General features: G+C 36.9%; 232 protein-coding genes, 1 other RNA gene, 4 pseudogenes, 1 riboswitch and 5 other annotated features (1 of these 243 cut by a window edge). Of the genes and pseudogenes, 187 read left to right on the forward strand and 50 right to left on the reverse strand.

Features of this window, described 5'->3' with window-relative positions; genetic code table 11:
* Positions 1 to 106: 106 nt before the first annotated feature.
* Together EW028_RS07165 and EW028_RS07170 are read right to left on the reverse strand one after the other, a co-directional pair.
* Complete coding sequence (locus EW028_RS07165; RefSeq protein ID WP_131520417.1) at positions 107 to 706, reverse strand: excalibur calcium-binding domain-containing protein; 600 nt, start codon at positions 704 to 706, stop codon at positions 107 to 109.
* Positions 707 to 826: 120 nt separating this feature from the next.
* Positions 827 to 1,774 carry an SHOCT domain-containing protein gene (locus tag EW028_RS07170; RefSeq protein ID WP_193767335.1) on the reverse strand — a complete coding sequence of 316 codons (948 nt, stop codon included), beginning with the start codon at positions 1,772 to 1,774 and terminating at the stop codon, positions 827 to 829.
* A 437-nt stretch (positions 1,775 to 2,211) separates the two neighbouring features.
* Between EW028_RS07170 and EW028_RS07175 the strand changes: the two genes are divergently transcribed.
* From EW028_RS07175 to EW028_RS07205, 8 genes are all read left to right on the forward strand, one after another.
* The gene (locus tag EW028_RS07175) at positions 2,212 to 3,189 is read left to right on the forward strand and encodes a tyrosine-type recombinase/integrase (protein WP_131520419.1); all 978 of its coding nucleotides are present in this window, start codon (positions 2,212 to 2,214) and stop codon (positions 3,187 to 3,189) included.
* 391 nt (positions 3,190 to 3,580) lie between these two features.
* On the forward strand, positions 3,581 to 4,036 hold the full coding sequence (locus EW028_RS07180) for a hypothetical protein (protein ID WP_131520420.1): 456 nt from the start codon (positions 3,581 to 3,583) through the stop codon (positions 4,034 to 4,036).
* Positions 4,023 to 4,835 (forward strand): hypothetical protein, encoded by an 813-nt coding sequence (locus EW028_RS07185; protein WP_131520421.1) that lies wholly within the window; start codon positions 4,023 to 4,025, stop codon positions 4,833 to 4,835. Before EW028_RS07180 ends, EW028_RS07185 begins: the two co-directional genes overlap by 14 nt.
* 237 nt (positions 4,836 to 5,072) lie before the next feature.
* Complete coding sequence (locus tag EW028_RS07190; RefSeq protein WP_131520422.1) at positions 5,073 to 5,639, forward strand: recombinase family protein; 567 nt, start codon at positions 5,073 to 5,075, stop codon at positions 5,637 to 5,639.
* Between the two features lie 484 nt (positions 5,640 to 6,123).
* Positions 6,124 to 6,267 (forward strand): hypothetical protein, encoded by a 144-nt coding sequence (locus EW028_RS25215; protein WP_193767336.1) that lies wholly within the window; start codon positions 6,124 to 6,126, stop codon positions 6,265 to 6,267.
* A gap of 77 nt (positions 6,268 to 6,344) precedes the next feature.
* Positions 6,345 to 8,456: a KAP family P-loop NTPase fold protein gene (locus EW028_RS07195; RefSeq protein ID WP_131520423.1), complete on the forward strand. Its 2,112-nt coding sequence runs from the start codon at positions 6,345 to 6,347 to the stop codon at positions 8,454 to 8,456.
* 52 nt (positions 8,457 to 8,508) lie between these two features.
* A complete protein-coding gene (locus EW028_RS07200) occupies positions 8,509 to 9,774 on the forward strand; it encodes an FRG domain-containing protein (protein ID WP_131520424.1) in 1,266 nt (421 codons plus the stop codon).
* Between the two features lie 15 nt (positions 9,775 to 9,789).
* Entirely contained in the window at positions 9,790 to 10,716 is a 927-nt protein-coding gene (locus EW028_RS07205) for a hypothetical protein (protein WP_131520425.1), read from the forward strand.
* A gap of 367 nt (positions 10,717 to 11,083) precedes the next feature.
* Here EW028_RS07205 and EW028_RS07210 read toward each other — a convergent pair whose 3' ends face one another.
* Positions 11,084 to 12,178: a site-specific integrase gene (locus EW028_RS07210; protein WP_131520426.1), complete on the reverse strand. Its 1,095-nt coding sequence runs from the start codon at positions 12,176 to 12,178 to the stop codon at positions 11,084 to 11,086.
* A gap of 369 nt (positions 12,179 to 12,547) precedes the next feature.
* On the opposite strand from EW028_RS07210, the gene EW028_RS07215 reads away from it, so the two are divergent.
* Positions 12,548 to 12,763 carry a phage holin gene (locus tag EW028_RS07215; protein WP_227744894.1) on the forward strand — a complete coding sequence of 72 codons (216 nt, stop codon included), beginning with the start codon at positions 12,548 to 12,550 and terminating at the stop codon, positions 12,761 to 12,763.
* A 153-nt stretch (positions 12,764 to 12,916) separates the two neighbouring features.
* Positions 12,917 to 13,432: a M15 family metallopeptidase gene (locus EW028_RS07225; protein ID WP_131520429.1), complete on the forward strand. Its 516-nt coding sequence runs from the start codon at positions 12,917 to 12,919 to the stop codon at positions 13,430 to 13,432.
* Positions 13,433 to 13,478: 46 nt separating this feature from the next.
* On the opposite strand, the gene EW028_RS07230 is transcribed toward EW028_RS07225, so the two are convergent.
* The 5 genes from EW028_RS07230 to EW028_RS07250 form a co-directional block, all read right to left on the reverse strand.
* On the reverse strand, positions 13,479 to 13,895 hold the full coding sequence (locus EW028_RS07230) for a type II toxin-antitoxin system HicB family antitoxin (protein ID WP_131520430.1): 417 nt from the start codon (positions 13,893 to 13,895) through the stop codon (positions 13,479 to 13,481).
* A gap of 26 nt (positions 13,896 to 13,921) precedes the next feature.
* Complete coding sequence (locus tag EW028_RS07235; protein WP_131520431.1) at positions 13,922 to 14,113, reverse strand: type II toxin-antitoxin system HicA family toxin; 192 nt, start codon at positions 14,111 to 14,113, stop codon at positions 13,922 to 13,924.
* A gap of 123 nt (positions 14,114 to 14,236) precedes the next feature.
* On the reverse strand, positions 14,237 to 14,809 hold the full coding sequence (locus EW028_RS07240) for a hypothetical protein (RefSeq protein ID WP_131520432.1): 573 nt from the start codon (positions 14,807 to 14,809) through the stop codon (positions 14,237 to 14,239).
* On the reverse strand, positions 14,797 to 14,982 hold the full coding sequence (locus EW028_RS07245) for a hypothetical protein (RefSeq protein WP_131520433.1): 186 nt from the start codon (positions 14,980 to 14,982) through the stop codon (positions 14,797 to 14,799). Before EW028_RS07245 ends, EW028_RS07240 begins: the two co-directional genes overlap by 13 nt.
* 76 nt (positions 14,983 to 15,058) lie before the next feature.
* Positions 15,059 to 15,280: a helix-turn-helix domain-containing protein gene (locus EW028_RS07250; RefSeq protein ID WP_131520434.1), complete on the reverse strand. Its 222-nt coding sequence runs from the start codon at positions 15,278 to 15,280 to the stop codon at positions 15,059 to 15,061.
* 187 nt (positions 15,281 to 15,467) lie between these two features.
* Between EW028_RS07250 and EW028_RS07255 the strand changes: the two genes are divergently transcribed.
* The 3 genes from EW028_RS07255 to EW028_RS25220 all read left to right on the forward strand — a co-directional run bounded on the left by EW028_RS07255 (position 15,468) and on the right by EW028_RS25220 (position 18,186).
* Entirely contained in the window at positions 15,468 to 16,337 is an 870-nt protein-coding gene (locus tag EW028_RS07255; RefSeq protein WP_131520435.1) for a helix-turn-helix domain-containing protein, read from the forward strand.
* A gap of 161 nt (positions 16,338 to 16,498) precedes the next feature.
* Positions 16,499 to 17,305 carry a hypothetical protein gene (locus tag EW028_RS07260; RefSeq protein WP_131520436.1) on the forward strand — a complete coding sequence of 269 codons (807 nt, stop codon included), beginning with the start codon at positions 16,499 to 16,501 and terminating at the stop codon, positions 17,303 to 17,305.
* A gap of 707 nt (positions 17,306 to 18,012) precedes the next feature.
* Positions 18,013 to 18,186: a hypothetical protein gene (locus tag EW028_RS25220; protein ID WP_193767337.1), complete on the forward strand. Its 174-nt coding sequence runs from the start codon at positions 18,013 to 18,015 to the stop codon at positions 18,184 to 18,186.
* A 772-nt stretch (positions 18,187 to 18,958) separates the two neighbouring features.
* Here EW028_RS25220 and EW028_RS07265 read toward each other — a convergent pair.
* Entirely contained in the window at positions 18,959 to 19,513 is a 555-nt protein-coding gene (locus tag EW028_RS07265) for a cysteine hydrolase family protein (protein ID WP_131520437.1), read from the reverse strand.
* Between the two features lie 124 nt (positions 19,514 to 19,637).
* Here EW028_RS07265 and EW028_RS07270 point away from each other — a divergent pair, with 124 nt between their 5' ends.
* Entirely contained in the window at positions 19,638 to 20,081 is a 444-nt protein-coding gene (locus EW028_RS07270) for an Lrp/AsnC family transcriptional regulator (RefSeq protein WP_131520438.1), read from the forward strand.
* A gap of 70 nt (positions 20,082 to 20,151) precedes the next feature.
* Here the strand turns inward: EW028_RS07270 and EW028_RS07275 are convergent, their stop codons facing one another.
* A complete protein-coding gene (locus EW028_RS07275; protein WP_131520439.1) occupies positions 20,152 to 20,502 on the reverse strand; it encodes a winged helix-turn-helix transcriptional regulator in 351 nt (116 codons plus the stop codon).
* 167 nt (positions 20,503 to 20,669) lie between these two features.
* Between EW028_RS07275 and EW028_RS25570 the strand changes: the two genes are divergently transcribed.
* From EW028_RS25570 to EW028_RS07330, 15 genes and pseudogenes are all read left to right on the forward strand, one after another.
* Positions 20,670 to 20,825 (forward strand): hypothetical protein, encoded by a 156-nt coding sequence (locus tag EW028_RS25570; protein ID WP_227744895.1) that lies wholly within the window; start codon positions 20,670 to 20,672, stop codon positions 20,823 to 20,825.
* A 927-nt stretch (positions 20,826 to 21,752) separates the two neighbouring features.
* A complete protein-coding gene (locus EW028_RS07285) occupies positions 21,753 to 22,634 on the forward strand; it encodes an SIR2 family NAD-dependent protein deacylase (RefSeq protein WP_131520440.1) in 882 nt (293 codons plus the stop codon).
* 84 nt (positions 22,635 to 22,718) lie between these two features.
* Positions 22,719 to 23,564: a Sir2 family NAD-dependent protein deacetylase gene (locus EW028_RS07290; RefSeq protein ID WP_131520441.1), complete on the forward strand. Its 846-nt coding sequence runs from the start codon at positions 22,719 to 22,721 to the stop codon at positions 23,562 to 23,564.
* 16 nt (positions 23,565 to 23,580) lie between these two features.
* Complete coding sequence (locus tag EW028_RS07295) at positions 23,581 to 24,153, forward strand: HD domain-containing protein (RefSeq protein WP_131520442.1); 573 nt, start codon at positions 23,581 to 23,583, stop codon at positions 24,151 to 24,153.
* Between the two features lie 112 nt (positions 24,154 to 24,265).
* Positions 24,266 to 24,801: pseudogene (locus tag EW028_RS25805) on the forward strand (hypothetical protein).
* Complete coding sequence (locus EW028_RS25810; protein WP_255501592.1) at positions 24,717 to 25,211, forward strand: beta/alpha barrel domain-containing protein; 495 nt, start codon at positions 24,717 to 24,719, stop codon at positions 25,209 to 25,211. Before EW028_RS25805 ends, EW028_RS25810 begins: the two are co-directional and overlap by 85 nt.
* Positions 25,212 to 25,330: 119 nt before the next feature.
* Positions 25,331 to 25,645, forward strand: coding sequence for a hypothetical protein (locus tag EW028_RS25815; protein WP_255501581.1), 315 nt, complete (start codon positions 25,331 to 25,333; stop codon positions 25,643 to 25,645).
* A gap of 65 nt (positions 25,646 to 25,710) precedes the next feature.
* On the forward strand, positions 25,711 to 25,989 hold the full coding sequence (locus tag EW028_RS25820; RefSeq protein ID WP_250783486.1) for a cysteine hydrolase family protein: 279 nt from the start codon (positions 25,711 to 25,713) through the stop codon (positions 25,987 to 25,989).
* Positions 25,965 to 26,249 (forward strand): cysteine hydrolase family protein, encoded by a 285-nt coding sequence (locus EW028_RS25825; RefSeq protein ID WP_250783485.1) that lies wholly within the window; start codon positions 25,965 to 25,967, stop codon positions 26,247 to 26,249. The genes EW028_RS25820 and EW028_RS25825 overlap by 25 nt, the downstream gene beginning before the upstream one ends.
* Before the next feature lie 24 nt (positions 26,250 to 26,273).
* Positions 26,274 to 26,492, forward strand: coding sequence for a DUF896 domain-containing protein (locus EW028_RS07310; protein ID WP_131520443.1), 219 nt, complete (start codon positions 26,274 to 26,276; stop codon positions 26,490 to 26,492).
* A 22-nt stretch (positions 26,493 to 26,514) separates the two neighbouring features.
* Positions 26,515 to 27,390, forward strand: a complete 876-nt coding sequence (gene hslO, locus EW028_RS07315) for an Hsp33 family molecular chaperone HslO (RefSeq protein WP_131520444.1) — start codon at positions 26,515 to 26,517, stop codon at positions 27,388 to 27,390.
* Between the two features lie 33 nt (positions 27,391 to 27,423).
* Complete coding sequence (gene mnmA, locus EW028_RS07320; RefSeq protein ID WP_131520445.1) at positions 27,424 to 28,539, forward strand: tRNA 2-thiouridine(34) synthase MnmA; 1,116 nt, start codon at positions 27,424 to 27,426, stop codon at positions 28,537 to 28,539.
* A gap of 87 nt (positions 28,540 to 28,626) precedes the next feature.
* Entirely contained in the window at positions 28,627 to 28,764 is a 138-nt protein-coding gene (locus EW028_RS25225; protein WP_193767338.1) for a hypothetical protein, read from the forward strand.
* Between the two features lie 146 nt (positions 28,765 to 28,910).
* Positions 28,911 to 29,255, forward strand: a complete 345-nt coding sequence (locus EW028_RS07325; RefSeq protein WP_131520446.1) for a metal-sensing transcriptional repressor — start codon at positions 28,911 to 28,913, stop codon at positions 29,253 to 29,255.
* Positions 29,256 to 29,315: 60 nt separating this feature from the next.
* On the forward strand, positions 29,316 to 29,507 hold the full coding sequence (locus EW028_RS07330; protein WP_131520447.1) for a copper ion binding protein: 192 nt from the start codon (positions 29,316 to 29,318) through the stop codon (positions 29,505 to 29,507).
* Positions 29,508 to 29,978: 471 nt separating this feature from the next.
* On the opposite strand, the gene EW028_RS25230 is transcribed toward EW028_RS07330, so the two are convergent.
* The 4 genes and pseudogenes from EW028_RS25230 to EW028_RS07345 form a co-directional block, all read right to left on the reverse strand.
* Complete coding sequence (locus tag EW028_RS25230) at positions 29,979 to 30,116, reverse strand: hypothetical protein (protein WP_193767339.1); 138 nt, start codon at positions 30,114 to 30,116, stop codon at positions 29,979 to 29,981.
* Positions 30,117 to 30,318: 202 nt separating this feature from the next.
* Positions 30,319 to 30,474: pseudogene (locus EW028_RS07335) on the reverse strand (VWA domain-containing protein); the annotation flags it as partial.
* 239 nt (positions 30,475 to 30,713) lie between these two features.
* On the reverse strand, positions 30,714 to 31,268 hold the full coding sequence (locus tag EW028_RS07340) for a hypothetical protein (RefSeq protein WP_131520448.1): 555 nt from the start codon (positions 31,266 to 31,268) through the stop codon (positions 30,714 to 30,716).
* Positions 31,269 to 31,540: 272 nt separating this feature from the next.
* On the reverse strand, positions 31,541 to 31,720 hold the full coding sequence (locus EW028_RS07345; protein ID WP_048393711.1) for a hypothetical protein: 180 nt from the start codon (positions 31,718 to 31,720) through the stop codon (positions 31,541 to 31,543).
* A gap of 241 nt (positions 31,721 to 31,961) precedes the next feature.
* Here EW028_RS07345 and EW028_RS07350 point away from each other — a divergent pair, with 241 nt between their 5' ends.
* The 4 genes from EW028_RS07350 to EW028_RS07370 all read left to right on the forward strand — a co-directional run bounded on the left by EW028_RS07350 (position 31,962) and on the right by EW028_RS07370 (position 36,665).
* Positions 31,962 to 32,183, forward strand: coding sequence for a hypothetical protein (locus EW028_RS07350; protein WP_131520449.1), 222 nt, complete (start codon positions 31,962 to 31,964; stop codon positions 32,181 to 32,183).
* A gap of 149 nt (positions 32,184 to 32,332) precedes the next feature.
* Positions 32,333 to 32,854: a DinB family protein gene (locus tag EW028_RS07355; RefSeq protein ID WP_131520450.1), complete on the forward strand. Its 522-nt coding sequence runs from the start codon at positions 32,333 to 32,335 to the stop codon at positions 32,852 to 32,854.
* A 433-nt stretch (positions 32,855 to 33,287) separates the two neighbouring features.
* Positions 33,288 to 35,240, forward strand: coding sequence for a lipoteichoic acid synthase (gene ltaS / locus EW028_RS07360; protein WP_131520451.1), 1,953 nt, complete (start codon positions 33,288 to 33,290; stop codon positions 35,238 to 35,240).
* Positions 35,241 to 36,026: 786 nt separating this feature from the next.
* Positions 36,027 to 36,665 (forward strand): NAD(P)H-binding protein, encoded by a 639-nt coding sequence (locus EW028_RS07370; RefSeq protein WP_066036529.1) that lies wholly within the window; start codon positions 36,027 to 36,029, stop codon positions 36,663 to 36,665.
* A gap of 148 nt (positions 36,666 to 36,813) precedes the next feature.
* Here the strand turns inward: EW028_RS07370 and EW028_RS07375 are convergent, their stop codons facing one another.
* Positions 36,814 to 37,002 carry a hypothetical protein gene (locus tag EW028_RS07375; protein WP_131520452.1) on the reverse strand — a complete coding sequence of 63 codons (189 nt, stop codon included), beginning with the start codon at positions 37,000 to 37,002 and terminating at the stop codon, positions 36,814 to 36,816.
* A gap of 335 nt (positions 37,003 to 37,337) precedes the next feature.
* Positions 37,338 to 37,535, reverse strand: coding sequence for a YjcZ family sporulation protein (locus tag EW028_RS26055; RefSeq protein WP_048395072.1), 198 nt, complete (start codon positions 37,533 to 37,535; stop codon positions 37,338 to 37,340).
* A gap of 392 nt (positions 37,536 to 37,927) precedes the next feature.
* On the opposite strand from EW028_RS26055, the gene EW028_RS07385 reads away from it, so the two are divergent.
* Positions 37,928 to 38,458 (forward strand): sigma-70 family RNA polymerase sigma factor, encoded by a 531-nt coding sequence (locus EW028_RS07385; RefSeq protein ID WP_048395075.1) that lies wholly within the window; start codon positions 37,928 to 37,930, stop codon positions 38,456 to 38,458.
* Positions 38,459 to 39,454, forward strand: coding sequence for a DUF4179 domain-containing protein (locus tag EW028_RS07390; RefSeq protein WP_131520453.1), 996 nt, complete (start codon positions 38,459 to 38,461; stop codon positions 39,452 to 39,454).
* A 181-nt stretch (positions 39,455 to 39,635) separates the two neighbouring features.
* Here the strand turns inward: EW028_RS07390 and EW028_RS07395 are convergent, their stop codons facing one another.
* The 3 genes from EW028_RS07395 to EW028_RS07405 form a co-directional block, all read right to left on the reverse strand.
* The gene (locus tag EW028_RS07395; protein WP_131520454.1) at positions 39,636 to 41,126 is read right to left on the reverse strand and encodes a serine hydrolase domain-containing protein; all 1,491 of its coding nucleotides are present in this window, start codon (positions 41,124 to 41,126) and stop codon (positions 39,636 to 39,638) included.
* A 170-nt stretch (positions 41,127 to 41,296) separates the two neighbouring features.
* Positions 41,297 to 42,421 (reverse strand): hypothetical protein, encoded by a 1,125-nt coding sequence (locus EW028_RS07400; protein WP_131520455.1) that lies wholly within the window; start codon positions 42,419 to 42,421, stop codon positions 41,297 to 41,299.
* A gap of 368 nt (positions 42,422 to 42,789) precedes the next feature.
* On the reverse strand, positions 42,790 to 43,794 hold the full coding sequence (locus tag EW028_RS07405) for a nucleoid-associated protein (RefSeq protein WP_066036525.1): 1,005 nt from the start codon (positions 43,792 to 43,794) through the stop codon (positions 42,790 to 42,792).
* Positions 43,795 to 44,018: 224 nt separating this feature from the next.
* On the opposite strand from EW028_RS07405, the gene EW028_RS07410 reads away from it, so the two are divergent.
* The 4 genes from EW028_RS07410 to EW028_RS07425 all read left to right on the forward strand — a co-directional run bounded on the left by EW028_RS07410 (position 44,019) and on the right by EW028_RS07425 (position 48,545).
* Positions 44,019 to 45,686 (forward strand): spore germination protein, encoded by a 1,668-nt coding sequence (locus EW028_RS07410; protein ID WP_131520456.1) that lies wholly within the window; start codon positions 44,019 to 44,021, stop codon positions 45,684 to 45,686.
* A gap of 21 nt (positions 45,687 to 45,707) precedes the next feature.
* Positions 45,708 to 46,805 (forward strand): spore germination protein, encoded by a 1,098-nt coding sequence (locus tag EW028_RS07415; protein WP_048395089.1) that lies wholly within the window; start codon positions 45,708 to 45,710, stop codon positions 46,803 to 46,805.
* Complete coding sequence (locus EW028_RS07420) at positions 46,802 to 47,992, forward strand: Ger(x)C family spore germination protein (RefSeq protein ID WP_131520457.1); 1,191 nt, start codon at positions 46,802 to 46,804, stop codon at positions 47,990 to 47,992. Before EW028_RS07415 ends, EW028_RS07420 begins: the two co-directional genes overlap by 4 nt.
* Before the next feature lie 91 nt (positions 47,993 to 48,083).
* Positions 48,084 to 48,545 carry an SAM-dependent methyltransferase gene (locus tag EW028_RS07425; protein ID WP_066036522.1) on the forward strand — a complete coding sequence of 154 codons (462 nt, stop codon included), beginning with the start codon at positions 48,084 to 48,086 and terminating at the stop codon, positions 48,543 to 48,545.
* 68 nt (positions 48,546 to 48,613) lie between these two features.
* On the opposite strand, the gene EW028_RS07430 is transcribed toward EW028_RS07425, so the two are convergent.
* Positions 48,614 to 49,309 carry a response regulator transcription factor gene (locus EW028_RS07430; protein ID WP_131520458.1) on the reverse strand — a complete coding sequence of 232 codons (696 nt, stop codon included), beginning with the start codon at positions 49,307 to 49,309 and terminating at the stop codon, positions 48,614 to 48,616.
* A 126-nt stretch (positions 49,310 to 49,435) separates the two neighbouring features.
* On the opposite strand from EW028_RS07430, the gene EW028_RS07435 reads away from it, so the two are divergent.
* The 7 genes from EW028_RS07435 (at position 49,436) to EW028_RS07460 (ending at position 55,255) form a co-directional block, all read left to right on the forward strand.
* On the forward strand, positions 49,436 to 51,061 hold the full coding sequence (locus EW028_RS07435; RefSeq protein WP_131520459.1) for a flavin-containing monooxygenase: 1,626 nt from the start codon (positions 49,436 to 49,438) through the stop codon (positions 51,059 to 51,061).
* Positions 51,062 to 51,081: 20 nt separating this feature from the next.
* Positions 51,082 to 51,813 (forward strand): SDR family NAD(P)-dependent oxidoreductase, encoded by a 732-nt coding sequence (locus EW028_RS07440; protein WP_066036520.1) that lies wholly within the window; start codon positions 51,082 to 51,084, stop codon positions 51,811 to 51,813.
* A 31-nt stretch (positions 51,814 to 51,844) separates the two neighbouring features.
* The gene (locus EW028_RS07445) at positions 51,845 to 52,798 is read left to right on the forward strand and encodes an alpha/beta hydrolase (protein WP_131520460.1); all 954 of its coding nucleotides are present in this window, start codon (positions 51,845 to 51,847) and stop codon (positions 52,796 to 52,798) included.
* Between the two features lie 136 nt (positions 52,799 to 52,934).
* The gene (locus EW028_RS07450; RefSeq protein ID WP_048395101.1) at positions 52,935 to 53,351 is read left to right on the forward strand and encodes a YugN family protein; all 417 of its coding nucleotides are present in this window, start codon (positions 52,935 to 52,937) and stop codon (positions 53,349 to 53,351) included.
* A gap of 151 nt (positions 53,352 to 53,502) precedes the next feature.
* Positions 53,503 to 53,664 (forward strand): hypothetical protein, encoded by a 162-nt coding sequence (locus EW028_RS25240; protein ID WP_167444838.1) that lies wholly within the window; start codon positions 53,503 to 53,505, stop codon positions 53,662 to 53,664.
* Between the two features lie 44 nt (positions 53,665 to 53,708).
* Entirely contained in the window at positions 53,709 to 54,785 is a 1,077-nt protein-coding gene (locus EW028_RS07455) for a PQQ-dependent sugar dehydrogenase (protein ID WP_131520461.1), read from the forward strand.
* 50 nt (positions 54,786 to 54,835) lie between these two features.
* A complete protein-coding gene (locus EW028_RS07460) occupies positions 54,836 to 55,255 on the forward strand; it encodes a universal stress protein (protein WP_131520462.1) in 420 nt (139 codons plus the stop codon).
* A 57-nt stretch (positions 55,256 to 55,312) separates the two neighbouring features.
* Here EW028_RS07460 and EW028_RS07465 read toward each other — a convergent pair whose 3' ends face one another.
* From EW028_RS07465 to EW028_RS07495, 7 genes are all read right to left on the reverse strand, one after another.
* Positions 55,313 to 56,170, reverse strand: coding sequence for a DUF6612 family protein (locus EW028_RS07465; protein WP_131520463.1), 858 nt, complete (start codon positions 56,168 to 56,170; stop codon positions 55,313 to 55,315).
* 247 nt (positions 56,171 to 56,417) lie between these two features.
* A complete protein-coding gene (gene qoxD, locus EW028_RS07470; RefSeq protein WP_004226585.1) occupies positions 56,418 to 56,702 on the reverse strand; it encodes a cytochrome aa3 quinol oxidase subunit IV in 285 nt (94 codons plus the stop codon).
* Positions 56,702 to 57,301, reverse strand: coding sequence for a cytochrome aa3 quinol oxidase subunit III (gene qoxC / locus EW028_RS07475; RefSeq protein WP_004226587.1), 600 nt, complete (start codon positions 57,299 to 57,301; stop codon positions 56,702 to 56,704). The genes qoxD and qoxC overlap by 1 nt, the downstream gene beginning before the upstream one ends.
* Position 57,302: 1 nt before the next feature.
* Positions 57,303 to 59,246 (reverse strand): cytochrome aa3 quinol oxidase subunit I, encoded by a 1,944-nt coding sequence (qoxB, locus tag EW028_RS07480; RefSeq protein ID WP_048395108.1) that lies wholly within the window; start codon positions 59,244 to 59,246, stop codon positions 57,303 to 57,305.
* A 61-nt stretch (positions 59,247 to 59,307) separates the two neighbouring features.
* Positions 59,308 to 60,213 carry a cytochrome aa3 quinol oxidase subunit II gene (gene qoxA, locus EW028_RS07485; protein WP_131520464.1) on the reverse strand — a complete coding sequence of 302 codons (906 nt, stop codon included), beginning with the start codon at positions 60,211 to 60,213 and terminating at the stop codon, positions 59,308 to 59,310.
* An 826-nt stretch (positions 60,214 to 61,039) separates the two neighbouring features.
* Positions 61,040 to 61,882, reverse strand: a complete 843-nt coding sequence (locus EW028_RS07490; RefSeq protein WP_131520465.1) for a DUF2785 domain-containing protein — start codon at positions 61,880 to 61,882, stop codon at positions 61,040 to 61,042.
* A 241-nt stretch (positions 61,883 to 62,123) separates the two neighbouring features.
* Positions 62,124 to 62,588 (reverse strand): hypothetical protein, encoded by a 465-nt coding sequence (locus EW028_RS07495; RefSeq protein ID WP_103118506.1) that lies wholly within the window; start codon positions 62,586 to 62,588, stop codon positions 62,124 to 62,126.
* A gap of 214 nt (positions 62,589 to 62,802) precedes the next feature.
* On the opposite strand from EW028_RS07495, the gene EW028_RS07500 reads away from it, so the two are divergent.
* The 17 genes from EW028_RS07500 (at position 62,803) to EW028_RS07580 (ending at position 85,352) form a co-directional block, all read left to right on the forward strand.
* Complete coding sequence (locus tag EW028_RS07500) at positions 62,803 to 63,786, forward strand: tetratricopeptide repeat protein (RefSeq protein ID WP_131520466.1); 984 nt, start codon at positions 62,803 to 62,805, stop codon at positions 63,784 to 63,786.
* Positions 63,787 to 63,904: 118 nt separating this feature from the next.
* A complete protein-coding gene (gene tig / locus EW028_RS07505) occupies positions 63,905 to 65,194 on the forward strand; it encodes a trigger factor (RefSeq protein ID WP_048395116.1) in 1,290 nt (429 codons plus the stop codon).
* Between the two features lie 682 nt (positions 65,195 to 65,876).
* Positions 65,877 to 67,148 carry an ATP-dependent protease ATP-binding subunit ClpX gene (gene clpX, locus EW028_RS07510; RefSeq protein ID WP_036075657.1) on the forward strand — a complete coding sequence of 424 codons (1,272 nt, stop codon included), beginning with the start codon at positions 65,877 to 65,879 and terminating at the stop codon, positions 67,146 to 67,148.
* A gap of 229 nt (positions 67,149 to 67,377) precedes the next feature.
* Entirely contained in the window at positions 67,378 to 69,702 is a 2,325-nt protein-coding gene (lon, locus tag EW028_RS07515; RefSeq protein WP_048395119.1) for an endopeptidase La, read from the forward strand.
* A gap of 4 nt (positions 69,703 to 69,706) precedes the next feature.
* Positions 69,707 to 70,288 (forward strand): ribosome biogenesis GTP-binding protein YihA/YsxC, encoded by a 582-nt coding sequence (gene yihA / locus EW028_RS07520; RefSeq protein WP_004226613.1) that lies wholly within the window; start codon positions 69,707 to 69,709, stop codon positions 70,286 to 70,288.
* Positions 70,289 to 70,424: 136 nt separating this feature from the next.
* Positions 70,425 to 70,598 carry a YjfB family protein gene (locus tag EW028_RS07525; RefSeq protein WP_131520467.1) on the forward strand — a complete coding sequence of 58 codons (174 nt, stop codon included), beginning with the start codon at positions 70,425 to 70,427 and terminating at the stop codon, positions 70,596 to 70,598.
* A 141-nt stretch (positions 70,599 to 70,739) separates the two neighbouring features.
* Positions 70,740 to 72,401 (forward strand): hypothetical protein, encoded by a 1,662-nt coding sequence (locus tag EW028_RS07530; protein ID WP_131520468.1) that lies wholly within the window; start codon positions 70,740 to 70,742, stop codon positions 72,399 to 72,401.
* A gap of 185 nt (positions 72,402 to 72,586) precedes the next feature.
* Positions 72,587 to 74,035: an S-layer homology domain-containing protein gene (locus EW028_RS07535; RefSeq protein ID WP_131520469.1), complete on the forward strand. Its 1,449-nt coding sequence runs from the start codon at positions 72,587 to 72,589 to the stop codon at positions 74,033 to 74,035.
* An 18-nt stretch (positions 74,036 to 74,053) separates the two neighbouring features.
* Positions 74,054 to 76,972 carry a vWA domain-containing protein gene (locus EW028_RS07540; RefSeq protein WP_131520470.1) on the forward strand — a complete coding sequence of 973 codons (2,919 nt, stop codon included), beginning with the start codon at positions 74,054 to 74,056 and terminating at the stop codon, positions 76,970 to 76,972.
* 197 nt (positions 76,973 to 77,169) lie between these two features.
* Positions 77,170 to 78,534 carry a glutamyl-tRNA reductase gene (gene hemA / locus EW028_RS07545; RefSeq protein WP_048395129.1) on the forward strand — a complete coding sequence of 455 codons (1,365 nt, stop codon included), beginning with the start codon at positions 77,170 to 77,172 and terminating at the stop codon, positions 78,532 to 78,534.
* Positions 78,535 to 78,716: 182 nt separating this feature from the next.
* Entirely contained in the window at positions 78,717 to 79,544 is an 828-nt protein-coding gene (locus EW028_RS07550; protein ID WP_004226624.1) for a cytochrome C assembly family protein, read from the forward strand.
* A gap of 18 nt (positions 79,545 to 79,562) precedes the next feature.
* Positions 79,563 to 80,495, forward strand: coding sequence for a hydroxymethylbilane synthase (gene hemC, locus EW028_RS07555; protein ID WP_131520471.1), 933 nt, complete (start codon positions 79,563 to 79,565; stop codon positions 80,493 to 80,495).
* Positions 80,485 to 81,246 (forward strand): uroporphyrinogen-III synthase, encoded by a 762-nt coding sequence (locus EW028_RS07560; protein ID WP_131520472.1) that lies wholly within the window; start codon positions 80,485 to 80,487, stop codon positions 81,244 to 81,246. Before hemC ends, EW028_RS07560 begins: the two co-directional genes overlap by 11 nt.
* Complete coding sequence (gene hemB, locus EW028_RS07565; protein WP_131520473.1) at positions 81,243 to 82,223, forward strand: porphobilinogen synthase; 981 nt, start codon at positions 81,243 to 81,245, stop codon at positions 82,221 to 82,223. Before EW028_RS07560 ends, hemB begins: the two co-directional genes overlap by 4 nt.
* Entirely contained in the window at positions 82,224 to 83,516 is a 1,293-nt protein-coding gene (gene hemL / locus EW028_RS07570) for a glutamate-1-semialdehyde 2,1-aminomutase (RefSeq protein WP_131520474.1), read from the forward strand.
* A gap of 544 nt (positions 83,517 to 84,060) precedes the next feature.
* Entirely contained in the window at positions 84,061 to 84,507 is a 447-nt protein-coding gene (locus tag EW028_RS07575; RefSeq protein WP_131520475.1) for an SRPBCC family protein, read from the forward strand.
* Positions 84,508 to 84,677: 170 nt separating this feature from the next.
* Entirely contained in the window at positions 84,678 to 85,352 is a 675-nt protein-coding gene (locus tag EW028_RS07580) for a valyl-tRNA synthetase (RefSeq protein ID WP_193767341.1), read from the forward strand.
* Here the strand turns inward: EW028_RS07580 and EW028_RS07585 are convergent.
* On the reverse strand, positions 85,329 to 85,535 hold the full coding sequence (locus tag EW028_RS07585) for a hypothetical protein (RefSeq protein WP_225340386.1): 207 nt from the start codon (positions 85,533 to 85,535) through the stop codon (positions 85,329 to 85,331). The genes EW028_RS07580 and EW028_RS07585 overlap by 24 nt on opposite strands.
* A 90-nt stretch (positions 85,536 to 85,625) precedes the next feature.
* Positions 85,626 to 85,883, forward strand: a binding site (T-box leader).
* 80 nt (positions 85,884 to 85,963) lie between these two features.
* Between EW028_RS07585 and EW028_RS07590 the strand changes: the two genes are divergently transcribed.
* The 22 genes from EW028_RS07590 to EW028_RS07695 all read left to right on the forward strand — a co-directional run bounded on the left by EW028_RS07590 (position 85,964) and on the right by EW028_RS07695 (position 104,995).
* The gene (locus EW028_RS07590) at positions 85,964 to 88,609 is read left to right on the forward strand and encodes a valine--tRNA ligase (protein ID WP_131520477.1); all 2,646 of its coding nucleotides are present in this window, start codon (positions 85,964 to 85,966) and stop codon (positions 88,607 to 88,609) included.
* 263 nt (positions 88,610 to 88,872) lie between these two features.
* Positions 88,873 to 89,271 carry a hypothetical protein gene (locus EW028_RS07595; RefSeq protein WP_131520478.1) on the forward strand — a complete coding sequence of 133 codons (399 nt, stop codon included), beginning with the start codon at positions 88,873 to 88,875 and terminating at the stop codon, positions 89,269 to 89,271.
* Positions 89,272 to 89,405: 134 nt separating this feature from the next.
* Complete coding sequence (locus EW028_RS07600) at positions 89,406 to 90,686, forward strand: bifunctional folylpolyglutamate synthase/dihydrofolate synthase (RefSeq protein WP_193767348.1); 1,281 nt, start codon at positions 89,406 to 89,408, stop codon at positions 90,684 to 90,686.
* A complete protein-coding gene (locus EW028_RS07605; protein WP_131520480.1) occupies positions 90,683 to 91,933 on the forward strand; it encodes a bifunctional folylpolyglutamate synthase/dihydrofolate synthase in 1,251 nt (416 codons plus the stop codon). Before EW028_RS07600 ends, EW028_RS07605 begins: the two co-directional genes overlap by 4 nt.
* A 167-nt stretch (positions 91,934 to 92,100) precedes the next feature.
* Entirely contained in the window at positions 92,101 to 92,745 is a 645-nt protein-coding gene (locus tag EW028_RS07610; protein WP_131520481.1) for a hypothetical protein, read from the forward strand.
* A gap of 98 nt (positions 92,746 to 92,843) precedes the next feature.
* Entirely contained in the window at positions 92,844 to 93,437 is a 594-nt protein-coding gene (locus tag EW028_RS07615; RefSeq protein ID WP_131520482.1) for a Maf family protein, read from the forward strand.
* Positions 93,438 to 93,470: 33 nt separating this feature from the next.
* On the forward strand, positions 93,471 to 94,142 hold the full coding sequence (gene radC, locus EW028_RS07620) for a RadC family protein (RefSeq protein ID WP_175400705.1): 672 nt from the start codon (positions 93,471 to 93,473) through the stop codon (positions 94,140 to 94,142).
* 581 nt (positions 94,143 to 94,723) lie between these two features.
* Positions 94,724 to 95,743, forward strand: a complete 1,020-nt coding sequence (locus EW028_RS07625) for a rod shape-determining protein (RefSeq protein ID WP_004226654.1) — start codon at positions 94,724 to 94,726, stop codon at positions 95,741 to 95,743.
* 13 nt (positions 95,744 to 95,756) lie between these two features.
* Entirely contained in the window at positions 95,757 to 96,671 is a 915-nt protein-coding gene (mreC, locus tag EW028_RS07630) for a rod shape-determining protein MreC (protein WP_048395155.1), read from the forward strand.
* A complete protein-coding gene (gene mreD / locus EW028_RS07635; RefSeq protein WP_004226656.1) occupies positions 96,671 to 97,195 on the forward strand; it encodes a rod shape-determining protein MreD in 525 nt (174 codons plus the stop codon). Before mreC ends, mreD begins: the two co-directional genes overlap by 1 nt.
* A 27-nt stretch (positions 97,196 to 97,222) precedes the next feature.
* A complete protein-coding gene (minC, locus tag EW028_RS07640) occupies positions 97,223 to 97,891 on the forward strand; it encodes a septum site-determining protein MinC (protein WP_131520483.1) in 669 nt (222 codons plus the stop codon).
* A gap of 1 nt (position 97,892) precedes the next feature.
* The gene (gene minD / locus EW028_RS07645) at positions 97,893 to 98,690 is read left to right on the forward strand and encodes a septum site-determining protein MinD (RefSeq protein ID WP_131520484.1); all 798 of its coding nucleotides are present in this window, start codon (positions 97,893 to 97,895) and stop codon (positions 98,688 to 98,690) included.
* Positions 98,691 to 98,783: 93 nt separating this feature from the next.
* On the forward strand, positions 98,784 to 99,338 hold the full coding sequence (locus tag EW028_RS07650) for a peptidoglycan DD-metalloendopeptidase family protein (protein WP_016991889.1): 555 nt from the start codon (positions 98,784 to 98,786) through the stop codon (positions 99,336 to 99,338).
* Complete coding sequence (locus EW028_RS07655) at positions 99,328 to 99,939, forward strand: zinc metalloprotease (protein ID WP_131520485.1); 612 nt, start codon at positions 99,328 to 99,330, stop codon at positions 99,937 to 99,939. The genes EW028_RS07650 and EW028_RS07655 overlap by 11 nt, the downstream gene beginning before the upstream one ends.
* Positions 99,940 to 99,984: 45 nt before the next feature.
* Positions 99,985 to 100,062: a sequence feature (ribosomal protein L21 leader region), on the forward strand.
* A 14-nt stretch (positions 100,063 to 100,076) separates the two neighbouring features.
* A complete protein-coding gene (gene rplU / locus EW028_RS07660; RefSeq protein WP_004226667.1) occupies positions 100,077 to 100,385 on the forward strand; it encodes a 50S ribosomal protein L21 in 309 nt (102 codons plus the stop codon).
* Positions 100,386 to 100,401: 16 nt separating this feature from the next.
* Complete coding sequence (locus EW028_RS07665) at positions 100,402 to 100,758, forward strand: ribosomal-processing cysteine protease Prp (protein WP_016991891.1); 357 nt, start codon at positions 100,402 to 100,404, stop codon at positions 100,756 to 100,758.
* On the forward strand, positions 100,755 to 101,054 hold the full coding sequence (gene rpmA, locus EW028_RS07670; RefSeq protein WP_016991892.1) for a 50S ribosomal protein L27: 300 nt from the start codon (positions 100,755 to 100,757) through the stop codon (positions 101,052 to 101,054). The genes EW028_RS07665 and rpmA overlap by 4 nt, the downstream gene beginning before the upstream one ends.
* Before the next feature lie 177 nt (positions 101,055 to 101,231).
* Positions 101,232 to 101,759 carry a Spo0B domain-containing protein gene (locus tag EW028_RS07675; RefSeq protein WP_131520486.1) on the forward strand — a complete coding sequence of 176 codons (528 nt, stop codon included), beginning with the start codon at positions 101,232 to 101,234 and terminating at the stop codon, positions 101,757 to 101,759.
* A gap of 5 nt (positions 101,760 to 101,764) precedes the next feature.
* Positions 101,765 to 103,054, forward strand: a complete 1,290-nt coding sequence (gene obgE, locus EW028_RS07680; RefSeq protein ID WP_054550027.1) for a GTPase ObgE — start codon at positions 101,765 to 101,767, stop codon at positions 103,052 to 103,054.
* A 24-nt stretch (positions 103,055 to 103,078) separates the two neighbouring features.
* On the forward strand, positions 103,079 to 103,534 hold the full coding sequence (locus tag EW028_RS07685) for an ACT domain-containing protein (protein ID WP_004226679.1): 456 nt from the start codon (positions 103,079 to 103,081) through the stop codon (positions 103,532 to 103,534).
* Between the two features lie 165 nt (positions 103,535 to 103,699).
* Positions 103,700 to 104,578 carry a prephenate dehydratase gene (pheA, locus tag EW028_RS07690; protein WP_048395164.1) on the forward strand — a complete coding sequence of 293 codons (879 nt, stop codon included), beginning with the start codon at positions 103,700 to 103,702 and terminating at the stop codon, positions 104,576 to 104,578.
* A 24-nt stretch (positions 104,579 to 104,602) separates the two neighbouring features.
* Positions 104,603 to 104,995 (forward strand): thiol-disulfide oxidoreductase DCC family protein, encoded by a 393-nt coding sequence (locus EW028_RS07695; RefSeq protein WP_048395166.1) that lies wholly within the window; start codon positions 104,603 to 104,605, stop codon positions 104,993 to 104,995.
* Between the two features lie 127 nt (positions 104,996 to 105,122).
* On the opposite strand, the gene EW028_RS07700 is transcribed toward EW028_RS07695, so the two are convergent.
* The gene (locus EW028_RS07700; protein ID WP_131520487.1) at positions 105,123 to 105,656 is read right to left on the reverse strand and encodes a transcription repressor NadR; all 534 of its coding nucleotides are present in this window, start codon (positions 105,654 to 105,656) and stop codon (positions 105,123 to 105,125) included.
* A gap of 141 nt (positions 105,657 to 105,797) precedes the next feature.
* Here EW028_RS07700 and EW028_RS25975 point away from each other — a divergent pair, with 141 nt between their 5' ends.
* The 7 genes from EW028_RS25975 (at position 105,798) to yajC (ending at position 112,247) form a co-directional block, all read left to right on the forward strand.
* Positions 105,798 to 106,844, forward strand: coding sequence for a LysM peptidoglycan-binding domain-containing protein (locus tag EW028_RS25975; RefSeq protein ID WP_131520488.1), 1,047 nt, complete (start codon positions 105,798 to 105,800; stop codon positions 106,842 to 106,844).
* Between the two features lie 34 nt (positions 106,845 to 106,878).
* Complete coding sequence (locus EW028_RS07710) at positions 106,879 to 107,712, forward strand: phosphotransferase (RefSeq protein WP_131520489.1); 834 nt, start codon at positions 106,879 to 106,881, stop codon at positions 107,710 to 107,712.
* Positions 107,713 to 107,823: 111 nt separating this feature from the next.
* Positions 107,824 to 108,444, forward strand: a complete 621-nt coding sequence (gene ruvA / locus EW028_RS07715) for a Holliday junction branch migration protein RuvA (RefSeq protein WP_131520490.1) — start codon at positions 107,824 to 107,826, stop codon at positions 108,442 to 108,444.
* Positions 108,445 to 108,462: 18 nt separating this feature from the next.
* Positions 108,463 to 109,467, forward strand: coding sequence for a Holliday junction branch migration DNA helicase RuvB (gene ruvB, locus EW028_RS07720; protein ID WP_131520491.1), 1,005 nt, complete (start codon positions 108,463 to 108,465; stop codon positions 109,465 to 109,467).
* Positions 109,468 to 109,484: 17 nt separating this feature from the next.
* The gene (gene queA, locus EW028_RS07725) at positions 109,485 to 110,525 is read left to right on the forward strand and encodes a tRNA preQ1(34) S-adenosylmethionine ribosyltransferase-isomerase QueA (protein ID WP_131520492.1); all 1,041 of its coding nucleotides are present in this window, start codon (positions 109,485 to 109,487) and stop codon (positions 110,523 to 110,525) included.
* A gap of 57 nt (positions 110,526 to 110,582) precedes the next feature.
* On the forward strand, positions 110,583 to 111,728 hold the full coding sequence (gene tgt, locus EW028_RS07730) for a tRNA guanosine(34) transglycosylase Tgt (protein ID WP_016991901.1): 1,146 nt from the start codon (positions 110,583 to 110,585) through the stop codon (positions 111,726 to 111,728).
* A gap of 252 nt (positions 111,729 to 111,980) precedes the next feature.
* Positions 111,981 to 112,247 carry a preprotein translocase subunit YajC gene (gene yajC / locus EW028_RS07735; RefSeq protein WP_004226696.1) on the forward strand — a complete coding sequence of 89 codons (267 nt, stop codon included), beginning with the start codon at positions 111,981 to 111,983 and terminating at the stop codon, positions 112,245 to 112,247.
* A gap of 73 nt (positions 112,248 to 112,320) precedes the next feature.
* On the opposite strand, the gene EW028_RS07740 is transcribed toward yajC, so the two are convergent.
* Positions 112,321 to 113,172 (reverse strand): polysaccharide deacetylase family protein, encoded by an 852-nt coding sequence (locus EW028_RS07740; RefSeq protein ID WP_131520493.1) that lies wholly within the window; start codon positions 113,170 to 113,172, stop codon positions 112,321 to 112,323.
* A 138-nt stretch (positions 113,173 to 113,310) separates the two neighbouring features.
* Between EW028_RS07740 and EW028_RS07745 the strand changes: the two genes are divergently transcribed.
* The gene (locus tag EW028_RS07745; protein ID WP_131520494.1) at positions 113,311 to 113,946 is read left to right on the forward strand and encodes a DUF421 domain-containing protein; all 636 of its coding nucleotides are present in this window, start codon (positions 113,311 to 113,313) and stop codon (positions 113,944 to 113,946) included.
* On the opposite strand, the gene EW028_RS07750 is transcribed toward EW028_RS07745, so the two are convergent.
* Entirely contained in the window at positions 113,943 to 115,460 is a 1,518-nt protein-coding gene (locus EW028_RS07750) for a putative polysaccharide biosynthesis protein (RefSeq protein WP_048395180.1), read from the reverse strand. The two genes, EW028_RS07745 and EW028_RS07750, sit on opposite strands and share 4 nt — an antisense overlap.
* A gap of 93 nt (positions 115,461 to 115,553) precedes the next feature.
* Between EW028_RS07750 and EW028_RS07755 the strand changes: the two genes are divergently transcribed.
* Positions 115,554 to 115,862 carry a post-transcriptional regulator gene (locus tag EW028_RS07755; RefSeq protein WP_131520495.1) on the forward strand — a complete coding sequence of 103 codons (309 nt, stop codon included), beginning with the start codon at positions 115,554 to 115,556 and terminating at the stop codon, positions 115,860 to 115,862.
* 346 nt (positions 115,863 to 116,208) lie between these two features.
* The gene (gene secDF, locus EW028_RS07760) at positions 116,209 to 118,476 is read left to right on the forward strand and encodes a protein translocase subunit SecDF (protein WP_131520496.1); all 2,268 of its coding nucleotides are present in this window, start codon (positions 116,209 to 116,211) and stop codon (positions 118,474 to 118,476) included.
* A 104-nt stretch (positions 118,477 to 118,580) separates the two neighbouring features.
* Here secDF and EW028_RS07765 read toward each other — a convergent pair whose 3' ends face one another.
* A complete protein-coding gene (locus tag EW028_RS07765) occupies positions 118,581 to 120,269 on the reverse strand; it encodes a methyl-accepting chemotaxis protein (RefSeq protein WP_131520497.1) in 1,689 nt (562 codons plus the stop codon).
* 320 nt (positions 120,270 to 120,589) lie between these two features.
* Positions 120,590 to 120,831: a binding site (T-box leader), on the forward strand.
* A gap of 99 nt (positions 120,832 to 120,930) precedes the next feature.
* Here EW028_RS07765 and EW028_RS07770 point away from each other — a divergent pair.
* From EW028_RS07770 to EW028_RS07805, 8 genes are all read left to right on the forward strand, one after another.
* On the forward strand, positions 120,931 to 122,259 hold the full coding sequence (locus EW028_RS07770; protein ID WP_131520498.1) for a chorismate-binding protein: 1,329 nt from the start codon (positions 120,931 to 120,933) through the stop codon (positions 122,257 to 122,259).
* The gene (trpD, locus tag EW028_RS07775; RefSeq protein WP_131520499.1) at positions 122,259 to 123,287 is read left to right on the forward strand and encodes an anthranilate phosphoribosyltransferase; all 1,029 of its coding nucleotides are present in this window, start codon (positions 122,259 to 122,261) and stop codon (positions 123,285 to 123,287) included. Before EW028_RS07770 ends, trpD begins: the two co-directional genes overlap by 1 nt.
* Positions 123,287 to 124,078, forward strand: coding sequence for an indole-3-glycerol phosphate synthase TrpC (gene trpC / locus EW028_RS07780; protein ID WP_131520500.1), 792 nt, complete (start codon positions 123,287 to 123,289; stop codon positions 124,076 to 124,078). The genes trpD and trpC overlap by 1 nt, the downstream gene beginning before the upstream one ends.
* Positions 124,075 to 124,689 carry a phosphoribosylanthranilate isomerase gene (locus EW028_RS07785; protein WP_131520501.1) on the forward strand — a complete coding sequence of 205 codons (615 nt, stop codon included), beginning with the start codon at positions 124,075 to 124,077 and terminating at the stop codon, positions 124,687 to 124,689. The genes trpC and EW028_RS07785 overlap by 4 nt, the downstream gene beginning before the upstream one ends.
* Positions 124,689 to 125,900, forward strand: a complete 1,212-nt coding sequence (gene trpB, locus EW028_RS07790) for a tryptophan synthase subunit beta (protein ID WP_131520502.1) — start codon at positions 124,689 to 124,691, stop codon at positions 125,898 to 125,900. The genes EW028_RS07785 and trpB overlap by 1 nt, the downstream gene beginning before the upstream one ends.
* The gene (trpA, locus tag EW028_RS07795; RefSeq protein ID WP_131520503.1) at positions 125,897 to 126,688 is read left to right on the forward strand and encodes a tryptophan synthase subunit alpha; all 792 of its coding nucleotides are present in this window, start codon (positions 125,897 to 125,899) and stop codon (positions 126,686 to 126,688) included. The genes trpB and trpA overlap by 4 nt, the downstream gene beginning before the upstream one ends.
* A 157-nt stretch (positions 126,689 to 126,845) precedes the next feature.
* Positions 126,846 to 129,176 (forward strand): single-stranded-DNA-specific exonuclease RecJ, encoded by a 2,331-nt coding sequence (gene recJ / locus EW028_RS07800; protein ID WP_131520504.1) that lies wholly within the window; start codon positions 126,846 to 126,848, stop codon positions 129,174 to 129,176.
* A 23-nt stretch (positions 129,177 to 129,199) separates the two neighbouring features.
* Entirely contained in the window at positions 129,200 to 129,712 is a 513-nt protein-coding gene (locus EW028_RS07805; protein ID WP_004226730.1) for an adenine phosphoribosyltransferase, read from the forward strand.
* A gap of 39 nt (positions 129,713 to 129,751) precedes the next feature.
* Here EW028_RS07805 and EW028_RS07810 read toward each other — a convergent pair whose 3' ends face one another.
* Positions 129,752 to 130,210 (reverse strand): MarR family winged helix-turn-helix transcriptional regulator, encoded by a 459-nt coding sequence (locus EW028_RS07810; protein ID WP_009373748.1) that lies wholly within the window; start codon positions 130,208 to 130,210, stop codon positions 129,752 to 129,754.
* A 184-nt stretch (positions 130,211 to 130,394) separates the two neighbouring features.
* Between EW028_RS07810 and EW028_RS07815 the strand changes: the two genes are divergently transcribed.
* The 7 genes from EW028_RS07815 to EW028_RS07845 all read left to right on the forward strand — a co-directional run bounded on the left by EW028_RS07815 (position 130,395) and on the right by EW028_RS07845 (position 138,975).
* Positions 130,395 to 131,645: an MFS transporter gene (locus EW028_RS07815; RefSeq protein WP_131520505.1), complete on the forward strand. Its 1,251-nt coding sequence runs from the start codon at positions 130,395 to 130,397 to the stop codon at positions 131,643 to 131,645.
* Between the two features lie 114 nt (positions 131,646 to 131,759).
* Entirely contained in the window at positions 131,760 to 132,851 is a 1,092-nt protein-coding gene (locus tag EW028_RS07820) for a carbohydrate kinase (protein ID WP_009373750.1), read from the forward strand.
* A 4-nt stretch (positions 132,852 to 132,855) separates the two neighbouring features.
* Positions 132,856 to 133,770, forward strand: coding sequence for a pseudouridine-5'-phosphate glycosidase (locus EW028_RS07825; RefSeq protein ID WP_048392113.1), 915 nt, complete (start codon positions 132,856 to 132,858; stop codon positions 133,768 to 133,770).
* A 205-nt stretch (positions 133,771 to 133,975) separates the two neighbouring features.
* Complete coding sequence (locus EW028_RS07830) at positions 133,976 to 136,171, forward strand: RelA/SpoT family protein (RefSeq protein WP_048392114.1); 2,196 nt, start codon at positions 133,976 to 133,978, stop codon at positions 136,169 to 136,171.
* Between the two features lie 32 nt (positions 136,172 to 136,203).
* Positions 136,204 to 136,644, forward strand: a complete 441-nt coding sequence (dtd, locus tag EW028_RS07835; RefSeq protein ID WP_048392115.1) for a D-aminoacyl-tRNA deacylase — start codon at positions 136,204 to 136,206, stop codon at positions 136,642 to 136,644.
* Positions 136,645 to 136,715: 71 nt separating this feature from the next.
* Positions 136,716 to 136,931 (forward strand): DUF2642 domain-containing protein, encoded by a 216-nt coding sequence (locus EW028_RS07840; RefSeq protein ID WP_004226745.1) that lies wholly within the window; start codon positions 136,716 to 136,718, stop codon positions 136,929 to 136,931.
* A gap of 637 nt (positions 136,932 to 137,568) precedes the next feature.
* On the forward strand, positions 137,569 to 138,975 hold the full coding sequence (locus EW028_RS07845; RefSeq protein ID WP_054550044.1) for a YfcC family protein: 1,407 nt from the start codon (positions 137,569 to 137,571) through the stop codon (positions 138,973 to 138,975).
* Positions 138,976 to 139,022: 47 nt separating this feature from the next.
* Here EW028_RS07845 and EW028_RS07850 read toward each other — a convergent pair whose 3' ends face one another.
* A complete protein-coding gene (locus EW028_RS07850) occupies positions 139,023 to 140,609 on the reverse strand; it encodes an N-acetylmuramoyl-L-alanine amidase family protein (RefSeq protein ID WP_131520506.1) in 1,587 nt (528 codons plus the stop codon).
* A gap of 164 nt (positions 140,610 to 140,773) precedes the next feature.
* Positions 140,774 to 141,016, forward strand: a binding site (T-box leader).
* Between the two features lie 231 nt (positions 141,017 to 141,247).
* Here EW028_RS07850 and hisS point away from each other — a divergent pair.
* From hisS to EW028_RS07925, 15 genes are all read left to right on the forward strand, one after another.
* Positions 141,248 to 142,516, forward strand: coding sequence for a histidine--tRNA ligase (gene hisS, locus EW028_RS07855; protein WP_054550047.1), 1,269 nt, complete (start codon positions 141,248 to 141,250; stop codon positions 142,514 to 142,516).
* A 65-nt stretch (positions 142,517 to 142,581) separates the two neighbouring features.
* Positions 142,582 to 144,351, forward strand: a complete 1,770-nt coding sequence (aspS, locus tag EW028_RS07860) for an aspartate--tRNA ligase (protein WP_004226768.1) — start codon at positions 142,582 to 142,584, stop codon at positions 144,349 to 144,351.
* A gap of 139 nt (positions 144,352 to 144,490) precedes the next feature.
* A non-coding RNA gene (gene ssrS / locus EW028_RS07865) (6S RNA) lies at positions 144,491 to 144,690 on the forward strand.
* 550 nt (positions 144,691 to 145,240) lie between these two features.
* Entirely contained in the window at positions 145,241 to 145,963 is a 723-nt protein-coding gene (locus EW028_RS07870; RefSeq protein WP_004226770.1) for a GntR family transcriptional regulator, read from the forward strand.
* Positions 145,964 to 145,967: 4 nt separating this feature from the next.
* On the forward strand, positions 145,968 to 146,687 hold the full coding sequence (locus EW028_RS07875; RefSeq protein WP_131520507.1) for a sugar isomerase domain-containing protein: 720 nt from the start codon (positions 145,968 to 145,970) through the stop codon (positions 146,685 to 146,687).
* A gap of 17 nt (positions 146,688 to 146,704) precedes the next feature.
* Positions 146,705 to 146,983 carry an HPr family phosphocarrier protein gene (locus EW028_RS07880; protein ID WP_131520508.1) on the forward strand — a complete coding sequence of 93 codons (279 nt, stop codon included), beginning with the start codon at positions 146,705 to 146,707 and terminating at the stop codon, positions 146,981 to 146,983.
* An 87-nt stretch (positions 146,984 to 147,070) separates the two neighbouring features.
* Positions 147,071 to 148,246: a GNAT family N-acetyltransferase gene (locus tag EW028_RS07885; protein WP_131520509.1), complete on the forward strand. Its 1,176-nt coding sequence runs from the start codon at positions 147,071 to 147,073 to the stop codon at positions 148,244 to 148,246.
* Positions 148,247 to 148,472: 226 nt separating this feature from the next.
* Positions 148,473 to 148,784, forward strand: coding sequence for a PTS sugar transporter subunit IIB (locus EW028_RS07890; RefSeq protein ID WP_103118482.1), 312 nt, complete (start codon positions 148,473 to 148,475; stop codon positions 148,782 to 148,784).
* 18 nt (positions 148,785 to 148,802) lie between these two features.
* On the forward strand, positions 148,803 to 149,123 hold the full coding sequence (locus EW028_RS07895; RefSeq protein ID WP_004226783.1) for a PTS lactose/cellobiose transporter subunit IIA: 321 nt from the start codon (positions 148,803 to 148,805) through the stop codon (positions 149,121 to 149,123).
* A 47-nt stretch (positions 149,124 to 149,170) separates the two neighbouring features.
* A complete protein-coding gene (locus tag EW028_RS07900) occupies positions 149,171 to 150,496 on the forward strand; it encodes a PTS sugar transporter subunit IIC (protein ID WP_112118169.1) in 1,326 nt (441 codons plus the stop codon).
* Between the two features lie 24 nt (positions 150,497 to 150,520).
* Positions 150,521 to 151,603 (forward strand): DUF871 domain-containing protein, encoded by a 1,083-nt coding sequence (locus EW028_RS07905; protein ID WP_131520510.1) that lies wholly within the window; start codon positions 150,521 to 150,523, stop codon positions 151,601 to 151,603.
* A 300-nt stretch (positions 151,604 to 151,903) separates the two neighbouring features.
* Positions 151,904 to 152,665: a tRNA threonylcarbamoyladenosine dehydratase gene (locus EW028_RS07910; RefSeq protein ID WP_048392126.1), complete on the forward strand. Its 762-nt coding sequence runs from the start codon at positions 151,904 to 151,906 to the stop codon at positions 152,663 to 152,665.
* A 141-nt stretch (positions 152,666 to 152,806) separates the two neighbouring features.
* On the forward strand, positions 152,807 to 153,193 hold the full coding sequence (locus tag EW028_RS07915) for a hypothetical protein (protein WP_048392127.1): 387 nt from the start codon (positions 152,807 to 152,809) through the stop codon (positions 153,191 to 153,193).
* Between the two features lie 209 nt (positions 153,194 to 153,402).
* Positions 153,403 to 153,921, forward strand: a complete 519-nt coding sequence (locus EW028_RS07920; protein ID WP_048392128.1) for a hypothetical protein — start codon at positions 153,403 to 153,405, stop codon at positions 153,919 to 153,921.
* Positions 153,922 to 154,214: 293 nt separating this feature from the next.
* On the forward strand, positions 154,215 to 154,931 hold the full coding sequence (locus tag EW028_RS07925) for a hypothetical protein (RefSeq protein ID WP_048392129.1): 717 nt from the start codon (positions 154,215 to 154,217) through the stop codon (positions 154,929 to 154,931).
* 81 nt (positions 154,932 to 155,012) lie between these two features.
* Here EW028_RS07925 and EW028_RS07930 read toward each other — a convergent pair whose 3' ends face one another.
* Positions 155,013 to 156,299, reverse strand: coding sequence for a replication-associated recombination protein A (locus EW028_RS07930; RefSeq protein WP_131520511.1), 1,287 nt, complete (start codon positions 156,297 to 156,299; stop codon positions 155,013 to 155,015).
* A 203-nt stretch (positions 156,300 to 156,502) separates the two neighbouring features.
* Between EW028_RS07930 and cymR the strand changes: the two genes are divergently transcribed.
* The 5 genes from cymR to EW028_RS07955 all read left to right on the forward strand — a co-directional run bounded on the left by cymR (position 156,503) and on the right by EW028_RS07955 (position 161,904).
* Entirely contained in the window at positions 156,503 to 156,922 is a 420-nt protein-coding gene (gene cymR, locus EW028_RS07935; protein WP_004226809.1) for a cysteine metabolism transcriptional regulator CymR, read from the forward strand.
* 275 nt (positions 156,923 to 157,197) lie between these two features.
* Positions 157,198 to 158,346, forward strand: coding sequence for a cysteine desulfurase family protein (locus tag EW028_RS07940; RefSeq protein WP_054550056.1), 1,149 nt, complete (start codon positions 157,198 to 157,200; stop codon positions 158,344 to 158,346).
* 78 nt (positions 158,347 to 158,424) lie between these two features.
* Entirely contained in the window at positions 158,425 to 159,549 is a 1,125-nt protein-coding gene (gene mnmA / locus EW028_RS07945) for a tRNA 2-thiouridine(34) synthase MnmA (protein ID WP_066036484.1), read from the forward strand.
* Positions 159,550 to 159,623: 74 nt separating this feature from the next.
* A complete protein-coding gene (locus tag EW028_RS07950) occupies positions 159,624 to 160,283 on the forward strand; it encodes a tetratricopeptide repeat protein (protein WP_048392133.1) in 660 nt (219 codons plus the stop codon).
* 172 nt (positions 160,284 to 160,455) lie between these two features.
* The gene (locus tag EW028_RS07955) at positions 160,456 to 161,904 is read left to right on the forward strand and encodes an MDR family MFS transporter (protein ID WP_131520512.1); all 1,449 of its coding nucleotides are present in this window, start codon (positions 160,456 to 160,458) and stop codon (positions 161,902 to 161,904) included.
* A gap of 86 nt (positions 161,905 to 161,990) precedes the next feature.
* Here the strand turns inward: EW028_RS07955 and EW028_RS07960 are convergent, their stop codons facing one another.
* The 3 genes from EW028_RS07960 to hisA all read right to left on the reverse strand — a co-directional run bounded on the left by EW028_RS07960 (position 161,991) and on the right by hisA (position 164,568).
* Positions 161,991 to 162,740 (reverse strand): GTP pyrophosphokinase, encoded by a 750-nt coding sequence (locus EW028_RS07960; protein ID WP_048392669.1) that lies wholly within the window; start codon positions 162,738 to 162,740, stop codon positions 161,991 to 161,993.
* Between the two features lie 776 nt (positions 162,741 to 163,516).
* On the reverse strand, positions 163,517 to 163,804 hold the full coding sequence (locus EW028_RS07965; protein WP_048392136.1) for a hypothetical protein: 288 nt from the start codon (positions 163,802 to 163,804) through the stop codon (positions 163,517 to 163,519).
* Positions 163,801 to 164,568 carry a phosphoribosylformimino-5-aminoimidazole carboxamide ribotide isomerase gene (gene hisA, locus EW028_RS07970; RefSeq protein ID WP_048392137.1) on the reverse strand — a complete coding sequence of 256 codons (768 nt, stop codon included), beginning with the start codon at positions 164,566 to 164,568 and terminating at the stop codon, positions 163,801 to 163,803. The genes EW028_RS07965 and hisA overlap by 4 nt, the downstream gene beginning before the upstream one ends.
* Positions 164,569 to 164,757: 189 nt before the next feature.
* Between hisA and recD2 the strand changes: the two genes are divergently transcribed.
* The 16 genes from recD2 to mtnN all read left to right on the forward strand — a co-directional run bounded on the left by recD2 (position 164,758) and on the right by mtnN (position 182,474).
* Positions 164,758 to 167,190, forward strand: coding sequence for an SF1B family DNA helicase RecD2 (gene recD2, locus EW028_RS07975; protein ID WP_131520513.1), 2,433 nt, complete (start codon positions 164,758 to 164,760; stop codon positions 167,188 to 167,190).
* A 123-nt stretch (positions 167,191 to 167,313) separates the two neighbouring features.
* Entirely contained in the window at positions 167,314 to 168,747 is a 1,434-nt protein-coding gene (gene hpaB, locus EW028_RS07980; RefSeq protein ID WP_131520514.1) for a 4-hydroxyphenylacetate 3-monooxygenase, oxygenase component, read from the forward strand.
* Positions 168,748 to 168,804: 57 nt separating this feature from the next.
* Positions 168,805 to 168,970, forward strand: a riboswitch (M-box (ykoK) riboswitch).
* Between the two features lie 245 nt (positions 168,971 to 169,215).
* Positions 169,216 to 170,181 (forward strand): magnesium/cobalt transporter CorA, encoded by a 966-nt coding sequence (gene corA, locus EW028_RS07985; RefSeq protein WP_131520515.1) that lies wholly within the window; start codon positions 169,216 to 169,218, stop codon positions 170,179 to 170,181.
* A 68-nt stretch (positions 170,182 to 170,249) separates the two neighbouring features.
* Positions 170,250 to 170,465 (forward strand) — a binding site (T-box leader).
* An 87-nt stretch (positions 170,466 to 170,552) separates the two neighbouring features.
* On the forward strand, positions 170,553 to 173,213 hold the full coding sequence (gene alaS / locus EW028_RS07990) for an alanine--tRNA ligase (protein ID WP_115674134.1): 2,661 nt from the start codon (positions 170,553 to 170,555) through the stop codon (positions 173,211 to 173,213).
* Positions 173,214 to 173,301: 88 nt separating this feature from the next.
* A complete protein-coding gene (locus tag EW028_RS07995) occupies positions 173,302 to 173,568 on the forward strand; it encodes an IreB family regulatory phosphoprotein (RefSeq protein WP_004226839.1) in 267 nt (88 codons plus the stop codon).
* A gap of 2 nt (positions 173,569 to 173,570) precedes the next feature.
* Positions 173,571 to 173,987 carry a Holliday junction resolvase RuvX gene (gene ruvX / locus EW028_RS08000; protein WP_004226840.1) on the forward strand — a complete coding sequence of 139 codons (417 nt, stop codon included), beginning with the start codon at positions 173,571 to 173,573 and terminating at the stop codon, positions 173,985 to 173,987.
* An 18-nt stretch (positions 173,988 to 174,005) separates the two neighbouring features.
* The gene (locus EW028_RS08005; RefSeq protein WP_004226842.1) at positions 174,006 to 174,314 is read left to right on the forward strand and encodes a DUF1292 domain-containing protein; all 309 of its coding nucleotides are present in this window, start codon (positions 174,006 to 174,008) and stop codon (positions 174,312 to 174,314) included.
* A 345-nt stretch (positions 174,315 to 174,659) separates the two neighbouring features.
* Complete coding sequence (locus EW028_RS08010) at positions 174,660 to 175,187, forward strand: DUF1292 domain-containing protein (protein ID WP_131520516.1); 528 nt, start codon at positions 174,660 to 174,662, stop codon at positions 175,185 to 175,187.
* A gap of 149 nt (positions 175,188 to 175,336) precedes the next feature.
* Positions 175,337 to 176,464 carry an endolytic transglycosylase MltG gene (gene mltG / locus EW028_RS08015; protein WP_048392143.1) on the forward strand — a complete coding sequence of 376 codons (1,128 nt, stop codon included), beginning with the start codon at positions 175,337 to 175,339 and terminating at the stop codon, positions 176,462 to 176,464.
* Between the two features lie 286 nt (positions 176,465 to 176,750).
* The gene (locus EW028_RS08020; RefSeq protein WP_131520517.1) at positions 176,751 to 177,383 is read left to right on the forward strand and encodes an O-methyltransferase; all 633 of its coding nucleotides are present in this window, start codon (positions 176,751 to 176,753) and stop codon (positions 177,381 to 177,383) included.
* Positions 177,384 to 177,388: 5 nt separating this feature from the next.
* The gene (locus EW028_RS08025; RefSeq protein WP_131520518.1) at positions 177,389 to 178,321 is read left to right on the forward strand and encodes a peptidase U32 family protein; all 933 of its coding nucleotides are present in this window, start codon (positions 177,389 to 177,391) and stop codon (positions 178,319 to 178,321) included.
* Between the two features lie 14 nt (positions 178,322 to 178,335).
* The gene (locus EW028_RS08030) at positions 178,336 to 179,616 is read left to right on the forward strand and encodes a peptidase U32 family protein (RefSeq protein ID WP_131520519.1); all 1,281 of its coding nucleotides are present in this window, start codon (positions 178,336 to 178,338) and stop codon (positions 179,614 to 179,616) included.
* Positions 179,616 to 180,254, forward strand: coding sequence for a uridine kinase (udk, locus tag EW028_RS08035; RefSeq protein WP_004226858.1), 639 nt, complete (start codon positions 179,616 to 179,618; stop codon positions 180,252 to 180,254). The genes EW028_RS08030 and udk overlap by 1 nt, the downstream gene beginning before the upstream one ends.
* Before the next feature lie 175 nt (positions 180,255 to 180,429).
* Positions 180,430 to 180,918, forward strand: coding sequence for a transcription elongation factor GreA (gene greA / locus EW028_RS08040; protein WP_004226860.1), 489 nt, complete (start codon positions 180,430 to 180,432; stop codon positions 180,916 to 180,918).
* 143 nt (positions 180,919 to 181,061) lie between these two features.
* Complete coding sequence (locus EW028_RS08045) at positions 181,062 to 181,721, forward strand: YrrS family protein (RefSeq protein WP_131520520.1); 660 nt, start codon at positions 181,062 to 181,064, stop codon at positions 181,719 to 181,721.
* Between the two features lie 60 nt (positions 181,722 to 181,781).
* A complete protein-coding gene (gene mtnN / locus EW028_RS08050) occupies positions 181,782 to 182,474 on the forward strand; it encodes a 5'-methylthioadenosine/S-adenosylhomocysteine nucleosidase (RefSeq protein WP_016994157.1) in 693 nt (230 codons plus the stop codon).
* 331 nt (positions 182,475 to 182,805) lie between these two features.
* Here mtnN and sigK read toward each other — a convergent pair whose 3' ends face one another.
* On the reverse strand, positions 182,806 to 183,513 hold the full coding sequence (gene sigK / locus EW028_RS08060) for an RNA polymerase sporulation sigma factor SigK (RefSeq protein WP_004226867.1): 708 nt from the start codon (positions 183,511 to 183,513) through the stop codon (positions 182,806 to 182,808).
* 86 nt (positions 183,514 to 183,599) lie between these two features.
* Entirely contained in the window at positions 183,600 to 184,100 is a 501-nt protein-coding gene (pssA, locus tag EW028_RS08065) for a CDP-diacylglycerol--serine O-phosphatidyltransferase (protein ID WP_048392670.1), read from the reverse strand.
* A 136-nt stretch (positions 184,101 to 184,236) separates the two neighbouring features.
* Here pssA and EW028_RS08070 point away from each other — a divergent pair, with 136 nt between their 5' ends.
* From EW028_RS08070 to EW028_RS08125, 12 genes are all read left to right on the forward strand, one after another.
* Positions 184,237 to 185,019: a phosphatidylserine decarboxylase gene (locus EW028_RS08070; protein ID WP_048392148.1), complete on the forward strand. Its 783-nt coding sequence runs from the start codon at positions 184,237 to 184,239 to the stop codon at positions 185,017 to 185,019.
* Positions 185,020 to 185,055: 36 nt separating this feature from the next.
* Complete coding sequence (locus tag EW028_RS08075; RefSeq protein WP_016994153.1) at positions 185,056 to 185,577, forward strand: YqeG family HAD IIIA-type phosphatase; 522 nt, start codon at positions 185,056 to 185,058, stop codon at positions 185,575 to 185,577.
* Complete coding sequence (gene yqeH / locus EW028_RS08080) at positions 185,574 to 186,677, forward strand: ribosome biogenesis GTPase YqeH (RefSeq protein WP_131520521.1); 1,104 nt, start codon at positions 185,574 to 185,576, stop codon at positions 186,675 to 186,677. Before EW028_RS08075 ends, yqeH begins: the two co-directional genes overlap by 4 nt.
* Positions 186,678 to 186,709: 32 nt before the next feature.
* Positions 186,710 to 187,540, forward strand: a complete 831-nt coding sequence (gene aroE / locus EW028_RS08085; RefSeq protein WP_131520522.1) for a shikimate dehydrogenase — start codon at positions 186,710 to 186,712, stop codon at positions 187,538 to 187,540.
* A gap of 5 nt (positions 187,541 to 187,545) precedes the next feature.
* Positions 187,546 to 187,848, forward strand: coding sequence for a ribosome assembly RNA-binding protein YhbY (gene yhbY, locus EW028_RS08090; protein ID WP_048392151.1), 303 nt, complete (start codon positions 187,546 to 187,548; stop codon positions 187,846 to 187,848).
* A gap of 9 nt (positions 187,849 to 187,857) precedes the next feature.
* On the forward strand, positions 187,858 to 188,448 hold the full coding sequence (locus EW028_RS08095) for a nicotinate-nucleotide adenylyltransferase (RefSeq protein ID WP_103118468.1): 591 nt from the start codon (positions 187,858 to 187,860) through the stop codon (positions 188,446 to 188,448).
* Positions 188,417 to 188,989, forward strand: coding sequence for a bis(5'-nucleosyl)-tetraphosphatase (symmetrical) YqeK (gene yqeK, locus EW028_RS08100; RefSeq protein ID WP_103118467.1), 573 nt, complete (start codon positions 188,417 to 188,419; stop codon positions 188,987 to 188,989). The genes EW028_RS08095 and yqeK overlap by 32 nt, the downstream gene beginning before the upstream one ends.
* Positions 188,986 to 189,330: a ribosome silencing factor gene (gene rsfS / locus EW028_RS08105; protein ID WP_004226890.1), complete on the forward strand. Its 345-nt coding sequence runs from the start codon at positions 188,986 to 188,988 to the stop codon at positions 189,328 to 189,330. The genes yqeK and rsfS overlap by 4 nt, the downstream gene beginning before the upstream one ends.
* Positions 189,331 to 190,068 carry a class I SAM-dependent DNA methyltransferase gene (locus EW028_RS08110; protein ID WP_115674130.1) on the forward strand — a complete coding sequence of 246 codons (738 nt, stop codon included), beginning with the start codon at positions 189,331 to 189,333 and terminating at the stop codon, positions 190,066 to 190,068. It begins immediately after the preceding gene.
* 279 nt (positions 190,069 to 190,347) lie between these two features.
* On the forward strand, positions 190,348 to 190,974 hold the full coding sequence (locus tag EW028_RS08115; RefSeq protein ID WP_066036470.1) for a helix-hairpin-helix domain-containing protein: 627 nt from the start codon (positions 190,348 to 190,350) through the stop codon (positions 190,972 to 190,974).
* Between the two features lie 105 nt (positions 190,975 to 191,079).
* The gene (locus EW028_RS08120) at positions 191,080 to 191,649 is read left to right on the forward strand and encodes a ComE operon protein 2 (RefSeq protein WP_004226897.1); all 570 of its coding nucleotides are present in this window, start codon (positions 191,080 to 191,082) and stop codon (positions 191,647 to 191,649) included.
* A gap of 368 nt (positions 191,650 to 192,017) precedes the next feature.
* On the forward strand, positions 192,018 to 193,940 hold the full coding sequence (locus EW028_RS08125; protein WP_227744897.1) for a DNA internalization-related competence protein ComEC/Rec2: 1,923 nt from the start codon (positions 192,018 to 192,020) through the stop codon (positions 193,938 to 193,940).
* Between the two features lie 28 nt (positions 193,941 to 193,968).
* Here the strand turns inward: EW028_RS08125 and EW028_RS08130 are convergent, their stop codons facing one another.
* Positions 193,969 to 194,106: a YqzM family protein gene (locus EW028_RS08130; RefSeq protein ID WP_004226902.1), complete on the reverse strand. Its 138-nt coding sequence runs from the start codon at positions 194,104 to 194,106 to the stop codon at positions 193,969 to 193,971.
* Positions 194,107 to 194,271: 165 nt separating this feature from the next.
* On the opposite strand from EW028_RS08130, the gene holA reads away from it, so the two are divergent.
* Positions 194,272 to 195,282: a DNA polymerase III subunit delta gene (gene holA / locus EW028_RS08135; RefSeq protein WP_131520524.1), complete on the forward strand. Its 1,011-nt coding sequence runs from the start codon at positions 194,272 to 194,274 to the stop codon at positions 195,280 to 195,282.
* 95 nt (positions 195,283 to 195,377) lie between these two features.
* On the opposite strand, the gene rpsT is transcribed toward holA, so the two are convergent.
* A complete protein-coding gene (rpsT, locus tag EW028_RS08140; RefSeq protein WP_004226906.1) occupies positions 195,378 to 195,626 on the reverse strand; it encodes a 30S ribosomal protein S20 in 249 nt (82 codons plus the stop codon).
* 163 nt (positions 195,627 to 195,789) lie between these two features.
* Between rpsT and gpr the strand changes: the two genes are divergently transcribed.
* From gpr to EW028_RS08155, 3 genes are all read left to right on the forward strand, one after another.
* On the forward strand, positions 195,790 to 196,806 hold the full coding sequence (gene gpr, locus EW028_RS08145; protein ID WP_131520525.1) for a GPR endopeptidase: 1,017 nt from the start codon (positions 195,790 to 195,792) through the stop codon (positions 196,804 to 196,806).
* Positions 196,807 to 196,925: 119 nt separating this feature from the next.
* Positions 196,926 to 197,780: a stage II sporulation protein P gene (gene spoIIP / locus EW028_RS08150; RefSeq protein ID WP_225340378.1), complete on the forward strand. Its 855-nt coding sequence runs from the start codon at positions 196,926 to 196,928 to the stop codon at positions 197,778 to 197,780.
* A gap of 581 nt (positions 197,781 to 198,361) precedes the next feature.
* Positions 198,362 to 200,257 (forward strand): acyltransferase family protein, encoded by a 1,896-nt coding sequence (locus EW028_RS08155; RefSeq protein WP_131520526.1) that lies wholly within the window; start codon positions 198,362 to 198,364, stop codon positions 200,255 to 200,257.
* A 119-nt stretch (positions 200,258 to 200,376) separates the two neighbouring features.
* Here the strand turns inward: EW028_RS08155 and EW028_RS08160 are convergent, their stop codons facing one another.
* On the reverse strand, positions 200,377 to 200,880 hold the full coding sequence (locus EW028_RS08160) for a DUF3221 domain-containing protein (protein WP_193767342.1): 504 nt from the start codon (positions 200,878 to 200,880) through the stop codon (positions 200,377 to 200,379).
* A 225-nt stretch (positions 200,881 to 201,105) separates the two neighbouring features.
* On the opposite strand from EW028_RS08160, the gene lepA reads away from it, so the two are divergent.
* The 4 genes and pseudogenes from lepA to EW028_RS08185 all read left to right on the forward strand — a co-directional run bounded on the left by lepA (position 201,106) and on the right by EW028_RS08185 (position 205,504).
* A complete protein-coding gene (gene lepA, locus EW028_RS08165) occupies positions 201,106 to 202,932 on the forward strand; it encodes a translation elongation factor 4 (protein ID WP_004226914.1) in 1,827 nt (608 codons plus the stop codon).
* 791 nt (positions 202,933 to 203,723) lie between these two features.
* On the forward strand, positions 203,724 to 204,065 hold the full coding sequence (locus tag EW028_RS08175; RefSeq protein WP_131520529.1) for a DUF2834 domain-containing protein: 342 nt from the start codon (positions 203,724 to 203,726) through the stop codon (positions 204,063 to 204,065).
* A gap of 183 nt (positions 204,066 to 204,248) precedes the next feature.
* Positions 204,249 to 204,425 (forward strand): annotated as a pseudogene (locus tag EW028_RS08180) (tautomerase family protein); the annotation flags it as partial.
* A gap of 215 nt (positions 204,426 to 204,640) precedes the next feature.
* Positions 204,641 to 205,504, forward strand: coding sequence for a GH25 family lysozyme (locus EW028_RS08185; RefSeq protein ID WP_131520530.1), 864 nt, complete (start codon positions 204,641 to 204,643; stop codon positions 205,502 to 205,504).
* A gap of 131 nt (positions 205,505 to 205,635) precedes the next feature.
* Here EW028_RS08185 and EW028_RS25830 read toward each other — a convergent pair whose 3' ends face one another.
* The 3 genes from EW028_RS25830 to EW028_RS08200 form a co-directional block, all read right to left on the reverse strand.
* Positions 205,636 to 205,770, reverse strand: a complete 135-nt coding sequence (locus EW028_RS25830; RefSeq protein WP_004226973.1) for a hypothetical protein — start codon at positions 205,768 to 205,770, stop codon at positions 205,636 to 205,638.
* Between the two features lie 355 nt (positions 205,771 to 206,125).
* A complete protein-coding gene (locus EW028_RS08195) occupies positions 206,126 to 206,671 on the reverse strand; it encodes a GNAT family N-acetyltransferase (RefSeq protein WP_131520531.1) in 546 nt (181 codons plus the stop codon).
* A gap of 13 nt (positions 206,672 to 206,684) precedes the next feature.
* Positions 206,685 to 207,062 carry a hypothetical protein gene (locus tag EW028_RS08200; RefSeq protein WP_227744898.1) on the reverse strand — a complete coding sequence of 126 codons (378 nt, stop codon included), beginning with the start codon at positions 207,060 to 207,062 and terminating at the stop codon, positions 206,685 to 206,687.
* A 107-nt stretch (positions 207,063 to 207,169) separates the two neighbouring features.
* On the opposite strand from EW028_RS08200, the gene EW028_RS08205 reads away from it, so the two are divergent.
* The 7 genes from EW028_RS08205 to EW028_RS08235 all read left to right on the forward strand — a co-directional run bounded on the left by EW028_RS08205 (position 207,170) and on the right by EW028_RS08235 (position 212,343).
* Complete coding sequence (locus EW028_RS08205) at positions 207,170 to 207,922, forward strand: SMI1/KNR4 family protein (protein ID WP_131520533.1); 753 nt, start codon at positions 207,170 to 207,172, stop codon at positions 207,920 to 207,922.
* Positions 207,923 to 207,980: 58 nt separating this feature from the next.
* The gene (locus EW028_RS08210) at positions 207,981 to 208,319 is read left to right on the forward strand and encodes a cupin domain-containing protein (protein WP_131520534.1); all 339 of its coding nucleotides are present in this window, start codon (positions 207,981 to 207,983) and stop codon (positions 208,317 to 208,319) included.
* Between the two features lie 86 nt (positions 208,320 to 208,405).
* Complete coding sequence (locus EW028_RS08215; RefSeq protein WP_131520535.1) at positions 208,406 to 209,089, forward strand: VOC family protein; 684 nt, start codon at positions 208,406 to 208,408, stop codon at positions 209,087 to 209,089.
* Between the two features lie 69 nt (positions 209,090 to 209,158).
* Entirely contained in the window at positions 209,159 to 209,569 is a 411-nt protein-coding gene (locus EW028_RS08220) for a GNAT family N-acetyltransferase (protein ID WP_036076278.1), read from the forward strand.
* A gap of 18 nt (positions 209,570 to 209,587) precedes the next feature.
* Positions 209,588 to 210,577, forward strand: coding sequence for a zinc-dependent alcohol dehydrogenase family protein (locus tag EW028_RS08225; protein WP_131520536.1), 990 nt, complete (start codon positions 209,588 to 209,590; stop codon positions 210,575 to 210,577).
* Positions 210,578 to 210,841: 264 nt separating this feature from the next.
* Positions 210,842 to 211,864, forward strand: a complete 1,023-nt coding sequence (locus tag EW028_RS08230) for a DUF1835 domain-containing protein (protein WP_131520537.1) — start codon at positions 210,842 to 210,844, stop codon at positions 211,862 to 211,864.
* A gap of 50 nt (positions 211,865 to 211,914) precedes the next feature.
* Positions 211,915 to 212,343, forward strand: a complete 429-nt coding sequence (locus tag EW028_RS08235) for a GatB/YqeY domain-containing protein (protein ID WP_131520538.1) — start codon at positions 211,915 to 211,917, stop codon at positions 212,341 to 212,343.
* A gap of 81 nt (positions 212,344 to 212,424) precedes the next feature.
* On the opposite strand, the gene EW028_RS08240 is transcribed toward EW028_RS08235, so the two are convergent.
* Both EW028_RS08240 and EW028_RS08245 read right to left on the reverse strand, forming a co-directional pair.
* Positions 212,425 to 214,122, reverse strand: a complete 1,698-nt coding sequence (locus tag EW028_RS08240) for a methyl-accepting chemotaxis protein (RefSeq protein WP_131520539.1) — start codon at positions 214,120 to 214,122, stop codon at positions 212,425 to 212,427.
* Positions 214,106 to 215,749: a pyridoxal phosphate-dependent decarboxylase family protein gene (locus EW028_RS08245; protein ID WP_131520540.1), complete on the reverse strand. Its 1,644-nt coding sequence runs from the start codon at positions 215,747 to 215,749 to the stop codon at positions 214,106 to 214,108. The genes EW028_RS08240 and EW028_RS08245 overlap by 17 nt, the downstream gene beginning before the upstream one ends.
* Positions 215,750 to 216,289: 540 nt before the next feature.
* Between EW028_RS08245 and EW028_RS08255 the strand changes: the two are divergent.
* Positions 216,290 to 216,625 (forward strand): annotated as a pseudogene (locus tag EW028_RS08255) (hypothetical protein); the annotation flags it as partial.
* 213 nt (positions 216,626 to 216,838) lie between these two features.
* On the opposite strand, the gene EW028_RS25580 reads toward EW028_RS08255, so the two are convergent.
* Complete coding sequence (locus EW028_RS25580; protein WP_227744900.1) at positions 216,839 to 217,591, reverse strand: hypothetical protein; 753 nt, start codon at positions 217,589 to 217,591, stop codon at positions 216,839 to 216,841.
* 424 nt (positions 217,592 to 218,015) lie between these two features.
* Between EW028_RS25580 and EW028_RS08270 the strand changes: the two genes are divergently transcribed.
* The 12 genes from EW028_RS08270 to EW028_RS08320 all read left to right on the forward strand — a co-directional run bounded on the left by EW028_RS08270 (position 218,016) and on the right by EW028_RS08320 (position 230,093).
* Positions 218,016 to 218,222, forward strand: coding sequence for a helix-turn-helix transcriptional regulator (locus EW028_RS08270; RefSeq protein WP_054550090.1), 207 nt, complete (start codon positions 218,016 to 218,018; stop codon positions 218,220 to 218,222).
* 43 nt (positions 218,223 to 218,265) lie between these two features.
* Positions 218,266 to 218,397, forward strand: coding sequence for a hypothetical protein (locus EW028_RS25835; protein WP_255501587.1), 132 nt, complete (start codon positions 218,266 to 218,268; stop codon positions 218,395 to 218,397).
* A 220-nt stretch (positions 218,398 to 218,617) separates the two neighbouring features.
* Positions 218,618 to 219,817, forward strand: coding sequence for a DHH family phosphoesterase (locus EW028_RS08275; protein ID WP_131520541.1), 1,200 nt, complete (start codon positions 218,618 to 218,620; stop codon positions 219,815 to 219,817).
* 101 nt (positions 219,818 to 219,918) lie between these two features.
* The gene (locus EW028_RS08280) at positions 219,919 to 220,767 is read left to right on the forward strand and encodes a DUF4179 domain-containing protein (protein WP_131520542.1); all 849 of its coding nucleotides are present in this window, start codon (positions 219,919 to 219,921) and stop codon (positions 220,765 to 220,767) included.
* 64 nt (positions 220,768 to 220,831) lie between these two features.
* The gene (chrA, locus tag EW028_RS08285) at positions 220,832 to 222,016 is read left to right on the forward strand and encodes a chromate efflux transporter (protein ID WP_193767349.1); all 1,185 of its coding nucleotides are present in this window, start codon (positions 220,832 to 220,834) and stop codon (positions 222,014 to 222,016) included.
* 173 nt (positions 222,017 to 222,189) lie between these two features.
* Positions 222,190 to 223,335: a radical SAM family heme chaperone HemW gene (hemW, locus tag EW028_RS08290; RefSeq protein ID WP_131520544.1), complete on the forward strand. Its 1,146-nt coding sequence runs from the start codon at positions 222,190 to 222,192 to the stop codon at positions 223,333 to 223,335.
* An 89-nt stretch (positions 223,336 to 223,424) separates the two neighbouring features.
* Positions 223,425 to 224,453 (forward strand): heat-inducible transcriptional repressor HrcA, encoded by a 1,029-nt coding sequence (gene hrcA, locus EW028_RS08295; RefSeq protein ID WP_131520545.1) that lies wholly within the window; start codon positions 223,425 to 223,427, stop codon positions 224,451 to 224,453.
* A gap of 17 nt (positions 224,454 to 224,470) precedes the next feature.
* A complete protein-coding gene (gene grpE, locus EW028_RS08300; protein WP_131520546.1) occupies positions 224,471 to 225,043 on the forward strand; it encodes a nucleotide exchange factor GrpE in 573 nt (190 codons plus the stop codon).
* Positions 225,044 to 225,117: 74 nt separating this feature from the next.
* The gene (gene dnaK, locus EW028_RS08305; RefSeq protein ID WP_131520547.1) at positions 225,118 to 226,959 is read left to right on the forward strand and encodes a molecular chaperone DnaK; all 1,842 of its coding nucleotides are present in this window, start codon (positions 225,118 to 225,120) and stop codon (positions 226,957 to 226,959) included.
* Positions 226,960 to 227,192: 233 nt separating this feature from the next.
* Positions 227,193 to 228,311 carry a molecular chaperone DnaJ gene (gene dnaJ / locus EW028_RS08310; protein ID WP_016995416.1) on the forward strand — a complete coding sequence of 373 codons (1,119 nt, stop codon included), beginning with the start codon at positions 227,193 to 227,195 and terminating at the stop codon, positions 228,309 to 228,311.
* A 21-nt stretch (positions 228,312 to 228,332) separates the two neighbouring features.
* Positions 228,333 to 229,274, forward strand: a complete 942-nt coding sequence (gene prmA / locus EW028_RS08315) for a 50S ribosomal protein L11 methyltransferase (RefSeq protein WP_004227050.1) — start codon at positions 228,333 to 228,335, stop codon at positions 229,272 to 229,274.
* An 81-nt stretch (positions 229,275 to 229,355) separates the two neighbouring features.
* A complete protein-coding gene (locus EW028_RS08320; RefSeq protein ID WP_009373826.1) occupies positions 229,356 to 230,093 on the forward strand; it encodes a 16S rRNA (uracil(1498)-N(3))-methyltransferase in 738 nt (245 codons plus the stop codon).
* Positions 230,094 to 230,146: 53 nt separating this feature from the next.
* On the opposite strand, the gene EW028_RS25245 is transcribed toward EW028_RS08320, so the two are convergent.
* Entirely contained in the window at positions 230,147 to 230,320 is a 174-nt protein-coding gene (locus tag EW028_RS25245; RefSeq protein WP_193767343.1) for a hypothetical protein, read from the reverse strand.
* Positions 230,321 to 230,371: 51 nt separating this feature from the next.
* Here EW028_RS25245 and EW028_RS08325 point away from each other — a divergent pair, with 51 nt between their 5' ends.
* Positions 230,372 to 230,686, forward strand: the 5' end (the start) of a protein-coding gene (locus tag EW028_RS08325; protein ID WP_131520548.1) for a CsxC family protein. 486 nt of this gene lie beyond the right edge of the window; the window shows 315 of its 801 coding nt (coding positions 1-315); the start codon lies at positions 230,372 to 230,374; its stop codon lies beyond the right edge, outside the window.

Raw genomic sequence — 230,686 nt, forward strand, 5'->3', positions numbered from 1 at the left:
TTCGCCCCATAAAAAATACTCCCCTTAGATAAACAGATTTTATTTTTTAATCTGTCTACCTAATAGGGAGCATATCAGAATGAGTACCTGGTTTTTTTATTTGAAATTATTTATCACAAGCTAATCCATCACCATCTCTATCGAGTCTTGATGAATAACCAGGTTCACCTCTTCTAATGTTCGAGTAACCTGCTGCTTTAGCTTCTTTGCAATTTCTGAAGTTTAAATTTTGTTGAGGTGTGGCTGTTGTAGTAGTTTGTTGAGCAGCTTCTTGTTTTTGTGCTTCTTCAAGCTTTTTTTGCTCTTCTTGTTGCTTTATCTCTTCTTGTTTCTTCAATTCTTCTTGCTTTTTACGTTCCTTTTCTTGTTCTTCTAGTTTTTGTTGTTCTAATTTCTTTTGATCTTCAATTATCTTTTCACACTCTTTAGTTTTTTGTTCTAATTCCTTTTCTCGTTTGTCCAAATCATTTTCTAACTTAATTAAGATATTTTCTTTTTCGATTAGTTGTCTTTCTTTTCTCAATAATTCTTCCTCTTTAGCACTATTTATTCCACCGAAACATGATGAAAGTAAAGTTATAACTACAAAAAATAATGTAATAATGACACGTATTTGTTTAGTAAAATGACCATACTTCCACATTAAAAATAAACCTAATGGAAAGAAGATGATTAAAAAGAAAATAGTCCAAAACCTACTATGCATTACAATATTCCTCCTAGACAATTATGTATAACATTGGTAAGTATATCATCATAGGTTAATATTTTACATATAAGTAAGTGAAATTCTTGATGAAACAAAAAAGCCACTCATGTGAGTGACTTATATACCTAAAAGCTGTTTCTTCTTTGCATCAAATTCTTCCTGTGTTAAAATACCAGCATCCATTAGTTCTTTCAATTTGATCAATTCATCCGTTGGAATTGACGATGTTGTAGAAGGGGGAGCTGCTTGTGTAGTCTCTTCCTCTTCAGCAACAATTAATAATGAAAGTTTTTCAAGATCCTTCTTATCACACTTAATGACTAAAGGTATTTTTTCTCCGTTTTCACGCTTTAAGAAAAGTGTGGCCACAGATTTATCCTTCCCAGTATTGGCACCCATGGCACCAGCTATAGCCCCAGCATTGCCAAACTTACTGCCGATAACTGTCCAACCTGCTATATCAAGAGCACTCTTTTGAATGTTTTCAACACGTTCCCATCTAACTAACATAAAAGTTTCGGGTTCTTTGTTGTCAATCAGAATATCTACATATCCATGCTTAGTTTGTCTAAGTACGTAACTAAAACCACGATCTTTCAATTGTTCTTTTCCATTTAAGATGTTCATATTTAGCTTGATCGCTTTAGGTTCCTTTTCTTTCTTTTTAGGTATTGTTTTTTCTGGAATGCCAAAGATATTTTCAAGCTCATTCGCGAAAGGTTTTGTTGCATTATCATTAGTTAGTTTGAGTTTAATCTCATTCTTTAAATAGGTGAAATCAACTTCTACAGCAAATATTTTTCTGTTAACGACTAAGTTACTAATTGCATTTACATCATAAGAAACAAACGTTTTTCCTTTTTTATCTTTTTCCAATGTAAGCAATCTTTTAGTAGTCAATAAGAATAAAAAGTACGTTAACTTTTTTGAACCTGTTGTTGCAGATATTATCTGTTCATCATCCTCAATATGAGTTGACAAAATATCTATATCTTCTTCAACAAACGAAATAACTTGTTTACCAGCTGGCTTTAATAAATCTCTAATTTGTTCTTGTATATTCAAGTACATTTCCTCCTTCCTTATAGCTTGTTGGCAATACAATAAAATTGTATCAATACTGGTAGGTGTTGTCAGTATGGATTTTAACTGGTGCCCACGAGGTGCCCAAATAAATATAAAAACAGATAAATAGGAAGAAAGAATAATAGGAACATAGTAGATGGATTGATAAATAGGCTGTAATTGCAAGATTTATATAAATGTATAAAAGCTAGAAAACCTATAACCACAGCCTTCTAAGCCGTCGGTCGGGGGTTCGAATCCCTCCTGGGACGTATCAAAATCAGTCACAAACCATTGTTACTATTGAGTTTGTGAGAAACTAGGGATTCGGTCAGGGCTTCGGTCACTGATCAGAATCCCTTTTGATTACCCTGAGAAATTACGTGAATAGCGTACCGAAATTATCTTCCAATTCAATTGAATGGAGGATTTTTTTTATGACCAAAAAGACGGGATTATTTGATGTGGATTTCTCATTGACAACTAAAGAGCTTACCGCTTCAATCAAAGGGGAGAAGTCAACGACTGCTCGTTACAAGCTTTTTTCAGAAGCGGTGGGAACTATTATAAGCCAAATGGAGGTTAGTGGTTATAGACCACGTACCATTAAGGATTATGATACAGTGCTGAAGAATTTCTCAAAGAGTACAGGAGTTACCTACTTAGAAGAAATTACAGTTGATACTATCTATTCATGGCTAGATTTAATGCAGGTAGTTAATCAAACAAAGCTAACACGCCTAAAGGTTTTGAAATCGTTCTTAGGTAAGTGTTTCACCAATGGTTGGCTGAACTTGAGCTTTTGGCAATCAATCAATGTGAAGGTAGATAAAAAGGTTAAAAAGGGAGCGAAGCCAAATGATATTGCTATCTTAGTGTCGCTAATTGATAAGACTACATTCATTGGTCTAAGAGATGTGACTGCCATTTTAACGATGTACAAGACAGGGATTCGCTTTAACACTTTAGGGCAGTTAAACGAGCGGAATATTGATTGGGGAAACAAAACCCTTGTGCTAGATGGAGCTATATTAAAAAATCATCAGGTGTTGAAGTTACCGATAGATGACCAATTAATGGATTTATATCGAGTACTAATTCAATGTAATGACAAGCTTAGAGAACACTTTGGAAAGAGCAATACCGACCTTTTTATAACCATGGCAACAATATTGAATACCAAGTCAACAAACAATGCTATCTCAAAGCAGATCACAAAGTATGCGAAGCGGTTCAGTTTAGAAAATATCAATGCACATGCCATTAGAAGAGCATATGCGAAGAATTTACATGATAGAGGAGCAAGCATTGCTTTAATCAGTAAGGCTCTTGGTCATTCAGATTTAGCTGTCACAACGCAGTATCTTGATTTAGATGTTGAGGAAGTAGCAAGGGATTTGAGGGAGTATCTATAAATGATGAAAATAGAGAAGGAAGTAGAGGTGAATTATAAAAAATGAAAAAAATTTAATAACATTTTCTTATTCTAGGAAAAAACGGCTTTATAATATCTTCGAAATATGTTCGTTTTATCTATAAAAAACAATAATTTTCTACTTTTTGTTCTTTCTTGTAAAGCCGTCTTTTTTTTTTTTTTTTTTTTTGTTAAAAATGTATTGACAATGCGTTTTATGTATGGATTGATGGGGTTGTGTAGTTCTTCAGATTGGTTTAAGATGTAGAAGTAGTCAACGGGAAACCTTGATATATCAAGGTTTATGAGGTGTTTTCATGAGTTTTAAAAAACAAGTGATAGAAAAGTGATAAAATAAATATATTATTATATTCATATATAAGGAGAAAAGAATGAATTATAAAAGTTTATTACCAGATTTTATGTCACCTGTAATTGAACAAATAATTAAAAGAGGGAATCCAGTGTTAAAAGATTTAACTCCAATATATAGAGCGACAAAGAATAAAGATAAACTGGAACAAAAAGATTTTAAAAGCCAAATAGAAGATGAAAGAGGGGATTCAACGAAGCCTGGTAATTATTCTTGTTCTGTAAATTATGAGGAAAATGGGAGGATAAATTTAGCATCTAAGTTAGATACTATAAGAGGACTTGCAAAGAATAATCCTTATGTAGCAGTAGGATTGATGAAAGTTGGTAGTGGTCTAATTGAAATTGATGATAATAACCATGTTAATTGGTGGATATTTCAAGGTGAAAAAGGTGAAATTCCTAAGTATTTTAAACATTATAAGGATGTAAAAAGTTTTATAGAAGAAAAGGAAGAGAAAAATGAATATAAATAATATTTTTCCAAAAACAAAAAATATCATTGAAACATATGTCTATTATGATAAACCTCTATATTTTTTATATAAATTTAACGACGCCTTATATTTTGTATTTTTTTATATTGAGGAAAATGATTTTGAAAAGTGGGTGTGTATACCTACTTTATCCGAAGAAATTGAAGAGTTAAAAGAAACACGCAAATCATTAATAAATTTTATAAAAGATTCTAGTAAAATTATATTATTAACGATTGATTTTAACCAAAATAATAGAGTAATTAATTTAGAAAATATTCTTTATTCACAATTAGAAGAAGAATTTTTACCTAATAGAGATGCTTATTTAAAAGGAAACAGTTTATTCAATGTAAAATTTGAAACTGACATTGCTAAAGTTGAACAACTAGTTATCAATCATTTAGCTGGTAGCGAATTTGAACATTTTATGAAATATAATGAATTGGTAATCGGACAGTCTAGAATTGTTGCAGATGGTGTTTTAGTTGATGAGAAGGATAATAAAATTTTTATTGAAGTAAAATATTTCAGATTTAGTAAAAATGTGGAATACAGAAGAATAAGTAATCATATTGTCAATTTACATAATACATATCAATTGGATAGAAATCCTCAAAATAAGCTGCTTTATATAATAGTAATTAAAAATGAAGATAAAGAAAATATTAAAACAGTTCAACAAATATTAAGTTTAAACAGTGCATATTTAAAATCAAATGCCTTAAATAGTGAAGTTAGGGTTTACAGTGTATATGATTTAATTGAAGGGAAATCAGAGTATTTAAATTTATATTAAGAGCTATTTAGAAATAAGGTTTCTTTCATTCACTGTGGTGAAGTTTTTATTCTAGGATGGCTAACGGGGGATTAGTCTAATAACAAGAGGTAGCCATCTCACATGAGATGGTCTTTTTTTATTTTTGGAGTTTCATAACTTTTAAGTATTGACACCGATAAGCCGATGCTGTAATGTCAACATATCAAACGGTGTCACAATTAAGTGTCATAAGTAAACGTGGAAAGAGGAACTAAAATGACAGTATATGGGTATGCGAGAGTGTCAACTAAGGGTCAGGAACTAGAGGTACAGATTGAAGCCCTAGAGAAAGAAAATGTTGAACACATTTACAAAGAAAAGTTTACAGGTACTTCAACAGACAGACCACAGCTACAAGAACTTTTAGAGACGTTGCAAGCAGGAGATAAGTTGATAGTAACTAAGCTAGGCCGTTTAGCACGTAACACCAAAGAAGGTATTGACCTAATCGAACAATTATTTAAGAAAGATATTAAAGTCCATGTGCTGAATGTAGGTTTATTAGAGAACACGAGTATGGGGAGATTTTTCCTAACAACATTGCTTGCAGTTGCAGAAATGGAGCGCAATATGATTATTGAACGTACACAGGAAGGTAAAGCAATAGCAAAACAGAATCCTAACTATCGTGAAGGTCGTAAACCTACATACACTAAGACACAGCTTGACCATGCTATGAAGCTGAAAGAAACACATTCATTCTCGCAGGTAGAAGAAATCACAGGTATTAGCATGAGTACGCTGAAACGTGAAGCTAGAAAGAGAAAAGCAAAAGAAATATGAAAATTTTAGGTGTTTTTCAAAAGGTGACATTCATGTATATTCAGACGAAAAGCTTGATTTATGGGGTGACGAGTAAAATCTATGTTTTATTTTGTTCATGCTACGGAGCAAGAGAGTTACTTGTAGTGCCATACAAGCCCCCTGTGAGATCTTCTGTGGTTGAGATTGACCTAATATCATGTGAGTGAGAGAATGTAATGTGCGACGTGTATAAGACTTTCATGGCATGAGCTTGTAAAGTGTAAAATACCGCCCCTCATTTCCGATATTTTGAAAAATAGTATTAAGAATACTACCCTCTCCCCCCCTACGTCAACACCACGATAAAGCATTTGAAACGATAGCAATCTAGTAAAGTTGACGTACATAGAAATCATTGATGATTAAATCAAGAAAAATGGATAGAGTTGCGATAGGTAACGTTGTTTTAGTGTAACCTTTGATAATTAGGGGGTATAAACTGTATGTTTATATCCTTTTTTTTATGGAAAATGTTATAGTTGATTTACAAATATTTCTTAATGGTAGTGTTGAGGTGCTACAAGATAGAATTGATGAATTGGATAGTGCTGTTGTAAATGTTGTAGGGGAAAGGGGATTCCCTATGATTTTAGTTACAGTTACCTAAGCATTATCGCATTTACCTCTGGTCAGTAAACATATTTAGTATAAATAATAACAAATCGAAATGAGGAAGGTGTAGTAATGCAAGAGTTTACATATTCATCGGATTCGCCAATTGTAGACGCTTCACAAGATATTTTTAATAGATTTCCATTTGCACAGCGTGTAGCAAAAGTAATTTCAAATCGTCAAGATGCTAGTAGTATCGTGATAGGCATATATGGAGCCTGGGGAGAAGGTAAAACTTCTGTATTTAATTTTATTGAAAATGAATTAGACCAAGAAGAGCATGTAGTATGTATTCGATTTAATCCTTGGCGTTTTGCTGATGAAAATACAATGCTTTTAAATTTCTTCAGTGATTTGGTTCGAGCTATAGATAGAGAATTAGAAACAACAGGCGAGAAGTTAGGAGAGGCAATAAATACATATGTTAAACCACTAGCTCAATTTTTTGGGAGAGGCGAAAGTGTAGATGCTGTAAGTAGTATGTTAAGCTCAGCTGATATTGACGAAATAAAAAGCAGGGTCGAAAAAATCCTAGAAGAAGAGAAAAAGAGAGTAGTTATTTTTATAGATGACATAGATAGGTTAGAGAAGAGTGAAATTCATGCGATATTTAGAATGGTCAAATTGACCGCAGACTTCAAATATACAGCATACGTTTTAGCTTTCGACAAAGAAATGGTATCTGCTTCATTACAAGAACGATATGGTACAGCTAATTCACAGGCTGGTAGATTATTTCTAGAAAAAATTATTCAAGTACCTCTTCAGTTACCAGCAATTGAATCAGCAGACTTGAGAACTTTTTGTTTTAGCGCTATAGATGAGGCATTAAAAGTAGGAGAAATAACTCTTTCTGAAAATGATGTACAACAATTTGTTAATCAGTTCCATGTTTTTGAAGCTCAAATGAAGACACCGAGACAAGCAATGTTATACAGCAATATCATTATGTTCTCTTTACCAATTCTAAAAGGTGAAGTGAACATGGTTGACTTAATGCTAATAGAAGCGTTGAGAGTATTTACACCAGAAATATATATGTTGATTAGAGAAAATAAAGAAATATTTTTACATCAAATACAAACATACAATGAGCAACAAGAAAAAGATAAAAGAAGAAAGTTAATTGATGACACATTAATATCGTTGAATTTAAATGATGTTGAAGATATAAAAAGAGTTCTTACATACTTGTTCCCTAGATTGGGGAGTATATATTCAAATATTTATTATGGACATGCTGGAAATGCTGAGTGGGAAGCGAATCAAAGGATATGTTCAGATAAATATTTCCAACGATACTTTAGTTATTCTGTTCCTAGAGGAGACTTATCTGACATCAAGATAAATAGCTTTTTGAATAATTTGGAGCATAAAACATTAGAAGAAAGTATTTTTGATTTTGAAGGTCTTATTAATGAGAAAAATGTAGTGAATTTCATTTCTAAAATGAGAAGTAAAGTTAAATCTTTAAGTAATAATGAAATATTGAAGAATTTAGCGATGGTAATAGCGACACATGGGGGTATATATCCAAACCCTCAGCAATTATTTCAATTCAGTAATACATTTGCACAGGCAGCAATGCTTGTAGGTGAGATTGTAATGAAACAAAATACTAAGCAAGAAAAAGTAGAACTAGCGAAGGAGTTAATAAATCAAGCAAAGCCATTACACTTTGCTACAGAGATTTTTAGATGGTTAAGAAGCTCTGAAGGAAAAGAAGGGAATAAACTAGATGAAGATGATTTAAAGGTTCTAGGTAAAGTATTAGTAGATAAAATTACTATTGAGATTAGTAATGATGTTAATGTAATGTTTTCTAATTTTAGAGATGCCTTAAGTTTTTGGAATATGTATTGTGAAAGAAATCAAGCAAAAGAAATTATTGTTTCATTATTACATTCACATCCTGAATATGCTCTAAACCTTATGAAGCAATATTTACCCAATGCGTGGGGAAGTGATGGCTTAAAGGTAGAAGCTAGTTTAGAAAGACATACATATGATGTATTAGTCAGAGATATTGAAGCTGAGGATTTAATCAATGCTATTAATAAGGTGTATATAAACTTACCAGAGGATGAAAAATATCCTGAATTTATTGAATGTACACATGAAGAAAAGATAGCTAGGCAGTTTATTTGGTTACATAACTATGTAAGAAATAATGAAATAGAGTAAAGAGTAGAATAAGATAAATGTTTGATTTTAAAATTAATGAGGAGGATTTAGTTTGCTGAGGTATGGAATTTATTTAGAAAACGAAGAATTAAGAAAATTTAAGAGCATTAGGTGTGAACTTTCCCCTGAAGAGCTAGAAAAGTTAAATAATAGAGAGTTAATACATATATTAAACAGTGATGATATAGCTGCATACGGAATTGCAACAAAATCAGATGACCATGTTAATATTAAAATTTTGTCAGAACCTGATATGCTTATTGGGACAGAAGAAGTTGTGAAAATATCTAACACAATAAATGATTTTGAGCCATATGAAAGTAATTTGACTTGTAATGTTGAAGATTTATTTGATTATATAGCTTTAACTTTAGCTATAGATTCTAATAAATTATATAGAGGACAAGCTGATTTTTCGTGGGGATTATTGCCTAGTGTTTTCCGTTCTACACCTCCACCAGAGAGAGATATATTTTCAGAATTAAAGCAATTAAACCATAAAGACTTTACAAAAGAGGATTTTATAGAAATTGCTGTTAATATGCAACATTACGGTATTCCTACTAGATTATTAGATTGGACAAGTAATTCGCTACATGCTTTATATTTTGCTTGTGTAAGTAAGGAAAACGAAAATAAAGATGGAGCTGTATATATTGTTAATGTAGATTCTATAGTTGAATTAGGGACTGAGGAAGAAAAGCATATTGCAAAATTTTTAGAGTATAAATACCTTAATTCAGATATGCGTAAAAACGATGTATTAACATTTCTTGATTCAATTAATAGAAGCAATGAGCATCATTACTTTTTTAAAACCAAATACTATAATGATAGAATTAGAAGTCAAAAGGGATACTTTTCAATTTATTTTGAGCAGACTGAAGCTGAGATTAATGAATTTAAAAATCAAACTCTAAAAGACTTTGAGAATATTTGTAATGAGCAGCAATTGAATATGAATTATGTAAAGAGCCTTATTGATAAGATAAAATTGTTGAGATTTCCATTATCCGATAAAGCAGCTATTGATTCTAAAGTTTCGGAAATTCTTCGGGAATTTCCTTACAATGAAAATGTGAAAAATACTTTAGAACGGGAAATAACAAAAGTTCTTGAGATATTGAATACAAGAGTAAGTCGTCCACATGATATGAATAAAATATTGAGTAAAGAAAACCATATCAAAGTTTTTATTCCAACAGCAGCAAAGAAAAAATTAATTGAACAATTAGATGATATGGGAATTAATAGTTCTACTATCTATCCGGATATAGAGGGTTTATCTCGATACCTTAAAGAGAAATATATTAATTAGAAGGAGGAACAGGATTTGGAGAGTTTGAGAAAAGAACGAGTGAGGAATTTAACATTTCATATTTTAAAATACATTATAGAAAATTCATCATTTAATGTTAATAAGGAAATAACAAATGAGGATTTAAAAACTAAATTTTATTTTAAACAATCAGATGTTTTAAACTATTCAAGTGAGTTTATTGACAACAATAGGTTTAAAGAAAATGTGAAAAATACTCTAAGTGAATATATAGCTTTGCATCAGCGATATAAAGAGGAAATAGATGAATCACAGGTTGAAGATTTTAAATTAATATATAAGAAACTTGTTGACTATTATGCAAATATAAATAAAACAGAAGATTTACAATTATTGTTAAGCCAAGGTGCAGTTCTTGCTGAAAAAATTCATTGGATTTCTTTGCCTATATTTAAAGAAGTATATATGTCAAATGCAGGAATGTTACCTGAAGATAATTTGGAAGAATATTACCACCATTTTCATACCATTGAAGACCTATACAGAGAAATTACTAATGATGTAAAAAAAGTACATTGGAAGAGTGTACAAGGTGATATTAATTTGAACAAAAAGATGAAAATGAAAATTTATACAAATCGTTGGGGGCATCATGACGTTTATACTGTTAAGAGAACGACTGAAGGGTGGGTATTTAGCTTTAATTCGTATCAAGATATTAAATGCAAAGTGAATGGTGAGAGCTTACATTCTATTACTAATGAAGAAGATACAGGATTTTATGCGATACTAAGACATGATTCGGTTCAATATCCTAAAGATGGCGTTAGACATGCGTTAGAAACTCTTTGGGAAGAAGCAGATTCTACAGAAATGAGTACTGAAGTATTGGAGAAAAAGCTTCATGAAATTGCTGTTTGGATTTCTGAAGTGGAAAAAGCTACACACAAGTACCAACCGTCTTGGTGTGGTTATTATTAACATTTAAAGCTAGTTGACTTTACTTTTAGGATTACTTTACAATTAATATAAGATACTTTCGGTCTTAGAACGTAATTTGACCGAATCCCTAGTACGAATTGAATACGTCTCAAACGCTTGGTGTACCTAGTATAAGTAGTGAAAACTATAGTGGTAAGCTAAGCCGTCGGTCGGGGGTTCGAATCCCTCCTGGGACGTCAATAGCAAATCAAAGGTTAATTTTTAACTAAACTGAAAAGCGCTTGAAACCTTACGAACACTGGGTTTTGAGCGTTTTTTGTTTATACTGATATTTTTAAGAATCGCATTGAATCACATATAAAAAATAATTTAGGTAAACAAAATGTAAACATGGTGAACAAAGAAATTAAGATGAATAAACATTAATCGCTATTTCTTCATCTCGTTCTTCCATTTCTTTTAATACGTGCGAATAGTGATCAAGGGTAGTTTGAATATCTGAATGTCCTAATCGTTTAGAAACAGAATGAATATTAGATCCTTTATAGATTAAGACACTCGCATGTGTGTGTCGTAAACCATGAATGGAGATATGTTTGATTTCTAATGCATCTAGGGTTTTTCTTAATAATTTATTTGCACCTTCATTTGTTACTGTTTTAATGGACGATTGTCTATAGAAAACCAAGTTGTTTTCATTTTCAGGTACTGCCAAATTTAGCTTCTTAAATTCATTCATAACTTTCTTATCAATAGATATTTTTCTCTCCGATTGTTCATTTTTTAATTGTCCGAATCCAGTTCCTCTTTTATAGTCCCATGCTCGGTAAACTTTTATTTGATTTAGCTTAAAGTCGAAACAATCTGTAGTTAGTCCTGTTAACTCGCCAAACCTTAATCCTGATACAAGGCCCAATAAAATTAAATGGTATGTGCTTGTGGAAGGCGAAAGGCGATTAAATAATTCTTTGTATAATTTGACACTATCATTGTAGTTCAAATGTTTATCTTCACTCTTTTTAGCATTATTAGAAGCGTTTAATTCCACTTTGCGAGTTAAGTCTATTGTTATATATCCTTCCTCAATTGCGTCCCTTACACAGGCTCTTATATGTGTATAAAGCTTTCTAACAGTCTCTTTTGATTTACCTTTCCCATATTCATTTAAAAACATTTGGTAATCAGCTCGAGTAATTTTTTGAATTGGTTTATCTTTAAAATGTTCCTTTACTCGTTCAACGGAATTTGAATATCGGTTATAGGTATTAATGTGTTTGTTGGATTTATATAGTTCAATCCATTCTTCAAAATAAGAAGCAAATGGTTTTTCTTTAACAATTACTTGATTACCTTTTTTTAATAATAATTCTTTTTCTGCAGCGGCTATTTGAGCTTCTCTTTTAGTAGCAAAACCACTTTTTGAGATAGGTTTTCTTTTGCCATCCACATAGTGATTAATCATATATTGCCATGTGCTGCCACGTTTAGTGATACTAGCCATAATTTATTTTCTCCTCCATGCCTATAAGAAAAGAGCAAGTCTCATAACCTGCTCTATGTATATTAAAATGGTAGATCATCTACAGGAATTTCATTAGAAACTTTCGTACCACTATTCCAATCCTTTAGATAACCATCCCGATAGAAAGTAGATTTGGAACCACATTGAAAACAATATCTAGCATTACCTGGTAGAGTACCGCAAGAACCTCCACTATTATTATCACTTGAACATTCATTTATAAGGTAAGAACAACAAATAGAACAATAATCTCCATTGTAATCAATTTCTTCGTTATCACAGCACGGACAATATCTAGTCGCTCTACTTTTTTCATCAACCTCAATCCCTGGATATAAACAATTTTGGGTGTCATTAATCGCATTACTACTAGTGCTTGCTAATCAAATAGCAGGCATTTTTAATGTCGATATTACGATTTACAATGCTCAAATCACAGCCATTTCAGAGACTGTATTAAGCATTTTAGGATTGCTTGGTATTATTATCGACCCAACTACTGTTGGCACTTCTGACAGCAAGCAGGCGCTTAAATATGACAAGCCAAAGGATGATGCAAAATGACAAGTCTAACTACTACATGTAGAGACATTTCAGAACTATTGCCAGCTGCACAAACTGCCTGTCGTTTGTTATTCCAAGAGTGTTTTAAAGCAGTGATTAAGAACATCTTTATCACTGAAACATATCGCTCACAGGAACGACAGAAGTACCTTTATGCACAAGGCAGAACTCGACCAGGGCAGATTGATTGTTACTTGGACATTAGATAGCAATCACAAGTCAAGATTAGCATGGGATATTGCTGTTGGTCCTCCACAGACTTTATATGATGTAACAACACTAAGTCGAGTCGGTGCTATCGCACGAAAGCTTGATATTACATGGGGCGGAGATTGGACAGCGAATATTGATCGTCCTCATTTTGAAGTTAAACCAACTTGGATTATGCCGAAGGGATACAAAATTGAAGGACAAGTAATTGTTCCAACCAATAGCAAATACCAAGTGCAATTAATTGTGGAAGGCAATACAACGAAACCAATTGTAAAGGATGATGATAAAATGCAATTTACAAATGAAACACTTAAAGCAGCAGTACGTGACTACCTAAAGCAAGCAGTAGACAAAAAGCTTATTGATAAATCACATCTTGAAAAGTTTGACGCTGGCACACTGACAAACGGAGATTTAAAAGGACTAGAAATTATCATTGCACAACGTAGTGCATAATAGCAAAATGCCCAGGTACTCAATTAATTTTGAGCCTGGGCATTTTTTATTGTTCTTTGCTAATGATTCCTAAGCGTTCCTTAATGGCGAACTGAAGTAATTGTGAGAAATTTATATTTTCTTCTTCAGCTGCGTCATTCAACCATTTTGGGATTGTTAAAGTTTTTTTAATCGCCTTGTTCTCAATCTCATCTCTAATATAATCAGTTCGCACTTCTATAATCGAGATAAAAGCTCCTTGCGGAAGATCAATGTGGCTAGGATCCGAAGGGGAAGGAATTGTTTCTCCATCTTCCTCCATTCCATATAAGAAACCTGCTAATACATCCTTCGCCATGTATACAGATTCGTCCATATCAGAACCTTCTGTAATGCATCCTGGTAGGTCAGGGAACGTTATTGTATAACCTTGTTCATCGTCGGTACCTGGATCGAAAATCGCTGGAAAATAATATTTACCCATCTATATAAAACCTCCTTGCAGGAGGACTATTTAAGTCCCGCCTGCTTTAGTATTGAGTTTGTAGTGCCTAGTTTAAGGTCTTTCTTTGGATGTGGAACTGTTACAGTTCCTTTTTTAGTAGGATGGTTAAAGTGGTGATGACTTCCAACTGTCCTATGTAAATACCATCCATCTTTGTTAAGTATCTTGATTATTTCTCTTGATGATATGTTTTTCATCTCCTTTCTATACTCTTATTATAACACGTATTATTTATACGTGCAATATATATAATTTGAATTTATTTTCCTTTTTTACTATTTATTTTCAATAAAAAAGCCACTCGTTTGAGTGGCCTTAAATTATTTATTTACTACATTATTCATTACATCTATATATTTTTGAATATCAAGTTCTTTATTATTCATTCTTATAATAATCGTCCCAACCTGTGCATCTCCAAATTTCTTAGCACTAACTTCTTGTGCTTTTTCAACACTTGGCCATTTATAAATACTAACATCTTCAGAAGTAATTAATTTTGTACATTCAAGTTTAACGCAATTATGACTGTTGTCTCGTGGTTCAATTGCACTTAAACCAGCATCTTGGAATGCTTTTAGAATATCATCCGCTGTGTAATCAACATTTGATTGAGGTAAATCTGCAGCAGTTGTTTCATGTGTTTCTCCAACATTATAGTTGAATTCAAACACACCAAGTTCATCTAATCCAGTGGTAGCCTTACCTTTTTCATCAAGCGCTACTTTTGCTGTTGCAGCATATGTATTTGCAACACTATCTTCTGTTTTTATATTAACCCAGATCGAACTAACATCTTCGTACTTTTCTGCAGCTAGGTTTTTCGTCTCTTCAACCAATGCTTTTAATTCTTTTTCGTCAGTTGATGGAGTAGATAATGTTACTTTCCACATTCCTTTACCGAAATCATCTTCTTCGATTTTGTATTCGGGAACATCGTTATTTGCTTTCTCATCCTGTTGCTTTTCTTCTGTAACAGGTTTTTCCTCTTTAGGGTAGCCTCTTCTTCACCACAAGCAGCAAGTAAAAATGCTGACAATGCTCCAATGTAAAATAATTTCTTCATACATAAAACCTCCCTTGATATTACCATTTTAGGAAATAAAGCAAAGAAAGTATACAAAAAAACAGACAACCTTTATTTAGTTATCTGATTTTGTGAATTGTATTATTTCTGATATATCCTCAATGTTTAGGGCATCAGCTATTTTTTCTAGTGCATTCTTATTTATACGAATTGTCTTGTCATTAACTAATTCACTTATGGTACGAGGGTTTAAACCTGTAATTTCCACAAGCTTCTTTTGGTCCCAACCTCTTTTTTTCAACAGTTCTCCAAGATTTGATTTTAATTCAGCGCCCATTCTTCACCAACTCTCATGTTATTATGTTACTTTTATTATAAACCATAATTTACTTAAAAGAAATTAAATGTTGACATTTTACTTAAACGAAATTATGATTTACTTAATCGAAATTGTTTAAACGCTAATTTATATTTTTTAATATGTCGATTTCTTTTAAGTAAATTCCAAGTGAGGTGAAACACAAATGGCATTCGAATACCTAGCACAATACATAACATTCGATTCAGTAGCAGATATGGATAAGAGTGTGGAGGACCACATGGCGGTACACTATTACGACTTAACAGAGTCAGAACGAGCAATCGTATTTAAACTTGCCTCACACAGCTTAGAACACGCAGGAGTATGCCACTTAAAAGCGAGTACCATTGCATCATCATTGAAAATCAGTACAAAGACAGTTTATCGATCAATGAAGAAATTAGCGGAGTTAGGCATCATCGAAAAAGTACCAAGCACTAAATTAAACGGCATTAAAGGGGCTAGTATTTATCGCATTTTACCTTATGTCTCATCGAGCGTGTCCCAACGAGAGACAGCCGATGAAGCTAGTAATGACGCGGTTTGCCCTCCACAATCTGAAAACCAAGCATCTAAATCTTTTAATCTTTTAAGTTCTAAACAAGCAAATAATATTATGAGTCTTGGCAATGAATTAGCTTTGCAAGCTGAAAAGAAAAAGGAGTACATGAACGAGTACCAAGTGATGCTATTTGATTTTATGCACTCACTGCCTATGAGAGATGAATTGAAAGATCAACTACACAAATGCATATTAGCAACGAATATGAACGATGTACGTGATTTCGTGAACGCTAAGGACGTTTTAGCTAACATTATCCGTGATATTGCGAACGGTACATTAACGGTTGCAAGTACATTAAGAGCAGTATTTGTAGGGGCGTTTAATAAGGCTGTAGAGCATTCTAGTATGAAGCAATATAAATCATCATCTATAGAAGAAACAGCTAAAAGAGAGCGTCCAGTACCTTTTTACAATTGGTTAGAGGAAAGAGATAGTCGTTCAGAAATATTTAGTAAACCTAATTCATAAAACTGGCTGGAATGGTAAAGATAGAAATTATATAAGTAAATTATCGTTAATTGGAAATAAATAATTAGTCTTGATTATTCGATTCTATTAGTTATTTTGGTATTGGAAAATTAACTAAATATAGGTAAACTAATTTATATATTATTTAAGGGGATAAGTATATGGATTTAATATTTAACTTTTTTAATCAAGGGTGGGTCGGTGCTGTTATAGGTATATTAGGTGTATTAATAGCTTTATATACGTATAAAATAGCCAAGATAGGTCCTCGATTAGTATATCAATGGGAGTCTTTTGAGATTATTGGAAAAAACGAGGTTACACCTGACGAAATCGAAATTTTTTTTAAGGGCAAAAAAGTTCCAAGAGTTATAAAAACAACTACTGTTATTTGGAATTCAGGTACTGAAACCATTCATGGTGAAAATATAGTAAAAAATGATTCTTTACAATTAGAATTTGATGATGAAAAAGAGATTATAGGAGCTTCGATTCTATTAAGAACAAAAGAAGTGAATGGTTTTGAGATATCAACTAATGACGAAAAGAAAAATATTTTGAATATGAAGTTTGAGTATCTTGATCGAGGAGATGGCGTTACAATTGAAATTTTACATACTGATGAAAATAGATATCCTAATTTCAAAGGTACTATAAAAGGAATGCCTAATGGTATGAAAAATTGGGGAAATAAATCAAGATTGAATAAGAGAAGTTTAAGAAAGATAAAGCCTATTTTAGATATTTATGTAAATGTATTCCCATGGATAACGTTGGTATTTGGTATATTATTTATTTGTTCTAGCATTATTATTACTTTCTTTTTTTTCAGAGACTATGAAAAAAGTAAATCAGCCAAGTCCCGACATTGCAATAATTATATTTATCTTCATTTCAGGGTTGATCTATACGGGTTTATCATGGTTTCTGTTAAGAGGAAAACTAAAAAGATATCCCAGATCTCTTAATTTAGACAGAAATGAAAACGGTGAGAATAAATAAATTAATTAACAGTTTCGATTAAAAAGACCACTCCAAATGGGTGGTCTAAAATGAAAGGTAAACAAAAGGTAAACATTATGGTTGTAAACTGTTGATATATCAATGTTGTAGTATGTCCTCCTGGGACGTATCAAGGTTCAGATAAAACAAGTTTGAACTAAGTGAAAAGCGCTTCAAATCCTTTTATTTCAAGGGTTTGAGGCGCTTTTTCTTTTTTGAGAATACGTTAGAAAAGGATAGAAAATGAAAAGTTTCTACACATTTTCTACACAAAATAAGGTATTACTAAAACGTTTGGTAACTGTTACAGAACTAAGCCGCAATAAGGTTAATTGCATACAAATTGCCGAGCAGACTTCAAGACAACCGATATTCATTTAATTTTAAGAATGTGCAGTTTCCCGATTTTAAAAGTTTAATTATTAAGTTTGATTAGTCGTTTGAAAAATAAAAAATGTTCTTATAAATGTAATTGAGTTATTCAACAAACGGGCCATATTATTGAATAACATTCTTTTATGAAATGTCCCCAAACGACGCTTTTGGAAGGTTATACTTCCACTAACGGGTGTAGTTGTTGAATAAGGGCTGTGCTTTAATTGGATTAGATTGGAAAAAAGTGTATATTAAAATTAGAACAAAATAAATTTATATGTAGGGAGATGACTACTTTATGAAAAAGAGAATTTCTATAGTATTAACAATGATTGCTATCATTACTTTTGATGTTTTTATTTATTATGGGTCTTTGACCGAGGCTAATAAGAAAACCGACAGTATTGTAATAGATAAAGATGGAGAAGTAGTAGAACCACTTAGTGGTAACAACGATAATATAGGTCATTAATACACATTAATATCGGTAGACATTTTTCTGACGTTCTATTTGTACCAATACTCTCTTAAGCAATCGGGCGTTTTAGTGCAACAAGGACTTATAAGCTATACGAAACAATCATAATAAACGTTCCTAAATGAAAGTTTGGAGAGAGACCGAAATCCAAGAAATACTGTTAAACCAACATTTTTTGGATTTTCCTTTAAATATTGTTTATACAGCTTTTTATGCAAATATATAAACAGGGCTACGATAGTACTTTTCAAGATTATGTAGAATGTATTATCTGAATAAAAATCTGTATATTTGGCGCATTAAAACAAACTGCATTTTTTATCATTCATCATTCATCATTCCTATACTTCAATTACAGGGCCTTTAATTGAAAACCGATATTCAGCAATCGGGCGCGATTGTTGAGCAACTCAATTACAAAATGATCAAACTTTTTTAATAACGAAACTAATATCTTGATAAAGAATCCATATATGAGATGGTAATATTAGTTTTTTAGAAGGAATAATTATAGGTTTATTATATCAAACCCTTTTTTTCAAAATAAATAACTTATTCATTTCAGTTTTTTGAAAGATAAAAATTTTTTAACAGTTTCAAACTTTATTGAACATATTACAGTTGTAGCTATGTAAAAAAATATAGTATGATAGCTCAAAGCAATTAATAATACTGAAGATATTTAGCTAAACTAATATATAAGGGTGTTAATGATTAGGTAATATAAACAAAAAAAGGGAGTTAAATAACTCCCCTTTTTATTTAATTAGTTGTTCTGTTGTAAGAAATTTTCAGTTGTACTTACTGTGCAATACATACTTCCTAGCGCGCTGACAAATGCATTATGCACCTGTTCAGCAGGGACTGTTTTATCTTGGTATGACATGTCTCTTGTCGCACATGCATCTTCTATTAGAGTAGTTTCATAGCCTAGATCCACTGCAGCTCTAACTGTTGCATCAATACACATATGTGTCATCATGCCGATAACTACTACCTTGTTAACTCCTTTTTCTTTTAATTTGCTTTCTAATTCAGTCTTTAAAAAGCTGTTAGGGAAATTTTTCACGATAATTTGTTCGTGCTCTAATGGGCGGACTGTTTCATGTAGTTCAGCACCTTCAGTATTTGGGAGAAAGAAGCCTAACTCTGGGTTGCTTGCAATATGCTGAACATGAAAAATATTGTCCTTGTTATTTTGTCTAAACCAATTAAGAACTTTAGCAGCATTTGTGGCTGCCTTATCAGGATTGCTTAACTCCATTTTTCCATTTGGAAAATAGTCGTTTTGAATATCGACAATGATTAAAGCTGTACTCATATTTATCCACCTCATTAAAAAATTTTTTGGTACAAATATGATGATATATATTATCTTGATTTCTATCGATACTTTGATGAAACACTTTTAGATCGATTTATTTCATGGTGAAAGGAAATTTAATATGGAACTAGATAACATTGATTTTCAAATTCTACGGCTACTATCCGAAAATTCACGGATACAATGGAAAGACCTAGGGAAACAAATTCATATGACAGGACAAGCTGTAGGTAATCGTATTAAAAAACTAGAGGATACTGGTGTGATTAAAGCCTACACGCTCCTAATCGATGAGATGAAGTTAGGCCTTTCTTATACAGCGTTTGTAATTATTTATATGAAAACAGCAAACCATAATTTGTTTATAAATTTTGTTCAGGAACGAAATGAAGTACTTGAAGTTCACCGTGTATCAGGTGAAGGTTGTTATCATTTGAAAATAAAAATAAAATCACAAGATCAATTAAATCTTTTTCTTAATGAACTTCTTCAATATGGAAATTATAGTATGCATTTATCCATACTAGAGATTAAACAACAGAATTCATTAGTTGCAACAAAATAATTTTTAAATTGCATAACTAAAAAAAGGTATAGTACCTCAAATAATGAGGTGCTATACCTTTTTTGTTTCTTTAATTTTCTTGATTCTGCTCTCCCCAGTGGCACATTCCTTGAATTAAAGGCCAGAGTGTTTGTCCCTTTTCAGTGAGACTATATTCGACCTTTGGTGGAATTTGTGGATATTCCTTACGAAAAACTAATCCGTCATTTTGCATTTCTTTTAAAGTAGAACTGAGCGTTTTATAAGTTATTTTACCTAACATTCGCTGAAGTTCATTATAACGCACTGTACCGTTTTTTGATAAATGATAAATAATAAGCAACTTCCATTTACCGCTGATAACGGAAAGTGTGTAGCCAAAAAAAGGTTCTTGGCTGTCAGAAAACCCTTCTTTACTGGTATCTAATTTCGAATCATTCATATTTACACTATCCTTCCAGATAGTATGCGTCTAAAAAGTGCATACTTGTTCATCAATTTATACAAACTATATAATGCATTTATATTAAAGTAAAGAAATGTTTCTAAACATAGTTCCTGGTTTACATGTTAGCGTTTTATTAGAAATTGATAGGAGGAAATAAAAGCATGCTTAATCAACTATATCAAGACTATATAGAAACATTAATTCAGAAAATAGAAGAAGCGGATGCAATAGTGGTCGGTGGTGCTGCGGGTGTGTCTGCTGCTGCCGGGTATAGCTGGTATCAAACGGACGAATCCTTTTTAAATCACTTTGGATAATTTGCAGAAAAATATAGTATTGAAAACATATTTTATGGCTTCTATTACCGTTTTTCAACGAGAGAAGAACGCTGGGCCTATATCGCTACGTTAGTCAAGTATGTATATGATGCTCAAATTGGACATGCTTATCATGATTTATCGCAGTTACTTCAAGATAAAAACTATTTTATCGTTACAACAAATCAAGATGCTCAGTTTTCTAAGGCATTCCCTCACGAGATTGTTTCCCGAATTCAAGGAGATTGGCGTTATTTCCAATGTTCTGTATCTTGCCATGATCAGATATATCCAAATGAAGACCAAATTGAAGAAATGTACGCACACATAGATGGCACAAAAATTCCTACGAATTTGATACCAATATGTCCAAAATGCGGGAAAGATATGGAACCATGGGTTCGATCACGTACGTTCCTTGAAGGAAATAATTTTGATCATGAAATAAGAAAATACCGAGCATTTATTATGAAAAACAAATTTAAATAGATTCTATTTCTAGAGTTAGGCGTAGGTAAAATGACACCAATGTTTATTAAAGAGCCATTTTGGGAGATGACTTATAGTTTGCATAGAGCCTTACAACATTAGTGTTAACCCTATAGATGCCATGATACCTAGATATATAGAGGATAAAGGAATTGTAATTAAAGAAGACATTGCTCGTGTTCTTCAGGATGCTCTAAAAATGAAGGGAAAAGAGTTCTCAGTGGCTCCATATGATATATGGTGAGTAAGTTATTGATGGAATGTCGATCAGTATAGTTAGAGGTTTATGGATAAAATTAATATACTATCATTTAAGATAGTATGTATCTAAAAAGTGCACACTTGTTAAAGAGGATATACCATCTATACTATATCCTGTACCACGATTATATTTTTAAAGGGTGCTTAATAAATGAAAGAAATAAGGGAGAAAATAATATGCAATCACAATATCAAGAAAATATAAATACAATACTGCAAATGATTGAGGAAGCAGAAGCGATTATTGTTGGGGGTGCCGCAGGGATGTCTGCGGCTTCAGGATACAATTGGTATCAGGATGATGAAAACTTTAGAAAATATTTTAATATTTTTGCTCAAAAATATGGGATTGATAGTATATTTGGTGGTTTTTATTATAAATTTCATACAGAAGAAGAACGATGGGCATATCTTGCTACTTTGATTAATTTTGTTGCTGATGTTCCTATTGGTCAGCCTTATAAGGATTTATATGAAATTATAAAAGATAAAAACTATTATATTCTTACTACAAATCAAGATACACAATTTTTACAAGTATTTCCTGAAGAAAAAGTAAGTGCCATTCAGGGTAACTGGACATATATACAATGTAGTGGTCCTTGTCACGATGAAATCTATCCTTATGTAGAACAAGCAAAGGAATTGTGTGCCCATATTGAAGGGACAAGAGTTCCATCTAGTATGGTTCCAAAGTGCCCAGAGTGTGGAGGTCCTATGGAACTGTGGGTGCGTTCCTTTGTATTTTTGGAAGGAACTAAATTTAGAGATGAGCATAAAAAATATCGTGAATTTCTTTTGGAAAATCAAAATAAGAAAGCTCTTTTTTTAGAATTAGGTGTCGGACTAATGACACCAATGTTTATTAAAGAACCATTCTGGAACATGACTTACAGTTGGTCAGATGCATACTACATTACTATTAATCCAAATTCAGATCATAATATACTTCCTCCTGAACTAAAAGATAAGGGACTTGCTGTTCATAAAGATATAGCACAAGTGATGAGAGATGTAATGACTGAGCAGAAAAAAGTAGGAATACAAAGTTCGATATAAATAAAAATAGGAATACGATACATGCTCAGTAGCATGAGAACAAACAAAGATTAAAGTTAGAAACTGATAAGGAAGGTGAATCTTTTGATAGAGAAATATAATAAGATTTTAGAAAAAATAGATGAAGCTGATTGTATTTTAATTGGTGCAAGCAACGGTCTTTCTATTTCGGAGGGGGTTCATATATTTGCCTATAATGAAGCCTTTCAAGAGAATTTTGGAGATTTTCGTGAAAAATTTGGATTTCGAAGTATTATACAAGGATGCTTTTATCCTTTCCCTGCTGAAGAAGACAAATGGGCATACTTTAGCCGAATGTATAACTACTTTTTATACAAACATGAGGCAAGTCCTGTTATGAGTAATCTTTATGAACTTGTAAAAGATAAAAATTATTTTGTAGTTACCTCAAATATAGATAATCATTTTGGCCAAGCCGGTTTTTCAAAGGATCGACTCTTCGAAATAGAAGGAAATTGTCGAAATTTACAATGCTCCATGGGTTGTCATAAGCATATTTACCAAGGGGACATAATTTTAAGCAAAATGGCCCAAAGCCAAGAGAATGGAAAAATCCCTCTAGATTTAATACCTAAGTGTCCAGAGTGTGGGGGGCCGATGCAAGTGCATATAGAGTTCGATCAGAATTTTTTAAGAGGTGAGGCTTGGCAAAAGAATTATCAGGCTTATCAGGGTTTTATTGATAATGCTTACGGAAAAAAATTAGTACTAATAGAATTAGGTGTAGGTGCACGAAATCAATTGATAAAAGCTCCGTTTATGAAGTTAACAGGTCTTGAGGAAAATGCAACCTATATTACTCTTAATAAAGGATCAGAACTTTTTATTCCAGATATCATTGCTTCAAAGTCGATTGGAGTTAACGGCGATATTGCGGACGTGTTACAGCAATTGGTTAATTTGAGATAAAAGGAGAGAATGAGTAATGTTCCTTGAAAATATTCTAAAAAATCCAGTCTGTCACCCAATACAAGACTCTTATGAACGATGGTATACATTTATGGACGAAAGAATAGAGTTTTGGCTTCCGAATAGTGTATGGCATACTAAAACACATTGCGCTCGTGTTCTATTATTGGCACTCCTTATCGGGCATCAGAAAGGCTTAAGTGAGGAAGAAAAAGATGCGTTGGCGATGGCAGCCGTTTTCCATGATTCTCGACGACTAGATGATGGGATTGATAAAGGACATGGTAGTCGTGCGGCAGCGTATTACAAAGACTATTGCCTTAAGTACGATTTACCATATAATGAGCAAACCTATTACATTACTTATTACCATGACCAGGATGATTCGTTGGGTATATCAGAAATGAAGAATTCGTTAAATGAACGGACTGTGCTTCTATATCAGATTTTTAAGGATGCTGATGCACTTGATCGCTTCCGTCTAGGACCAAATGCTTTAGATGTAAATTTTCTTCGAAGAGAAGAAGCACATAGACTTGTTTCATTTGCAAAAGATCTCTTCAATAATAGTGCAAAAAAGAATTCTTAATAACAAATTTATTAAGAGCAAGTCCAAAGGAGTTGTTAGTTTAGGGGGGATCATTGTGAGTAACTATATAGATGATAGCTATGCTCTTCATACGGACTTGTACCAAATCAATATGGCAGAAGCCTATTGGAAAGATAAAATTCATACACGAAAAGCTGTATTTGAATTATATTTTCGTAAATTACCATTCGGGAATGGGTATGTAATTTTTGCTGGACTAGAACGAGTTATAGAATATCTCCAAACGTTTCACTTTTCTGAAAGCGATTTGGATTATTTAAAAGAACTTGGCTATCAAAATGACTATGTTTCTTTTTGCGAACTATTCGTTTTACAGGAAATGTCCGTGCTATGAAAGAAGGAGAAGTTGTATTCGGTAACGAACCACTTCTACGTATTGAAGCGCCATTAATTGAAGCTCAACTAATAGAGACAGCGTTGTTGAATATCGTCAACTATCAAACACTTATAGCAACAAAGGCCTCTCGCATCAAACAAGTCGTGAGCGACCAACCAGTATCAGAGTTTGGTACAAGACGTGCGCATGAATTTGATGCGGCATTATGGGTACGAGAACCGCTTATATTGGTGGGTTTTCTAGCACAAGTAATGTTCGAGCAGGAAAACGATTTGATCTTCCAGTTTTAGGAACACATGCGCATTCTTTTGTTCAAGCATATCAAAATGATTACACTGCTTTCCATAAATACGCAAAATGTCACCAAGATTGCGTATTCTTAGTTGATACCTATGACACTCTAAAATCAGGTATTCCAATGGCAATTAAAGTCGCCAAAGAACTGGGCAAAAGTATAAATTTTATTGGTATAAGGTTGGATAGTAGAGATTTAACTTATCTTTCCAAAAGGGCTAGAAGATTATTAGATCAAGCAGGATTTGAGGACGCGAAAATTTTCACTTCAAATGATCTCGATGAATATACGATTACAAGTTTAAAAGTACAAGGAGCAAGAATCGATGCTTGGGGAGTTGGCACTAAAGCGATAACCGCATTTGATCAACCGGCCTTAGGGGCTGTATATAAAATGGACAGATGATGACACCATCGAAATTTCTGCGAGCCCTGAAAAAGTCACGACACCAGGATTGAAAAAGGTATATCGCATAACTAACAACTATACGAAAAAATTAGAAGGAGATTATATTGTCTTATCTAATGAACATCCAGAGAATGAAGAAAAACTTCATGTTCCATCCTGTGATGACGTACATTGGAAAATTTGTAACTAATTTTATAGCTGTAGATTTACACGAAGATATTTTTTTGGATGGCACACTTGTATATGAATCACCGAAGATTCAAGAAATCCAATCCTATGCAAAGCAACAACTAACCCTATTATGGGAAGAGTACAAACGTTTATTGAATCCGGCCGAATATCCTGTCAATTTAAGTCAAGCTTGTTGGGACAAAAAGATGAAAAATATAGAAGAAGTTAAAAGAAACAACAGACAATCAATAACTTTATAAGTCATTTATTATTGCGTTTAGACTAGGATGGGTATTTTAAAAAAAATACTTTAGGTAGTGGGGAAATGGCAAAAGAAACTTTGATAATTGTTGATATAAGCAATGATTTTGTAGCAGATCATGGATCTTTAACAGTTGGAAAGCCTGCGCAAGACATTGTACCTTATATTAAGGATTTAGAAAATAAATTTTTAGCAGAGGGAAATGTAATTGTTATAGCAATGGATGCGCACGAACTAAATGACCAGCACTTTGAAATATGGCCGGCTCATAATATTGTTGATACAGAAGGGCAACAGTTATATGGTGATTTGTATGATTGTATGAAGAAAATAAAGAATTAGATAATGTAATTTATTCATCAAAAAAAAACTATAATGCATTCTTTCAAACTGGTTTAGCTGAAAAATTGAGAGACTTGGGGACAGAGAAGGTTCATATTGTTGTTACAACAGATATTTGTGATTTTTTAACAGTAGCAGGAGCAGATGCAGAAGGATTCAAAACAATAGTTCATAAACGAGGTGTTGCAACATTTACTAATCTGCAAGCAACAATTTTAGACCATATGAAATGTTATTTCCATACGGAAATTATTGAATAAATAGTAATGAGGGTGGTGAAATAAATGATTGACTCTTTAAGCCGTATAAATGATTTAGCTAAAAAAATGCGTAATGAAGGATTAACAAATGCTGAAAAAGTAGAGCAACAAATGCTCCGAGAAGATTATCTCCGTGAAATACGAGGGCAAGTTCTTAATACTTTCTCTACTATGATGGTGCTAGATCAACTAGGAAATGATGTAACACCAGAAAAGGTCCGCCATATAAAATCGAAAGAATAAATAAAAAGGATGAGAAAGTAAAATGAAAGATTATTTAGTAAAAGCAACTGCTTATAATAATCAAGTACGTGCATATGTTGCCATTACAACAGACACGATTAAAGAAGCAAGACGTCGACATGATATGCAAGCTATTGCTTCGATTGTCCTCGGGCGTTCAATGTCTGCAGGAGTTATTCTCGGTGCCATGCTAAAAGGTGAGGAAAAACTAACTATAAAAATAAATGGTGGTGGGACAATTGGAACTATCTTAGTTGATGCTAATGCTAAAGGCGAAGTCAGAGGAAATGTAGCAAACCCTAATGTCCACAGTGAAAAAAATGAACAACTTGATATTAAATCGGCGGTGGGTACTAACGGAATTCTTTCGGTTACGAAAGATATAGGCTTAAACCATCCATTTATCGGTCAGGTTCCCATGACGTCTGGTGAAATAGGTGAGGATTTTGCCTCTTATTTATTACATTCAGAACAAGTTCCATCTTCGGTTGGAGTAGGGGTACTGTTAAACCAAGATTTAACTATTGAAGCTGCGGGTGGTTTTATTATTCAGCTAATGCCTAATACTGAAGAAGAGACAATTCAAAAGATTGAAGAACGTTTAAAGAAAATATCTTCGATTTCTTCCATGATTGGACAAGGCGTAACACCAGAAAATATTCTACAACAATTACTTGGTGAAGAAAATATCACGGTTCTAGACTCCATTCCAGTTCAATTCCGATGTGATTGTTCTAGAGATAGAATATCCAATGGAATTTTAAGTTTAGGTAGCGTTGAAATACAAGATATGATTAATACGGATGGTCAGGCAGAGGCTCAATGTCATTTTTGTAATGAAAGCTATTATTATACGAAAGAGGATTTAGAAAGCTTATTAAAAGAGATTTCAATATAGTAGAAAATATATAGAAAGAAATGAGAGAAATAAATGAAGAAAGCAACAAAAGATATACGTGTAGTTGTAGGAATGTCGGGAGGAGTTGATTCTTCTGTTGCCGCAATGCTTCTAAAAGAGCAAGGCTATGATGTATTGGGAATATTTATGAAAAACTGGGATGATACAGATGAATTTGGTGTTTGTACGGCTACAGAAGACTACAATGATGTAATTAGAGTTTGCAATCAATTGGATATACCTTATTATTCGGTGAATTTTGAAAAGCAATATTGGGACAAAGTATTCACACACTTTCTAGAGGAATATAAGATGGGAAGAACACCAAATCCAGATGTAATATGCAATAAGGAAATTAAATTTAAAGCATTTCTAGATTATGCCATGGATCTTGGAGCAGATTATGTTGCAACAGGACATTATGCCAGAGTGTTAAGAGAAGATGGGGAAATTCATTTGTTAAGAGGGAAAGATGGTAATAAGGACCAATCTTATTTTCTAAATCAATTAACAGAAGAGCAGTTAAGTAAAGTGTTATTTCCGCTAGGTGACATTGAAAAACCAAAAGTAAGGGCATTAGCAGCAAATGCTAATCTGGCAACTGCATCCAAGAAAGATAGTACAGGTATTTGCTTTATAGGTGAACGAAATTTTAAAAATTTTTTAAGTAATTATTTACCAGCTCAGCAAGGTAATATGGAGACTTTGAATGGAAAAGTTATCGGACATCATGATGGAATTATGTATTATACAATTGGACAGAGACATGGTTTGGGAATTGGTGGGGACGGAGATCCTTGGTTTGTAGTTGGTAAGGATATTGATAGAAATGTTTTATATGTGGAACAAGGATTCCATAATGAAAAGCTTTATTCAGATGTTGCAATTGCTAATAACATAAGCTGGATATCAAAGGAAACGTCTCAAGAAACATTTGAATGTACTGCAAAATTTCGTTACCGTCAATCAGACAATAAAGTAACGGTAGAACACATAGATGATTTTAAAGTCAAAGTAATCTTTCATGAACCAATTCGTGCAGTAACTCCAGGACAAGCAGTTGTGTTTTATAGAGGAGAAGAGTGTCTAGGGGGAGGAACTATTAGTGAAGTGTTCAGTAATGGAAAACAATTAACTTATGTAGGATAACTAAAGAATGAAAAGTTGCTTCTAAGATTTGAAATCGCAAAAGAGATTTGGTCAAATGCTAATTTTCATTACAAAGGAAGGTGTAGTATGGATCTACAAAAAATAAATAAGGCTTTTTCAAAAGAAGAAATAAAACAATTAATATCTTTATTTGAAAAGTATTCTAAGGAAGAGATAGAAATAGCATTACGCCAAATTAGCAAAAACAAAAATTTTAAAAGTTAGTTACAAATTTAAAACATTTCAATCAAGGAAGAAAGTTAATTACACATTAATCGACTTTGTCATTTTATTCATACATTAAATCAGGCAATTAAATTCATATACCTAACTGAGGTATGGTACTATATTTTTGTGAGGAGGTTATGCTAATGGAAAATTCTAAAAAAGAAGAAGTGGAATTTCTTATAGAAAATATTACTTCCACTAGAAAGAGTCATCATCCAGAGCGTGTAAAGAATGATTTAACAACTCGATTAAATCGTATCGAAGGACAAATTCGAGGCATTAAAGGAATGATTGATAAAGATGTTTACTGTGATGATATAATTACACAACTTTCTGCTACACAATCAGCAATAAATAGCGTAGCTAAAATCCTATTGGATGGTCATTTAAAAGGTTGTGTTGTTAATCGACTTTCAGAAGGAGATGCAACGGTACTAGATGAATTAGTTAAAACTATTCAAAAATTTAATGAAAAAATAATTTTTTGATTTTTATATACCCCTATGGTGTATGTAGTGCTAAACAACATTTTAGATAAGTGAAAAAATATGGAAAATGTAACATTGAATGTACAGGGAATGTCATGTGGGCATTATGTCAGTGCTATAGAAGGAAGTGTTGGAAAGTTAAAAGGAGTAAACGAGGTAAAGGTAAGATTGCATGATGCACAAGTAGATGTGTCATTTGATTCTCAAATACAGCTTGATAAGATTAAAGAAACCATTGAAGATCAAGGTTAAGAAGTAGAATAAGAGTGCTATCATAGCACTCTCTTATTTGCAAATTTATATACCTTGTATAGGTATAAAAAATACTTGGCGGTCTTGCAGTAGTATTGATTTTAATCAAAATTTTATTCTTTAAAACGGAGAAGAAAAAAGATGATAAGTATCTAATTTACACGCTTCTTCTAATTATTATTTCTGTTAACATTTCCATCTGGGTTATTACAGCAATTAATTCGTAAAGAAAAATGAAAGTGGATTCGATATAAGGAGATCCACTTTTTTTTAGAAAGATATTGAATGTCAATCGATTGATTTTCTGCATTAGCAGAAGAACAAAATAAAGCTGTAGAAACAACTTCTATTAAAACAATGGACCAACTAGATGAAAGATTTAATCTTCAAACTGTAACAGGAATTCCAGAAGGAGTTATCCCTATTGAATTTAAATATTTAGAGCAAGCAACATCTAATTTTAACTCTAATTTAACAGAAAATAATAATCAATTTAACACAAGTTGTAAATTCTATAGCAGGAAGTACTACAATTAATAAAACAGGTACATTTTCTACAACTACTGCTGCAAAACTATCAGCTACCATTTTGTATGCGACTTTGAACAATGGTATGATTAACATAGTAAATGTAACATCTAGATCAGTTGGGATATATTAAAGGAGTTTTAACTCAGTGTATGATCGTAAATGGTGTAATAAAAAAAATTATTCTTATAATGAAAAAGTATATGTAGAAGTTTGATTTTAACATAGCACAAAGCCTAGGTCCTCATAAATTTGAGCCTGGGCTTTTTTATTTCAAGGTTAGTCATTGTGCCAATATTCCTTTTTCCTTTGCTTCTTGTAGCCAAGAAGGGAACTCATCTAATAGGTTTTCGTATAGCTGTTCATCGGATACTGTTTCGATGTCATCAACGTGGAAGAAGTTTGCGTTGTCGATGTAGCGTCCTTCCTGTTCCTCTATCATACAGAGCATCGAGATAAAAAGAGGTGCTAGATTAAAATATAAAAAATTGCATAGTTAAAAATTAAAATGAATAAACAGGTGTGAAGTACTGAGGAGCACTTTCACACCTGTTTTATCTTTAGAGAAGCAATCTAATAAATAACTACTTTTTTATTAGAAAACAATGGGTATTGCTGAAGTGATATTTTATGATACATAGCGAAGATTGTCCATAGACAGTCCTGCTAAGAATGTTTTTAAAATAAACTAGAAAAGAAATTTTTCGTAGTGCTAACAATTGAATTAAAAGTAGAGGAAATGAAATTAATAGCAGCACTTATTGCATTTTTTACAGTTTCCACAACGGTAACAAAAACATTTAAAACTTTATCCATAATATCTTGTATAAAGGCACCGACTTTATCAGCAATAGTAAGTATTAGTGTTTGGGCTGAAGGATGCTCTTCACCAAAATCTATCAATGAATCGTAGTATTTATTGATCATGTCTTCCGATTTTTTTAAAGCTTCCTCTTTTTTCTTACGCATATTTTCAAAAAAAGTTGTTTGATTTTTATCAATTTCTAATTGCTTAACATTTTCTTTTAAGTCTAATTCTTCTTGCACATAAAAATTATTAACGTTCTCCTGATATTCTTGTGTTAGTTTTTGTAATTCATCAGGTGCGTCTGATAATGAAGGAGCTTGAAGTCCAATGAACGCTGCTAAAGAAAATTCTTTGGTTTGCTCTCCCGTATAAGCATCTCTCATTTGATTCATAATACTACTAAAATTTTTTACTGCTACTGTCATAATTATTCCTCCTAGTAATTTAATTGTTGAAACAACTATAGATTATCAATAAAAGGTTAAAATTAGGTTAAAAAACATAAATTTACTTTTTTGTTTTAATATATAATATACTGGCGATGAGATAAGTTAATTAAAATAATCTGTATTTAATAATAGTAGAAAGACCACTCCATGATGGGTGGTCTCAATCTTTAAATAGGGTTACATGATGTGGAGAAAATGAAAAAAGACCACCTCTAATAGAGTGGTCAAAAATACTAACTTTTCTTACATTATAATGAAGTTGACTTACCTTTTTTCTCATCCATAATAAGGTCTTCTTCACGTTGTGGGCGTGGGGCTTCCGTATATTCTTTGCGCCCATTAGGTTTTTTTGGGTCTGCTCCACTAGCAAATGATTGTTTTGTTGGCTCGTCTGTTGCAAATTCTGTATTTTTTTTGTCTCGTTTCATGTCGACACCTCCTCAAGATATTATTTATCTTATCCAATAAAATATCCCTTGTTTATTTCTATTTCATCCTTAAAATTTCAGATTACCCCAAGACTATGTAAGGTAAATTTGGTAGGAAATTTCTGATGTTTGGCTTTTACATAAAATAATTGATTTTTTAGAAAAAATGAATTTTTATGTTAAAATAAACCAAAGAAAACATTTAAGAAAAGTATTGGCGCTCTGATGGGAGGTTGAACAGATGGATGAGAAGAAAAAGGGGAAATTACAAATCCTCGTAATAATTTTAATGATATTACTTTTGGTTGCAATATTTGTTGTATTTTTCATAGGTAAATATATGGTGGCATTTGTTTTATTTGGAATTTTTATGCTAATACTAAATTTTATTAGTAGCTGGAAAAACCTAGATAATGCAGATTACGTTTATAGAAAAATTCATAAGAGTAACCAGAAATGGTAATTACTAGACATTTAGCTTAGGAATCTTGTTATTCTTATGTTACTTGTAGTGCTTATTTGGATATCTGAAAAGAGCAAAGAAGGGATCCTCACTTTATATGAAGAAATAGTGAGTTATAATATTTTTTCAACAACTACGGAGGTGCTTTTTTGCAAACATTTTTTAAATATAATTGGCTAGTTCGGGAAGGTTGGTTTCGTTGGTGTGAAGAGTTGACTGAAGAAGAACTTTTGCAAAACCGAACTGGAGGAATGGGCAGTATATTACACACACTTTTCCATATCATTGATGTTGAATGGAGTTGGATTCGTCTTTTACAGGGGAAAACAGACTTTCAGGAGAGCTTTGATGAATATAATAGCTTGGAAAAGGTTCGTAAATTGGAAGCTGCATTTCATTTAGACGTCGAAAGCTTTGTAAAGCAATGGGATGATAGTATGGAAGAGCGAATACTTCATAATCCATTAGCCGATGGTAGTATGGAGACGCATACATGGGGTGAAGTCATTCGTCATACCATTGCACATGAAATTCACCATATAGGACAATTATCAATTTGGGCAAGGGAAATGGGGAGAGCGCCTGTTTCTGCCAATCTAATCAGAAGAGGTCTTTCTTCATCATTGAAAGATTCAGTAGGTGCTCAAATAAATAAAGAAACGTTTAAATAGAATGAGAGACACTGTAGAAATATATATATGCTAGAAAAATGGTGCAATAAAATCCAATTGTTTATCAGCTAAAAGTGAATAGCATACCAGATTATCTTCCAATTCATTAGAATGGAAGATTTTTTGATGCCCAAATGAGAAAAATTGCGAGGCAGATTTCATGAAGGCATTTACTTATGGCTTATAATATCCAGTAAATTTTAGTTAAACACTAATGTTTACTGGGTATTTTTTGGACAATATTTAGGTTAATTAGAAATATTTATATGAAGAATAGCTAACAACTTGACAGAAGTTTAAATGGGGAGTACTATACATTGGTCGCGAAAAAAGCTATTGTAACGTAACATTTTTTAACGTGCCATACAGTACTTATCAGTTAAGTTCATATATAACTAGATTTTAATTTAATCAGTAAAAGGTAGGTGCAAAAATGAAAAATCTAGCAAATAAAAAAGATAACCTATTACAAAACTTTTTAGGAATTTATATAGTAGCAGTATTAATGTTATGGATTAAAACATACATCTCTCAACTATCACAATTTGACTTAGGTGTAGAAGGAGTCATACAACAATTCCTTTTACTAATAAATCCACTAGGCTCAGCAATGCTATTTCTAGGATTTTCATTTTTATTTAAAGGTAAAAGAAAATACACATCACTCGTTGTTGTCTACACTTTAATGTCTATTGTTTTATATGCCAATATTGTTTATTACCGATTCTTTAGTGATTTCATTACATTACCTACACTTTCTCAAACGCAGAATTTTGGAGATTTAGGTGGTAGTGTTCTTTCTTTATTAAAGCCTTATGATATCTTGTTCTTTGTGGATGTAATGGTTATGTTTTATCTACGATTCTCTAAAAAAATCCAAAAAGATACCAAACGTTTTGGCTATAAAAAAGGAATGGCAATCATTGCCTTTGCATTAGCGGTATCAATCCTTAATTTAGGACTAGCTGAAACTAATCGTCCTCAACTATTAACACGAGGTTTTGATAGAAACTATATTGTGAAATATCTAGGGATGTATAACTATACGATTTATGACTCAGTTGAAACGATGAAAGCCTCTTCTCAGAGAGCTTTGGCGGATAGTAGTGATATTACTGAAGTAATTAACTATACAAAGTCAAACTATGCCAAACCAAATGCCCAATATTTCGGTGCAGCAAAGGGAATGAACGTTATCTATTTACATTTAGAATCATTCCAAAACTTTTTAATCGACTATAAATTAAATGGTGAAGAAGTAACACCATTTTTAAATTCATTAGCAAAAGATAAGAATACATTGTATTTTGATAATTTCTTCCATCAAACAGGTCAAGGGAAAACGTCTGATGCAGAATTTATGCTTGAAAATTCTTTATTTGGATTACCACAAGGATCTGCTTATATTACAAAAGCACAAAATACGTATCAGGCAGCTCCTAGTATTTTAAAAGATTATGGTTATACATCAGCTGTATTCCATGGTAATAACGGAAGCTTCTGGAATAGAAATGTAATTTATAAATCATTTGGCTTCGACAAATTCTTCGATGCTAGTTACTATAACACAGGGACTTCCGAGGACATGGCTGAATATGGTTTGTTAGATAAACCATTCTTTGAACAATCTCAAAGTCTTTTAAGCTCCTTACCACAACCTTTTTATACAAAATTAATTACGGTAGGGAATCACTATCCATATAAAATGAATCAAGATTTAGTGACAATTGATAAAGCCAATACGGGAGATGCAAGCGTTGATAATTATTTCCAAACAGCTCGTTATGCAGACGAAGCAATTCAACAGGTCTTCCAGCAATTAAAGGAATCAGGATTATATGATCATTCAATGATTGTTCTTTATGGTGACCATTATGGTATTTCTGATAATCATAATAAAGCGATGGAACAAGTCATTGGAAAAGAGATTACACCATATGAAAGTGCTAATTTACAACGTGTACCATTATTTATACATGTTCCAGGCATACAAGGTGGGACCAACCATAGCTATGGTGGCCAAACAGACCTACTGCCAACGTTATTGCATTTACTAGGAATTGATTCACAACAATTTGTTCAATTTGGTTCAGACTTATTATCAGAAGAGCATGATGAAATTGTACCATTTAGAAATGGCGATTTTGTCAGCCCTACGATTTATTCAATTAATGAAAAATATTATGATAATAAAACAGGCTTACCATTAGACGACAGTCAATTAGAGGAAGCAAAGACGATTAAAAATGAAGTAGATCATAAATTGGCGTTATCTGATAGAGTCGTGAATGGTGACCTATTGAGATTCTATACGCCAACAGGTTATACGCCAGTTGATCCTTCTCAATATAATTACTCTCCTGATGAAAATGTAGAGTCTAAATAATTTAAGGCGGTTCAAGGAATTGTGTACGATATCAAAGTCTATAGGATATCATACCATTACCTTGAATTGCTTTTTTATTGGTCATTTTTGAATAAGTATGGCAATACCAAGATTTTATATTCTCCTTAAGGTTCAAATAGAAAATTGGACTAACAGAAAAAGCGATTCAAATCCCTTAATAGTAAGGATTTGAATCGCTTTTATTAGTAAGGAGAGGACAAACATGATGGCACTCATCATCCTTACTTATTTCTTTTTAAAGAATAATTTAGATGAAAAAAGGAAAGAAATAGGTGTAAATTTGAGGAGTTGATCGGGATGGAATTTTATAAAGACATAGTCATTTACTGTTATAGTTGTCGTAAAAAGACTGTGTTTACATGTAAAGATACACATGAAAAAAAGGGTGTCGATAGTCACTGCAGTGAATGTACAGGTATTTGGTTTGAATGGCAAAACCGAGCTGTCGAGAGAGAAATGGAGAAGTGGATTGCCTATAATAAAGACTTAGTAAATAATATAAATCACTGATCTATTTTTTTACACAAGAGTTAAGTTGAATACACCTAAAAAGCGTATTATCAAGTTAGTACGATGAGGCATTGAAGTGCCATTTTCTTTTAAGAGAGTGGTTCTTTTTCTTTTGCTTAGACAAAAGCTCTAGCTAGAATAAACAAAATTACTATTTCTTTATCTCATTTGATAAAGAGAGGTGAATAATCGAATTATTGAATCTAAACCATGATTTGCCCGTATACATATTATTATGATAATTAGGGGGGCATCATGGACGTTTATAAAAAGATAGCAATTATCGGGGGAACAGGTAAAGCGGGGCGTTACATTGCTTCTAAAGCATTAGAGAAAGGGTATCACGTACGGATGCTTGTTAGAAACCCAGAAAAGTTAGTTTTCAGAGACAGTAGGATTGAGGTAATAGAAGGAAATGTACAAAATATCGAGGATCTTCAAAAGCTATTAAAAGATTGTCAAATCGTTATCAATACTTTTGGTCAACCAATGAAAGAAAAACCGATTTATAGTAAAGTAACGGAAAATATATTGGGAGTCATGTCTGATTTACATATGGATCGTTATATTGGGGTAACGGGTGGATCGCTAACCATTGCTGGAGATACAAAGAGTATTATAAATAGAATGGGTGCAAAGATATTTGAAATTATTTATTCAAAAATGATGATGGATAAGAAAAAAGAATGGCATCTCCTTAGCTATAATCAAGTAATCAAATGGACACTAATTCGGCTTCCATTTATCGTAGAGGGAGATGAAGTAGGGTTCATAAAGGAAAATCTTGGAGATATGCCAGGTACAAAAATAACAAATCGGGATATAGCTACATTCATCATTAACCAAATAGAAAATCAAAAGTATGTACAAAAAGCACCGTTTATCTCCAATTAATCTAATTTAAAGGAGAATGCCACTTGGAGAGGGATAGGGTCAGCGCCTCAACTAAATGACTTTATCCCTTTTGAATGCCCAACAAAATTTTCCTTTGCCTCAATCATATTGGTACAAAAAATCAAATGACATCCTTTTGAGCAGTTTTTTAATTAAAACCTTCTCCAATAAACCTTCCAACTCCTCTCAACAACCAATAAATGATTCTAAATGGGAGGAAAAGTAATTCTTGTATCCAAATTAGTACATCAAGAAATAAGTCAATTAATGAATATTGATCTTTACGTCTCTTATCTCTTCTCTTTTTGTTTTTCCTTCCTTGCAACCATTCTCTCACATTACTTGACCCCTTTTACAAAAAAGTGCTGGCTTTTCTTAAGTAAGTATACGATTCATTGCTTTAGGTGGTTTCATTTTTAAAAACTTTATGATGTAAAAGCGGATATGGGGCGTAAATGGGAGTAAAAATGTTGGCTTATTATATTTCTTTAGCGATGTGTATTACCGCAAATGTGAGAAATGGAGAATTTAAAATTAAATAAGGTGAAAGACAAGCAGGTTTAAAAAAGGGTCACATAGGCTGGAAGTGACCCTCTTTGCTGTGGATGTATCGACATTAATGTGAGCTGCTATTAATGAAGATCATCCCTTTTTCATGTTTATCAATAACTATTAATATTCTTTTTGCACGAATGTTGCTCCGACAATAATGAGAAGAATGAATAGCACAACGATTAAAACGAATGTTGAACTATTGTTTTTGCCGCCATAGTCCATGCCACAACAACCCATACTATAACCGCCGCTATAGTCATTACCATAGCCTCCATAACAACAATTGAAATTACCCATGTTTCCAAAGTATCCCATCAAGATCTCTCCTTTCTTCAGTTTATTGTATGAATGCCGTTGAAAGAGAAAAGGGTATTCGTCTAATGAATCGTATTTAGGTAATTTTAAAGAGAATCTTGGGTGAAGGATGGATGAGTATCACTAAACACTTGATAGGATGAAACTCAAAGGCGCTTGTTACAGCCTGATGATTAGTTGTCAATCCAGTCCATAAGATAAAAAATAATTTTTTGATGCATGATGATGGAGCGGGTTTGAAACAGTAAGTCGATGTTTTTCCGTTTCTATTTTTAGCTATAATGTGTTGCGGAAAGGAATCATTTGTTTTTTTATTTAAATAATGTGAGAGTTTTCTTTCATTTGCTCGTTATTACTTGTAGAGAAGAAAGGAAAGGAGGTTTTCTAACTTCGTGTATTCATTAATTAATCAGCTACAAAAAAAAGATGAACAAGCTTTAAGAGAAGTGATTAACAAATATGGAGGTTATGTTAAAGCCATTGTAGTGAAAGTGTTACAGCCCAATCAAACAGCTATTGAAGAATGTATCAACGATGTATTTCTAACCATTTGGCAAAAGAGTATTCAATTTACTGGCGATGAGATTGATTTTAAAAAATGGATTGGCGTTATTGCAAAATATAAAGCGATTGATACATATAGAAGCCTTCAAAATAAGCCTAAAACAGTCGAGTTACTTTCATCAATTTCAAATAGCAAGGATCTACCAGAAAGAATCGTAGAACAAAAAGTACAAAAAGAGCAACTATTTATCAGTATTTTAAATTTAAGTAAAAACGATCAGGAAATTTTTCTCTTGAAATACTACTTAGGATATTCCAACGGAGAAATCGCTGAGATATTTGGTCTATCTAAATCAGCTGTAGAAAATCGTTTATATCGAGGTAAGTTAAAGTTAACAGAAGAGCTGGGAGGTATCTAAATGAACGAAAAGGACTTCATCGAAATAGATATTGATGAGATTGAACCAATTGAATTATCTGATTGGGAAAAGATTAATATTGAAAAAAGTGTTTTACGGTCATCTTCAACCAAGAAGTATGTATTTAAAAAATGGAAGTGGGTTAGTATTGTCGCCATGCTCACATGTATTTTTGCTAGTAGCAGCATTTGGCTACCTGTAGTGGCTAATCGAGTACCAATTGTACAGCAACTATTAAATAGCAATGATAATCCCCAATTACAAGTATTTAGTGATAATGCATCAACCATCAATCAAATAGACGAAAGTAACGGAACCTCCATTGAATTAGCTGAGGCTTTTTTCGATGGAACGATTGTATCGGTTAGTTATGAAATGAAACACGAACAATCGATAGATGAACCCCCTCTATTTTGGAAGGGCGATTTAGAAGTCAACGGAAACAAGTTAGACGTACTTAGTCATCAAATCGTTAAAAAGAATGAGGCTACTTGGATTGGTATGTTTACAGCGAGAATTTCAGACAAAGTAATTGATGAAAAGATAAATGTTCAATGGCGTCCTCAAGATTTTATAGGTATGGAAAATACGACTCTTGTAGAAGGAGCTTGGGACTTTCAGTTAGAACTTACACCAACCCGAGCCTATTCAAGAAAAGTAAATATACCCTTTGGTAATGATCAATACCAGTTATTTTATAATCAAATAACAGAGGGAAAATATATAACCACTCTTTATTTTGAGGGAAATCTTGATTGGGAGACAGAATTTTTAATGGTAGACATAAAAGATAATCTTGGAAATGTATATGAAAATGTAGGAGCAACAACTATTAAAAGCGGTTCTGGGCGAGTAAATGGTTATGTTGAGGTTTTTATACCTGATTCTACTATTCGAACGCTAATCATTACACCAACTATAAGAATTGTTGATGAAAAAACATTAGAGCGGAAAGAGCTTGTTCCGCTCCCAAGTATTAATATTTCTCTAAAATGATATGGTCTGTTCCTACAACTTCTTTCCAAAGGGCTGAAGGAATCAATTCTTACCTACAAAGATGGATGTAGTTGCAATGAATGATACAGGTCAGCATCTTTACCTTTAGCTCATATCACGCAGTATTCAATCAAGATAGCGTTATTAATTGTAGCTAAATATCTTTTAAACGATTAAATTTTTAATTCTTTCTTTTAGTACCAATTATCATAAAGCCTAATAATAAATATAGAAGACTGGCCGAAATGGAGCTATACAACAGGAATGTAATAGAAGTTGGTGCCCAAACTTTAATAAATGTCCAATTTAAGCCGCCAAGTACTATGTTAGGCGTGATAAATAGTGCTGTCAGCATTGTCGCCACAAGTATAGTATGGGCAAATAATAACAATATTCTTTTGTAATTTAGATTTGCCATACGACGTTGTTTTTTATAAAGGCTGCGTATATTTTGAACGAATAGATAACAGAACATAATGCTGATTGCGATGATGATAGCACATATGATTGTTACAATTTTATCAAGCTTTTGATAGCTGCTGATATGTTGCATGACAATCGTTTTGCCCTCCCATAAATCCATGACACCTTGTCCAATCGCTGTTGTAGAGCTTGTATTCATATTGGCTAAAATAGCCACGCCGATTTGTTCGTCAGGTTGCAAAATGAAATACGAGGAAAAGGTTGGATTCTCACCAGCATGGTAGATATATGACTTTGTGTCCTTTTTCACAACGGCCCAACCGTTTGCATAGTAAGTATTCGTATCAAAAGGCTCCACTGTTAGATCTGGAGTATGCGATTCTTGAATTAAATTGTTACTGATTGAATAGATATCACTGTTTCCTACCTGTAATTTTAACCATCTGGCTATATCATTAGCGTTACTGATGATATAACCAGCGGGGATATTGCCACGATAGATAGGTGGTATGTATCGCTGCTCTCTCATTAGACCTATTTTATAGCCAGAAGCCATATGTGTGGCATGTACTTGGTGAATTCCTACTAAAGATTGATGCATACCAACAGGTTGTAAAATTTTCTGTTGAATATACTGATCGAATGGCTGTTTTGCAACTTGTTCAATGACGAGGCCTAAGACATCATAGTTGATGGTTGCATACTCAAAAGAACTCCCTGGTTGACGATTTAGTGATTGATCCAGCAGTGTTTTAACAGTTAATTCAAGGGCATTATCCGCTGTGCTTTCTGGGATTTGAGTAATGGAATTTGAGGGAATTCCGCTAGTATGAGACAATAGCTGCTGTATTGTCACAGCCTGATCCTCGCCTTTATAGGTTAATGATAACCAAGGGATATACTTTCGGACATCATCTGACCGTTTTAACAAACCTTGTTTTTCTAATTGTAAAATAGCGAGTCCTGTAAATGCCTTAGACGTGGAGCCTAACTCAAAAAGAGTATCAGAGGTAACAGGCGTTTTTGTTTTCGTATCTGCAAAGCCAAAGCCCCGTTGATAGACGGTTTTCCCTTTATCAACAATAATTACTGAAATTCCTGGGATTTTACTAATGGTTTGCTGCTCCTTAATAAACTGATCAATTTTACTAATTGTATCATTTGATGCTGCGTGTCCAAATCCGGGTGTGAACGTAAAAAATAGTAACATTACTGTCATCATCACCGATTTCTTCATGAATAATGTCATGTTGTTTTTCTCCTTAGAACGTAATGTGCTTGTGGCAACATGGTTTACTGTAACAAGAAAAATAAGGGTAAACCATCGATTAACATGACTATTTCCGGGATAACATGACAAAATTGTCACTTCAAAAAGGGCCACTCCTAAAACCAATAGGAGGGCCCTTGAAATTTTATTTAATTTGTTTCTGGCTCTGGCGTAAAATCCTGACCGTTAAATGTTAATTTAGATGGTGAGATAAGAATTTCTCTGTTCGCTTCGTAATAAGGGTCTAAAACTTTATAAAAGGCTTCCCATTGCTCGCCAGCTTTTTCATCTTCACCCTTTTGTTCAAGGGCAACTGCTTCTTCATAGTGTTGCTTTAATTTTGCGTAATCCGCATTACTAATGCTGAATTCGATATCTGCCATATATTCCTCGAAGGGAACTGGTTTAAAGTGTGGGCGAAGTATTTCATAGAATGCATCCCATTTCTTCATGGCCAATTCTTCGTCTTTATCTTTTTCAGCTTTTTGTGCCTCTTCATAGAGCGTTTTAAGTTTTGCAAGTTCCTCTTTTGTTAAATCGACGTTCATATCCGCCATATATTCTTCAAAAGTTAAAGGTGGATATAATTCTTGGTAATAAGGTTCAAGAATAGTGAAAATTTTATCAATGTTTTCTGATGCCTCATCCGTTTTATTTTCTTTTACATACTTAATCCAGTTACTATAAAGTGTTTTTAGCTGTTCTTTATCTTGTGCTTTGATAACAATATTTTTTTCAGCGAATGCAGCTTCATTAATAAATTCTTCAAAAGGCTCAGGTTGCCAATTTGCTAATTCGTAAGGTCTTGTGATGTTATCCATCGCCTGATAGATTCGTTCCATTTCCTCATAATTCTCTTCTTTTTCAGCCTTTTTCATGTCAGAAAAGAGTTTCTCTAGTTGGACTAATTCTTCTTTTGTTACTTCTTTAGGTAAGCTTTTTTTATAGACGGCAAAGGTAAAGAAATCTGAGTAATCTTTCACAATACTACCCTCAACTAAAATTTCTTGCCCCTCGGCTAGCTTTAACTGCTCAATTTGTTTATCTGAGAAATTGTGTAAACCGATGTAGTAGTTTTTTCCATCTGTTCCTTTAAGGGTAATGCTGCCGCCATCAAAATATTTAATGGTACCTGTTATTTTTTGTTCTATTTGAATCGTTACATTATTTGTTGTATCAACAGCTGTTGCACCAGCTTGAAGCGGTGTTAATACAGCCATCCCTAGTGTTAATGCTGAAGCTAATAGCCATGTTTTTTTAGCAGGTTTTTTCATATTTATCAATTCTCCTTTAGGTTAACTTCTGTTACCAATTATTAGACGTTTTACCAATTGAAAAAGTTTTAACTTTTTAAAAAATTTTTAAGAAATTAAAGAGTGGAGGATTCATGATAAGACTCACTGTTTTAGTATCTGTAGTCTTTGAAAAATAGCTATTATTTACAGCTCAGACCATGCAAAGGGTTGATTAGCGAAGCAAAGATTTACAAGGATTAGTGCGCTTCCAGAGAAAATTCATGGGCACGAACTAAGGCATTATTGCAGCTTATACTGTTTTAAGCTCTTTTTCTCCTAATTGAAGATTTAGGAGATCTAATGTTTAATCTCATAAGATAACTTACATCCGTTTAATCCAAGCTCTTCTACTGTTCATCCTGGAAATAGATTTTATAGAATTTGCGATTCGTTGCCTCATCATAGCCAACTTCAATTAATTCATCTATTTGGTCAATATGTTGGATATTTACTTGGATTTCAATATTGGAATCCAGTTTGATTTTACGTTTGTATTTCTTTTCAGCCTTTTCTAGCGCACTATCAGAAATGACAGTTTCATAGGGTTTGACCGAATTAATGATGATATCTTTTTGCGTAGTGTCCGCTTGCTCAAAAACAGTATCAATATAATGATTTACCTGAAACTCCTCCTCATTTCTAAAGTAATCCAGTGTTTTATTCAAGAGGCCAAGTTTTTCTGTGCTTGTATAATTTTCTTCCTTTAAAATGAATTTTTTACATTCTGTTAATGCTAAATGGGTTTTATAATAATGCTCATCCGCTGCCTTAATTTTTAAAAATCGTTCTTGCCAATAAACTATATCTTCTTTACGTTTTGTTTTAATATACACGGCAGGAGATTGATCTGGTCCCATATCAACAATAATAGCCATATTATTAATTTTCTTAACGTTAATGCCATCCACGCCGTTCACGATCATTTGATTGTGTTCATTTTTCACATCTAAAAACATTTCTTTTTCATCAATTTTGACAATAGCGATAATCTTTTTAGCCTCATTTAATAGTAAACAATTTTCAAAAAGGCCAATAAACAGTTCTCCGCTTTTGATGTTAGGATGCTGTGACACACTATGTAAGTGCTTGGCAATATTTTGTGAATGTTCTAGGAAGTTACTTCCCTTTTCGAAAATAGCTCTCGAATACGTAAAAACTTCATGAAGTGCAAGATTGCTTTCATGGAAAAATTCATATTGCTGTTCCACATCAATTTTACTAAAAGCGAGCTGTGTAAAGGCTGCTTCTAACATGACCTCAGGTTGTGAAAAAACTTCTTCTCCTAAAATAAGCGTCTCACTCAAAAAATGCAGACTATATTGTGTTAATTTACTTTCACTGACTTCTAGCATAAATTTCACCTTCTAATTTTTCATAGTAGCTAGTATACCATAAGCTAAAGATTGCTTTTATATGTACCAGTACTCATTTGAGGCTGGTTTTTTTATGGTCACCGAATGTTAGTGTCTTATTATGAAAGAATGTTGAGGATTGGAAGTTTAAAATACTGCTGCTTAGATAAAGATAAAAACATGTAGGGATACTCTGTACAAGTGTACTAAAGAGGGTGATCAATATGTGGGAAAAGGTGATTTCCTACATGCCACATTGGCAAGTTTTTTTACAAGGCTTTTTAGCGTTTTTTATTCCATATTTAATTTATAAATTGTTCCATGTTTTTTTATTTGTTAATAAGAGCAATGGCAAAATTGAGATGAAAGAAAATAGTGAACAAGTTGAGATGGTACACATACCTATTCAAAAAACGTTAGAGCAATTTACAGGAGATTTTAATAAAGATCTTTTACAAATGAGGAAAGAACTTGGTCATAATTGGGATATTCATTTTAGAGAATTTCAAATAGGAAATACGGATAATCGTGCAGCGATCGTTTTTCTTAAAGGATTATGCGATAAAGAATTAATTGACAAACATATTTTGAAATCATTAATGAATGGACATACAAAAAAGTCGTCTGTTTTAAGAGGTCATGAATTACATCAATCAATTAGAAATGAAATCCTACCAGTGAGTGAACTGCTAGAGGAATCGAAAGTCATGAAAGCTGTTGGGAAAGTATTAACTGGTTCCACTGTATTAATTGTGGATGGCATACAGAATGTATTTATCATTGGTACGGCACATGGCAAAACTCGAAATCTTGAGGAGCCTGTTTCTGAAGCAATGGTACGTGGACCAAGAGTGGGCTTCACGGAAAAATTAAGTGTGAATACCTCTTTATTAAGACAGCATGGTGAGAATCGAAATTTATCGATTATCGAGATGGAAGTAGGCGAACGTACGAAAAAAGAGTTGGTTTTAGCCTATATAGATGAAATTGTGCAGCCTAATCTTGTCAAAGAGGTGAAGGAACGAATTGAAACAATCCATTTGGATGATGTTGCTGAATCGGGATATATTGAGCAATTGATTGAGGATGATTATCTCAGCCCATTTTCGCAAGTGCAAAGTACCGAGCGTCCTGATCGGGTTATTGCTGCTTTACTAGAGGGACGAGTCGCAATTCTTTTAGATGGAACTCCCTTTGCATTAATTGTGCCAGTCACGTTTAATATGCTACTGCAATCACCAGAGGATTACTATGAACGTTGGTTATCGAGCTCACTTATTCGCTTGCTTCGCTATTTTGCTGCAGGCATCTCTTTATTTGGCCCATCCCTGTACATTGCTTTTGTATCATTTCATCAAGGTTTAATCCCCACTAAACTAGCGCTGTCCATGATGGCAACAAGGCAGGGAGTACCGTTCCCAGCATTGATTGAAGCCCTCATTATGGAAGTCGCTATTGAGATATTACGAGAAGCAGGACTTCGTCTACCGAAGCCAATTGGTCCGACGATGGGGATCGTTGGAGGGCTTGTTATTGGAGAAGCCGCCGTACAGGCAGGAATTGTTAGTCCAATCATGGTCATTGTGGTTGCATTAACAGCAATTTCCTCTTTTGCTATCCCTCAATATAATGCTGGTATCACGCTAAGAATGCTACGTTTTGTGGCGATGTTTTCCGCAGCTTTATTTGGACTATATGGCATCATTCTATTCTTCTTATTCCTTTGCAGTCATTTGGTAAAGCTAAAAAGCTTCGGTGTATCCTATTTGAGCCCAACTATTCCGTATCGAGCAGGTGATTGGAAAGATTTTATGGTGCGAATGCCGTTAAAGATGATGAAGCATCGTCCTAGATTGTTAAAGCCAAAAGATTCGGTCCGCAAAGGGGAATAAGAGAAAGGGAGCAAAACAGCCATGAACAGCAGTATGAAAGATAAAATAACGACGTCACAAGCAGTTGTTATTATTATTAACTATATTCTTGCCACTGGGATTCTTACTTTACCTCGTGCATCTGTAGAAAAAGTAAAAACGCCAGATGTTTGGATTAGTGTATTTTTAGGTGGAGTCGTTGCAATGATTGCAGGTGTAATTATTGTGAAGCTAAGCCAACAATACCCTGACAAAACATTTTATCAATATAATCAAGATATCATAGGGAAGTGGTTAGGCTGGTTTATAAGTGCGTGTGTAATTGCCTACTTTTTTACCATTTCTGCCTTTGAAGTTCGCATCATGGCTGAAGTAACTTCTCTCTTTTTATTAGAAGGGACCCCCACTTGGGCGATTATTTTGCCCTTCTTATGGGTTGGGCTTTACTTAATAAGCGGTGGCATCAATACAATCGCTCGTTTATTTGAAATCATTTTTCCTATTACCTTTGTTATTTTTTTACTTGTGGCTTTTTTAAGCTTAGGGATTTTTGAAATTGATAATTTGAGACCAGTACTTGGACTGGGTGTTGTTCCGATGTTAAAGGGAATTAAAACAGCGACACTGGCATTTTTAGGACCTGAAATTATGCTACTACTTGTGGCATTTATGTACCCTTCAGATAAATCAAAAGCCGTCAAGGTTGTACTGGCGGGTATAGCCATACCCTTGCTCTTTTATGTCATCACGGTTGTGATGGTCATTGGTGCTCTATCCATTGAAGGTGTTTTGACAAGGACTTGGCCAACGATTGAATTAATGCGAAGTTTTGAAATCCCTGGTTTAATTTTTGAACGCTTTGAGTCATTTCTTCTGGTAATTTGGATTATGCAAATCTTTGCGACCTTTACGATTACTTATTATGCCGCTACTTTAGGATTAGCCCAACTGTTTAAGAAAAATATGCATCCCTTCTTATACGGATTGTTGCCAATTATTTATATTATTGCGATGACACCTAAAAATATTAATGATCTATTTACATTTGGCGATAAGATTGGTCATGCTGCATTAATTTTATTTGGTGTAGTACCGATAACCTTACTCCTTATTTCGAAATTGAAAGGAAAGAAAGCATGAAGCGAATACATTGCTGTGTACGTTTACTTCTAGTTGCGACGGTAACCTTACTTCTTACTGGATGTTGGAGTAGTAAAGAGATAGAGGATTTAGGCCTTATTGTAGGTACATCATTGGATTTAGAAACGGGTGATGTTTCCTCTGAAGAGCAACAAGATGCTAGGTATGCAAACAGACAGTTGCTAACAATTACCAATCAATTTGTTACGTCAGAGACAACGGTTTCTGGAACAAAAGAGGGAGGATTGCCAGAAAAAGCGTATAAAAATGTTTCTGAGACAGGTGATGCGGTGTTACCAACTTTACGAAATATGCTGTTAAAGGTGGATAAACGTTCTTTTGCTGAACATTCCAAAGTAATTATTATTGGTGAGGAATTAGCTAATACTATCAATCTCCAGCAAACGTTGGATTTTTTTCTAAGAGAATTAGAAATACGGCCGAGTGGACTGCTCTTTATTGCTCAGGATCAGGCAAGTCAGGCACTGGAAACAAATGAACCAACTAAAATTCCTGCCTTTCAATTAGTAGAAATGATGGAGGGACATGAAAGGACGACTAAAATTTTGCCTCCGATGACCGTAGCCAAACTAGAGGGGAAGCTGTATTCAGACTCTAGCTTTTTATTGCAAAATGTGAGTACAGAAAATGGAGAAGTAAAATTTGCAGGCGCTGCTATCATTGAAGGAAAAACCAAAAAGCTACGAGGCTTTTTAAATGAGAGTGACCTAGAAGGGATTGCATGGATGTCTGGCGATGCGAAAGGTGGCCTTGTCAAAGGCTTTGATGAGGAGTCAGGAGCACCTATTGTGTATGAAATTATTTCAGCGAAAAGTAAAATTATTCCACATGTAAAAGGGGATCAAATCTCCTTTACGATAAAAATTCAATCAGAGGGAAGAATTGCTGAACATTGGGTTCTCTCCGATAAAGCATTTGACAATCAATTTTTGAAAAAAGCAGAGAAAGTATTTGAAAAAGAGATAGAGCAATTAGTGAGGAAAGCACTAGATAAAACGCAACATGAATTTCAAACAGATGTTTCTGGGTTTGGCAATAAACTAAGAATCGATTACCCGAAAGTATGGCAAAAAAGAAAAAAAGAATGGGATCAAACGTTTAGTGAGGTTCCTATTACATGTGAAGTGAATGTTTCCATTAAGGATTATGGCACGTCAGGTGATTAACATCGTTAATCATCTTTTTTTCTGTCCATTTAGTCTATACAGAAATGAAAGGACATATAGTAGATATTCGAAAAGATGGGGGATAAAAGACATGCAATATACTATTCAATCAATCGCTACCGTTCGTAACAATCGGCAAATGTTAAAAGATGATCATTGGGGAGAGATTATTTCAACTATTGAACTTGCTGATCATATCCAAGAGGCGTCCTTAAAAGGAATAGAAGATTTTTCTCATCTAGAAATTATTTTTTATTTTGATAAGGTTACAGACGATCAAATTCAATATGAGGCAAGACATCCGAGAAATAATCATGATTATCCAGAGGTTGGCATTTTCGCACAAAGAGGTAAAAATAGACCCAATAAATTAGGAAGTACAATCGTTGCCTTGTCAGAGGTCAAATCAAGAGGATTAATCGTTCAAGGGCTAGACGCCATAGATGGCACACCTATACTAGATATAAAGCCTGTAATGAAAGAATTTTTACCTAAAGAGGAAGTTAAACAGCCAGCGTGGTCAATAGATTTAATGAAGGCCTACTGGGGGTAAGATAGTTGTTAAAGCGAAGACAATTGTGGACTTCTAAAAAAAGGGGAGTAGCGTGCTCCCCTGGCTTTTTAAAGAATGATTCCTTCTTGATAAAGAATGCTGATGGCATGAGAGCGATTTTTGGCACGCAATTTTTTGATAGCAGATTTTACATATTGTGTAATGGTTACTTCACTTAATTTCATAACATCTGCTATTTCCTTGGTACTATCTCCCTGCGCTACCTGTCTCATTACCTCTAATTCACGCTTGCTCAGAAAGCCCTCTTTTTTGCTAGTTCTAGCTTGTATGATAAGCTGTCCAATCATGTTTCCAAAGGTGGTCATGTCATCTAACAGCTTATCATTTATATCGATTTCCTCTTCTAATTGAGTACTACAAATATAGCCAAAAACATATGACCCAATGAAAATAGGGACAATTAAAAACGTATTATTTTGCGAGGGAATAGAATATTTCATACTGATATTTTTTAAATAGTCCATTCCTGTGCAAAATTTAGCCTTCTTATCTTCAATAGCAGCATAAATAATAGGGAAGCTACGAATCTCCTCACGAATTTCACCGATATGACTACCACCCGATTCATTTAAAAAAATGATTCCTTCTGCTACAAAGCCTATTGGAGAATACCTCAATAAATAGGCATCCTTGATGGGAAAAGCATCTAAATATACCTGCAAAATGTGTATCAACAGCTCTTCATGGTTGGCATAACTTTGTACTGTGTCGAAACGTTTTTGAATGGTATAAAGATTGGACATGACCTATCCCCTTTTTTAAGTATATACTACGCTTAAAACAAGGAATTTTCAATATATTCTGTAAGTTGTAGTATTTAAGCTAAGTAAAGCCATATTTCTCTATTTTGGCGTTAGGAGGAGCAACAGGTGAGTAGTCAAACAATTAAAGAGGTGGATGCAGTTGTTCTAGGTGCTGGGTTTGCAGGTCTGTATATGCTACATCAGTTGAGGAGTAAAGGCTTTTCAATCATTGTATACGAGGCTGGAGATGGTGTAGGTGGTGTTTGGTATTGGAATCGTTATCCTGGTGCTAGATGTGATATTGAAAGCATCTATTATAACTACACATTTTCAAAAGAATTATATGAAGAATGGACTTGGACATCTAGATTTCCAGAGCAAGCGGAAATATTACGCTACTTAAATTACGTAGCCGATCGTTTTCAATTGCGATCAGCTATCCAATTTAACACAAGAGTCACTGCAGCTCATTTTGATGAAAAACAACATAAATGGATAATTCATCTAAACGATGGGCAGTACATTTTAACAAGGTACTTTATTACAGGAATAGGCTGTCTATCTGCAGCAAATGTTCCTAACATCCAGGGGTTGCAACAATTTAACGGAAAATGGTATCACACGGGGCATTGGCCACATGAAAAGGTTGATTTTACTGGGAAGCGTGTAGGAATTATTGGGACAGGCTCAAGCGGGATTCAGGCAATACCTGTTATTGCAAAAGAAGCAGAGCAGTTAACGGTGTTTCAACGCACTCCACAATATACGATTCCCGCTCGTAACCATGCATATGAAGAGGACTTTATCAAAGAAACGAAGAAAAATTTTGAAGCGATAAAACGTTCCATGAGAAATTCGGTTTCAGGTACACCTTTTGCACAAAATCAGCAATCTGCAATGGAAGAACCTGATGATAAGAGGCAGGCGGTTTTTGAGAAAGCTTGGGCACAAGGTGGCTTTGCCTTCTCAGCTACTTATCATGACTTGTTAACGAATGAACAGTCCAATGAAAAAGCGGCAGAATTTATTCGCTCCAAAATACGACAGATTGTGAAAGATCCTGTGGTTGCAGAAAAACTATGTCCTAAGTATATGTATGGCACGAAAAGACAGGTTTTAGATAGCGATTATTTTGAAACCTATAATAGGGACAATGTTTTACTGGTTGATGTCAAAGAATCACCTATTCAAAAAATAACAGGAGAAGGTATTCAAACGGCGGATAACCATTTTGATTTAGAGATCATCATTTTTGCGACAGGCTATGATGGCATGACAGGGCCATTATTTAAGATTGATATCCGAGGAAGGAATGGCGTGTCATTAAAAGAGAAGTGGAAGGATGGGGCAGCTGTTCAAACCTATCTTGGACTCACAACAGCAGGTTTTCCTAATTTATTTATGATTACGGGACCAGAAAGCCCTTCTGTTCTCGTGAACATGCCGATTGCTATTGAGCAGCATGTCGAATGGATTGCCGAGTGCATGCATTATTTGCGTGAGCATGACATTGATCTTGTGGAACCAACAATAGAAGCAGAGCAAGCTTGGAGCACACATTGTCGAGATGTTGCTAATGCAACACTCTACGTCAAAGGTGATTCCTGGTATACGGGAGCCAATATTGAGGGCAAACCTCGAAGTTTTTTAATCTATCTAGGAGGATTTGATTATTACACAAAACATTGTAATAAAGTGGCTCAAAACAATTATGAAGGCTTTAAGTTAATGAAATTAAAATCAATATCATAGTTTGTGAGAGGGGAGCATATATCAATATGGAGCAACAAGTAGTCATTATTACAGGTGCTGGAAGCGGTATAGGAAGACAGACTGCAAAATTGCTTGCCACTATGGGCAAAGCATTAGTTTTAGTGGATTTTGATGAAAAAAGTGGACAAGACACACTACATGCTGTGAAGGAATATCACCAACAAGCAATTTTTGTCCAAGGTGATGTTTCACAAAGCAAGGATGTCAAAAAATATGTGGACGCTGCAAAAGAAACATTTGGCAGGATTGATGCTTTTATCAATAATGCAGGTGTTTTAAGCCCACCTACACTACTGGGAGATTTAGAAGAGGAAACGTTTGATAGAATAATCTCGGTCAATCTTAAAGGGGCGTTTCTCGGCTTAAAGTATGTATTAAAAGAAATGGAGCAACAGCAATCAGGTGTCATTGTGAATACATCCTCAGCAGCTGGTATACAGGGACAACCCTATCTAGGTGGTTATGCGGCAAGTAAGCATGGTGTAATTGGATTAACTAAAACGGCGGCCATGGAATATGGACCTAAAGGGATTCGCGTGAATGCAATTTGTCCTGGTGGCGTGAGGACAAACATGACAAAGGGATTGGCATCGAGTCCAGAAGAAAATGGACCATTACGTAGATTGGCAGACCCTACTGAAATCGCAAATGTAATCGCTTTCTTAATTTCGCAGGAAGCTTCTTATGTGAATGGTGCTGTCGTCCCAATTGATGGCGGTTTAACATCGTAAAAACATTTTAAATAAGAGAGGAAGGATTTTAATGGAACATCGTATTGATTCAGAACTAAAAGAAACGTTAGCAATTTTTCCCCCATTAGATTTGGATAATGTACAAGCTACAAGAGAAGGAATGGCAGCCGTTGCTGTGCCAGCTCCAATTGAAGAGCACATCATAGTAGAAAATAAAGTCATTCAAGGGCCTGATAATAATGATTCTCTTCGTCTTCGTATTTATAAATCAAAAGAGCAAAAGGAAATATACCCAGGCCTGCTATGGATTCATGGTGGAGGCTATGTCTTAGGAGCACCAGAGGGTGATGATGTGCTTTGTCAGCGTTTTGTCAATGAAGCGAATTGTGTTGTAGTATCTGTAGACTATCGACTTGCGCCTGAACATCCTTATCCAGCTCCGCTTGAAGATTGCTATACAGCGTTAAAATGGGTAGCAGATCATGCGGATGAATTAGGGATAGATCTTACCCGTTTAGGGATTGCTGGAGCAAGTGCTGGTGGTGGGCTCACAGCTGCACTTGCACTACTTACACGCGATCGAAATTATCCGAAGCTTAGTTTCCAAATGCCGCTCTATCCAATGATTGATGATCGCAATAATACCCCATCTTCATTAGAAATTACGGGACATATGATCTGGAACCACTCACTTAATCAAAAGGGATGGAAAATGTATTTGAATGGAGAAAATGGTAGCGACAATGTACCACCATATGCCGCCGCAGCTAGAGCGGATGATTTATCAGGTTTACCATTTACCTATACATGTGTGGGTCAACTTGATCCGTTTCGTGATGAGACTTTGCAATATGTAACCAAGCTATGTCAGGCTGGAGTAGATGTTGAATTCCACTTATACCCAGGCTGCTATCATGGCTTTGAGAGTATTGTCCCTACAGCCGCAGTCAGTCAAAGAGCTGTCACAGAGTATGTAGAAGCTGCTAAATATGTGTTACATCGAAATATTTCAGTGCCTTTATAAAAAATTCACGAAAATCCCGAAACCATAATTTACTCAGGTTTCGGGATTTTTTTGTTCAGCAAAATGATCTTTTAGCTAGTTTGTAATATTGTCTTTTAGGTTAAACTTTTATCGAGTGAAAGGAGGAGAAGATAAATTGTTACAATTTGATTCAAAAATTGTTGGAAAAGAGATAGGATTTGGCTATTTACGAGATAAAATTGCCGATCGAGGTTTCACGATCGGCGGGAATTGGGAGTACTATAAAGGCAGCTTTGACTCGGTATTATGGAAAGAGGCTGGAGAAACTATTTATTTACGTGTCCCTTTTATCGTCACATCAGGAGAGCTTGATAATGAAGATGCTCAAATTCGTTTTCAAAAGCCATTTGTCATTAAGCATGTTGAGAATATTGGTCTAGATTATGATGAGGGCTCCTTACTAGATGCAACTGGTGTTAGTCAATTTCAAACTCCGCTTGATAAAGATGGATACATTCATGATAAAAGTAGATGGATTCAAGCAGGTGAACAAGCTGTGGAAGAAAAAGTACTACCATTTTTCATTCATTAGTTAGATAAATTTAAATAGCTGCTGCAAGAAATTATATGTCTTTTATCCTTATTATTTTGGGAACATATAATCAAAAATATAAATAGAATTGTCGTAAGAATTTTCCAACATTATAATGATATTAGCACGTACTACTATATGAGGTGAGTTTATGGATAAAATAGCTATAGATGATTTTCAGCATTCCTATCAGAAATTGCACCAAGAACGACTCATCCATCGTAAAGAAGCCTTTCTAGAGGTGTTAGAGAAAACAAGAACATTTGGAGAAATAATCCTGTTTGAAAGTATAAAAAGTAAGAGAGGCGTCTAGGTGGCGTCTCTTTCTATTTTTCATAAATGAGAGGATGATTAATCATGGGACGCTACATACCTTTAATACTGCTAACGATGATTCTATGTGTTGCTTGTACGTCAACGAAGGATAATAACGATAATAGGTTAGAAAGTGAGGGAAATCACGCTAAAGATGCCATGAATTCCTCTATCGAAATAATAGCAGATCAATTGCAGACACCTTGGTCGATTCAAAAAAGTGGAGATGTCTTTTATATAGCAGAAAGGCCTGGCAGTATTGTAAAGGTTGCGGAAGGGGGCGTTGAGAGGCAGCAGGTTATCCTGAAAAAGGAGCTATCAACTGCTCCAGAAGCGGGTATGTTAGGATTTGTATTAGCACCTAATTTTCCTACCAGTCAAGTTGCCTATGCGTATTATACGTATGTCGAGGAAGAGGAACAATTTAATCGAATTGTTACGTTAACGTTTAGCGATAATAAATGGCTCGAACAGGATGTTATTATGGATCGAATAAGGAGTGGTACATACCATCATGGGGGACGTTTGAAAATAGGTCCTGACGGCAAGTTGTATGCAACGGTAGGAGATGCAACACAACCTTCTTTAGCACAGGATGTGGAAGCTTTAGAAGGGAAAATTTTGCGCATCAATTTGGATGGCACCATACCGAATGATAATCCTTTTCCTCAATCCTATATATACAGCTATGGACATCGAAATCCACAAGGCTTAACATGGTCTACTGATGGTACGATGTATGCCAGTGAGCATGGCAATGCAGGAAATGATGAAATTAATATCATTGAGAAGGGGAAGAATTATGGCTGGCCTCTTATTGAAGGAATGGAGAAAGAGCAGGGGATGATAACACCTCTTTTTACATCTGGTTCTTCTATCACATGGGCACCATCAGGCATTGCTATTGTAAATGATCAATTATATGTCGCTGCCCTAAGAGGCACAGCAGTCCTAGCTTTTGATATAAATAAGAACAAACACAATGAATTACTATCAGAATTTGGTAGAATTCGTGATGTCTTTGTAGATGGAGAATTTCTTTATTTTATTAGCAATAATACAGATGGTCGTGGAAATCCGCAACCTCAGGATGATAAACTATATCGAACGCCATTGTGATATAATATTTGAGAAAACATGGAATGGTAGGATGAATGGGGAGGACAAACATGGCAAACTATCTTAAGATCGCAGTAGCAATTGATTTCTCAGAACAATCATTAAAAGCATTGGATCGAGCTAGTCAATTAGCAAAGGAACACAATGCTATTTTGCAATTGGTGAATGTCATTGATACAAAATCGTTTGGAGCAGTTTCAGCATATGACTTAAAATATGCCGAGGAATTGAAGAAGGAAAACATTTTTAAAATGGAAAAGCTAGAAAAAGAGGCATTACAGACAGGAGTCAAAGAGGTCGAATCCATTGTAGAAACAGGTTCACCAAAAGGCATTTTAACACAGTTACCTCAGGTTGATTTAATTGTTTGCGGTGCAACTGGATTAAATCGTATGGAGAAAATGATGTTAGGCTCTGTGGCAGAGAAAGTGGTACGTCATGCGCTTTGTGATGTGTTGATTGTTCGTTAGTTGTTAAAATAGTTGAGAGTAAAAGAACCTGCTTGTGTAGACAAGCAGGTTCTTTTATTATTGGAATGTTTGAGCGTTATCAATAATGCTTTGAGGTATATCGATTGTTTTTAGATGATTAAATTCAGTATACGTAACGACTGATTTTGTATTCATTAACAATTCGTCACCTTCTACGGCCATTTTTAAGTCAAAATCCATATCCATTTTGTTCGTATCGAAAGTCTCTTTATCGATGTGTAGCACGTAGTTAATTTTTTCAATTGATAGTTGATCCATTGGATTCTCTTCTAGACCCATTTCTTGCATAGACTTATTAATCTCAGAATCGATTAGCTCTTTGAATTTATCGCCTTTTGCATCTAATGTAAGGACATATTCATCATCCGTTTGTTCAAATGTAAAGTCCTTAATGAATTTTTTCAATTGTTCTAGCTGTTCCTTCGCATCTGCAGAAGCAGCCGTTTGATCTAATATAGCATCAAAGTTCTCATCAGGAAGCTTTAACCAGCTATCTGTTGTCGAATCCTTCATAAATAAGCCTGTATCTTTTTTCATATACATTTCAATTGGCATGTCCATTGTTTCTTGACCTTCATTCATCATATCAGGCATTGTCATAGATCCTGATAAATGCATTGCAAGTGGATCAACGATGATATCCATCTCCATTTTGGAGTCGATTGAAAACTCCATTGCTTCATCACCAGACCCAACCTTTGTCACCTGTGTCATATCCATTTTAGCACTTGCACTTTGAATATCAGCCTGACGATCTACTGCTTTGTCATACACTTGTTCTAAAGTGAGTTTGCTTTTATTAGTTGTGTCTTTCGTAGGCGTAGCGCTTGAATTACATGCGGCAAGTGTCAACGCTAGTGTTCCGACTGCTAATACTTTAAAAATTTTCTTCATTACTTTCATCTCCTATTCTTGGTAAAAAACACTATCTACTACTATACGCACTAGAAAAGCAAAAGTTTCATAAATTGTTAGAAAAGAACTACTTTTTTATTAAAAAAATAACATTACTCCTACTTTTGTAAGCGCTAAACGCGATAATTACCAAATGAATAGGGATAAAACAAAAAAGCTGTCACGAACTTATCGTACAAGGACGATAAGTTCAGACAGCCTTTTGCTTACACAATAGTGTAATGGATCAATTATAACCCCAGATCATAGCAAATAATGTACCGATGATTGTCACAACACCTACGAATACTGAGTATAAAATTGTTGTATATAACGTTTTTTTATCTTCAGATTCACCGATGTGCATGAATAATACTAATTGTACAGTTGCCTGTGCAAGAGCAGTTACTAGTAAAATTCCAAATGCCATATTAAGAGACATATCAAATTTTACAACTGCTAAAGCTACGATTGTTAGTAATAGTGAGAAGCCGAAGCCCATCACATGTTGTTTTGGGAATAATTCCTTCATCAGCTAATCAGTCCTTTCAAGTAGACGAAGCTGAAGATGAAAATCCAAACAACGTCTAGGAAATGCCAGTACAGTGAGAAGATAAACGCTTTATTAGCCGTTTGTGGGTTTAAGCCACGTTTCGCTACTTGGATTAAAATAGCTACGCCCCAGAAGAAACCGAATGTTACGTGGGCACCGTGCGTTCCAAGTAAAGTCATTAAGGACGATAAGAAAGCGCTTGTTTGAATCGTCGCACCTTCGTGTACATATGTGACAAATTCATCAATCTCAATAGCTAAGAAGCCAAGGCCTAGTAATAGCGTGATGATAAAGAATGTCATCATCGCTTTTTTACGACCAATACGCATTGCATGAACACCAAGACCAATGGTGAAACTACTTGTTAATAATAAGAATGTTTCCCATAGAACTGGAGTTAATTCGAAAATCTCAGCACCATTTGGTCCACTACCTGTGCGTGTATGAAGTGTGAAATACACAGTAAATAAAGTGGCAAATAACACGATTTCGGCGCCAAGGAAAATCCAAAAACCAAAGATTTTTAGACGGTTTTCCTCTGTACTATATTCTAATGGAAGTGAAGAATCGATTTTCATATTATTTATCACCTCTCAAGCTTTTCTCAGTTGCCATTACTTCCTCAACTGAAATGTAACGACCATGATCTTTTTCAAATGAACGATGGATCATGAAGCCAAATACACCAAGCATACTGATGATGGCTGGAATCCATAGATTAAATACAGCGAAGAATGCTGCAAGGAAGAAGAATCCACTCATCCAGAATGGTGTGCCTGTATTATTTGGCATGTGAATTTTTTCGATTGTACCTGCCGTAATATCGCGACCTTCTTTTTTCGCGAACCAGAACTCATCTAAGCGAGTAACGGTAGGCACTACGGCAAAGTTATATTCTGGTACTGGAGAATGAGTAGCCCACTCAAGTGTACGACCATCCCAAACATCTGCCTTTTCATTACGAGGCATATGCTTCCAGCTGTAGTAAATATTGTAGACGATTAATGCAAAGCCGACTGCAAGTCCTAGAGCACCGACGAACGATAACATGTTCAATGGACCATAACCAGTAGACTCAGAATAAGTGTACATACGACGAGCATATCCATCTAAACCTAAAATGAATAGTGGGAAGAACGTTACGTTGAAGCTGATGGCAATGAACCAGAAACCAGCTTTCCCTAATTTTTCATTTAGACGGAAACCGAACATTTTTGGCCACCAGTAGTGGTAACCTGCAAGGACACCAAATACTGTACCTGGAATTAATACATAGTGGAAGTGGGCAACTAAGAACATCGTATTATGATATTGGTAGTCAGCACTTGCCATCGCTAGCATTACCCCTGTAACCCCACCAATTGTGAAGATAGGAATAAAGCCAAGTGCATAAAGCATCGGTGTTGTAAATTGAATTTTCCCGTGCCTCATTGTGAGTAGCCAGTTAAATATTTTAACCCCAGTAGGAACTGCGATTGCCATTGTTGTAATAGAGAAAACACTGTTTACCATTACACCATGACCCATTGTATAGAAGTGGTGGGCCCAAACTACGAATGATAGTAGGGAAATGACCACCATACTCATCACCATTGATTTGTAACCGTATAAGTTTTTACGTGCGAATGTTGCGATGATTTCTGAAAAAATACCGAAAGCAGGTAGGATAACGATATAAACCTCAGGATGTCCCCAAACCCAGAAAAGGTTGGCCCAAAGCATATCCATACCACCGTCTTGCATCGCAAAGAATTTTGTCCCGAATTGACGGTCAAACATCATAAGAGCAAGCGCTACAGTTAATACTGGGAACGCGAATACGATAATAATGTTTGTAATTAAAATGGACCAAGAAAACATTGGCATTTTCATTAATGTCATACCAGGTGCACGCATTTTAATGATCGTCGTGATAAAGTTAACACCTGTCATTAAAGTACCAATACCTGACAATTGAAGGGCTAAAGAATAATAGTTATTCCCTACAGTCGGACTAAAATCCGTACTTGCAAGAGGGAAGTAGGCTGTCCAACCAGCGTCTGGTGAACCACCGATAATGAATGATAAGTTTAATAAACCAGCACCTGCTGCAAATAGCCAGAAGCTGACAGCGTTTAGACGTGGGAAAGCAACGTCACGTGCACCGATTTGAAGTGGAATGACAATGTTCATTAAGCCGATAACAAATGGCATCGCCATAAATAGAATCATTAATAAACCGTGTGTTGTGAAAATTTCATTATAGTGTTGTGCATCAAGAAGTCCGTTATCTGGAACGGCTGTTTGTGCACGCATTAATAGTGCATCGATACCACCGCGGAATAGCATTAATAAAGCTACTGCGATATACATAATCCCGATTTTTTTATGGTCAACAGTTGATAGCCAGTTTTTGTAGAAATAGCCCCATTTTTTGAAATAAGTAAGGCCTGCTACGATAACCACTGCACCAACTACGATACTAATAGCTGCCGCTAAAATCATCGGTTCTTGCATTGGATGGAATAATTCTTCCATACTCATTGGATGCGCTCCTTTCAGAATTAAAAATTAATGTCTCGATTCGTTCAACGATAAAATCAAATTAATGACCAGAATGTTCATTATTCGTGTCTTCTTCAGACATATCCCCATGATCCATTTCATCCATATTCATGTGTTTACCATGTTCCATTGGAGCTGGTCTAAAGTCTAAGTGTGTAGATGAGAAGCTTTGGCGACCAACATGTTCTGCCTCTAACAGCTCATCAAATTTTTCTTCTGTTAATGGTGCCTCTTTCGCTTTAACATCAGCAACCCATTTATCGAAGTCTTCTTGTGTCATAGATTGTGCTTCAAATTCCATTTCTGCAAAGCCACGTCCATTAAAGTTAGAGTTACGTCCCATAAATGAACCAACTTCATCTGCTGCAAGGTGAATGGTTGTTAACATATCACTCATAGCATATTTTTGACCTGCTAATTGAGGAATCCAGAAACTAGTAATTGGACCAAATGAGTAAAGCTTAAATTCGATTGGACGATCCACTGGAATGTTTACATAGTTAACTGTTTCAACACCTTCTTCTGGATAACTAAAGTGCCATTTCCAGTTTGATGATGATGCATAAATCACTAAAGGCTCCTTATCGTCATAACCTGCTGGTTGAGCTTCTACTGTAGATGTTGTTCTTACTGTCACAACAGCTAAAAATGCTACGATAATAATTGGAATTACTGTCCATGTAATTTCAAGCAGATGGCTTCCTTCTTCATGAGGAGGCTCATAATCTGCAGCTGCTTTTGATGCGCGATATTTTGTAAGCATAAAGGCTAAAAGCACATACACGACTAGCAATATAAAGGCCATTGTAATAATGGATAAGATAATTGTGTTTGATAATGTTTCAGCATTAGGTCCCTTTGGATTGAACACTGTTAATGGTTCACATCCAGCAAGAAGAGCAATCGCACTCAATGCTACTAACATTAAACTTAATTTTTTCTTCATGTTTGACTCCTTTCTATAGAACGGCTATTCATAAAATTCATGTGTTTTTTGTCAGTGTCACATTTACAAATAGTTGATACTGAGGTCACCTCTTTTATCTTGGCGTATCAATCAACAACATAAGAAATTACAATGGCATGGTTCAATATGAAACATAAAATCTAGTGTTGATTGATCTGATGCAAGCGTTAGCAAAATCAATGATTTGCGCAATCGTTTAAATACATACTTGGTTACCTACGATTGTCACAATCTCTCGTTGTTTGCACATTGGATTATACGCCCTGTTTTTAAGAAAAAACATAATTTTGTTATGAAAATGATAGTATAGCGGTAGTGAATTTGAACATTTTTTGAACAAAAATCGTTATTTTAGTATTGGTATTTATAGGTTTTATTTATTAAACACTGTGGAAACGTTGAAAATACTGCATTCCTGATGTTTACCTAAGTAAATAATTTAAAATGTGAAAAATGGTATTTCACATTTTAGACGCTGTTTTGTAATAAAATCATTGTCATACCAGACCTATTGGGATTTTTTATTTGCCTTTTATCCAAAAAAGGAGTAGATGCAATGACGTTTTATGGAAACAATAGGTTGAATTTTCAATGAAAGGAATGAGTGGGGAGGGAATAAATGGAGCGAAATATTAATTATGTTAATATAATAATAGGTTTTCTTTAATATCCATATTTTTACTTCATTTGTTTTATTTGAAAAGTAAAAAGCAAACTAAGCCAGCTCTTAGTTTGCTAGTATTTTAGAAAAAATTTATGTTATCAAGAATTAAGCGGTGTAATTCAGCATTTTTAAAATTACCTGTCAATCACCAAGCTTCAGCCATTTGGCTACTTGTCCATAAATCGTATTTTGAAGCTGTGGCGCTTTATTATTCATTTTCAAAGAAAAATATAGTGTTTTCATAAAGTTTAAGGTACAAGTTCTTCCACTAAAGAAGAGCTCATTATAACCTTGTGTCATTAAATGCATTTCAAATTTATCAAAAGCCTGCTCAACAAATTCGATCAGTGCTTCCTCTGAGTAATTTTGAAGCAATAATGCATCCACTATATTAATTAAACGTTCCTCTTCATCGTTAACAAAGACTGTTTCTTTCCAAGTGACAAGTTTTAATGCATGTAAAATGGATGGTGCATACCGTAAATCGAATTTTGGATGTTTTATTGTTGTTGTAGCTAAATCTGCACCATGTGCAATACTGTGTGCCCATCCTTTTTCCTGAACATATCCTCTCGTATCCTGTTCTAATAACAAATAACGGCCAATTTTTTTAAAGAACAATTGTAGGTCTTCATCTCTTAAAACGAGTAATTCAGCGTCCTTTGCAAGAAGACCTGCAACTAGTAATGCGGAAAACGAACGAGTAAAGACACTATCCTCTGTTTTATCTCCGATATGTAAATATAAAAAATCCTCACCCGTAACTGTATCAAACAAATATTGAAGTTGTTGAGAACTCAATAAATTATCACTTAGTAAATCAACAAAGGTGCGATAAATGAGGTGGTCTCGTAATTCGGCATCAACTGAGCCAATATGGGCTAACATCTCCTGTAATAGCCAATCACTATGCTGGAACATAAATGTCTGACGCTCAGACAGTGTCATTGTAGAAAAAGACTGTAATGTTTCTTTAATATCCATGTTAGAAAAGCCCCCAACTTATTTTTGTACTATATATTATAGCGCCATTTCATTTCGAAGGGATAAATTTGAAACCTTCATTTTAATTAAGCACAGTTAGAATGTCCTCTTTAAAACATAATTTTTACAATATTATTTCCAGAAACTATAGAAAGTTGTTATGATAGAAACGCAATAAAATGGTAAAACTAAAATGTGAACAATAAAAAAGACATACCTATTTAAGTATGTCTTTGTCTAGCTAAATAATGACTGCTGATTTAATGCCAATTGGCCATTCAGTGAGCGTGTGTTGATTCGTCTTTAACTCGACAAGAATATTAGCATTTTTGATTGCATCAATGAGCCATTCACTATAGTGACGATTTGGTTCAGGATGCTGTAAAATCTGCTGCATATCTTTTTTATCAACATGTAACAGCTTGTAGTTACATTCAATGTTTACTTTTTGAGGAATAATGGAAAGAGACTCATTTTGATGACCAAGTGCAATAGATCCAGGAATACACCCTTGAATTTTTAAAATATAGGTGCTGGCTTCTTGTGTGTAGACATCAATTTTGGTGCGTGTTAAAAGTTCAAATTCTATCGGCTTATCTTGAAAAGGGCCGTCCGTTGTAGAAATTGAAATGACTTTAATCGATAATGCCTCGAATGCAGATGAGATACAATGATCAAATTCTGTAATTGTATCAAGTAATTGCATGGATTCCACTCCTTGTTAAGAACTTGATTTTCTTGATGCAGACAACAAAGGGGGAGCGTCTGCGAATTGTAGTAAATTTTAGACTATTCTAATTATAATATAATTTATTACAAAATATGAATGCAAAAGCAATGATTTTTTGTTAAAAACAAGAAACTTGTGGATTTTTTAGTAAATAGCAGAAATGAAAAATTAGAACAATGAGGTGAGAAAAATGACAAAAAGAAAGCGTCATGTCATTAAACATGACAATGTTGTTGTTTTTCCGGGCGCTGTCCAAACTTTAATACGTGAAGGACATATGTTTGCTGAAAATTTTCAGTATGAAAAAGCGGTGGCGAGTTTTGAAAAGGCATTTATGTACGAAGATGGAGATGAACTTGCTCTTAGTGCCTATGCTTTTGCTTTGTATGAATTGAAGGACTATAGCAAGACAAAGAATATTTGTGAGCAATTATTTTCATTGGGTACGTCATTTTATGTAGAAATCATGGAATTGTACATTACCGTATGCATGCAGTTAAAAGAATATCATCAAGTAGAGTCATTAATTACAACCCTACTTGAAGAAAATGTTTTGCCTCTGGATCAAATTGAAAAATTTGAACGCTTAAAAAATTTGAATAGTGAAGTGTCTAAGAATCTAGAAAAAAAGGAAAATGCACAACGTTTAATAGAAGAACAGGAATATGACCTTGAAAAATTCAGGACACTTAGTCCGAATGAGCAATCCATTCGCTTACATCGACTTATGGATACAAATGTAAGACAATTAAAAGAGCCATTGAAAGAAATTATTGAATGTTCGACGATCCATCCGTTTGTCCAGAGTCTAGCACTCATATTATTAGTAGAACAAGAAGTAGCTATAAATGTTATAGTGTCCAAATTTAATCAAACTAAAATTGTTAATCCTACTGAATTAGTATTGCCTAACCAGCTACCGCAGTATGGAAAAATAAAAAATATACTAGAAGTGAAGCTAGAGCAAGACCCATCAACGTTAGAAATGGTACAATATTTAATGGCAAAGCATGCCATTGTAACGTATCCATTTGAATGGCACCCGTTCGAAGCAGATGATGTTGCCTATAGTTATATTGATTTTGTCTTAGCAATGCTTGGAAATATACAAGAAATGGACTATGAAATCATTGACTTTTTACAAATGTTAGAAAAGCTAACAGAACTACATTAGGTATGAAATAAGTTGAAACTATACACATCTATGTTATACTAAAATGGTTGTCAAAATCGTAGTTACGAATGAATTGTCTAACATCTAAACTTGATTATTTATTTGGAGGTATTTATACATGTCAGCAAAATGGGAAAAACAAGAAGGTAATATCGGTACTCTTACAATCGAAGTACCTGCTGCAGAAATCGACGCAGCAATGGACCAAGCGTTCAAAAAAGTTGTAAAACAAATTAACGTACCAGGTTTCCGTAAAGGTAAAATGCCTCGTAAAATGTTTGAACAACGTTTTGGTATCGAATCTCTATACCAAGATGCATTAGAAATCATCGTTCCTGAATCTTATGCAAAAGCAATTGATGAAGCTGGAATTATGCCAGTTGATTACCCAGAAATCGCTGGTACAGAAAACTTTGTACACGGCCAAGATTTCACATTCACTGCACAAGTAACAGTGAAACCAGAACCAAAGCTAGGAGACTATAAAGGTCTAGAAGTATCTAAACTTCCAGTAGAAGTAACGGATGAAGAAGTAGATGCACAAATTCAAGATCAATTAGCTCGTAAAGCAGAGCTTGAAATCAAAGAAGACGAAGCAATCGTAGAAGGTGATACAGCTGTAATCGACTTCGAAGGTTTCGTTGGTGAAGAAGCTTTTGAAGGTGGTAAAGGTGAAGACTATCCACTAGAAATCGGTTCAGGTTCATTCATTCCAGGTTTTGAAGAGCAACTAGTTGGTGTTAAAGCTGGCGAATCGAAAGATGTTGTTGTTACATTCCCAGAAGAATATCATGCAGCTGAATTAGCTGGTAAAGAAGCTACTTTCAAAGTAACAGTGAAAGAAGTTAAAACAAAAGTTCTTCCTGAGTTAAATGATGAATTTGCAAAAGAATTAGATCCAGAAGTTGAAGGCGTTGAAGCTTTACGCGCTAAAATTAAAGAACAAACTGCAGCTCAAAAGGAAACAGAATCAGATGCAGCTCTTCGTGATGAGCTTGTAGAAAAAGCAGCTGAAAATGCTGATTTTGAAGTACCAGCAGGTATGATCAACTCTGAAACTGATCGTATGTTACAAGAATTTGGTCAACGTTTACAAATGCAAGGTATGAACCTAGACCTTTACTACCAATTCTCTGGTCAATCAGAAGAAGACTTACGTGGCCAAATGAAAGAAGAAGCTGAAAGCCGTGTGCGTGTATCATTAACACTTGAAGCAATCGCTGAAGCTGAAAAAATTGAAGCATCTGAAGCTGATATTGAAGCAGAATTAGAAAAAATGGCTGCTCAATTTAACATGACAAAAGATCAAATCACAAGTGCTTTAGGTGGAACAGCAGTACTTGAAAACGACATCAAAATCCAAAAAACAGTTGAATTTTTAGTAGAAAACGCTAAAATTACTGAATAAGATTTTGTGTAATTAGATAGCCCAAAAAAACAAGGTACGGCATTCATCCGTGCCTTGTTTTATCACATAAACTCTTAGCAATCAGTCCCCTTAACATTTAATTCACTTTATACTTCACTTATACATAGTATTGTTTTAGTTTTTATCTTCATTCAGCAGATGTTTTTGTATCCAAAGTATAATGTTAGGTACAAAAAACTCCCATCTCACATAGATGGCGAGCTGTAAGCCTTTTAACCTTTTTAGTGTGTGTTTAAACCACGACTGGATGAAGATAGTGCCTGCTGGCAGGCGTCAAGGATTTGTTGGAAGTCCGGACGCTATTAGAGTCAAGGCGAAATTGATACGATGCTAAACTTAACTTCATTCAGAAAGGTTCTAACTATATAAAATTTATTTTTTGATTGATATACCCTTGGTTGATGAATGTAGTAGATTTTATAAATAGAGATCAGTAGTTTGTAGTGTGTCGGAAGTGAATAAATGTAACTTTATAGCAGTATAAGGTGGCGAAGTAAGCAGGTTCCTATAGCATGCTTCGAAAGACAAATGAAGTAAAGTACATGACGATGCGTTATAATCTACACATGCATAATTACTGAGGCGTAAATGATGCAGACAATTTATTTGATAAAGGTTCAATAATCTTGTAAGATTGTTGCTTGAATAGGGGTGAAACATATTGTTCAAATTTAATGATGAAAAAGGCAATTTAAAATGCTCATTTTGTGGAAAACCACAAGAACAAGTGCGTAAATTAGTTGCAGGTCCAGGTGTTTATATTTGTGATGAATGTATCGAGCTTTGTTCAGAGATCGTTGTAGAGGAACTTGGTGTAGAAGAGGAAATCGAATTCCAAGATATTCCAAAACCGAAAGAAATCTTAACGATTTTAGATGAGTATGTAATTGGACAAGAGCGTGCTAAAAAAGCATTGGCAGTCGCAGTTTACAATCACTATAAACGTATCAATACGAATAGTAAAATTGATGATATTGAATTAGCAAAATCGAACATTGTGTTAATCGGCCCAACTGGTAGCGGTAAAACTTTATTAGCTCAAACGTTAGCACGTATTTTAAATGTTCCATTCGCTATTGCGGATGCTACCTCCTTAACTGAAGCAGGTTATGTTGGTGAGGACGTTGAAAATATTTTATTAAAGTTAATTCAATCAGCTGATTATGATATTGAACGCGCTGAAAAAGGGATTATCTATATTGATGAAATTGACAAGGTTGCACGTAAGTCGGAAAATCCATCTATTACACGAGATGTTTCCGGCGAAGGTGTTCAGCAGGCACTCCTAAAAATTCTTGAAGGAACAGTTGCAAGTGTTCCACCACAAGGAGGGCGAAAACATCCTCATCAAGAATTCTTACAGATCGATACAACCAATATTCTTTTCATTGTTGGCGGTGCATTTGATGGTATTGAAACCATCATTAAACGACGTCAGGGTGAAAAAGTAATAGGATTCGGTTCAGATCCGAATAAAGTAGATGTAGATGAAGGTTCTATCATGTCCAAGCTGATTCCTGAGGATTTATTGAAATTTGGTTTAATACCAGAGTTCATTGGTCGATTACCTGTACTTGCGAGTCTGGAGCAATTAAATGAAGCAGCACTAGTACAAATTTTAACAGAGCCGAAAAATGCACTAGCCAAGCAATATCAAAAAATGCTTGAATTAGATGGCGTTGAGCTTGAATTTGATGAAGATGCTCTTGTAGCAATTGCTAAGGAAGCAATTGAACGTAAAACAGGTGCGCGTGGTCTTCGTTCAATTATTGAGTCAACAATGCTTGATGTAATGTACGAATTACCTTCACGTGAAGACGTAAAAAAATGTATCATTACAGCAAAAACAATTACGGATAAAGAAAAACCGAAATTGCTTCTTGAAGATGGCACTGAACTCGATGAAGGTAGCGACACTAAAACTTCAGCATAATGAATAGACGTGGCTGTCTACCGTTGTGAGATAGAGAGTAATTAGCTGACTTCGATTGTGCAATATTCGCACATATCGACAGTCAGCTTTTTATTCATTCCTACATAAAGCAGCTGTAACTTGAAGAAATTTTTGGCTCGCTTCAATATCTAGTGTGAATCAACTTTTTAAACACATACTAGTAGCGCGGGATGTTAACATGAAAATTTTGACGGAGGTGAATGCCCGCATGGTGACAATACAAAAAACAACAAATGTACCATTATTGCCTTTGCGTGGACTTTTAGTATTCCCATCGATGGTGTTACATATTGATGTGGGTAGAAATCGTTCTGTAGCGGCGCTTGAGCAGGCAATGTTAGAGGACCAAATGATTTTATTGGTAACACAAAAAGAAATGCACGATGAACAACCTGAAGAGCAAGATTTGTATTCAGTTGGTACAATTGCTTATGTCAAACAAATGCTTAAATTACCGAATGGCACGTTACGTATCCTTGTAGAAGGAGTTGCTCGTGCAACGTGGAAAAACTATCGTGCGTTAGAGAAGTATACGGTTGTCGATATTGAGATTAAAGAGGAGTCAACAGAAAAAGATGTAGAAACACAAGCATTGATGCGGACATTGTTGACGTATTTTGAAAAATATGCTAAATCCTCCAATAAAATTACGACTGAGACGATCAATACTGTAACGGATATTGAAGAGCCTGGCCGTTTAGCAGATATTATTGCTTCTCATTTGCCGTTTAAAATTGCCGACAAGCAAGAAGTATTAGAAATGCTAAGCGTTAAAAAACGACTAGATCATTTAATTATTCGCTTGCATGATGAACAGGAAGTATTGGATCTAGAAAAGAAGATTAATTCCAAAGTAAAGCAGTCAATGGAGCGTACGCAAAAGGAATATTATTTACGTGAGCAAATGAAAGCTATTCAAACGGAGCTGGGAGATCGCGAAGGGAAAACTGGAGAAGTTGCAGAATTACGGAAGCGTATCGACGAAGCTGGTATGCCAGAAACAACAAAGGAAGCAGCACTGAAAGAATTAGATCGCTATGAAAAAATACCTGGAGCTAGTGCAGAAAGCGGTGTTATTCGCAATTATATTGATTGGCTTATATCGTTACCGTGGACAAATGCTACAGAGGATCGCATGAATATTGCCCATGCTGAAAATATTTTAAACCGAGATCATGATGGACTAGAAAAAGTCAAAGAACGTGTTCTAGAATATTTAGCAGTACGTCAGTTGAAAAATTCACTGCGAGGACCTATTTTATGCTTAGCAGGGCCTCCAGGTGTTGGTAAAACATCATTAGCTCGCTCCATTGCCGAAAGTTTAGATCGAAAGTTTATTCGTATTTCTTTAGGTGGTGTTCGAGATGAATCGGAAATTCGCGGACATCGACGTACGTATGTTGGTGCAATGCCAGGACGTATTATTCAAGGAATGAAAAAAGCAGGTACCATTAATCCAGTATTTTTATTAGATGAAATCGATAAAATGTCGAATGATTTTAGAGGTGACCCTGCAGCAGCTATGCTTGAAGTTTTAGACCCTGCACAGAATAATACATTTAGTGATCATTATATTGAGGAACCATATGATCTATCTAATGTGTTATTTATTGCAACTGCCAATGATTTAAGTAGCATCCCAGGACCATTATTAGATCGTATGGAAGTAATTTCTATTGCGGGCTATACTGAAATCGAGAAAGCTCAAATTACAAAAAATCATCTTATACCAAAGCAGTTGAAAGAGCATGGCTTGAAAAAAACACAAGTGGTAATCAAAGATGAAGCAGTCACTGATATTATACGTTATTATACTCGAGAAGCAGGAGTGCGTGGTTTAGAACGACAAATCGCTACGCTTTGCCGTAAAATTGCCAAAGTAATTGTATCTGGTGAGAAAAAACGCGTAACGGTTAGCTCAAAGTCATTACAAGATTTACTCGGTAAACATCGTTTCCGCTATGGACAGGCTGAAAAGGAAAATCAAGTGGGTGTCGCAACTGGACTTGCGTATACAACAGTTGGTGGAGATACATTACAAATTGAAGTTTCTTTAACGCCAGGTAAAGGGAAGTTGCAACTTACTGGTAAGCTTGGTGAAGTAATGAAGGAATCTGCTCAAACAGCATTATCCTATGTTCGTACGAAGATGGAACACCTTAATGTGGATGCAGAATTTTTTGATACTCATGATATTCATATCCATGTACCAGAAGGTGCTGTACCAAAAGATGGACCATCAGCTGGTATTACAATGGCAACAGCTATCGTTTCGGCTATTCTACATCGTCCGATTCGCCGCGAGGTAGGTATGACAGGTGAGATTACCTTGCGTGGCCGTGTATTGCCAATCGGCGGCTTAAAAGAAAAAACATTAAGCGCTCACCGTGCGGGATTAACGACAATCATTTGTCCTAAGGATAATGAACGTGATATAGAGGATATTCCTGATAGTGTACGTGAGCAACTAACATTTAAACTAGTGACATCGGCTGATGAAGTTTTAGCCTATGCGCTGGACGGAGGTTTTTAAAAAAATGAAAGTCCATAATGTCGAAATGGTCATTAGTGCGGTACGACCAGACCAATATCCAGAAGATGGACTGCCAGAATTTGCATTAGCGGGTCGTTCGAATGTAGGAAAGTCTTCCTTCATTAATCGAATGATCGGACGTAAAGCTTTAGCACGTATTTCATCTAAGCCTGGTAAAACACAAACCCTTAACTTTTATAAGATTGAAGAGCAGCTATTTTTTGTAGATGTTCCAGGGTATGGTTATGCAAAGGTTTCTAAAACAGAGCGTGAGGCATGGGGAAAAATGATCGAGCGCTATTTTACAGGACGTCAGGAGTTAAAAGCAGTCGTACAAATTATAGATTTGCGACATCCTCCAACAGCTGATGATCGTATGATGTATGATTTTTTAAAGCATTACAATATTCCTTGCATTGTCATTGCAACGAAGGCAGATAAAATTCCAAAAGGTAAATGGGATAAACATAAGAAAATTGTCAAAGAGACGCTGGAGTTGGAAAAAAGTGATCCTCTTATTGTCTTCTCTTCAGAAACGGGTCTTGGCTTTGAGGAAGCTTGGAAAACAATCGAAAATAAAATGTAATAAAAAACATCTATTGTATCTAAAGCGTTAGGACAATAGATGTTTTTGTATTTTCAGTCAAGGTGATGTAGAAATTTAGGGAAAATACTTGATGATGAAACTATTTGTCCGATAAATTAGAGAGGAGGTGGACTATATGGATATCGCAGCTTTATCGATGACAATGAACCAAGCAGCACTTATGCAAAATGTATCTTTAGCTGTTACGAAACAGACAATGGAAATGCAACAGCAAAATACAGAACAGTTAGTTGAAATGTTAGATGCTCCACATCCAACAGCCGGACATACAATTGATATTCAGATATGAAGTAGGAAAGTAGGTTGAAGTTAAAAGCTACCTCAACTTTTGTTTTAGAAATAAATTCAAGAAGGCCTAAAATGTAACTTTTCGAATAAGAAAAACTACCAATAATACGATATACTAATAATTAGTAAGGAGGCAGGTTTTTTGAAAAAATATTTTTACATACTGATGATTACGTTATTGATGATAGTTGGTTTTTCCTTTCATCAATCTGCTAAAGCTGCCCAACTAGTGACAGGGACATTTGTTGATGTAACGTTTTCAGAATATACGAAGCCAGATGGTACGATAGAAAAGCAACTTAGTAAAATAACTTTGGAAAATGATCGTGGGCGAACAGTAACGTTTAATATTAATAAAAATACTAGATTATATATTAATAATACGTCTACAACGATTGAGGGTTTTAAGATGGGGATGGAAGTCGAGGCTGAAATTTCTCTTAGAAGTGTTGTTGAACTTCGCGGCACCTCTCATACACCAACAGAAACAAATGTACCATCAACAGAAAGCAGTAACGGTAAAACAAATGCTGGTGTCGTAACGAGTATTGATCCAAATGGTTTATTTATCATGGTAAAACCAGATGTTGGCGCAGAAACGACATACTATTTAAACAAAGAAACCAATTATCAAAAAGGTTCTTCTGCAACAGATATTAGTGCATTATACGTAGGGGATCGCGTTAAATTAAGTTTCAAAAATAAAACTTCCTCAGTCATATCAAAGGTAGCTATCAGTGAAACAGGCACGCTCGTTGAAAACTTATATAAAGGTGAGATACAAGCGGTCAATCCTAATGCCAACAAACTTACCGTGAAAAATCAACATGCCTTTGTTAACTGGCAATTTGGCTCTCAAACAACAAATGATCTTTCAACTATGCCTTTTACTTCCAAAGTACCGATATATGTTGGGAATACGAAAGTTGAGAAAGGTCAGCTGAAAAATTATATAGGTAGCGAAGCATACTATGCGACCGTTAAACAATTTGGTAAGGAAGTAATCGAGAAAATTGTCGTATTGAAAAATAATGAAAGAACATATTACGAACCAATGCTGTCTGTTGATACAGATTACCAACTACTGAAACTGAAAACAGCAGGAACAATGTATTTCCACAATGGAACTATTTTAATTCGAAATGGACGATTAATTGAACCTACTGGTCTTATGGCATATGGTACTGCTTTTGTCGTGGCTGATGGTGCTACTCGTGATCACTATGCCCAAGTAATACAAGTTACAAGCGATAGCTTCATGTCACCTAATCTTGCAGGTCATGAATTATATTATGGACGCTTATCTCAAGCAGATGGATATGTAATTGAAATTGACGATGCGATGAAGATTGAATCAAATGTTTTCAAGAAAGCAGATCGTACTGTACTGTCAGTTAGTAATTCAACGAAAGCTATGGTAGATGACGGCAATAAAACATATAGTGTCATGCCAGATATTGAACTTTACTTATCTGAGGGAGATTATGGTTATTTCTATGTGAAAGAAGGCCATGTACAAGCTCTCCATATTCTAGACAAGGCTAAACCTGTTGCCCCACTAATGCTCGCAGGGAAACTACAGTCTGTGAAATCTACGTATCCTGCAGTCATTAATGTCAAGAGTGTTAGTCAATGGCAAAATGGACGTTGGTATGAAGCAGGTGAAATGGTTAATATGAATATTGACCAAGCGACACTGATTAAAGCAGGTAAGGTAATTCAAGCTTCTGACTTACAGCCATCTGATCGTTTAGTTGTATTATCAGATCGATTTGTTAAAGCTCATTTTATTTTGGTAGATTAGCATGAATAGTAAACTAAAAAAATCTGCGAGTCTTATGCGAATATGTTTCATAATCGAAAGATGAGGAAGTTACTTCGAATAGGCTAACTTGTGGATACATTAGCAAGATGAGTAGATTTTTTTAGTGATATTAGAAACAAGCTTCATTATGCACGCAAATGCACAGTGAAAGAGAGGAAAAGCGAATGCAAAAAAAATTATCTAAAATAATGTTTCTAGTCCTTGCTGTTTTTTTGATTGGAACAACTATTCCATTCAATGCATCAGCTGCTTCATTAGAAACAACAGGCGCTGTAAAAAACGAATATACATATGAAGAAGCTGTGTTCCTTTCAGGGACACCTGTTATTTTTAAAGGGACAAGTAAAGATATTAAAATTGCACAAAAAGAATCAAAAGGTAAATTAACTGAAACATATAACATGAAGTTAACAGCAAGCAATGGCGCTACATTGACAAGAAATATTGCCTATGAATCAGATGTAGTGGATTATGCAGTTCTTGGTCAAAAAACATCCAATGGTGAAGTGAAGAAATACACTGAAAAAATTACAATTGGCGCTATTACTTATTCCTTAGTCGATTATCAATTTTCACAAGGAACAGTTACTGATAATCGTGCAGCCTCTGATTATTACTCAGGAAATATTATTTCTAGAAAAACCTATGCTTTTGAAACAGGAAAAGGAAAAAATGCTGTTCAAAACACAGTCACAATTGAAACAGATAGTCGACATGCAGGCTATGAGAACTTTTGGGGTGCGACAGAAACTCAAATCACGGAATCTGTTTATTCCTATAGTGATGGTAAAACAAGTCATGTGAAAAATCGTCTATCTACAAGTAAATCACGTGTTTTAAATTATGAGGAAAATCTCGGTAGCTTAGGGAGTTTTGAAGGTGGATATGCAGTCGTAAGTGAAAAGGATGTTATTTCTGAATATACATACGACCTATCGTCAGGACAAAAAGGGACACTTGATTTAGATACAGAGTACATGCCGACAATTGAACGTCTTATCATTCCTAAATTCAGAGATTTAACAACCCATTACGCGAAAGAAGCAATTGAAAAACTTTATTCTCTAGGTATTTACTCAGATTCAAGTAACTTCTTTTCTCCTAATACACCAATGAAACGTATTGATTTTACGACGGCTATTGGTAAAGCGGTTGATTTACGTGTGTTTGAAGAAAAGAAATCAAAAAAGACACCTACTACAAGTGTTTTTAAAGACTTGAAGCGTTCTATCAAAGATTACGGTTATATTGAATCAGCGTTAAATAAAGGGATAATTAAAGGTGTATCAGCTGACTACTTTAAGCCAGATAATGCGATTAATCGCGCACAGGCTGCAACTATCTTTGTCCGTGCCTTAGGACTTGAAAATAGAGCACCTGATCCTGGTTACTTAACTAAATTTACAGATGACAAACAGATTCCAAATTATGCGAGAGATGGCATCTATATAGCGAATGAGCTTGGCTTAATGATTGGTGATGCTGCTGGTCGTTTTAATCCAAATAAACCGCTAACGCGTGCAGAGGCGTCAGTTGTTTTAGAACGATTCTTGAAATATTTAGAGGATGACTTAAAACAAAACTACCGTGATGACATATTGTTCTTTAACTAAAGAAAGGATGGAACAAAAATGACATATGTAAAAAAAGCATTGCTTGCTATGCTTTGCTTCATGCTTCTACTGATGACATCTACACCTACTGTTACGCAAGCAGCTACAACAATTAGAGATGTTCCAACAAATAGCAATAATTATAAAGCTATTTCATGGGCGGTTGATAATGACCTGATGTCCTTAAATAGTGCAAGTAACTTTTTACCAAATGATCAAGTGACAGATCGCGATCTTGTTCTGATGTTTGCCAAACTAGATCGTAACTATGCTTTATCTTATATTGATAGTGTTGCTTATAATTTCTATAGTGATTTTTATTTACCATTTAACGGTACACATGTAAATACGAATCGAACAAAAGCTGTAACACGTGGCCAATTTGCCCAAATTTACGCGGCTTTTAAAGGCTTAGATTTAGATGAGCCACAGGCAGTTCAATATTTATATTCAAATGATTTATCTACAAGCTCTACAGGCAAAAACACATTCGCTAGCTTTCATCCATCCACAAAATTAACAAGGGGTGATGTTGCTGTATTTTTCTATCGTGCTGTTCAAAATAGTACTTTCGCAGTACAAGGATTAAAACGTAGTCCAGCTGGTCGTGATAATGATAGCATTACATTACCGCCTGGTTTTATGGGATCTAGTAGTGCTGATTTTGAAGAGCCAAAGGATAATTCCAATGATTTTACTGGACCAAATAATGTTAATAATGCATTGCAGAGTATCGTGGTGGAAAAGCCTGATTTAATTGCAAATAATGTGGATACAACACTAGTTACGGTGTCTTTAAAGGCTTGTAATGGTGATCCTATCGCTGATGATAAATCCTATTCATTCCGCGTGAAAGCATCCTACGGAAATATTGTTGATACTTCAGGTGAAGCAGTTGACATTGTCCAATCGGATGGTTCAACTGTATCAGCTATAGTGGTAGCACCAAAACTAACTAAATCAGTACGTGATACAATAACTTTTGAACTGATTAATAATACGGACCCAGCAATGAAGTGTCTTGTTGGAGAGAAACTAAATGCAGAAGTGCGTTATGCACCACAGCCTGAATTGCGTATTGATTACCAAGTATACGACCCAGCAAATACAGATGATAATGGGAGCGTAATTCCTGAATTTCCGAAAAGTGAAGATATTCCAGAGTTCTTTACGCAAAACTTAATTGATGTTTATAGCCCAGTTCCTCTAGATTCTAATTCAGATAAAAAATTATTTAGTATTGGGCAGCAAACAAATGTGACGGACGTTTTAGGGAATGTGCAAAACATCTATTTGCGTTACGGTGGATCTGATCCTAAATATCCGGCATTAGGTTATGAAAATGCTATTCTTCAATTTGAAAACTATGATATTTCTGTTCACTTATTTGAGGAACTTTTAAAGACACGTTTTGAGAACTCTGTTACAACGCCAGCTAAAACGGAAATAATGTATTTAATTGCTGACGATGGTCGTCCTATTTATCGCGTTCAGGGCATTGATGATGATATTGCCTCACAGGTAGAGAACATTAATCCAGTCGGCGCCATTATTCAGCTTATGAAAGAAATGCCAGACGAAAAAGATTTAACATTAGAACATTATGACAGTGTTATGAAGATTTATTCGATCTTCACTAACTTAAGTAACTATGACCGCACGGTATTATTAAAATACCAAGGCGGTAAATTACTTGGACAAGTAGAGGCGTTTAAAAAACGAGTAGAGGCCCTAAAGGAAAGTGCGGATGCTGCATCAAGACCATCAGGAAAAGATCGTTATACAAAAGTAATGGTGACTTTAGTGCGTCCTGGTGGAGAGCCTATTACAGATTATCAAGGAACAGTCAAAATTAAGTATGACGGAGTAGAAAAAACAGCTTCATTCATTACGAACACTTCTGATCCATTAAATAATACAGGGAATCCAGGTACTGCTGTAGCCTACTTTGATTCAGTTATATATGGCAAATCTAAAGTGGAAGCAAGACTTGTCAATCCAATAGACCCTCGCTATGCAACGTCCTTGAAGGGTTTAAAAGATAAAACAGTGACGAAAGATATTTTTACGAATCCATACTTCAGTAAAAACTCTTGTTCTTTAGCAACAGAAATTGCCTATGTAGTGGATTATTCTTCTTCCATGAAGGCTGTTGATCCAACAAATTATCGTGGGAAGAAAATGATTGAACTAATCAATCAATTAAAGGCTAAAAATAACATAGTCATTGAAACCAATACAAAAGCGACAGTACTTGGAGAAGGTACAACAGAAAATGTGTTGAAAAAAGATCTTTATAAAGCATCGAAAGATAAGGGTGCAACCGATATTTTTGCAGGCATCGATATTGCTTTAACAAAATTCTCGAATGATTCGAAAACATCCAAAGCGATTGTCGTTGTATCTGATGGTAAAACAAGTAAATCAAAAATGACAAAAGTTATAAATGACGCGAAAAAGCAAGGTGTCAAAGTATACACAGTTAGTATGGGCAAAAAATCACAAGTAAATGACGCCACTTTAATGCAATTATCTTCAGAAACGGGCGGAACGTACTTCCATGCAATTGATAATTTGCAATTGCATCAAGTCTTCCAGAAGTTAATTGATACTATTTTATGTAAAACGCAAGCTTCAAGCTGTATCAATCCAGAAGATTTATTTGAAGAGACAAGTGTTTCGCTACGAAAAGGTTATATTACAATGAGTGCTCGAGTTGATGGTAACTGTCAAAACGTTGCGAAGATGAATGTACGTTTTAATTCAATCAGTGGGGATGTCCAGTTTGATTTGCAAAAGCGTAGTGATCAAGTGTATATGTTAACAAAAACTGTTCAAACTATGCAGGATTTTAAAGTCAATGATGAGATTGAGTTTATAGCATACGATAAAGATGGTAATATAATTGCAATAAAGAGTGTTACAATAACAAATTAATGAGAAAACTGCCTCCGATAATGGGGGCAGTTTTTTAATTTGAAACAACACGTATAATTTGTTACACTTAGTTTATAATAATTCTAATGTAGATGACGAATTACAGTTCTTCATGACATGTTCACAAATTATTGATGAACTCTTGTCGAACTGTGCTATAATGAGATTTGTGAATTAGAACGTGTGAGGTGTTATTCATGCATACCATCGTAGTAGGCTTGAATTATAAAACAGCGCCTGTTGAAATACGTGAGAAGTTATCATTCATTGAGAGTGAACTGCCACAAGCAATGGAAGCGCTGCAAAAGCAAAAAAGTATATTAGAGAACGTAATTGTTTCGACATGTAATCGTACAGAAATATATGCTGTTGTGGATCAATTGCATACTGGACGTCATTTTGTGAAACAATTTTTAGCCAACTGGTTTGATTTGCCTGTGGAGACATTTTCTTCGTATTTAACAATTCGTGAAGAAGATGAGGCAGTCGAACATTTATTTAAAGTGACAGCTGGAATCGATTCAATGGTTCTAGGTGAAACACAAATTTTAGGGCAAGTAAAAAAAAGCTTTTTAAGTGGACAAGAGATTGGCACAACAGGAACGGTATACAATCAGCTATTTAAGCAAGCAGTAACATTTGCAAAGCGTGCTCATAATGAAACAGCGATTGGTGAGAATGCGGTATCCGTTTCCTATGCGGCCGTAGAATTAGCAAAGAAAATTTTTGGCTCATTACAACGCAAGCATGTAGCTATTTTAGGTGCAGGAAAAATGGGGGAACTTGCAATTGAGAACCTTTACGGTAGTGGTGTAGGGAAAGTTACTGTCATTAACCGTACATTTGAAAAAGCAGAAAGCTTAGCAGCTAAATTCCATGGTGAAGCTAAATCAATGAAGGAATTACAATGTTCTTTGTTAGAAGCGGATATTTTAATTACTTCAACAGGTGCTACTGATTATGTTATTGATTACGAGCTAATGCAATTTGTGGAACGTTTACGTAAAGGAAAACCATTATTCATGGTAGATATAGCGGTTCCTCGTGATATTGACCCACGAGTTGGCGACCTACCAAATGTATTTCTATATGATATTGATGATTTACAAGGTATTGTCGAAGCGAACTTAGCAGAGCGTGAACGTGCTGCTGCTGATATTACTAATATGATTGGCGAAGAAGTTGTGCAATTTAAAGACTGGGTAGCTACTCTTGGGGTAGTGCCAGTCATCTCAGCATTACGTAAAAAAGCAAATCGTATTCAACAAGAGACTATGACAAGTATCGAAAATAAAATGCCAGATTTAACGGAACGTGAACGTAAAATTTTAAGCAAACATACAAAATCTATTATCAATCAATTGTTAAAAGAGCCAATCTTGCAAGCTAAAGAAATGGCTAATTCTCCAAAAGCAAATGAACAGTTACGTTTATTCCAACAAATTTTTGGTATAGAGGATGCTGTGGAAGCTGAAGTTCATGAGATGACAAAGCAAGAGCTTGAGCGCAAAGAACGCGCACAAGTATCTCAGACTTCTACTGAACCAAAGTACTCTTTCTAAATTATCTATTGCGCTCACGTAGAAAGCTGTGATTGTACATGGGTGTTACGCGCAATTGGATTTTCTACTGATATTACACGAGGCGTTTTCGTATCTGTATGGTAAACTAAGGATACGAAAACGTTTTTTTGTTTTCTATGCTAAAATAGTTTATTAATTTCACGACAAAGAAGGGATGTCTATTGGCTGATTTGACCATGACGAGGCTCTATGAAGTGATGATCGTCTTGTATGCGATCAGTCTAGTTTTTTACTTTACTGATTATTTTTATAAGCAAGTACGTGCAAGACGCATTGCTTTTTGGCTTGTTTCATTTGTATGGATGATTCAAAGTGCCATTATCATTTTAACGTTTGTGGAAACGAAGCGTTTTCCGATTTTATCCTTGTCTGAGGGAATACTTTTTTATTCCTGGTTACTCGTGACGTTATCCATTATCCTTCATTGCATAGCAAGGGTGGATTTACCTGTGTTTATTATTAATATACTAGGATTTTTATTCGCTAGTATCTTTACTTTTATGCCGAAACGTCCTACAGGAGCTGTCGGGGATACTTTAATTTCAGAGATGCTTTTTATTCATATATCATTTGCAATATTGTCTTATGCAGCGTTTACATTAACATTTGTGTTTGCCATTTTGTATCTCGTTCTATATCGATTGCTGAAAAAGAAAAAGTGGTCGCATTTATGGACTAGATTGCCTTCCTTGCAGCAGACAAGCAGCTGGATGAATATTTCATTTTTCATTGGAATTCCGATGTTATTTATAAGTTTAATATTAGGGTTTGAATGGGCACTATTAACATTAGAGAGTCTTTCGATTTTCGATGCGAAAATCATAGGGTCCTTCATTATTTTAATTTTGTATTGTTTTATCCTATATGTGAATCGCAAAAGCAAGCTGACAGGTACAACTTATGCATGGGTACATATTTATGCCTATCTATTAGTTGTTGTAAACTTCTTCTTAGGTAGTAGTTTATCGCGATTCCATTTATGGTATTAGAAGAAAGGTTGGAGACTGTTGAGAAAAATTATTGTAGGTTCTAGGAGAAGTAAATTAGCGCTAACGCAAACAAATTGGTTCATTAATGAATTAAAAGCGGCTGGTGCACCATTCGAATTTGAAGTAAAAGAGATTGTAACAAAAGGTGACCAAATTTTAGATGTACAGCTTTCAAAAGTAGGTGGGAAAGGGTTGTTTGTAAAAGAAATTGAACAAGCCCTTTACGATAAAGAAATTGACTTTGCTGTTCATTCTATGAAAGATATGCCTGCTGTATTGCCAGATGGGCTAGTGATTGGTTGTATTCCACCACGTGAAGATGCTCGTGATGCATTTATTTCGAAAGGGCATGTTAAATTTGCTGACCTTCCTGCGGGAGCAGTCGTTGGGACAAGTTCTTTACGTCGTAGTGCTCAGCTTTTAACAGTACGTCCTGATATCGAAATTAAATGGATTCGTGGCAATGTTGATACACGCTTAGCTAAGCTTGAAACAGAAGAATATGATGCCATTATTTTAGCAGCGGCTGGTTTGAAACGCCTTGGGTGGAGTGATGATGTAGTCACTGAGCTTTTACCTGTCGAACAATGTCTACCAGCTGTAGCGCAAGGCTCTCTTGGCATTGAATGTCGTGCCGATGATGCGGAGCTTTTAGCCGAATTAGGTAAGTTGACTGATTCATTCACTTGGCAAGAAGCACATGCAGAACGTGCATTTTTAGCGGCAATGGATGGTGGTTGTCAAGTTCCGATTGCTGGGTATGCCACTTCAAATGGGGAAGAAATTACATTAACAGGCCTTGTTGCTGCTCCAGATGCATCTGTTGTATATAAGGAAACAGTAGTTGGCACAGATGCACAAAAAATTGGAGAAGAGCTAGCTGCTAGTTTAACAAAACAAGGAGCTTTCGATTTAATTCAGCGTGTAAAGGCAGAGCAAGATGCCCAGTAATTTACCTCTAAAGGGTAAAACCATACTTTTAACAGGCACATCCAAGACAACAACCATTGTCGAAAATATAACAGCTTTAGGTGGACATGCCATCGTAGCCCCATTAATTGAAACTTGTGAACGATTAGATAGCAAGGATCCTGAACTATTAAACCACGCTAAGCAATATGATTGGTTGATTTTCACTAGTCAAAATGCTGTAGAAGCTTTTGCTAGTAAAATGCTTCGACATCAATTTAATGCAAGTCATTTCAAAGGAAAAATAGCTTCCATTGGAACTAAAACAACAACAGCATTAGAAAATTTAGGATTTCAAGTGAGCTTTATGCCTTCCATATTTAGTGCTGATATTTTCGTTAAAGAATTTCCGAGTGTAGCGGGTAATCAACCTAGATGTCTGTTTATTCGAGGAGAAAAGGCGAAAAGTACGTTGAAGGATGGATTGCCTTTTGAATTAAAAGAATGGACAGTCTATGAAACGATAGAACGACATGATCAAACATCTGTTATTGTCAGTTGCATCCAGCAACATCAAAATGTTACAGTGATTTTTGCTAGTCCTTCAGCAGTTGACGTGTATGCAATGGAAGTTGTGCCACATATTGGCTGGGAAGCAGCTCACATTGCAGCCATCGGCCATATTACGGAAGCAGCTCTTGAACAATACGGTGCTACTGTGGATATTATGCCAAGCGTTTATACAATGCAAGCAGTCATCGAAGAAATTATGAAAGTAGGGGACAAATCATGACAAAACTACAATTTCAAAGACACCGTCGTTTGCGTGCCAATGCAACGATGAGATCAATGGTAAAAGAAACATACTTACATAAAGAGGACCTGATCTATCCTATTTTTGTAATAGAAGGCGAAAATATTAAAAATGAAGTACATTCAATGCCTGGCGTTTTTCAATTTTCATTAGATAAACTAGAGGCAGAGGTGGATGAGGTTGTAGCATTAGGTATTCCTGCAGTTATTTTATTTGGCTTGCCAGCTGAAAAGGATGCGGTTGGAACAGGTGCATTTCATGATCATGGCATTGTGCAAGAAGCGACTCGACTCATTAAAAAACGTCATCCTGAGTTGTTAGTCATCGCGGATACATGCTTATGTGAATTTACGGATCATGGACATTGTGGCTTAATTGAGGGCGATCAAATTTTGAATGATCCTTCATTAGATGTTTTAGCTCGCACGGCGATATCACAAGCAAAAGCTGGCGCTGATATCATTGCTCCATCAAATATGATGGATGGCTTTGTAACGGCAATTCGCGCTGGTCTGGATGAAGCTGGTTTTGAACATATCCCGATTATGTCCTATGCAGTCAAATATGCATCCAGTTACTATGGACCTTTCCGTGATGCTGCAGATGGTGCTCCGCAATTTGGTGATCGTAAATCCTACCAAATGGATCCATCAAATCGTCTAGAGGCATTCCGTGAAGCAGAGTCAGATATCGAAGAGGGCGCAGATTTCCTAATTGTCAAGCCTGCCCTTAGCTATTTAGATATTATTCGAGACATGAAAAATAACTATCCATTACCGCTTGTTGCGTATAACGTTTCAGGTGAATATGCAATGATTAAAGCGGCTGCTATAAATGGTTGGATTGAAGAGAAAAAAGTTGTGCTTGAAACATTATTAGGCATGAAACGTGCAGGCTCTGATTTAATCATTACGTATCATGCAAAAGATGTTGCACGTTGGTTGGAGGAGAAATAAATGACACGTTCTTACGAAAAATCAAAACAAGCTTATGCTGAAGCTGTTCAATTAATGCCGGGCGGTGTAAGTAGCCCAGTACGTGCATTCAAATCAGTAAATATGGACCCAATTTTCATGGAATCTGGCCATGGGGCAATCATTAAAGACATTGACGGTAATGAATATATTGATTATGTATTGTCTTGGGGTCCGCTAATTTTAGGACATACACATCCAGAGGTAGTGAAAGCAATTGCAGATACAGCTGCGAAGGGTTCTTCCTTCGGTGCTCCAAGCTATACAGAAAATCGCTTAGCTCAATTAGTATTAGACCGTCTACCAGGAATGGAAATGATTCGCTTTGTATCTTCAGGAACAGAGGCTACTATGTCTGCATTACGTGTAGCTCGTGGTGTGACAGGACGTGATAAGATCTTAAAGTTTGAAGGGTCTTATCATGGTCACGGTGACTCCTTATTGATTAAAGCTGGTTCTGGTGTTGCCACATTAGGCCTACCTGATAGCCCTGGCGTACCTGCAGATATCGCCCGCAATACGTTGACAGTTGCCTATAATGATTTAGAAGGGGCAAAAGTGATTTTCGAGAAATTTGGCACTGAGTTAGCTGCGGTAATTGTGGAGCCAGTAGCAGGAAATATGGGTGTTGTACCTCCACAACCAGGTTTCCTAGAAGGTTTGCGTGCACTTACTGCAGAGCATGGTGCATTATTAATCTTTGACGAAGTTATGACAGGTTTCCGCGTTGATTATGGCTGCGCACAAGGATATTTTGGGGTAACGCCTGATATGACTACTTTAGGTAAAGTAATCGGAGGTGGTCTCCCTGTAGGCGCATTCGCTGGGAAAAAAGAAATTATGGAGCAAGTAGCACCCGCTGGACCAATTTATCAAGCAGGAACATTATCAGGGAATCCGCTAGCGATGACAGCCGGTTATGAAACGTTATCACGTTTAGACCATGGTACGTATGATTACTTTAAAAAATTAGGAGATCAGCTTGAGGCTGGTTTCCGTGAAGCAGCAACTAAATATAATATCCCGCACACTGTTAATCGTGCAGGCTCTATGATTGGCTTCTTCTTCACGAATGAAGATGTCGTTGATTTTGCTACTGCTAAGACATCAGATTTACAATTATTCGCTGAATATTTCCGTCTAATGGCAGAGGAAGGTATTTTCTTACCACCTTCTCAATTCGAGGGACTATTCATCTCAACAGCTCACACGGAAGAGCACATTGCGACAACAGTGGCAGCATTCCATAAAGTATTTGCACAGTTAGCGCAATAAAATTTGATAGAGCATGCTAGAGTTTTTTCTAGCGTGCTCTTCTGCTGTTAAAAAACAAAACCATCACGAGAATTTTTGCGAAAGGTGAAAATGTTTCCGTTGTAGGCTACTTGCTTTCCTGTGGCCTCATCTCTTTAGCTATCCCACGGGAGTCAAGCACCTTCCGCTCCACCTCATAAATTTTCTTTATAGCAAAGGTTTTCAAATAAAGTGAAAGTGTTCACTACTCATTTTATGGAGAGGTGTTGTCACTCACGAACGCCCCCCTGGATAGGACGCTGGCGGAAAGGAAATCAACCCTCGCCTTGTAAATTGCTTTATATCCCATTGACATTACCTTTTTTAATGGATTAAGCAGTAGGCATTATAGTGCTTGAGGAATACATGAGCAAAAAGGAATAATAGCATATATTTACTAGTAAGTAAGCTCAACTATACTGGATGAAGGACCTGCTTTTGTCAAAATTACATCTTTCAGCATAGCCAAATTGTGGGCGATATCGTTTATAATATAGCTATTCATAAAAGAAAGTAGTGAATTGATATGGCAACAGGCACACACACGGTCGAGGTACCCGTAGGGATTGAACATGTATGGGATTTCGTTAGTGATATGGAAAAATGGGCAAAGCTTGTCCCTGGTTATAATGCACATGAAATGATTGATGAGAAACACTCCACTTGGACTTTTAAAGGCAATGTTGGCGTTCTGAAAAAAACAGTTGAAGTAGAAATTACAATCTTAGAATGGTTAGCACCATCAAAAGTTACATTTGAATTAAAGGGTCTTTCTGATAACTTCACAGGAAATGGCTATTTCCTCGCAGAAAGTATTGACGCTGAAAATACTAAAATGACAGGATTCTTAGAAGTCATTGCGGGCGGGTTAGCTGGCCCTGTTCTAAATCCGATTTTTAAACCGATCGTTCCAAAGGCAACACAAATGCTAACAGATCGTGTAGCTAATAAAATTAAATTAGTAAATGTTTAATGATACGAACAACCATGGGAATGGCATGCTAGACTAATACTTCTAGCATGCCATTTTTTTAGTAGTATCTATTTTTAACTATGTTCAAATGGCAACACCCTAGCATACTATCCTTCGAATCGTCATATGATGCAAAGGGAGGGATTATTATCGAACACAAAACTTGGAATATGCGCGAAACATTTTGTTTTCCTGGATATGGCTGCCCAACTGAAATAGCAGCTGTTCAAATTAAGCCACAGTGGCAGGCAATGCAGTTAGAGGATTCTTTGCGACTTATGGGCATCTATCATATCACCGCACACGTTCGCTTTGATTTTCAAGATATGCAAGCATTTGCAGAAAATGAAGACTTAATTACAATTGATGCCCTTGATATTCAAGGAGATACTGGTTATTTTGAGTATGCCGTTCCTTTACATGTGGATTTACCAAAGGAATCCGATGTCAAAGATTTAATGGTCAAGGATATTCGCCCTAGTCTGACAAATCAGATGTGTCAGCTTGAGTGGACAGTCACAAGTGCTTTCAATGAATATGAACCTGTTGTTGAAAAAGATGTGTTAGACAATCCGCACCTATCAACACATGCTTTCGAACAAGAGGAGACATTAGCTGCAATTGAAGAAAGTGTTCAAGTGAAACAACCTGCCGCAGTAGCAGCAGCTTCACGCCAAGAGAATTCTACAACAGTTGAGCAAAAAGCTGTATTAAGAGAATCCTCAAGCCATATTGTTGTACGCGAATCCAGTACTTGGCATGAAGTGCCTTCTATGATTTGGGATCTAACAGAAGAATATACACCGCTTAAAGTTCGTGTTTCAAATGATATCTTTCAAAAGTAAATAGCAGAGAAGTAGCAGGAGTAATAAGAAGACTAAATCACCTGATGTTGGCACAATAATGACACGGATAAACTGAAAAGCACAAATCGGCACGATGATGGTTCTGCAATAAAAACGAACTTGTCGTAGCCAAGGTGGTAAAAGCCAAGGGTTATACTTGCGTCGTCGCATTTGAATTGTCACTTCCTTTTCTATTTACTTTCCTCTTACTAAAAGATGACTAAATCACTTGAAAAATGACTCGATCCTGCGGTACAATAAGGAAAATCAAATACAGATGCTATGATAGGGAAGAGTAAATTTTGACTACATTTTCAGAGAGGAAACGGTAGCTGAGAAGTTTCTATTTGTACGAAATTGAAGGTAGCCCTTGAGCAGCTTTAGTGAACTAAAAGTAGTTAAAGCCGGTTAAACACCGTTACCGAATTGAGAGCCAGTAGAATAGGCTGAGAAAATATGTTTTTTAACATTTATCTTAACCCTGCTGGAATTAAAGGTGGTACCGCGAACTAAAACTCCTTCGTCCTTTTAGACAAGAGGAGTTTTTTTATTGGGTAAAAAAAAAAATAGTTTTCTTTACCAACAATTTTCAAACAATAGGAGGAGTCAATATGACAGAAAACATTTCAATGCCAACTAAATATGACCCACAGTCCATTGAAGCTGGTCGCTATGAATGGTGGTTACAAGGGAAGTTTTTCGAGGCACAGCCTGAAAGTGGGAAAAAGCCCTATTCAATCGTTATTCCACCACCAAACGTAACAGGTAAATTACACCTTGGTCATGCTTGGGATACAACACTACAAGATATCCTCATTCGTATGAAACGCATGCAAGGCTATGATGCCCTATGGTTACCAGGTATGGACCATGCTGGTATAGCAACACAGGCAAAAGTAGAAGCCAAGCTGCGTGAGGATAATATTACACGTTATGATTTAGGACGTGAAAAATTCCTCGAAAAAACATGGGAATGGAAAGAAGAGTATGCTGGACATATTCGTGATCAATGGGCAAAGCTTGGTCTTGGATTAGATTATACACGTGAACGTTTCACATTAGATAAAGGTCTTTCAGATGCGGTAAAAACAGTTTTTGTTCAGTTATATGAAAAAGGTTTAATTTATCGTGGTGAACGTATTATCAACTGGGACCCAGCAGCAAAAACAGCATTATCTGATATCGAGGTAATTTATCAGGATGTGCAAGGTGCCTTCTATCATATGAAATATCCATTAGCTGATGGCTCTGGCTATGTAGAAGTTGCTACAACACGTCCCGAAACAATGCTTGGTGACTCTGGGGTAGCTGTTCACCCGAACGATGAGCGTTATCAGCACTTAATTGGTAAAAACGTTATTTTACCGATTGTAGGTCGTGAAATTCCAATTGTTGCTGATGAGTACGTTGATATGGAATTTGGTACTGGGGTTGTAAAAATGACACCAGCCCATGATCCGAACGACTTTGAAGTTGGTAATCGTCATAATCTAGAGCGCATTCTAGTAATGAATGAAGACGGCACAATGAATGATCTTGCTGGCAAATATAAAGGAATGGATCGCTTCGAATGCCGCAAGCAAATTGTTGCTGATTTACAAGAAGCAGGTGTGTTAATTCGCATTGAAGAGCATATGCATTCAGTAGGACACTCTGAACGTTCTGGTGCTGTTGTTGAGCCATATCTTTCAGCACAATGGTTCGTTAAAATGCAACCACTTGCTGATGCTTCCCTAGAGCTGCAAAAGGACGAAGAAGGGAAAGTAAACTTTGTTCCTGCTCGTTTTGAAAACACATATTCCCGCTGGATGGAGAATATACGCGATTGGTGTATTTCTCGTCAATTATGGTGGGGCCATCAAATCCCAGCCTGGTACCATAATGAAACAGGCGAAATATACGTAGGTAAAGAAGCCCCAGCAGATGCAGAAAACTGGACGCAAGATGAAGATGTACTAGATACATGGTTCTCTTCAGCACTATGGCCGTTTTCTACTATGGGTTGGCCAGATGAAGCAAATGAAGAATATAAACGTTATTATCCAACAAATACATTAGTAACAGGCTATGATATTATTTTCTTCTGGGTTTCTCGAATGATTTTCCAAGGTCTTGAGTTTACAGATCAACGTCCATTTAAAGATGTGCTAATTCATGGTTTAGTACGTGATGGTGAAGGGCGTAAAATGAGTAAATCACTTGGCAATGGTGTTGATCCAATGGATGTCATTGAACAATACGGTGCAGATTCATTACGCTACTTCTTAGCTACTGGTTCATCACCTGGTCAAGATTTACGCTATACAACTGAAAAAGTTGAAGCAGTATGGAACTTTGCCAATAAGATTTGGAATGCATCACGTTTTGCGCTTATGAATATGGATGGTATGACATATGATGAGATCGATTTAACTGGTGAAAAATCAGTAGCTGACAAATGGATTTTAACGCGCTTAAATGAAACGATTGAACGCGTAACCTCTCTTGCAGAGCGCTATGAATTCGGCGAAGTTGGCCGTGAATTATACAATTTCATTTGGGATGATTTCTGTTCTTGGTATATTGAAATGGCAAAATTACCACTTTACGGGGAGGATGAAGCAGCTAAAAAGACAACTCGATCTATTTTAGCTTACGTACTAGATCAAACAATGCGTCTTTTACATCCATTTATGCCTTTCGTTACAGAAGAAATCTGGCAGCACTTACCACACGAAGGTGAATCTATTACAGTAGCAGCATGGCCAACAGTACGCACAGATCTTCATTTTGCTGATGAAGCAGATAATATGAAGCTCCTAATGGATATTATACGTTCAGTACGTAATATTCGTGCGGAAGTAAATACACCGATGAGCAAAAAAGTACCGTTGTTTATTTCAGCGAAAGATGCAGCAACAGCAGCTGTACTTAAAGATAATCAAGCATATCTAGAAAAATTCTGTAATCCTGACACTTTAACAATTGGTGAAGGTTTAGAGGCTCCAGGACAATCAATGACCGCTGTTGTGACAGGAGCACAGGTATTCCTGCCTCTTGTTGGACTAATCAATCTTGAGGAAGAAATTGCCCGTCTTGAAAAAGAATTAGAGAAATGGGCAAAAGAAGTAAAGCTTGTTACAGGTAAATTATCGAATGAGAAGTTTGTATCGAAAGCACCGGAAGCGTTAGTCAACGCAGAACGTGAGAAATTAGCAGATTACGAAAGCAAGCATGCAGTTGTGTTAAAACGTTTAGAAGAATTAAAAAATATGTAAAGACGAAGCGATGGATGACGAAAAAGTCATCCATTGCTTTTTTTATGTAGAGCTAAAGATATACATTGAATTAGGAAAAAATATATAGTATTATTTTAAATAAATTGGTCTAATAGATGATGTTGCTCACTGAAATAATAGGAAACAAAACCTAATTTCATGTTATTGAGCCGTGAAAAACCAAATCTAAGATTGGGAATGGATGTTTTTTGGATAGAGAGTCTTTTTTAGAAAGAAAATAAGAGCTAATGGAGGTGTTGAAAATGTCAGGGAATATAGCAACTATTATTACAAAAGTCAACAAAGCATGTGATGAATTAGACTTTGTAAGCGCGAGAGTATTAATCGAAACGAATCTCTTAAAATTATCAGAAGCAAAGTATTATCGCTTATTGAATACAAGTGGCCGTGTCCTTATTAAGCACATATTAGCAAATAGTAACCCCCAACAGGATAGCCCTAAATTATCGCGAACAGATTTATTAACGATCCAAAAAATTAATGAGTATTGCTCAGATTTTGATATATCGATGCTAAAAAGGACGTTAAAAAACGCTTTTGAATTAGTGCAACGCCCAGATGTCCATCCATTATTAAATAGTGATGCCAAAACTATTTTAAATAATATGGGTGCTTTATTAGGGGCTCACAAGGTACATTAAAATAATATTAGTACGAACACGCAGTTGCTAGCTGCGTGTTTTTTGTATTTTGTCATTTTGCTATGTTATTAAACGTTACTTGTACTAAAATAAAGTTATTGCAGTAAGAAGGAGTGTTTCTTTTGTTTAACACAATGAACGAATGTACAAAATTTATTTTTACATTAAAAGCAGTTGATCATAAACGTGCGCCACTTGTCCTTATGCGAGAAGTACTAGGGCATTTACATGAACCTCACAACAAGCTAAGAGTAATCCATGTAGCAGGTTCAAATGGTAAAGGTTCTACGGTGAACGCATTAAGAGAAATGCTTCAACATGCAGGCTACACTGTAGGGGCATTTACGTCTCCACATTTAGAGCGAGTTAATGAACGTATGACCATTAACGGCCACCAAATTTCGGATGAGCAATTTCTCTACTATTTCAATAAACTTGCGAAAATTATAGAAGAACACTACAATGGCGAATTTCCAAGCTTTTTTGAGGTAGTTACACTCATTATGTTTCAGTATTTTGCACAGGAAGGTGTAGATATAGCTCTTATTGAGACAGGGCTTGGAGGGCGTTTGGATGCGACTAATGTCGTAACGCCACTTTTAGCTATTATTACAACGATCTCGTTAGAGCATACAGCCTTTTTAGGCGACACTTTCGCAAAGGTTGCCGCTGAAAAAGCTGGTATCATCAAGGAAGGCATACCAGTTGTTGTAGGTGTTCATAATGAGGAGGCATTGGCTGTCATTAAAGCCACGGCAGAGGAACGACATGCGACGTGCTATGTTTTAGGTCAAGACTTCATGGTGACAAATAGTTGGCAAAGTACTGACTATCAGCATTTTACATATGAAAAGGACCCTGTCTTGATGAAGGATGTACCATTAAAAATGGCTGGTCAACATCAAATAAATAATGCAAGTTTGGCAATCACAGCCATGTTAACATTACGTCAGCAGGAGGCAATTGTCATTACTAATGAGTCTATTTGTCAAGGACTACAATGTGCGCAATGGGCAGGCCGCTTTGAGCAATGGCCAAATCAAATTGTGCTAGATGGTGCTCATAATTCAGAGGGGACAGCTGCTCTGATCCAAACACTAAAAAATGTCTATCCAAGAAACAATTATCACTTTATTTATGCGGCATTAGCAGATAAAGATCATGCCAACAGTATAGAACTAATGGATGCTGTTGCCACCTCGATCATTTTTACACAAATAGACCTGCCGAATGCAATGCCAGCTGAAAGCTTAGCGATGTTGTCGACTCATGCAAATAAAACGGTTCATACAGAATGGCTAAATAGCCTCCAAACCGTAGTGCGAGAACGCCAAAAAGAGGATATTGTTGTCATTACAGGCTCATTATACTTTATAGCACAAGCTCGACAGTGGCTACAGGAGGAAGGACGATGATCCCAAACTTTGATCATTATAAAGAGAAATGGCAGGTTAAAAGTGATGATATCATTAAACCAGGTCTTACAGCGATTGAAGAGGCTTTATCATATTTAGGTAATCCTGAGCAAACTTTGCGTGTTGTCCACTTAGCGGGTACAAATGGCAAAGGCTCTACGTTAACATTTCTAGAGGCAATTGCACAAGAACATGGCTTACGCGTAGGCAAATTTATGTCACCATGTATCGTTGATGTTCATGACCAAATTCAAATAGCTGGTCAACCTATAACAGAGGCTGAAATGGATCAGGTTTTCCAACAGATACATGAGGCTGGGCTGAGTGGCAAACTAACCGATTTTGAATTGCTGACGGTGGCGGCATTTTTACATTTTGTCAATGGGCAGGTGGATATTGCGCTGATTGAAGCGGGCATGGGTGGTTTATTGGATAGCACAAATGTGGTAACACCTATTGTCTCTATTATCCCAAGTATTGCTTTAGAGCACACAAAGTTTTTAGGGGATACGCTTGAAAGCATTGCACACCATAAAGCAGGTATTATTAAACAACAACGTCCAGTTATTATTGGTGATTTGCCTGGTGAGGCGAAGCGAGTTGTGGATGCAGTAGCCGTTCGAAAAAAAGCCACTCTATTTGCATTAGGTCAGCATTTTGCCATTAAGCAAACAACTGATGGAGAAAGCTATATGAACGACGTGCAGCAGTTCCAGATAACGAACCTGAATCGTTCTATGAAGGGGACACATCAGGGGAACAATATGGCTCTCGCCATTACAGCATTTTTTGAAGTCACGTCAGTATTAGGCGTGTCTATTGATCAAACAGCTATTCGTCAAGCTGTGCAAAAGGCCTCTATTTTGGGACGCTTTGAAGAAATAATGCCTTTCGTTATATTGGATGGTGCGCATAATCCTGCAAGTGCTGAAAAATTAGTAGAAACGATTCAATGTGAATATCCAAATGAGCCGATAACATTTGTCGTTGGCATACTAGCAGATAAAGATATTCAGCAGATTCTCAGACTTCTAGAGCAGGTGAGTGATGACTTTTACTTCGTTGATTTTGCTAATTCACGAGCAATGCCAGCCCATCAAATGGTCAAACTTTCTCATGCAACATCGAAAACAACCTTGGTAGACTATACATCCTTTATACAGGCACAATCACATAGACAGCAGAGAACCATTGTAGCAGGCTCGTTATACTTATTAACAGAGGTTCGTCATAGATTAAAACAATGAAAAAACTAGGGCTCTTGAAAGTGAGTCCTAGTTTTTTTATAGCTGCAAATTTAGATTGTAATGAGTCCCGTATCAAAAAATAATAAATTCGCATTTACCCTATGGAATGTACATATAATATCATATGATGTTGGCATAGATAGGTGGAAGGATGAGGTGATAGTTGAATGAAAATTGTAAGTCATGTGATGAAAAAACAAATATTTCGAGCAATGATTATTGGTGGATTTGTTGGACTATTAGGTGTAGCAATTTTTCTGGGCGTTTTACAAGCCAGCACACAATTACCTTTAAATAAAAATGGTAGTGAAGTGGCAAATAATCAATCACAAACAGAAACGATTCCAACTGCCGGAGAGACAACCAATACATCTAATGCATCGATGTTTTATGCAAGCCAAGCCGGCGTGTATTCAAACTATGAGAGCGCAAGTTCATTTGTTGCTGAGTATCCTGCCTTAAAAGAGAGCGCGATCGTTCAAGTTGATGACAAGTTTTATGTGTGGACAAGCATGGTGACGGAGGAAAGTCAGCTAAAATTTTTACAGGACCCCGCAACCTTTAAAAAGGCATTTAGCGTCAGTGGTGAAAGCTGTAAAGAACCTACCTTGGCAGAAATACCAACTGCTTTAGCAGATAAAAATGCCGCAAAATTAAATTTTAAGGAAAATGGCAAGGACTCAACGCTACCTGAGGATTGGCAGTCCATTGGCGCAGCGGCCTCTACTATTTCCAACGATATCAACATCATTCGTCTGCATGTTTTTGCACATTACCAATCTAAAAATACGTGTCTTCAAGTGAAGTTTTAACAATAAATAATAATGAAATCTTCATTATCTTGTTTTTTTGAAAATTTTCAAATTGTGCATTCTTCTGTATCATAAGGATAAGGAGGAATGATCAGATAATGTTAAAAACAAATCATAAGCTTGTCCTTGCTTCTGCTTCCCCTAGGCGCAAGGAATTGCTTAACATGCTAGCACTCCCGTTTGAAGTCTTGACAAGTGAAGTGGAAGAAACAAGTGTACAAGCTCATACAATGCAGGATTATGTAAAAGGGGTAGCTTTATTGAAGACGCGTGATGTAGCCAAAAAAGCAGCTAATGCCACGATTATTGGTGCAGATACAATCGTTGTTTACAATCAAGAGCTACTACATAAACCTAAAACGCGTGAGGAAGCTATTTCTCACTTATTACGTTTGTCAGATAACAAACATAGTGTGATGACTGCGGTCGCTATAATCGAACCGAATGGAAAGGAAACGACCTTTGTGGAAGAGACTACAGTTGTTTTCCACCGTCTATCACAGGAATTAATCGAAGCATATGTAGATTCAGGAGATCCTTTTGATAAAGCGGGTGGTTATGGCATTCAAACGATTGGTACACTATTAGTTAAACGAATTGAAGGAGATTATAACAACGTTGTAGGTCTACCACTTGCAGCTTTGTTTTCGCAATTGGTGGATCTACAGATAGTCCAATTTGCGAAGGAGTGAACATTTTTGCTAGAAGACGCTTTACCAACTTTGATGATACGTGATGTCAATATAGAGGATCGCCCCCGTGAACGGCTATTACGACAAGGAGCTGAGAGTTTATCGAATCAAGAGCTACTCGCTATTTTATTGAGGACAGGCACAAAGGAAGAATCTGTGCTTGTTCTTGCAAATAGGGTGTTAAATGTTTTTGAACGACTCCATCATTTGAAGCATGCAACCATCGAAGAAATGATGGCGATTAAAGGAATTGGCGAGGTGAAAGCTATTCAATTAATGGCTGCCGTTGAACTTGGTAGAAGACTGGCTCAAAAACATAATGATGAGAAATTCACAATACGTTCTCCGCAAGATGCAGCAACTTACTTAATGCCTGATATGACGTCGCTTAATCAGGAGCACTTTGTAGTCCTTTTTTTAAATATAAAAAATCAAATTATTCATAAGCAGACGATTTTCATTGGCAGTTTAAATGCTTCCATTGTTCATCCTAGAGAAATATTTCGAGAAGCTGTCAAAAGGTCTGCCGCTTCTATTATATGTGCCCACAACCATCCAAGTGGTGTGCCAACACCGAGCACGGAGGACATTGAAGTAACAAAGCGAATTGTTGAAGCAGGCTATATTATTGGAATAGAGTTAATAGATCACGTCATCATCGGCGATCATCAATATATTAGTTTAAAGGAAAAAGGATATTTTTAACTCTGCATACAATATGCAGAGTTTTTTATGATGAATCCATTTGTTGTTTAGAAGATGCTATTACTATAAATGGCCTTAATTATAGCCAATCCTAAAAATTTTTTGTATTTTTTTGTGGTATATTGGCGAACCTTTTTTCTTACATAACGTTAATGTATTCATAGAAAAGCAATTATCTTCACAAAAATTGGTAGCCTGATACACATTGTCTTATGGGAATAAAAATTATATGCTAATCTATACGTACTATTTTTAGTTTAAGAGGGAATTAAAATAGTATCTTTTCTGTGAGATGAAGTATGTGATACTACAAATTCTTGCGTTTTTCCGTTATAATGAACGGTATGAATTTTATCTTTATTCAGGGAGGACTCCCATCAAAATTGGTGGTGAGGTGAATGAGTGTGTAGTTTTTTCATAGGTGTAAACTACCAACTGATGGAGATAAAAAAATTTGACAGATGTTATGGACGTTGAAAGGAGTCAATTGTGTATGTACACAATTCAATTTCCTATACATTGTCGTCAAATATATTGGATGTCAACGAAAGTATGGCTTATATAGAAAGGGAGTACACAATTTGTTTGGACTAGGAAGCAAAGATGTCGGGATTGACCTCGGCACAGCGAATACATTAGTGTTTATTAAAGGAAAGGGAATCGTATTACGTGAACCTTCAGTTGTAGCAAAAAATACAAAAACAGGGGATATTGTTGCCGTTGGTAATGATGCGAAAAATATGATTGGTCGAACACCTGGCTCAATCGTAGCAATTCGTCCAATGAAAGATGGCGTTATTGCTGACTTCGATATTACAACAGCAATGATTGAGTATTATTTAAAAGAAGCATGTAAAAACTCTGGAGGCAACTGGAAAAAACCAAATGTTATGATTTGTGTACCTTATGGTATTACTTCAGTGGAGCAGCGTGCTGTTATTGATGCTGCACGCCAAGCAGGTGCAAAAGAGGCGTTCACAATCGAAGAGCCATTTGCAGCAGCAATCGGTTCAAATCTTCCTGTATGGGATCCTACAGGGTCAATGGTTGTTGATATCGGTGGAGGTACAACAGAAGTTGCCGTTATTTCTTTAGGTGGTATTGTAACGAGTGAATCTGTACGTGTTGGTGGTGATGCAATGGATCAATCCATCATTTCGTATATCCGTAAAACGTATAATTTAACAATTGGTGAACGTACAGCGGAAGCCGTGAAAATGGAAATTGGTACTGCATTGGCAGAAGGACCAGAAGCACGAATGGATATTAGAGGTCGTGACCTGTTAACAGGATTACCGAAAACAATCGAAATTTCTTCACAGGAAATTTCTGAATCCTTACGTGAAGCGGTTGCCTCTATTATTGACGGTGTTCGTAAAACATTAGAACAAACACCTCCAGAATTATCTGCTGATGTAATGGAGCGCGGTATTGTATTAACTGGTGGTGGGGCACTGCTAACAAACTTAGACAAAGTAATCAGCCAAGAGACAAATATGCCAGTATTCATTGCAGAAGATCCTTTAGACTGTGTAGCGATTGGTACAGGTAAGGCATTAGATCATATCGACTTAATTCGTCAACAACAAGTTAAAGGGTAAGGAGGTTTAGGCAATGCCACACTTTTTTTTCAATAAGAAAGTAATTTTGCTGCTCATAGGCATGGTTTTTCTTGTGGCATTGATTAGCTTCTCATTACGTGATCGGACGAATGCAACTTTACCAGAGCAAATTATTAAAGATACTGTCGGTTTCGCACAATCGCTTGTTGCGAAGCCGGCGAATTATATTAATGGTGTTTTTAATAGTATTGACTCCCTCTTAAACACGTACGAAGAAAATAAACGTTTGAAAGCACGCTTAGAAGATTTTGCAGTTGTACAAGCTGAGGCTACGGATTTAAAATCAGAGAATAACAAGCTTCGAGAGCTTTTGGATAAAACTGAGAGCTTAAAGGCATTTAATCCAATTCAAGCAACAGTGATTGCTAGAAATCCTGACCAGTGGGAAGAGAAAATTATTTTAGATAAAGGGTCTTCTCATGGAGTCAAAAAAAATATGGCAGTTATGACCGCGAAAGGGTTAGTGGGGAAAATTACCCTAGTTACACCTTTCACATCTGAGGTAGAGCTTTTAAATACAAATAATCCAAACTATCGTGTTTCCGCGATGGTGCTAGGAGAAAAAGAAGCATACGGTTTAATCGAGGGCTTTGATGAAGAACGTAATGAACTCATTATGAAGCGAATCGATTCTAGCATGAAGGTGAAAGAAGGCGAGCAAGTAGTTTCTTCAGGTCTTGGTGGTATTTTCCCTAAGGGAGTGCCGATAGGAGAAATTACGGAAGTTAGTACAGATGACTTTGGTTTAACGAAAATGGCGTATGTCAAACCATCTGCTGATTTTTCAATTTTAGAGCATGTTGTGATTGCCAAGCGAACATCCACAAGTATTGATGGTTCAGATGGCAATGCAACGAATGAGGATTTATCGAATCCGCAAGAGGCGAGTGAAGAGGAGGCGGAGTGATGGTTCGATTTCTCATTCCCTCTGTAGCGGTTTTACTATTCCTGTTAGAACCAGAATTTGCTATGCTTTCCCCGATTGAAATTAAAGGGGAAGTCTATTTTCTGGTACCGCGTTTTTTAATCTTATACCTTATTTTTATATCCATCTATTACAGCCGTCAACGTGCGGTAATGTATGGACTTTTTTTTGGTGTCTTGTATGATGTGTTTTACATTGATATTATTGGATTATATTCAGTACTTTATCCACTTATATGTTTTTTGGCAGGGTCTATCGTGAAAGTTATACATCAGCACTTAGTTGTAACAACTACAATTTCAGTTGTACTAGTAGCGATTTTAGAATTTATTCTCTATCAATTCTTTTTCCTAATCGATTTTACAGCAATTCCTTTAGCGGATTTCTTACGTTCACGACTACTACCAACAATCATTGCGAATGCTTTATTTTTAATGATTCTTGGGTGGGCCTTCAAGTATCTAATTAATGCGCGTGTCTTACAGAGAGCACGTGAGGTTTCTTAACAAAGAACAACGTGAGGTGAGGCATTCATGAAAAAACAGTTAGTTAATATGAAGGGAACGAAGGACGGTTTTGTACTACGCCTAGACGACCAATGTGCGTATAGTGAACTAGTGGAAGAATTAAAGAATAAGGTTTTAGAGGGCGGTATCGATGGTAAAGTTGATGTACAATTATACTTAGGCTATCGATACTGTACTGAAGAACAATTAAATGAACTTATAAAAATTATAGAAGAAACAGAACAGCTTATTGTATCGAAGGTGCAAAGTGAAGTACTGACTGTCCACGAGAGCAACCAGAAGATGTTTGAAAGCCAACAAGATACATATATAGGAGTGGTCAGATCAGGACAAATTCTGCGTTCATCTGGGGATATTACCATCATAGGAAATGTCAATCCAAACGGTCGTGTTGAGGCTGGAGGTAATGTATATGTCCTAGGTAGACTTAAAGGGATTGCACATGCTGGTATGCAAGGCAATAAAGAAGCAATTATTGCAGCATCTCGATTTGAAGCCACGCATATCATGATTGCCGATCAAGTTCAGGTAATGTCAGATGAACATGTAAAAGCGATAAATCAAGTAGAAATGACTTGTGCATTTATTGGCTACGATGGACGCATTACGTACGATCAAATTCATGCCTTAAAAAATATTCGACCATTGTTAAATGTGTCTAAGGGAGGAAGCTAGTGTGGGAGAAGCGATCGTCATAACTTCAGGTAAAGGCGGTGTCGGTAAAACAACGACAACGGCTAACCTTGGGACTGCATTGGCTCTACAAGGTAAAAAAATATGTTTAGTGGATACGGATATTGGCCTACGTAATTTAGATGTGATTTTAGGCCTTGAAAATCGTATTATTTATGACCTAGTTGATGTGGTGGAAGGACGCTGTAAAATTCATCAAGCATTGATTAAGGATAAACGCGTAGATGAGAAACTATTTTTATTACCTGCTGCTCAAACAACAGATAAAAATGCTGTTACCCCTGAGCAAATGAAGAGCTTAGTAGAGGAATTGAAAAGAGATTATGATTATGTATTAATCGATTGCCCAGCGGGAATTGAGCAAGGCTACCGTAACGCTGTTGCTGGTGCAGATCATGCGATTGTTGTCACAACACCTGAAATTTCTGCTGTTCGTGATGCAGATCGTATTATTGGTTTACTGGAGCAGGAAGAGATCACAGCACCTAAACTGATCATTAATCGTATTCGACAACATATGATGAAGAGCGGTGACACACTGGATGTCAATGAAATTACAACTCATTTATCTATTGATTTATTAGGCATTATTATAGACAGTGAAGGCGTCATCTCATCTTCTAATAAAGGTGAACCAATTGTAATGGACCCCTCAAATAAAGCGTCATTAGGCTATCGAAATATTGCCCGTCGTATTCTTGGTGAATCAGTGCCATTAATGGCTATACAAGATGAGCAAAGAGGGATGTTTTCAAAACTTAAAGCCCTTTTCTCAAAATAAATTAAAACCTTTTCGTGCAATTGTACGAGAAGGTTTTTTCTTGTGCATGTTTGGACATGCAATCACATATAGTGAGGAAAAAAGGATGAGGGCTTGTTTAAAAAATGGAAATGGTTTGTCACGATACTTCTTGTGGCGGCGATCATGCTTGTAATTCGTTTAGAGGACCAGGGTGTAGTGGATACACCTGTTCGGAAGCTTGTTACAACCTCTGCTGATTTAACGTATTTAAGTGAGCTCGGACAAAGCTGGTTCGAAAAAGAAAAAGAGACCATCATGGTTTCTAGTGATGTAGGGCAGGCAGATCTTTTAACATTTGCGAATGCCCAAGTATTTAAAGAAGGCTATCTATTGCAGTATGATGTTGGCTTACCTATCTATGCTGGTCAAAATGGATTAGTCGTTTTTACTGGCCATACAAAGTACACAGGTAAGACCATGACCATCAGCTATGAAGATGGTACAACCGTTTCCTATGGTATGTTAGATAGTTTAGCTCAACTACCATACACATCTATTCAAGCAAATGATTTAATTGGCATGAAAGAAGCGGGTCAACTTTATGTGTCCATCGAAAAGGGAGATGCCCATTATGATTTAGAGCAAATTGTGCAATGGCTTGAAACGACGGAGACAAATGAGGATTAAATTACATCTTCTGTGTATCCCTCTCGTATTTGTCATGATTTTTAGTGGCCAGTTAGCCTATTACGCGATCATTCTGTTTTCCTTACTGTGGCATGAGGCTGGTCACTTAATTGCGGCAGTAATGTGTGGAGTGAAGGTGAAATCCTGCGTAATTACACCATACGGGGGAGAAATTCAATTTGAAAATCCAGCGGTTGTGCAAGCTTCGTCACTCCTATGGATTGCATTAGGAGGGCCAATCGCTACGATTATTGGGATTGGCCTCGCTTTTTTTATGCCTGATTTACTCGCTACTAAGCTTATAAATGTACAACTCGTGTTATTGGCTGTAAATATTGTACCCATCATACCGTTAGATGGTGGAAGGATATTGTTAGCCTGCCTATTTTTAAAATATCCAAGAGCTCACGTGATAGAGCTATATTATTGGTTATCATTCATCGTAGCTACTATACTATTACTTGTCACTTTCAAGTTCTTGCCACAATCTATTTTTTTAGCCATCATAAATTTATTCATCTGGTTGCAAGTGTTGAAAGAATGGCGTTATCGAAAATATCGAGTTGCTTTTGAAAAATATGTTATGAATAGATTGACTTGAAAAAAATCGTGTGGTAATATTTTAATGTTATTGTTTGTAGCACCCGTGCTACTACAACCGCTCTGTAAAGGTTTAAGTGTCTAGTAAGATCACCTTATGAAACAGGCGAGTCTGAGTCTAAGAGGAGGTGCAGTAAAATGTACGCAATTATTGAAACTGGTGGTAAACAAGTCAAAGTAGAAGCTGGTCAAGAAATCTATGTTGAAAAATTAGGCGTAGAAGCTGATGAGGTTGTAACTTTTGATAAAGTTTTATTCGTAGGTGGCGAAAACGTTAAAGTTGGCGCTCCATTCGTAGAAGGCGCTACTGTAACAGCTAAAGTTGTTAAAGAAGGCCGTGCGAAAAAAATCGTTGTTTTCAAATTGAAAGCTAAAAAGAACTACCGTCGTAAACAAGGTCACCGTCAACCTTACACAAAATTAGTTGTTGAAGCAATCAACGCTTAATTGTGAGGTATAGCGAATGATACAAGTTACGATTCATCACGATGAAAATAGACATGTGTCAGCATTCGAATTTTCAGGACATGCTGGTTATGATGAATCTGGTAAGGATTTAGTATGTGCAGGAGCATCAACTATAGCCATTGGTACAGTGAATGCTATTTATGCATTATTACAAATTCAGCCAGAAATCGAACAAGCTGCTGAAGGTGGAGGCTATCTCAAGGTAGATTTACCATCAGACATAGAGCCTGAAGTAGATGCAAAACTACAGTTAATTGTTCAAGTAATGACTGCCCAAGTGTATTCTATGGTGCAAAATTACGGACAATACATCCAAATCAACTACAACCAAGTAGGAGGTGGAACTCGATGAAATTATTATTAGCATTAGACCTTCAACTTTTTGCATCGAAAAAAGGGGTAGGTTCTACTAAAAACGGACGTGACTCTGAGTCTAAACGACTTGGTGCAAAACGTGCTGATGGCCAATTCGTAACAGGTGGTTCAATTCTTTACCGTCAACGCGGTACAAAAATTTACCCAGGTACAAACGTAGGTCGTGGTGGTGACGATACACTATTTGCTAAAGTTGACGGCGTTGTTAAATTTGAACGTTTAGGTCGCGATCGCAAACAAGTATCTGTTTATCCAACAACACAAGAAGCTTAATCTTTTATAAGATAACATAAAGCGGAGGACTGCATTTATTGCAGTCCTTTTTTTGGCTACATTTCAAAAAAGCCGATTGGACGCAATGACACCAAGGTATAATTGATTAAAGAATTAAGGGAAAAATACAGCAAAACTTGTTATACTAGTAAGGATAACTTTATTGGAGTGAATGGGATGAACAATCAATCACTAACCATTAGTGAAGTATTACGTTTTGCAAATCATGATTATGTGAATCAACTGCAACTGATTCGCATGAATTTAGATTTAGGTAGAATCGAGGAATCGAAAAAACTTATTCAACATTATTCAGAACAATTACGAGTATTTTCTATCCTCAATCGACTACAATTACCACAAACAATTGAATGGCTTCAAACAGCAGCATGGCGTTACCCATCATTAGCATGGAAGCTAGGCGGTGAGATAAAAAAGCCTGTGACCAATGATATTGATCAGGAAGTTGTAGATTATTTAAACAAAACAGTTATGCATGTTTATGATACATTAGATCCATTTACAGAGCAGATCCTAACGCTTGATGTACGTGTTGACGATCATACATTTGCCGTGACATTCACGCTAAATGGGTTATGGAGTGCTGATGCATTCACCGAAAAAGGTTTGAAACAATTCGACATTCAAACAATTGAGCAGACAACTACACGCTGGCAATATGTCTTGAGTGCAAATAGGGAGTGAACTAAATGTTTGTCGATCACGTAAAGATTTATGTTAAAGGTGGCGATGGCGGAGACGGTATGGTAGCCTTTCGCCGTGAAAAATATGTACCAAATGGTGGTCCAGCTGGTGGAGATGGTGGACACGGTGGTAACGTTGTATTTGAAGTAGAAGAGGGCTTACGAACATTAATGGATTTCCGCTATAAACGCCATTTTAAAGCACCTCGTGGCGAGCATGGGATGAGTAAAGGCATGCATGGTAAAAATGCGGAGGATTTAATTGTTAAAGTACCACCAGGCACAGTGGTTATGAATGAAGAAACAAATGCCGTTATTGCTGACTTAGTCGAGCATGGGCAAAGAGCAGTTATTGCGAAAGCAGGCAGAGGTGGACGAGGTAATTCTCGCTTTGCTACACCTGCCAACCCAGCGCCAGAACTTTCTGAAAAAGGTGAGCCAGGACAAGAATTAAATGTTATATTAGAGTTAAAAGTTTTAGCAGATGTAGGGTTAGTTGGTTTCCCAAGTGTTGGTAAATCAACACTTTTATCTGTTGTTTCCGCGGCAAAGCCAAAAATTGGTGCTTATCATTTCACAACAATTGTACCGAACTTAGGCATGATTGAAACGGATGACCATCGAAGCTTTGCGATGGCTGATTTACCAGGGCTTATTGAAGGAGCACATCAAGGCGTTGGATTAGGTCATCAATTTTTACGACATATCGAACGTACACGCGTTATCGTTCATGTCATTGATATGTCAGGGATGGAAGGCCGCGATCCATATGAAGATTATTTAACAATTAATGAAGAGCTAAAACAATATAATCTTCGTTTAACAGAGCGTCCACAAATTATCGTAGCCAATAAAATGGATATGCCAGATGCAGAAGAGAATTTACAAGCTTTCCGTCAGAAGGTTGGAGAAGACGTTCAAATTTTCCCAATTTCTGCTGTTTCACGTCAAGGTTTAAAAGAGCTACTTTTTGCCATTGCCGATCTATTAGAAGTAACGCCTGAATTCCCACTATATGATGATCTAGAGGAGCAATCAGACGCAACCGTAATGTACAAGCATGAGGCGAAAGGTGAAGATTTCGAAATCACACGTGATGATGATGGTACATTTATTATTAGTGGTTATGCAATTGAGCGTTTATTTAAAATGACGGACTTTAGCCGTGAGGATGGTATACGTCGTTTTGCTCGTCAATTGCGTGCAATGGGTGTGGACGAGGCTCTGCGTGAGCGTGGAGCACAAGATGGCGATACAGTACGCCTACAAGAGTTTGAATTTGAATTTGTCGATTAAGACATGAGTTTTAGGGGGAAGCGTATGAAGAATGTTGCGAATCAGCGATATTATTTAGTTCGTGAGGATGTTTTAACGGATGCAATGCAAAAAACTTTGGAGGCGAAACACTTACTATCAAGTGGTTCAGTATCTTCCATTTGGGATGCGGTAAAGCAGGTGGATTTATCGCGAAGTGCGTTTTACAAATATCGTGATGCGGTTTTTCCTTTTCATTCAATTGTGCAGGAACGCATTTTAACAGTCTTTTTACAGCTTCAAGATAGAAAAGGAACACTTGCCAAGCTTTTAGAAACTGTGACAATTACACATTGTAATGTCTTAACGATTCATCAAACAATCCCTATTCAGGGACGTGCTAATGTTACATTGTCATTAGATGTAACAAGCATGACTTGTGATCTTGATGATCTTATCCAGCAATTAAAACGCTTAGATTTTGTGGAATCAGCGGAAGTGATTAGTTCTGGAGCATTATAAGCACAGAGAGTGTTCAATCCTTTAATTTTTGACAAAATGACAAACATCGTGTTGAATAACCCCAATGGGTAAAGATACGATAACAAAGCTCAAATAAGGAGCTGTCCCAAGCGTTATTCATCACGTGGGACTGCTCCTTATTGTGCCATAAAGGAGGTATTTGCAATGACAAAACAACAATGGGAAAATCGAATCGCCTATCTAGGACCAGAAGCATCATTTACATACTTAGCAACAAAGGCTACTTTTCCAAATGAGTGGCTCGTACCGTGTGCCACGATTCCAGAATGTATAGAGGCTGTTGCAGAGGGAAAGGTAGATTTAGCTGTCGTGCCGCTAGAAAATGCGCTAGAGGGCTCTGTATCATTAACATTAGATTACTTATTCCATGAGGCAACACTTTATGTGACTGGAGAGTTATTGCTGAAAATTCAGCAGCATTTAATGGTCAATAAAGCGCAGAAGGATGATTGGCAGTCAATCGAAGGTGTTTATTCTCATCCGCATGCACTAGCTCAATGTCATAAATATTTATTTTATCGTTTTAGTCATGTACCATTACATCAAACAACTTCAACTGCAGCAGCAGCAAAATATGTATCAGAGAATCCACAAGAGTGTATAGCGGCAGTCGGAAATGCAGCCGCAGCGGAAAAATATGGTCTTGAAATAGTGGAGCAGAATATCCATGATTTTCATTTTAATCATACACGATTCTTTGTACTGTCTAAGCAAAATAAACGATTGCCACAAGAGCTATCAGATGGGCAAGCAAAAACAACATTTATGATTACCTTACCAACAGATCGTTCAGGTGCATTACATCAGGTGCTTTCTGTTTTTGCATGGCGTCAGCTAAATTTAAGTAAAATCGAATCACGTCCATTAAAAACTGGATTAGGTGATTATTTCTTTATGATTGATGTATTAGCAGATGAAAAGGAACCGATGATGCGTGGGGCAATGGAAGAATTAGCTGCGCTAGGCTGCAAAGTAAAGTCACTGGGTACCTATTTTACTTATGTAACATCAGACGAAGCATAGTAATGTGAAGGAGGAGGAAAGAAGATGGGTGGGATTATTTTATTCGATGGTGTCTGTAATTTTTGTGATAGCACTGTTCAATTTATCATCAAACATGATCAAGCTGGCTATTTTCAATTTGCATCGCTGCAAAGCGAGGCTGGTCAATCGCTTCTCACTCAATATCATATACCAAAGAATATAGATAGTGTAATTCTAATTGAACAAGGGAAAGTGTCTGTTGAATCTACCGCTGCGTTAAACATTTGCCGTAAATTTGATGGATTGTGGCCTTGTTTCTACGCCTTCATTCTTGTACCACCATTTATTCGCAATGCATTATATCGATTATTTGCAAAGCAACGCTATCGTTTGTTTGGAAAAAAAAGTGAATGCTTATTGCCTACGCCTGCTCAACGTCAAAGATTTCTTTCCTGATAGGGAAATACTCGCCTTTAAGGGAACAATAGCTGCGGACAGAAGCCCGCGCTTAACGAAACAATACCAGCATTAAAAAACAGAAAGCACCGTTTGAAATCAATTTTTCAGACGGTGCTTTTACTATTCATTGATCTGACACTAAGTAGCCCTTTTTTTGTAAAGCTCCCTCAATTAATGTTAAAACTTCAACAGAAGGTGCTGTGATGACATGTAGATGGATGCCGCCAGTGAGAGCAGATAAATAGTTGGCCTGTGTTGCATTCACACGTTCGATAAATTGTTTCACCTCATGGCGGTTGGATACCATGATAGAGGCTGTCAGTTCACCATATATTGGATGTTCGACAATGACATTTTTGACGGTTCCGCCACAGTCTACAATCGTCATTAATTCATCTTCCGTCTGCTCTGATGTATGCAAGCAAGGGAATGTTCGTTCAACGGTTTGCTGTATTTGTTCTTGATGCATATAAAGATAACCTTGGCTTGTGGCAATAATGGGCTCATTTCTTGCCTTTAATAAAGTCATATCATTGACGATTACTTGTCTAGAAACATTGGCGAACTTTGCTAAGTCTGTCCCAGTTATAGGTGCTTTATTTTTTTTTAATTGCGCTAATAGTTGCAGTCGGCGTTCTTCGCCTAACATTTTTTTCATAAGAGATCACCCCTGCTCGTAATAAAGGAATCAGCGTTCCTTATGAATTAGTGTACCATGAAGCTTTTCTAACTTGCTGAAATTTTTGTATCCAAATGAAACATTGAACATATGATACGTAGAGAGGAAGGGAGGAAAAAATTGCGTATTCATATTGTTCAAAAGGGAGATACATTGTGGAAGATTGCGAAAGAGTACGGCATTTCGTTTGAAGATTTGAAGCGGCTCAATGTCCATCTTGCCAACCCAGATTATATTGTACCAGGCATGGAAATTATATTGCCTGAAAAAATAAACAAAGAGCCGCATAGAGATTCACATAAAGAAATGCCGAAAAAGGAAACACAAGTGCATAAGGAGACACCAAAGGAAAGTCCTAAAAAAGAGGTACAGCGACCAATGCCACCACCACCGCCAATTGTACCGCCACCACCAGCTCCTATGCCAATGCCAGAACCACAAATGATACCGATACCAATACCGATGCCAATGCCAATGCAGATGCCACAACAGCCGATGTGGGTACCGCAGCCTGTGGAAATGAATTGGCACCAGCAATTGGTGATGCCACAAATGGAGCAAAATGTTACAACACCACCTGTACAAATACAGCCACCACCACCGCCAGCACCTACACCGCCACCACCGCCAGTAGCTAAACCAAAGCCAATGCCAATGCCACAACCAGCACCACATCCACCAATGCATATCATGCCACAAATGCCTGCTGTACCTCATTGTTCAAGTTGCCATCAGCCAATCTATCATCAGATGTGGTGGCCGATGCCAATGCAGCCGCAGGTCGAGCATTATACGATGCCACAGCAGCCAATGTCCTATGACATGCCAGATCATAAAGTAGGTGGAATGGAAGACTTTTTAGAGTCCACATCACCATTCTTCCATACGCAAGATCACCAAAAGCCACAAATGGATATGATGCCCGATATGAATATGGGGCAATCCTGTGGTTGTAGCACACAACCAATGATGATGCCTGATATGAACATGGGTCAATCTTGTGGCTGTGGCACACAACCAATGATGATGCCAAATTGGCAAATGGACCCTTGCCATTGCCCGCCACCACCATGTCCGACACAATGTCCACCACCATGCCCATCAGCAGCAGGTCCTTGGATGTCTCCGCATTATTTCCCAGGCGGGATGACGCCTTATCGATGGTGAAAAAGCGTATATTGTAGAAGAAGTAAAGCCAAATATTTGGAAATATAAATATCGATCGAAAAATTATTTTGTCAAACGTGCAAAGCAAGTGGAAATTGCGGAGAAGGTAAGAACCATTCATCGCCAATTAGGACGTATGGAACCTTCTTTGATCCTACCATTAGTTCAGAGCGATGATGAGCAGTTAATTGTGCAAATGTGGCAAGAAGGAAGCCACGGTGCTAACTTTGCGCATAAAAAAGATCGTAAGGAATCTCTTAGACTATTAATCGCTTTACATGACACACATACAAAGATTGCGTGGCAGCGCGTACCAGGCTTGCATACCTACTCACAGCTTTTAAAATGGCAAATGCGTCATATGCGTTTTAAAAGTAGAAGAAATGAGTTTCGAACATTTTTAACGAAAGAAGAAATTGATCAAATATTGCATTATAGTGATAAGTCATTACAATTGATTGCATTGGAAGATGCACCTGAAAAAGAGATTACGCTATTGCATGGGGATGTAGTTCATCATAATTTTTTATGGTGCTCCGATGGACAATTACGTTTAATTGATTTTGATTTAGCGCACCTTGGTGAAGCGGATGATGAGTATATTTTATGGTTACATCGTGTGTTACCTGCTGTAGATTATGATCTTGGAAAGATTTTTGCAGAGTTACCTGAGCTGAAACGACTGGATAAAAGAAAGCTTCATCGCTTGAAATACCCGAATGAGTTATTACGAGAATGGCTGTTTGCTATAGATTTGCCACTAGAGCAACAGCTAGTATTTTTAGATTATTTAGTACCATTTACAAAACGAGCCCTCACCTACTGGCCAAAACTGTGGTACGATATTGATAGATTTGTCAAGAAATGACCGTCAATTGGCGGTCATTTTTGTCTGCGAACGGAGTTTAGAGGCTACTTTTTGTCGAGCATTCGTTCGCTATATGCTATAATCGAAGACGATGATTGTGAGGGATTATAGATGTATGATTATTTAAAAGGACAAATTACTCGTATTACACCTGAATTTATTGTGTTGGAACAACAGGGGATTGGGTGGCAACTTAATACGCCTAATCCATTTGCTTTTCGAACATCTGCCCTTGAGCAACAGATATATGTTCATATGCATGTGCGAGAGGATGCGCAAGTTTTATATGGCTTCCCTAACCTAGATCAGCGTGAGTTATTCCGTAAGCTTATTTTAGTGTCAGGAATAGGACCAAAGGGCGCTTTAGCGATTTTAGCTACAGGTAATCCACAACAGGTTATTAGCGCAATTGAACGAGAGGACGAAGCGTTTTTAGTGAAATTCCCTGGAGTTGGTAAAAAAACAGCACGTCAAATGATCCTCGACTTGAAGGGTAAACTTGGTTCATTATTAGATACACTTGAATTACCTAGTGCAGAAGATGAATTACCTTTGTTTGGTGTACATGCTTATAAACACGAATTAGAAGAAGCCTTACTTGCCTTAATGGCTCTTGGCTATTCTGAAAAAGAGCTAGAAAAAATTAAACCACAGCTAGAGGATAACGATAAACTTGAAACGACAGATGCCTTTATGAAACAAGCATTGCAACTACTGCTAAAATTAAAATAAGGAAAGGAGGAAGGGTGCATGTCTGAACGTATGATGGCAAGTGAAGCAGGTAGCTATGATGAGCAGTTTGAGTTATCTTTACGTCCTCAAAAATTAGCACAGTATATTGGGCAACATAAAGTAAAGGAAAACTTACAAATATTCATTGAAGCAGCAAAGCTTCGCCAAGAAAGTTTAGATCATGTGTTGTTATATGGACCTCCAGGACTTGGTAAAACGACCTTAGCGGCTGTTATCGCAAATGAGATGAATGTTAACGTACGCATGACAAGTGGCCCTGCGATTGAGCGTCCAGGAGATTTGGCAGCTATTTTAAGTTCACTAGAGCCTGGAGACGTTTTATTTATTGATGAAATTCATCGACTGCCCCGTGCTATTGAAGAAGTATTATATCCAGCAATGGAAGACTTCTGCTTAGATATTGTGGTAGGAAAAGGTCCTGAAGCACGTTCTGTACGACTTGATTTACCTCCCTTTACCCTTGTAGGTGCAACAACAAGAGCGGGTGCTTTATCAGCTCCTCTAAGAGATCGCTTTGGTGTGTTGCTGCGCCTAGAATATTATGATGACCGATCGCTTGCAGAAATTGTTGTGAGAAGTGCACATTTATTTGAGGTAGAAATAGAGCAAGTAGCAGCAATGGAAATGGCGAGACGCTCACGTGGAACACCTCGAATTGCCAATCGTTTATTGAAACGAGTGCGAGATTATGCACAAGTGCTTGGAGATGGTATGATAACGGAGGGTCTTGCACAGCGAGCATTAGAGCTGTTACAAGTAGATCCTAGAGGGCTTGATCATATTGACCATAAACTTGTAACCAATATGATTGAGCGATTCCGAGGAGGACCAGTAGGCTTAGATACTCTTGCTGCATCAATTGGTGAGGAACGGGTTACGATAGAAGATGTATACGAGCCTTATTTGATGCAAATTGGCCTTATTCAACGTACCCCGAGAGGAAGAGTAGCCACACATTTAGCCTACGAACATTTTGGATATGAGTATCCCCAACAAACATAAAGAAGGAAGTTATTTTCATGCGTGTAGAAGATTTTGATTTTGAATTACCAGAGGAACTTATTGCCCAAACACCATTAGTGGATCGTACAGCCAGTCGATTAATGGTCGTGACACCGGGCTCAAATAAAGTGGAGCACCACCATTTTGCCCATGTATTAGACGAGCTACATGCTGGAGACTGTCTTGTACTAAATGATACAAGAGTTTTACCTGCTCGTTTAATGGGTGTAAAAGAAGAAACAGGTGCACATATAGAAGTATTGCTACTGAAGCAAATGGCTGGTACAGATGAGTGGGAAACACTTGTAAAACCAGCAAAGCGTGTAAAGGTAGGAACAGTCATCACATTTGGTGACGGTTTATTAACAGCTACATGTACAGGTGAGCTTGAACATGGCGGACGTACATTTGAATTTCAGTATGATGGTATTTTTTATGAAATATTAGAGCAACTTGGTGAAATGCCATTACCTCCCTATATTCGTGAAAAACTAGAGGATAAGGATCGTTATCAAACCGTTTATGCCAAAGAGCGTGGTTCTGCCGCAGCGCCTACAGCTGGGCTGCATTTTACAGAGGCGCTATTAGCTCAAGTGAAGGCTAAAGGCGTAGAGGTTGTCTTTATTACGCTGCATGTCGGTCTTGGCACTTTCCGTCCCGTTAGTGTAGACTCGATTGAGAACCATGAAATGCATGCGGAATTCTATAGTGTTACAGAACAAGCAGCAGATACAATTAATCGCGTAAAGCGTAACGGTGGCAAGGTAGTAGCTGTTGGGACAACCTCTACTCGTACATTAGAGACAATTGGTTCTAAATATGAGGGAGAAGTGCGAGCAGAACAAGGTTGGACGTCTATTTTCATCTATCCAGGCTACAATTTTACGGTGGTGGATGGGTTAATCACAAACTTCCATTTACCAAAATCAACACTAGTCATGCTTGTTAGTACGCTAGCTACTCGTGAGACCATTTTAAGTGCTTATCAGCAAGCTGTAGAAGAAAGATATCGCTTCTTTAGTTTTGGTGATGCAATGTTTATACGTCCCAAAAAATAATAGTGGATAAAATCGGAGTACTGTTTTTACTTCAGATAAGAAAGGATTATTTATTTTATGACACAACCAGCAATTCGATATGAACTACTTCATACATGTAAACAAACAGGAGCACGTCTTGGCATCGTCCATACACCACACGGCTCCTTTGAAACACCAGCATTTATGCCTGTTGGCACACAAGCAACGGTGAAGACCATGTCACCAGAAGAATTAAAAGAGATGAATGCCGGTATTATTCTGTCCAATACGTACCATTTATGGCTTCGTCCAGGTAATGATATTGTCAAAGAAGCAGGCGGACTTCATAAATTTATGAACTGGGATCGTCCAATTTTAACGGATTCAGGTGGTTTCCAAGTATTTTCACTTAGTCAATTCCGGAAAATTGAGGAGGAAGGAGTTCATTTCCGTAATCACCTCAATGGAGATAAGTTATTTTTGAGCCCAGAAAAGGCAATGGAAATTCAAAATGATTTAGGCTCAGATATTATGATGGCCTTTGATGAATGTCCACCGTATCCTGCGACACATGACTATATGCTGAAATCAGTTGATCGAACAACTCGTTGGGCAAAACGCTGTAAGGAAGCACATCAGCGTCCAGAGGAGCAAGGTTTATTTGGCATTATTCAAGGTGGAGAGTACGAAGATTTACGCCGCCGCTCAGCAGAAGCGTTAGTAGAACTAGATTTCCCAGGCTATGCAATTGGTGGATTATCCGTTGGAGAACCGAAAGATGTGATGAACCGCGTTTTAGAATTTACTACGCCAATGATGCCTGAAAATAAACCTCGTTATTTAATGGGTGTGGGTTCACCCGATTCTTTAATTGATGGGGCAATTCGTGGTATTGATATGTTTGACTGTGTACTGCCAACACGTATTGCACGTAATGGAACACTGATGACATCAGAAGGACGTCTAGTAGTGAAAAATGCAAAATATGCACGTGACTTTGGACCGATTGATCCGAACTGTGACTGCTATACATGTAAAAATTATTCTCGTGCCTATGTTCGTCACCTTATTCGCACGGAAGAAACGTTCGGTATTCGTTTAACATCCTATCATAATTTACACTTCCTATTAAAATTGATGGAGCAAGTACGTGAGGCAATTCGTCAAGATCGTCTTGGTGATTTCCGTGAAGAGTTCTTTGAAAAATACGGCTTTAATGGGCCAGATGCAAAAAACTTTTAAACTAGACGAATAGGATCATTACATGCGCTAAATTAAAAAGGACATTAGGCATTTCCTAATGTCCATCATCAATAGCAATAGTTTTGCAAATCATTCAAAACTTTGTAAAAAGTGAATATTTCTAGCAAAATATTGTCAATCATAGAAAAAATATTAGTAATTGAGAAAATTTTTGGGCTTGTCCATCGCTTTTTAATGGTGGAATAGTCTATACTAAAAAAGTGAGATTTGGAAAGGGGGCAAGATGCTATTATGGATCAATTATTAGGATTAGCACCAATATTATTAATGTTCGTTGCAATGTGGTTTATCTTAATCCGTCCAGCTAAAAAAAGACAGCAGGAAACACAAAATATGCAAAGTAGTTTGCAACGTGGAGATAAAGTCATTACAATTGGTGGTTTACACGGTGTTATTGATGCAATTGAAGACACAGCAGTAACATTAAAAATTGCTGATAATGTACGAGTGAAATTTGACCGTCAAGCAATTGGACGAATTGTCAATGACAATCAGTAACAAAGAAGAAAAGGCTTACAATAGGCGATAGCTATATTGTAAGTCTTTTTTATCTAATATTGGATGGCTATGTTTAAATGTTTTTTGCCGTTGTAGTTTTTAATTTATGAATAAATGCCTCACCAATATCATTGCCATTAATCGTTATTCTGCTTAACGTAAATAGGGAATCGCCTTTTTTCACATGTTTATTTTGTATGACAAAGGCCATCTTAAAGCCAGCTTCCTTGGCTAATTGGATGGTGGAGGGTGAATAAATCCCATAAGGATAGCTTATTGCTATTGGTTCATATCCTAACTTTTCTTTGATTATTTTTCTTGAATGAATAAAATCATTTCTTACCCTTTCCTCATATTCAACCTGACTCTCTAGTTGCCCATTTACAATACTAGGACCAAATACTGCGCCATTTAGTTTACCGTTTTTTGAAGGTAATTTATAATGTAAGTCCCAAGTATGACTCTGGATTGTAATATAATCCTTCATTTCCTTTAATTGATCCCAACTCATCTTTGCTGTTTCATTTGGATAGTGATTGTTCCCATTCATCTCTAGGATTCGGCTTGCAATCACAAAGATTTCTGCATGCATATCATATTTTTTCAATATCGGGTAAGCTTTTTCATAATTACTAAAATACCCATCGTCAAAAGTAATTAACACAGGCTTTTGAGGTAACGGCGCTTGGTCGTTTAAGTAATCATATAATTGCTGAGCAGAAATGGCCTGATAGCCTTCCATTTTAAGTAATTTCATTTGATTTTCGAAGCTTTTGGGTGAAATAACTGTAGTATTGTTTATATTGTCCTCTAAATGATGGTACATAAGAATAGGTATTTCCTGTTCCTGATACCCATAAATAGGATAAGGTCTAATAAGAAAAAGGATATAAACAAAAACGAAAACAATTATTTTTTTTGTCATGTCCTCACCTTGTTTGCATGTTTATTGTAATAAGCATATAAGCTCTATGTTAGTGTGTACGAACAAGTACGGACTATTCCTTGAAAACTGTATAAAAAACAATAAGTAAGGTCACCTTGATAGTATGGGGGTGTTTATATGGAAGAATATTACCATATTATTTTTAGAACTTGCTTTTTGTATGTGTTTATCATCATCGTTTTCCGTTTAATGGGTAAACGAGAAGTAGGTGAATTATCAGTCATCGATTTGGTCGTATTTGTATTAATTGCAGAAGTAGCAGCCTTTGCGCTAGACGATTATAAAAATCCTCTCTTTAATGCCATACTACCGATCATTATTTTGCTCTTTATTCAAATATTAAGTGCCTTTTTGTCATTAAAGTTCAAAAAAATACGTGACCTAGTGGATGGTGATCCTGCTTTATTAGTAAAAGACGGTGTTATTTTAGAGAGTGAGATGAGAAAACACCGCTATAATTTAGATGATTTATGTCAGCAATTACGAGAAAACGGAATTGCATCTGTGACAGATGTAGCCTTTGCGTATTTAGAGCCTTCAGGCAATCTTTCTGTCTATAAAAAAGATGAAAAAGCCTTTGTGTATCCATTGATTATCGACGGTGATATTCAAGAGAGACATTTATTTACCATGCATAAAGATGTGGATTGGCTAATGGGTGAGCTAGCAAATAATAATATTACTGACAGTGAAACAGTATTTTTTTGTATTTGGGAAGACAATAAGCTGCATATCCAATTAAAGGAATCCTAGACTTTCTTTGCTAATTTTTTAATGTAACGGAAATCTGTAATACGCAACTGATTGGTAAATAATAAAAAGGTAAATAGCAAAAATAATGTCACACCACTACTTAAAATAAATGGTAGTGATAGTATTGGAATAAGGAAATACTGAGCGACGCAAACAGCAATAAAACAACTATAAGGCACGACAAACATTCTGAAGCCAGCACGCAGGTTTTTACGTTGTCTAACTGTTGCAATATGCAAGAATGACGTTAGTAATACACCAAAGCCAATAGCTACAACGGCTCCTTTTTCCTGGATTCCTGGTTGAGAGGCAAGTACAAACATCACGAAAAGTTTACCTAGTCCACCATAGATGGAGTTCATCATGGCAGCTCTTGCCTCACCAATTGCCTGTAAGATGGAGTGTAGAGGGCTTTGAATATAATAAAAATAAAAAATAGGAGCTAAAATTTTAACGTACCCGCGATTTTCTTCTAAATGAAAAAGCTTCATCGCCAATTCATCTCCATGCACAAAGAAATACGTAGCAGCAAAGCACCCCACTAGCGAAGACAATCTTAGGGACACCGATATTCGTTCCTGTAATAGAGGGGTGTGCTGACGAGCGACGGCATCACTAACAGCTGGAATGAGCACAATCGATAAGGCTGTTGATACAAAGGCGGGAAATAACAGTAATGGCACCAAAACACCTGAGATGACACCATATAAAATAGTGGCAGCAGAAGCGGTTAAACCGGCCACAGTTAAAGCTTTTAAAAAGATAATCGGCTCTAAAAACCAAGTGAAAGAACCAAAAAGTTTACTGCCTGCAGAGGGAAGGGCAATACGCAACATTGGTGATGCAGGATACCCTTCAATTTTAGTTTTTCGTGTCAGTAATTTCTTTTTGGACACGATATAGTGTAGCCATAAATACAAGAAGGCTACAACTTCAGCTAGCAGTGTAATGCCCATTGCGGCCGCAGCCGTGACAGCAGCATTATTGTAATTAGCCACATAGGGTAGCATTAATGTAATGAAACTAATACGTACAATTTGTTCGATCATTTGTGCCCATGCTGTCGGTGTTATCTTAGCAACACCTTGTAAATAGGCACGTAATAAGCCAGATCCAACTGATACTGGTACAGCAAAGAGTGCAATCCATAGTGTAAATGTTGTCTGTTCATTATGTAATAGAGTTGTTGAAATATATGGTATTGTTAGTGCAACGAGTGGCATAAAAATGATCATGCCAATGAATGACCAAAGAATGGCTGTACGCATGACACCAAAGATGTTCTCACGTTTATTTTTTGCTAGTAATTCAGCCACTATTTTAGCCACAGCGATAGGTAGTCCTAGTTGAATGAGTGAGATGAAGAAAATAAACGCTGGATAGACGGTCATATAAATACCGACAGCCTCTTCACCAGCAATCCGCATAAATTGCATTCTATAAAAGAAGCCAAAAAGTTTAGATAAAAAAATCACAAACATTAAAAATAATGTACCTCGTACAAAAGAACTCATGCCATCCGTCCCTTCTCAAGCCGCAAAAATTCATTTACACTATTTGTATGCAAGCATGTCTTACGTTACGACTTTGATTGGAGATGATTCAAAATGAGTATGCAATATGAGCAACTATTTGAAAAGATTCGTCCGGCAATTGATAGTAAGATAGCAGAGTTTCAGCATTATCAATATAATGCTATTACAGCTGAAGAACTCTGGCGCTACTGTATTGAAAAAAAATGGCGTAAAAAGAAAGTTGATCAACTGCGTATACATGAAGTCATTTCTACCATTTTTTCGGTATCACCATCTGATATCGTCTCATTTAATCAAGTAGAGTTTTTACAAAGTAATAATTGGTTTGGAGAAGTCAATACAGAAGAGTTACAATTACTGCTTGGTCCAGTCAGAACGTAATCAATGATGTGTCAAATTTTACAATAATTCAAAGAATCCTATACGTGTTGAATTGACACCAAGCGCAACCTGTTTCATAATAAGTGTGTTGCGCTTTTTTTATTTTGAATAAGTTCTTACTTACATAAGTCTTCTATGCTTTTATTGACATTTAGAAGGCTAGTACCTAATAATACTAAGATAAACTTGCGCGTTATGAACGATTGAAATAAGTATAGCAACCTTTTTGAAGCACAGGTAACACGATTCTAGATGAAAAGGAGGATTAAACGTTTCAAAAGGTATTGCTAGTTACTTGTTTGGCGTGTAAGGACAGCCCTTACACCAATTCGAGGAGGATTTATTGATGAAACTAAAAAGTCGTATAGTTGCATTCCTACTGATTATCGTGCTATTGGCAGCAGGTATTAGTACGACTGTAACCGGCGTCTTAAAGGACATCAAGCTTGGTCTTGACTTACAGGGCGGGTTTGAAGTGCTTTACGAGGTAAATGAATTAAAAGAAGGACAAAAAATTACACCAGAAATTGTCACAGCAACATCCACTGCACTTGGTGAACGTGTAAATACGATGGGGGTTAGTGAACCGAGTATTCAGGTTGAGGACAAAAATCGTATTCGTGTGCAATTAGCTGGTGTTGAAGATCAGGAATCGGCACGTAAGTTATTGTCTACTTCTGCGAATTTAACATTCCGTGATGTTGATGATAATTTATTATTAGATGGAGACGATTTGAAAGCTAACGGTGCTAAAGGCTCCTTTGACCAACAAAATCGTCCGATTGTATCCTTAACTTTAAAAGATGCGAAAAAATTTGCTGATATAACAAGTAAAATTGCAGCAAAACCCGCAGGTCAAAATTTACTGGTTGTATGGTTAGACTTTGAAGAGGGTGTCGATTCCTATAAAGCGGAATCACAAAAAGCAAAGCCTCGCTATGCATCTGCAGCAACAGTTAGTCAAACATTAAATACAACTGATGTTATGATTAGCGGTAATTTCTCTGTTGAAGAAACAAAAAATTTAGCAGATATTTTAAATGCTGGGGCATTGCCTGTAAAGCTAGATGAAATTTATTCAACTTCTGTTGGTGCTCAATTTGGTGATGCAGCACTGAAAAGCACTATTTTTGCTGGTATTGTCGGCGTAGTAGTTATTTTCTTATTTATGCTATTCTACTATCGTTTACCAGGCTTTATTTCCATCATTACACTGGTTGTGTTTACATTCCTAGTATTAGTGGTCTTTGACTGGATTAATGCGGTATTAACACTCCCAGGTATTGCGGCCATTGTCCTGGGTATAGGGATGGCAGTAGATGCCAATATTTTAGCGGCAGAACGTATACGTGAAGAGCTACGAGTGGGTTATTCCGCTAAACAAGCCTTCCAAATTGGTTCTAAACAATCTTTATCAGCCATTGTCGATGCGCAGTTGACAACTTTATTAGCTGCAGCAGTATTGTTCCAATGGGGAACAAGCTCTGTTAAAGGATTTGCTACAACATTAATTATTAGTATTTTATTGAGCTTCTTAACAGCAGTTTGGGGCTCACGTGTCCTATTAGGACTACTTGTAAACAGTGGCTATTTCAACAGTCCTGCATGGTTTGGTATTGCAAAATCTAAACAGCATAGTCTAGATGAAAATATTGGTACATTAGATTTATCAACGAAATTCGATCGATTTGACTTTGTTCACAACCGTAAGAAATTCTATACGTTCTCATTAGCCATTTTAGTGGCTGGTTTAGTGGTTCTTGGCATCTTCCGCCTTAACCTAGGTATCGATTTCTCAAGCGGTACTCGTGTCCAAATTGAATCGAATCAAACATTAACAAAAGAAGAAGTGTCCAAATATCTAGATAGCATTGATTTTTCATCAGAAGATATCATACTCTCTGGTGAGAAAAGTAATACAGCAGTCATTCGCTATAAAGATGACCTTACACAAGCAGAAATTTTAGAATTTAAAAAAGAAGCTGGCGAAAAATATGGTCATGAACCAGCTGTAAGTACTGTATCGCCTACAGTTGGTAAGGAACTTGTAAAAAATGCGATTAAGGCTTTATCTCTTGCAGCAATAGGGATTATCATTTATGTAGCAATTCGCTTTGAATGGCGCATGGGTATTGGTGCAATTGTTTCATTATTGCATGATGTATTCTTAATTGTTGCCGTCTTTAGCTTCATGCGTTTAGAAGTAGATATTACGTTTATTGCGGCTGTATTAACAATTGTTGGGTATTCCATCAACGATACGATCGTTACCTTTGACCGTATGCGGGAAAACTTAGATCGTTATGATACCATTAATGACCGTGAAGTATTGGCGAATATTGTGAATAAATCGCTACGCCAAACAATGGGTCGTTCGGTTAATACAGTATTAACTGTAATTATCGTTGTTGTAGCCCTATTAATTTTTGGTGCACCATCTATTCAAAACTTCTCTATCGCGTTATTGATTGGTTTGATTACAGGTATGTATTCTTCAATCTGTATCGCAGCTCAAATCTGGTATTCATTAAAAATTCGTGAAATGAAAAAATCAGATGGGAAGCTACGTAAAAAAGAGAAGAAACAATGGGGTACAGACGAGCCTACTGTATAATATAATGAGCAGAGAATGGAAAACATATGGTTTTCTATTCTCTGCTTTTTTCATGCAAAAAAACTGCTGCCTTTTATAAAAAGCAGCAGAATTTTCATATAGTTTTACAATTTAAATTGCTGGATTAAGCCTTGTAGCTGTTGCGCATTTTCACTTAATTCTTCTGCGACAGTATTTACCTGCTGCATGGTCGCAACTTGCTCGTCAACAGATTCTGCAATCATATGAGAATTCGTTGCTGATTCGTTAGAAACATTGGCAATTTCCGTGACAGAAGCTGCAACCTGCTCTGCACTAGCAGAGATTTCTTCTGATGTGGCAGAAATTTCTTCAATTTGCTCTGTGAATGCAGCAACAGCAGAGGTGATGGAATAGAAAGCATCTCCAGCCTCATGAATTTTGGCTACACCGTCCTTTACAGAAGCTAAACCATTATCTACTGATGCTGCTACATTTTGTGTATCGGTTAGAATTTCTTTTGTAATAGCAACGATTTGATTGGCAGATTGAGTCGATTCCTCAGCAAGCTTTCGTACCTCATCCGCTACGACTGCAAAGCCTTTCCCATGTTCTCCTGCTCTTGCTGCTTCAATAGCTGCATTTAGTGCCAGTAAATTTGTTTGTTCTGAAATTGCTGTAATCACTGTTGTAATTTGCCCAATTTCTTCTGATTGCTTACTTAGTTTTTGCGTTAATGTTGCAATATCAGAAGTTGCTAGTGCGATCATATTCATCTGTTCTTTTGCTGTTGCAATCGTTGCACCACCTGTATGGGCAAGCTGAGTCAGATTTTCTGCATTGTGATGAAGACTTTGAGTCGCCTCTGCAATGCGTTGGACACCTGATGCAGTTTCATCCATTGCCACAGCACTTTGCTGAGAGGCACTAGCAGAAGAAGTGATATGTGTTACATTATTTTGAATTCGTTGAGCAATATTATCGGACGTTGCAGTTACTTCTTCAGTGCTAGCAGAAAGCTCTTCTGAAACAGCCGATAAATGGGATGCACGATCTTGAATGTTAGTCATTAAACCAGCTAGATTTTGTTTTAATGTATTGACTGCATTGGCAAGTGTACCGATCTCATCTTTGGATTGATGGTCAAGCTCAGCAATTGTTAAATCACCTTGTGCTAATGTATCTGCTGCTCCAATAACCTTGCGTAGGGGCACGACAATGGAGGCTTTGACCATATGCATAAAATATAAACCAATAATAATACTTGCAAGGAGAAGGCTAATAGCAATGATAATAGCGCGTGAAACGGTTTGATTAACAGATTGGTCAACATTTTGAAGCTGTTCATCGTGATAAGCTAATAATTCAGTTGTTAACTTAAAAATGTCCTTATTGTATTTTGTAACATCATTATTGATGATTGAGAGTGCTAGATCCGTGTTGCCACTATTAAACGCTTGTAAAGCTTTCTGTGAATTTGACAGTAACTCTTTTTGCAATTCCGTGATTTGCTGCATAATATTTTTTGTATAATCTGATCGAACAATAGTAGAAAGTTCATGAACTGTTTCAGGTAACAACTTTTCATAGCGATCTAAATTGGCCTTAGCTGTTTCGTCCTTCTTATTTAAAATATAGGCGCGTAAAAATAAACCTTGAGAAGCAAGTTGTTGTTGGATTTTATCTGTTAATTGGATTTGCACCATCCGATGCTTTAATACTTCTTCTAAATCATTCTGAGTTGTTTTAAATTGAATAAATGATACGATGCTTGAGATAAAAAGTAAACATGTTAAGGAAATGAATCCTATATTTAATTTTTTGCGAACGGACATAAACTTCCTACTTTCTTTTATTATATGGAAAAAATTGATGTACTGAAATTACTATAACTTGATATATTTACATGGTCAATAGTCAAGGAATTTTCAATCGTAGGAAATCTTATTCTCCAATAAGTTTTTATAGAAGGATAATATACCTACTTTTGATTCCTCTGATAAAATAGGAATTTCAACTTTTTTCGTCAGAATTGATTGACAATAGGATTGGATTGGCATAGAATTAAGGCTAACTTTTTGTTCGGTCAAGGTAGAAGATCTCGGGAGCGAGGTCAGCCACAGAACAGATGAGCTGAGTTTAGATGAGAATAGCTGAGAAATTGTTGAATAAGAGTAGTAGCCTAAGTGTGTAATAAAGAGAGTCAGTGGCTGGTGTAAACTGATTTACAGCTTATGTGAATGGACTTATGAGAGTCGCTTATAAAAAAGCGAACGTGATTCCCCACGTTATAGGGGTGCTTTCAAGGTATGGTTTACCATAGCCATGATGTAAAGCACAAAAGTGAGAGCATATGCTCTAATATGAGGTGGCAACGCGGTCATAATCGTCCTCTGCAATTAGGAATAATCCTTTTTGCAGAGGGCTTTTTTATTTTCATTCAGCATTCGTCTAGACATTAGCTAAAGGAATCTTTGAAAAAGGAGCAAAAAAGCTATGCAAATAACGAGTTCAAGAACAAAAATGAAAACGATCAATGGCGATTCTTTAACACCTATTTTGATTTTTAGGCGTTTACAGGGAAAACATAAATTTTTATTGGAAAGTTCTGCCCAACACGAAGGAGCTGGAAGATTTTCCTTCATTGGTGCTAATCCACGAAAAACATATAAAGGTGTGGGCCAAGAAATCCAAGAGTTTTCCTATAAAACAGGAAAAACATACGTGCATCAAGGGGAACTTTTTGTTCTTCTTAAACGCCTCATGCCACGTATTTCCAATACGACGAAATTTCCATTTTCAGGTGGTGCCGTTGGATATATAGGCTTTGGCGGTACAACGATGTTCGTAGATAAAAAAATAGAACTGCCTGATGCTTATTTTCATGTCTATGAAACGATTATTGTCTTCGATCATCAAACAGATGAAGTGACATTGATTCATACAAATATAGATGCAGAAAAGCAGGAACCTGATTTGGAAGAATTGGCTCAACAAATAGTAAACGGGCATATCAGTAACGAAGCATCTTATCGTTATCAACCGCTTGATACTACAACAAACGAATCATTTGCAACGGTTTTACAGACAATGCAAGCCAACTTACATGATGACATAACAAGGGTAGTTTTGCCGAACCACAATGTAGCCAATTTTCAAGGTGATACGTTGGCTTTGTATCGACAGCTACGTAAAAAAAAGCCTGCAGCCTATATGTATTATATTGAATTTGAGGATCATGTTGTGTTAGGTACTTCTCCTGAAAGTCTAATCCGAGTAAAAGGTGAAAGCGTTATTGCGACTCCTACAGAGGGAACATATCCGCGAGGGGAAACAAAAAATGAAGAACTAGAAAATGAACGTAAATTATACAACCATGAAAGCATTAGGCAATCACATGCACTTCTTGTTAGGGCTATTCAGCAAGAATTACAGTCGGTTTGTTTCCGAGATTCTGTTCAGGTCATGGAGGCTATGCGTATCCAGCGGTCCAAAAAGGCACTGCACATGACGACTATGGTGGAAGGAAAGCTTTTACCAATGCTTCATGCCCTGGATGTTTTAGCAGCAACCATATCCCCACTTTCAGCAACGGAGCTTCCGTATGCAGCTGGTTATTTTGGTGCTCTCGGCTTTATTGGATTTAATGGTCATTTGGATTTTGCCTTAACAGGTCAATCTATTGTAGTTAAACAGGATACCATGCATTTGCAAGCAACAATAACTGTTACCAAATATACAAATGTGCAAAACGTTTTACATCAAGTGCAAGAGGAAGAACTGGCATTTTTACAGTTACTGGTGAACAATGGGGGGCAAAACTAATGGAACGATTACAAAGGAAAGTACTGCAGGGAACACATCTCATGTACGAAGAAATGCTACAGGCAGCGCAATGGTTATTTCAGGATGATACTCCTAAAGAAGAAATAGCAAGCTTTTTAACAGCTTTAGCTGCGAAGGGAGAAACTGCACATGAAGTAGCCGCATTAGCAACTATTATGCGATCTTTTGCTCTTGATATAGCCGTAAAAGAAGGTGGCTATATGGATAATTGCGGTACAGGTGGAGATGGTCTTCATACTTTTAATATCAGTACAGCTTCTGCTTTCGTGTTAGCTGGGGCAGGTGTCAAAATTGCCAAGCATGGGAACCGTAAAATCTCTTCCTCCTCTGGTAGCTCAGATGTGCTAGAGGCACTAGGTATTCATACAGCTATTTCCATCCCACAAACAGCCCATTTGCTAGAGCGAGAGGGAATCGCTTTTATTTATGCACCGAATGTTCATCCGAAATTAAAGAGAATTGGTGAAGTTCGCCGTTCATTAGGAAAACCGACAATCTTTAATCTTGTTGGTCCTTTAACAAATCCGGTCCCATTATCCACACAATTTACAGGCATTAATCGACCGAATTTTGTCATGGAATATGCCTCAGTCTTACAAATGCTTGGACGTGAGCGGGCCATTGTCGTCTCAGGACCACAAGGCTTAGACGAGGCTTCATTAGCAGGTCAAAATACATTGGTTTTAGTAGATAAAGGAGATCTAATTCCCTTTTCCCTAACCGCAGAAGATGTCGGTCTTCAAATGGCCCCTTTAGAGGCCATCCGTGGTGGCAATGCAGATGAAAATGCGGTGATTATGCAAAAAATATTGGCTGGGGAACGGAGTCCTTATTTAGATACAGTCGTATTAAATGCTGGCATCGGCTTATTTGGCTATGGTCAAGCGGAAACCATCAAAGAGGGTGTAGCTATGGCAAAGGAAAGTATTTTTAGCGGGAGAGCACAACAAAAATTAGAGGCGGTTGTAACATATAGCATGCAAATTAAAGAAGTGGAGGTAGGGTAATGAATATACTCAATAAAATATTACTGCAAAAAAAGATTGAGGTAGGTGCTTTATTAGAGCAGCCAGATCCTTTAGCAAACTTTACAGAAACGCCACGTCGCTCGTTCATTGAATCATTGTGTCAAGCCCATACACTGCAAGTCATCGCGGAAATGAAGCGTGCTTCCCCTTCCAAAGGGTTAATAGCTGGCGGAGCAGACCCAGTTGCTCAAGCAAAAGTCTATGCACTAGCAGGAGCAGCAGCTATTTCGGTCTTAACAGACAAGGAATTTTTTAAAGGCTCCTTTGAAGATTTAGCAGCAGTTGCTGCTGCTGTAGATACCCCACTTCTTTGTAAGGATTTTATGATTGATCGAGTGCAGATTCGATTTGCCAAGGCGGCAGGTGCATCCATTATTTTATTAATTGTGGCAGCCTTAACAGACGATGCCTTAATAGATTTATATAGCTATGCAACGGGCTTAGGCCTAGAGGTTTTAGTGGAAGTACACGATTGTGAAGAGCTTGAACGCGCTCTTGCGGTAGATGCAAAGTTAATTGGCGTTAATAATCGTGATTTACGTACCTTTGAAGTAAGCCTAGAGCGTACCAGAGAAATTGCTAATGTGTTTCCATTTGATGAGAATCGAGTATTAATTAGTGAGAGCGGTATATGGACGCAGGACGATGCGAAGCTAGTAGCCTCGATGGGGGCTAGTGGTGTCCTGGTAGGTGAAGCTTTGATGAGGAGTGGAGATGCGGGGCAAGCACTACGAGATTTGCAAGTAAGTAAAGAGGGGGCATCGGTATGACAAAGGTCAAAATTTGTGGTCTACAGGAGCAAGAACATGTCAAAACAGCTGTTCATGCTGGTGCAGATGCTATAGGGTTTGTTTTTGCACCGAGTAAACGCCGTGTATCCATTGAGCAAGCCCAACAGTTAGCGAAGCATGTACCACAAGGTGTTTTAAAAATAGGTGTCTTTGTGAATCCAACGTCAGCCGAATTAAAGGAAGCAGTAGAGCGAGTGCCCTTAGATTATGTGCAATATCATGGGGAGGAAACGCCAGCATTTATTCAGGAGCAAGGTTATCCCGCCATAAAGGCATTATCGATACGAGAAAAAGAGGATGTTCAAGCGGCTGCTAGCTATCAGGTAGATTATTATTTATTTGACGCGCCTGGTACAGAGTTTAAAGGCGGGAGTGGTCACACTTTTGATTGGACACTCCTTGAGCAAGTAGGGATTCCCAAAGAAAAATTACTATTAGCGGGTGGTCTCAATGTAGACAATATTGAAGCGGCTATTACAGATGTAGGGCCTTTTATGGTGGATGTTTCGAGTGGTGTAGAAACAGATGGAAGCAAGGATTCTAGCAAAATACAAGCTTTTTTACAGGCAGTAAAGAGGGGGAGCAGATGATGGGAATATCAATAGCAAATAGTGTACCGACAAAAGAAGGGCGTTTTGGACAATTTGGTGGTCGGTTTGTGCCCGAAACATTAATGACAGCCTTGCTTGAATTAGAAGCTGCTTATGAGCAAGCATTACTAGACCCTGCATTTACAGAGGAGCTGTCCTATTATTTAGAAGACTATGTTGGCCGTGAAACACCGCTCTATTACGCAGAAAATTTAACGAAGGCGCTAGATGGAGCAAAGATTTATTTAAAGCGTGAAGATTTAAACCATACAGGTGCACATAAAATTAATAATGCGATTGGGCAAGCACTTCTAGCCAAACGCATGGGTAAAAAGAAAATCGTAGCTGAAACAGGAGCTGGGCAGCATGGTGTGGCAACAGCTACTGCATGTGCATTATTAAATCTAGAATGTGTTGTTTTTATGGGAGCAGAAGATATAAAACGTCAGCAGTTAAATGTCTTTCGTATGGAGTTGCTTGGCACAAAGGTTCAATCGGTGGAAAGTGGTTCTAAAACATTAAAGGATGCTGTGAACGCTGCCCTACGTTACTGGGTAACAAATGTTGAGGATACCCACTATATTTTAGGCTCTGCCTTAGGTCCTCATCCATTTCCGAAAATTGTTCGGGACTTTCAGCGTGTCATTGGGGTAGAAACTAGAAGGCAAATCATGCAAAAAGAGGGGCGTTTACCTGATGCAGTTGTTGCCTGTATTGGAGGTGGCAGTAATGCAATCGGTATGTTTCACCCATTCGTTGATGATGAATCAGTTGCCTTATACGGTGTTGAAGCAGCAGGAAGTGGTCTTGAAACTGGGAAGCATGCTGCGGCCATCGCAGGTGGACAATTAGGTGTATTACATGGCGCCTACATGTATTTATTACAGGATGAAAACGGCTTTGTCCAAGAAGCACATTCTATTTCAGCTGGGTTAGATTATCCAGGGAAAGGACCAGAGCATTGTTATTTACATGATATTGGTCGAGCTCAATTTGATTCCATCACAGATGCTGAAGCACTGGAGGCACTACAATTATTAAGCCGAACAGAAGGGATACTGCCTGCACTTGAAAGTTCGCATGCCATTGCTTATACGGCAAAAATTGCAAAGACCATGGCAAAAGATCAGATCATTGTTGTGTGCTTATCTGGTCGAGGAGATAAAGATGTTCACACAGTTCGAGCAGCACTAGGAGGGGATGTTAAATGACAACTTTACAGCAAGCGATCGAACAGGCAAATGCTGCAGGTCATAAGGCTTTTATACCATATATCATGGCAGGTGACGGAGGGCTAGAGACCATTAAGCCAATTATCTTAAAACTGCAGCAATTAGAGGTAACAGCTATTGAAGTAGGAATTCCTTTTACAGATCCTGTTGCTGATGGTCCAACGATCGAACGAGCAGGAGAACGTGCTCTCATAGCTGGTGTGACATTAAGAAACGTGTTGCAAACACTCGCGTCATTTAAAGATGAAATAACAGTGCCTCTCGTAGTCATGACTTATTTCAATCCAGTATTAGCATATGGCTTAAAGTCTTTTGCGCAAGCCTGTGTAGCTGGAGGAGTTAAGGGGTTAATTGTACCAGATGTCCCTTTGGAAGAGAGCGAGTTGTTACGTGATGCATTAAATCCATATGGCATTGATGTGGTACAGCTTATCTCATTGACAAGCCCTCCAGAGCGTATAGCACGCATCGCAGCAGCTAGTCAGGGCTTTGTTTATGCAGTGACCGTTAATGGGATCACAGGAGCAAGATCACGTTTTGCCGATAATTTAGAACAGCATTTTGCCAGCTTACGTCAAGCAAGTCCAATCCCTGTGCTTGCAGGCTTTGGTATTTCAACACCTGAGCAAGTGAAAAAGATGGGGGCTTTGGGAGATGGTGTAATTGTCGGTAGTGCCATTGTGATGGCATTGCATCAAGGAGATTTGGCAATGGTGGAAGCATTAGTAGCCGCCTCGAAAGGTATGTTAGAAAAGTCTACTCTTTAGAAGAGTAGGCTTTTTTTGATGAAGTGCTTTAATTGGCGGAAAGAAATGGAAAAGTGACGGATAGAAATTAAAAACCAATGGATAAAACTATCAATCTAACGGATAGTGCGCAACCAATAGAAATTCGGTATAATAGCTTTCGTAAGGAAGTGAGCAGATGATTCTATCGAAAAAAAGATGGCAGGTGGAGCGTCCTGACGCAACACTTGTACAAGCATTACAAAATGACTTACAACTTTCTGCGATTGCAGCAAAAATTTTAGCAGCACGAGGCTGCGAAACAACGGCTGAGGCAGAAAGCTTATTAAATATGACTGAGGCAAATATCCATGACCCATTTCTTATGCATGGTATGGCTGAAGCGGTAGCACGAATTGAACAAGCACTAGAAAATGGTGAGAAAATTTTAGTGTATGGTGATTATGATGCGGATGGTGTGACAAGCACAACCGTTATGTTACATGTTTTACTAGATCTTGGAGCAGACGTCTCCTTTAAAATTCCGAATCGTTTTATCCATGGCTATGGTCCGCATGAAGCCCTATTTCGGGAGGCCTATGAAGATGGTGTACAGTTAATCATTACAGTGGATAATGGTATATCTGGTATTGAGCCTATTCGAGTAGCAAAGGAGCTTGGTATGGATGTCATTGTGACAGATCACCATGAACCAGGTGAGGAGCTACCACCAGCAGATATTATTCTTCATCCCCGAATACCAGAAGGGCAATATCCATTTGGCGAGCTAGCAGGAGTAGGGGTAGCCTTTAAGCTGGCACATGCTCTTTATGGTGAACTACCAAGCCATCTAATAGAATTTGTGGCGATTGGCACTGTAGCAGATTTAGTTCCGTTGGTGGATGAAAATCGCTATCTCGTGAAGAGGGGCATACAAGAAATGCGTCGTTCCCTTAGTCCATGGGTACAAGCGATGTGTGACATAGCCAGTACAGAGCAGACGAAAATTACAGAAGAAACGATTGGCTTTTATTTTGGTCCACGATTGAATGCTGTTGGTCGTCTAGGTGAAGCAGCTCCTGGTGTTGAATTATTAATGGCGGAGGATAATGCTAAAGCAACCGCATTGGCAAAAAAGCTAAATGCCTGCAATACCGAGCGCAAAGATATTGTGAAAAGTATTACAGATGAAACCATCGCACTGATTGAAGCAGATGAAAAAATCGGCAATTCCTTAGTTCTTGTTGTTGCTGGCGAGGGCTGGAACGCAGGTGTTGTAGGAATTGTAGCCTCACGTCTCGTTGAACTGTATTACCGTCCAACGATTGTGCTGTCACTCGATCCAGAAAAGGGCATAGCAAAAGGTTCTGCTCGAAGTATTGAAGGTTTTCATCTATATAATGAACTAGCTAAAAATCGAGATATTTTACCACATTTTGGTGGACATCCTATGGCTGCAGGTATGACCTTATCATTAGAGCATGTGGATGAACTACGTACTCGCTTAGATGCTCAGGCAAGAGCCTGTTTAACAGAGGAGCAATTAACACCTGTAGTGCATATTGATATACCGCTCAGCATAGATGAAATTTCAGCGGATGCTATTGAGGAAATTTCAACACTAGGACCATTTGGCACAGATTTCCCTAAGCCTGTGTATGTGCTGGAGGATGTAGAAATCGCCTCCATGCGTAAAATTGGAGCGGGCGAGAATCATATTAAAATGGAAATAACAAACGGCTATGATAAATTGGATAGTGTTGGTTTTAACAAAGGGCATTTACATGATGAATTAACGTATGGCATCAAAGTTTCCTTTATAGGCGATTTGCAAATTAACGAATGGCAGGGGCGTAAAAAAGCCCAATTTATGATCGAGGATGTCCAAACTACAGAATGGCAGTTATTTGATATTCGTGGTATCCGTCAAACAGCTCGATGGCTGAATACCGTACCGAAGGACGTGGCCCGGTTTATCGCCTTTCGTCCAGAAACGATGACCTATTATCAATCATTAATAGGTGCATCTATTACACTGGTTGACCCAGCCCTTTCAAATATTGAACAAAGTGATTACATCGTGCTCTTAGACTTGCCACACAATGTTCAAAAGCTAGAGGACGTTTTACAGAAGACAGCCCCTTCACGTATTTATGCTCATTTTTATATGCCTGACTCACAATACTTCAGTGGTCTACCTACTCGTGAGCAATTTGCTTGGTATTATAAGTTCTTGAAAAATCGACCAGCCTTTCCGCTTGATATGCATATCGCAGATTTAGCGAAGCATACGGGGTGGCCATTAGATACACTAAAATTTATGACACAGGTGTTTTTTGAGCTTGATTTTGTTAAAATGGAGAGTGGACTGACGACTGTCAACGTGAATGCTCCAAAACAAGCACTAACAGAGGCACCGTCTTACAAACAACGTTCAGAACAGATTGAAATGGAGCAAAAGCTTGTCTATGCTCCTTATATAGAATTAAAACAATGGTTTGATGAACGTTTAACATCAGCGGACGAATAACGTTTCGTAGGAGGAGCAATAACATGGATTTAAAGCAATACGTTACAACGGTTGAAAATTGGCCGAAAGAGGGCATTACCTTCAGAGATATTACAACAATTATGGATAATGGTCCTGCATACAAATATGCAACAGACCAAATCGTAGAATATGCAAAAGAAGTGGGCGCTGAAATTATTGTTGGCCCTGAGGCACGTGGTTTTATTATCGGTTGTCCAGTTGCCTATGCACTTGAAATCGGCTTTGCCCCTGTTCGTAAACCTGGTAAATTACCACGTGAGGTAATAAGTGCAGACTACGGTCTTGAATATGGTAAAGATACGTTAACAATGCATCATGATGCAATTAAGCCTGGTCAAAAAGTTTTAATCTGTGATGATTTACTAGCGACTGGTGGTACAGTTGAAGCAACGGTTCGTTTAGTAGAACAATTAGGTGGTCAGGTAGTAGGCTGTGCATTCCTGATTGAACTTCTAGAATTAAATGGTCGCGAAAAGCTTGGCGATTTAAATATTAAAACACTTATTCAATATTAAGAGCATGGCAAAAAGCGCCCTATACTGTGGGCGCTTTTTTTATACTTCGTCATAGGCTTGAATAATTTTTTGCATTGTTCGCAAGGTATCGTAGAAATCTGCGTATTTTTCGGTTCCAATATCCTCGATAATTCTATCTTGAATGCCTTGCCAAATCGGTGCTGCTTCATGCAGCTTTTCTAAACCTTTTTCAGTGAGCGTTATTTTTTTGGTACGAGCATCATTGGTATCTCGCTTTAACTCAACATAGCCATGTTGCTTTAATAGATTAATATTACGTGTTATAGTGGTTTGATCCAGTTGTAAAATTTCACCTAAACGGCTGATTGAGACAGCTTGTTGAAGGTCAATATGTGCAAGCATTGAATATTGTGTAACTTTTAAACCTGTAGGCTGTAGCAGCTTATCATATAATTGTGTGACAACCCTTGTTTTTTTTCTAAGGTTTGCACAAACACAAATTTGTGTATAATCAATATTTTTAAGTTGATTCTTCATCGACAGTACTCCTTTAAGGGGATTCTACTCATTATAAGTATACACCCAATAACTAGAAATTACTTCTTGACAGCTTTATGAACGATTACTATGATTATACATGTATATACATATAAATGAAATAAGCAGACTTAAACATGTATATACATGTTTTGTAGTCTATCAAAGAAAAGAAGGTGTTGAGGTGAAACGTGTTCATTATAGTTGGTTTATTTTAATCGTCACATTTTTCTCGATAATTGTCGCAGGAATTACAATGTCATCATCTGGCGTGTTTATCGACCCTCTTGAAAAAGAATTTCACTGGGATCGTTCAACCATTGCTTTAGCCTTTGCTGTAAGTTTGTTTTTATATGGCATATCTGGACCATTTATGGCTGCATTACTTGAAGTCATTGGCTTAAAGAAAATGATGCTAGGTGCTATGGCAACTTTAGTATTAGGAATGACTTTAACATTTTTGATGAGTGAATCCTGGCAGCTAATTGTTATTTGGGGGGGCATTATTGGTCTTGGAGCAAGTCTTTTTTTAACTGTCCTTAGCCCATATGTTGCGAATCATTGGTTTGTAAAACGCAGAGGATTAGCGGTTGGTATTTTAACGGCAAGTACAGCCACGGGCCAGTTAATTTTATTACCAGTTCTAGCTATCATTATTGAACACTATTCTTGGCGATGGGCTATCGCATTAATGCTACTCCTTAGTATCATAATGTTTTTCATGATTGCGCTTTTTATAAAAAATAGACCTCAGGATATGGGGTTAACTCCTTATGGACAAGAGGAGGCTATAGAGGAACAACAAATACAGCAAAAAAAGAATCCAATAGCTATGGCTTTTAAAGGTTTATTTGAGGCGATTAAGGTTAAAGCATTTTGGCTCTTAGCAGGTAGTTTTTTTATTTGTGGGCTATCGACAAGCGGATTAATTGGTACTCATTTTGTTTCTTATTGTATTAGCTTTGGCGTTCCTTTAGTCACTGCCGCATCATTACTTTCTTTTATGGGCATTTTTAATTTATTAGGTACAACTGCGTCTGGCTGGTTATCTGATCGCTTCGATAATCGGTGGTTATTGTTTTGGTATTACCTGTTAAGAGGTGCATCTCTATTATTGCTCCCTTATGCACTCGCACAAGGATCATTTGTTTTATTAACGATTTTCACGATTTTTTACGGACTAGATTGGATTGCTACAGTGCCACCAACCATCAGTATGACACGACAAATTTTTGGTATGCAAAAAAGCAGTATTATCTACGGCTGGATATTTGCTTCACATCAAGCAGGAGCAGCGGTTGCTGCGTATGGTGGGGGGTTAATTTATAAATTTTTCAATTCTTATACATGGGCATTTTTCCTTGCAGGAATGTTTTGTGCAATGGCCAGTTTATTCGTTATCATTGTTAAAAAACAAACACCCCAGCAAGCGTAAACACATAAAAGTTGAACCTCGGTAAGATGGGGTTCAACTTTTTTAATAAAGAATCTTTTGACATAACACAAACAAAAGTTTATAATATAAACAAATATAATAAAAGGTGATGCTATGAATGAAAGAGAACAGGCGGTGCTTGCTTTAATTCGCCAGAATCCGTTTATGTCTCAGCAAGAAATGGCAGATGCAATGAATCTGTCGCGTCCTGTGCTTGCTAATTTAGTGTCTAGTTTAACGAAGCAAGGAAAAATTGTAGGTCGTGCTTATATATTACCCGAAGAAAATGAAATTATTTGCATCGGTGGAGCTAATTTAGACCGCAAATTCCATGTAAAGGGCAATGTTCAATTTGGAACATCTAACCCTGCCAGCTCTTCCTTTAGTGTAGGTGGCGTTGGTCGAAATATTGCTGAAAACTTAGGCAGATTAAACCACCAAGTGACGTTACTGACAACGGCAGGTAAGGATGCTGATTGGCAAGTGATCCAAGAGGCTTCGGAATCCTTTATGAATCTACGTTATGTAGAGCAGCTTGCAGAGGCTTCCACAGGTTCTTATACTGCCATCATGGATGAACAGGGTGAGCTAGCACTAGCTGTAGCAAATATGGAGGTTTACGATCTTCTGTTACCGAGCTTGTTGAAAAAACATGAAACAATGCTTGTAAACGCGGGCTGTTTTATTTTGGATTTAAACTGTCCAAAAGAAACTGTGGCGTATATCCAGCAAGTAGCCCTTGCTCGTGATATTCCACTTGTCATTGTGCCAGTATCTTCGCCAAAAATGAATCGACTACCTGAAACATTACAAGGCGTAACTTGGTTTATTTGTAACACAGATGAAGCGGAAACGATTGTTGGACATAAAATTGAAAACGCTACCCATTATGAAAAAGCTTTACAACAGCTCCTACAATTAGGTGCGGAGCATGTCATTATCACGGCTGGCAGCAAGGGCGTTTATGCAGCATCTACAACGATTGCCCCTTGTCATGTTGCCGCTAAAGTGATTGACAAAATTGAAGATGTGACAGGAGCAGGAGATGCCTTTGTCAGCGCTGTTATTCACAGCTGGCTGACTGGACAATCTTTTGAGACATGTATTGATGCTGGATTAACCAATGCAAAAAATACATTGGCATCTCCTTATACAGTAAGACCTGAATTATCAGTAGATTTGTTGAAAAATGAAATGGAGGAATAACAACATGAAAGAATTCATCGTATTATCAGAAGAAGTAAAAGCAGGACAAGCAAAAGGTCTACCGATCGTTGCGTTAGAATCAACAATTATTTCACACGGTATGCCATACCCACAAAACGTGCAAACTGCGCGTGAAGTTGAGCAAATTATTCGCGATAATGGTGCAGTCCCAGCAACAATTGCATTAATTGATGGGAAAATTAAAATTGGTCTATCAGATGAAGAGCTAGAAATGTTCGGTAATGCTCAAGGTGTTGCAAAAGCTTCACGTCGTGACTTAGGCTACTTACTAGCAACGAAAAAATTAGGTGCTACAACAGTTGCAGCGACAATGATCTGTGCAGAGCTTGCAGGTATTGAAATCTTTGTTACAGGTGGTATTGGTGGTGTACATCGTGGTGCGGAAACAACAATGGATGTCTCTGCTGATTTAGAAGAATTAGCACAAACAAATGTTGCCGTTATCTGTGCGGGTGCAAAATCTATTTTAGACATCGGTCTTACATTAGAATATCTTGAAACAAAAGGTGTGCCAGTGGTTGGTTATGGTACGAATGAATTACCAGCATTCTACACACGTCAAAGTGGATTTGATGTAAACTTCCAATTAGATACGCCAGAAGAAATTGCAGCAATGCTATCTGCGAAATGGCAATTAGGCTTAAAAGGTGGCGCTGTCATCGCAAATCCAATTCCTGAGTCTGAAGCATTAGAGCATGCATTTATTACAAACATTATTGAAAAAGCTTTAGTTGAAGCTGAAGAGAATGGCATTCAAGGTAAAAATGTTACACCATTCTTACTTGGCAAAGTTAAAGAATTAACAGAAGGTAAAAGTCTTGATGCCAACATTGCATTAGTGAAAAACAATGCAGTAGTCGGCGCGAAAATTGCTGTAGCTTACAATCAATTACATTAATCAATTTGTCGAAACAAGGACTCTTTGTGACGTGAAGTCGCAGAGGGTCTTTTTTATTAAAAAGAAGAATATTTTTTCCATTTTTCGAACTGTTCACGAGATTAACTAAACTAAATGATACAGTCTCTTTACAATAGACCACAATATTTTATACAATTAAGTTTATATCTAATCTGAAAAATTTGACGAGCAAGGTGGACATGTTATGGCGAAAGAGCAAATTTTGACTCCTGAGGACGTTTTTGAGTTAGTCAAATCCTACATGAATGATGAAAATGTCGCATTCGTGAAAAAAGCATATGAATTAGCAAGGGATGCCCATATTGAGCAATTCCGTAGCTCTGGTGAACCGTATATTATTCACCCAGTACAAGTAGCAGGTATTCTAGCTGAATTACAAATGGACCCAGAAACTGTAGCGGCAGGTTTTTTACATGATGTTGTCGAAGATACCGATTTTACACGGGATGATTTGGTACGTGAATTTGGCGAAGAGGTGGCCGTGCTTGTTGATGGTGTTACCAAACTAGGGAAAATTAAATATTTATCTAAAGAGGCGCAGCAGGCAGAAAATCATCGGAAAATGTTTGTGGCTATGGCGCAAGATATTCGTGTCATCCTCATTAAGCTAGCAGACCGTCTTCATAATATGCGTACGTTAAAGCATTTACCTGCTGAAAAGCAACGACGCATTTCAAAAGAGACGCTCGAGATTTTTGCACCACTTGCTCATCGTCTTGGAATTTCGACTGTAAAATGGGAGCTTGAAGATACAGCACTGCGCTATTTAAACCCACAACAATATTATCGTATTGTCAGTCTGATGAAGAAAAAACGTGATGAACGTGAAGCTTATTTAGAAAATGTGATGGCTGAGATGAAATCACAACTGAATGAGGTTGAAATTGACGCAGATGTCTATGGTCGACCAAAACATATTTACAGTATCTATCGAAAAATGGTGTTACAAAAGAAACAGTTTAATGAAATTTATGATTTATTAGCCATTCGTGTTCTTGTCGATAGTATTAAAGATTGCTATGCCGTATTAGGGATTGTGCATACACTTTGGAAACCAATGCCAGGACGCTTTAAAGACTATATTGCTATGCCAAAACAAAACCTGTACCAGTCTCTACACACGACTGTTATTGGACCTTATGGTGATCCGTTGGAGGTACAGATTCGTACAAAGGAAATGCACAAAATTGCAGAGTACGGGATTGCGGCGCACTGGGCATATAAAGAAGGTAAAAACGTTGATCATCAAAAGCAAAATGTCGACCAAAAATTAACGTGGTTCCGTGAAATTTTGGAGTTTCAAAATGAATCTTCCAACGCAGAAGAATTTATGGAATCCTTAAAATTTGATTTATTTTCTGATATGGTTTATGTCTTTACACCTGAAGGTGATGTCATTGAATTGCCAGCAGGTTCTGTTCCTATTGATTTTGCCTACCGTGTTCATTCCGAAGTAGGAAATCGTACGATTGGAGCGAAAATCAATGGGAAGATGGTACCGCTTGATACACCATTAAAAACGGGCGATATCATTGAAATTTTAACTTCTAAACAATCCTTTGGTCCGAGTCGCGATTGGCTTAAAATAGCTCAATCCTCGCAGGCGAAGAATAAAATAAAGCAATTCTTTAAACGACACCTGCGTGAAGAAAATATTGTCAAAGGTAAAGAAATGATTGAAAAAGAAATCCGTGCTCAGGATTTCGATTTAAAGGAAACGATGTCCTCCGAAAACCTAAAACGGGTATGCGACAAATTTAACTATACGAATGAAGAAGATTTGTATGCGGCAGTTGGTGTGAATGGTATTACTGCGCAACAGGTCGTAAATCGTTTAGCTGAAAAACGTCGTAAAGAACGTGAGCAGGAAGAAGCACTAGAGAAAATTGAACAAAAAATGAAAAATCCAATTCCACAAAAGCGTACGGAATCGGGTGTTATTGTAAAGGGTATTGATAATATGCTCATTCGACTTTCTCGCTGCTGTACGCCCGTTCCTGGGGATGATATTGTAGGCTTTATTACGAAGGGGAGAGGTGTTTCTGTCCATCGTGAGGACTGTCCAAATATTCAAATTGAGGATGAGCAGGAGCGCTTAATTGAAGTGGAATGGGAGCATGGTGTCATTCCTGAGAAAAAGGAATACCCTGTTGATATTGAGGTTTCAGCTTTTGATAGACCTGGCATTTTAAATGAAATCATGCAAATTGTTAGTGAAACGAAAACGAATATTTTAGCAGTAAGTGGACGTGCTGACCGTGATAAAATGGCAACAATTCATTTAACAATTTCTATTTCAAATATTTCACATTTGCATAAAGTAGTTGAGCGAATTAAACAAACACCTGATATTTATTCGGTGCAACGCGTCATTAACTAATTGATAGGCAATATAGGATTGGGGTTTAGTACATGAAAGTAGTATTACAACGCAGTAAAGCTGCCTCTGTAACAGTGGACGGAACTGTTACAGGAGCAATTGATCATGGCTATGTTCTTTTAGTGGGAATTACACATGAAGACACACAAGAGGATGTTGCCTATTTAGCAAAAAAAGTAGCCAATTTACGTCTCTGGGAAGATGCAGATGGAAAAATGAATCATTCGATCTTAGAGCATGGGGGCGCTATTTTATCCGTCTCGCAATTTACACTGTATGGGGATGCAAAAAAAGGGAATCGTCCAAGTTTTATCAATGCAGCTAGACCAGAAGCAGCTGAGCCACTGTGGGAGGCTTTTAATCAAGCTTTACGCGAACAGGGCTTACATGTGGAAACAGGTATTTTTGGTGCCATGATGGATGTAGCACTAATTAATGATGGTCCAGTCACAATTCTTCTAGAGTCAAAATAATGGAACATTTCCTATAATTCCTTCATATACTAAAGAGTATGGTTAGTTTTATAGGAAGGAGTGTCTTAAACATGACGCAGACGAGAAGTATAACAAATCCATATTTATACGAAACTCTTAACATGATGATTGGTCAGGCAGTAGTTGTGCAAACAGAAAAAAATATTCAACAAGGTATTTTATTATCCATACTACCTGACCATATGGTTCTTGAGATAAATCGTACGCCTTTCTTCATTCGGATGGAGGAAATTGTATGGGTTACATTGGAAACTACAAAAAAATGAGAAAGTATGAACCTTCAAATCATCATAAATGATAGAAGGTTCTTTTTTATTTGTTTAATGCAAATAATAATACCTAAATAGCAAATTTATTTCGAAGAGATAAAAACTATTAAAACAGTTGCTACTCTTTGAATATTATTTTTTTTAAAAAATATAAACGATATGTAAGAAAGTCCATTTGATTCCTCATGGATAGTTAATCTACGATTTTCCATTCTACTTACAACCTTTGATGTCTTTCATCATTAATTTATCCCACTAATAAGGGGAACTTTATGAAGTTCATGAATAAAAAGCATTTAAGGACAATCCATTTAAACTTTATCATTTCTAACACCGCCGCATATTGCTCCTGCCTTAATTAAAAACAATTCGTCATATAAGATAAAATTATTATTTTGGAAAACAAAAAATAACGTTGAAAATGCCCATTATTATTTGAGTATGTGAATAAAATTTTCCATGTTTATAGAAGAGGAACAAGAGGTTTAATTAGGAAAGATAGCGTGTGCTTTCAGAAATAATAGAAAATTAATACTTTACAATAAATTTAAACTCATGTATATTTATTTTCAATTAGCGACAAATAGCGACAATATACGGCTAATGTCTAAATCAGAAAAAGGAGCGCGATTTAATGGAAAATGAACAGGGGGTCAAGAAGAAAAGCTGGTTGAAAGTACCTCATACATATACGATTATTTTTGCTATTATTTTTTTAGCAGGTATTGCAAGCTATATTATACCAGCGGGTGAGTTTGAACGTGTAGAGGATGAAGAAGGGCGAATGCTCGTTGTAGATGGAAGCTATCATCATATTGAGAGTGAGCCAGTTTCCTTTTTTGAAATGTTTACAGCGGTTCCAATGGGTCTCGAAAAAGGGGCTCAAATTATTTTCTACATTTTTTTAGTCAGTGGTGTATTTGGTATTATTCGTTCTACAGGTGCTATTGAGGCTGGTGTTTATAAAGGAGTAAAAGCTTTAGAGGGCAGAGAGAAATTACTGATTCCTTTATCGATGATTTTATTCTCTGTTGGTGGTTTTACAATGGGGATGGCGGAAGAAACTATTATTTTCGTACCAATTGGTGTGGCCATTGCACGCGCGATGGGCTTTGATGCTGTAACAGGAACAGCCATGATTACACTTGGTGCCGCCAGTGGATTTTTTGGAGGAATGCTTAATCCCTTTACGGTAGGTGTAGCACAATCATTAGCGGATGTACCATTATTCTCAGGGATTGGCTTCCGTGCTGTTGTCTATGTTTTTGTATTAAGTTTTGCTATTTTCTATGTATCTCGCTATGCTTTTAAGGTGAAAAAGAATCCTCAAGCAAGCGTTATTTACGATATTGAGCAAAAAGCTAAATCCAATGTTTCAGCGATTGACATCCCTGCATTAACAGGCAAGCATAAATTCGTATTTATTGTCATGGCTTGTGGGATTGGCTTTAATATTTATGGTGTCTTTAACTGGGGCTGGTTCTTAACGCAGCTAACTGCATCCTTTTTAATTATGGGGTTAATTGCAGGATTAATTGGTGGTTTAAAACCTGCTACTATCTTTGATTCCTTTATTGAGGGAGCCAAGGCCGTAACATTTGGTGCTTTAATTGTAGGTTTTGCCCGTGCTATTACAGTTGTTTTAGAGCAGGGGAAAATTATTGATACAATCGTTTATGCAGCATCAGAAACAATTGGACATTTGCCACATGCTATCAGTGCAATCGGCATGCTATTTATCCAAGCTCTTTTGAATTTATTTATTTCATCTGGTAGTGGACAGGCAGCTGCAACAATGCCGATTATGATTCCAATCACTGATTTATTAGGATTAGAGCGACAAGTGGCTGTTTTAGCCTTCCAATATGGGGATTCCTTAACGAACTCTATTATTCCTACTTCGTCTGCATTAATGGCGTATCTAGCTGTTGCAGGTATCCCATATGAAAAATGGATTAAGTTTATCTGGAAGATGATTCTTGGGTGGGCATTGATTGCCTGTCTGGCGCTAATTGCTGCGGTAGCATTAGGAATATCTTAAATATAAAAAAGCTGTGGATGTTATCATCATCCGCAGCTTTTTTTTGCTTATTCATCTTGTTCATTAAAGTAGCTGAGAATTCCCTGATAAATACCAAGAGTCGCTTGTTCACGGAATTTAGCTGTTGTAATGACGCGCTCCTCACTGGAATTACTTAAAAAGCCTAACTCAATAAGGACGGCCTTTTGACGATTCTCTCGTAAAACTAAATAATTTCCTTGTTGTGTACCACGGTCTCTTAAATCTAGTTTACTGGAAAGACCATCATGAATTGCTTCAGCAAGCCCTTTTTGATTACTATTCATATAATAGGATGTGAAGCCGTTAATGGAGCTATCATCTGTCGCATCATAATGAAGGCTAATAAAGGCATCTGCCTCATATTGATGGGCAATCGATACACGCTTACGCAATGCCACATATTCATCCGATTCTCTCGTCATGACAACGTTTGCGCCAGCAGCACTTAACTTGGAAGCAAGCAAAGTAGCCGTTTTTAAAGTAATGCCCTTTTCCTCTGTACCTCGTTGACCAGTTGTGCCATGATCATTTCCACCGTGACCAGCATCAACAACGATCGTTAATCCAGTTAACGTACCTTTTTTGCGAGGCTCTTCCTTTTCTTTCTGTGGACTTGTCGCTTTATTGGAACTTGTTGTAACTACCCAGTTCGCGACAAAAGCTGTTTTTTCGTCGTCTATTTGTATTTCATAAAAATCATTTTTAACGCCTACAATTGGGTAATTTCCACCAGCATCTACTCGTTCAACTACTTCTGCAGCTGTTGAGGCATCTGTTCGTAGGTTTGTCCCATTATAGATAATCGTAACAGATTCTAACTCTTTGGAAGTTGACGTTTTTGAGGTACTTTTTACTTTATTGGAGAATGTACCGTAAAAACTATAGACCCAACCTACTTTTTTATCATTGTACTGAATTTGTACCCAATTATGCTCATGTGTAAGTACTTTAAAGGCTTGTCCTTTTGTTGCTGTGCCGATTTTTTTAGCGTTCAAATCTGGCTTCTTACGAACATTAAGGGTGTCCACTAAAATGGTGAAGGTTGTATCTTTGTTGGCGGGTGCTGTGGGTGTAGTAGTTACTTCAACAGCATCTTCCTTGGGTTCCGTTTCTTTTTTAGGGTTATCGTTGATCGTGACATAATCCTTTGACACCCATCCTGTTAATCCATTCCAATCGATTTTTGCCCATTCTTCATTTTCTTCAACGAGGTTTGCTTGGTTACCTGTAGAAAGTTGACCAAGAACAGCTGAAGAGATATCTGGTTCTGTTCGAATATTTAAACGGTCAACTTGTGAAATGACGGTTTTGTCAATCACTTGTTTAGCATTAGTAGGTGCTGTCAGCCAAGAGGCAACCCATCCTTCGTAATTACCTGCTTTGACTTGGTACCAATCACCTTCTCGACCGATTGAGGTTAAAGGGTCACCTTCTTCTAAAGTCGTAATAATGGGATAAGACAATCCAGGACCCTCTCGCAAATGAAGAATCGTTCCAGCGACTTTTAGATCACTGGTGTCAGCGGAAGCTCTTTGAACAAAGTTCTTATTTGGAATCGCCATCGTTACCATTAGTACGAAGATGATTATACTATGTAAAATTGTTGTCCTCATCAGATTCCTCCTATTCCTTGTGCTATTTTACCATGCTTTTATCATAAAATTCGTGGTAAAATGGTAACAGAATTAGTTATTTTCAAGATAGACTGATGAAAAATACAAAAATAGTTGACATTGCTTTGGCTAGTGACTAACATAAAGGGTAATCGAAAAATGATTAATCGCTTATGACCAAGCAAGTAGCGTATACCACTATTGGAAAAGAGAGGGAAAGACTTAGGCTGCAATCTTTCCTACAAAAATGTATCACGTGAATAACACTTGAGAGGCTTTTTTCTGAAAAGCAGTGCCTAGTAGGAAAAAACGGAATCGGCCGTTATCCGATTAAGAGGAGGACACATGTAATCATTTGTGTCAACTAGGGTGGAACCGCGGAAGCTTATACAGCTCTCGTCCCTTGCTATTGCAAGGGACGAGGGCTTTTTTGTTGTTCAAAAAGTAATGAGTTTTTGAAGAGGGATTGTTGTTTTTGCTCAGAAAAGAGGGGAAGGCGCTCTAATTAGTATGAAAAGCGCTCATCAAGGCTGTAACCCGCTCCAACAGGACAAAAATTTGCTCAACCAAAGCATGCATTCGCTCAAAGTGGGACTACAGCTGCTCTATCATAAGCAATCAATATAGGAGGGAATTACATGAGTTTTAAAGTGCCACGAGGGACACAAGATATTTTGCCAGGTCAATCTGAAAAATGGCAAAAAGTTGAAGCGATTATTCGTGATATTTGTCGTGTTTATCGCTATAACGAAATTCGCACACCAATTTTCGAGCAAACGGATCTATTTGCACGTGGTGTTGGGGAAACAACTGATGTTGTACAAAAGGAAATGTATACATTTGAAGATCGTGGAGGGCGTTCATTAACACTACGTCCAGAAAATACGGCTGGTGTCGTACGTGCCTATGTGGAGCATAAAATGTTTGGTGCTCCTGATCAGCCAGTTAAGCTTTCTTATTTAGGACCAATGTTCCGCTATGAGCGCCAACAGGCTGGTCGTTATCGTCAATTTGTACAGTTTGGGGTAGAAGCAATTGGTTCAGCAGATCCTGCGATTGATGCAGAAGTCATTGCTCTTGCGATGGACGTCTACGAATCAGCGGGTTTAAAGGATTTAAAATTAGTGATTAATTCTCTTGGCGATAAAGAAACACGTGATACACATCGTACTGCTTTATTACAGCATTTTGAGCCACATATTCATGAATTTTGCTCAGACTGTCAAAATCGTTTACAAAAGAATCCATTGCGAATTTTAGATTGTAAGGTAGATCGTGAGCATCCATTAATGCAAACGGCTCCAGCGTTAACTGATTTCTTAACAGAAGAGTCAGCTGCTTATTTCGCTCAAGTGAAATCGTACTTAGATACATTGGGTATTTCATATGAGGTCGATCCAAATCTTGTACGAGGACTTGATTATTATAATCACACAACTTTTGAAATTATGTCCACAGCATCAGGCTTTGGTGCTATTACAACATTATGTGGTGGTGGACGCTACAATGGATTAGTGCAAGAAATTGGCGGTCCAGATGTACCAGGTATAGGTTTTGCATTAAGTATTGAGCGCTTGTTGCTGGCACTTGAAGCGGAGGGTGTTGAATTAGACACAGCATCAGGGCTAGATGTTTACATTATTGCAATGGGCGATGAAGCGAAGCAAAAGGCTGTTGAGCTGACAAGCACTTTCCGAGCAAAGGGACTTGCGACAGAGATGGATTATTTAGACCGTAAAATGAAAGCTCAAATGAAATCAGCGGATCGACTAGGTGCAAAATATACGCTTGTTCTTGGCGAAACAGAACTTGAAGAGCAAGCAGCGGCTGTAAAACATATGGAATCTGGGGAGCAGCACAAAGTGGCGTTTTCAGAGCTAGTGAACTATTTAACACAAAAAGCTTAAAAATAAACAGAGGGCATTTCTAGGAAATGCTACATAAATTGAAGATATTTTGGAGGAATTTAACAATGGCTACAAGAACACATGCTAGTAACGAGCTGTCAGAAGCGTTACAAGGCGAAAAAGTCGTATTAAAAGGTTGGGTACAGCGTCGTCGTGACCTTGGTGGTTTAATTTTTATTGATTTGCGTGACCGTACAGGTATTACGCAAGTTGTGTTTAGTCCAGATGTTGCAGAAGCACACGCATTAGCGGATAAAGTGCGTAGTGAATATGTGATCGAAGTGGAAGGCACAGTCATCCTTCGTACAGAGGATCAAATCAACCCGAATGTACCAAACGGTAAAATTGAAGTGGAAGCAACAAAATTAGTCGTAATTAATACGGCAAAAACAACGCCATTCCAAATCGAAGATCGTACAGATGTATCAGAAGATTTACGTTTAAAATATCGTTATCTAGACTTACGTCGTCCCGTAATGTTCGATACTTTCAAAATGCGTTCTGATGTGACACGTACAATTCGTAACTTCCTACAAAATGAAGGATTCTTAGAAGTTGAAACACCAATTTTAACAAAATCAACGCCAGAGGGTGCTCGAGACTATTTAGTTCCTTCACGTGTACATGAAGGTGAATTTTATGCCTTACCACAATCACCTCAATTATTTAAGCAATTATTAATGGTTGCTGGTTTTGAAAAGTACTTCCAAATTGCGCGTTGCTTCCGTGACGAAGATTTACGTGCTGACCGTCAACCAGAGTTTACACAGGTGGACATTGAAACGAGCTTCTTAACACAAGAAGAAGTATTAGAAATGAACGAGCGCTTAATTCAAGCGGTTATGAAAGAAGTAAAAGGAATTGACATTCCTGCACCATTCCAGCGCATGAAATACCAAGAAGCAATGGATCGTTATGGTTCAGATAAGCCAGATGTACGTTTTGGATTAGAGCTTGTGGCGTTAAATGATATTTTTGAAGGCTGTAATTTCAAAGTATTTGCTGATACTGTTGCACAAGGAAAACAAGTGAAAAGTATCAATATTAAAGGTGCAGCTGACAAATATTCTCGTAAAGACATGGACGAGTTAACAAAATTCGTTGGGATTTACGGAGCAAAAGGTCTTGCCTGGTTAAAGGTAACAGAAGAAGGCTTAAACGGACCAATTGCGAAATTCTTTGACGAGGCATTAGCAGCAGCCTTAATCGAGCGTATGGGAGCAGAAGTTGGCGATATTCTAGTATTTGTAGCAGATAAAGCCGCTGTTGTAGCAGCTTCATTAGGTGCTCTTCGTACAAAATTAGGACAAGATTTAAATCTGATCGATGAATCACAATTTGCTTTCCTTTGGATTACTGATTGGCCATTATTCGAATACTCAGAGGAAGATGGACGCTACTATGCAGCACACCATCCATTCACACGCCCGTTTGATGAAGATATAGCGTTAATGGACACAGACCCTGCAGCAGTACGTGCACAAGCATATGATATCGTTTTAAACGGCTATGAACTTGGTGGTGGTTCATTACGTATTTACGAACGTGACCTACAAGAGAAAATGTTTGAATTACTTGGCTTCTCAGAAGAAGAAGCACAAGCACAATTTGGCTTCCTATTAGAAGCGTTTGAATACGGCGTACCACCACATGCAGGTCTTGCCTTTGGTCTTGATCGCTTCGTTATGCTATTAGCAGGTCGTACTAATTTACGCGATACAATTGCATTCCCTAAAACTGCTAGTGCTAGCTGCTTGATGACAGAAGCACCAAGCGAAGTATCTCCAGAGCAATTAAGTGAGCTAAGTCTGGCCATCAAACCATTTAGAAAATAATGTATAATACAAAATACCTGGATTACCTAGCAAATACTGTAGGGAATCTAGGTATTTTTTGCGTTTTCTTATAAATTTATAGATTATTAGAGAAAATCGTTTGAATTATCAGAAAAGTGGTGTTATGATAACTGTAATACGAATCCTGATGTGTTTGTCTAACTGCTAACTCTACTTCACAGTTTTGACCGAACATTATAGAATCGGGAGCCTTCATTTTGTAGTCGCAAACATGCCCCTAATAAAGCGGGACGTTTAAAGTTGCAAAGCGGGCACCCACCTGCAAATTGCGGGTTCAAAACGAATGTTTCTTGGCATTACGGCACAATTGGGATTCGTCCTATACATAGGATTGAGAGGAGCTTATTAATAGCTCCTTTTTTTACATAAAATTAAACAAGAACTAGTAGAATATTTTAAGTGAATGTTTAGAAAATATGGAAAATCACTTTTTATTTCTGATGAAGCAGCATATAATTGGTATAGACAACTATACCTTTTGAGAAGCTATATCCGCTAAAGGAAAAGATACATTATATCTTTAGGCAGATATTACGAGGATAAACACTTTATTTAAATGATTTTGAAAGCGTTTTAATTGTGATTGATACAAAACACATGAGGGAAAAGCCTATCGAAAAAAGGCAAATTGGATCAAAATTACAAGACGGTGATTAGTCAGTTGAGAATATAATGGTACAATGATTGAGCGCAGATGCTACAATGATAGTGAGAAAGTTACCACATCAAGCGACAAGTAAATATGTCCTTTTCACACTGTTATCGTGGATATCATTTAGCTTTGTTGAATCATGCGAAATACAAAAACCGATCTAACGAGGTAAAGTTGTATGGAGAAATCATAAAGGTGATAAGGAAGGTGCAAGAATTGTTAGAGAAAAATTCTCATATACCTATTTATATACAAATAGAAGAGATTATTAAACAACGAATTTATTTAGAAGAATACAGAATTGGTGAGACCATCCCATCAGAACGAGAGCTTTCTGCACAATTTGATGTAAGTAGAATGACTGTTCGTCAATCCATTACCAATCTAGTAAATAGTGGTCTATTATATCGAGAAAAAGGGAGAGGAACGTATGTTGCAAATCCAAAATTAGAGCAACCGTTAAAAGGCTTAACGAGTTTCACGGAAGATATGCGGGCAAGAGGAATGGAACCAAGCAGTAAGGTATTACGATTTGAGAAAATCATACCACCAGTGGATATTGCAAGAGATTTGATGATAGAGTCTGGCGAAGAAGTATTTTTTGTAGTGCGCATAAGAAATGCAGATGCGCAACCAATGGCAATCGAAAGAACATATATCCCAGTTAAAATTTATCCGGAGTTGGATGAGAAGCAAATAATGGGCTCGCTTTATGCCTTAATCGAAGCAAAGTTCCATCAAAAAATTGGGAATGCGGTACAACAGATGGAGGCAGCCATCGTATCGAAAGAGGATAGTAAGTTTCTACAAATTAATCAAACAGCACCAGTTTTAATTATCAAACGTACAAGTTATTTATCAGATGGTAAGCCCTTTGAGCTTGTACGCAGTACGTATCGAGCTGATCGTTATAAATTCATAAGTGAAATTAAAAGGTGATTTTATGCATGCATATTTTTCTGAAATCGAAAAGCTTATCCAGGTTGTGAAGGAACAGGAGGCATCACATATAAGTGATGTGGCTCAAATTATTGTCCAACGTCTCCAAAAAGGTGGGATAATTCAATTATTTGGTTGTGGTCATTCACAGCTATTGGCACAGGAGGCATTTTATCGAGCAGGTGGTTTAGTACCCGTCCGTCCTGTTTTTATTGAACCATTAGCTTTACATGCTGGGGCATTAGCTTCTTCAATCAATGAGAAAGATTCAACTATTATTGAACTGCATAAGGAACAGTTTGACTTTCGTGAAAATGATGTTTGCATCGTCATTTCAACCTCTGGGAGAAATGCAGCACCTATCGACGCTGCTTTATTAGCAAAGGATTCAGGGATATTTGTGCTATCCCTCCAATCGCTCCACTATAAGGAACAGACTACACGTCATCACAGTGGGCTGCGGCTAGAAGAGGTGGTAGATTTTGTAATTAATACCCATATACCGATTGGTGATGGTGTACTAACTATACATGACATTCAGTATGCGCCAGCATCTACTGTTATTGGTTCATTACTATTAAATGCTTTGTTCAGTGAAATCATAGAAACACTAGCAAAGTCCTCAAGAGAGTTACCGATTTTTGTCAGCAATAATGTTGATTCGGATTGGTCACATAATGAGAAAATGATTGCCAAATATCAACATCGGATTAATTTTACGTGAAAGAGTGGGGTATGTAAATGAAGAAAATGTATAAAATTACATCTACTGAAGGTATTCATGCCAGACCGGCTGCATTACTCGTAACTGCAGTGACACCATTCCAAAGTGATATTAAATTAACATATGAAGAAAGATCCGTTAATTTAAAGTCTATTATGGGCGTAATGTCACTAGGTGTAAAACCAGGGAGTATAGTGGAAATTTCAGCAGATGGGCCAGATGTAGCAACATTATTTCAAACTATTACTGAAGTCATGTTGTCTAAAGCAATAGGAGAAGAATGGCAAGAGGGATAAAAGATTCTTGCAGTGGTTGTGATTATGCCACTGTAAAAGAATCTTATGAATAATTATCTGAATATTTGGAATTTAAGGGGTGATTAAATGGACATTCACATCGTCTCGCCTAATGATTATGGGCAGATTCATCGATTGAGAGACTATTGCTTTCCAAATAAGTACTCAGGGGCTCGTCGAGAGGATTTTCATTATTGGATTGAACAAAGCACGACCTTAGGTGCTTATGATGACAAAAAAATTGTTGGGCAGCTATTAATATTACCGCTAAATATTACAGTGCATGGAGTTTCATTTAAAATGGGAGGCATCGGCTTTGTTGCAACGTATCCTGAGTATCGACAACAGGGTATTATCAAAAGGCTTATGACAGAAGCGCTGCAAAAAATGAGAGACAATGGACAAACGATTTCAGTATTAGCGCCATTTTCTGTGTCCTTCTATCGTTATTTTGGTTGGGAATTATTTTTTGAGAAGCTCCATTATACAATCCCTCAAACTATGTTTCCCTCTTTAGGGAAACAAGTAGACGACATGAAAAGGATGAGCTTTGAGTGGTTAGATCCTGCGCTCTTTCAGATGATTAAGGATTTTCATAATGCACAGGCAATCATTCGAAATGGTGGCATGGTAAGGGATGAAGGATGGTGGAAAAGACTTGAAAGAAGGAGCCCAGATAGTCACTTTGCTGCCTATTTTCAAGACAATAACTTAGAAGGCTATATTCGTTATACGATTCGAGATGGGACATTTACTATCCAAGACTTTATTGTAGCAAATCTCTTAGCTGAACAAGCTATGTGGCGTTATATGACATCTCATGCAGCAAGTGTCAGTAGCATAACTGGAGTTACTAGTAATCATTATCCTTTTGGCTTTTATTTCAAGGAGCCGCAATTCAAAAGGGAAGTCATACAGGATGTGATGATTAGAGTAGTAGATGTTTATGTATTTATGCAGCAGTATCCGTGGAAGGATATTCAAGAAACACTAACTATTCGTATTGAAGATCCATTTTGTCTCTGGAATGAGCATGTTTATCAAATAAATAAAAATGGTCAGGTCTCAATAATTGAGACAAATTCGGTCTCTGACAAGCATATGCTAACACTACCAATTAATCTTTTTTCTGCGATGATGGTAGGTTATCTTTCTGTCAAAGAAGTGGTGGTCTATGCTAATCAACCTACGGTAGAAAAGGTTATCGAACAGTGGCAATGGGCAATCCCTACTGAAAAACCAGCATTTTATGAGTATTTCTAGGTATTGAATAATAAGAAAATTTAAAAATTTTTTGCGTTTTTTTCTGGACTATACCAGTTGGTTTTAATCATTAATTTCACGACAAAATTGACATAGTCCAATTTTGTAAATAACTTGATATAAATAAAATTAATGGAAAATTTGTATTGTGGTATATACCAATAGGTGCTATTCTCAAAATAAGTAAGCGATTACACAATCGAAGAAAATAAAAGGAGTGTATCGAATGAAAAACATCATGTTAGTGTGTGTAGCAGGCATGAGTACTAGTTTATTAGTGTCAAAGATGCAAAAAGCAGCGCAAGAGCAAAATATTGAAGCGGATATTTACGCCATTGCAGAAGGAGAGGTGGAAAAAATATTAGCGACAAAGAAAGCTGATGTTCTTTTATTAGGCCCACAGGTTCGTTATTTGAAAGGGTCATTTGAAACAAAATATAAGGATAAAGGTTTTCCAATCGATGTGATCAATATGGCGGATTACGGCATGATGAACGGTGAAAATGTCCTGAAACAGGCTCTACAACTAATTGGATGAAAGAAGGGGCAATGGGGAATGGAAGATACAGCATTAATGGCATCCATTATGGGACTGATTGTGCATAGTGGAAATACGAAAAGTGAGTGTATGGAAGCTATTCAGCTAGCAAAAAAGGGGCAAATTGAGGCAGCAAAAGAAAAAATCAAATTAGCGAATGAGTCATTAATTGAAGCGCATCATGCTCAAACGGGGTTACTGTCTCAAGAAGCAAGGGGAGAAAAGGTAGAGGTTTCCATGTTATTAATTCATGCCCAGGATCATTTAATGAATGCTATTACTTTTCGAGATTTAGCACAGGAAATGATTGAGCTATATGAACGAATCCAAGGGGAGTAACATCAAATTTTGATGTTATCAATAAAAAGTAAAGGGAGTGTATGTGAGTGTTCCGTTTTTTAGAAGAAAAGTTTGTACCGGTTGCTGCTAGGGTTGGGAATCAGCGTCATTTAGTTGCCATTCGTGACGGATTTATTACGATTATGCCTTTAACGATTGTGGGATCTTTGGCTGTACTTATTAACAATTTGCCTATCAAATTTTATCAAAATACACTCGATGCCATTTGGAAACATGAGACATGGACTCAATTTGGCGGTAATATTTGGAGTGCTACATTTAATATCATTTCACTGCTACTTGCCTTTACTGTTGCTTATCATCTTGCTAAAAGTTATCAAAAAGATGGTCTGTCTGCTGGAGTAATTAGTCTATCAAGCTACATGACGTTTGGGACTTTCGGGGAAGGCGGATTAACCGGCTTAACAACAGGCACGGGTGGTATATTTATTGCTCTGATTGTAGCACTACTTTCTACAGAATTGTTTTGTAGATTGTCTGGCAATCCTAAACTACTAATTAAAATGCCAACTGGTGTACCACCAGCTGTTGCCAAATCATTTGCTGCGTTACTTCCTGCCATTATTACGATTGGAATATTTGCTTTAGTACGTACAATTATTTCAGCAGGTTTTGATATACCAGATATTGTCGGGTCCTTCTACTCTGCGATTCAAGAGCCATTTATGGGTCTAACAAATACATGGCTTGCTGCTTTAATTTTGGCATTTATACCTACATTTTTATGGACACTTGGCGTACATGGAGCAAATATCATCGAACCATTCATGCAAACGATTAATTTACCAGCTATTAATGAAAATGTTGCAGCAATCTCTGCTGGTAAAGTTGCGCCTTACATTGTCAATAAACCATTCTTTGATGCTTTTATTAATATGGGAGGCTCTGGTACAACAATAGCACTTATTATTGCGATTTTCATATTTGCGAGAAAGAATAAGCAATATAATACAGTTGGGAAATTATCCGCAGCACCTGGGATTTTCAATATCAATGAGCCATTACTTTTTGGGTTACCAATTGTATTAAATCCGGTTTTATTTGTTCCGTTCATTTTGACACCAATGATAAACGTAACAATTGCATTCTTTGCAACGAAATGGGGATGGGTGCCAGCCGCTACCGTTTCACCGCCTTGGACAACACCGCCGATTATTAATGGTTTTTTAGCAACTCAATCTTGGCGTGGTGCTGTTTTGAGTATGGTCTTAATTATCATCGCTGTTTGTATTTATCTGCCATTTATCTCGATGGCGAACCGTATGGCAAGGCAGAATGAGCAAAAAGCTGCTTTAGCGGCACAGAGTGAGGAATCTGTAGTGGAATCCAGAGGACAAAAAGTGGAAGTATAAGCATCAATTAACGGAGGGTTTGAAGTGAAAAGATTAGGAATCTCGCTATATCCGCAGCATAGTACGCTAGAGGAGATGAAGCGCTATGTTCAGCTGGCTCATGATAATGGCTTTGATCGTATATTCACATGCCTAATGTCATTAAAACAGGATGAGGAGCGTCAAAAATTACAACAAATCAACGAATTTGCGCAACGCCTCGGCTTTGACATATCCGCCGATATTGCACCAGGTGTTTTTGATGATTTAGGCTTAACTTATAGGGATATTGGCTATTTAAAAGAACATTATTATTTGGCAGCCTTACGTTTAGATATGGGATTTTCAGGTCAAGAAGAAGCGTTGATGTCACTCGATGCAAGTCATCTAAAAATAGAATTAAACATTAGTAATGGTACGAAGTATGTAGATAATATTATCTCTTATCAGCCCAATAAAGAGAATATTATCGGCTGTCATAATTTTTATCCAAAACGATTTACGGGGCTATCTCGTCAGCATTTTTTACAAACGTCACAACACTTTAAAGCGCACAATGTGAGAACAGCAGCAATGATCTCCTCACAACATGGTCAATATGGACCTTGGGAGCAAACAGAGCACGGGTTACCTACATTAGAGGAACACCGTTATCTCCCAATCACTGTACAGGCGAAAGATTTATGGCATACAGGGTTAATTGACGATTGTATTATTGGCAATATGTTTGCTTCTGAGGAAGAACTACGTGCATTAGGACAATTAAATCGTAATAAGCTTGAGTTAAGGGTTGTCCAGTCTGAAGACACAAGCATTTTAGAGGAGACGATTCTTTATAAAGAGCCTCATTTTAATCGGGGTGATGTGTCTGAATACGTGATTCGGAGCACCCAATCCCGTGTGAAATATAAAAATGGAGATTTTCCTGTGCATGATATACGGCCATTAAAAAGAGGAGATGTCACGATTGATAATAATTTAGATGTTCGTTATAAGGGAGAGCTACAGATTGTGCTAAAGGACATTCCGAATACAGGATCGAGTAATGTCGTAGCTAGCATTGTAGATGAAGAACTATTTTTATTAACATACATTCAACCATGGGCATCATTTGGATTTACAAAGTAAAGAAGAGTGAGAAAGAGATTGAGTCATCAATCTCTTTTTCTTTATGTGGTTGAGCATAATGTTATATAAGATTTACCTGATTAATCAACTAATTTTATTGTACTATTTTACCATATATAGCAGAATTGGATGAAATGTTTTTATGGATTATTATTTCAAAGGATTTAAGTAGATAATTTTGACTTTTTCTTTATATTTTTATCTTGAACAATAACATGATAAAATGTAAGATAGGTTTTGATTTTATCTTAGTATATAACTAGGTTTACTAATAAAATTTCATAGATGGAGAGTGTCAGGATGTTACATCAATTTTCACGTAACGAGCTCGCAATAGGAACAGAGGGTCTCGAGAAATTAAAAAATACAACGGTTGCCATTCTTGGTGTGGGTGGTGTCGGTTCATTCGCGGCTGAGGCATGTGCACGAAGCGGAATCGGCCGTATTATTCTAGTCGATAAGGACAATGTAGATATCACAAATGTCAACAGACAACTTGTTGCATACTTATCAACAGTTGGTCAATCAAAATCAGCTGTCATGAAAGAGCGTATTGCAGATATTAACCCAGCATGTGAAGTGATTGACATGCACATGTTTTATACGGAAGAAACCTATGAAGAATTTTTTGCACAAGGCATTGATTATGTAATTGATGCAAGTGATACAGTGATGTATAAAATTCATATAATGAAGGAATGTTTAAAGCGTAATATTCCTATTATTTCAAGCATGGGTGCAGCAAATAAGATGGACCCTACTCGCTTCCAAATTGCAGATATTTCAAAAACACATACAGACCCATTGGCTAAAATCATTCGTACTAAGCTACGTAAAGAAGGTATTCATAAGGGTGTTACGGTTGTATTTTCAGATGAAAGTCCAATTGTCGTACGTCCAGATGTTGTCGAACATGTAGGTAAGCCTGATGCAGCAATTCGAAAAGCAAAGATGCCACCTTCATCTAACGCTTTTGTACCGTCAGTAGCAGGTTTAATTGCAGCAAGCTGGGTAGTCAATACCATCCTAAAAGATGTGAAAATTACGCGCGTACAAGGTTAATACCAAATACGGTGCTTTGGTAATAGTCAAAAAACAGCATAAATGTTCATTTTCGTAGAAGTAGCTGCCTTAATTGTATTTAGAGGTAGCTACTTTTTCTATGTTACAATTAGACCGTTGTAAAAAAGGAGGCCTATACAAATGGAAAAAATTTATCAAATGGAGTATAGAGGTTTAAATCTTTTCGACGAGATTAGCACAGTAGAGTTAGCTATAGATGAAGAAAACCAAACTATACATATTTTTGATGTTGGACAGGTTGTCAGCCCCATTTTTAATTTTGATGTATCAGCCTACGAATTGTCAGATGGTTTTTATAAAATGGCTGATGTTCTGCGACACAAAAAAATCTTAACGAATCAACAAGCAGGTAGTGATTTAACATTAAGTGAATGGTTAATTATGAACAATGCTTATTTTTATATACCTCAAAAGCGCATTAAAAAATATGTGCATGGAAGTATTATTGAAATTATCGATCGAGCAAACGAACCATGCTTATTTGATGATTATGTACAAAGGGTATAATTTTACCAAAATAGTTCCTCTTATGTACATAAAATGCTATTAATTCACGAAATTGTCTTATTTTTTTCATGTCCACACTACTTCATATGGTTTATTGCTATAATTTGAATCATCCATTAGATAATCGATCAGTTTGTTTGGGATGCTTGGTGCTACTCAGTGAATAGACAGAAAGCTAAACAGCAAATGACATATGGGAGAGTGGGAAAATGGAAATTCAAGTAATTCGTGATCATTTAGATATTGTTAAACTTCAAGAGAAAATGAATGCCATTGTATTTGACTATTTGGATACATCCAACAACTATCCGAAAGCCATGAGAGAATTGAATCCTTTATATATACAAGTCACTACCTATTATAAGGAATATGTTAATCAGCGGGCAGGGGAATTACCGAAAGCAAATACGTATTGGCATTTATTTATCGATTGTTGTGCAAAATTATGCTACTTTTTAGCTGCATCGACTTATTATTCTTCGAATGCTTTGCAAAAAACGCCTGAAAAAGTAGAGCATTTATTAAAAATAGCAGCCTATTCCTTACCGAGTATTGAGCAGGAAGAGAATGAGCAATTATTAGAAGATATCATGGCTCTTTTAACTGAAGTGCTAGAGGATGAAGAAAAAGCAACAAACATACGCAACGAAGTACTGTCACAAAAAGGTGAAGTGAAGCAATGTCTTCAACAATTTAAATTATTTGTGGAACAAGAACTTCCTGCATAAACCTTAGACAATAATAGACTATCTATTTTCTGAAAATAGCCTATACGTCAAGAATCTACGTAACTTATTGGGATTTAAATCAGTTTTTTCTACAATGTTCGATGTGGAAAGAGAGTGATTTACTTGCCTCTTTTAGTAGCGTGGGTTCTTTTTTATTATGACGAAAGTAAAAAGGCATATTTTCTTGAAAGGTATTTATGTTTTTTTGTCGAATTATAGTTAGAAAATTGGTAATATATGTGCTCACGCTGTAAGAACTTAGCTGAAAGAACTTATTGGAAGGGGGCTAAGCAATGATTGTAAATGGAATAGAAATAGATTTGGCGAATTTGGAAAAGCCGCTTTTATTAGTTAGTGAGGAAGATGAACTTTTATTTCTACAGCTTATCCAACCGACAATTGAACAGGAGCTTATTCAATGTCAATTAGCGCTCTCAACAAGGAAATCTATTTCATTGGTCAAAGATATTTGGTTGGCTATGTATAGAGATCGAGAAAAGCTGTACATCAATAGCGGTCATGCCATGCTTTATCCAATACGTTTAATTCTTTTTGAACTAGTCACACAAGCAGAATATTTCCAACGCTTAGCAAAAAAATCACGTGGCGATGAATGTCTTTCCCTTATCTATGCAGTTATTCTTTTGCAATTTGTCTTGCAATGGTTAAAAGATCGATTTAGTGGAAATAAAGAGGTATATGGTGCATTAAAACGGTTATACAGAGTGTCGGATGATGAATTAAGTAATGAGCCCTCCTGTGAAACAAGAGAACAAAAAATTGCACAAGCAATTGCTGTAAAAGCAATTCGCTTTGAGGTGAGAGAAAACAATCAAGAGTTCGCCAGCTTGCTGTATCAGTCGTATAATTTGATTGTTTTTTTGCATAGTAAGGAAAAAGAAGGAGATGTGGAAGAGTCCATTTTGCCATCACTTCGACATTTGGCAGAACCATTAAATTTGTTTTACCAAGAACGATATACAACAAATAACCCGAGCTTTACAGGATGATTGCTAGAGTAGCCTATCCTGTTGTTATATAAAAAGCAAAGTCATTTCAATTACTTAAGATAGTGACTTTGCTTTGTTTTATTATTTCTTATCTTGAAATGATTTTAGTTTGTCGTAGATGCCAGCCATGCGCTTTTCCTCACCAGCAATAACAGGTTTGTAGAATTCAGTTCCTACAAGTTCGTCTGGCAAATATTGCTGGTCTACCCAACCACCAAAAGTACCGATCGGTGTGTTATGAGGATATTGATAGCCAACGTGTCCTAAATCTTTTGCACCCTCGTAATGAGCATCTCGCAAATGATGAGGTATATCACCTGTTTTGCCTTCATGAATAGCCTTAATGGCAGCATCAATTGCCACAATGGCTGAGTTGGATTTTGAGGCAAGGCACATTTCAATGACAGCACTGGCAAGTGGGATACGTGCCTCTGGTAATCCTAGTCGTTCAGCTGCTTGAATAGCAGCTAATATATGAGGTCCGACTTCGGGATTAGCTAGACCAATATCCTCATAGGCCATAACAAGTAGGCGTCTGCTGACAGCCACTAAATCGCCTGTTTCCAATAAATGCGCTAGATAATACAGAGCAGCATTGGTATCACTGCCACGCACAGACTTTTGCAGGGCTGATAGTAAATTATAAAAATGTGATCCTTTTTTATCGCCATACACACCAATTCGACTAATGAGATGTTCAATGACATGGTCGGCAGCAACCGTTTGTCCATCCACCTCATCACTGGCATAGTAAATGGATTCTAGCAAAGTTAACGCCTTTCGTGCATCTCCGTTTGCTGCGGCTGCAATTTGTTCAATTTGTGATGGTGTTAAGGCAAAATGATATTTACCTAGTCCGCGTCTTTCATCAGCAAGTGCTTTTTCAACTAGTTCGATTAAATTTTCCTTCGTTAAGCGTTTTAGCTGGTAAATTTCGCCACAGCGTGAACGAATCGCTGGATTAACATCATGATAGGGATTTTCTGTCGTGGCACCAATTAATACAATTGATCCATTTTCTACATGTGGTAACAGTGTATCTTGCTGTAATTTATTGAAACGGTGAATTTCATCTAGGAAAAGTATTACTTTCCCTGAAATTCTTGCTTCTTGTACAATATCTTCCACATCTTTTTTGCCAGCTCGTGTGGCATTAAGTGCGAAGAAAGGGAGCTTGGAACTTCCTGCAATGGCATTGGCAATGGATGTTTTACCGATACCAGGTTCTCCATATAGCAACATGGAAGGGACATGTTCATTTTGAATCATTTTATAAAGGGCTGTGTTGGGACCAATGAAATCCTGATGACCAACAATCTCATCAAGGGTTAAAGGTCGCATTCGAAAAGCGAGTGGTTCATTGTGCAAAATAACTTCCCCTTTCTGTCGTTGTCATTTTTTGCTTCATACATTTTTTTACGCTAAAATAAAGCACTCATATGGATTTTGAACGATTATGAATCGCTTTAATTAGTATATCATATCCTTCTAGGTGTATTTCCGAGTTCATCAAGAGGAGATTATGATATACTGTTGGTAGTATTTTGACTAGACTAATTGAGGGTGATAAAATGAAAATTTCAACAAAGGGCCGTTATGGGCTTACAATTATGATTGAATTAGCAAAGCATTATGGGGAAGGGCCAATTCCCTTGCGTAAAATTGCGGCGGAAAAGGAACTTTCAGAGGCATATTTAGAGCAATTAGTATCTCCGCTTCGTAATTCAGGCTTAGTAAAAAGTGTACGTGGTGCTTATGGTGGTTATATGCTAGCAAATCCACCTAGCGAAATTTCAGCAGCCCATGTTATTAGTGTGCTAGAAGGGCCGATTCAACCAGTAGAGGGTATTGAAAATGAAGAAGCCCCGCAACGTGAGTTATGGCTACGTATTCGTGATGCAGTAAAAAACGTGTTAGATACAACGACAATTGAAGATTTAGCTCAATATACAGAAGAAAATGTAGTGGAAGGCTACATGTTCTATATTTAAAATAGTTTAAGCTAAAGCGCTACTCCTGCATTCACTTCATCTTTTTGGGAGATTGTGAACTATTCACATCTCAATGGCTATTTTTACGATGAGTGATGTGGGTTTTGTGCTTTTATCTCGATTCAGCAAATGTTTTGTACTAAAATGAACCACTAAGTACGGAAGACTCCCCACTTATAGAGGAGCGAAGAACACTTGTATTTTTTTGCAAGCATTAACTGAATCAAGCGAAAGCCTCTGGCGGATGTCACAGAGTTTAAAAAGGAGTTTTCAACATGAATTCATATATCTATCTCGATCATGCGGCCACATCTCCAATGAATGGCCAAGTAATAGAAGCGATGACGACTGCTATGCAAGAGGTATTTGGCAATGCATCGAGTATTCATAAAGCAGGTCGAGAAGCAAGGAAATATCTAGATGATGCACGTGAGCTATTGGCGAAATCAATTGGTGCGCAAGCAGGGGAAATTATTTTCACAAGTGGTGGCACAGAAGCTGACAATATGGCAATTTTAGGAACTGTCTATGCCCGTGCAAATGAAGGAAAACACATCATAACAACGCAAGTAGAGCATCATGCAGTATTACATACGTGTGAAAAACTTGAACGTGATGGCTTTGAGGTGACCTATTTACCTGTTGATCAAAAAGGGCGTGTCGCGATTGAGGATGTCCAAAAAGCCCTTCGTGATGATACCATTTTAGTGACAATTATGTATGGAAATAATGAAGTTGGAACGATACAGCCAATTGCTGAGATTGGCGCGCTATTGCGTGAGCATAGTGCCATATTCCATACAGATGCGGTTCAGGCTTATGGCTTAGAGTCCATTGATGTAAATGAATTACAGGTGGATTTATTGAGTGTATCTGCTCATAAAATCAACGGTCCAAAAGGTGTTGGATTCCTTTATCAAAAAGCAGGAACACCGTTAGCAAGTTATGCTCTTGGGGGCGCACAAGAGAAAAAACGTCGTGCAGGTACTGAAAATATACCTGCCATTATTGCTTTTGCGACTGCAGTGCAAGTTGCAAATGAGTTGCGTGAAGAAAAGCGTTCACTATACAATCACTTTAAGCAAATTATGCTTGCTGTTTTTTCACAGGAAAAGCTAGCATTCCATGTAAATGGTGATGAGGTGGATTCGTTGCCTCATGTCTTAAATATTAGCTTTGCAGGCATGGAGGTAGAATCATTTTTAGTGAACCTTGATATGGCAGGTATCTATGTTTCGAGTGGTTCGGCATGTACTGCAGGATCGATTGATCCTTCTCATGTGTTAGTAGCAATGTTTGGACAAAGTGCAGAGGAGCTACGAAATTCAATCCGATTCAGCTTTGGGCAGGGTTTAACGGAAAAGGATATACAAGATGCAGCAGAAAAAACGGCTCAAATTGTGAAAAAACTAGCTAAAAAATAATTTGCAAAATACTTATGTTATGTTTCGTTAAAATATTGAAACATAAACTGTAATTAGATAAAAGAAAAGGTGACCACAATGAAAGAAACACGTGACCCCTCTCAAATTCGAGTTGTTGTCGGCATGTCAGGTGGGGTAGATTCATCGGTGGCGGCATACTTGTTAAAACAACAAGGGTATGAAGTAATCGGGATCTTTATGAAAAACTGGGATGATACAGACGAAAACGGTGTTTGTACGGCAACGGAAGATTATGACGATGTAATAAAAGTATGTAATCAAATTGGTATCCCATACTATGCTGTCAATTTCGAGAAACAATATTGGGATAAGGTTTTCACATACTTTTTAGAAGAATATAAAGCAGGGCGTACACCAAATCCTGATGTTATGTGCAATAAAGAAATTAAATTTAAAGCATTTTTAGAGCATGCCATGAACCTTGGTGCTGATTATTTAGCGACAGGTCACTATGCACGAATTGATCGTAGTGGTGATGGTGAAGTTAGAATGTTACGTGGCGTTGATGATAATAAAGATCAAACATACTTTTTAAATCAATTATCCCAAGAGCAATTGGCGCATGTAATGTTCCCAATTGGTGATATAGAGAAAAAAGAAGTACGAAAAATTGCAGAAGAAGCTGGCCTTGCTACGGCAAAGAAAAAAGATTCAACAGGCATTTGCTTTATCGGTGAACGTAATTTCAAGGAGTTCTTGAGTCAATATTTACCAGCGCAACCTGGGAAAATGGAAACAATGGATGGCGTTGTAATGGGCCAACACGATGGTTTAATGTACTATACACTTGGTCAACGACACGGGCTTGGTATTGGTGGGGACGGCGAGCCTTGGTTTGTGCTAGGAAAAGATTTAGCGCGTAATGTTCTACTTGTCGGACAAGGCTTTGACAATGAATATTCGTATTCAACATCATTAACAGCTGTGAAAATGAGCTATACTTCGACAAAAAAATTGCCTGGGAAATTTTCTTGCACAGCAAAATTCCGTTATCGTCAAACTGATACACCAGTAGAAGTTGAAATTTTACCAGATGGCCGTGCACACATTACATTTGCAGAACCTGTACGTGCAATTACACCTGGCCAAGCTGTAGTGCTATACAACGGAGAAGAATGTATGGGTGGCGGAACGATTGATGAAGTCTTTAAAAGTAATGAAAAACTAACATATGTTGGATAAATTGCGTTAAGACTGCTTTTATGGCCTCTTGGCTTCCTAAAAGCAGTCTTTCGCTACATAGAGGTGAAGAACAAATGAATTATAATGAACAGGGCATCCAAGCATTTCAAGAAAAACGTTATGAGGATGCTGCTCAACTATTTACAAAAGCAATAGAGGCAGAGCCTGAAAATGCTATTGGGTATGTAAATTTCGGCAATTTATTAGCCGTATTAGAGGATACTGAACGTGCAGAACGTTTCTTCCAAAAGGCAATCACTGTAGATGAATCAGCAGCTACAGCCTATTACGGTCTAGCGAATTTATATTACAATGCTGAACGCTATGCCGAGGCCGTGAAGCTATATGAGCAAGCGCTAAAACATCATATTGAAGGTGCCGATGTCTATTATATGATGGGGAAATGCTTTGAACGGTTGGATAACTCAAAATTGGCATTACCATATTTACAACGTGCGGTAGAAATTGCTCCAGAGGATACACAGATTCGTTTAGCCTATGCGATAGTGTTATGTGCATTAGAAATGTTTGAGGAAGGGAAGAAGGAACTAGATCTCTTAATTGAACAGGATTGGAATAATGCAGATGCACATTATAATTTAGGCGTACTATATGCCGTGTCTACCGAACAAACAGAGGATGCAATGTATCATTTGAAACAAGCCTTTACCTTACAACCTGAATATGACCAAGCACGTTATATTTACGATATGATTGCTCAACGATTTAACTGATAGATAATAAGCAGCGAGTGAATGTTGATTAACATTCTTGCTGCTTTTTTATTGATTTTATCTAGTAATACAGAAAAAATTGTTTATTTTTTCATAAATTGAATCTCTTTCTCTTTTAATTCTAGTTCAAACTTGGTAATGTATGTCATGCAGGAAAGGAAAAGGTGACAGAATGAATAAAGTTTTTATTGCACTATTACTTGTAACAGCACTTGCTGCAATTGAGGGAACTATTGTTAGTACTGCTATTCCGAGTATTACGGCTGATTTATTAGGTGTAGACTTAATAAGCTGGATTTATTCTGCTTATTTACTAGCTTCAGCCATAGCGGCGATTATTTTTGGTAAATTAGCCGATTTATTTGGTCGTAAACGGATGATTATTACTGGTATCATTATTTTTTTAGTAGGTTCTATGTTATGTGGTTTAGCTCAATCCATGGAGCAATTAATTGTTTTTCGAGCAATTCAAGGTATTGGCGCAGGTTCAATTTTACCGATTACATTAACAATGGTTGGTGAATTGTTTAAGACTGAAAAAGAGCGTGCCAAAGGACAAAGCTATTTAAGTATGGTATGGGGTGTTTCTGGTGTAGTAGGTCCGTTATTTGGAGGCTTTATAGTTGACCAAGTATCTTGGCATTTTATTTTCTTCATTAATGTACCGTTTGGTTTAGCCTCTATTTATTTAATTGCTAAACATTATAAAGAACAACTAGAGGCAGTGAAGCGTAAAATTGACTACCTAGGTGCAGTGTTTTTTACAATTGGCATGGTTGCGTTACTGTTTGTTATTATCGAAAACAGTAAAACACAAACCTGGTTATCAGGTCAATCGCTGCTAATGTATGGTGTTGCTCTTGTATTCTTAAGTATTTTTATCTGGGTGGAGTTACGAGCAGAGGAGCCAATTATTCCGTTAACACTGTTTAAAAATGGACGACTAATGGTCATTAATGCATTAACTTTAAGCGGTATGTCTATTGTCATTGGTGTAACCGTTTATATTCCTATATTTGCTCAAAGTGTTTTAGGCAAAAATGCAACGCAGGCTGGTTTATTATTAACACCAATGTCTATTTTTTGGACGGTGAACTCGATTATGGCAGGTTATTTAATCGGTCGTTTAACAAATAAACGCATTATCCAAATGGGTACGATTTTACTTGTTACGGGTACACTATTGTTGGCAAGACTATCTTCAGATTCTAGTGATTTCAGCGTTTATTTCGCATCATCGTTAATAGGGCTAGGGATGGGCTTTATTATGCCGATGTTGATGATTTCCATACAAAAGGTGGCAGATCCAAAGCAACTTGGTATTTCAATTGGTTTGAACTCTTTTACAAATACATTTAGCCAAGCGATTGGTGCAGCGCTATTTGGTATGATTTTCAACCTGGCAACGAGTGAAAAAATGGCTTCATTAGGAAAAGGTGAAATTCAATTAAATGGTGAATTTGCAAAAGGTGGGTTTAATTTAGAAGAAGTAAGCTTTTTAAAGGACACTATTGCGAATGGCGTCAGTTATGTATATATAGCTACCTTTATTTTTGCTATTGGTGCTCTTATTTTCTCCTTTTTTGTAGCAACGAAATCTACAAGGAAAGCGCAATCGTGAACAAAAAGTAAAATCCACCTCACATTCTGTGATCAAGCAGCGTGTGAGGTGGGTTTTTCATTTGACGACTAAACCATAGAATAAATTTACTTTTTGAATAGAGTGTCATCAATTATTTGATTGCCAGGTAGTTCCGTTAAGTATTTCGCTAAATGTGCGATGGGGGTACTGTCTAGCAAAGAAGGCTCGGCTTCATTTTCTTTTAAAATATTGATTTCCTTATTCAGTCGCTCCATTTTTCGATCTAATTCAGCTGCTTGTAGTGCGGCTTCCTTTAATTCATGTCGAATATGCTCAGGTACTTCTTTGTTATACTTATAATAAATTTTGTGTTCTAAGCTTGCCCAGAAATCCATTGCAATTGTACGAATTTGGATCTCTGTATAGACCTTTTCCATATGGTCTGACATAAAGATAGGAATTTTAATAATAAGATGTAAGCTTTGGTAGCCATTTTCTTTTGGATTGGCTATATAATCCTTCACCTCAACAACTTCCATGTCATGCTGTGCTTGTAACATGGCACTTACCTTGTAAATATCCTCCACAAAGGAACAGGTGATGCGAGCACCAGCTATATCGCGGATATTTTCACGCACAGCCTCTATTGATGGAGGAAGCTCTTTTTTCATCATCTTCGTTAAAATACTTTTAGGTGATTTTACACGTGTAGATACATGCTCAATTGGATTATATTCATGAATTAACTTAAATTCTTCTTGTAATATATTAATTTTCGTTTCCACTTCCTGTAGAGCAAATTTGTAAGCTAAAAAGAAGCGTGTTAATTCAGTTTGAAAAGATTTTAAAGTGTTTACTTCTAGTTCAGTTTTCATCGTTTGTAAATCCTTTCTTTTACGGTTTGTTCAATTTTTATTTTTTGTATAGCTGTGATGGCAACGAGATAGCCGATCATTGGTGAAATTCATAGCCCTAGGCATAGGAAAATGACCAACGAACGTGACAAGGATTGTCATTAGAAAATATAGACCTAAAGCTGCTACAACACCTATAAAAAGCAAAATACTACCCATATCAGTCACTAAAAAATAATTTGCTCCACATATGGGACTGAGGCTAAATGATCAAGAAACATCCATGATGCGATGACAAAAAAAGCGAATAAGAGTAGTGAAATGTACTTCCAAATGGAATTTTCTATAGCTCTCCATAAAAGAATGTTTGATGCACAAGCAAACGTAATGATTTGCCCTGCATCTGATTCATTAATAATATACCTTCTATGAGGAACTTCAATCCTATCGTCAATGATAAATTTTTATTTGAAAGCTTCCATAAATAAACAATTAATATAGGCAAACTAATACGAGCTATATAAAAATTAAACGGACCAAAAGTTATCCACCATGTTCTGTATCCACTATGAAAGCCTACACCATAGGAGATCACGGTGATCATCTCTATAAGAAGAGTGGAAAGCATAAAAATAAGGTAGGAAAAAAATATGTAGTTTAGTCATGTAAGCCCCCTGTGGTTTATGCTATACAATATATAACTCACATGACAATGAAAAGGTTTCAGAAATAGGGGCAAGGAAGAAATGCAGAAGAGGGTTTGAGGTTAAACAAAGGGAACCATTTGTCCCCTTGTTTTAACTAATAATTTCAGCATTTAAGTTATAGCGCTTATTAAACTCATCAACGAAAATTTGTAAATCAATATAGGTTCCAATATAAGGCTCTGTTTCTTGATCGCGTAAGAACCCACATGTTGCCTTTAGTGATTTTGAAAATTCCAATAACATTTGTTCGTTGTCAAGTTGTACATGAATCGCAAGAGAATGATCTTTTTTATTCACTTTAAAATACTTACCATCTATGATTCTCTCTAAATTAGTTTCTTGAAATGGAAAAACATAATCTTTATAAATGAGCTTCACAAGATCCCGCCTTTTTTACAATATTCTACTACATCTGTATAAGGTAAATCGCCACCAAAAATTGAGAGCGCACTTCCAATGGTTACATGAAGTTTTCCGTGGGCTAATTGATTAAATTTTTCTAAGTCTTCGATTGAACGAACGCCACCTGCATAGGTAGTTGGAATAGATGTCCAGGCAGCTAAATCCTGTACCAAGCTTTCCTGCATACCACCCTTTTTTCCTTCAACATCGACAGCATGTATTAACAGCTCATCACAAAAGTCTTCAATATAGGCAATCGACGCAGCATTGACTTCGAAATGACTAAATGTAGTCCATTTATCTGTCATGACAAACCACTTTCCGTCACGCATCTTACAACTGAGATCGATAACAAGGTGTTCTTTACCAATTAATTGATTTAAGCGCTTTAAACGCGCTAAATCGAGCTGACCATCATGAAAAATATAGGATGTGACAATGACATGCGAAGCGCCTGCGTCAATATACTTTTGAGCATTGTCAGCCGTAATGCCACCACCTATTTGCAAGCCTTGAGGATAGGCTGTTAAAGCGGATAGGGCAGCTTCTTCATTACCAGAGCCTAGCATAATAACGTGTCCACCTGTTAAACGATCTTGGGCAAACATTTGTGCATAGTGGCTAGCGTCATGTTGAGAAATAAAGTTTTCTACAACTGCTTGATTTGTATATCCCAAAGTGCTACCTACAATTTGCTTTACTTTGCCATCGTGTAAATCGATGCAAGGTCTAAATTCCAATAATTTCACAATCCTTCCGTGCAACTAATTCATATTAATCATAGCATGGAACGGAGGATAAAGGCAGAGAATTGTCATTTGTCAAAATAATATGAAAATAACAAAGTGGATATATTTTTGTCTGCGATATTTTCATGAGGCTATGGTAAAATAAAAAGATTGAAAACTATAAGAAAGGACGGACCGAACATGACAGATCATTTAGATTTATTTGAACTCAATAAATTTTTTATACTCGGACGTCCGATCGTCTCTATCTTTCATAATGCGCAAAATATGTATTCGATTGTACGTGTGAAAATTCAAGAGACGAATTTGCAATATGAAGATAAAGAGATTATTGTTGTTGGTTATTTTCCCCCACTACAAATGGATGAACAATATCGATTTACTGGTATTTTAAAACAGCATCCTAAATACGGTGCTCAATTTCAAATTGAGACATTTACAAAAGAGGTACCTGCAACTGAGCAAGGAATTATTCATTATTTATCTAGTGACCTCTTCGTAGGGATCGGGAAAAAAACAGCTGAAACGATTGTTGAAAAACTAGGTGCTAATGCACTCCGTGTTATTTTAGAAGATCCTAGTGCCCTCGATGCTGTTCCGCGTCTATCCGCTGAAAAAAAAGAAGTCATTCACCGCACCATTGAGCAAAACTTAGGCTTAGAGCGGGTCATGATTCAATTGAATGAGTGGGGATTTGGTCCACAGCTTGGGATGAAGATTTATCAAACCTATCGAACAGAAGCCATTGAATTACTGACAGAAAATCCATACCGCTTGATTGAAGATGTGGAAGGGGTGGGTTTCTTTCGAGCCGACGAGCTAGGTGCGAAATTAGGTATAACTGGTAAACATCCTGATCGTGTCAAAGCAGCGATTTTACATATTTTAAATACAGCAGCTTTATCGGATGGACATGTTTATCTAGATGCAGAACAGGTTTTACCGCTCGTTAAGGAAATGCTTGAACAAAGCCAACGACAGGAGATACCATTCGAGGATATTTCTCAAGCCTGTATCGGACTCCGTGAAGAAGGCAAAATTTGTGGTGAAGAGACAAGGTTATATTTGCCATCTCTCTATTTTTCGGAGGTAGGGATTGCATCGAAAATCTTATCGCTTATCGAGCGGAATAATAAGGCTGAACATTTTAGTAAAGATGAAATTCGAAAAGCCATTGGAGAAACAGAGGAGCTACTCAATGTTACCTATGCAGAAACACAAGCGAATGCCATCGAACAGGCTTTAAATTCAGCTGTTATGATTTTAACGGGTGGTCCTGGTACGGGGAAAACCACTGTTGTACGGGGAGTCGTAGAAGTTTATGCAAAGCTTCATGGGCTATCCTTAAATCCAAAAGAGTATGCTCAAAAAGAGGAGCCTTTTCCGATTATTCTTTGTGCGCCGACTGGACGTGCTGCTAAACGATTAGCCGAATCAACAGAGCTTCCTGCGATGACCATCCATCGACTGCTCGGTTTTACAGGGCAAGAAAAAGAGGAAGAAACAGAGCGGGAAGTAACAGGTAAGCTGATTATCGTGGATGAAATGTCAATGGTTGATACATGGCTTGCCCATCAATTATTAAAAGCTTTACATGAAGATGTTCAAGTTGTCTTTGTTGGAGATCAGGATCAGCTTCCACCAGTAGGTCCAGGACAGGTGTTAAAGGATTTATTAGCATCCAAGCAGCTACCAACTGTCGAGCTAACAGATGTTTATCGACAAGCAGAAGGCTCAACGATTATTGAACTTGCGCATCAAATAAAAAAAGGAACGATTCCACAAGAGTTAACAGCTAAAACCTCTGATCGTTCGTTTATTAAGGCTTCAGCAGACCAAGTTGCCAACGTTGTTACTCAAGTTGTCAAAAGTGCTGTCGCAAAGGGCCAGGAAATCCGTAATATTCAAGTGTTGGCGCCCATGTATAAAGGACCAGCTGGTATAGATAATTTAAATAAAATGATTCAAGAGCTTATTAACCCAAATGATACTGGCACACGAAAAGAGCTAGTCTTTGGGGATGTCACCTATCGAATAAAGGATAAAGTTCTTCAGCTTGTCAATCAACCTGAAAGCAATGTCTTTAATGGAGATATGGGTGAGGTTATTAGTATTATTAAGGCGAAAGAGACGATCGAAAAACAAGATTTACTGATCGTATCCTTTGATGGCATTGAAGTGACCTATCAACGAAGCGACCTCAATCAATTGACACTAGCTTATTGTTGCTCCATCCATAAATCACAGGGCTCTGAGTTTCAAACGGTCATTATGCCAGTGGTTAGAGGGTATTCCAAAATGTTACGGCGTAATCTTTTATACACAGGTATTACACGTGCTAAAAACTTTTTGATTTTATGTGGTGAACCAGATGTGCTTGCGGATGGTTTACAACGTACAGATGACCTTCAGCGTTTCACCTCTTTACGTGCAAGACTTAACCCAATGGAAATTGAGGAAGAACTTGTGGAAGTCGAGGCAGTGCCAGTAGATAATGAAGGGATGCAGGAGCCTGTTTCCGTTGAACAAAAGCTAACAGTAGAAACAGCCCCTTATATTCATCCAATGATTGGTATGAATGATGTCTCTCCATATGATTTTTTGGATGAATAAAATATATATTCCCGATTAGACTGTCTAATCGGGTTTTTCTAATTGATGTATCGTCACCTAATATTTGGACATTTCATATACTAGATGAGTACAAAAACATAGGGAATGTATAGGGGTGACAGCATGCCAATAATGACAGGGCAACAGTATATTGAACGAATTGATGCTTTAAAAACGTATATTTCGATAGATGGGAAAGTCGTGACAGGAAAGGTGTCAGAACATCCTGCCTTTAAAGGAATTATCCAGAGTCAAGCGAAACTTTTTGATTTACAACATCAAGAGGCACTTCTTGAAAAAATGACCTATGAATCGCCAACTAGTAAACAGAAAGTTGGCATGTCATTTCTTCAAGTATTGACGCCAGAAGATCTTGTGAAGAGGCGCCAAGCGGCAAGGGAATGGGCATTATCTTCTCAAGGCTTTATGGGGAGAAGCCCTGATTATATGAATACAACATTAATGGCCCTTGCATCAGCGTCAGATTTTTTAAAAGAGAAGCCAAATTGTTTCCCAGAGCATTTGCTAAAGTTCTATGAGTATGCTCGCGAGAATGATATTACGATGACACATACCTTTATCGAACCACAGGTAAATCGCAAGCGCTTTTACTATGAGGATGAAGAAGTAACCATTGCAGCTAAAATCATTGGGAAAACAAGTGAGGGCTTAATCATTAAAGGGGCAAGATTACTAGCGACACAGGGTGGCATCACAGATGAGCTTCTTGTTTTATCGACAAATGGCTATGATGAAGGAAAAGGTTTCGGGTTTTCTATTCCAAGTAACACGAAAGGCTTAAAGTTTTTATGCCGGCAATCATTTGTAGGGGGAGATTCTACCTTTGATTATCCGTTAAGTGCACGTTTTGAAGAAATGGATGCAATCGTTGTGTTTGATGATGTAGTTGTCCCCTGGGAACGAGTATTTTATTACGAAAATGTTGAAGTAGCCAATCAATTTATGAATGTTAGTGGCTTCCAAGCGTATACTTTGCATCATGTGCTATCACGTCAAATTGCTAAGACGGAATTCATCTTAGGGGTTGTACAAATGATTGTGGATTCCATAAATATTGGGGATTACCAACATGTCCATCAAAAAGTGGTAGATGTCATCGTAGCATTAGAAACGATGAAAGCATTGCAATTAAAATCAGAAATTGAGGCACAAAGGGATTCCTTTGGCTTTATCAGACCAGACCAATCAACATTACAGGTCGCTATTCATATCTTCCCGAAAGTATATCCTACCTTTACAGATATCATCCAGCAACTGGGAGCAAGTGGATTAATGTCCATACCGAGTGCAAAAGCTTTTGCAACGGATGACGGTGATCTTGAACATTATTTGCAATCATTCAAAGACAAAGGAGAAGAGCGAGTAAAGAAATTCCGTTTGGCTTGGGATTTAACGATGAGTAGTTTTGGCACAAGACAGACATTGTACGAACGCTTTTTCTTTGGTGATCCTGTACGTTTATCTAGCCTGCTTTATCAATCTTATCAACGAGAGCATCTAGTGCAAAGAGTGGAAGACTTTTTGAAAAATGAATGATAGAAAGTTTGACAGTTGTGAAACTATCCGTTATCATTTACAGGAATAAAAAAATAAGACTCCCTTCGTTAGGTGAGGCTCCTATGCTGGAGATACGCTACTACCCAAAAATGTCGAGAGACGCCAATGGGTCAACAGAAATCATCGAAATAAGGTGTTTTTTAACGTAGCTGGACATATTCCTATGCCGCATAGTGCTAAAACTCAACGTTTGAAGGTAACAAGCATGCAATGTATTTTTTGCTATTTTTTTGATATGTGTATTCAACACGCCTTCATTCGTCGAAGGCGTGTTTTTGTTATGGAAGGAAGGTGATGAGAAATGGATAGTAGTCCTGAACCGAATAAGTATCATTTAGGCAAACGGAAACACATAAAAAGTCATCGATTTCTGATCACCGATGCAGACAAAGGGTGATTCAGGATGACCTTTTGTTTCCCTCAATAACAAACACGAGGTGAAATGCAATGATTAAAATCCACTATTATAATAGCTGCAGTAAGACAGTCCAACATGATTTCAATATGATTGATTTACAACTCCCTATTCATAACGAAGATTTATTATGGGTAGATTTATATGCTTATAGTTATAATGAATTGAATAATATAGCTGATGTATTTGGCTTTCATCCACTCGCAGTTGAAGATTGCTTACATGAAGGCTCACGTCCAAAAATGGATAGTTATGGTGATTATAAATTTTTTGTGCTCCATGCACCAATTTATAATGAGAAAAGTAACAATGAAATTACAACCGTTGAGTTAAATATTTTTATGGGACCAAACTATATTGTGACTGTGCATAAACAAAAGTTGCAATGGCTAGGAAAAATGGAAAATGTTTGTGTTAATAGCCCAAGATTTTTGGAAAAGGGTACTGATTTTTTATTGCATACAATTATTGACGGTATTACAGACGAATACTTCCCAGTATTAGAACGAATTCGCGCACGTATAGATGAACTAGAAGAAGAAATTTATGATTATCAACCAAAAGTGGTGACAGAGGAATTTCTTGCATTGAAGCGGACAATTATTTTAATTCGTCAGGCCATTATGCCACAAAGAAGAATTTTTTCTACAATCAATGGCCAGTGGAAATTTGATATTCAAGAAGAAAATATTCCATTCTATAAAGATTTGAATGACCATCTAGAGCGTATTGTCGACTCCACAGAGACATATCGCGATTTAGTGAACAGCACGCTTGATACGTATTTTTCAATTATCAGTGGGAAATCCATTGAAAAGCTGAATTTATTAACGGTCATTTCGACAATTATGTTACCACTATCAGTAATTACTAGTTTTTTTGGAATGAATGTACCTTTGCCTTATCAAGATACCCCTTATACAACTATTGCAATTAGCGCCTTCTTAGTTATCTTTACATGGGGTATGTGGATATATTTCAAAAAAATGATTGCTTAGTTAGTGTTAGTCATACTAGTACTAATTGACAGCGCAATAGATTTTTTTTATAATTTTCGATAGAAAAAGTAAAAACGATGATGGAAAAAGTACGTATTTGTGTGTGCACAAGAAAGGGATTTCTAGGCTGAAAAAATCCTCACAACAGCAAATGCCGAAAGCTACTCCAGAGTGCAGCTAATCCCTGCCGTTCACTGACGTTACAAGTGCTAAAGAGGTAAGTAAGGTTTTTACTTACAACTAGGGTGGTACCGCGAGACTAATGACAAGTCCTCGTCCCTTTTTGGGGATGAGGGCTTTTTTTATTTTCTTCGGTAAATCGCAGGATTCGTATCGTGATTTTACAATATAAAATAGGAGGAATTTATCCAATGAAAGCAGTAGATATTCGCCGTATGTATTTGGAATTTTTTAAAGAAAAGGGGCATCATCATGAGCCATCAGCACCACTTGTGCCAATAAATGATCCATCACTTCTTTGGATCAACTCAGGTGTTGCAACTTTGAAACCATATTTTGATGGCCGTATTATCCCTGATAATCCACGTATTACAAATGCTCAAAAATCGATTCGTACCAACGATATTGAAAACGTTGGGAAAACAGCTCGACACCATACATTCTTTGAAATGTTAGGAAACTTCTCTATTGGTGACTACTTTAAAAAAGAAGCAATTCATTATGCTTGGGAGTTTTTAACAGATAAAAAATGGATGGGCTTTGATCCAGCATTATTATCCATCACGATTCACCCAGAAGACCAGGAAGCATATGATGTTTGGCATCAGGAAATCGGTATTCCAGAAGAACGTTTAATTCGTTTAGAAGGGAACTTCTGGGATATAGGAGAAGGCCCATCTGGTCCGAACTCAGAGATTTTTTATGATCGCGGCGTAGAATACGGCTCAGATGAAAATGACCCTGAAATGTATCCAGGAGGAGAAAATGAGCGTTACCTAGAAATTTGGAACCTTGTGTTCTCTCAATTTAACCATAATCCTGATGGCACTTACACGCCACTACCAAAGCAAAATATTGATACAGGTATGGGCTTAGAGCGTATTGTGTCCGTCGTGCAAAATGTACCAACAAACTTTGATACTGATTTATTTATGCCAATTATTGAAAAAATCGAGGAGTTTGCCAATCGTAAATATAAACGACCTGGCGAAGTAGACTTAAATGAAATCTTTGGCTCAGATGAAGATATTAATACACCATTTAAAGTGATTGCAGACCATATCCGTACAGTAGCATTTGCTATAGGCGATGGTGCCCTGCCTTCAAATGAAGGCCGTGGCTATGTATTACGTCGCTTACTACGTCGTGCCGTTCGCTATGCTAAACAAATTGGTATTGAAAAACCATTTATGTTTGAACTTGTACCAACTGTGGGTAAAATTATGGAAGACTTCTATCCAGAAGTTACAGAGAAATGCGAATTTATTCAACGTGTCATTAAAAATGAAGAAATTCGTTTCCACGAAACATTAGATGGTGGTTTAGCTATCTTTAATGAAGTAGTGGAATCTCAAAAAGCAGCTGGTCATGATTACATCCCAGGAGCAGATGCTTTCCGTTTATATGATACGTATGGTTTCCCAATCGAGCTAACGGAAGAATATGCAGAGGAAGTAGGCATGAAAGTAGATCATGAAGGTTTTGAGGCAGCGATGGAAGAGCAACGTGAACGCGCGCGTGCTGCACGACAAGATGTTGATTCGATGCAAGTCCAGAATGAAGTATTAGCAAACTTAACGGTTGCAAGTGAATTTGTTGGCTATGATACGTTAAGTGTTAATACTGAAATCGCTGCAATGATCGTCAATGGTCAAGTTGCGAAAGTCGCTTCTGAAGGTCAGGAAGCATTGGTTATTTTAGCGAAGACACCATTCTACGCTGAAATGGGTGGTCAAATTGCTGATAGTGGTACTATTTCAAATGATAGCTTTACGGCTGTTGTAAAAGATGTTCAAAAAGCACCGAATGGTCAACCGCTTCATACAGTAGTAGTTGAATCTGGGGAAATGCATGTGGAAGATGCAGTGCAAGCAGTGGTCAATCGTGATGACCGTAATTTAATCATTAAAAACCATACGGCAACACATATTATGCAACGTGCATTAAAAGATGTGCTAGGTGATCATGTGAACCAAGCTGGATCATATGTAGGACCTGATCGTTTACGTTTTGATTTCTCTCACTTTGGTCAAGTTACAAAAGAAGAATTACAGCAAATTGAACGTATTGTAAATGAAAAAGTGTGGGATGATATAGAGGTCGTTATTGAAGAAAAAGGCATTGATGAAGCAAAAGCAATGGGTGCTATGGCATTATTCGGTGAAAAATATGGAGATGTTGTACGTGTAGTATCCATCGGAGATTATTCGATTGAGCTATGTGGTGGTATCCATGTTAAACGCTCTTCTGAAATTGGCTTCTTTAAAATTGTTTCAGAAGGTGGTATCGGTGCAGGTACTCGTCGTATTGAAGCTGTTACAGGAAAAGTTGCTTATGAAGCAGTAAAAGAAGAAGAAGCATTATTAAATGATGCAGCAGCATTATTAAAAGCAAATGCTAAAGATATTGTTACAAAAGTACAGGCATTACAAGCAGACTATAAAGAATTACAACGTGAAAACGAAGCATTATCTCAAAAAATCGCCAATGCACAGGCAGGGGCAGTTGTTGATGCCGCTCAAACAATTGGAGATGTGACAGTGCTATCTACAAAAGTGGAAGCGAAGGATAACAATCAACTCCGTCAAATGATGGATGACCTGAAAGCAAAAATGCCAAAAGCAGTCATTGTTCTTGGAGCAGTTGATGGTGAAAAAGTTATGTTATGTGCTGGTGTTTCAAAAGAATTAGTTGGTGGCAATTACCATGCAGGGAATATTGTGAAAATGGTTGCGGAAGCATGTGGTGGTAAAGGTGGCGGTCGTCCAGATATGGCGATGGCAGGTGCAAAAGATGCATCAAAACTTGATGAAGCACTACTTTCTGTGTATGATTATGTTAAATCCATTTAATTAATTCACCAAAACATGTTATAATAAAGAGAAATTGGAGATGAGCTTGTTTGCACATCTCCTTATTTCTGAAAGCGAGGTGCTGGTCATGAGTTCATTTGATCAAACGATGAAATTTAATTTTCCAGAAGAATCAATGGAACAGGAAGTCAAGCAGGTAATGTTGAAAGTTCATTCTTCATTAGAGGAAAAGGGATATAACCCTATCAATCAGATTGTTGGTTACTTACTTTCTGGTGATCCGGCGTATATTCCTCGCCATCAGGATGCTCGTAATTTAATTCGCAAGCTTGAGCGTGACGAAATTCTAGAGGAGCTTGTTAAATTTTATATCAAAAAGAATAACGAGGACTAGAAATGAGAATTATGGGATTAGACGTTGGGTCAAAAACTGTGGGTGTTGCTGTAAGTGATGCACTTGGTTGGACCGCCCAAGGTATTGAAACCGTAAAAATTGATGAAGCTAATGGTGAGTTCGGTATTGACCGTATCGCTGAGCTAGTAAAGGAATATACTATAACAGAATTTGTTGTAGGTTTTCCAAAAAACATGAATAATACGGTTGGACCGCGTGGAGAGGCTTCTGAAAACTATAAAAAGCTATTAGAAGAGCATTTCTCACTACCGGTCAAATTATGGGATGAACGTTTAACGACGATGGCTGCTGAACGTATGCTGATCGAAGCGGACGTGAGTCGCAAAAAGCGCAAGCAGGTCATTGATAAAATGGCAGCTGTGATGATTTTACAAGGCTACTTAGATAGCAAAAATTAATTGATGAGGTGACAATGCATGGCACACGAGCATAACCATGAAGAAGAACTACATGTTCAACACATTACAGTGATTGACGAAAACGGAAACGAGCAGCTTTGTGAAGTGATTCACGTTCATGAATCTCCAGAGTTTGGCAAATCATATGTGTTTTACTCAATGGTAGGCGCAGAGGAAGATGAAGATGGCTCAGTTGAAATCTTTGTATCTTCATTTGTACCATCTGAAAATGGTGAAGATGGTGAATTAACACCAATCGAAACTGAAGCAGAGTGGGATATGGTAGAGGACGTTTTAAACGCTTTAGAGGATGAAAACGAAGACTAATCTTCTAACTCAAAGCTTGGAACAAGGATCGCAGCTTGCAGTCCTTGTTCCTTTTTTATTGAAGCTTTTCTAATGTAGAAGGATTGTTAAATTGAAGAATGAATGCATTGTAAATGTGTGAATTTGATCCACAATTGTTGAGAAACGTTCATAAAGTTTGTGGATTCGCTTAGAAATAGAGTGTAACCGCTCCAAGCCCCACTCCAAACATCGAGAACCTGCTCGAAGGTAGAGAAGAAATGCAGGAAAAACTTGCTCAAAAATAGGAGAAGCTATTCTAAAGTGTCTAACCTCAAAAAAACGATTTAATAAATGACATCAAATTGTCATAAAGGAGGAAACAGAATGAATGAAGAAACGCAAGAATTTATGATCATTGGGAAAGATGGTAAGGAACAGCAGTGTCGTGTGGTCTTTACCTTTGATGCGGAGGACAAGTCCTATGTGTTATTTTCCCTTCTAGATGAAACAGGTCAAGAAATTCCAGGAGACCTTTCGGCGATGACTTTTGATTATGATGACAATACAGGTGAGATGACAAATTTACAGCCTGTTGAAACAGATGCCGAATGGGAAATGATTAATGAAGTGGTGTTAACATTACTTGATGAATTTGAAGAAGAACCACAGCTAATTACTGTGACAGACGAAGAAGGAAAAGATCAAGTGTGCGAAGTCATTCATACATTTTCATCTGAGCAATTCGGTAAATCGTATGTATTATATGTGCCAGCAACAGATGAACCGATTGATGAGCGTGATATTTTTGCAGCCCAATATCTAGCTGGAAATGAAGGCCAGATTGAAGAGTTATACCCGATTGAGTCAGATGAAGAATGGGAATTTGTAGAAGAAGTATTAAACACTTTATAGGATAAACTATTTCTAGAATGCTCAAAAATCTGCTAACGAAAGTTGTTGGCAGATTTTTTACATATGTAATTTCTCCTGAATTGTCGATTTCTGTTTGTCGTGAAAGTTGATTTCTAGTATGATATTGAATAGTGATAGGGGGGAAACCCGTGGATAACGGTTCAAAAAAACAAGAAATGTTTTCAAAAATGCAAGAAAGAAAATCTGAGGTAAAAATGGTGAGAAAAATCGTCGCAATTATTGCCATTGTTTTCGTACTAATAATTGGAGTTGTTGGTTTATTTGGGTACAATTATGTAAAAGGTGCTCTAAAACCATTAGACCCTAATGCAACGAAAACAATTGCAGTAGAAGTACCAATTGGCTCTAGTTTGTCCTCCATTTCAACACTACTAGAGAAAAAAGGTGTCATAAAAGATGCACGTGTTTTTAAATACTATGCAAAATTTAAAAATGAATCACAATTTCAAGCGGGAAATTATGATTTAACACAGGCAATGACATTTGATGAACTCATTGAAAGCTTGAAAACAGGGAAGGTATATCGTAAGCCTGTCTTTACGATGACAGTCCCAGAAGGCTTAACACTTGAACAAATTGGGAAAGTGATTGAAAAGAAAACACCGTACACACAAAAAGAATTTATGGATCTTGTGACGAGTGACACATTTGTTCAGCAAATGATGGCTAATTATCCTGAGCTAGTTACAGAGGCGGTTTTAGCTGACAATATTCGCTATGACTTAGAGGGCTATTTATATCCAGCTACGTATTCTTATTATGAGGAAAAACCATCCTTACAAGCGATTGTAGAAGAGATGATAGCAGCCATGAACAATGTGGTGAAGAACTATAGTGATGTATTAGCTGAAAAACAAATGTCCGTACATCAGCTGTTAACATTTGCTTCATTATTGGAAGAAGAAGCGACTGCTCAAACGGATCGAGAGACTATTGCAAGTGTCTTCTATAATCGAATCAATGAAGGGATGCCACTCCAAACCGACCCAACCGTACTCTATGCACTGGGTGATCACAAGGATCGTGTTCTATATGAGGATTTAGAAGTGGATAATGCCTATAACACATACAAAAATAAAGGTCTACCACCTGGTCCAATAGCGGGTGCAGGTAAAACCTCGATTGAGGCATCATTAAATCCAAGTCAAACAGATTATTTCTACTTCCTAGCAGATAAAGAGGGTGTCAACCACTTCTCAAAAACCTATGATGAGCATTTGCAGAAGGTAGAAAAATATTTACGAAAAGAAGAGTAAACGTATAGGAAGAACAAAAATCATATAGCAAACAGATGGATAGAAGGAAAGAAAAATAGCTTTCCTTCTATTTTCATGCTATTATAAAGTGTGATTTTTGATCAATCCGTTCATTTATGCGGGACAAATATGCGTGGTGGCAATTGTTTGAGCATATCGAAGCAATTGCTCATTTTTGTATGGCAAAGTACCAAGACATCACGTTTGGTCTTTTTCTTTTTGTTGATAAATGATGAAGTACAGACAACGGCAAACGCTCGTTGCCTTTTAAATGAGGGTGGAAACAATGGAATTATCAGATGCATATATACAATCATTTATACAGCCACGTAATGAATTGCTTTTAGAAATGGAAGCATATGCGGAGGAGCATCACGTACCGATCATGCAACTAGCAGGTATTGATGCATTAAATCAACTGTTGCGTATTCAGAATCCGTCAAAAATTTTAGAGATAGGTACAGCAATTGGTTACTCTGCTATTCGTATGGCAGAGGCATTGCCTCATGTCCAAATTGTTACAATTGAACGTGATCAAGATCGTGTAGCAAGGGCAAAAGCCTATATTAAACGTTCGACTGTATCAGATCGAATTACGGTCATTGAGGGTGACGCTTTAGAAGTGGATGACGAGGCTATTAACACAACATTCGATGCGGTCTTTATTGATGCTGCGAAGGGACAATACCAACGCTTTTTTGAAAAATATGCACCTTTAGTAAAATCAGGAGGGGTATTGTATATCGATAATATGTACATGCATGGTTTGTCTGATTTAGAGTTGAAGGATGTTCCACGTCGTAAGCGAACAATGATTCGCAATTTAAAAAACTTCACGGATTGGATTATGCAGCACCCGGAGTATACAAGTGCTTTTTTACCAGTCGGTGATGGTTTATTACTATGTTTGAAGAGGTGACTACTATGAAAAAACCAGAATTGCTTGTGACACCACAATCATTAGAACATATAAAAGCACTTTTAGTTGCTGGAGCAGATGCTTTTGTTATTGGTGAACAACAATTTGGTCTACGTCTAGCAGGAGAGTTCTCAGTTGAAGAAGTAGAACAAGCGACAAAGCTTATACACGAAGCGGGTAAAAAGGTATATGTTGCAGTCAATGCACTTTTCCATAATGAGAAACTAGAGGCACTTGCTGATTATGTAAAAGAAATGCAACGTATCGGTGTGGACCGTTTAATTTACGGTGATCCAGCGGTACTCATTATTCGCAGAGAGCAAGGTGTTACGATCCCGTTACATTGGAATCCAGAAACGACAGCTACAAACTGGTTTACGGCTAATTACTGGGGGCAACGTGGTGCAACGCGTGCTGTGTTAGCGCGTGAGCTTTCTCTTGATGAAGTATTAGAAATTAAAGAAAATACCGAGATGGAAATTGAAGTACAAGTACATGGCATGACATGTATGTTCCAATCAAAACGTCCATTACTCGGCCATTATTTCTTATATCAAGATAAAGTAATGGCGATTGAAAATCGCCAAGAAAATCGTAATATGTTCCTACATGATGATGAACGAAATAATAAGTATCCAATATATGAAGATGTAAATGGTACACATATTTTCAGTCCAAATGATATGTGTATTATTGATGAACTAGGCGAATTATTTGAAGGTGGCATCGATGCTCTAAAAATTGAAGGTGTTCTTCAAACGCCAGACTATGTAGTCGCAGTAACAGAAGCTTATCGAAAAGCGATCGATACGTATTTTGACGAATCAGAAGAGGCATATGAAGAAATAAAAGACGATTTATTAGCAAAAATTGAAGATATGCAACCAGCTATTAGACCATTAGATACAGGCTTTATCTTTAAGGAAACAGTTTACTAGGAGGGGACAATAACATGGCATTAGCGTTAGAGCAAAATGACAAAATCCGTGAGATTGTCAACGGTAAACGTGTCATTACTAAAAAACCAGAGCTACTTGCTCCAGCGGGTAGTTTAGAGAAATTAAAAATAGCTGTCCATTACGGAGCAGATGCTGTATTTATCGGTGGGCGAGAGTTTGGTCTACGATCGAATGCGGATAACTTTTCAATTGAAGAGATGCGTGAAGGTGTAGAATTTGCCAATCAATATGGTGCGAAAATATATGTAACAACAAATATTTTTGCCCACAATGAAAATATGGATGGCTTAGAGCGTTACTTAAAGGATATTGAATCAGTCGGCGTAACTGGTATTATTGTAGCAGACCCGCTCATTATTGAAACATGTCGTACAGCAGCACCTAAGCTTGAAATTCACCTTTCTACTCAGCAATCATTGTCCAACTGGAAGGCCGTGCAGTACTGGAAAGAAGAAGGTTTACATCGTGTTGTATTAGCACGTGAAGTGGGCGGAGAAGAAATGAAGCTGATGAAGGAAAAGGTCGACATTGAAATTGAGGCCTTTGTTCATGGAGCAATGTGTATTGCCTACTCTGGTCGTTGCGTTCTTTCTAATCATATGACGGCTCGTGACTCAAACCGAGGGGGATGCTGCCAATCATGCCGTTGGGACTACGATCTATATGAATTAGAAGATGGTGAAGAAAAAGCACTTTTCGATGAGAGTCATGCACCATTTGCGATGAGTCCAAAAGATTTAAAATTAATTGAAGCGATTCCTCATATGATTGAGCTAGGTATCGACTCGTTAAAAGTTGAAGGTCGTATGAAATCCATTCACTATGTAGCGACAGTTGTTTCTGTGTACCGTAAAGTGATTGATGCTTATTGTGCAGATCCAGATAACTTTAAAATTAAACGTGAATGGCTAGAGGAATTAGACAAATGTGCTAACCGTGATACGGCTGAAGCATTCTTCCATGATGCACCTGGCTTTGAGGAGCAGATGTTTGGTGTGCATGGTCGTAAAACAACCTATGAATTTGCTGGACTTATTTTAGAGCATGATCCAGAGACAAAAATAGTGACAATGCAACAGCGTAATTATTTTAAACCTGGTGACGAAGTAGAATTCTTTGGTCCTGAAATTGAGAATTTCCGTTTAACAATGGGTGAAATTTGGGACGAGGATGGCAATAGCCTAGATGCAGCTCGTCATCCATTACAAATTGTCAAATTTAAATGTGAGACACCATTGAAGCCGCATAACATGATGCGAAAGGAGAATAACTAATGGCAGTGAAGCGTCCTGTTGTCATCGGAATCGCAGGTGGCTCATGCTCGGGAAAAACGAGCGTGACGCGTGCCATTTATGATGTTTTCCGTGAGCATTCTGTTGTGGTAATTGAACAAGATTTTTATTATAAGGATCAAAGTCATTTAACATTTGAAGAACGCTTAGGAACTAACTACGATCATCCGTTAGCTTTCGATAATGATTTATTAATTGAGCACATAAAAAAGTTGTTAGTGCGTCAACCAATTGAAAAACCTGTGTATGATTACGTCCAGCATACAAGGGCAGAAGAAGTTATACACGTTGAACCAGTAGATGTTATTATACTAGAAGGTATTCTAGTCTTAGAGGATGCTGATTTACGTGATTTAATGGATATTAAATTATTTGTGGATACAGATTCAGATTTACGTATTATTCGCCGCATTATGCGTGATATTAAAGAGCGTGGACGTACAACGGATTCGGTGATTGAGCAGTATTTATCAGCGGTTCGACCGATGCATAATTTATTTATTGAACCAACGAAACGTTATGCTGATATCATTATTCCTGAAGGTGGGGATAATGAGGTGGCGATTGATTTAATGGTAACGAAAATTAAAACTATTCTTGAAACCGACAACGTATTGTAATAAGATAGAGTGGTATTGACAATATTTACATGCATATTTTGAAAAAGCATGCATACTATTAGGTCAAAGCGTAATTTGAAAACGTTTAAAAATAATAAAATTCGATTAGATGCATCTTCCATGCATTTAGTCGAGTTTTATGTTTTTATATTGAAGAAACAAGGAGTGAAGGACTTTGGCAAATGAAAAACAGTACCCTATGACAGCTGAGGGAAAACGTAAATTAGAAGAAGAATTAGTAAAATTAGAAACTGAAACACGAAAAGAAATCGTTGAACGCATTAAAATAGCACGTGATTTTGGAGATCTTTCTGAAAACGCTGAGTACGATTCTGCTAAAGAAGAACAAGCCTTTTTAGAAGGTCGTATTTCAACATTAAAATCTATGATTCGCAATGCAGTGATTATTTCTGAAGACGAGACAGATAACAGTGTAGTATCATTAGGGAAAACGGTTACATTCGTAGAAATCATCAATGGTAAGCCATCAACAGATGAAGAATCTTATACAATTGTTGGTTCTGCTGAGGCAGATCCTATGGAATTCCGTATTTCGAATGAATCACCAATTGCAAAAGGTCTACTTGGTCGTGCTGAAGGTGAAGAGGTTGTCGTTCAAACACCTGGCGGCGAAATGAAAGTGAAAATTCTCTCAATTAAATAATATGTATAGGTACAAGCAGTTAGCCTTTGGCTGACTGCTTGTACCATTTTTAGCGTGAAAACTATTTAATAAAATAGTGAGTAGAATTATTTTGCAAGTGCTGTCGAACTTGATAGAATATTGCCTAGAGAGGGGGAGACATTATGAGTGAACGACAAACTCGAAGTGGTCGTCATTTGCAGCCATCTCGTAATAAAAAGCTAGATAAACTATTGAATATTTTAATTGGTGTTGTGGTTGTCCTCATTATTATCACAGCAACCTATGTGTTTAAATGGCAAGATGATGCAGATCAAGCGGTGAAAGAGGAACCAGCTCAAGAAGAACAGAGCGGTGATGAAGAAAAAGAAGTAGAGAAAGAACCGACGGATGAAGAAAAAGAAGATCTAGCTGTAGAAGAAGATAAACCTTCAGAGGAAGAATCAGAACCTGAGACATCCCAGGAAGAACAAGGCACAGCAGAAGAATCAGCCTCAGATAATCCTATTGTTGAGAAGGTTATCACGAATAAAAATTGGCAGCCAACACCAACAACTCAAACAGGTCAGCATGTGTCTTCATATGACGACAAGTCTGTAGACTGGGCTGAGAAAGTAGCAACAGTATCTACGGTGACTGGTATTGACCAAAGCAATATGATCATCTGGCGTATGCAAAATAATGGTGGTCCTAATTCATCCATTGCTACTGTTTCGACCAATGATAAATCTCAAATGTATCGTGTAAGTATGGAATGGGTTGATAATGAAGGTTGGAAGCCAGTGAAGCTTGAGCAACTAAATACATTAGAAGGCGCCTATTGACGAAAATCACTCTTTTGATTATTTTTAATAGAGTTGATAAAAGAAGGGAAGTAACAGTAGATGAAAATTGCAGTAATTGGCGCAATGGAAGAGGAAGTGGAGCTTCTAAGAGCAGCATTAGACGATGCACACAGCACAACGATTGCAGGTAGTGAGTATACAACAGGAACTTTTGAAGGAAAGGAAGTCGTATTATTAAAAAGCGGTATTGGTAAAGTAAATGCTGCTATGTCTACGACAATCCTTTTACATGAGTTTAAACCAGATGTTGTCATTAATACAGGCTCTGCAGGTGGGTATGATGAAGCACTTGAGGTAGGCGCTGTCGTTATTTCTGATGAAGTTCGTCACCACGATGTAGATGTCACAATCTTTGGCTATGAAATTGGACAAATGGCTGGTATGCCAGCAGCATATAAATCAGATGAGAAATTGATGAAGGTAGCTGAGGAGGCTGTAAAGGCAGTTGGAGAGCACCAGTATGGCGTTGGTTTAATTTGCTCTGGGGATGCTTTTATGAATGATCCTGAACGTGTAGAGGCTGTTCGTCGCCATTTCCCTCAAATGAAAGCTGTAGAGATGGAAGCGGCTGCAGTTGCACAAGTTTGTTATCAATTTGCTACACCTTTTGTAGTCATTCGTGCATTATCAGATATTGCAGGTAAAGAATCGAATATTAGCTTTGATGAATTTTTACCAGTTGCTGCAAAACATTCGACACAAGTCGTATTAAAAGCAATTTCCTCACTATAAACTACACAGAATGGTCAAAATGTGTGGTTTATTCTGTGAGAAAAATCACAGTTGATACAAAAAACAAATGCTACACTGACATTAATCAATCTCTTCATAATAGAATGGGAGGCATTCATGATGTTATTTTTAACAGCAGGTGTAGTCATTATTACAACTTTAATAGGTACGTTGATTTCAGCAGAACTATCTGAATCAGCACACTAGTATGACGGGAAAGCTCCTTTGCGACATAGTCATGTCGCAAAGGAGTTTTTTTATATGCCATGAAATAGGCATATTCTTCCGCCATTGAAGGATTGAATTTTTTTCATAACCATTTTACAATATATTATTCAATAGTTTTTTGGTCTCGTTTATATAGTTGATAGAGTTTAATAAGTGCCCGTTTTTCAATGCGAGATACATAGCTACGTGAAATATTTAAGCGTGCTGCAATTTCCTTTTGCGTAAGTGCATCCTGTTGATTTAAGCCATAACGGAGTGTCACAATTTCGAGCTCACGTTCATCGAGCATATGCAAATAGTGGTATAGTTGTGCTACATGCTCTTTATGCTCTAGCTTCTCTGTGGCACTTTCTTCATCACACTGAAGTAAATCGCGAATTTGCAGTGCGTTCCCATCTTTATCAGTTCCAATCGGCTCAAATAGCGAAACGTCTTTTTGCACTTTCTTTTGGGTGCGTAGATGCATTAAAATCTCATTTTCAATGCAACGAGCTGCATATGTGGCAAGTCTAGTTTTTTTATCAGGAGTATAGCTCTCAACGGCTTTCATTAGTCCAATTGTTCCAATAGAAATATAATCATCGAGTTGCTCATGTTTTGGATGGAATTTTTTAACGACATGTGCGACAAGCCTCATATTACGTTCTATTAGATCAAGACGCGCCTGCTCATCGCCACCTAAAAATCGTTCAATACAAGCAGCTTCCTCTTCTTTTGAAAAGGGTTTATGGAATGTTTGCCCCTTTAAATAGCCAAGCAACGCAGGGATTTCAAGCCATAACTGCAACATCGATGTAAAAATTCCGCTCATTGAATGATTTCATCCTTTCCCCATTTTTCGACAGTATATGTTTAAAAGCCGTGGGAAATGAAAAAAGTGCAACAGCAAATGTGCTGTTACACTTTTTTTAACGTAAATGTACTAATCATGAGTAAAGCTAAAATGGGGAAAAGGAAAAGATAAAATGCCGGATGGAACGTATAAGCTGCGAAATACGTTAAAGTTAAGAACGTACCTGCGGCTGTAATTGGTAAACCTGTGAAATAACCGTTCGCTTCGCTAATATTGAAGCGAGCTAAACGCATCGCGCCACAGACGATAAATAATACGGCCATCATCATGCCGACAAAACCAAAATCAACTAGAACAACTTCATACATTAATAATGCAGGCGCCACACCAAATGATATAATATCACTCATAGAATCTAATTGTTTACCTAATTCTGACACTTGTCCGAGCGCTCTCGCTACCTTACCATCGTAGCGATCAAGAAGAGCTGCTATAAAGATAAACAAGACACTATAGCTATAGTATTCATGTAGAGTGGCCATAATAGCCGCGCCTCCAAAGGACATATTACTAATTGTTATGAAGTTAGCTGCGTGCGATTTCATTTTCTTAACCGTGGTATCCACCAACTTGTGATAAAAAAACAAGGGGGATCACTCCTTTGCACTTAAGATATTGTACCATTATACTTCGAATGCGAAAAAATTGACAGTCTAAATTAATGGATAGGGGTTTTACTGTATGAAAGAAAAACTATATCAACGCTTGATAGAACTAACGAATGGTAAGCAATCTTCCCATCTTTTGCAGACAATAGCAAAAGCGAAGTGGAGTAAACGTATAATACCAAGCTACATGAAGTTATACGATATTAACCTTGAAGAAGTTTCAAAAAAACAACAACAATTTTCATGTTTACATGATTTTTTTACAAGAGAACTTATTGAAGAAGCTCGACCTATTGAAAAAAATCCAACTGTCTATGCCAGCCCAGTGGACGCAAAAGTGGAATCCTTTGGACGTATTGAATGGGATATGACATTTCTTGTGAAGGGTAAGCCTTATGCATTACAAGATTTACTCGGCAATACAGAACGAGCTGCACAATATGCAGACGGACATTTTATTGTTTTTTATTTAAGTCCTGCTGATTACCATCGTATCCATAGCCCGATAGATGGAGAAGTCTTACGACAATATACACTTGGTCAGAAATCTTATCCTGTGAATCAGTTAGGTCTTACATACGGTAAAAAACCAATTTCTCATAATTATCGTTTAGTGACTGAGCTGAAAGCAGCAAATAATCAGCATGTTGCATTTATCAAAGTAGGTGCAACCTTTGTGAATTCCATTGTACTTACCAATACAACAACGAAATGGCAGAAAGGGCAGGAAGTTGGTTATTTCTCATTTGGTTCCACTGTTGTGATGCTGTTTGAAAAGGATACAATTAAATTTACGGATAATGTTGTAAAAGGAAGCCCAATTCGAATGGGTGAAGCCTTTGCAAATATGCTATAATGGTCGAATAATACGTTAAGATTAGGGGTCGCTATTTTGTATAATTTTTTATTACCGAACGAATTTGTGACGAATATTTTTGAAATTACGCCGGAAAAGTTACAAGAATTAGGGATTAGAGGAATCATTACGGATTTAGATAATACGCTTGTTGAATGGGATCGTCCAGATGCAACAGAAGAGCTAATCATTTGGTTACGCATTATGAAAGAATCAGGTATTCGTGTTATTATTGCGTCAAATAACAAGGAAGCTCGTGTAAAGCATTTTGCTGAGCCGTTAGGTATCCCTTATATTCACAAGGCGAAAAAGCCGCTTCGTAATGCTTTTTATAATGCACTGATTCAACTAGGCTTACGTCCAAATGAAGTAGTAATGGTAGGAGATCAACTCCTTACGGATGTAATGGGCGCAAATCGCTTAGGCTTACACACAGTGCTCGTGAAGCCTGTTGCACAATCAGATGGGCTTGTAACAAAATTGAATCGTTTCATTGAACGTCGCGTATTTAATGATTTGAAACGAAAAGGAATTATAACTTGGGAGGAACAAGAATGATTGAAATGCCAAATTGTATTGGCTGTGGTACAACAATTCAAACAGAAGATAAAACAGCAGTTGGGTATGCACCCCCATCATCATTAGAAAAGGATGTGGTCATTTGCCAGCGTTGCTTCCGTTTGAAAAATTACAATGAAATTCAACCAGTATCGTTAACAGATGACGATTTTTTACGTATTTTAAATGGTCTTGGCACACAGCAAGGCTTAATCGTAAAAATTGTTGATATATTTGATTTTAATGGAAGCTGGCTACCAGGGCTTCATCGTTTTGTAGGGAAGAATCCTGTCCTATTGATTGCCAACAAAGCTGATTTATTACCAAAGTCTGTGAAGCCAAAAAAAGTTATCAACTGGCTGAAACGTGAAGCAAAGGCTCTTGGACTACAGCCTATCGATGTCCTATTAGTCAGTGCCCATAAAGGCAAAGGGATGGCAGAAGCAATGGAAGCCATCGATGAATATCGTAAAGGACAAAATGTATATGTTGTTGGCTGTACAAATGTTGGAAAATCTACGTTCATTAACCGAATTATTAAGCAGGCAACAGGTGAGGGTGAAGTGATTACAACCTCACATTTCCCAGGTACTACTTTAGACATGATTGATATTCCATTGGATGATGGTAGTGCATTATATGATACGCCAGGTATTATTAATCATCATCAAATGGCTCATCATATTGATGCCAGTGAATTAAAATATATTATGCCGAAAAAAGAAATTAAGCCGAAAGTCTATCAACAAAATGCTGGGCAAACGCTATTTATTGGTGCATTAGCAAGATTTGATTTTATTCAGGGTGATCGTTCTGCCTTTACCATCCATGTGGCAAATGATTTACCAATTCATCGTACAAAGCTTGAGAAGGCAGATGCGTTATATGAAGAGCATAAAGGAGAATTATTGGCACCCCCAACTGCGGACTTTATCGACCAGTTACCGCCATTGGTTCGTCACGAATTTTCCATCAAAGAAGCGAAAACAGATGTAGTATTTTCTGGACTTGGCTGGATTACCGTTCAACATGCGAATGTAGTAGTAGCAGCTTACGCACCAAAAGGTGTACAAGTTTCAATTCGTCCTTCGCTGATCTAAATGGAGGACATAGTAGAGAGAGGGACTAGGAAATGAAGAAATGGTTTGCAGTTATGGGTGATCCAATTGAACATTCAAAATCACCTGCCATGCACAATGCTTGGTTTGAGGACATGTCAATTGATGCGACATATATTCCTTTACATGTAACGCCTGATCAATTAGAATCTGCTGTTGCTGGTTTGAAGACATTAGGGGCAAGTGGCTGGAACGTGACCATTCCTCATAAAACAGCAATCATTCCGTATCTAGACGAGCTAGATGAGCTGGCACAAAAAATGGGCGCAGTGAATACAGTCGTACGAACAACAGAAGGAAAGCTGAAAGGCTATAATACAGATGGTATTGGATTTGTTCGATCACTGGAAGAAGCCGTTGGGGTTTTTCATAAAGACAAGCCTGTATTACTTGTTGGTGCTGGAGGTGCTGCTCGAGGCATTGCCTTTGCTATGCAGCAACAAGGCTATCGTCATGTAACCATCGCCAATCGTACGGTGACGAATGCTCAAATGATTATTGATGAAATGGGTATGGGACGTGCCATTTCATTACAACAAGCGGAAGAAACGCTAGCTGATTTCAGCATTATTGTGCAAATGACATCAGCTGGCCTTTCCACGGGCAATTTTTCAATGCCATTTTCATTAGATCGGCTGATGAAAGAAGCAATTGTTGCGGATATTGTGTATAATCCATTAATGACGCCTTTTTTACAAGCGGCTGAAGAAAAAGGAGCAACGATTGTCACTGGCTTAGGAATGTTTGTCCATCAAGGAGCCATCGCTTTTGAACACTGGTTAGGAAACTATCCAAATACAAATTCAATGATTGCGCAACTGAAGGCGCAATTAGGAGGAAACTAATTTTTATGTTAACAGGTAAACAAAAACGTTTTTTACGTGCAGAAGCACACCATTTAACACCTATTTTCCAAGTGGGAAAAGGTGGCGTTAATGATGAAATGACAAAGCAAATTCGCGAGGCATTAGAAGTACGTGAATTGATTAAAGTACGTATTTTAGATAACTGTGAAGAGGATAAACATGAAGTCGCAGAAGCATTAGCCACAGGCGCTCATGCGGAGCTTGTCCAATTAATCGGTCTGACAGTTGTTTTATATAAAGAGTCACGCAATCATAAAAAGATTGTATTACCAAAAGTAACGAAATAAGGTGAGACGATGAAAAGGGTCGGTTTACTTGGAGGTACATTTAACCCACCACATTTGGGTCATCTTTTAATGGCAAATGAAGTATTTCATGCGCTAGAACTTGATGAAATCCGCTTTATGCCTAATGCCATCCCACCACATAAGCATGCACGTTTTGATGCTAGTAATGTTGAACGACTTGAAATGGTAAAACGTGCGATTCGTCCATTTCCTTATTTTTCAGTAGAGTCGTATGAGCTTGAGAAGGGTGGCGTATCCTATTCCTATGAGACACTTTCTGCATTGTGTAGAAGAGAGCCGAATGTGAAATTTTACTTTATCATCGGTGGCGATATGATTGATTCGCTACATACATGGCATTGTATAGATGATTTAGTGAAACTTGTTCAGTTTGTCGGAGTAAAGCGTCCAGGGACAGCCGCGGCAACAGAGTACCCTATACGTATGGTGGAAATACCTCAAATCGATTTATCGTCCACACTGATTCGTGAACGCCTGGCTACAGGAGGAACGGTGACATTTCTACTACCAGAAGCTGTAGAGACGTTCATACGAGAGGAAGGTCTTTATGGAACGCGAACAGTATTTAGCGGTGATTAAGCCAAGAATGCCTGAAAAACGTTATATTCATACAGTCGGAGTGATGGAAACGGCCATCAACCTAGCTCATAAATATGGCGAGGACGTAAAAAAAGCTGAAACAGCAGCTATCCTCCATGATATTGCTAAATATGCTGATATTGAGTGGATGGAAAATATCGTTCGTGATGAAAAATTAGATGAAAGACTAATTGGATGGGGTAGTGAATTACTACATGGTCCAGTAGGTGCATATATAGCACAAAGTGAGTTTGGTATCACAGACGAAGAGCTGTTGAATGCTATTCGTTTCCATACAACTGGGCGGGCTAATATGAGCCGTTTAGAAAAAATTATTTTTGTCGCAGATATGATTGAACCGAACCGTCGATTTGATGGAGTTGATCGTCTGCGCAAAAAAGCACAAAAAAATTTGGATAAGGCGATGAGTGCATGTGTACGCCATACTTTGGCATTTTTAATTGACACAAAGCAGCCGATTTATCCTTTATCTATAGAATGTTATAACGATATGATGAACAGAGAGGATAGTGAAGGATGACTTCAACTTTATTACAAGCAGCGTACAAAGCAATTGACGACAAACATGGTGAGGATATTGTCGTTTTAAATATGCAAGGAATTTCCCTTTTAGCAGATTATTTTATTATTGCTCATGGTAACTCAGATCGCCAAGTGCAAGCCATTGCACGCGAATTACAGGATGTAGCTGAACAACAAGGCTATGAAATTCGCCGTGTCGAAGGATTTGATGGAGCTCGTTGGGTACTAGTTGACCTAGGCGATGTTGTGGCACATGTATTCCATAAGGATGAGCGTGCTTATTATAATTTAGAGCGTCTTTGGGGCGATGCACCGCAACTAGACATGCCAGAGGCCTGAGTGAGTTACGAACGCTTTGCTCATGTCTATGATGAGCTGCAAACGGATATTCCTTACAATCTTTATGTAGATTGGGTTGTACAGCATGCACCAAGCAGCCAGTACCCAAAACTGTTGGATATTGGTTGTGGCACTGGTGTACTTAGCTTGTTATTTGCAAAGTCTGGTTATCAAGTCAGTGGAATCGATTTATCAGAAGAGATGCTGTCCATTGCCGCAGAACGCTTTGCTGGTGCAGGCTACCATGCACCATTATACTGTATGTCTATGGTCGAACTAGATGGCTTTGAGGAAATCGATGTTGTCACAATCACAATTGATTCCTTGAATTATGTGGTAGAGGAGCACTCTGTTTATACGACGTTAGAACGTATCTATGCGGCGTTGCGTGATGGAGGTCAGCTGTTTTTTGATGTTCACTCGTTATTTAAAATGAATGAGATTTTTTTAGATGGTCCGTTCACGTATGATGATGGTGACATTAGTTATATATGGCATACGGAGCCTGCCGACTTTGAACATTCGGTTATTCATCAAATGACCTTTTATGTACGAGATGACGCAAGTGAATTATATGAACGCTTTGATGAGGAGCACGTGCAACGTACTTACACTATCGAGCAGTATATGGCTTGGTTGCATGCCATCGGTTTTAGTCATGTGGAAATTACAGCAGACTTTACAGATGAGGCACCTGACGAGGAAAGTGAACGCATTTTTATTCGTGCGCTGAAATAAAGAAAAGGGAGCTACACTGTGTAATACGCAGTGTGGCTTTTTTGATGGATAGAAAAGCTAAAGTAGTGGATAGAAAGATTAAAGTAGCGGATAGAACACTTAAACAGGCGGATAAAGAGGCTAAATTGTCGGATAAAACTGGATATAACTAAGAAGATAGCTCTCTTCAACAGGTAAATTGAAACTTCTGACGTTTTTTTATCATTTTCAACCACCCATCCATAGTGTAAGATATATATAACTCCATATGATGACCTTTCGCAAGGAAAGGATGGTACTGTGCTACAATCTTTATGGCAAAAGTACAAAAAAAGTATGTTATTCCCCAGCATACTAGTCGTCAGTGGACTTTGTTACTTCTATTTTTCGAGTTCTGACTCTTCACCTCCCCAAGAAGAGCTCATCGAAACAATCCAACCTATTGAAGAAAAAAATTTGAGTGAATCTGCTGAGGAAGCGGTTATGCAGCAGGTATTTGTGGAAATAAAGGGTGCTGTAATGTATCCAGGCGTTTATGAACTTGAGCAAGACCAACGTATAAAAGATGTTGTACAGCTTGCTGGTGGCTATACAGAGAATGCTGACACACAATTTATCAATCATGCCCAAAAGGTACAGGATGAAATGGTAATCTATATTCCTATCATGGGCGAACAGCTAGAGGAAGGAGCCTCTTCTTTGTTAACGTTACCTACTGAGACTAATAAGGAGCAAAAGATTAATATCAATAAAGCTGATGTAGCAACGTTAGCAACATTGCCAGGAATCGGTCCTTCTAAAGCACAAAGTATCCTTACGTATCGAGAGGAAAATGGGCAGTTTCAAACCATAGATGACTTAAAAAATGTTAGTGGTATTGGTGATAAAACATTTGAAAAGCTAAAGGATGCGATTACTGTAAAGTAATGCTTTTACAGGATGGTATATTGACGCCCCTTTTCTAAAAGGGCTACACTATAGTAGAAAAGCAAGAGAAAGTTAATTAGTTAGACAATTTTTGGAGGTAGTCATATGGAGCGAATTACTTGGGATCAATTTTTTATGGCACAAAGCCATTTACTCGCATTACGTAGTACATGTACAAGACTAGCTGTAGGAGCAACTGTTGTACGGGACAAACGCATCATTGCAGGTGGTTATAACGGTTCCATTACAGGGGACGAGCATTGTATCGAAAAAGGGTGCTATGTGGTTGATAATCATTGCGTCCGTACCGTGCATGCTGAAATGAATGCCTTACTGCAATGTGCTAAATATGGAACACCGACAAAAGGTGCTGATTTGTATGTAACACATTTTCCATGTTTACCATGTACAAAATCTATCATTCAAGCTGGCATAGAACGTGTGTATTACGCAACAGATTATAAAAATAATCCATATGCACAGGAGTTATTTGCAAAAGCTGGAGTGGAAGTAGTTCATGTACCCTTTGATGAACGTAAAATTGATTTTTTACGAGATGACAAACTAGCTTTGTATACAGAAATGCTGCACGAGCTTCGCGAGAGTGGGGTATCTGCTGAAAAATTGCTCCCATATGAACAGAAGGTGAGTGCATTATTTGGCATCAAGCTTTAAAGCATAGATGGATTATGGTAGCTCTTGCTGTATTGATAGCTGCTATTGCAGTATACAAATCAGCATGGCTACTCATTTTTTTACTGCTACTAGTCCTGTGGCTCACCATAAAAGGTGAGTCACGTTTTCTTGCAATTTTTGTGCTAACTAGTGGTCTACTAACTTATTTTTTCCTTTCTATCAATCATCTGACGGAACCTTCCCCTTTACCGTCAACCTTCCCTATAACTTGGTCAAGTGACTATAAAATAAACGGGCAAAAACTCCGTGGGTTTGCTACAACAACAAATGGCCAAAAACTTTACGTAGTTTATACTTTTTCCTCGGAACAAGAGAAAAATTTTTATGAAAATACCTCATTAACTGGAATGACGTATTCTGCAAAAGGTGAACTCGTGACTCCCTCTCCATCTGCACATGCTTATGCCTTTTCCATGTCAAACTATTTAACGAGCAAAGGAGCAACAGGCGTTGTTGAAATCACGAATTGGCATTATGTAGGAAAACGAACCTCCATCTTCACTATTCTTGCCGAAGTAAGACACAAAATGAAAAAGCATATAGAGAGGACTTTTCCAAAATCACTTGTAGCAGAGGCTCAAGCACTTTTAATAGGGGTGCAAGATCAGATGGAGGATGAACTGCAGCGTGCCTATCAAAAGCTTGGTATTACCCATTTATTTGCGATTTCTGGGCTACATGTCGCGCTGATGTCTTGGCTCTTTTTTGAAGGATTACTTAGAATAAGAGTTCGCAAGGAAATGGCTACTATCGTGCTATTGATCCTCTTACCGGTTTATGGAGTTATTGCAGGGGGAGCACCTTCCGTATGGCGTGCTGTTTCTGTAGTAGAATTGATGATGTTACTGCGCTTTTTTAAGTGGGTTCTTTCGATCGATGATGCATTAGCTATTAGCTTTATAGGCTTTGTTTTGCTTGAGCCAGGTGTTATTTTCCAAATTGGTTTCCAGCTATCCTATTTAGCAACCGCTAGTCTTCTTTATTCTGGTATTATTTTTAAGCAGACAAGAACTTGGCTAGGTCGTTCTTTTTTTATCACATTCGTGTGCCAACTGCTCGTTTACCCACTATTACTCCATCATTTTTATGAATTATCTTTATCCTCGTTTTTTGTCAATATTGTTTTTGTTCCACTGTTTTCCTTTATTATATTACCCTTTAACATGATTGCCTTTGTGCTATCTTATCTTTCTTTACCACTTGCTAATGTCCTATTTGTTGGCTATGAACCGCTGCGTAATTGGCTGACCGAAGTAATCTTTTATATGCAAGAGCTTCCTTGGCAATTATGGTCACCAGGCAAACCATCTATTTGGCTGAGCTGCGTGGCGATGTTAAGTGTTTTAGTAAGTTTCTATTATTTGGAAATAAAAAGATTCAGGAAAGCTATTTTGATCCTTGTCATCCCTGTTATTTGGATTCATTTGGCACCCATGTTGTATAACGAAACAAAGATTACCTTCTTAAATGTAGGGCAAGGAGATAGTATTGTCATTGAATTGCCTTTTAGACGAGCTGTCTATGTTATAGATACAGGTGGAGTATTGCGCTTTGAGCAGGAATCGTGGAAGAAAGCAGATAGTCCATATGAGGTAGGGAAGCAAGTTGTCGTCCCATTTTTAAAAGGCAAGGGAATACGAACTATCGATATTTTTATTGCTTCGCATGCAGACGCAGATCATATTGAAGGAGCAGAGGAAGTCTTACAAGAGATTAACATGAAGGAAATACACGTTACACCTGGTTCATTGAATGAGCCTTTAATGGATGATTTATTGCGAGAAGCAAATAAGCGACATATTCCTATTAAAGAAAAAATGAAGGGGACTTCGTGGCATGTAGGGGATACAGATTTTTATTACTTATGGCCTGATGACGCCTTGTATGAGGGTAATGATGATTCTCTTGTCCTGTACATGCAGCAAAAGGCGTTTACAGCGTTATTTACAGGGGATTTGGAGCAATATGGCGAACAACAGCTGATCAAGCGTTATGGACCTTTATTGGCCAATCTCACATTGCTGAAGGCAGGGCATCATGGGAGTAAGACATCAAGCACAGAAGCTTTTGTCGAGCTGCTACAGCCCCAATTAACGGTTTTTAGTGCAGGTCTCCATAATCGTTATGGTCATCCACATGAAGAAGTAGTACAACGTTTTGTCAGTAGAGATTTAGTGACATGGACAACAGGGGTGAATGGATCAATCGAAATACGTATTCGTGATAATCGCTGGTCCGTTAGCGTAAATGAAAAGGGCCTTGTCCAATGACCAAGGCCCTTCTCCTGCATAAGTGCAATTACTGTGATACAAATTCTACTATAGTTGCAATAATAAACATAAGCGTGAAAACGCCAAATGATACACCGAAGCCAACACCAGAATCGATGGCATCGTTACGTCGACATTGTATGTTTTTTCCTTCAAATGGATTCATTGTTATCCCTCCAATTCTGTTATTTATTATAAGACAACATGGTCATAAAAGCTATATCGAAAAGGTGATTTCCCCGTCTGGCAAGGAATCGACACAATTCGGTCAAAGACACAAAGGACTATGAAATCATGTATACTAATAGTATTGCTAGATGGAGGGGAAATTATGATTTCAACGGTTTGGAATACAATAAAAAAAGGTGAGCTTGCACCAGTATATTTGCTTGTTGGTGAAGAAAGCTATTTTATAGATGAAACTATTAAACGTTTAAAAGAGGCAATGGGTCCAGAAGAAGATCTGGAGATGTCCACATTTGATTTAGAAGAAGTACCAGTAGATGCAGTCATGGATGAAGCAGATACCATTCCTTTTTTCTCAGAACGTAAGCTTATTATTGCTAAAAATGCTTCGTTTTTAAAGGCAACCGAGAAAGGGAAGGAAAAAATCGATCATGATGTGAAACGATTGGAAACATGGTTGTCGAATCCTTCTGATTTTTCCGTAACGGTTTTTATTGCTCCTTATGAAAAATTGGATGAGCGCAAAAAAGTGACTAAAATGATGAAAGAGCATGCATTATTTGTACAAGCAGAAACACCAAAAGAGCAGGATTTAGCCGTATGGATTCAAGGCATTGTCAAAACACAAGGTAATAGCATTACACAAGATGCTATTGAATTGCTTGTTACGATGGTCGGAGCCAACATGCTACAATTACAGATGGAAATTGACAAGCTAACCCTTTATTTAGGTGATGGTGGCGAAATTACAACTTCTTTAGTGGAGGATTTGGTGGCAAAAACATTAGAGCAAGATGCCTTTAAAATGCTTAACGCATATTTGGCAAATGACTCTGTCGGAGCCTTGTCTATCTATCATGATTTATTGCGACAAAAACAAGAACCTATTATGTTAGTGGGCTTGCTAGCATCCAATGTTCGTACCATGTCAAATGTTTTTTATTTATTGAAAAAAGGTTATCACCCTCAACAAATCGCTAAAAATTTAAAAATTCATCCGTATCGCGTCAAACTTATGATTGAGCAACGGCATCGGCCTTCAGAAGAAAATTTGCTACGGGCATTATATCAATTAGCAGAGGTTGATTTACAGCTAAAATCGTCTGGTGGAAATCGAGAGCGCTATCTAGAGCTATTTTTATTGCGCCAACTATAGGCAAAGAAAGCTGTCCAATAAGGACAGCTTTTTAAGTTCTCTATAAAATTAAAAAGATCAGCTACTCCTAATAGAGTATCTGATCCTTTAAACAATTACGCTTTTTTAGCAAGGCGAGACTTTTTACGAGCCGCCGCGTTTTTGTGGATAAGTCCTTTTGAAGCTGCTTTATCTAAAGATTTGAAAGCTGCTTGTAAAAGTTCTTGTTTGTTTTCAGCGTTAGCAGCAACAGCGTTTTCAGCTTTTTTCACTGTAGTACGCATTGCAGATTTAGCTTGAGAATTAGCAATGTTAGCTTTTTCGTTAACTTTTACGCGTTTAATCGCAGATTTAATGTTTGGCATATATTTCACCTCCTAAATTAGGTACGAGATGATATCTTCTCATTGATTTCTTGTGTCAATACAACAAAAATCATTTTAACAAACGCTTGGCCAAATTGCAATAGATAAATGCAAAGAATATTTACTTGACAGTTTGAACAAACTACAGCTTGAGGTGAACTGTATGCAAAATTTTAATTGGCAACGAACAGATTTAATCGATGAATCAGAAGAGGTAGTTGTCCATCAGACCAAAGAGCAAAAAGAAAAGCTTGAACAATCAAGTGGCATTCAAATTGAAGATCGGAATGCTGGTCGAGTAAAAATTACAGATGTTCTTGTAGATGCTGAAGGGGAAAAGCAAATTGGTAAAAAGGAAGGGCAGTATATTACCCTTTCTGTCCCTACGCTAACATTAGAAGATCAAGAAGGCTTTGCACAACTTGAACAAGAATTGCTTGTCAATTTCAAAAAAATGCATGACGCACTTTCTTGGCAAGAAGACGATAAAATTTTAATAGTCGGTTTAGGCAATCGCACTATTACACCTGATGCAATAGGTCCCTATTTAATTGACCATTTGCATAGTTTAGATGTCATTGATGAAAAATTTGTCATGTATGCTCCTGGTGTAACAGGACAAACAGGCTACGAAACAGGTGAGTTTGTGGCTGCTATTGCTGAACGTCTGCAACCGAAATTAATCATTGTAGTAGATGCACTTGCTACAAGAGCGAGTAATCGACTCTGTAAAACGATTCAATTAACAGATACAGGCATACATCCAGGTTCAGGAGTAGGCAATCAACGGCAAGAGATTTCCTATAAGATGCTTGGCATTCCCGTAACAGCAATAGGGATACCTACTGTAGTAGATGCACCTGTATTAATTGCTGATGCGGTAGAAACTATGCTCCGTTCGATAGCTGCTCGTGTGGCTGAACGCAGTAAACCGTCATCGAAGCTTTCATTATCCTCATGGCAACCAGATATCAACAAGGAACTGGATATGACGTTAGTACAACCTATATTTGGAGAATGGGCGACATGGACGAAGGAGGAGCGGCAGCAGCTGTTTGAGGAAACCTTCGCTGGCTCCCACACACAATTGATGGTTACACCAAAAGAAGCAGACTATTGGATTGATCGCTATGCAAAATTAGTGGCTTCTATGCTAATGGATTGGGCAAGTGATTTATAAATAATGAAGAAACAATGCTTAGAGTAGTCCTTCTAAAACACGCTTATTTATGCGTAAAACAAGAAATTTATTTTCGTTCTAATTAACATCCCCCCTCCATACGATATGGGGAGGAGGGTGTGACTTTGCTAAAAAAACTACAATGGTCATTTGGTATATTATTGTTCTTTTTCGTATTACCTGTCATTGCTGGGCAACTTCCGTTCAACAAGCAAGCATCGACTCCGATCAAACAATCAGAAGATAAGCAAGTCGTGTTTGCTGCTACCAATTTAGCTGAACAAAGTGTACTGGAACAAACGAAAGAACCTGAACCAGATCAAGCCCTAGACCCGGACCCATTTAAAGTGTTAGTGTTATTTACCCATACGCATGAAGCATATGAACCCATGGTGAAAGCAGTGAGTGGTAAGGTAGCGACTTCTCATGAAACGGTCAATATTATGAGCCTGAAGGATAAGATTGTGAATCATTTTAATGTAAATGGTTTAAAGACGGATGTTCTTGATGTAGATATTATGAAGAAATTACAAGAAGAGGGTAAAGGCTATCATGAATCTTATAATGTGATGAGGCCATATTTAAGTAAGCATTTAGAAACAAATAATTATGATTTAATAGTTGATTTACATCGTGACTCATTAAAACATGATCTTACAACGATCTCATATAATGGGGAAAATTATGCGAAAATCGCTATTGTTGTTGGGGCAGAGCATGCTAATTACCGCTGGAATACAGCCTATGCTGAAAGTTTATCATCCACACTAAATGCCATCGTTCCAAAAATTTCTAAAGGGGTTATTTCTAAAAGTGGTGATGGGGTTGATGGGCGATACAATCAGGATTTAGCAAAGCAAATGATGATTATTGAGATTGGTGGAATTGGTAATACTGAGGAAGAGGTTAATCGTACAATTGCTGTAATTGGTAAGGCCATATCAAAAGCGTTTGTCAATGATTCAACAAAATAGACCAATCATATTAAAAAGTGGGACTCTTGTGGGCTCACTTTTTTAATATTGTATGATAATAAAATTTCCAGAAATAATTCTCATTAATTGTCTTTCCATTGCTCCATTCTTGTCTTATAATTTTCAAGTTGGCTCGCGAATTTCATGATAAAACGTTAAGTGAAGGCATATGCAAATAAAGCAAACATACTTTTGAAGTATATCCCATTTTTGGAATGCCTTTTTAAGTCTATAGCAAAATATACATATGAATTTTTAGAAGATAAAAAGTGATAACGTTTCATTTTTCTCTCAAACTTTTATCGTATTTCAATCGTCAAACATATAAGTGAATAAGTAAAAATAATAGAGAGGGGATGGTTATTAATCAAAAGGTTCTATTACGTGACAACAGGTTTTATCTTGATACGGAAGGGAATACCTACAAAAAGCGCTACTCCCTAACATCATTTATCCAAAGCCGTGTGCGGTTATTACAGATTGTGACAGCGCTTTTAGATTGACTTCTACTTTGTACAGCTAGAAAAAACCAACACATTATACCGAAACGAAATTGAGAGATTATTGAAGGAAGGAATAGTATGTCAGGCAAGTCATTAAATCATCGTTATATTCCTGGACTAGACGGGATTCGAGCATTGGCTGTGTTAGCAGTTATTGCTTATCATTTTAATTTCAGTTGGGCTAGAGGTGGCTTTTTAGGAGTAGATATCTTCTTTGTATTATCGGGCTATTTAATCACCTCTACCATCTTACCTTCAAAGGGCAATCAATTAACAGTCAGCCTAAAGAAATTTTGGGTGGGACGATTTAGAAGGCTACTACCAGCTGCCTACGTTATGATTGTTACATCATTTGTTTGGGCAATGCTCTTTCATAAAGAGCTTCTCCATACTTTGCGCGGGGATGCATTGTCCTCCATTTTTTATTCAAGTAATTGGTGGTTCATTTTTCATAAACTCTCTTATTTTGATAGTTTCGGTTCTCCATCACCTTTAAAAAACCTATGGTCATTAGCTATTGAAGAACAATTTTACTTGATTTGGCCATTACTCTTAATGATTGGACTTTTTGTTGTTAAAAAACAAAATAAACTAGCAAATATCGTCTTTTGTGGTGCCCTTTGTTCAGCATTCGTAATGGCGTTACTCTATCAGCCAGGCGCTGATCCTAGTCGTGTTTATTATGGAACGGACACACGTTGTTTTGAATTATTAATAGGCTGTTGGCTAGCACTTGTTTGGCCAATGAAACGACTATCTTCTCAAAAATTATCAGCGAACCATGTGAAGAAACTAAATATTATGAGTTTCATGGCACTTACTATTTTTTTAGTAAGCATAGTGTATGTGGATGAATATCAATCCTTTCTTTATAGAGGAGGCATGTTTTTATTTTGCTTGAATGCTGCCGTTTTGATTGCATGTATTTCTCATCCAGTCAGCATACTAGGAAAAATATTAGCATGGAAGCCATTATGTTGGATAGGCTCTCGTTCCTACGGCATTTATCTATGGCATTATCCTGTCATGGTTTTAGGGACACCCATTCATGAAATTGGTAATCCCTCCTATTGGCGAATATTCCTGCAGCTTTTACTAATCCTAATGATTGCAGAGCTATCCTATCGCTTCATTGAGATGCCCATCCGAAAAGAAGGGTTCAGAGTCTATTGTCAAAAATATCTGATTTGTAATAAAAATAAGTGGGGAAGCCTTACTTTTCCACGAAAAATATCAACGGTTATGGTTCCTCTTTTCCTGCTTGTATTTTTCACAGGCATGACAGGTGTAGTGGGTGAAAGTCAGCAACACCCATCTAAAACGCTGCCAACAACGATAAAAATTAATGGCGAAGAGCCTACAGCCAATCTGAACAAGCAGGACAAACAAGCTGAAGCCTCCACTGACAAGCCTTCTCAAAGTAAGGATGAGGGAGGAGAGGATGTTCAGGAGATAGAAACACCTAAACAAGAAGAAAATAACACCATTATAGAGCCTGAAAAGGATGAGTTTTATCGTGGCATACTAGCCATTGGCGATTCCTTAATGATTGATATTGCCCCGAGCTTACATACTATGTATCCGACTATTACAATCGATGGAAAAATAGGCCGTCAAGTTTCGCAAGCTGTAAAACTTGCCCCAAATTATGCAAGTTTTAATCAACCTAATCATGCCGTCATTCTACAATTGGGGACAAATGGTTATTTTACGACTGACCAAATGGATGCCCTCCTTGAAGCTTTTTCAAATGCCGATATTTATTTAGTGAATACACGTGTGCCGCGATCTTGGGAAGCAAAGGTGAATGAAGCTTTACTGCAAAAAGCACAGGAACATGAGCGAATAACACTAATTGACTGGCATGCAGCAGCCATCAATCACCCTGAATACTTTGCCCCTGACGGTGTACATTTAGAGAAAAAAGGGGTAGAAGTTTTAACAAAGCTCATTCAACAATCCTTAAACAAATAAAATAAAAAAGTCAGTATACACAGTTTTGTCTGCGTAGCTGACTTTTTCTATATCTGACATCTTTCTTGGAGTGTTACTATTTCAAAAAAATTGACCTTAAGACTATTTGCTCGGCCTATTTACTCTATTGGTTGTTGATCCTGTATAGTAAGCTTAACTAATTGATCGGTCCCTTGAGTACGAGGAAAATAGTTCAATATCCATTCTTTCTTTTTAGGATCATAGTTTATGTTTGTAATGATGGGATTGTGTTCAAGTTTTTTGGCTACATGGATGATGATATCTTTTGGAGAAAGCGTACTTTTTACGGTGGAGGGTAAAACCTCAATCTTCTCTGTATTTGTTTGACCAGGGTAAGATTCATCAATCGTATCTGCCCATACTTTGACATAATCCCCTATCTCTAACGTTTTGGTTGTTGTTACCCAAAGTGCATCTACAAATTGTGTGTTGGAATCATTTGAAGGGACAGGTTCATTGCTTACAACGAGGAACCTGCTTTCTTGAGTGGCTGTCACATATCCTTCAATTGTTGCCGCCTCTTTATTGTTTACATGGTCTTTTGGTGTGCCACATCCAACTAAGACAAGAAGCACCAACCATCCTACTATGAATTTTTTCAACCGAATCCCTCCTCTTGGCAAGTAGACGCATTTCCATCTATATTGTCACACATCGTGTGCTACCGTAGCAGATTTCTCTGTATTTACATCCTTAATACTGTAAAATTTAAAAACGATGTGAAACACTGAAAGTATTGATATTATAGGCTTTCAAGTCTAGTTGCTGTTGTACTTTGCGTAACGTTCATAGTATAATTCATTATAGTTTAATTAGGAGTGGAAAAGATGAACCGAGAAGCACGTTTAAAACGACAAGAGAATATACGAAATTTCTCTATTATTGCACATATTGACCATGGGAAATCAACGCTTGCTGACCGTATTTTAGAGCAAACAAAATCTTTAACTTCCCGTGAGATGAAGGCACAGCTCCTCGACTCAATGGATTTAGAGCGTGAGCGAGGCATTACAATTAAGTTAAATGCAGTTCAATTAAAGTACGAAGCAAAAGACGGCGAAGTGTATACATTCCATTTAATCGACACACCAGGACACGTCGATTTCACATATGAAGTATCACGTAGTTTAGCTGCTTGTGAGGGTGCCATTTTAGTTGTGGACGCAGCACAAGGGATTGAAGCACAAACACTAGCAAATGTTTACTTAGCACTTGACAATGACTTAGAAATTTTACCTGTAATCAATAAAATTGATTTACCTGCAGCTGACCCTGAACGTGTACGTCAAGAAGTAGAAGACGTTATTGGATTAGATGCCTCTGAAGCAGTTTTAGCTTCTGCAAAAGCAGGTATTGGTATCGAGGATATTTTAGAGCAAATCGTAGAGAAGGTACCTGCACCAACTGGTGATCCAGATGCTCCACTACAAGCTTTAATTTTTGACTCTGTTTACGATGCTTATAAAGGTGTTATCATTTCGATTCGTGTCATTAATGGTACTGTCAAGCCTGGCGATAAAATTCGCATGATGGCAACCGGTGCGGAATTCGAAGTTATTGAAGTTGGGGTACATACACCAAAAGTTGTGCCACAGGCTGAATTAACAGTGGGGGATGTAGGGTATTTAACTGCATCTATCAAAAATGTAGGAGACACACGTGTAGGGGATACTGTAACCTATGCAAATCGACCTGCAGCTGAGCCATTAGCTGGTTATCGCCGTTTGAACCCAATGGTCTACTGTGGTTTGTATCCAATTGATACAGCCAAGTACAACGATTTACGTGAAGCGTTAGAAAAGCTAGAGTTAAATGATTCTGCTCTACAATATGAGCCAGAGACATCGCAAGCACTTGGTTTTGGTTTCCGCTGTGGATTCTTAGGATTACTACATATGGAAATTATTCAGGAGCGTATTGAGCGTGAATTTAATATCGACTTAATTACAACAGCACCTTCCGTAATTTACAACGTTCATATGACAGATGGTACCGAGCTTAAAGTTGATAATCCATCCTTTATGCCAGACCCACAAAAAATCGATCGTGTCGAGGAACCATATGTGAAAGCAACCATCATGGTACCAAATGATTATGTGGGAGCGGTTATGGAACTTTGTCAAATGAAGCGTGGTAATTTCATGACAATGGATTATATTGATACGTCGCGCGTAAGTATTATTTATGAAATGCCATTATCAGAAATTGTCTATGATTTCTTTGACTATTTAAAATCAAATACAAAGGGCTATGCATCATTCGACTATGAACTTATTGGTTACCAGCCATCGAAATTAGTAAAAATGGATATTTTATTAAATGGTGAGCAAGTCGATGCACTAAGCTTTATCGTACACCGTGACTTTGCCTACGATCGAGGCAAAATCATCGTAGAAAAATTAAAAGAATTAATTCCACGCCAACAATTTGAAGTACCAATTCAAGCAGCAGTTGGACAAAAAATCGTGGCGCGTTCAACAATTAAAGCCATCCGTAAAAACGTATTAGCGAAATGTTACGGGGGAGATATTTCTCGTAAACGAAAGCTTCTTGATAAACAAAAAGAAGGTAAAAAACGTATGAAACAAGTAGGCTCAGTCGAAGTCCCTCAAGAGGCATTCATGGCTGTGCTGAAAATGGATGATTCGAAGTAAGTTTGATATAATCAGGGTTTATAAGGATTTAAGCAAATAGTCTTGTATCAGGTGGGTGGAGATTGCCACCATTTGCCACCGCATTGAAATTGTGCAAGCAATTTAAAAATCTTTAGCGATGGCATCAAAAATATAGGCAGCATCTCTTGCCATCTTCTGTGTTAAATGGACATAGCGGTCTTCAGTAATTGCTGATCTGCTATGTCCTAATCTTTTTGACTTGTTTTTATTGGTTGTCCATTTTCAGTTAGCATCGTTAATAATAATGCCAGATACTCGTATTTATTGAGTAACTGGGTATTTGGCTACTATCAGCTGCTTTTTTTTCAGATAGTTGGCTAATTTACAGTGAATCTTTTCACAGAGTCTCGAATCTCCTACTTTTAATTAAGTTATCTTCTCCTTACTCTTTTTCTTTTCTCTTCAATTTTTCTGAATAATAAATAAACTATTGTAATTATAAGATAAAGTATGACAAAATTTGATATCACATTATTATCACTTTTACTGGCTATATATACATATACCCCTACTACCACCGCTAAAATTAATGGCTTATATATTGAATTCATAATCAATCCACCTTTTCTTAGTGTTAGAAATAATTCACAATATTCTCTTGGAATATATAGTTTATAATATTAAAATTTTAAATGTTAATCTATAATTAATTATCATATATGGAAATATTTATTTAAATTAATTATTTATGAGGTATTATTAAACTAAAAGAGATTAATTAAGAAGTATAATATTTGTGAAAAATCATAGAGAGGGGGAGTTTAATTTAAATGAGAAACGTGTACTTGTTATTTGCGATTATCGGCACAGTATTCCCGTATTATTTTTTGGTGCAATTCTTGAACAAAAACGGATTTGATTTAGGGTTATTAGTAGATTTATTATTTGCAAACTCGATATCGACCTTCTTCGCTGTTGACTTTTTTATTTCATGCTTTGTTTTTATAATCTTTATGTTTAATGAGTCAAGAAAGTATAACATTAAAGAAAAGTGGATATGTCTATTAACTTTGTTTACAGTTGGTTTATCGCTGGCATTACCGTTATTTTTGTTTTTTAGAGAGCCATACATAAAGAAAGAAGTGTTGTTAAACTCCAATGAAAGAACGTGAAAATCTTCCATTTTCTTTGGTGTAGTATCTATTTTGTGTTACATGGATGGAAAACGGGGCAGGTTAGATGAACAAGCTTAAATAATTCTACAGTCCTTATTTAGATAGAGATTCCATTAATGAGAGGGAGAAAATGAGTAATTTCAGAGGGATAATCTTAGAAGCTATTCGAATGCTGGAAAAAGAACGATTCAAGCTAAAAAACAATTAGTAAAGCTACTATTTGAACGCATAAATAACCAATTAAATATTTCACCTCAAGATGTTGAAATTACAATTTTTGAAACGCCTAAACATAATTGGGGAATAAGAGGGTTACCTGGGGATGAATTAGCACTTAATTACAAAGTAAATATTTGATATAAAGCCGCTATTTTTTTAGAGTTAATTCGACTATGTGAAATGTGCTCTGTCTTATTAATTATCTGACCACTAAAAATCGGTAAATGAAGAACCTATAAGGACTAAAATAATCTACATAACTTTATTTAATGAATGATTCTAAATAATGCTTGAAGCAATGGGTTTGTCGCTATTCATAATTTATTTACTATTTTTAGGGAGGAGAAAATTGTATGAGTTATATCATAGACATTTCACATCATCAAGGAGATATTGATTGGTCTGAAGCGGTTAAAGATGTTGATTTGGCTATCATCCGCACACAATATGGTACAAGCACAATTGACCGTAAATACGTTCAAAATATAGAAGCATGTATTAAGTACAAGGTACCTTTTGGTGTTTATATTTATGTTACCTTTAAAAATGGTACTGAGGCATTGGAACAAGCAAAAGACTTCTATAACAGAGCAAAAAACTATAATCCGCTATTTTATGTTGTAGATATCGAAGAAAGCTTTGGTGCTAGTGTCCAAAATATCGTACAAGGCACACAGGTGTTTATTGATTATTTAAAAAGTAAGACTGTAAAAGTCGGGCTATATACAGGCCATCATTTTTACAAACCTTATCTGATGGATACCGTTAAAAATTATGATTTCCTGTGGATTCCTCGCTATAGTGGCTCTAGCTCACCGGGACTAAAGCCAAACTTTGCTTGTGACTTATGGCAGTACACAGACAAAGGGATTGTAGCAGGTATTAAAGGAACTGTAGATTTAAACCAATTAAATGGATCTAAGTCTTTATCCTGGTTCACAGATACTGATAAGAAGAAGGAAATAGCATTTTCTCAGTATGAAGAATTAAAGAAAGAAAATAAACAACTAAAACAGGAACTTACTGAAATGAAAGAGTTATTAGTTGGGATAAAATCAAATGCTAGGGTATCACCAGCACATAAAGAAGATTGGGAGTGGGCCATTGAAGAGGGAGTTATACGAGGCGATGGCAAGTGTATGAATCCTACAGATACACTCACAAGACAACAAATGGCAACGATGCTCAAACGGTTCTATGATAAATTTATTAAATAATAGCATTGTCTCGCCCATAAGTACCTGAGAACTAGCAGCAAAATATTTAGCCTAATATTGAGTGTATTCGTCATAAAAGGAATCACTATTTATAGTGATTCCTTTTATAGTGGGACCAACCTGTTTGAAATTTAGTGAAACAATAGGAAAAACTTGGCTAATAAAAAAATGGGGACTCCTACAATTATTACGCCTGCAAAGAAATAACAAAACAACATAAAAACATCGAAAACCGCACCAGCTAAATCATCAATGAATTTTAACATTTCATTCCCCTCCAAACATAATAAGTATTAGCATTTATAATCTCTTTATTGCTTACCAATCATCATACTGATCTAAAGTCTTTTTTAGAGTCTTATCCCACATATCGAGAGTCCCGTAAATTGTTATTAGGATATTTTCATCAGATGGTAACACTTGAAAGCTAAGTGGAAATCATACTGAATATTCATTGTAATTTGTCATACCCTAAACCACGAAGCTTGTGTGTATCTCCTAATAACGACCCTGTAAATCTTTTGGAAAGTGTTTTATATTGTATGCATAAAGCATGTTATTGACTAAAGATTTGTTTTTTACATAAAGTTCTTGTGTAATCGGATAGAGCATTTTTTACTTCTATATTCGAAATGGTAGTGTTCGTTTCCATATCATATGGTGACTATTTGCTCCCCAATAGTTTTCAAGGATAAAATCAGGCTGTCCAAATTTCTTCTGCCAGATCATTTGCGCTTGTTTATATCCACTATCTAAACAAAAACTAGGAACCCTTCGATTTTCTAACGTTAGGAGCATTTTCTGTAGTAGTATGGTGCCGATCCCACGATTTTGATAGTCAGGATGAACAAAAAGGGTACCGATTTCTAGACAATTGAATAGTTCTTCTTTGATCGTTTGTTGAATGATTTCGTTGGCTTCACCGCATTCGATAGTACCTATTATGTCATGGGTTTCTTCATTTAAAGCTAACCAGAAAAATCTTTTTTTGCCCTGGCTTTCTAAGTCCATTGCTACATACTGTTTTTTCGTTTCCCATTCATCCTGTTGATCGTCCACTAGCTCGGCAATCCCTTCTTTTTTATAAGTATCCCGAATGACAAGATCAAAGAATTCGTGTAACGCCTGGATGTCCGACTGTTCTGGACGTCTAATAAGTAATTTCATGATTGCTTGCTCCTTATAATGGATGTCGTTGGTGGTTTAGTAGGGATCGAGCTCGATGCACATCCACATCTAGTAAGTCATTTATATCTTGCTGTACTGCGGTCAATCGATCAAGTGCCAGCTGTAACCAATGATCGGAGGCATCATATTTTTCAGCGTGCCATAGCAACTCTCCATAACAAATGGCAGCACGAATAAATGTGATATGGTCATTCAGCAGATTTGCCAAATGGGTGGCTTGTTTGAGACATGCTTCCCCTTGTTTTACCTTGCCATAATCTAAATAGCGAAGTGCTTTCAAAAATTCCGTGTTGGCTTGCTGTATTATCTGTTCATTCGTATGTTGCATGACAGATCGCTCCCATCCGTTATTTTTGTTCACGTTATGCATACTACCAGTCTATTTTAATGATTATAACATGTTCCCCTTATTTGGTTAATGATGGGGTATGTTAAAATGCAAGAAAGACACTTGGTCATCAAAAGGAGAGAATTCCATTGAAAGATTCAGAAAAGAAACTCGATGCAGTATTACAGCAAATGCATGATTTTATTGATGAGCTTCAGGAGCGGGAGTCAGCCTATCCCATGGTTTTTTATCATCAATCAGAAGAGGATATTAGCCAATTTGTGGATGGTGGGTGGTCATTGCCAGCAGAGTATGTTTATTTTTTGAGACATTATGTTGTTGAAAGGGTTACATGGGCTACAGGTGATTATATTAATCTAAATATCTATGGCGCAAGAGATTTAATACGTGGGCAGGAGGGCTATAATTATAATCCGGTGACAGATGAGATGATTGAGGATTGGCCACATGATTATTTAGTCATTGCCACAGATGAAGGCGATCCCTATTGTCTGGATCTATCAAGAGGTGATACGGCTGTTTTTACCGCTCTTCATGGGACAGGCAGTTGGCATTTTTCCATGGCTTATGACAATTTAATTTTGTTCCTTGAAAGTGTACTGATTCCACCTGGTTTAGAAGACATGTTGCCTGAAGAAAGTTCTGTAGCGTACTATGAACTAACTATTACTGGGGACGGAAAAGATAAACTAAAGACATTATTGTTGCTAAAAAAATTATTATCTTATGATTATTCACAAGCGAGAAGGGCTTTAGAACAGCCCCCGCTAGTAATTTATAGGGGAGTTGAAGCAGGTGCCTTAAAGTTAGAAGCCGAGTTACAGGCTATCCGTGCAGATTTTCAAAAAAGGAAAATTAGCCTAGCTGAATTTATTGAATGAGGGAAATTAACAAGAATGATGGATATCCCTCCTCTAAAGCAGGAAAGGAGGTGTAAGGATAAAAATTAACAAAGCATTAGCACAACACTATCAATGGGGTGCACAGTGTGATGGCTGGCATCTTGTTCAAAATAAGGAGCTTAGTGTGATACATGAGCGAATGCCTGCTCAAACAGCTGAGGTAAATCACTATCACCATCATGCACAGCAGTTTTTCTTTGTTCTTTCAGGCACAGCTACAATAGAACTGAATGATCAAAGAATTGAGTTAAAGCAGCATGACGGAATTGAAGTACCTCCACATGTACCACATCAAATGCGAAACGATTCACAAGAAGATGTAGAATTCCTCGTGATATCGCAGCCAAATAGCAGGGGAGACCGAGAGCGGCTTTAACTACACGAAAGTAAACTTCATTCTTTTGCATGAAGCCATTCTTATCAGCTGCTTGTATAGTAGGGAGGGTAAAGGGGTGCTTAAAGATGAAGATTACGAAGGTAAAATTATATGCCTATGATATGCAAAAAATGGAGCAGTTTTATGTTGATTTGTTAGGCTTTACTTTGTTAGAAAGAACAGCTGACTATTTTACAATAGCCATGGGGGAAAGCAGGATGACATTTGAAAAGTTGTCTTCTAAAATGCCAAAGCAGTATCATTTTGCATTAAATATTCCTAGTAACTTATTTCAACAGGCAAAGATTTGGGCAGAAGAGCATGTAGGCTTGCTGGATTCAGAGGGGCAGGATGAAGTCTATTTTGAGTTTTTAAAAGCATATGCATGCTATTTCTACGATCCAGAAGGCAATATAGTGGAGCTTATTTCAAGACAGGAAATAAATCCAAAACATGCTGAAGTTAATTTTTCTGTAGAGCAAGTGTTACATATTGGAGAAATCAATTTAACGTCAGATGACATTCAAACAATTGCTGAAAAATTAAAGAAATATGCTATAAACCCTATAGCAAACAAGGAAATTCAACTGGATGGCCTTAATTTTCTAGGAAACTATGAAGACGGAGCCAATATCCTATTAGGACCGAGAGGACGTCTGTGGTATTTTTCTGATAAGAAAGCAGTTATCAGTCCAATTAGTATTGAAATAGACGAAGCTTTACAATTAAATATGGATGAAAAAGGTCAATTAACGCTTCTGCAACTTTAATATCATAAACTTATTGTTGATTAAATATATATTTTTTTGTATATTTATTCAAAATAAGGAGGGTGTTATATGTATATAATCAAAGAAACAAATCCGACGATAGACTCGTATAAAGCATTGCACCAAACAACTGGCTGGAATGCAAAAGGGCAGTATACGTATGAACAATTATACAAGGCTATTTGTAATAGCTGGTTCAGTACATCTATATATGATGAAGGCAATCTAATTGGCTATGGACGTATTATCTCTGATGGTATCTATCAAACATTTATCTGTGATGTGATGGTGCACCCTGATTATCAAAGAAAAGGAGTTGGCACAATGGTGATGGATGCTCTTTTAGAGCAATGTCAGAAAGAAAATATAAAATGGGTTCAATTATTTTGTGCCAAAGGTAAACAACCTTTCTACCAGAAGCTTGGCTTTAAGGAACGTGAAATAGATGCTCCTGGTATGATGTTGTTTTATACGGAATGAATAAAGGAGCTAGAATCGTTGAAAGCAAAATGCCTAAAAATTTATGAATTTGGAAATCCGCAAGAGGTTGTAAGGCTAGAGAATAAAACAATCGAGCCTCCTCAAGGTCAAGAAATTCTTGTTCGCATGCTAGCCAGACCGATTAATCCCTCAGATTTAATCCCAATATGGGGGAAATATGCTCATAGAATCACTTTACCAACTATCCCTGGCTATGAGGGAGTAGGAATAATAGAAGCTGTTGGACCGCTTGTTTCACCAAAGATTATTGGTCAGCGCGTATTACCGTTAAGGGGGGAGGGAACTTGGCAGGAAGTAGTGAAAACGCAAGCAGATTTTGCAGTGACTATTCCTGACACGATGGATGATTTTACAGCAGCACAAATGTATATTAATCCAATTACAGCCTTCGTAACATGCTCAGAGGTACTTAATTTACAAGCAAACGATGTCTTATTAGTAAATGCTTGTGGTTCTGCCATTGGACATCTTTATGCTCAACTTGCGAAATTGCTAGGCTATCGACTTATTGCAGTGACACGAAATAATCAGCATACTGAAGAATTACTGCAACTTGGGGCAGCATTTGTCATTGATACCTCTCAAATGCCACTTTACGAAACCGTTATGGCATTAACAGATGGTAAGGGAGCAGATGCAGCAATTGATTCGATTGGTGGAGAGGCTGGCAATCAGCTTGCCTTCTGCGTAAAGCCCGAGGGTATTTTTTTAGCTATTGGCCTTTTATCGGGTATTCAGGTAAATTGGACAAACATTGTGAAGGAAGCAAAGGTACAAGCGAGGATGTTTCATTTACGCCATTGGCAACGTCAGACGTCAATTGAAAAATGGCAACAAACGATGCAACAGCTTATATACCTTGTACAGGATGGCTCCTTAAAAATGATGAATGTACATGCTCATTATCCATTATTGGATATCCATAAGGCGATCGATGCTGTTGAGGGAACTAAAAAAGGAAAAGTATTTTTAACGAATGTTGATTAAATAACATACTACCGTCGTAGTTGAGCTACTACGTGTAGTATGTTTTTTTATAGGGACATGAGTGTTTTTAGCTCTGGAGAAAATAGTTCATACATTGTCCTGCTCCAAAAAGTGAGCAAGTCGCTCAAAAGAAGTGCCTCCGCCCAGATTAAAGAATTCACTAGCAATAGTAGTAACATATCATTAAAACTAACTAAATTAGTAATTTGAGGTAATAAAGAGGTATGATAAGGCTAGGTGTTTTGAAATAAAGGAGTACAGATGATGAAGAAGATCAATCAACTAAAAAAGTCAATACAACGACTGAGTGAAGCTGATGCAAAGAAGATGCTGCTTTTAACTTTAATAAATGAACAGTCAAGAGACAGCATGTTACAGTTTTTATTACAACAAGCCGAGGAGCGGGATCCTTCAAAGGTACAAACGGTGCATATTGTATTCGGTCATTCACCTGGGGGGAGCTTGAAAGCAGCCTTTCGTAATCCTGACTATGCTAAGTCCGAGGAGATTATTGTTGTGCCAGGTAATTTTTCTGTTGGTCCTTTGAAAGATGTACATACACGGGACGGAATTGAAGCTCGTTTTCAATGGTTGGAACAGCGCTATTTAATAGAAGACGATGGATTGATGATAGGTGAGCGGGAGATGAAGGAAGCAATAGAGAAAATTAAAAATATTCCCCCTCATCAGGATATAATCGTTTGGACTTGTCAAAATGCTCATGAGCAAATAGGACTTCGACTCGTTTTGGCGATGCTCAAACAGAAAACAAATGATATCTATGTATTAGATACTTTTCAGTTATTTCATGAGTTGTATACTTTACCACAGTTAGCAGAGGATCATTATCCAAGATCAACTGGTGAAGTCAGAGCAGAGGATTTATGTTATTTTTATGAGCATTTCCAATCACGGCCATTAAAAGAGGCATTGAGGCACTCCCTATGCAAAGAAGGGCTAAACCTGTTAATGGATGATTATCACTGCATACATACCTGGAAATACCATGAACTTTGGGGCAATAACAACGAAGATAGAGAAGATGACTTGATCATTGCCTGTGCGAAACGTTTACAGGAAGAACAAGAGGAAATTCATTATCAAGTTGCAGCTAGGTTAATTGGAGAGGTAATGGGGCATATGGAGGAATTGAGAGAGGTTGAATGGATTGACTATCGTCTACGCCAATTAATTCAGCAAGGCATTTTTTCTTATCAAGGCGAGTTAAAGGGAATATTACACTATAAAGTAAAGTTAGCAGATGCAACGAACTATAATCCTTCATGATTTTTATGATATAATTTTTTTGATATAGACGGTTAGAAGGAGTGAGATCATTGTTAAAAACTGAAGTATTTGAACAATTAAAAACGGCAATGAGAGAAAAAGATACGTTAGCGAAGGGTGTATTATCCCTTTTAAAGTCAGCATTAGACTTAGCTGAAAAAGAAAAGGGAGAGGCTTTAACAGCTGACGAAGAAATAGCTATTATTAATCGAGAGGTCAAACAAACAAATCAAGCTTTAGAAGGTGCACAAACGGCAGGGCGAGCAGACCTGATTGAAAAAGAGGAAGCCAAATTGACACTTTTGAGATCATTTTTACCAAAGCAATTATCAGAAGAAGAAATTGCAGAGAAATTAGTGGCAGCTGGTGTTGGAAAAGGAATGAACATGGGAGAAGCGATGAAAATTGCAAAACCATTGCTGACAGGTCAGGCTGAAGGTGCCGTTATTTCAAAAGTTGTGAAGAGTATTATTGCATAAACTTCTACCACTACGGTAGAAGTTTTTTTATGGATGGAAAAATCCGCTATCTCATAATTAGGATAGCGGATTAGTTATATTTTATAACTTGAATTTTTGAATAATATTGCGAAGCTGTTGCGCCATTTCAGCTAAGTTGTTCGAAGAAGCGGTTATTTCTTCAATACTTGCGGATTGCTCCTCAGAGGCAGCTGCTACGTTTTGAATATTGCCTGAAGCTTGTACAGCTACAACCCCCACTTGTTCAACAGAACTAGCAATACTACTAACACCTTCATTGATATTGGACATCACGTTATTGACATGGTCCATTTCTCTCGTCAGTGCAGTGACTTGGGCATAGATTTCAGCAAATGCCTCTCCGGATGCATTGAATGTTGTGGAGCTTTCGGCAAGATTACTGCTACTGATAGCCATTGATTTGACGGCTTGTGAAGATTCCTCTTTAATCGTTTCAATGCGTGTTCGAATACTGTTAGTTGCCTCCAATGATTGATCGGCTAATTTACGGACTTCTTCCGCTACAACTGCAAAGCCTTTACCGTGTTCGCCTGCACGCGCTGCCTCAATCGAAGCATTTAATGCAAGTAAATTCGTTTGATCCGTAATCTGGGTAATCAATGTCACAATATCCCCAATTTCATTTGTGTATGTGCTTAAACGTTCTACTACAGCTGCTGACTCTTGAATAGCCTGAGATGTTACAGCCATTTTTTCAGTAGCATCTTGGATCGTTGTGTTGCCTTTTTCTGATATAGCAGATGCTTGGAATGCCTTATCTGTAACATCGGTTACACTTGTCACTACCTCTGACATTTTGTTTGAGATGGTTGTAATATGACTATCTACTTCTTCAATCGAAGAGGTCTGCTTTTCCGAACCCGCTGCAACCTCTTGCATAGAAGAGGTTATTTGCTGAATGGATGCACTTGTCTGTTCAGAGCTTGCTGTTAATTCCTCCGACATGGCGGCCACTTGTTCAGCATTTTGGGCGATTTGATGAATCAACGAGCGTAAATCTTCCGTCATATTTTCTATCCCTGAAGACAGCTGGGCAATTTCATTGGACCCTTTTATTTGGAGAGGTTCGACGGCTAAATCACCTTGTGCAACTTGACTGACATAGCGAGTCATTTTTTTGATTGGCTTCGTAATACCTACACTAATAAAGTAAGCAACGATCACGCCAAAAATAATAAATATAACTGTAAGAATAATACAGATCCATAGTGTTTCCGTTTGAAGTTCAGCGATGAAGGAGGCATCCATATCTAAACCGAAAATAATATCTGTATCTTTAAATGGGATAAAGATGGATTTGTGGATACCATACTCATCCTTATAAATATCACTTGTTTGTGTATTACCAGTAGCTACGGCTTCATGCATTTCTTCACTAAATACATAATCTTGCTGATGATTGTCGGTATTACTTAGAGCGACGATATGTTCCTTACCATTTGCTTTAGAAAGGATATAGGCGTTTTCAACATCATATTTTTTAACCGTTGCATTCAATTGATCTAAAAGCTTTTTGTATTTGTCAGGGCTACCATTATCCGCTGCCTTTACATCATTTTTCTCAATATCTTCAAAAATCGTTGTCGATGTAATCTCTAAAGTAGATTCAAATTGTTTAATAACAAAGTTGTCAATAATGCGGTAAGAAACGGCAAATAACACAATACTAAAGAGCAAGGAAATAATCGCTATTGGAATGGTGAAACTGGCTATATATTTATAGAGTAAAGAGCTCTTAAATTTAGTGACGATACGCAATGTGAGACGCCTCCAGTACTTTAAGCTTTTGCTGTAAGAATTGAATCATATCAGGAATATGCGCTGTCTCCGTATAAGGTGAAATTGAGAAGAATTTTGCCGCTGCAACTGGAACATGTTGTGTTGTATCACTTGTATGAACGGTGCAAACTCGTGTTGTGTCACCAAAGAATACTTCGTCTCGACCTTCTCCAATAATTTCAAAGAATGAAGCGTTGATGCCATTAATATGTTCAATTTGATCTTGTGTATAATGACCAGCTTGTTCAGCTTGCCAATTCAGCCCATCTGGATACAAACGGAAAGCTGTTACAGGACCGATATTCATTTCATTCACCACTTGTAACATTGGTGTTTTATCAGCTAATTGAGCACGGAACGCTAAATTCACTCGTACATAATTAGCTAATAGTTGTTGATAGCCCTCTTTGCCGAATGCCTGTAATGCAGCAAAAATTGCAATGGAGCTACCCATACGAGAGCATTCTAATGTATAGCCAGTATGATAAGAGCCATAGCCACGATTGCCTACATATGGCGTATCAAAGTCCTCAATATCTAGTAGCTGTAAACTTTTACCTTCCTTAATTAAGAATAGACTAGTTAAATAAGGTGTTTGTCCAAGCTTTTGGAAGTCAAAGCAAAGACTATCTGCAATGGCTAGATGTTGCATACGTTCATGGATTTGTGCTAATCCTTGTAAAACCTCTGCCTCGAATTGGAGTGGATTTTTATTAAAATCATAATCATTGAAGAAGGCATAAAAACCACCTAAAGCCGAATCAGCATGAATATGTACTGGTTGTAAGTTGTATTTCTTCTCAAGGGTTGTTGTGACTACTTTGATGGCTTGGACATCATCAATACCAAATTGATCAGTAGCACCTGTTGTCGCTACTACATAGACAGGAATACCGCCATTTTCGATGACTTCTGTCATACGTGCTCGTAAGTCCTCCACATCCATCGAATGATCTTTACCCGCTTTTACACGCACTAAATGTTTACTGCCGATACCCACTGCTTCTACTGATTTTAAAAGACTGTAATGGGCATTCTCTGAAGCAAAGCAATATAAATTAGTAGGAACACCATCTTCTTTTGCTTGTGGGAATTGTTTTGCAATGGCAAGACGAAGTCCACTGAAAACAGCACCTTGTCCACCCCATGTTGTGTAGCCAAAACTTTTTGTATAATCATAGCCTACTAATTTAGACATCATTGCGACTACTTTAACCTCACACTCAGCTGCAGCAGGACCATAAACATCCCATAAATTATTGCCATTCAATAGCGCATTTGTAAACTGTCCTAACACTCCAGGAATACTTGCCATTGGTAAAACATTTGTTACAAAATTACGTGTATGATAAGGGTGTCCTTGCATTAAATGTGTCAATTCTTTTACAACTTGATCTAGTCCAATCCCAGTTGTTGGCACTTGATGCTCTTGCATAAGCTCTTGATAAAAATTAGCAGATCGCTCTTTCATTGGACCAAGAGTTGTCTTATTTGGGTTCTTTAATTCATCTAATGAGGAAACAATTTTCTCTAATAGGGATAAAAAATTCTCTCTTTGTTGGATATTTCCATCTTCGCTCTGGAATAATTGTTGGATATTTTGCATATTCATCATCCTTTTATAGTTCATATTTCCTCTATTTTTACTTCCATAAAAATAGGACATTATACTAAAGGTATAATAGCATATTTTAGCAGAGATGGTGATTATATTTTACTGAAAAAATATTTATAGACATTTCTGAAAAATCTAAGTTTTATTGACAAATTCTAACTATGTTACTGTAGCTTGATTTTTAAAGAAATATCTTAAAATGAAAAAGGATGATGATATTATTATAAGAAAAACTTTAATAGCTATTACTTTTTATCTATTTGCCTAGTTAAAAGAAAAAATCTGCAAAAAGAAAGTGCAGATTTTAAGAGTTCCTTATTTTGTGGTTTCAAAATTATAGACATGCTGTGCTTGTTTTTGAATCATTACTTGTGGTGTTAATTTTAATAACTTATTTCTCAGGCTAATTAAAAAACGATTATTCATCTGAGCCATTTTGCCAATATTCCATGATTGCTTAGAGTAGTTGGCAAATGCTTGAGTGATATTTTTAAGATATTCATAGTAAACTCGATGAAAGCTATGGAAGACAAAGAAAAAGAAAAAGAAAAAGATATTTTAAAAACAGCAATCAAGATGGATAAGATTTTAGACAATATGGAATATATAAATGTTCCTGTTAAATACAAAGACATTCACAAAGACATACAAGTAGGGGTTACAGATGCAAGAAAAGCAACAAAGCTTATTAAAGACGCTAGTAAAGAGGATAAACCGAATATGCAAGAAGCTGTACTAAAAAGTACTCCACATTTATCGGGTGTAGATGGGGAAAATTGGGATAATGCACTTTATGAGTTAAGTAAGGAAAATAAAGATGCTTATCTTAAAGCACTTGATAAAATAATGAAAGAACATGCGGAATAATATAGTACTATACAACAATTATAAAGGAATTATTTCGTAAAATTAGTTCTTCAACTAACAGGGTGCTTTAGTTCAATAAGAATTAAACAACTTTAAAGAGCCTTACTACACGCTAGAGTGTAGCAAGGCTCTTATATTTTTATAATAATATTAAACAATTTTATTATCGGTTTACCTTTTAAACGTCCATAGAAGGGGATTTTTAATTAACTATTAATGGATTAGACATACCATAACATGAGAACCTAAACAACTAGCACACGCAACAGCACCTACAACATTGCCACCAAATATTACTGACGCACATGCGGCACTACAAATTTGTTTTGTTAGTTCAGGGGCATCATACCAATAGTTTTTTAAGCATTCCCATGAATCACTCCAATAACCTGCTTTAGCACTATTGGTTGATAAAAGGGAAACTTCTGAATTTTCATCGAAATAAACTTGTTTATCAATTACTTTATTTGTACCTACTTCAAGAGTCATACCAAGCATGTCTTCATTGTTTAATGTTGCATAAGTAACATTGATTTCATTATTCTCTATATCTAAAGTTGATTTCATAATGATAAATTCGCCAACTTCACCAGTGGTTTTATCATAAGTAGTCAATAATCGAATATCAAAACTTTCATTGTTCTTTTTATAAGGAATCATCAAACCATCTTTATTCTTACCGTAATCCATATACTCAGTATTTTGCCAATCAAAGTCTTCTCTACTGTATTCACTATGTGTGAAATTCTCTGCAATATCTAAATCCTGTTTCACTTCATTTACAACTACTGAGTCATTAAGGAAACCATTCTTTTCAATTTGCAAAGGTGCTTGTTGTGAGCAACTATTACAATCAGTAGTGTCAGTAGTTTCATTTTTTTCTTTAGCTAAAGCACCTAAATTTACAGATAGGGGTTGAAATGCTAAAAACATAACCATTACAAAAAAGATCAATTTTTTCTTCATTTACTATTCCTCCTAAATTTAAATTTACTTTTTTTTGAAAAATTTGTACCACGGGGTACCTATAAAGAAAACAGCAAACAATAGGATAAGAAAATCATAGGTTTGTATCCCATCTGAAAAAAGGATAAGCAATACGGCTATAAATGCCAATACTCTAAGTAGGACTGATTTTTTCATTTAAGACCCCCATTCTTTTCTGATATTTCGGGAACGGTTGATATACCAAAACCATTCATGGAAAATTCTAACATAAAAAATATTTAATTACCATAAATATACCAATTATTTTATTTTCTTTTATACTACGAAGTATATTCTGTTCTACTAAATAGGTGTAACATTAGATATTATTTTTAAAATATATGTGATATATAATTTACATAAAGTAAACTATATTTTACTCCATATATATGGAGGTTAATATATGAAAAATCATGTAAAAATTGCACGTGTCAAAGCAGATTTGACACAACAACAATTAGCCGATGCAGTAGGAATATCAAGACAGACTGTACTACGGATAGAGAAGGGGAGTTTTAATCCATCCTTGAAGCTTTGTTTACTGATTTGCTATACAGTGAATGCGACATTGGATGAAATATTTTGGGTTAATCAAGGAGATTTTGAATAGAGATTCTAAATAACCTATTTTAATGTAGAAGGAGCAGAGGGAAATGAATGTAGAAACAACTTTGATAATGATGGAAGCTGAAAGACAACAGGCTCAGATTAAAGTGCTAGAACAAATTAAATTGGCAACATACGATAAAGTGATCGCCCAATTAGAGAAAATTTCGCAAGAATAAAAGAATTTAATTACAATTACAAAGGTTTAAAACAAAGACAAAATAAATCCGATTCCACTATAAGCTAGTTTCCTTTTCATTCACTGTGTCCCCTTTCATCCTAAAGATATATGGTTTTAATGTATGTTATCTGAAAAACAATATCAATGGTGTTACGTATTGAACGTCATTAGCTGTTTGAATACCGAAAAAATACTCATACTACAATCGAGGTGAGAGCATGTATAAATTATTATCACATAACGATTTAGACGGAGTAGGGTGTGGGATTTTAGCCAAGCTTGCTTTTAACGATGAGGTGAAGATACGCTACAATTCCATTACTGCACTTGATCGCGAAATCGAATTCTTTTTGGAGAATGAGCAACAGAAAACATTTTTGTTTATTACAGATCTTTCTCCAAATGAAGAGAATGAAAAAAGGATTCATGATTATTATCAGGCGACTGGTAATGTGCAATTGCTGGATCATCATAAGACAGCACTCCATTTCAATCAATATGAATGGGGAAAAGTATTAATTGAGGACGAGCAAGGCTTTTTAACGTCAGCTACATCTTTATATTATCAATACCTGGTTATCCATGGACTATTAGAAAAAACAGAAGCCGTTTCTGAATTTGTAGAGTTAGTAAGACAATACGATACATGGGAATGGGAAAAGAACGGCAATTTACAAGCGCAAAGATTAAATGCACTCTTTTTTCTAGTGTCTATTGAAGAGTTTGAAGAGAAGATGCTTGAGCGTTTAAAAACAAGTGATCACTTTGACTTCGATGATTTTGAAAAGAAAATTTTAAGCATGGAAGAAGAAAAAACAGAACGTTACATTCGGCGTAAGAAACGGGAACTTATTCAAACCACTTTGGGTGAATACTATGCTGGGGTTGTCTATGCAGAATCCTATCTTTCTGAACTTGGCAATGAATTGGGAAAGGAAAATCCGCATCTTGATTATATTGCGATGATTAATATGGGCAGTAAAAAGATATCCTTTCGAACAATCCATGATCATATTGATGTGTCAGCAATTGCTGCCAAATATGGTGGAGGTGGGCATCAAAAGGCTGCTGGCTGCTCATTAACGGTGGAAGCTTACAACCAGTATGTAGTGGCAACATTCCATATAGAGCCTATTCCAGAGGATGCTAAAAGAAATCGCTATAATGTAAAAGGGTCTACGTTTGGGAGTTTCTATAAAAATCAGCAAGATGAAATGTTCGTGCTTTCTTCAAACGATGAGGTTGATTGGATAATTGAAAAAAATAACATGCCACTGACACAATCCTTTGCGAGCTTTAATGAAGCAGAGTGGTTTTTAAAGCGAAATAAACAAGCATGGCTAGTAAGAGATGATCTCTTTGTGGACTATTTAATGCGTGAAGTCAATAAAGTTCGTCATCTACATAAAGGGATGTAAATCCTTTTATACATAATGAATCTTCAACATAGAAGGTTATATAATGCATGATTGAGCACTACAATGAATCATAACGATTTTTATAAAAATGAGGTGTACGGTTGTCCAATGATATGATTCGAGTTGTGGATTTGGATAAGGAAAATCGGAGAAGTAAGAAATGGCTTATTATTGTGATCCTTTTATTAATGATTGCTAGTGGATCGACGCTGTATTTGTGGTGGGATCAGGATGTGAATTTTGAAGCCTATAAAACGGATGTGGGGAAAACAGCTAGCAATAGCTTAGGACGGTTAACATTAAATGAAGTGATTATAGATGACAATCAAATTTTACTGAATGCAACTTTCGAACCTGGAAAAGAGTTTAAGCCAGACCATCAAGTGTTTTTCTTTCCGCAAATTCTCGTCAATGGTCAAGATTATATGGTTCGTAATGGAGGACAGTCCATAGCAAAGTCTGCCAACGTCTATACGATATACAATAGTATTAAAATGGATGATTTTCCGACTGATGAACAATTAGAATTAGTTATTCGTTATAAAGATTGGAATGTTGAAACACCAATTGAGAAGCCATGGGAATTTCAGGTAGATGCTTCACAAGAGCAATTACAACAAGATCGTGAAATCTTTTCCATTGATAAAAAAGTGAAACATGTTGATCGGCAGGAAATAACTATTGATAAAGTTGTCTCCACACCTATTTCTACAACGATTTATTTTCATACTGAGGAAAGTGTTGTCAATGATGCGCTACACTTTAAAATCCAATCAAAATCTGGACAATCATGGACTTTTGCAACACCCTATCCATTAAATAAAGAGGGTACTAGGTGGGGAAGTCGTGTAGATGCACTCTATCTAACAGAAAAAAAATACACTTTAATTCCAATCAATAAAGAGGGTAGTAAAGTAGGTTCTGCAATTAAAATAAAGAGAGATGAATAATGAAGTAAATTTTACAAACTCTTAACCTAAAAAACATAGCCTTCCGTGTAAGATGAAATAAAAGATATGGAAAGTAGTTGAGAGTTTGCGAAGGCTTTGGGAGATTTTTTTTGTTGCTTTAAAATTGGGCTGTACCTCGTTTGGAGGCCCAACAGCTCATCTAGGTTATTTTCAACAGGAATATGTACAGAAACGTAAATGGCTTTCTGCACATGATTATGGTCAACTTGTTATGTTAAGTCAATTTTTGCCCGGTCCTGCATCTAGTCAGGTGGGGATGGGAATTGGTTTACTTAGAGGAGGAGTGTTAGGAAGCTTTCTATCATTTCTTGGTTTTACCTTACCATCCGTTCTGATACTTATACTTTTTGCCTATTTCTCCAAGTATACAGAGTTAAAGATGGATTGGATTCATGGTTTGAAGTTAGTAGCAGTGGCGATTGTCGCCCATGCTATTTTTGATATGAGCAAAAAGCTACTCTCGACAAAATGGCATTGGTTGATTGCTTTATTGACAATGATAACAGTATTGACATGGCTAAATCCATTTGCTCAAATCGCAGCAATATTGATCGCTGCTTGTTTAGGCTTTCAACTTCTAAAAAAAAGTGACGAGGGTAATACCTCAAAATTAGTTCTTATACCTATTTCTAAAACAACTGGCACGGTTTTAGTAGTACTTTTTTTCATGCTACTCCTAGGTTTACCTATATTAAGTGCCTTATGGCATCATGAGTGGATTTCCATGATAGAGAAGTTTTATCTTGCAGGTGCCTTAGTATTCGGTGGCGGTCACGTAGTTTTACCTTTACTGGAAACACAATTTGTTCAAAGTGGTCAAATAAGTACTTCAGATTTTTTAGCTGGCTACGGTATGACACAAGCAGTTCCAGGACCTTTATTTACATTTGCTGCATATATCGGTATGGTTATTGCAGGCGTTCCAGGAGCAATTATTGCTACTCTTGCAATATTTTTACCAGCGTTTTTGCTAGTGGTTGGGGCGCTACCATTTTGGATTAGCCTAAGTCGAATTGCACGTCTTAGAGGTGCGATGGCAGGCGCGAATGCGGCGGTCGTTGGCATTCTAGCCGCTGCTTTTGTAAATCCTATTGTGACACAAACCATCCTTAGCATGTTAGATATTTTCATAGTGGCTATTTTTTTATGGTGTTTAATTCGGTGGAAAATACAGCCTTATTTATTGGTGCTGTTAGGAATGGCTGTGGGCATCATTTTTTATACATGAAAAATTCTGCACTTTCGATTGTTAGATTCTAACTAATAATCGGAGGTGCAGTTTGTTTTGTCATTACAGAAGCAATATTCATTAAAAGAACCTATGGGGTTTCATAGCGTTCCTTCTATCGATTCGTTATAATGTAGAAATGGAAAAGACTTAACGGGAAAGAAGGGATTGCTATGGCACGAGGTGTTTACATTCATATTCCTTTCTGTCATCAAATCTGCAATTATTGTGATTTCAATAAATTTTATTTTAAAAATCAACCAGTGGATGAATATATAGAAGCGCTTGGAAAAGAAATGGCCTTGACAACAGAAAAACATCCTGAAAAATTCCATAACATCGAGACGATTTTTCTGGGTGGTGGAACACCGACAGCTTTATCTCCTGAGCAATTGGATAAACTACTAACGTCTATTCATACGTATATTCCAATGAATAGTGTGACAGAATTTACATCAGAGGCAAATCCGGATGAATTGTCTGCAGCCAAATTGCAGGTGTTGTTTGACGGTGGTGTTAATCGATTAAGCATGGGTGTACAATCTTTTGACCAAGGGTTACTACAGAAGATTGGACGCACTCATAGTAATGATCATGTCTATGAAACGATCGCCTTGGCAAGAAAAATTGGCTTCCGTAATATTAGCATTGATTTAATGTATGGTTTACCTGGACAAACAATGGCTCAATGGAAGGACTCCTTAGCCAAAGCTTTTACTCTTGATTTGCCACATTTCTCCGCCTATTCTCTTATTGTGGAACCCAAAACGATTTTTTATAATCAGTATGCTAAAGGGAAACTGTATTTACCGACAGAAGATTTAGAAGCGGATATGTATGATGTGCTGATGCAACAAATGGCCTTACATGGGCTTCAACAATACGAAATTAGTAATTTTGCAAAGCCTGGGTATCATTCAGAGCATAACAAGATTTATTGGGATAATGATGAATATGCGGGGTTTGGCGCAGGGGCTCATGGGTATTTAGCAGGTATACGCTATTCCAATCATGGTCCATTAAAAAAGTATATGGAAGCTGTTGAGGCAAATGAGCTACCAATTGTCCACGCACATGAAGTATCACAAGTGGAAAAAAGAGAAGAACAAATGTTTTTAGGGCTAAGAAAAACAGAGGGTGTTATGCACACTTTATATGAAGAGAAATTTAATACACCGATGTCTGCCCATTATGATGTGGTAATAAAAGATCTAGTGTCAAAGGGGCTTTTAGAACAGGATGAACTTGGTGTACGCCTGACAAGAAAAGGACGTTTTGTGGGCAATGAAGTATTTCAACAATTTTTGCTAGAAGATTGAGCGATATCGTTGACATAAAATGTGGGATTTGATAACTTAATAATAGTATTAGCACTCCTCTTAGTTGAGTGCTAACAGAGGTGATAATCATGCTAACAAATCGGCAGTTACAGATATTGCAAGTCATTGTAGACGACTTTATTGTGTCTGCGCAGCCGGTAGGTTCTCGCCAAATCTCCAAAAAACAAGGGATTACATTTAGTCCAGCCACTATTCGAAACGAAATGGCGGATTTAGAGGAATTAGGCTTTTTAGAAAAAACGCATACCTCCTCTGGTCGAGTGCCTTCGGAAAAGGGTTACAGATTTTATGTAGATCATTTGTTGAGTCCTCAAGGTATTAATTCCAAGGACATTCAACAAATTCAATCAATTTTTAATGATCGACTAGTAGAAGTAGAGCATATTATCCGAAAGTCAGCCAACATTTTATCAGAGCTGACATCTTATACTTCCATACTTTTAGGACCTGATGTCCAGAGGCATCGTGTTAAACGGTTTTCAATTGTCCCCCTTTCTAGCGACACAGCAGTAGCGATTATCGTGACGAATAATGGGCATGTAGAAAACCGCATGTTCACTCTACCACCTGACTTTACCGCTTCTGATTTAGAGAAAATGGTGAATATCTTAAATGATCGCCTTATTGGAGTTTCATTAGAAGATCTCCATAAAAGCCTTGAAGCTGAAGTGCTAGCCGTGTTACAGCAACATGTTCGATCAGCGGATGATTTTATTCGCGCACTTATCACAGCAACAATGCATAATTCAGAAAGTAAAATTTTCTATGGTGGGAAAACGAATATGTTCAACCAGCCAGAATTCCATGACTTAAATAAAGTCCGGATGATTTTGGACTTAATGGAGACGACTAGCCAAGTGCAGTCACTTTTCCATCCGAATGAATCAGGTATTCATATTCGGATAGGCTCAGAAAATAAACAACTAGAAATGGAAAATTGCAGTGTCATTACCACTACCTATTCTATTGGTGATGATCAACAGGGAGCCATTGCTATTATTGGCCCTACACGTATGGATTATAAGCGTGTTGTGGCTTTATTAGACGTAATGCGCTTGGATTTAACACAAGCCTTTATGAAGAATCGTAGTGAATGATAATGAGGAGGATTCAAGTGACGGAAACAACTGAAAACAAAGATTTAGTACAAGAAGATGTACAAGCTGAAACGACAACTGAGGAAGTAGAGCAAACAGAAGTTCAGGAAGAAGCAGAGTTATCAATTGAAGAACAGTATGAGGCTAAGCTGGCTGAACTACAAGCAAAGCTGGCTGATGAGGAAAATCGTCACCTACGTTTACGTGCTGACTTCGATAATATGCGCCGTCGTAATCAGTTAGACCGTGAGGCAGCTGAAAAGTATCGCGCCCAAAGCTTACTATCTGATCTATTACCAGTCCTTGATAATTTTGAACGTGCTTTACAAGTTGAGACAACTTCTGAAGAGACTGCATCGATCATTAAAGGAATTGAAATGGTGTATCGCTCTTTAATTGAAGCAACAGAAAAAGAAGGTCTACAAGTGATTAAAGCTGAAGGTGAGCAATTTGATCCAACGATTCACCAAGCTGTTATGCAAGAACAAGATAGTGAAAAAGAAACGGGTATCGTCTTACGCGAACTACAAAAAGGGTATATCTTAAAGGATCGTGTATTACGCCCAACAATGGTATCTGTGAACGAATAGTCTTGCACTATTTAATCAATTAAAATTAGTTAGAAAACGCATCCCTTGCGTTGACATAATAGGAGGAAATTTTAATGAGCAAAATTATTGGTATTGACTTAGGAACAACAAACTCTTGCGTTTCTGTACTTGAAGGTGGAGAACCAAAAGTAATTCCAAACCCAGAAGGAAACCGTACAACGCCATCTGTTGTTGCCTTTAAAAATGGTGAACGTCAAGTTGGTGAAGTGGCGAAACGTCAATCAGTAACAAATCCTAACACAATCATTTCTATTAAATCAAAAATGGGTACAGCTGAAAAAGTAACAGTAGAAGATAAAGACTACACGCCACAAGAAGTATCTGCAATGATTCTTCAATACTTAAAAGGCTATGCTGAAGACTACTTAGGGGAAAAAGTGACAAAAGCAGTTATTACAGTTCCTGCTTACTTTAATGATGCACAGCGTCAAGCTACTAAAGATGCTGGTAAAATCGCAGGTCTAGAAGTAGAGCGTATCATCAACGAACCAACTGCTGCAGCTCTTGCTTATGGATTAGATAAACAAGATCAAGATCAAAAAGTATTAGTATTTGACCTTGGAGGCGGTACGTTTGACGTATCTATCCTTGAGTTAGGTGACGGTGTCTTTGAAGTACTAGCTACAGCTGGTGATAACAAACTAGGTGGAGATGATTTCGATGACGCAATTATCGAATATCTAGTAGCTGAATTCAAAAAAGAAAATGGCATTGACTTATCAAAAGATAAAATGGCGATGCAACGATTAAAAGATGCAGCTGAAAAAGCGAAAAAAGATTTATCTGGTGTAACATCAACTCAAATCTCTCTACCATTCATTACAGCTGGAGAAGCAGGTCCATTACACTTAGAAATTTCTTTAACGCGTGCGAAATTTGACGAAATTACTTTACCATTAGTAAATCGTACAGTAGGACCAGTACGTCAAGCATTATCTGATGCAGGTCTGTCAACTTCTGAAATTGACCAAGTTATTTTAGTTGGTGGTTCTACACGTATTCCAGCAGTACAAGAAGCAGTACGTAAAGAAACAGGAAAAGAGCCTCACCGTGGTGTTAACCCTGACGAAGTTGTTGCAATGGGTGCTGCAGTACAAGGTGGCGTATTAACAGGTGATGTGAAAGACGTTGTATTACTTGACGTAACACCTCTTTCACTTGGTATTGAAACAATGGGTGGCGTGTTCACAAAATTAATCGACCGTAACACAACTATCCCTACTTCAAAATCTCAAGTTTTCTCTACAGCAGCTGATAACCAACCAGCAGTAGATATTCATGTTTTACAAGGTGAGCGTTCAATGGCAGCTGACAATAAAACATTAGGTCGCTTCCAATTAGCAGATATTCCACCAGCACCTCGTGGTGTACCTCAAATCGAAGTAACATTCGATATTGATAAAAACGGTATCGTATCTGTAAAAGCAAAAGATCTTGGTACGAACAAAGAGCAAACAATTGTGATTCAATCTGATTCTGGTTTATCAGAGGAAGAAATTGAACGCATGGTAAAAGATGCTGAAGCTAATGCTGAAGCAGATGCTAAACGTAAAGAAGAAGCAGATCTTCGTAACGAAGCAGACCAATTAGTATTCCAAGTGGATAAAACAATTGCTGACCTTGGTGAGCAAATTACAGAAGACGAGAAAAAATCTGTGGAAGATGCTCGTGATGAATTGAAAAAAGCGCTTGAAGCTGGTGAATTAGAAGGTATTAAAGCAGCTAAAGAAAAACTAGAAGGCGTATTACAGCCACTAGTGATGAAAGTTTACGAACAAGCGGCAGCAGCTGCTCAAGCAGCTCAAGGTGGCGATGCAGGTGCAGACACTGATGCTGGTAAAAAAGATGACGGTGTTGTAGACGCTGAATTCGAAGAAGTAAAAGATGATAAATAAGAAGTAACACAGTAAAGTGAAAAAGCCAAAGACCGCTTGCGGCTTTGGCTTTTGTCATGATGTGAGGTCACTTCACGTAAATGCACCATTTATGGGATAGTTGCATACGTTAGCTGCTAGGAAGTGAATATCTTCATTATTGGAATTTATAGAACCTTTAATCGAAAAAAAGAGGCAGTTTTTTCAACTGCATGTTACAATAGATTTTATGCAAACAGAGCGGAGTGTGAATCATGGAGAAACGCGATTATTACGAGGTGCTTGGTTTAACAAAATCGGCTACAAAAGATGAGATTAAAAAAGCATACCGTAAATTATCAAAACAATATCACCCTGACCTTAATAAAGAGCCAGGTGCAGATGAAAAATTCAAAGAAATCGCTGAAGCATATGAAGTATTAAGTGACGACCAGAAAAAAGCACGCTACGACCAATTTGGTCATGAGGATCCGAATGCTGGTTTTGGTGGTGGCTTTGGAGGGGGCGGCTTTGGCGGCTTCGAGGATATTTTCAGTTCATTCTTTGGCGGAGGTGGTCGCCGTCAGGATCCAAATGCGCCACGTAAAGGGGATGATCTGCAATATCGTATGAACATCCAATTTGAGGAAGCTATTTTTGGAAAAGAAACAGAAATAGAAATCCCAAAAGATGAAACGTGTGAAACATGTCACGGTTCAGGAGCAAAACCAGGCACGCAACCAGAAACATGTTCGACATGTAAAGGTGCAGGACAAATCAATCAAGCAGTGGATACACCATTTGGTCGTATGATGAATCGTCGTACATGCTCAACATGTCATGGAACAGGTAAAATTATTAAAGAAAAATGTACGACTTGTCGTGGAGAAGGAAAAGTCCAAAAACGTAAGAAAATTAAAGTGACGATTCCAGCAGGTGTGGATGATGGACAACAAATTCGTGTATCTGGTCAAGGTGAACCAGGTATAAACGGTGGACCTGCAGGGGATTTATATATTATGTTCCGCGTTCAAGGACACAAGGATTTTGAACGAGATGGAGACGATATTTACTTCGAGTTGAAATTAACATTCCCTCAAGCAGCACTTGGGGATGAAATTGAAGTACCAACAGTCCATGGGAAAGTAAAATTACGTATTCCAGCTGGAACACAGTCAGGTGCTCAATTCCGTCTAAAAGATAAAGGTGTTAAAAATGTTCATGGTTATGGTATGGGTAATCAATATGTGACAGTAAAAGTGATGACACCAGAAAAATTAACGGAAAGACAAAAACAATTACTACGAGAATTTGCAGAAATTAGTGGCGATATCCCTGAAGAACAAGGTAGTTCACTATTCGATAAAATTAAGAAAAAATTCCAAGGTGAATAATTAGAGGAGCTGAAGAGCTACGTGAAGTGGTCAGAATTATCCATTCATACAAAAAATGATGCGGTAGAAGCAATTTCGAATATTTTGCATGAAGCAGGTGCAAGTGGTGTTGTCATCGAAGATTCTGCAGAGTTTGCGAAGCCACGTGAAGATCAATATGGTGAAATTTATGCGCTAAATGAAGATGATTTTCCGAAAGATGGCGTGATTGTTAAAGCTTATTTATCAGAGTCTAGTTTTTTAAATGAAACAGTCGAAGAAATAAAAGCAGCTATCACAAATTTAACGAACTTTAACATTGATATCGGTGAAAATGTGGTATCCATTGTGGAAGTCAATGAAGAAGATTGGGCAACTGCCTGGAAGCAATACTACCATCCTGTTAAGATTTCTGAACGCTTTACTATCGTACCGACATGGGAGGAATACACACCTGTTTCAACAGATGAACTAATTATTGAATTAGACCCTGGTATGGCATTTGGTACAGGTACCCACCCAACAACGGTAATGTGTTTACAAGGACTTGAAAAGGTCATTAAAGAAGGGGATACAGTTGTTGATATCGGTACAGGATCGGGTGTATTGTCTATTGGTGCAGCATTACTTGGTGCCAAAAGTGTGCATGCGCTTGATTTAGATGAGGTTGCTGTACGTTCAGCGCGAGAAAATGTAGCATTAAATAAAGTGGAAGATAAGGTGGCAGTGTTCCATGGTAACTTATTGGATACTGTAAAAGAACCAGCAGATGTAGTAGTCGCTAATATTTTGGCTGAAATCATCATGTCCTTCACAGATGACGCGTATACAATTGTAAAACCAGGTGGATTATATGTCACTTCGGGCATCATCGGTGCAAAACGAGATGATGTGAAAGTAGCACTAGAAGCTTCAGGCTTTGTGATTGAAGAAGTATTATTAATGGAAGATTGGGTAGCCATTATTGCCCGTCGTCCACTATAACATGACTGAGGAAGCGCCAAATCGTGAGCCGTGTGCTTGTGATTTGGCGTTTTCCTTTCTTGCTAGAAAGGACTGTGTGGCATGCAACGTTATTTTATTGAGACAGCTATCGAAAATGCACGTATTAGTGGAGAAGATGCACGGCATATTGAACGAGTGATGCGTATGAAGCAAGGCGACAACATTGTAGTTGTTGCACAAAACACTGCGTATATATGCACAATTGAAGGATTTGAAGGGGATGAGGTTGTCATTGAAGCGACTGGACAAACAATCCCTTCCCCAGAGTTACCCATTCAAGTAACAGTAGCATGTGGTTTACCGAAGGGTGATAAGCTGGAGCTTATTACCCAAAAAGCCACAGAGCTAGGAATGTTTGCTTTATTACCCTTTGAAGCTGAGCGCTCCATTGTGAAATGGGACAAGAAAAAAGGAGCAAAAAAGCAAGAAAGATTACAGAAAATTGCTAAGGAAGCTGCGGAACAAGCTCACCGTACGCATATTCCAACAGTTTTTGAACCCATATCATTTAAACAGCTAGTACAACAAATAGATCAATTCGATGCCGTTTTTATTGCTGATGAAGAGGATGCAAAGGCTGAAAAGCGCACAAGGTTTGCGGAGAAGCTAAAAAACGTGTATGATAAGAAATCGAAATCAATGCTTATTATCTTTGGTCCTGAGGGAGGCATTTCTCGTCAAGAGTCGGAAGCGCTATTACAAGCAGGCGCTCAAACGATGTCATTAGGACCGAGAATTTTACGAGCAGAAACAGCGCCATTATACGCACTGTCTGCCATATCCTATGAATTTGAATAACAGCTATGTATAATTTATTATCAACATAACTTAGAGAAAGCCACTTAATATTATTAAGTGGTTTTTTTACGTAAATCATATTTGAAGGGGTCTGCGTTAAATTCCTGCTTAAATGGAGTTTTAGCCCATTGTGTAAGATCAACCGGGAAAATCACAACCTCAAACATTCCAAATAAAATATGTAAAAGAACAAGTTCAATGTCCATACATAGATTTAATTGCGACATACTCTAGCGATAGGAGAGCTCACTAATACTATATTGAAATGAGGGAATTTTTTGAGTGAACAATTTAATCAAATTCAACCTTGTCCAGTAACATCAACTGAACAAATACCCTTAACGAATGAGATTACACCACTAGTTACTACACCACTTACGACGCCAACTATTAAAATTCCAGTTGTACTGGCAGAACCAACACTGCAAATCGTTGTCGAGTCGGATATTACACTTAGTCCTGCAGCGACAGAGATTAAACGAGTGAAAAAGAATGTCTTTCTAAATCAAGTGAAATTGGTACCAGTTAGCTTTGCGCGTATTGCTAACACTGATTTCTTTAGAGTAACACGAGCTAAATTATTTGTAGCAGGA

It is taken from the genome of Lysinibacillus sp. OL1 (assembly GCF_004332175.1).
Classification (GTDB): Bacteria; Bacillota; Bacilli; order Bacillales_A; family Planococcaceae; genus Lysinibacillus; species Lysinibacillus capsici.

What these genes read in the sequence shown, in the direction of transcription:
- EW028_RS07165 (WP_131520417.1), bottom strand. Translation starts at nt 706, where the DNA reads ATGCATAGTAGGTTTTGGACTATTTTCTTTTTAATCATCTTCTTTCCA.
- EW028_RS07175 (WP_131520419.1), top strand. Translation starts at nt 2,212, where the DNA reads ATGACCAAAAAGACGGGATTATTTGATGTGGATTTCTCATTGACAACT.
- EW028_RS07180 (WP_131520420.1), top strand. Translation starts at nt 3,581, where the DNA reads ATGAATTATAAAAGTTTATTACCAGATTTTATGTCACCTGTAATTGAA.
- EW028_RS07185 (WP_131520421.1), top strand. Translation starts at nt 4,023, where the DNA reads ATGAATATAAATAATATTTTTCCAAAAACAAAAAATATCATTGAAACA.
- EW028_RS07190 (WP_131520422.1), top strand. Translation starts at nt 5,073, where the DNA reads ATGACAGTATATGGGTATGCGAGAGTGTCAACTAAGGGTCAGGAACTA.
- EW028_RS25215 (WP_193767336.1), top strand. Translation starts at nt 6,124, where the DNA reads ATGGAAAATGTTATAGTTGATTTACAAATATTTCTTAATGGTAGTGTT.
- EW028_RS07195 (WP_131520423.1), top strand. Translation starts at nt 6,345, where the DNA reads ATGCAAGAGTTTACATATTCATCGGATTCGCCAATTGTAGACGCTTCA.
- EW028_RS07210 (WP_131520426.1), bottom strand. Translation starts at nt 12,178, where the DNA reads ATGGCTAGTATCACTAAACGTGGCAGCACATGGCAATATATGATTAAT.
- EW028_RS07225 (WP_131520429.1), top strand. Translation starts at nt 12,917, where the DNA reads ATGCACAAGGCAGAACTCGACCAGGGCAGATTGATTGTTACTTGGACA.
- EW028_RS07230 (WP_131520430.1), bottom strand. Translation starts at nt 13,895, where the DNA reads ATGGGTAAATATTATTTTCCAGCGATTTTCGATCCAGGTACCGACGAT.
- EW028_RS07235 (WP_131520431.1), bottom strand. Translation starts at nt 14,113, where the DNA reads ATGAAAAACATATCATCAAGAGAAATAATCAAGATACTTAACAAAGAT.
- EW028_RS07240 (WP_131520432.1), bottom strand. Translation starts at nt 14,809, where the DNA reads ATGTGGAAAGTAACATTATCTACTCCATCAACTGACGAAAAAGAATTA.
- EW028_RS07245 (WP_131520433.1), bottom strand. Translation starts at nt 14,982, where the DNA reads ATGAAGAAATTATTTTACATTGGAGCATTGTCAGCATTTTTACTTGCT.
- EW028_RS07250 (WP_131520434.1), bottom strand. Translation starts at nt 15,280, where the DNA reads ATGGGCGCTGAATTAAAATCAAATCTTGGAGAACTGTTGAAAAAAAGA.
- EW028_RS07255 (WP_131520435.1), top strand. Translation starts at nt 15,468, where the DNA reads ATGGCATTCGAATACCTAGCACAATACATAACATTCGATTCAGTAGCA.
- EW028_RS07260 (WP_131520436.1), top strand. Translation starts at nt 16,499, where the DNA reads ATGGATTTAATATTTAACTTTTTTAATCAAGGGTGGGTCGGTGCTGTT.
- EW028_RS25220 (WP_193767337.1), top strand. Translation starts at nt 18,013, where the DNA reads ATGAAAAAGAGAATTTCTATAGTATTAACAATGATTGCTATCATTACT.
- EW028_RS07265 (WP_131520437.1), bottom strand. Translation starts at nt 19,513, where the DNA reads ATGAGTACAGCTTTAATCATTGTCGATATTCAAAACGACTATTTTCCA.
- EW028_RS07270 (WP_131520438.1), top strand. Translation starts at nt 19,638, where the DNA reads ATGGAACTAGATAACATTGATTTTCAAATTCTACGGCTACTATCCGAA.
- EW028_RS07275 (WP_131520439.1), bottom strand. Translation starts at nt 20,502, where the DNA reads ATGAATGATTCGAAATTAGATACCAGTAAAGAAGGGTTTTCTGACAGC.
- EW028_RS25570 (WP_227744895.1), top strand. Translation starts at nt 20,670, where the DNA reads ATGCTTAATCAACTATATCAAGACTATATAGAAACATTAATTCAGAAA.
- EW028_RS07285 (WP_131520440.1), top strand. Translation starts at nt 21,753, where the DNA reads ATGCAATCACAATATCAAGAAAATATAAATACAATACTGCAAATGATT.
- EW028_RS07295 (WP_131520442.1), top strand. Translation starts at nt 23,581, where the DNA reads ATGTTCCTTGAAAATATTCTAAAAAATCCAGTCTGTCACCCAATACAA.
- EW028_RS25810 (WP_255501592.1), top strand. Translation starts at nt 24,717, where the DNA reads ATGGGTACGAGAACCGCTTATATTGGTGGGTTTTCTAGCACAAGTAAT.
- EW028_RS25815 (WP_255501581.1), top strand. Translation starts at nt 25,331, where the DNA reads ATGAACATCCAGAGAATGAAGAAAAACTTCATGTTCCATCCTGTGATG.
- EW028_RS25820 (WP_250783486.1), top strand. Translation starts at nt 25,711, where the DNA reads ATGGCAAAAGAAACTTTGATAATTGTTGATATAAGCAATGATTTTGTA.
- EW028_RS07310 (WP_131520443.1), top strand. Translation starts at nt 26,274, where the DNA reads ATGATTGACTCTTTAAGCCGTATAAATGATTTAGCTAAAAAAATGCGT.
- hslO (WP_131520444.1), top strand. Translation starts at nt 26,515, where the DNA reads ATGAAAGATTATTTAGTAAAAGCAACTGCTTATAATAATCAAGTACGT.
- mnmA (WP_131520445.1), top strand. Translation starts at nt 27,424, where the DNA reads ATGAAGAAAGCAACAAAAGATATACGTGTAGTTGTAGGAATGTCGGGA.
- EW028_RS25225 (WP_193767338.1), top strand. Translation starts at nt 28,627, where the DNA reads ATGGATCTACAAAAAATAAATAAGGCTTTTTCAAAAGAAGAAATAAAA.
- EW028_RS07325 (WP_131520446.1), top strand. Translation starts at nt 28,911, where the DNA reads ATGGAAAATTCTAAAAAAGAAGAAGTGGAATTTCTTATAGAAAATATT.
- EW028_RS07330 (WP_131520447.1), top strand. Translation starts at nt 29,316, where the DNA reads ATGGAAAATGTAACATTGAATGTACAGGGAATGTCATGTGGGCATTAT.
- EW028_RS07340 (WP_131520448.1), bottom strand. Translation starts at nt 31,268, where the DNA reads ATGACAGTAGCAGTAAAAAATTTTAGTAGTATTATGAATCAAATGAGA.
- EW028_RS07345 (WP_048393711.1), bottom strand. Translation starts at nt 31,720, where the DNA reads ATGAAACGAGACAAAAAAAATACAGAATTTGCAACAGACGAGCCAACA.
- EW028_RS07350 (WP_131520449.1), top strand. Translation starts at nt 31,962, where the DNA reads ATGGATGAGAAGAAAAAGGGGAAATTACAAATCCTCGTAATAATTTTA.
- ltaS (WP_131520451.1), top strand. Translation starts at nt 33,288, where the DNA reads ATGAAAAATCTAGCAAATAAAAAAGATAACCTATTACAAAACTTTTTA.
- EW028_RS07370 (WP_066036529.1), top strand. Translation starts at nt 36,027, where the DNA reads ATGGACGTTTATAAAAAGATAGCAATTATCGGGGGAACAGGTAAAGCG.
- EW028_RS26055 (WP_048395072.1), bottom strand. Translation starts at nt 37,535, where the DNA reads ATGGGATACTTTGGAAACATGGGTAATTTCAATTGTTGTTATGGAGGC.
- EW028_RS07390 (WP_131520453.1), top strand. Translation starts at nt 38,459, where the DNA reads ATGAACGAAAAGGACTTCATCGAAATAGATATTGATGAGATTGAACCA.
- EW028_RS07395 (WP_131520454.1), bottom strand. Translation starts at nt 41,126, where the DNA reads ATGACATTATTCATGAAGAAATCGGTGATGATGACAGTAATGTTACTA.
- EW028_RS07400 (WP_131520455.1), bottom strand. Translation starts at nt 42,421, where the DNA reads ATGAAAAAACCTGCTAAAAAAACATGGCTATTAGCTTCAGCATTAACA.
- EW028_RS07405 (WP_066036525.1), bottom strand. Translation starts at nt 43,794, where the DNA reads ATGCTAGAAGTCAGTGAAAGTAAATTAACACAATATAGTCTGCATTTT.
- EW028_RS07410 (WP_131520456.1), top strand. Translation starts at nt 44,019, where the DNA reads ATGTGGGAAAAGGTGATTTCCTACATGCCACATTGGCAAGTTTTTTTA.
- EW028_RS07415 (WP_048395089.1), top strand. Translation starts at nt 45,708, where the DNA reads ATGAACAGCAGTATGAAAGATAAAATAACGACGTCACAAGCAGTTGTT.
- EW028_RS07420 (WP_131520457.1), top strand. Translation starts at nt 46,802, where the DNA reads ATGAAGCGAATACATTGCTGTGTACGTTTACTTCTAGTTGCGACGGTA.
- EW028_RS07425 (WP_066036522.1), top strand. Translation starts at nt 48,084, where the DNA reads ATGCAATATACTATTCAATCAATCGCTACCGTTCGTAACAATCGGCAA.
- EW028_RS07430 (WP_131520458.1), bottom strand. Translation starts at nt 49,309, where the DNA reads ATGTCCAATCTTTATACCATTCAAAAACGTTTCGACACAGTACAAAGT.
- EW028_RS07445 (WP_131520460.1), top strand. Translation starts at nt 51,845, where the DNA reads ATGGAACATCGTATTGATTCAGAACTAAAAGAAACGTTAGCAATTTTT.
- EW028_RS25240 (WP_167444838.1), top strand. Translation starts at nt 53,503, where the DNA reads ATGGATAAAATAGCTATAGATGATTTTCAGCATTCCTATCAGAAATTG.
- EW028_RS07455 (WP_131520461.1), top strand. Translation starts at nt 53,709, where the DNA reads ATGGGACGCTACATACCTTTAATACTGCTAACGATGATTCTATGTGTT.
- EW028_RS07460 (WP_131520462.1), top strand. Translation starts at nt 54,836, where the DNA reads ATGGCAAACTATCTTAAGATCGCAGTAGCAATTGATTTCTCAGAACAA.
- EW028_RS07465 (WP_131520463.1), bottom strand. Translation starts at nt 56,170, where the DNA reads ATGAAGAAAATTTTTAAAGTATTAGCAGTCGGAACACTAGCGTTGACA.
- qoxD (WP_004226585.1), bottom strand. Translation starts at nt 56,702, where the DNA reads ATGAAGGAATTATTCCCAAAACAACATGTGATGGGCTTCGGCTTCTCA.
- qoxC (WP_004226587.1), bottom strand. Translation starts at nt 57,301, where the DNA reads ATGAAAATCGATTCTTCACTTCCATTAGAATATAGTACAGAGGAAAAC.
- qoxB (WP_048395108.1), bottom strand. Translation starts at nt 59,246, where the DNA reads ATGAGTATGGAAGAATTATTCCATCCAATGCAAGAACCGATGATTTTA.
- qoxA (WP_131520464.1), bottom strand. Translation starts at nt 60,213, where the DNA reads ATGAAGAAAAAATTAAGTTTAATGTTAGTAGCATTGAGTGCGATTGCT.
- EW028_RS07490 (WP_131520465.1), bottom strand. Translation starts at nt 61,882, where the DNA reads ATGGATATTAAAGAAACATTACAGTCTTTTTCTACAATGACACTGTCT.
- EW028_RS07495 (WP_103118506.1), bottom strand. Translation starts at nt 62,588, where the DNA reads ATGCAATTACTTGATACAATTACAGAATTTGATCATTGTATCTCATCT.
- EW028_RS07500 (WP_131520466.1), top strand. Translation starts at nt 62,803, where the DNA reads ATGACAAAAAGAAAGCGTCATGTCATTAAACATGACAATGTTGTTGTT.
- tig (WP_048395116.1), top strand. Translation starts at nt 63,905, where the DNA reads ATGTCAGCAAAATGGGAAAAACAAGAAGGTAATATCGGTACTCTTACA.
- lon (WP_048395119.1), top strand. Translation starts at nt 67,378, where the DNA reads ATGGTGACAATACAAAAAACAACAAATGTACCATTATTGCCTTTGCGT.
- yihA (WP_004226613.1), top strand. Translation starts at nt 69,707, where the DNA reads ATGAAAGTCCATAATGTCGAAATGGTCATTAGTGCGGTACGACCAGAC.
- EW028_RS07525 (WP_131520467.1), top strand. Translation starts at nt 70,425, where the DNA reads ATGGATATCGCAGCTTTATCGATGACAATGAACCAAGCAGCACTTATG.
- EW028_RS07535 (WP_131520469.1), top strand. Translation starts at nt 72,587, where the DNA reads ATGCAAAAAAAATTATCTAAAATAATGTTTCTAGTCCTTGCTGTTTTT.
- EW028_RS07540 (WP_131520470.1), top strand. Translation starts at nt 74,054, where the DNA reads ATGACATATGTAAAAAAAGCATTGCTTGCTATGCTTTGCTTCATGCTT.
- hemA (WP_048395129.1), top strand. Translation starts at nt 77,170, where the DNA reads ATGCATACCATCGTAGTAGGCTTGAATTATAAAACAGCGCCTGTTGAA.
- EW028_RS07560 (WP_131520472.1), top strand. Translation starts at nt 80,485, where the DNA reads ATGCCCAGTAATTTACCTCTAAAGGGTAAAACCATACTTTTAACAGGC.
- hemB (WP_131520473.1), top strand. Translation starts at nt 81,243, where the DNA reads ATGACAAAACTACAATTTCAAAGACACCGTCGTTTGCGTGCCAATGCA.
- hemL (WP_131520474.1), top strand. Translation starts at nt 82,224, where the DNA reads ATGACACGTTCTTACGAAAAATCAAAACAAGCTTATGCTGAAGCTGTT.
- EW028_RS07575 (WP_131520475.1), top strand. Translation starts at nt 84,061, where the DNA reads ATGGCAACAGGCACACACACGGTCGAGGTACCCGTAGGGATTGAACAT.
- EW028_RS07580 (WP_193767341.1), top strand. Translation starts at nt 84,678, where the DNA reads ATGCGCGAAACATTTTGTTTTCCTGGATATGGCTGCCCAACTGAAATA.
- EW028_RS07590 (WP_131520477.1), top strand. Translation starts at nt 85,964, where the DNA reads ATGACAGAAAACATTTCAATGCCAACTAAATATGACCCACAGTCCATT.
- EW028_RS07595 (WP_131520478.1), top strand. Translation starts at nt 88,873, where the DNA reads ATGTCAGGGAATATAGCAACTATTATTACAAAAGTCAACAAAGCATGT.
- EW028_RS07600 (WP_193767348.1), top strand. Translation starts at nt 89,406, where the DNA reads ATGAACGAATGTACAAAATTTATTTTTACATTAAAAGCAGTTGATCAT.
- EW028_RS07605 (WP_131520480.1), top strand. Translation starts at nt 90,683, where the DNA reads ATGATCCCAAACTTTGATCATTATAAAGAGAAATGGCAGGTTAAAAGT.
- EW028_RS07610 (WP_131520481.1), top strand. Translation starts at nt 92,101, where the DNA reads ATGAAAATTGTAAGTCATGTGATGAAAAAACAAATATTTCGAGCAATG.
- EW028_RS07615 (WP_131520482.1), top strand. Translation starts at nt 92,844, where the DNA reads ATGTTAAAAACAAATCATAAGCTTGTCCTTGCTTCTGCTTCCCCTAGG.
- radC (WP_175400705.1), top strand. Translation starts at nt 93,471, where the DNA reads ATGATACGTGATGTCAATATAGAGGATCGCCCCCGTGAACGGCTATTA.
- mreC (WP_048395155.1), top strand. Translation starts at nt 95,757, where the DNA reads ATGCCACACTTTTTTTTCAATAAGAAAGTAATTTTGCTGCTCATAGGC.
- mreD (WP_004226656.1), top strand. Translation starts at nt 96,671, where the DNA reads ATGGTTCGATTTCTCATTCCCTCTGTAGCGGTTTTACTATTCCTGTTA.
- minC (WP_131520483.1), top strand. Translation starts at nt 97,223, where the DNA reads ATGAAAAAACAGTTAGTTAATATGAAGGGAACGAAGGACGGTTTTGTA.
- EW028_RS07655 (WP_131520485.1), top strand. Translation starts at nt 99,328, where the DNA reads ATGAGGATTAAATTACATCTTCTGTGTATCCCTCTCGTATTTGTCATG.
- rplU (WP_004226667.1), top strand. Translation starts at nt 100,077, where the DNA reads ATGTACGCAATTATTGAAACTGGTGGTAAACAAGTCAAAGTAGAAGCT.
- EW028_RS07665 (WP_016991891.1), top strand. Translation starts at nt 100,402, where the DNA reads ATGATACAAGTTACGATTCATCACGATGAAAATAGACATGTGTCAGCA.
- rpmA (WP_016991892.1), top strand. Translation starts at nt 100,755, where the DNA reads ATGAAATTATTATTAGCATTAGACCTTCAACTTTTTGCATCGAAAAAA.
- EW028_RS07675 (WP_131520486.1), top strand. Translation starts at nt 101,232, where the DNA reads ATGAACAATCAATCACTAACCATTAGTGAAGTATTACGTTTTGCAAAT.
- obgE (WP_054550027.1), top strand. Translation starts at nt 101,765, where the DNA reads ATGTTTGTCGATCACGTAAAGATTTATGTTAAAGGTGGCGATGGCGGA.
- EW028_RS07685 (WP_004226679.1), top strand. Translation starts at nt 103,079, where the DNA reads ATGAAGAATGTTGCGAATCAGCGATATTATTTAGTTCGTGAGGATGTT.
- pheA (WP_048395164.1), top strand. Translation starts at nt 103,700, where the DNA reads ATGACAAAACAACAATGGGAAAATCGAATCGCCTATCTAGGACCAGAA.
- EW028_RS07695 (WP_048395166.1), top strand. Translation starts at nt 104,603, where the DNA reads ATGGGTGGGATTATTTTATTCGATGGTGTCTGTAATTTTTGTGATAGC.
- EW028_RS07700 (WP_131520487.1), bottom strand. Translation starts at nt 105,656, where the DNA reads ATGAAAAAAATGTTAGGCGAAGAACGCCGACTGCAACTATTAGCGCAA.
- ruvA (WP_131520490.1), top strand. Translation starts at nt 107,824, where the DNA reads ATGTATGATTATTTAAAAGGACAAATTACTCGTATTACACCTGAATTT.
- ruvB (WP_131520491.1), top strand. Translation starts at nt 108,463, where the DNA reads ATGTCTGAACGTATGATGGCAAGTGAAGCAGGTAGCTATGATGAGCAG.
- queA (WP_131520492.1), top strand. Translation starts at nt 109,485, where the DNA reads ATGCGTGTAGAAGATTTTGATTTTGAATTACCAGAGGAACTTATTGCC.
- tgt (WP_016991901.1), top strand. Translation starts at nt 110,583, where the DNA reads ATGACACAACCAGCAATTCGATATGAACTACTTCATACATGTAAACAA.
- yajC (WP_004226696.1), top strand. Translation starts at nt 111,981, where the DNA reads ATGGATCAATTATTAGGATTAGCACCAATATTATTAATGTTCGTTGCA.
- EW028_RS07740 (WP_131520493.1), bottom strand. Translation starts at nt 113,172, where the DNA reads ATGACAAAAAAAATAATTGTTTTCGTTTTTGTTTATATCCTTTTTCTT.
- EW028_RS07745 (WP_131520494.1), top strand. Translation starts at nt 113,311, where the DNA reads ATGGAAGAATATTACCATATTATTTTTAGAACTTGCTTTTTGTATGTG.
- EW028_RS07750 (WP_048395180.1), bottom strand. Translation starts at nt 115,460, where the DNA reads ATGAGTTCTTTTGTACGAGGTACATTATTTTTAATGTTTGTGATTTTT.
- EW028_RS07755 (WP_131520495.1), top strand. Translation starts at nt 115,554, where the DNA reads ATGAGTATGCAATATGAGCAACTATTTGAAAAGATTCGTCCGGCAATT.
- secDF (WP_131520496.1), top strand. Translation starts at nt 116,209, where the DNA reads ATGAAACTAAAAAGTCGTATAGTTGCATTCCTACTGATTATCGTGCTA.
- EW028_RS07765 (WP_131520497.1), bottom strand. Translation starts at nt 120,269, where the DNA reads ATGTCCGTTCGCAAAAAATTAAATATAGGATTCATTTCCTTAACATGT.
- EW028_RS07770 (WP_131520498.1), top strand. Translation starts at nt 120,931, where the DNA reads ATGCAAATAACGAGTTCAAGAACAAAAATGAAAACGATCAATGGCGAT.
- trpD (WP_131520499.1), top strand. Translation starts at nt 122,259, where the DNA reads ATGGAACGATTACAAAGGAAAGTACTGCAGGGAACACATCTCATGTAC.
- trpC (WP_131520500.1), top strand. Translation starts at nt 123,287, where the DNA reads ATGAATATACTCAATAAAATATTACTGCAAAAAAAGATTGAGGTAGGT.
- EW028_RS07785 (WP_131520501.1), top strand. Translation starts at nt 124,075, where the DNA reads ATGACAAAGGTCAAAATTTGTGGTCTACAGGAGCAAGAACATGTCAAA.
- trpB (WP_131520502.1), top strand. Translation starts at nt 124,689, where the DNA reads ATGGGAATATCAATAGCAAATAGTGTACCGACAAAAGAAGGGCGTTTT.
- trpA (WP_131520503.1), top strand. Translation starts at nt 125,897, where the DNA reads ATGACAACTTTACAGCAAGCGATCGAACAGGCAAATGCTGCAGGTCAT.
- recJ (WP_131520504.1), top strand. Translation starts at nt 126,846, where the DNA reads ATGATTCTATCGAAAAAAAGATGGCAGGTGGAGCGTCCTGACGCAACA.
- EW028_RS07805 (WP_004226730.1), top strand. Translation starts at nt 129,200, where the DNA reads ATGGATTTAAAGCAATACGTTACAACGGTTGAAAATTGGCCGAAAGAG.
- EW028_RS07810 (WP_009373748.1), bottom strand. Translation starts at nt 130,210, where the DNA reads ATGAAGAATCAACTTAAAAATATTGATTATACACAAATTTGTGTTTGT.
- EW028_RS07820 (WP_009373750.1), top strand. Translation starts at nt 131,760, where the DNA reads ATGAATGAAAGAGAACAGGCGGTGCTTGCTTTAATTCGCCAGAATCCG.
- EW028_RS07825 (WP_048392113.1), top strand. Translation starts at nt 132,856, where the DNA reads ATGAAAGAATTCATCGTATTATCAGAAGAAGTAAAAGCAGGACAAGCA.
- EW028_RS07830 (WP_048392114.1), top strand. Translation starts at nt 133,976, where the DNA reads ATGGCGAAAGAGCAAATTTTGACTCCTGAGGACGTTTTTGAGTTAGTC.
- dtd (WP_048392115.1), top strand. Translation starts at nt 136,204, where the DNA reads ATGAAAGTAGTATTACAACGCAGTAAAGCTGCCTCTGTAACAGTGGAC.
- EW028_RS07840 (WP_004226745.1), top strand. Translation starts at nt 136,716, where the DNA reads ATGACGCAGACGAGAAGTATAACAAATCCATATTTATACGAAACTCTT.
- EW028_RS07845 (WP_054550044.1), top strand. Translation starts at nt 137,569, where the DNA reads ATGGAAAATGAACAGGGGGTCAAGAAGAAAAGCTGGTTGAAAGTACCT.
- EW028_RS07850 (WP_131520506.1), bottom strand. Translation starts at nt 140,609, where the DNA reads ATGAGGACAACAATTTTACATAGTATAATCATCTTCGTACTAATGGTA.
- hisS (WP_054550047.1), top strand. Translation starts at nt 141,248, where the DNA reads ATGAGTTTTAAAGTGCCACGAGGGACACAAGATATTTTGCCAGGTCAA.
- aspS (WP_004226768.1), top strand. Translation starts at nt 142,582, where the DNA reads ATGGCTACAAGAACACATGCTAGTAACGAGCTGTCAGAAGCGTTACAA.
- EW028_RS07875 (WP_131520507.1), top strand. Translation starts at nt 145,968, where the DNA reads ATGCATGCATATTTTTCTGAAATCGAAAAGCTTATCCAGGTTGTGAAG.
- EW028_RS07880 (WP_131520508.1), top strand. Translation starts at nt 146,705, where the DNA reads ATGAAGAAAATGTATAAAATTACATCTACTGAAGGTATTCATGCCAGA.
- EW028_RS07885 (WP_131520509.1), top strand. Translation starts at nt 147,071, where the DNA reads ATGGACATTCACATCGTCTCGCCTAATGATTATGGGCAGATTCATCGA.
- EW028_RS07890 (WP_103118482.1), top strand. Translation starts at nt 148,473, where the DNA reads ATGAAAAACATCATGTTAGTGTGTGTAGCAGGCATGAGTACTAGTTTA.
- EW028_RS07895 (WP_004226783.1), top strand. Translation starts at nt 148,803, where the DNA reads ATGGAAGATACAGCATTAATGGCATCCATTATGGGACTGATTGTGCAT.
- EW028_RS07910 (WP_048392126.1), top strand. Translation starts at nt 151,904, where the DNA reads ATGTTACATCAATTTTCACGTAACGAGCTCGCAATAGGAACAGAGGGT.
- EW028_RS07915 (WP_048392127.1), top strand. Translation starts at nt 152,807, where the DNA reads ATGGAAAAAATTTATCAAATGGAGTATAGAGGTTTAAATCTTTTCGAC.
- EW028_RS07920 (WP_048392128.1), top strand. Translation starts at nt 153,403, where the DNA reads ATGGAAATTCAAGTAATTCGTGATCATTTAGATATTGTTAAACTTCAA.
- EW028_RS07925 (WP_048392129.1), top strand. Translation starts at nt 154,215, where the DNA reads ATGATTGTAAATGGAATAGAAATAGATTTGGCGAATTTGGAAAAGCCG.
- cymR (WP_004226809.1), top strand. Translation starts at nt 156,503, where the DNA reads ATGAAAATTTCAACAAAGGGCCGTTATGGGCTTACAATTATGATTGAA.
- EW028_RS07940 (WP_054550056.1), top strand. Translation starts at nt 157,198, where the DNA reads ATGAATTCATATATCTATCTCGATCATGCGGCCACATCTCCAATGAAT.
- mnmA (WP_066036484.1), top strand. Translation starts at nt 158,425, where the DNA reads ATGAAAGAAACACGTGACCCCTCTCAAATTCGAGTTGTTGTCGGCATG.
- EW028_RS07950 (WP_048392133.1), top strand. Translation starts at nt 159,624, where the DNA reads ATGAATTATAATGAACAGGGCATCCAAGCATTTCAAGAAAAACGTTAT.
- EW028_RS07955 (WP_131520512.1), top strand. Translation starts at nt 160,456, where the DNA reads ATGAATAAAGTTTTTATTGCACTATTACTTGTAACAGCACTTGCTGCA.
- EW028_RS07960 (WP_048392669.1), bottom strand. Translation starts at nt 162,740, where the DNA reads ATGAAAACTGAACTAGAAGTAAACACTTTAAAATCTTTTCAAACTGAA.
- recD2 (WP_131520513.1), top strand. Translation starts at nt 164,758, where the DNA reads ATGACAGATCATTTAGATTTATTTGAACTCAATAAATTTTTTATACTC.
- hpaB (WP_131520514.1), top strand. Translation starts at nt 167,314, where the DNA reads ATGCCAATAATGACAGGGCAACAGTATATTGAACGAATTGATGCTTTA.
- corA (WP_131520515.1), top strand. Translation starts at nt 169,216, where the DNA reads ATGATTAAAATCCACTATTATAATAGCTGCAGTAAGACAGTCCAACAT.
- alaS (WP_115674134.1), top strand. Translation starts at nt 170,553, where the DNA reads ATGAAAGCAGTAGATATTCGCCGTATGTATTTGGAATTTTTTAAAGAA.
- EW028_RS07995 (WP_004226839.1), top strand. Translation starts at nt 173,302, where the DNA reads ATGAGTTCATTTGATCAAACGATGAAATTTAATTTTCCAGAAGAATCA.
- ruvX (WP_004226840.1), top strand. Translation starts at nt 173,571, where the DNA reads ATGAGAATTATGGGATTAGACGTTGGGTCAAAAACTGTGGGTGTTGCT.
- EW028_RS08005 (WP_004226842.1), top strand. Translation starts at nt 174,006, where the DNA reads ATGGCACACGAGCATAACCATGAAGAAGAACTACATGTTCAACACATT.
- EW028_RS08010 (WP_131520516.1), top strand. Translation starts at nt 174,660, where the DNA reads ATGAATGAAGAAACGCAAGAATTTATGATCATTGGGAAAGATGGTAAG.
- EW028_RS08020 (WP_131520517.1), top strand. Translation starts at nt 176,751, where the DNA reads ATGGAATTATCAGATGCATATATACAATCATTTATACAGCCACGTAAT.
- EW028_RS08025 (WP_131520518.1), top strand. Translation starts at nt 177,389, where the DNA reads ATGAAAAAACCAGAATTGCTTGTGACACCACAATCATTAGAACATATA.
- EW028_RS08030 (WP_131520519.1), top strand. Translation starts at nt 178,336, where the DNA reads ATGGCATTAGCGTTAGAGCAAAATGACAAAATCCGTGAGATTGTCAAC.
- udk (WP_004226858.1), top strand. Translation starts at nt 179,616, where the DNA reads ATGGCAGTGAAGCGTCCTGTTGTCATCGGAATCGCAGGTGGCTCATGC.
- EW028_RS08045 (WP_131520520.1), top strand. Translation starts at nt 181,062, where the DNA reads ATGAGTGAACGACAAACTCGAAGTGGTCGTCATTTGCAGCCATCTCGT.
- mtnN (WP_016994157.1), top strand. Translation starts at nt 181,782, where the DNA reads ATGAAAATTGCAGTAATTGGCGCAATGGAAGAGGAAGTGGAGCTTCTA.
- sigK (WP_004226867.1), bottom strand. Translation starts at nt 183,513, where the DNA reads ATGAGCGGAATTTTTACATCGATGTTGCAGTTATGGCTTGAAATCCCT.
- pssA (WP_048392670.1), bottom strand. Translation starts at nt 184,100, where the DNA reads ATGAAATCGCACGCAGCTAACTTCATAACAATTAGTAATATGTCCTTT.
- EW028_RS08070 (WP_048392148.1), top strand. Translation starts at nt 184,237, where the DNA reads ATGAAAGAAAAACTATATCAACGCTTGATAGAACTAACGAATGGTAAG.
- yqeH (WP_131520521.1), top strand. Translation starts at nt 185,574, where the DNA reads ATGATTGAAATGCCAAATTGTATTGGCTGTGGTACAACAATTCAAACA.
- aroE (WP_131520522.1), top strand. Translation starts at nt 186,710, where the DNA reads ATGAAGAAATGGTTTGCAGTTATGGGTGATCCAATTGAACATTCAAAA.
- yhbY (WP_048392151.1), top strand. Translation starts at nt 187,546, where the DNA reads ATGTTAACAGGTAAACAAAAACGTTTTTTACGTGCAGAAGCACACCAT.
- EW028_RS08095 (WP_103118468.1), top strand. Translation starts at nt 187,858, where the DNA reads ATGAAAAGGGTCGGTTTACTTGGAGGTACATTTAACCCACCACATTTG.
- yqeK (WP_103118467.1), top strand. Translation starts at nt 188,417, where the DNA reads ATGGAACGCGAACAGTATTTAGCGGTGATTAAGCCAAGAATGCCTGAA.
- rsfS (WP_004226890.1), top strand. Translation starts at nt 188,986, where the DNA reads ATGACTTCAACTTTATTACAAGCAGCGTACAAAGCAATTGACGACAAA.
- EW028_RS08120 (WP_004226897.1), top strand. Translation starts at nt 191,080, where the DNA reads ATGGAGCGAATTACTTGGGATCAATTTTTTATGGCACAAAGCCATTTA.
- EW028_RS08125 (WP_227744897.1), top strand. Translation starts at nt 192,018, where the DNA reads ATGACGTATTCTGCAAAAGGTGAACTCGTGACTCCCTCTCCATCTGCA.
- EW028_RS08130 (WP_004226902.1), bottom strand. Translation starts at nt 194,106, where the DNA reads ATGAATCCATTTGAAGGAAAAAACATACAATGTCGACGTAACGATGCC.
- holA (WP_131520524.1), top strand. Translation starts at nt 194,272, where the DNA reads ATGATTTCAACGGTTTGGAATACAATAAAAAAAGGTGAGCTTGCACCA.
- rpsT (WP_004226906.1), bottom strand. Translation starts at nt 195,626, where the DNA reads ATGCCAAACATTAAATCTGCGATTAAACGCGTAAAAGTTAACGAAAAA.
- gpr (WP_131520525.1), top strand. Translation starts at nt 195,790, where the DNA reads ATGCAAAATTTTAATTGGCAACGAACAGATTTAATCGATGAATCAGAA.
- EW028_RS08155 (WP_131520526.1), top strand. Translation starts at nt 198,362, where the DNA reads ATGTCAGGCAAGTCATTAAATCATCGTTATATTCCTGGACTAGACGGG.
- lepA (WP_004226914.1), top strand. Translation starts at nt 201,106, where the DNA reads ATGAACCGAGAAGCACGTTTAAAACGACAAGAGAATATACGAAATTTC.
- EW028_RS08175 (WP_131520529.1), top strand. Translation starts at nt 203,724, where the DNA reads ATGAGAAACGTGTACTTGTTATTTGCGATTATCGGCACAGTATTCCCG.
- EW028_RS08185 (WP_131520530.1), top strand. Translation starts at nt 204,641, where the DNA reads ATGAGTTATATCATAGACATTTCACATCATCAAGGAGATATTGATTGG.
- EW028_RS25830 (WP_004226973.1), bottom strand. Translation starts at nt 205,770, where the DNA reads ATGTTAAAATTCATTGATGATTTAGCTGGTGCGGTTTTCGATGTTTTT.
- EW028_RS08195 (WP_131520531.1), bottom strand. Translation starts at nt 206,671, where the DNA reads ATGAAATTACTTATTAGACGTCCAGAACAGTCGGACATCCAGGCGTTA.
- EW028_RS08200 (WP_227744898.1), bottom strand. Translation starts at nt 207,062, where the DNA reads ATGCATAACGTGAACAAAAATAACGGATGGGAGCGATCTGTCATGCAA.
- EW028_RS08215 (WP_131520535.1), top strand. Translation starts at nt 208,406, where the DNA reads ATGAAGATTACGAAGGTAAAATTATATGCCTATGATATGCAAAAAATG.
- EW028_RS08220 (WP_036076278.1), top strand. Translation starts at nt 209,159, where the DNA reads ATGTATATAATCAAAGAAACAAATCCGACGATAGACTCGTATAAAGCA.
- EW028_RS08230 (WP_131520537.1), top strand. Translation starts at nt 210,842, where the DNA reads ATGAAGAAGATCAATCAACTAAAAAAGTCAATACAACGACTGAGTGAA.
- EW028_RS08245 (WP_131520540.1), bottom strand. Translation starts at nt 215,749, where the DNA reads ATGCAAAATATCCAACAATTATTCCAGAGCGAAGATGGAAATATCCAA.
- EW028_RS25580 (WP_227744900.1), bottom strand. Translation starts at nt 217,591, where the DNA reads ATGAAGAAAAAATTGATCTTTTTTGTAATGGTTATGTTTTTAGCATTT.
- EW028_RS08270 (WP_054550090.1), top strand. Translation starts at nt 218,016, where the DNA reads ATGAAAAATCATGTAAAAATTGCACGTGTCAAAGCAGATTTGACACAA.
- EW028_RS25835 (WP_255501587.1), top strand. Translation starts at nt 218,266, where the DNA reads ATGAATGTAGAAACAACTTTGATAATGATGGAAGCTGAAAGACAACAG.
- EW028_RS08275 (WP_131520541.1), top strand. Translation starts at nt 218,618, where the DNA reads ATGTATAAATTATTATCACATAACGATTTAGACGGAGTAGGGTGTGGG.
- hemW (WP_131520544.1), top strand. Translation starts at nt 222,190, where the DNA reads ATGGCACGAGGTGTTTACATTCATATTCCTTTCTGTCATCAAATCTGC.
- hrcA (WP_131520545.1), top strand. Translation starts at nt 223,425, where the DNA reads ATGCTAACAAATCGGCAGTTACAGATATTGCAAGTCATTGTAGACGAC.
- dnaK (WP_131520547.1), top strand. Translation starts at nt 225,118, where the DNA reads ATGAGCAAAATTATTGGTATTGACTTAGGAACAACAAACTCTTGCGTT.
- dnaJ (WP_016995416.1), top strand. Translation starts at nt 227,193, where the DNA reads ATGGAGAAACGCGATTATTACGAGGTGCTTGGTTTAACAAAATCGGCT.
- EW028_RS08320 (WP_009373826.1), top strand. Translation starts at nt 229,356, where the DNA reads ATGCAACGTTATTTTATTGAGACAGCTATCGAAAATGCACGTATTAGT.
- EW028_RS25245 (WP_193767343.1), bottom strand. Translation starts at nt 230,320, where the DNA reads ATGTCGCAATTAAATCTATGTATGGACATTGAACTTGTTCTTTTACAT.